The organism is Porphyromonas gulae, assembly GCF_000765945.1.
In the GTDB taxonomy this organism is placed as follows: domain Bacteria; phylum Bacteroidota; class Bacteroidia; order Bacteroidales; family Porphyromonadaceae; genus Porphyromonas; species Porphyromonas gulae.
Window position 1 is genome coordinate 57,430 of sequence record NZ_JRAT01000002.1, and the last position, 168,698, is coordinate 226,127.

Genomic DNA, 168,698 nt, shown 5'->3' on the forward strand with positions numbered 1-168,698 from the left:
CTGTGAGATCGTGGAATGTTTGTTCGGCAGCTCCCAGACCCGGTGTATTCGTCACGGCTCCGGACAGAACGCCTACCATCGTAGACATGGGGATGCCTGTCACGAAGTGTAGAACCACGGTGGTCAGTACGCCCAGGAAAACTACACCCATGGCAAGCATATTCAGGGTAAGCCCCCCCTTACGAAGAGAGGAGAAAAAGCCCGGGCCTACTTGCATCCCCACCGAGTAAACGAATAGGATCAGTCCAAACTCTTTGAAGAAATGGTGTACATCGGGGTGCAGGTGCATACCGAAATGCCCTAAGACAATCCCTACAAAAAGAACGAAAGTAACACCCAGGGAGATTCCGAAGATCTTTATCTTTCCCAACCAAATCCCTAAGGCAATCGTAATGGATATGAGGAGGATAGAGTGCCCCACTCCTACGCCGAAAAGCAAGTCATTCAGCCATTGCATATTGATCGAAATAGCTTTTAGTTTTAGTTGATTACTGTGTGCTGTTATTTCTATGGGTTGAGACCGGCTCTACATCTTAGTGAGCTAAAGACGATACACCGGAAATTCAGCTAAGTGGTTTTATCATTTTATGCCCTGCCAATAGAGACGATGATTCCCATATTGAAAGCCCTACAAAAGTAACATTTAATTTAAGTCCTGACATGGGGGCAGAATAGATTCGTTCTTCCGAACCCTGATGATCCGCTCCAAGCACACGGCAATAAGTATGATAGGGGAGGGGGAGAAATGATAAGACCCTTAGGTCTGCCTTGTGTGGAGCTCATCCCACCAAGACAAGACCATAAGGGTCCGCTCACAATACACTCCAATTCCTGGCAAAAGAATCGGATCGTTTCCGCTGCGTCGGAAACAGAATTTTCCTCGGGGGATTGAAAGGGAAAGAAACGGATCCTTGTGGCAGTAAAGTCGGATTGACCACAAGAGCATTCTCTCCCGGCTTTTCCTCGAAGCCGCAGACAAAGACTTTGCAGGTCTTCTGGCTCACCCCATACTTCCGACTCCTTCCCATCCGCACAGAACGGACAGTGGATATAAATGCCGGAAGCTTAACAAGGTTTACAGCAGCGGGACTGCTCGGGATTTTCACCCGATTCCCTTTTAATCATTACCGCCGATCCTGTTAGGAAAAGGCAGCTCTGAACAAAGTCCGCACAAAGATAGAAAAAATATCCTTCGAGACAGTAATACGTCAGAAGAAGAGACAGGGCAATCGCATTTGAGCTGTTATCACACTTATAAACCTAACGATTGCTACGTCCGGTTATCAAAACAAGTACGCATTAATGTACTAGAGTCCCAAATTATAGAAGAAAGAGGCCAAGGATACCCTGTACAACTTCGGGCTAAGTGCCTCCACAGATTTCTTTTACAGGCCATTAGCTTCCAAGCTTATTCTCCAAGCGAGCTATGACAGAAACAAATCCTCTGTCATTCACCAAGAAACGACACTGCAGGTGCTGGCGGAGACATACGCTCTGAGTGGAAAGTTGCTCAGCCGGCCGTTCAAATGGATGGAACTGTCTCTCAATGGAGAGCTTTCGGCAAGACGGTGGAGGATTTCGGACAGGCCTATCAATCAGACCGACCGGATTTGGGGAGCTCAATTGGCTGTATTCCCCGGCAGTCAAATCGCAATCACGGCAGGGGCGAAATGGAACAAACGCCATATGATACAAGACGCTAAGACACGAGGCGACTTCTATTCCATGTCAATAAAAAAGACAAGCAAGCATTGGGTAGGGAAGGGACACTGAGCTTCATCTACTCAGATCCGGGTGAGTACCGGACTCTTTCGTTGACGGATGATGCAATGGCCACCTATTCGAAGTACAGTCTGAAAGCATACAGCCTTTCTCTTACGTTGCAGTATCGGTTTTAGTGCAAAACCACTTGAAGTAGGTCAAATATTTCGACATAATTGCTGATTTTCTGAGCTCTCCGAATTCTTAGATGTCGCGCGTGTTTTCCGGAGAAACACGCGCCGTAAGTTTCTCTTTTTGGCACGAGATATTTTTCGCTCTGGCGCGGGAATTTTTTGCTTCTCGCGCCAAAACGAAAACGTTTACGCGCCACGTTTTTAGAGGTGATAAGCCACAAATTTTAGGCGCGTAAACTAAAAGCGGATTATGATGAGATGATGTGTTCCCCTTATGTCGGGTTCACGTTGATGACGAGTGGGGGGGGTATGCCTGTCGCAGGTTGATCACCGTTTTCTGGCCGTTGCGATCTGTGAGTAGCGATAAGTCTTTCATGCGCGTTACATACATACGGTACTTCCCCAGTTTCTTATTCTGAAAATAGCCGGCATAGCCGAATAGACCTCCATTGCCGAATGTACGAATCGAGCTTTTGAGATCGTCTTTGACGATAGGCACTATTTCCACTTCCTTCTTGTCGAAGACTAATTGCCCCCATACTTGCTTGACGATTATTTGCTTCTCTGTCACCTCTGTATAGCGTGGAATAATAGCTATACTCCATCCTACAGCAGGAAGAATAATAACCCACAAGGCAACTGCCAAAGCCCACATGCCGTTGTACCAAGCCGGGACCAGAGCAATGGCTAACACTATAATAACGAGGACAGAGAGAATCCGCTGCCAGATACTGAGGGGATAGTATTGCCGTCCTGTTTCCATGAGAGTTTTATTTGAGGGATGATGGATTGCCTTTTTCCTTCATCGTTTTCGAGGACAAGGCACAATCGGATTTGGACGAGCAGCCGGAGCATCCACCGCCAGAGTCTTTTCGCTTCCAGAGACGTACCAAACGATAAACGATCAGGACGAGGACAAGGATACCCGTTATGGCTGTGAGGATATTCTGTATCATATCTTTGGGCTTATACGGTTTAGAAGAAGAGTATCCCTATCCGGTAGATAAGGAACGATACGATCCATGCCAGCGAGCAGGAGTATATAATGGAGAAAGCTGCCCACTTCCAATGTCCGCTTTCACGTCCGATAGCGACCACGGTAGCGATGCACGGAAAATAAATCAGCACGAAAGCCATCAGTGCCAAAGCAATGATAGGGGAGAATGTATGGTTGCCTTCTGCGTCGCGATCCTCTCGGATACGTTCGCCCAGTCGCCGGGCAGCTTCGTCGCTATCGTCACTGTCGCCCGTATAGATGACACCGAGGGTACTCACTACGACCTCTTTGGCTGCCATACCAGTTAGCAAGCTTACACTCATTTTCCAATCGAAACCGATCGGTGCCAATACGGGTTGAACGGCTTTGCCGAATCGTCCGATGTAGGATTGTTCTTGCTGTTCGATATGCGCTTTGCGATTCAGCTCTTCTTTCTGAGATGTCTTCTCCTCTTCGTCCAGCAGCGGATTACCTTCTATCTGTTCGATTTGGGAGATCAGTACAGCCTCTTCGGAGTAGCGAGGGTAATAGCTGAGGAACCAAATGACGATCGAAGCAAGCAGGATGATGCTACCCATTTTGCGCAGGTATTGTGCTGCCTTATTCCACATATGTACGATTACGGAGCGAGAGGTCGGCATACGATAGGGGGGGAGTTCCATGACGAAGGGAACGTCTTCCACCTTGAAAAGTGTTTTTTTGAAAAGACGTGCCAATAATACAGCCAACAGAATACCCAGAAAATACAATCCGAAAAGCACCAAGCCGGCCGAATCGGGGAAGAATGCACCGGCCAAAAGCAAATAGACCGGCAGACGGGCACTACAGCTCATTAGAGGTGTTACGAGCATGGTGATCATGCGACTTTGTTTGCTTTCGATCGTGCGAGTGGCCATAATGGCGGGAACGTTACAGCCGAATCCCATGATAAGGGGAATGAACGATTTGCCATGCAGTCCCATTCGGTGCATGATCTTGTCCATGATGAAGGCTGCACGTGCCATATAGCCGCTGTCTTCCATCAGCGAAATGAAGAAATAGAGGATGAGGATGTTCGGCAGGAAGACGATCACACCGCCTACGCCTCCTATCACTCCGTCCACGATCAGATCCTTGAACGAACCATCGGGCATGAAGGTATTTACCATGCTGCCTATCCAACCTACACCTGCTTCGATCCAGTCCATCGGATACTGGCCGAGAACAAACGTAGCCTCGAACATGATAAACATGAATAGGAGGAAGAGAGGGAAACCCAAGACACGATGGGTGACGATATGATCGATCTTATCGGTCAGGGTCTTGAGCTGTTTGTAGCTACTCCGGTAAGTTTCTTTGAGGGCTCCTGCGATGAATCCGTATCGCTGATCCGTGATAACGCTTTCGGCATCGCTCGCCACTGTCAGATGTTCGTCGATCTCTCGTAGGGCGAAGTCTCGGGCCGAAAGGATGAAAAGACCTTTGGGCTGTTCGCCTACGAAGCGATTCATCTCCTTATCGCCTTCCAGCAGTTTGACAGCTATATAGCGTGCCGGAAGGGAGTAGGGTAGAGAGAGCTGATTTTTTATTTTCTCTGTCAGAGCTTCTACGGCCGGTTCTATGATGCTGCCATAGTTGATACGAATGGGACGTATGATTTTGTTTCGTCCTTCATGAATGGAGATAAGCGTATCGAAAAGCTCCGGCAGGCCTTGTCCCGTACGCCCCACCGTCGGAACCATGGGGATACCGAGCATAGCGGATAGGGCAGGATAGTCGAAGGTGTCGCCTTTCTTCTCGAACTCATCGAACATATTCAGTGCGATGACAACAGGCAAACCCATTTCTTTGAGCTGGAGGGTCAGGTAAAGATTGCGCTCCAGATTACAGGTATCTACTACATTCAGCACCAGATCGGGACGGGTTTCCTCGCTTAGATACTGGCGGATATACAGTTCTTCAGGACTGTATGGAGAAAGAGAGTAGGTGCCGGGCAGGTCGATAATCTCTATCTTGTAGTCCTTGTGCCGGAAGAGACCTTCTTTCGCTTCTACCGTCACGCCGCTATAGTTCCCTACATGTTCATGGGCACCGCTGGCGCGGTTGAATATGGAGGTCTTACCGCAGTTGGGATTCCCGATTAGTGCAACACGTATCACATGCCCGTTCGGCTTGACATCGGTTCCTCTCGCCGAATCATCTGTATCCGGTTGGAAGCTCTCTGCGGTATTTGTCGAAACCGATCCGTTAGAAGCCGACATAGCCAATTGTTCTCCTTCTCCGTTTTCTGCCGAGGAAGAAGTTGCATTAGAGGATATAAGCTCCACTTCTATCTTGGCTGCATCCTCTCTCCGTAAAGAGACATTGTAGTCCATGATGCGATAATAGACCGGATCCCGCAATGGGGCACACTGGACGACAGTAATCGTCTTGCCGTGCACAAATCCCATTTCTAAAATTCGTTTGCGGAATACCCCGCGACCTTCTACTCGTACGATTACTGCTTGATCGCCCGTATGTAATTCTGATAATCTCATGATAGCGCAAAAATACTAACTAAACCAATGAATAAACGAGAAATACAATTTATTATTAAAGAGACCGTTGCACAATAACCCTCCCCCCCCCTCTCATATTGATCAAGACAGACACAAGCATTGATTTGACGAAGAAAGGAGAGCTTCATGCGATCTCTCTGCAAACCTCAAGTAATCTGAAAAACACTTAAGAATCAGTTCTGCGACAAAAGACTTCAATGAAAGTCCTATAAAATAGTTGCAAATAGCTGATAGTTAGCGCATTGATGGGAGCAGAATCAGCTGACAATCGCGTCCTGCATCGTGCAGGAAGCAAGAATCAGCTGACAATCGCGTCCTGCATCGTGCAGGAAGCAAGAATCAGTTGACAATCGCGTCCTGCATCGTGCAGGAAGCAAGAATCAGTTGACAATCGCGTCCTGCATCGTGCAGGAAGCAAGAATCAGTTGACAATCGCGTCCNAGCAAGAATCAGTTGACAATCGCGTCCTGCATCGTGCAGGAAGCAAGAATCAGTTGACAATCGCGTCCTGCATCGTGCAGGAAGCAAGAATCAGCTGACAATCGTGTCCTGCATCGTGCAGGGAGCAAGAAACAGCCGACAATCGTTTCTTATTTCTCGCCTATTTGAGGAGGAAAGGAGTACTTCTCTAATGGAAACTTGGGGAAATTTCTGTTTGCTCGATGTCCATATACCGGAGGTTTGATCTTTCCCGAAGACACTAAGAATCAGCTCTGCAGCAAAAGAGTTCAATGAAACTCCCATGCAACAGTCTCATATTGGTTTTCAAAACAATCTTTCATTATATTTGACCATTAACAAATATGATTATGGGACAGTATTCAGAAGATTTTATTTTGACCGGGAAAAACGAAAAGGCTGTATTTTCCTTGAAAGTCTATAGAGGAGACGGCATGGTTCTTTTGGCTATGAATTGGAAAAAGGGGCGTCCTCCTCGGGATTTTGTCGGTTTTTCCATAGAGTACAAGGAGCCGGATGGCGATCGCTACTATGCTTTGAAGAACAGGCTTTCTTTCCTCAATCAAGATGGAACCGTGTGTAAAGCGGCTAAGTCTTCCCTTTTGTCTCCTTTCCAAATGTTTCGCTGGGTACACTTCCCTCGCAATGCAGATAAAAACGGAGCTTTCGTCTATGTGGTAAAACCCGTTTTTATGAACTATTATGATGAATTGAGTTATGGAGAGGAGCAGCGAGTGGAGGTAGTATTGCATCGCGAGACCTATCCGGACTGTCTTGATGTGGCATTCACTCGCGGATTCATTTCATCACAGGCTTTTGTAGATCGGTTTTCGGATGGAGGTGGTGTGGCTGCATTGCTGCCGAAAGATTCCAAGTCGGGTATCGACTTTGTGCCTACTCATCCGAAGGCTTCTGCTGCACTCTCTTGGATGGGTTTCGAGGCTGTAGAGGCTCTGCTCCGTCTCTTGGACGACGCGATAGCTGATCAAACGGCCGAAGTAAGGGTGGTAGCATTCGATCTCAATCTTCCCGCGATTGTGGAGCGGTTTGTACAATTAGGCGAAAGGCTGTCCATTATCATTGACGATAGTGCAGAACACAAAGAACATGATTCGGCTGAAAGCATCGCCTTTGAAAAGCTGCTTTCCTCGACCATGGGTAAGGCAAAGCGACAGCACATGGGGCAATTGCAGCACAATAAAACAATCGTAGTGAACGGCTCTAAGGTAAAAGCTGCAGTCTGTGGATCTACTAATTTCACTTGGCGAGGCCTGTATGTGCAGTCCAATAATGTCGTTGTCGTTCGAGGAAAGGAGGCTATAAAGCCGTTTTGGGATGCTTTTGATCATTATTGGAATTCTTCGGTACCCAAATTCGGCAAGACAAGCTCTGCCCTCTGGAATAATCTCAATCTTCCGAAGATAGATGCGCAGGTATCTTTTTCTCCACACTCCAAAGACAATGCTTTGTTGGATACTATTGCTGCTGATGTAGCCGGTACGGAGTCGAGCCTCTTTTATTCACTCGCTTTCCTGTCGCAAACCACCGGTTCGCTGAAAGAAGAAATAGTACGTGTGCTGGAGAAGGACGATGTGTTCGTCTATGGTATCTCGGATAAAAGAATGGGAGGGCTCAATTTGCAAAAGCCCAACGGCAATCTTATGCCTGTGTATCCGCAGGCCATCAATAAAAACATGCCGGAGCCATTCAAGTCAGAGCCGACCGGAGGAGGTGGCACGCGTATGCATCATAAGTTTATAGTGATTGACTTTGATAAGCCTACTGCCCGTGTTTATCTGGGGTCATACAATTTTTCTACGACCGCAGATCGCAAGAACGGTGAGAATCTCCTGCTTGTCAAGGATCGAAAAGTAGCTATATCCTATATGATTGAGGCTTTGCGAATCTTTGATCATTATCACTTCAGGGTCAATCTGGCACAGGCCGAAGAGTGTAATATACGATTGTTCCTGGCGAAACCTCCCCGCAAGCAAGATGAGAAAGCATGGTGGGAAAAGTTCTACACCGATCCCAAGAAAATCAAGGATCGTGAAATGTTTGGCAAAGAGTGAAGCCCGTATAGCTTCATAAGTTGTCCGCTTTTTGAACATCCGTAATAGAGAAAGGCATCGCAACCGAGTTGCGATGCCTTTCTTTCTAAGCGAATAGATTAGGGGATATTAGTCGAGGATTGTTACCCAACCATGAGTGTCGGGCTTGTCACCGTACTGGATGGCACGAAGTTCGTGATAGAGCTTTTCGCACCACGGACCCGGTTTGCCGTCCTTGCTGATGACGTACTGTTTGTTGTTCTCCAAGTCGTCGATCTCGGAGATAGGACTGATCACGGCTGCCGTACCACAAGCACCTGCTTCTTCGAAAGTAGCAAGCTCTTCTTCTGCTACCGGACGACGCTCTACCTTCAGACCCAGATCCTGAGCCACCTGCATCAGACTCTTATTTGTGATAGAGGGCAGGATAGAGCTGGATTCGGGAGTGATATAAGTATTGTTCTTGATGGCGAAGAAGTTGGCCGGACCGGCTTCGTCTATGTACTTCTTTTCTTTGGCATCCAAGAAGATAGCTGCAGAGTAGCCCATTTCGTGAGCTTTCACCGTGGGGATCATACCTGCTGCATAGTTACCGCCTACTTTGATCGTACCCGTACCCAGAGGAGCTGCACGGTCATACTCGCGGAAGATAGCCATCTTGGTCGGTTTGAATCCTTCTTTGAAATACGGCCCTACGGGCGTTACAAAGACGATGAAGAGATACTCGGGAGCCGGCTTCACACCCACTTGTGCACCCAGTCCGATAACAAGCGGACGGATGTAAAGAGAAGCTCCGCTTTCGTAGGGAGGAACGAAACGCTCGTTCATCTTTACGGCTTTGATTACAGCTGCTTCGAAGATTTCCTGCGGCAGCTCGGCCATTACCACACCTTGGCATGATCTGTTCATGCGCTTGGCATTCTCGTCCATGCGGAAGAGGCGGATCTTGCCGTCTTTGCCCCGGAAAGCCTTCATCCCTTCGAATGCTTCCTGTCCATAGTGGAGGCATGTGGCAGCCATGTGCATCGTGATCGTTTCCTCTGAGGATACTTCAAGCTCTCCCCATTTGCCATTGCGATAGTAACAACGCACGTTGTAGTCGGTCTTCATATAACCGAATGAGAGCGATGACCAATCGATATTTTCCATAATCCTAATTAGAATAAGATTGTTTATGATTAAGATGATAATTGCAAATGTCTTTCATTCAGCAACTCTGCAAAGGTAGCAAATAATCAGTCTGTTATTTGGTTTTGGTTCGATAAATGAAAGCAGGTATGCGAATGTCTACTTCGGACGATACCAATCCACTAACATTCGCACTCCTGTGGTTATGTCGATTCGGTGCTTCCAGCCTAAGGCATGGAGTTTGCTTACATCCGTTAGTTTGCGCATCGTGCCGTCCGGTTTGGAGGAGTCGAACTCGATAAGGCCTTCGTAACCGATGGTCTTTGCTATCAACGAAGCCAAATCGCGAATCGAGATTTCCTCCCCAGTGCCAATGTTGATATGGCAGTTGCGGATCTCTTGAGTCCCGTGGGAGTACATATCGGAGAAGTCGCGGTGCTCCATGAGGAATACGCAGGCATCGGCCATCTCCTCGCTCCATAGAAATTCGCGCATCGGACGACCTGTTCCCCATAGGCTTACCCTTTCAGCCGTGATGCCATACCGTTTGAGCAAGGAGAGAATATCATCGAAAGAAGAAGACCCGTCGATGCCTTCCACTGGACGTGCAGACAAATCCGTTCTAACTGCTTCCTCATCGTGGCGAAGCAGGCGATCGGCCAAATAAATCTTCCTGATCATGGCCGGAAGCACGTGGCTTCGTTCCAAATCGAAATTGTCATTGGGTCCGTACAGGTTGGTCGGCATCACTGCTATATAATTGGTACCGTATTGGAGGTTGAAGCTCTCGCACATTTTCAGCCCTGCAATTTTCGCTATGGCATACGGCTCGTTGGTGTATTCCAGCGGAGCTGTCAGCAGTTCTTCCTCACGCATCGGCTGATGGGCATCGCGCGGATAGATACAGGTACTGCCGAGAAACATCAGCTTGCTGACACGGTGCCTGTAGCTTTCTCCGATGATATTCTGCTGGATACCCAGATTGCGATAGATGAAGTCGGCACGGAAACGATTGTTCGCCATGATGCCTCCTACATAGGCAGCTGCGAGAAATACGTATTGAGGCTCTTCCTTGTCGAAAAACTCTCTGACGGCTACGGCATCGAGCAAGTCCAGCTCCTGATGAGTTCGCCCGACAAGGTTGGTATAACCCTTCCGGCGGAGATCGTTCCAAATGGCTGATCCGACCAAACCGCGATGACCGGCCACATAGATTTTGGCATCTTTATTCATCGTAGGAATTGTCTATTTCGGCTCTTATATGCAGCTTTTGGACAAATCTCATGTCTGCTTCGACCATGATTTGTACCAGCTCTTCGAAAGAGGTCTTTGTCGGATTCCATCCCAGTAGCGTCTTGGCTTTGGTAGGGTCGCCCAATAGCTGATCCACTTCGCAGGGACGGAAGTATTTCCGATCCACCTCTACCAAAACCCGTCCCGTGGCGGTGTCTATGCCTTGCTCTTCCACTCCGCAGCCTTTCCACTCCAGTGCTATGCCGACTTCACGAAATGCCAGAGTAGCGAACTCGCGTACACTGTGCATCTCCCCTGTGGCGATGACGAAGTCTTCCGGCATATCGTGCTGTAGCATCAGCCACATACACTCCACGTAGTCGCGAGCATAGCCCCAGTCGCGACGGGCATCCAGATTGCCGAGGTAGAGCTTGTCCTGAAATCCTTGCTTGATGCGAGCAGCGGCCAGCGTGATCTTTCTGGTGACGAAGGTTTCGCCGCGGCGTTCGCTCTCATGGTTGAAGAGAATGCCATTGACAGCAAACATGCCGTAGCTCTCGCGATAGTTCTTCGTGATCCAGAAAGCATACTGCTTGGCCACTCCGTACGGCGATCGGGGATAAAACGGAGTGCTCTCCCGTTGGGGCACTTCCTGCACCTTGCCGAACAGTTCGGATGTAGAGGCCTGGTAGATCCGTGTTTCTTTTTCCAATCCGAGTATTCGCACCGCTTCCAAGAGGCGAAGCGTGCCCACGGCATCGGCCTCTGCCGTGTACTCCGGAACGTCGAACGACACCTTGACGTGGCTTTGGGCGGCCAGATTGTATATTTCCGAGGGGCGAGTGGTCTGAATGATGCGTACCAAAGAGGAGCTGTCCGTCATGTCCCCATAGTGCAGATTGATCAGCCGCTCGCGCTTCATATCCCGTACCCATTCGTCCAGATAGAGATGTTCGATTCGTCCCGTATTGAACGAAGACGAACGGCGCAGGATACCATGCACTTCGTACCCCTTTTCTATCAGAAACTCGGCGAGGAAAGAGCCGTCCTGCCCTGTGATTCCCGTGATTAATGCGACTTTCTTTTTCATAATCGGAAAGGCCGGATTCCTAATCTTGACCGGCTCAAGCAAATAACATGATTCCCTGCAAAAGTACTCATTCCTCCCACGATAATGTAGGATAGTTTGTTTTTCCTCTGAATATTTGACAATGGAGGATTTGCCCTTGCTGCGAACTAAGTATCAGGTAGGGCATCCTCCAAAAGCGATCGACCCATCGGAATAGGGAGGAGATATATTGACGTGAAATTTGAAATTCGGGAGTGAGAGACGATAAAGCTTGTAGACGTTGATACTACTGAATTGATCCCGAGGCTTGATGTTTATAACTTACTGCCTCCATAATTACGAGCGAGAAATGTTCGGATTGTCGTTCGTGTTTTCTGAAAAAATGGCGTGAGATCTTTTTCGTTTTGGCGCGTAAACTTTTTACTTCTCGCGCCAAAACAAAAAACTTCTCGCACCGCATTTTATCGGATAGCAAACTCGAAAATTCCGGCACGTAAATCGACCGAACGATAATATGGCTCTGCTCTTCTAAGGTGGTTGGTGGTTGGATGGAGCAGATCGTAATAGCCGTCCGGTTATTGATCCTTCGTGGCATAGATAAGTTCTCGTCTTATGTCAGACTCATGCTCCAAATTAAGGTGTGGCAAGATTGCTTTGGCGGTGAACAAAAGGAGGTGTTATTCGGTTAATGGATATAGAAGTAAATAATCATCGGGTTTCGCTGTGTAGGCCCGAATAATAAATCTACAGAACAATGAAAATAAGCGAAAACGTAACAAAAGCGATCAATGACCAAATCAAGGCCGAAATGTGGTCTTCAAACCTCTATCTGTCCATGTCCGTGCATTTTGCGCAGATAGGGTACAACGGCTTTGCCCATTGGCTCAAAAAGCAGAGCCTCGAGGAAATGGAGCACGCCTACGATATGATGGACTACCTCCTGAAGCGTGGCGGTGAGGTGAAGATAGAAGCTATCGATGCCGTGCCCCAGAAGTTCGGCTCTGTATTGGAGGTATTCCAACAAGTGTACGAACACGAATGCAAAGTGACCGAAATGATCGAAGGTGTCGTAAGGGCTGCCTCCGAAGCCAGAGATATGGCATCGCAGGACTTCTTCTGGAAGTATATCCGCGAGCAGGTAGAAGAGGAAGCCACTGCTGCTGAAATCGTCGATACGATCCGTCTCTCTCAGGAGCAGAATCTGATCTTCATCGATCATCAGCTCGCTCAGAGATAAACCCCACCTGCCGTTGGCAAAGGTCGGTATCAAAACAGAGAGGCTTCCTTCTCCGTCCCGAATGGACAAATGAAGGAAGCCTCTCTTATTGTATTTATACCGCTTCTCTATTCGACAGGCTTATACTGTACGAATGCCTCTATGGCTTCATAGGAGGCCAAGCCGAGCTTTTCGTACAGGGTGGCCGTTTGTCTGTTCCGATCCTCTGCCCTCTGCCAGAAGAGCCTTTCGTCATCGCCAAGGAAGGGTGCGGACTCCATTTGGGACTGATGCTTGAGGATGCTGTTTCGTTTGAAGCGGAGTTCGTCCGGACTCATCGGGACAGCCATCTCTATGTAGTCCATTTCCCACTCTGCCCAAGCTCCGCGATACATCCATACGCGACAATCTTCCTTGAACCAAGGCTCCTCTTTCAGCTCGTCTATAGCTGCTAAAACGGCGTTCAGACAAACGCGATGCGTGCCGTGCGGATCGGCCAAATCCCCTGCTACGAATATCTGGTGTGGCTGTATCTCTTCCAGTAGAGCTATGATGATGCACACGTCTTCCTCTCCCAAAGGATTTTTCCTGATCAATCCCGTCTCATAGAAAGGCAGATCGAGGAAATGAACATGATCTTCCCGCAATCCCAAGTATCTGCATGCCGTTCGGGCTTCTTCGCGTCGGATGGTTCCTTTCATAAACCTGATATCCTCCTGCTCGGGATCCCCTTCTATCTTTTTGTGCATGAGATAGTGCCGCACTTCTTCTGCTTTGGCCAGAATGGGGCTGCTCTCTTGCCCGTACCGGCGGCATACATTTCTGAGGTACGACACGTATCGAATCACTTCTTCATCCCCTACGGCTATGTTGCCGGAGGTCTGGTAGGCTACATGTACATCGTGTCCCTGATTGACCAGTTTGTGGAATGTTCCACCCATCGAAATGACGTCATCATCGGGGTGTGGACTGAAGATAACCACCCTCTTGGGATAGGGTAGTGCTCTCTCCGGCCTGCTGCTGTCATCGGCATTGGGCTTTCCGCCCGGCCAGCCGGTGATGGTGTGCTGGATGTCGTTGAAGAGCTTGATGTTTACCTCGTAGGCCGAGCCGTATTTGGCCAGCAATTCACCCAGTCCGTTCTCCGTATAGTCCTTGTTCGTCAGCTTCAGGATGGGCTTGCCGGTCAGTCCGCACAGCCATACTACTGCCCTGCGTATGAGCTGTTTGTTCCAGATACAGCTCGTCACCAGCCAAGGACGATTGATCCTCGTGAGACAAGACGATGCCGACAGATCCAACACGATGGAAGCATTGCGATGTAGTTGCAAGGACGAAGCCGGAGAGGCCTCGCTAATCTTTCCTTCGATAGCTTGGGCTATTACTTCCGCTTTGCTCTCTCCCCATGCCAGCAGGGTCACCTTGTGAGCTTTCTGGATGGTAGCCAGTCCCATACTGATAGCCGATGGGGGGATGGTGTCGTGGGAGCTGAATATGGTCAGAGCATCGTTGTGCTCCGTATGGCCGAGTACGACAAGGCGCGTGTATGTGTTGGGATGCGTACCCGGGCTGTTGAAGGCGATACTGCCGGCCGATCCGATGCCGAGGAGCATGTGTCTGATGCCACCCAAGCTGTCTATTTTGGATTCGTAATCCTGACAGGCTTGCAGTAGGTTTTCTTCCGAAGCATATACATCGGGTGCCATAATGTTCTCCGGCAGGATGTCGATATGGTCGAGAAAGTCCTTGCGCAACTTGGCCAGACAGCCCAAGTTCTCGCTCACCGGCGGATAGTATTCGAATACGGTGAAGGCAATCACGTTGCGGAAGCTGAGTCCTTCGTCGCGGTGTTTTTGTATCAGTTTGTCATACACGATGACCGGCGAATTGCCTCCGGACAGAGCCAGTGTGTAGTATTTGTGTTGTGCCTGCGACTCCCGTATATCTTTGGCTATTTCGTTGGCAATGACTTCTGCTGCTTCGTCGTTGGTGCGGTATATATTGGTCGGTATATTCTCGAACCGACGTAGCAGGGTCTCTTCGTAAGTATTCTGCGGACGGTAGTATCGCTCCGGTATTTCGGATAGAGAAATCATGGAGCTTAGGTTCAATCTCATGTTGTTAGGGTATTTGTTGTTGATGTTTTTTTTGAGGGCTTTGCCCTCCGTGCAAGATTCGTGTAAATCCTAATTATGAATAGCGGTGTCTGTATGAGAATGTGATTTATAATTGAAAGAGGTGTGCCCGACGTCCGACACACCTCTTACGGCTTTAGGGAACGATATTCATTTCATCCAACAAGCGTTGGCAACCGCCTACTTTGTCTATCACAAGCAGGACATACCGAATATCGACAATGATACTGCGCTGGTAGTCAGCCAAATATTGGATGTCGCCACCGACTCCCTCCCAATTACGGTCGAAGTTGAGACCGATTAGATCGCCATTGGCGTTCATGACCGGACTACCCGAATTGCCACCGGTTGTATGTGTGGTGGCACAGAAGGCTACAGGCATGCGGCCGTTGCGATCGGCATAACGTCCGAAGTCTTTACGCTCGTACACGGCTTTCAACTTGGGATCGACTACGAATTCCCAATTATCGGGATCTTCTTTTTCCATCACGCCATCCAATGTGGTTTGATGTCCGTAGTAAACATTGTCACGGGGTGAATAGCCCTTCACTTGACCATAGGTGAAACGGAGTGTGAGGTTAGCATCAGGGAATTGATCCTGATCGCCATCCATTTCCAAGAGACCTGCAATGTAGGTGCGTTGTGCCCTTAGAATAGGATCGTCATAAGGACGAAGTTCGTTGTAGAGTTTGCGGTATTCGTCGAAAACCGAAGAGGCGAAGAGTACCATGGGATCTTCGGCAAGTTTTTCTGCAGAAGGTGCTACTGCAAAGGCATTGAACTGTGCTTCGCTACCGAAAACGGAACGAGCGAATATGTCGTCCACATAGGCCTGAACATCTCCTGTAAAGCGGTCTTTCACGAGACGCAAATGGAGAGGCAGATTCTCATAGGGTATTTCCTTGAGATATTCTGTCAGCATGGCTACGGCCACTTTCTTGTCCACCTCTGCACTGTAGTCCTTGTTGGCAAACTTGCTGTAGCGTGTACGAATCTTATCGATCGCTTCCTTGCGAGCCGAAGCGTCATTGCCTTGCAGGGCTTTCATCTCATCTTCGGCAGGGATAGGAGAACGAGCGAACTCGATCCCACGGATGATGCCCTCTTCTATCATCCAATAACGACGGCGCAGATCCGCACGCTTGGCTACCGTAGCATCGATTTCGCGTACGGCCTCTTCATATAGAGGAGTACCCTGCTTCGCTCCCCATGCGATCAGTCTGTCCTGCATCGCCTGTTTGTTTTGACGCAGACCACGTGTCTTAATTGCCCAGTTGGCACCTATGGCTCGTTTGTAGGCATTCTGCGAAGCGGCATATTTAGCTGAATACATGATTTTGATCTGAGGATCGGCCAGCATTTCCCTAAGCATGACACCCTGACGAATATCACGCATACGGATGCGAATATCGTTGTCGATGCTCTTCCATTCGTCTACTTCCGAAGCTGTGAAATAGCGGTGCGTAGTACCGGGGAAACCCATTATCATGGCGTAGTCGTTCTCTTGTACTCCACCAAGAGAGATGTTGAAGAAACGCTTCGGCTTGAGTGGAACATTGTCTTTGGAGTATGGTGCGGGATTGCCGTTCTTGTCTCCATAGATACGGAAGATGGAGAAGTCGCCTGTATGACGAGGCCAGATCCAGTTGTCCGTGTCGGCACCGAATTTGCCTATGCTGCTGGGAGGTGCTCCCACCAGTCGAACATCCGTATAAGTCTTTTTGGTAAACATCAGGTAGAGATTGCCCCCATAGAAGGCTTTGATCTCTACGGAAAGTCCCGGATTCTTGGCAGAGAAGTTCTTGCCGGCCTTTTTGTCAGCCAACTTTTGCAGGTACTTCGGAGAGAGGTAGTCCATGCTGTTGGGATCTTTGATGGCTTTGAGTTCTTTCTTGACGTAGTCCGTAACATCTTCGATCTTGTCGATGAATACCACGGAAATATCCTTGTTCGGTAATTCATCTGCTTCGCTCATCGCCCAAAATCCGTCTTCGAGGTAGTTGTGTTCGAGCGTGCTGTGAACCTGGATCATATCGTATCCGCAGTGGTGATTGGTCAGTACGAGTCCGCGATCGGAAACGACTTCGCCCGTACATCCTCCATCGAATAGTACTACGGCATCTTTCAGCGATGTGCCGTTGGGGTTGTAAAGGTCGTATTCCTTCATCTTGAGGCCGCGTTCTTTCATCTGCGCATACTTCCGTCCGAGCTGTTGCATCAGCCACATACCCTCGTCAGCATGAGCTATCTGGCTCAGGCAGATAGCTGCAAAGAGGGGGAGCAATAGTCTTTTTTTCATTATTACTTCGTTTTATTTTGTGTGTCGATTGTTCTTTGTTCTTGTGTGTCCTTGTGGATGGCATTCCTCACTTCTGAATGCCGGCAATGAATGAGTTGTAGTACCGCCTGTCTCCCGTTACCTCACTTCTGAATGCCGGCAATGAATGAGTTGTAATACCGCCTGTCTCCCGTTACCTCGCTTCCGATCCAGTCGGGCAGTTCTATGCTTTCGTCCTCAGTGGCAAGCTCTATTTCGGCAATTACAAGCCCTTTGTGCCGGCCTTCGAATACATCCACTTCCCATACATGGCCTTTGTAAGGGACGCAGTACCGTTGCTTGGTAATATAGCCGGGAAGGCATAGGGCCAGCATCGCTTTGGCTTCTTCGAATGGTACCGGATACTCATACTCCGATCTGCTCAATCCTCCTTCATGGGTTTTCCCTTTGATGGTAAGATAGGCTTCATTATCGCACAGTCGGATGCGGACAGTGCATCGTTCGTCAGCCACGAAGTAAGCCTGTGTAATGCTCTGTACGGCCGTAGCCTTGGCTTTGAAATCGTCATTTAAGACCAGGAATTTTCTTTCTATTTCCATTCGGCAGGAACTGGTACTGTCCATCAATGAATAATCACCATCGTAGCACCGAAACCATATTCTCGGAAGGAGGCATCCTGAAAGCGATGTTGTTTGTAGCGTGTGCGCAGTTCTTTTTCTATTGCCTGACGCAATACGCCTTCACCTTTGCCATGAATGAAAACAATCTTTTGTCCCTTACAGGAGGCATATTGTTTCATGACTTCGTGAAATTTGTCCAGCTGGTACTGCAATATGTCCCCATTCTTCATCCCTGCCGTGGTTTCGAGTAGTTCGCCGGCATGGAGATCTATTTCGATTATATCCGGTTTTTTCTCCGTAGAAGCCTTTCGGGCCGGTGTGGGCGCAGCCCTGTCGATCTGCTCCTTGGTCTTCATGGCCTGTTCGATAGCTTCCGGATCGAAGACCTTTTCCACAACAGGACGATCATCCTCCACTATGGGATAGACCAGGGCTTTGTCTTCGAAGAAATCATTTTCTCTGAAGCAATGCAGTTTGACGAATTTGATCGTATCGAGTCTCAATTCCACTGACATGGCCGGTTTCAGAAGGAAAGTTTTCCTTTCCTTGTATGCGGTTATTTGCAGACATATCCTTTCCATGTCTTGCAAATCTGCAGCGGTAAACTCCTCGATGAACAGTTTGGTATTCGGGTCTATGCTACCGGCAGCTCGCATCTTCCAACCGGTGGACATTAAGGAGAGGTAGTTGTATTGGAGGCAGTAATTGCTATCGTTGATCAGAAAACATTCATAAGGCTCTGTCCCCAAGCGTTGTTCGTTCATGGGCAGATAGGCCAGATATACATTCAGCTTGTCGTGTCCTGCCAGTTCGGTATGCAGCAAGTGCGGTTTTTCCTCGGACTGTGTTGGCTTTCTGTCGGAAGCAACGGCTGCTTCTTTGTGTCGTTTGTTCCGCTCTTCTTTTTTCGATTCCTCTTCTCGGCGTTTTTCCATGGGCGACTTATAGGCGGGAATAAAGGTGTCATTATCTCCGACTGTCACACATTCCTGGATCGGAGTAGGTATTTCGAATCCGTCTTCTCCTTCCACCCAAGCGATCCTCCCACTGATGCGGCGGACGATCCCTCCTCCCTGTGAATTAAGAAATCGCACACGGCTGCCGATGGTGATATTATTTGTACTCATTGTTCTAAGCAGGTCGTATTCATAGTTTATACTCCACAAAAATACAAAAGAACGAGCGGTGTATCAAAAGGATAAAAAGAGGGTGTGCAAAAATCGCCTGATTGCGATCTCGACACACCCTCTTTGCTTGGATTAAATATCTTGTCTACCTCGTTGATCGTCCGATCAGCTCAGTTTGTGGATGATCAGACCGGAACGAAGTTTCGGCTCGAACCAAGTAGTCTTGGGAGGCATGATATTGCCCGAATCTGCAATGTCCATCAGCTGTTTCATCGATACCGGATAAAGAGCAAGAGCAACACGCATTTCGCCGCTGTCTACACGCTTTTTCAGTTCTCCCAGGCCGCGAATACCACCCACGAAGTCGATACGCTTGTCGGAGCGGAGATCCTTGATGCCTAAGATCTCATCCAGAATCAGATTCGAAGAAATCGTAACGTCCAGTACGCCGATAGGATCGTTGTCGTCATAGGTGCCGGCTTTTGCTGTCAGCGAGTACCATTTGCCATCGAGATAGAGAGAGAAGTTGTGCAGCTTGGTAGGACGATATTCTTCCGTCCCTTTACATTCTACGTCGAAGTGCTGAGACAGTCTCTGCAAGAATTCTTCGTCACTCAAGCCATTCAGATCCTTCACCACACGGTTATAGTCGATGATCGTGAGTTGATCGGCAGGGAAGCATACAGCCATGAAGTAGTTGTACTCTTCATCGCCGCGATGGTTGGGATTATTCTTGGCTTTTTCGGCACCCACCAGGGCGGCAGCAGCCGAACGGTGGTGACCGTCAGCGATATAGAGTGCCGGCATGGCAGCGAATAGCTCCGTGATACGTTTGATGTCGGCTTCTTCGTCGATCACCCAGAAGTGGTGGCCGAAACCATCGAATTCTGCCACAAAATCATATTCGGCAGGACGGGCGGCATATTTCTTGACGATAGTATCCAACTCTTTGTTCTCCGGATAAGCAAAGAAAACGGGTTCGATGTTGGCATCGTTTACGCGAACGTGCTTCATACGATCTTCTTCCTTGTCGCGGCGTGTCAGCTCATGCTTCTTGATCACGCCGTTCATATAGTCCTCTACGTATGCACCTACGACAAGGCCGTACTGCGTTTTGCCATTCATGGTTTGGGCATAAACGTAGTAGTTTTCTTTTGCGTCTTGTACGAGCCAGCCTTTTTCTTGGAACATTCTGAAGTTCTCGGCAGCTTTTTCATACACATCCGCATCGTGCTCATCTTTTCCTACAGGGAAATCGATCTCCGGGCGGATAATATGATAGAGCGACTTCTCGTTGCCCTTCGCTTCTTCACGAGCTTCTTCTGAATTGAGGACGTCGTAGGGGCGAGATGCTACTTGATCTACGAGTTCTTTCGGAGGACGTACTCCTTTGAATGGTTTTATGATAGCCATATTGTCTGTCGAAGCAAATTATTTGTTTACACGGAATTTTTCGTTGCCGTTTTTGATGAAGTCAACGATTTGACGAGCTGCAGCCAGACCGGCATTGATGTTGGCTTCTGCTGTCTGAGCACCCATCTTTTTAGGAGTGGTGAAGTAGCGACCTTCGAATTTTGCCATTTCGGCATCGTTTGCAGGCTTGATGTCCGTAGCGTATTTGAAGTCGGTGCGCTCAGCCATAAAATTGCAGATACCTTCTTCATCGATTACTTCTTGGCGAGCCGTATTGATCAGGCAGGCACCCTTAGGCATCTTCGACAGGAGTTCGGCATTGATTGATTTTACAGTCTCGGGAGTCTTCGGGATGTGAAGCGAAACTATATCGCAGGTTTCGAACAGAGCATCGCGAGAAGCAACGGCCTTTACTCCGTCTTTCTCAATGTCTGCTGCAGAGATGAATTGGTCGTATGCATAGATTTCCATGCCGAAACCTTTTGCGATACGTGCCACGTTGCGACCTACATTGCCGTATGCGAGGATACCCAGCTTCTTGCCCATGAGCTCAGAACCGGATGCTCCGTTGAAGAGATTGCGATACATGAATACGAGCATACCCATTACCAATTCGGCAACGGCATTTGAGTTTTGTCCCGGTGTATTCATCACGCACACATTGTGGGCAGTAGCAGCAGCCAAGTCTACGTTGTCGTAGCCGGCACCTGCACGTACTACGATTTTGAGTTCTTTCGCTGCATCAAGCACCTCTGCATCGATTTGATCGCTACGGATGATGATAGCGTTAGCATCTTTCACGGCATCGAGGAGCTGTTTTTTGTCGGTATACTTTTCAAGCAGGGCAAATTCAAGACCGGCCTCTTCGATAATTCTTTTGATTCCGTCTACGGCTACCTTGGCAAAAGGCTTTTCAGTAGCCACCAATACTTTTGTCATGACTGATATGTTCGATTAATATGTTTGTTATGAAAAAAGAGATAAGAGATTGCCACAGTGAAGTCGGGCAATCATCTTATCTCTTTTGATTGATTCACGATTAGTGCTTAGCTTCGAATTCCTTCATTACGCTAACCAAAGATTGTACGCTTTCGATAGGCAATGCATTGTAGAGAGAAGCACGGAAACCACCTACAGAGCGGTGTCCCTTGATGCCTACCATGCCGCGTGAAGCTGCAAACGTAGCGAATTCTTTCTCCAGCTCTTTGTACTCATCCTTCATCACGAAGCAAACGTTCATGATAGAGCGATCCTCGGGATTAACTGTACCACGGAAGATCTTGCTGCTGTCGATGGCATCGTAGATAAGGGCTGCCTTGTCCAGATTCATCTTTTCCAACACCTTCACACCACCGAGTTCTTTGTACCACTTCATCGTCTGGAGTGCTACATAAACGGGGAATACAGGAGGCGTGTTGAACATAGAGTCCTTCTTGATATGGATCTGATAGTTCAGCATATCAGGCAGAGGACGATCTACCTGTCCGAGTACGTCCGTTTTTACCAATACGAAAGTAGCTCCGGCCGGTCCGATGTTCTTCTGAGCACCACCGTAGATGAGGTCGTACTTGGAAACGTCTATCGGACGAGAGAAAATGTCGGAAGACATATCTGCTACAAGGCGAGCCTTCGTGTCGAAGTCCTTACGAATTTCAGTACCGTAGATCGTGTTGTTTGTCGTGAAGTGGAAGTAGTCTACGTCCTCAGGAATAATGAAATCTTTGGGGATGTATGAGAAGTTCTTGTCTTCAGATGAAGCCAAAACCTCTACTTCTCCGCCATATACCTGCGTCATGATCTTCGCTTGTTTGATGGCGTTTGTTGCCCATGTACCTGTATTGATAAAGGCTGCTTTCTTCTTTAGCAGGTTCAGGGGTACTTGGTAGAATTGGAGGCTGGCGCCGCCACCGAGGAAAAGTACTTCATAGCCTTCAGGTACATCGAGAAGTTCTTTGAAGAGATTACGAGCTTCGAGCATTACAGCGTCGAACTCTTTGTCGCGGTGAGAAACTTCAAGAACAGAAAGACCCGTTCCGGCAAAATTGAGACATGCTGATGCAGCATCCTTCAAAACTAAGTCGTTGAGGATACAGGGTCCTGCGGTGAAATTGTGCTTCTTCATCTGAGAAAAACAATGTTTAAGTGGTTAGTTATTAGTAGTTTTTTCTTGTTCTACAGTCATTAGATGCATAGGTGCATCTTTTACCAGCACAAAGGTACCAAATAAAACATATCGGCAAACTAATTCCTTAGAAAACAGTCGTATTGCCGAATATAGTCACGAGACAATGAGTGACCTGAAATGGTTTTCGGCAATAGAGCCTATCTTCTTAGGTGTAGTTACTTCTTTTTTCTTCTCAGTTTTCTGATCACTTCACACACCCGTACTAAGTCTCTTTCCTGTAGTAGAGTACCGCTTGGCAGACAGAGCCCGTTCTCGAACAGTCTTTCGCTTGTACCGTTGCCATAGAATGGGCAGTCGGCGAATACCGGTTGCATGTGCATTGGTTTCCAAAGGGGGCGGCTCTCTATATTGTCAGCTTCCAAGGCGAGACGTACATCCTCTCTGCTAAAACTTGCCTCTTCCGGATTGATTTCTATACAGGTGAGCCAAAAGTTAGAGTCAAAGTCCTTCGAAGGATTATCCATGACCGTTACACCTTCGATGTCGGCCAATAATTCCATGTATCGCCTATGGTTATTCCTGCGTTTGGCAATATGATGCTCCAATACGTGCATTTGTCCTCGGCCAATTCCTGCACATATATTGCTCATTCGATAGTTGTATCCGACGTGAGTATGTTGGTAGTGAGGAGCGTTGTCCCTGGCCTGTGTAGCATAGAACATCACCCTCTTAGCTGAGTCTTCGTCGGGGCAGATCAAGGCTCCGCCACCTGAGGTCGTTATCATTTTATTGCCATTGAATGAGAGGGCTGAGTATTCAGCAAATGTGCCGCAATATTCTCCCTTGTATTGAGATCCTATAGCCTCGGCTGCATCTTCCAATAATGGAATCTGATACTCTTTAGCGATGGCTGTGATTTCATCCATTTTAGCCGGCATGCCATACAAATGCACGGGGATAATGGCTTTGGGCTTTTTGCCGGTCTTCGCTATTCTGTCCTCGATGGTTTTCCGAAGGGCTTGGGGATCCATATTCCAAGTCTCCGGCTCACTGTCGACAAACACCGGATTTGCACCCTGATAGATGATCGGGTTTGCTGAAGCGGAGAAGGTAAAGCTTTGACAAATGACCTCGTCCCCTCGCTCTACACCCAGCATAACGAGTCCCAAATGTAAAGCAGCCGTGCCGGAACTGAGTGCTACCACTTTTTTCTTCTCTGTTTTTAGATAGGCTTCCAGGTCAGCCTCGAATCCATTAACATTAGGCCCTAAAGGTACCACCCAGTTTGTTTCGAAAGCTTCTTTGATATACTGCAGCTCTTCACCTCCCATCTCAGCCAGCGAGAGCCAAATACGTCCCTTATTCATGTGTTTTCTTAATTTCAATGAGTCTATCACATTTTGAAAATATAAGGCCATTTTGATATTGTAGATATTTGCTAATATCTTTTTCGCCTCGTAGCCAAGCCATATAGCAACTGGTGCCTTTTGCCCCTCCCTCGTGAGAGAATGGATATCCTCCCCCAAACCGGGCGTTTAGCTCTAATACATAGTATTTCCCATCCTTAACTAATACATCACAATCCAAGTTGCCTATATGTTTTAGATTTTCGGCGATTGTGCGACCAATATGTTCAAGCTGTTCGTTTATAACTGTTTCTGCCTTGTCTGTTTCTCCCGCACGCATGCTTAATTTCTTGCGAGCAAAAGTACCTACATAGTTGCCTTCAAAGTCATTAAGGATATCCATTCCGTATTCCTCCCCTTGTATCATTTCTTGATATAGGATCGCTTCGTCTAAAGCATTAGCACTTGCAGTGGAAAGAATCGTGCGATGTAGTTTGATTCGTGAAAGAGTATCTACAAGTTCAAACTCTTTTTCTTCCTGTGGAAATTCTATGCCGATCGAAGCACTTCCCCAACGAGGTTTTATAACAATCGGGAAAGAGATGTTACCATGTTTGTATGCCTCCATGAAAAACTCTTTTTTTGTGAATGTAAGCGGGGTTTCTAAGCCGATAGATTTCAGAAAGCAAGCTGTTTTATTCTTGTCGAAAGTCAAGTCAATTACACGATCATCCGAAATCAACAGTTTACATCCTAATTTTTCAAAATTATTTTTATTGGCAGATAAAATAGGTAATTCCAGATCATTCAAAGAAATGATGGCTTGTATATTATAGGATTTAACGATCTCTATCAGAGTAGGAACATAAGCCTGATCATATACAGATGGAACTATAATTGGAATATCTGCTTCTGCCATACCTGGAGCTGTATAGCTCATGTCTGTTGCAATGATGTTATCATCCCCACAAAAAGACTCTCTAAAATAATGTAGCAAATAATTGCGACGCCCAATACAGGTAAAAAGTATATTCATTTTTTGAAATGATAAATGTATTAATCAAACATTATGATCTTTTTTCATTCGTTCTTCTTTCAAATTTGTTTCCACTTGATTCGTTTCTACAGAAACATTTTTACTTGCTATAACACAATAAAACGACATAAAAAAAATCTTTATATCCAAGCAAAATGAAATGTGTTCAGCATAATAAACATCAAGTTGTAAACGATCGTCCCAGGCTATAGTATTACGTCCCTTAACTTGTGCTAAACCTGTAATGCCAGGTCGTATACTATGGCGTAGTCTTTCTTTTTCATTGTAATAAGGTAAATAAGAAACAAGTAAAGGTCTGGGGCCAATAATTGACATATCTCCTTTTAATACATTCAAAAGCTGAGGTAGCTCATCAATAGATGTTTTTCGAATGAATCTTCCTATTTTAGTCAGCCTTACACTATCTGGCAAAAGATTCCCTTCTGCATCTTTTTCATCAGTCATACTCTTAAACTTGTATAACTTAAAAATTCTCTCTCCCTTACCGGGTCTTTCCTGGATAAAGAAAACGTCTGCTCCATTATTAGCAATGTATAGCCATACAGATACCACCAATATGACGGGAGATAATACTAAGATCGCAACCAAGGCGAGGCAAAAATCGAATATTCGTTTAATTCCGTTCTTGTACATTTTACTTATAATTGCTATGTAATTAGTCTTTGATATTCTGATAAGATTGCTTCCCAAATGTTTTTTTGCTCATAACGATTTAAGATTAGAGGGCGAGCTTCCTGAGCCATCTTGACCGTAGTAGAAGTATTTTCGATTAATTTTCTCATTGCTTCATACAAAGCTTGGGTATTGTGTGTTGGGACAATATACCCATTTTCTCCTTCTATAATAATTTCATTACATCCATTTATATCTGTTACAACAGATGGAAGAGACATAGCACAAGCCTGAATCACCACATTAGGGAAGCCTTCTCGGTAACTAGGAAAAACTAGGGCATCGGATGCTGCTAACCATGGACGAACGTCAGCCTGCCATCCTATTTCAGATATCGCTTGATTATCTTTGATAATTAAGATCGTTTCTTTCGAAATGGGATCTAGATCTGGTTCTTGTCTGCCAACCAATAGTAGTTTACATTCGGGATGCTCTGATTGAAGATGTTGAAATGCTTCTAAAAGTTCTTTGATGCCTTTGTCTCGGACAATTCTTCCAACAAAAATGAAAATGAATTTCCCTCCAATTTCTTGTCTTATCTGTATCGCCTCTTTTTTTATGGAATCAGTTAATGAAAAATACTCTATATCTATACCATTGATACTTCCATTCAAAATTTTTTTTAAAGGTTTACTTGTTATTCGCTCTCTTTGTAGAGTAGCAGCGACGCCATCTCCTTCTGGAATAACTTTAGTAGCACAAGCACAGGTAATTCGCTCCATCGTGATAAGTAGCCATCGAAAGAAGCCTGTTGCAGTTTCGAACCTCAAACCGGTTACCGTGTAAATGCGATGAGGAACTCGACAAAATTTGGCAGCAAGCATTCCTAAAAATGAGCCTTTAGGTGTATTTGCATGAACGATAAACGGCTTCTCTTCCTTGATAACTCGTATTAGCTCTAATAAAGCTTTGATGTCTTTAGTAGGGTTTATAGGACGCACTAAGTGTTTTATCAGGATAGTTCTAATACCTTCTTTTTCGCCCGTATTCTTTGCTTTATCTTCAGGTTCTCCGGAAACTCCAATTATTTCAAACCCATTTTCTGAAAGGAATCGGAGTTGTCCTATGAGAAGATCGAAAGATACCGAAGATGTGACGATTCTTAAAACCTTTTTCATTGAAGTCTTTTTAGCTGCCTTGAAAGTGAATTTTTTTTTCTATTTTTTTATAACCGTAGTATAAGGACGCTAAGTAAAAATAAAACACAGGCGTCCTTAATCCAAATGTAGAGAAGCCATATAATAATGGACCTGCAGCAATAAGGATTAAATGTAGTGGGAGTCTTTTTAGCATGATTAATAAATGCGAAACAAAAAATACAAATCCTATTAGCCCATAGTAGAAGAGCAATCCCATCCAATTTGAATGTATCTCCTCTGTTCTACTAAATCGGCTAAATCCCCCATGACCGGATCCGAAAAGTAAGTACTCAGGATATTGGAAAAAGAGATTATAGCCTCTTTCATCCAATTGTTGACTTGTATCTGTGCTTTCTGTTCGCTCTAATATAAAAGAAATGGAATCTGATTTCTCCCAAAACCTAGATTCTATAAGTAAATAGGATAAAATTGCGATAAAAGATATAAATGTAATGAAAATAAATAGGTTGAACTTAGAATTGTTTTTTGTCTTAATATTCTTTCTTATATATATAAGGTAGCCAATGAACATTGGAAATAGCCCCAATAAAGCAGATCGAGAAGAAGAACTGATGCAAATCACAAACAGTGAAAAACCTCCTATTATTAACCATTTATTGTTTATCCCCAATAAGCATAGAATAGAAAAGCAACAAAGAGCCCAGTGTGCCATTTGGTTAGGATCATTGAAAAAAGCATTATATCTGGGGAAAAAATCGTATCGACCTATTCCAATAACATAGAAAAAAACAGTGAGGATTAAAGAAATCAGAATAGGCTTCTTGACATATTTCGTAAGTGCTTTCTCTTTTTGTGTGAAAAAAGTAGCTGCCGACAAAAAGATCAAAAAATTGAAAATATTATACAGGATATTGGGTAAGAATGTTTCGTCGGAATATATGAAGATGTATATTGTGTTAATAACAATAGTATATAGAGTGTAAACCGCAAATAAAGTAATTGGTTTTTCGTTTAATGTCTTAAATGTAGGTGTTTTGAGAAACACTGTTAAAATAAATAATAAGGCCAAGACGTGAGCCGGTTGAGGTTGTCCACTTGGGAATATATAAAACTGTAGCGTTAGCAAACATAAGGAAAGCAAAAAGAATATTCTATTTTTCTTTTTGTCTCTTTCCCTTATCGAAGTGTATAAGAAAGCACTATTCATTATTTGATCATTGAGTTATGGTTTCTTGGTTTTCTCACATGAGGCTTATACTTAATGGCTCTTTTAATGAGGAAATATACATATCTCTTTGCAGACAATCCTATGTCATAGATATTCCAAGAAACTCCTTTCATAGCCTCTTGGGCTGCATCTTTTTTATAATTGACAGGTTGCCTACAACTGTTATTGGGAGTACCGATCTCATATATAGATGTGATAGCAGGTGTATAGGCTACACTATATTTTCGTGCCAGTCTGTACCAAAGATCCAGATCCTCGCCCATCGAATAGTTTACATTAAACCCTTGTATCGACAATAAAACCTTTTTTTCAATGCAGACACATGATGTATGTATCACATTTGCTTTGATAGTCGCTTTGAAGTAGTTCCGTACAATCCCCTTTTTTATATCTCTTCTATTGACATAGACTTCTCCATCAGGAAATCTACGCACGAAGTTTGTTACGAAAACGCTGGCTTGTCCAGAGTATTCAGTAATTAAGATATATAATTCCTCAAGATGATTATTTTTCCATTTATCATCTCCATCGAGGAATGCAATGTATTTTCCAAGAGCTCTTTCTACTCCTTTATTACGGGCTGCAGATACTCCTGCGTTTTCTTGATGAACCATTATTATACGTGGATCTTGGATCTTCCCTACAACTGAAGGGCCGTTATCTCTTGACCCATCATTTACTACTATAACTTCAAAGTTATCAAACGTTTGAGATAATACCGAGTGTATGGTTTCAGAAATAGTTTCTTCTTTGTTGTATAGAGGTATCACTACAGAAAAAAAGGGAGACTTCATATCGATGTCAGTATTTTTTTGATTTTGACTTTTACTTTAATAGGAATTCGTATAAGAGAGCAAAAAGCTTCTCTTTGTATCCTGCTTTATGTGAGAGTAGGATCGTTTTTCTATTCAATGGATATGATTTAATTCGGGTTATATACTCTTCGTATTCACCTGTAGGTATCGTCGATTTTATTGTCTTGAGTGTATGCATGAATCCTAACAGCCGATGATTGTATATGTAGGTGTTTGGATATTGCTTGAGGTAATCGAGATTCCGAAAAGCGACACTCATCATATCTCTCGATTTTTTCGCGCTTTTCGCTGCAGTTATAGAACCCTCCCTTTTCAAATAATAATGAACTCCTATCGAAGAAATACTTATTCGGTTTACTGTTTCCGCTAAATCCGGTAGAATGTAGGAGTCTTCGTGTAGCATGCCCAATGGAAATCTTATTTCTTCCCATATAGATGCCTTGTAGATAGCCGATTGCAACAGCAGAAAATGTCTCGACCACAGAAAATCGACAATAGATTCTTTCCCTCCTTTCATACAAGGTTTTAGGTGAGCTTTGAACGGCCTCTGTTTACCTATATTATCTTCTTCCAAAGATATGGGAACTACTACCATATCAATCTCCGGGTGATTCTGCAAATACTTGATATTTGCTTCATAAAAGTCAGATGATACATAATCGTCGCTATCGATAAAGGATAAGAAAGAGCCTTTAGCTACTTCGATACCGGCATTACGTGCAGAGCTTAATCCTCCGTTTTCTTTATGTATCACTTTTATACGGTTATCCTTAAGGGCATAGTCATCACAAACAGCACCGCATCTGTCCGGTGAACCATCATCGACCAAAATTAGCTCGAAGTCTTCAAAATCTTGCCCTATAATGCTTTTTATGCATTTTTCTAAGTAAGGCTCTACCTTATATACAGGGACAATAATGGATAAAATAGGATTTTTATTCATGTATGTAGCTCAGTTTGTTTTTGATTATATGAAATATACGCTGTGAAAAGTCTTTCATGCCTTTGTCTAACAGAAAAGTGATAGCGTACACGAAGAGAAAGAACAAGAGGAAATGTTTCAGCAAAAATATCGCCCATTTGGTGAATGAAAGTCCTGCATGTATATCAGCGGGGCCAAGCAGCCAATGAGTTGTAAAGCCTGATAATAGAATAACTGCACAGTAAAATAGATATTTCAGATAATACTTCCTCACGGGAATCGACAAGCCATTTCTACATAAGAAGTAGGGTTTCCAAATATGGACAATGAGTATTAGGCTGATAAGCACTCCGGATAGGATGCCTGATAGAGAAAAAAAGAGTCCTAATAAAATAGACAATCCCAGATTGAGAGCAGCCTCTGTAATAGGAGCCCATATATCTCTGAAAAGACCATAAGCGGACAAAAAATCATCGCTGATACGCGTAATGCTGGCGAATGTAATGCCAACGATCAGGAAAAATGGGAGTTCTTCCAAAAGATATTCAGCACCTACCCACAAAACAATAAAACTATTTCCTCCAATCCATAAACAATAGGTGACGACTCCTGCTATAAGCATACGGCAGGCAAAATATTCTCCGAAAACCTTTAGGATGGATTCTCGTTTCCCTTCCGCGATAAGGTTTCCTAAAGTCGGTATAATACCACTGAAAATCGCAATCAGAAGAGAGATTAACCCTGATACTATCAGCATATAATTGCCATAGATAGCAACAAGTGTTAGGGTCGTATAAGCATAGATGATCAGAGGTGAGGTCTGATTGAGTACATACCCTGCAACCTTGTGGAAAAACAGTTGTTTGCTCTTCGTAAGTATTACTTCATGCTCCTTATATACGCTTTTTCCGATCCGGAAAGAAGTTTTCAGCCAAGGATAGGTCTTTCGAACGGAATATTCGAGCATGATTGCAGTCAGGAAAGCAAATACAAATTCGACAACTAACCAACCCTGATAACTCCATGGCGAATAGTATAGCACCAGGATTTGGATAATAAGCTTGAGGAAAGTTAGACCTTTGGTAATATAGGTTATTTTGTATTGCTTTTGATCCGCGGATAGGATAATCTGTCTGTAATTGACGAAGTAACCCAAAAGAGAAGAGGTTAGAAAGACTATATAGGTGGCATAGGCATACCATAACGGCAGATCTGTTTTTTGAAATATCCAGGGGAAAAAAAACATAAGAATCATTCCCACGATAATGATCAAAATAGCGATATTCCTGTATAGCCATCCCTGAGCTGATACGATCTCGGTGATACCCTTTCGATTATTGTCCAGCAGAGGTTTGAACAATGCAAAAGATATGGCAGTACCAATCCCTAATTCCGATAGGTTCAAAAGGCCGAGCAAATTTGTGATTGTTGTATTCAAGCCCAATACCTCGGTTCCAAGGGAATCGATAAAAACTTTACGGGAAAAGAAAGTAGTCACCAGTATAAGAAGAAAATAGAACAGAGAAACTTTTGTGTTCTGTATGCTATTATCTGTGCGACTTTGCTTTTGTGTCTTCATGAAAGTTTATAAACGTACTACAACTTATAGCATTTTTCTCCTTTGGGATGAATACCTTTCACGTCGTAGATAACAGTATTGGCTGTGCATGATTTTTCGAGATCGATAGCAAAGAACTCTCTATGACCTACAGCAATAACAATAGCATCGAATTTCCCCTCAGGATATTCATTACAAACCTTTATCCCATATACTTGCTCTGCAATAAAAGGATTTGCCCAAGGGTCGTGTACTACAATATTTTTCGTGTATTCCTGGAGGGTACTGTATATGTCTGTTACTTTAGTGTTACGGATATCCGGACAGTTTTCTTTGAATGTGAATCCTAATATAAGAATGTGTGCATCTTTGACCATGATGCCGGCCTTATTCATTTGTTTGATAGTCTGCATGGCCACGTAGGAACCCATGCTGTCATTCAGCCTTCTTGCCGACATTAATATTTGGGGGTAAACACCAAATACTTGTGCTCGCTGGATAAGGTAATATGGATCTACTCCAATACAATGACCACCGACCAAGCCCGGCTGAAAAGGTAGAAAGTTCCATTTTGTGCTTGCAGCCTCTAATACTTCGTAAGTATCAATTCCCATTGCATTGAAAATCTTTGCGATTTCGTTCATAAATGCAATGTTTACATCTCGTTGCGCATTTTCTATGATTTTTGAAGCCTCTGCAACTTTTATCGAAGGCGCTTTGTGTGTGCCATTGACTAACACGGTATTATATACTCTATCCACATAGTCCGCTATTTCCGGAGTAGAACCGGAGGTTACTTTTTTTATGTTCTCTACTGTGTGAACTTTATCCCCCGGATTAATTCGTTCGGGGCTGTATCCGGCAAAGAAGTCCACATTGTATTTGAAACCCGAAACTTTCTCGATAATCGGAATACATTCGTCTTCGGTTACACCCGGGTATACTGTGCTTTCGTACACCACCACATCTCCTCGGTCGATTACCTTTCCGATTGTTTCGCTGGCTGCCAAAAGCGGCCTTAGGTCGGGGACGTGATTGTGATCTATAGGGGTAGGAACTGTTACAATATAGAGGTTACAGTCTCTAATATCCTCAATTTTTGCTGTGCAAAGCAATCCTTTTAGTAGGGCCTCTTGTAATAACCCATCTCCAATTTCCCCTGTGCTGTCATGTCCTGACAATAATTCTTCCACACGGCTTGGATTGATGTCGAAGCCGATTGTGGAAAATTTTGTAGAAAATAGACGAGCTAGTGGGAGACCTACGTATCCCAAACCGATGATAGCAATCCTAATGTTATTCATCTCTTTTGATGGATATTATCAACGTCTCACAGAGTTTCATTATTCCGCGATGAGAATCGTTTTTCTTGTGTATATGGTGCGGTTCCTCATACTTGAAATGTATCAAAATGTTTAATTTCGACATCTAATCTGAGGTGCTGTGCAAAGGTAGAATTTTTAGGAGGAAGGAAAAAGGAAAGGCCTATTAAAAAACATGAAAGGAAGAATAGTGAGAAGGGTGCGCCGGATCTTTCGGATCGACGCACCCTCTTCGTTGGTTGTTAGTCTTGTGGACTATCTATTGGTATCTTGGTGGAAGTAGTTGGGTTAGAGTCCTCCTCCGCCTGATCCCTGCTCGCCACCACCGGTTTGAGGGCTATCACCGCCCGTATCGGTGCCGCCTGCATTGGATAAGGCTCCTGTCAGAAGCGGCTTGCCGTATTCGGTAAACTTGAGATCCGGAGCGATCAGCGTACAATCCCGTTCGTGAGTGACCGTATTGTACCGACACTCAGCCCTGAAATTGACCCGAACGGAGTTGAACTGGGAGGCTTTCACATCCTCTTTCTTCTCCACTCCCGATCCTTTGGCCTGTGCAATGATACGGAAACTGCCGATGCCATCGAGCTTGATCCTCTTGCCCGAAGCCAATTCCCTACGCATGACGATGCCCAAATCGCGCAGGATACCGAATACATCGCCTCGGCTGGCTCCTGAAAGTTCTGAGATTTGTACTGCGATGTGCAGGGTGGAGGCAGTGCTGCCGTTGATGACTGTCTGTGGATACCACAACTTCTTACCTGTTGCCTTGTCGGCAATACAGGATTGTCTTCTTTTGAAGAATAACATAATAATTGAAAGAATTAAAATTTAATAATGCGAACTTTTTCTGTCCATTGATTTAATAATAGCAATCGAGAGATCGATTCGGCGCCATCCTCTTCTCTCTGTTTGCACTGCAAAGATAAGGGTAAAGAATCCGATCGACCAAATGTTTTGCAGAAAAAAGTTTTCAACAACGAAGGGTGCTTTACGATTTATATATAAAACGGCTTTTTTCTTTGTTGGCAAAAGGCTTTGAAGCAGTCTGTCGGCTTTCGGAAAGGAGCCTGAAATCCGATTATTCGGACTTGTCCGAATGATTTATATATAAAGTATTTTCGATTTGTATATAAATTGATTTCTACTTATATATAAATCGTTTTCATTTTATATATAAATCGAAAACGTTTTATATATAGATCGTCAGCCATTCGATGGGGAAAGAAGCCGAAGAAGTCTTTCATGGAAGCATAAAAAAGCAAAGCACCCGCCAAAGTTCCTGTCGAACTCCGAGCGGGTGCTTTGCTTTTTGTCGTGTGGGAGAGGTTCCCTTGTCAGCTTTATTCTTTTACTCTACCGATGTAGGAGCCGNGCGGGTGCTTTGCTTTTTGTCGTGTGGGAGAGGTTCCCTTGTCAGCTTTATTCTTTTACTCTACCGATGTAGGAGCCGTCGCGGGTATCCACTTCGATGAGCTCTCCCTCCTGAATGAAGAGGGGTACGCGTACTTCTGCTCCCGTCTCCACGGTCGCGGGCTTCAGCGTGTTGGTGGCGGTGTCGCCTTTGAGTCCCGGCTCGGTGTAGGTCACACGCAGCTTAACGTGCGGAGGCAGTTCGCAGGTGAGTACCGTTTCGCTGGCGGCATGTACCATGGCTTCGACCATATCGCCGTCTTTGAGGAACTGAACGCCGTCGATGCTTGCACCGGGTATGGTGATTTGCTCGAACGTCTCGGGGTGCATGAAGTTGTATCCCATCTCGTCCTGATAGAGGTACTGATAGGGACGTCGTTCTATTCTGACTTCTTCGACCTTGACGCCACTGTTCCAGGTCTTATCGAGGATACGTCCTGTAGCCACGTTTTTGAGTTTGGTACGGACGAAAGCCGGGCCTTTGCCGGGCTTGACGTGTAGGAATTCGACGATGAAGTAGTACTGTCCCTCTATCTCGAGGCACATGCCATTGCGAAAGTCTGCAGTTGTAGCCATTTGGGTATAATCGTTTTTTATTGATGACGAAAGGATTAGGGGATAGCTATCGAAATGCTGTCGATCCTTCAAGACGCAGCTAAGCCCCCTGTTGCAGACGCAAAAGTAAGAAAAAATTGTCGGCGTGGCAGGAAGTCTATCGGTCTGAAACAGGGCGATCGCATTTGAAAATTTTTAGTCTCTTCCCTATAGAATTTGAATCTCTGATATATGAATTCATGGTTGTTTTGATAATTGAACGTAGCAATCATGTACATTAGTGGTTCAAATGCGATTGCTCTGCGGCCTAATTAGTCATCCCTTAAAAAGCATTTGCAAGTGAGAAGTCATTCATCGATGGTCTCTCGCTTAGCTTTTCGCTTATTATTTTGAGCAGGTGCAAAAGNGAGAAGTCATTCATCGATGGTCTCTCGCTTAGCTTTTCGCTTATTATTTTGAGCAGGTGCAAAAGAGCCTTCATGGCTCTTTTGAAGTTGTAAGCAGCTGCTGCCAATAGTATGTTCACAGCATCCCCTGCCAATCCCTTGTAAAAGTTGCGGCCTAAACGATGATCTGATTTCAAGTGTCCAATGGTAGGTTCGATGCCTGCTCGCTTGCGGAATAGTTTGTGTTTCTTGCGCTTCTGATACCTGCTATCTGAGGGCTTGGGAACATCCGGTATTAAAATCTGAGTGCCATTANTTCTTGCGCTTCTGATACCTGCTATCTGAGGGCTTGGGAACATCCGGTATTAAAATCTGAGTGCCATTAACCTCTTTCTTACCCCGATAGCCCCTGTCACCTGCCAGTATCTTGATCTTTCTCCGTGTGAGACGTTCTACTTGTGACAACGAGGCTGCTATCGTGTGTCCATCATACTCATTACCAAATGATTGGGCACCAAGAATAAGCCCCGTAGCCGAGCGGATGATCGATACCTTATTGCCGAATTCGTTCTTCTTATGCTCTTTGCCCTTGCTGATGCATTGTACCTCAGGTTCGTGAATAGAATAAATCTTTTGCCGGCTATGACGTCGTTGAGCAAGAATCGCCTCAAATCTCTCTATCAACTCCTTATGGACAGAATGCTCTCCCGGATTACGCTTGAGTTCTCGGACTAATCGGCCGGCTATGGTTCGCAATTTCCTATCCGCTCTGAGTGACTTTTGGCGATTCTTGGGATGATTGCGAAAACGTTGGTCGCGATAAATGCGCTTGAGAACAAAGGTATAGCTTTGGCGAAGTGGCAACTCTAATTTGTGGACGATGTTCAGAACCTTACGGACAATCTTTTTATGCAACTTGGCATCTGTAGGGTAGGTGATATTCTTCTCTTGAACGGTCGAATCAATAAAAGCAGTGTCATGATGNAGGGATGAACTCTTGCATGCCACAAAAGTATTGGTAATAAGCATTTTCACTCCATTGTTCCACAACGGATTCATCTGAGAGATTACGAAGGTGTTTGAGAATCAACAAGCCACACATCAGACGAATAGGTTTAGCAGGGCGACCATTGTTTTGGCAATACAAAGGTTTGAAGGCCGTATCGAATTTGGCCCAATCTATTTTGTCAGCTAATTTATAGAGTGGGTGCGATTGGTTCAGCATGTCTGATAGACTGCTGAATAATGAAGGGGTATTATAGGGCTTTTTAATCATAAAATCTGCAAGTTTTCTGCTATGAAGATAAGAAAACTTGCAGATTTAGCAAAGATATTCGCAAACTAATTTGCTGAATATCAGAGATTAAAAANTCATAAAATCTGCAAGTTTTCTGCTATGAAGATAAGAAAACTTGCAGATTTAGCAAAGATATTCGCAAACTAATTTGCTGAATATCAGAGATTAAAAATCTATTTAAGGGATGACTAAATATAGTGGTAAATTGAAAATAACAAACTGAAAAAATTCTACGAATAAAAGGATAGAAAAATATCTGTGCAGAATACATCTTGAAAGACCACTTTCTCAGCTACCTTTTCGGGCAATTCTAAAGTCTATATCCCCAATTGTAAAGAGTAATAAGTAAATAATTCTTGGCAAATTTGGTATTCTCTGTTATTATGCAATCAACAAGAAGACTAAGCCTTGTCTAGCCGAAAGAGACAGAAAGTCTATAAAGTTTTTCTTGTTAGAGTATTCCCTGATATCTAGGTAATATGTTCGTCTTGATGGAAAAATATTGGAGATGTGTACAACCTATTGTGCAATTTCTACAAGGAATTGGGTAGAGACGATATCAATGTGTGCTCACTTAACTGTTATATAACTTCAAATGAAACTATAAGGCATTTCTGAGACCTTGGTCGAAGAATCAATTTGAACTAATGAAAACTAACTCTCTGGGAAATCTGGCTTTTAAGGATCTATATATGAAAGAAACTAATCCTTTTCAATCGGATTGTATGGTGTTTCCGATTGAAGAATTTTTCCATCAATCTCAAAATGTAGATTTTGATAACTTTTCTTGATTTCATGCCAAGATTTATCTCTTTCATAAAGGAATTCATAAGGTGTATTCACTCGATATATGGGGTCATAATTTTTTACCAACAAGACTGCCATTATAACAAAAACATACTCATTATTAGAATCTCGAATCTCCATGATTAAGCCAGGTAAGCCTCCAAAGACATATGGCCCCACAGGAATAGGAATATCTTCTGAATACCAAGCCTGATAAATCCGTCCTCTATAAGAGCATGTAGCTTTTTTACATCGATATCCTTTGATATTCTTTTCTTCATTCAGTGAAATTTCCCAGTTAAACTGTGGGGCTATTTCTTCATAAGTGAAATATTCACCGAATTCAGTTCCTAATCTTATTGTATTGATGTCCTTTTGGGGATAATTTCTAAATACTTGGTTTCGGAATATAATTTTGGAATATAGAGAGTACTGGAAATTTGTCACCTCACTTTTGGCAAGTGAATGATTCTTTCTTCTTGCTGTTTCATCTCTAAGGGAATCTGTATAATGCTGATAGAAATCAATAAATTTACTCGTTTTTGATCCTATCTGTAGCAGTGTTAATCCTCTATTAGGGATATTTTGTAAGCTGTCCTGCTTAATTTCAATTTGGTAGTATACTCTATAAATGCATTTATCAAGGAAAACTTTATCAAGAGTATCTGTTTTGAAAGCTTCCAAAGTTATTTCCTGAGCAGAAGAGGAATAGATACCAACTGTAGCAAGTAAAATGTAAAATAAAATGCGAAATAGCGTCATTGGATTTTCATATTATGGGGGTTGGGGAGCCTCTAGAGAATAGAGAATATATAGAGGCTCCCTTACAATGATCACTTAATTTTTCTGCTAGGAATGGGATTTGAAGATGCTTTGGACTCTAATGTCTGAGGAGCTTCTGCATTCAAATTTTGACCCACTTTAAAACATGGAAAATTAGAAGCGCAGAATCTCTTTGCTGCTTGCATAACTTGATTCATTACATTGTTGTAATCTGTCTCATCTCCCTGTATTTTCAAGATGAAATCGCAACTCCTGCCGTCCGTGCAAAAAACCATTACATGAGTTTCTCCTCCGTTAGGCGTTGAACAAGTGACTGCAGTAACATCGGCTGCGTTTGCGATAGAAAACGCTCCTGCCAATAAGACTGTCAAAAAGAATTTTCTCATTTTCTTGTTTTTTTGAGATTATACATGTTAAAAAGCTTTCATATGCTAATGTCGTGAATTCTTTTGATATATACAAACATTTTTGGAGTTTAGTTTTTTCTTGATATGTTATTGAGGTCAACTTCAACCCAGATTTGTCGTTAGGCCTTACTTTTCTAATGACGGCCATTAGAGATTTTTCTTAGTAATCTGCTTAATATCTGCTACTTATCTTCTTATAAAAGTCACATTAGCATCCTAATTTCATCTCACCAATCGGATGATGTGAAGTACATGCTTATTCCAGATATAACTCTTTTTCCTTCAAAGGAATAAGTAGAGCCTCGATTCCATACGCTATTCTCTAATGACCAATCTGAGTTCAATTTTCTTGATTGTTTGGATGTAAATTGATCAAAAAAGTAACCCCTTGGCATATATTGTCTAATGAGAACATTCTGATGTGTAGTACACTCGATGGAAAAAACTAGTATTTGAAGTAAGAAAGAGCAATGTAATTCGTTGAATTTGTACGAGTTGTATATTGACTGGATCACTGCTTGGGTAAAGTTATTATTTGTTTGCTGTGATCAGAAGATAGGCAAGGAACCGGCTCGACCGGTCAGTAATGGTGAGGGGAAGGTAACCGGCACGAAGTCTGCCATCCACGATAAGGGGGGGATGGCTGCGTTGCATCATCAAATTCCATTTGTGCGCTTCGCCCTCTGATCGAAAACTCTTAACTTCGAACAGGCCTTTGCGTCCGCATTCTACCCAAAGCTCATAGAGCAGGATAGCAGCTACTCCCATCGTGTAGCGTACGTTGATCTCGATGCAGGGATGCAGAAGCAGACGTCCCCCTTGGGCGTATACGGCCATGTCCACTCCTATATAGCCGGTATACAAGGAGGCGAAGCGTTCCCGTAGATAGTTTTTTACTGAAGCAATGGCCTCTTCATGTGCTCGTACCCCGACTGCTTGTGTCAGCTCGGCGATCAAATCGGTTTGCGTGGCGAGCCGATTGCCCTGATAGGCTCCTCGCTTGTTGGTGTCGAAACGAGACCATCCAACGAAGTAAAGCTCGCCTTTTCCATCCGAATAAAACTCAGCTGCCCAGTCCTGACGGACATCCAATACCGGCTCCACGCTGAATGAGCCGGCGCGTCGGAGGGCTTTGGTCAGTAGGTCGATTTCATTGTCGGTAGGGGAGGCACCGAGCCACAGCAGCCCTCGTCCGGATGAGGTGGAGGGCAATTTGGCCAATAGGGCCGAATCAGGAGGGAAGCATCGCTGCCTTTGTTCCAGGAAATCATCGACGGATGTGAACCAACGGGCAGCTATTTCGCTGTGTCCGATCGCTTCGAGACAGCGTGTTGCTTCACGTCGATGGCTATGCTCATAAAGTTCTTGCGGATAGGGTGGGGATGAGATAGTGGTGAGCCAAGGATAGCGATGCTGAAGAGCGGCCAACCAGACAGGTGACTGTCCCCACATATCCAAGGTATAATCATTCGAGAGGTGGGCAGTGTCGGGGATTTGGAGCAACCGGGCTTCAGGTTTGAGTGGATGCGTGTCGGGGATGGGGAGGGTTTCCTCCGGACAGAATACAAAGTCCTGCCGGCTCTTTGTCAGCCAAGCCGGCAGGAGACCCAAATCGCGCATCATAGTTCGTACTACGGATGGTGGTACGTAGGGCTTCTTCCCAATGATCTCCGGTACCATCTCGTGGCCGGGGTTGAAGAGCAAGAGGCGCGGATGCTTTATTTCCGTCCGAAGTCGGCCGGTATCTCCATCCAGTCGACAGTATTCCATTTATATATAGGGTTGGTAATCCGGTGGGTAGAGAGCCAATGCTCTGCACGCTCTATGAGGTCGAAGATCGCTGCGTTCTTATCTGTGCGAGCAAGAAGGGTTTTGCATTTTTTCTTTCGAACCCAGCCGATAGCCGTCATGCTATCCGAATAGATAGGGTAGTGAGGTCTCTTCATTTTCTCCAAAAGAGCCAAGGCATGAACAATGGCCAGAAACTCTCCGATATTGTTCGTGCCTCCTTCCAGTGGGCCTACGCGAAAGACTTCGGCTTTGGATGCTGTCAGTACCCCTCGATACTCCATCGGGCCGGGATTGCCACTACAGGCTGCATCCACGGAAAGGCTCTCCCAGATAGGCCGCGATTGTGCTACAGTATCTGTATCGGGATACTTATCGGCACCGTGCGTCCCGGTGGATCCATAGGCTTTGCGGTAGAACTCTTCTGCCCCGTCTTCATAGGCCCTTAAAGCATCACTTTCGGTAGTGAAGCTCTTGTAGCGAGCTTTGTTGAATCCTTCCGTTTGTGCTCGGCATTCATCCCAGTTATCATAGACCCCGGGTGTATGCCCTGCCCATACCACATACCACTTCTTTGCCATCAAGGTTGGGTGTTTATCCGCCGGCTACTAATAGAGGTTGCCCTTGTACAGGTCATTGAAATTAACCGCTTCGCTTTCTGCCTCGACTTCCGGCAGCTTGGCACGCCATTCGTCCGCTTCTTTTGTCTGTCCCTGATTCTCCAGTATCTCAACGAGCATCAGTGTCAGATTGCGCTGCTCCGGCATTTCTTCGATGGCTTCGCGCAGGAACTTCTCGGCTTCGGCTGATCGGCCATCTTTGATCATGAGCGAAGCAATACCACGGAGACCCTCTTCGTTGAAGGGATCTAAACTCAGCAATTCCTCATATGCCTGCATGGCATTTTGTGGCTTCCCTTCGAGCATAAAAATACGGGCACGAAGCATGGGCACTTGTTCTTCTTCGGCATCGAATGCTGCTACCAGATCCAGATCTTGTGAAGCTTCGTCGTAACGCTCCAAATCTATGAGCATACGTGCCCGAAGCAATCTGGCCTGAAGAAAGGATTCGTTTTTTTCGATAGCTTGTTTGAGCAGGCAAAGGGCATCTTGAGGGTTCTGCATGTCTCTCATGGCAGAGGCTCCATAGTAGAGGAAGAGGGCCTGCTCTTCGTCCTCGGATGTGGATTCAATGCCGGCGCGACAGTCTTCGAGAGCACCCGATGGATTGTTTTGTTCGAGTCTCAGCTTCGCACGGTTCAGCAAGGTCGCCGTATGTGAGGGTACCTCCTCAAGGAGTGAGTCCATCTGAGCCAATGCTTCGTTCAGCAGATGGCGCCGAACTAATACTTCCGTCAAGTAATAACGGGTCTCAAACTCGGGGCGTAGCTCCAAAGCCTTACGCAAGGCTTCCGTAGCAAAGACCAGTTCTCCCATATTCATGGCTCTGATGGCATCGAACTTGAGCGTGTCGGCTTGGCGTACGGTATGCTCCGGCTCCTCGGCGTGGTGGCTATTTTCGATATTTACCACAGTCGGTTCATTCACATCCGTATCGGAAGATACAGTTGCTTTTTCCTTTTTAGAGTCAGTGCCAAAGAGGCTTTTCAAAAATTTCATTATAGACAATCAAAAACTAAGGAGTATCTTTTTCAGGTGATTCGTCTTTGAACCATGAGGCATACATGCGGTAGTTGTGAGCAATGCGGAAATTCATTTCACGGCTCTGCTCGGGGTCGACTTTCTTGACAAAACGTGCAGGAGCACCGGCATAAATGCTGTTCGGCTCAATCTGCGTTCCCGTAAGCACTACCGAACCGGCAGCAATGATGGCTCCTTCTCCTACGACTACATGATCCAGCACTACGGCACCCATGCCGATAAGGGCATAGTCGCATATCTTGGCTCCGTGGATGACTACATTGTGCCCGACAGATACGTTGTTACCGATTTCGATAGTGGATTTTTGATAGAGCGTATGCAGGACGGAGCCATCCTGGATATTGACATTGTCACCGATCCGAATGGAATTGACATCGCCTCGCAATACGGCATTGAACCATACACTACAGCCTTTGCCCATGACCACATCGCCTACAATAGTGGCATTATCGGCGAGGAATGTATCCTCGCCGATAATAGGGGTAAAGCCCCTAACACTCTGTATTAATGCCATTTTTTGTGGTTAGATAGTACGGGTTTTTTCTTTGAGCCATGCACTTTCCTCGGCTGTCAGTTCGGGAGCGAGTGTGTTGTACACCCACTGCTGGTAGTCATTGTACCACTTCAATTCATCTGCCGTGAGTAAGCTCTTTTCGATGAGTTCGTTGTCGAAGTAGAAAGCCGTCAGCGTTTCGAATCCGAAGAATCGGCCGAATTCTGTCTCTACGTTCAACTTGGTCACTACGAGGTTTTCGATTCGGATACCGTATTTACCTGAACGATAAAGCCCCGGTTCATTGCTCGTAATCATTCCGATTTTCATTTCGGTAGGATTCTCATCCATGCGAATGTTCTGCGGCCCTTCATGGACGTTGAGGAAACAACCCACACCATGTCCCGTGCCATGAGCATAGTTCATTCCATTGTCCCAAAGGGCTTTGCGTGCCAGTACATCGATCTGACTACCGCGCGTACCCTCCAGGTACTGTGCCGTGGCAATAGCGATATGCCCTTTCATTACAAGGGTATAATCCCGTTTGAGTTCGGACGATGGTGTGCTCAGAGCGACTGTACGTGTGATGTCTGTAGTGCCGTCTTGATACTGTGCTCCGCTATCGAGGAGGAGTACTCCTTCTCGTTTGACCACGTGGGCAGATTCGGGTGTGGCGCGGTAATGAATGATAGCACCATGATCCTGATAGCCACATATCGTATCGAAACTATCTCCGAAATAGAGGGGCTGAGCAGCACGGAATGCTGTGAGCTTTTCGCCCAATACCACTTCGTCATGGTTGCGACCGGCTTCCCACTCCTGCTCCAACCACATAAAGAATCGGGTAAGGGCAACGCCATCACGTACCATAGCGGCACGAACTCCGGAAAGCTCTTGCTCGTTCTTGATGGCTTTCAATGCAGTAATTGTGCTGACGCCGTCTATTTTGCGACAAGCAGCAGGAATAAGGTCGTAAAGTGCGCGAGTAATGCGTTTCTTGTCGATAAGCAGCCTTTCTCCGGCAGGCAGTGCAGGGATATATTCATATATGGCTTCGTAGGGCATAATCTTGACTCCGCCTTCTTCCATGGCTGAGCGAACTTCCTTCGTAATCTTCTCCGAGAAAGCAAAGAGGACAGATTCTCGAGCCGATACATAACCGAAAGCAACTCCTACGGGGTTGCACTCCACATCTCTACCACGAAGATTGAATATCCAAGCCAATTCGTCCAACATGGTGATAATCGTGGCATTGGCACCTTGTGCAGCCAGTTCTTTATTGACACGTGCGATCTTGTCTTTCACGCTTTCTCCTGCATACTTCACGGGCTGCACGAAAAGCTCTCCTCGAGGGATTTCGGGACGATCTTGCCATGCTTCATCGAAAAGATCCTTATCGGTCCTTAATTTGATGCCGTATATATCCAAAGCTGATTCGGTTGCAAAGGCAGCACCTGCCGGAAAGCAACGTCCATCTATACCCACTGTTTGGCCGGCTTTCAGCTCGGCGGCAAGAAACTGTTCGATGGAGGGAGTTCCGGGGATACCTTCCTTGTAGAGGTCGATAGAGGTACCTTCGAGCTGTTGGCCTGCTTGTAGGAAGTAGCGTCCGTCCGTCCATAGGCCGGCCTTATCTGCTGTGACCACTACAGTACCGGCCGATCCGGTGAAACCGGAAATCCAACGGCGACCTTTCCAGTGCTCGGGAGTATATTCACTTAGGTGGGCATCCGAACTCGGGATGATATAAGCATCGATATGCTCATGACTCATGACTTTGCGCAAAGACGCGAGACGCTGCAAAATATCGTTTGTCATTGTTGTTTAAAAGGTTTTTGGGGAATTGTTTATTATGGGTTGATTATTTTAGTTCTGACAGGGTTGGTGCTCAGGCCGCAAGAGGTCATTGACCGTCTTGACCGGAGCAAATGTACTGATAGGTACTTCTATGAATATCGTATTCCAGTCGTCCATGGCCCCGTTCCACAGCCCCGGTCGTTCAAGGGCGAGCAGCTTACGCCCGTCTTTGCTCTTTTCGGATATGAAGGCCGTTTTGGGATTAACGAACGATTCGAGGTTGAACGGTTCCCCTTTGTAGTTGCGCAAAGAGCAAACCAAATCCACAGGATTGAAGTAGGAGCCTTGTTCGAACATGGCTCTCTTTTGGGGATCGGACATGTCGATCTGAGTACTTTCCAGTATCTGCAAGGAAGAACTGCCGTCCGCTTCGCGAATGATAAAAGGCCCCCCACCGGGTTCACCCTGATTGCGCACCATACCGCAGACACGTATCGGACGATCTAATTTGCGACGAAGCAGTTCCAAGAGGTCTTTATCCTCCATCAGGTCTATATTCGAGATTTCGATGCAGAAATTGTCCCGAAGGAAATCGACGATCTCCATCAGTTGGGCATGAACGACCTTGGGCTTTTCCAGTAGTTGGAGATAGTTGAATATATGCTCTCTGGCCTTTACCAGCACGCCGGCGATGAGCTTCTTATATATAATGGTGTCGCACTTGAGAAAGTCGGGGACTACATTGTCGATATTCTTGATGAAAACGATGTCAGCATTTGTCTCCTGAAGATTACGAATGAGTGCTCCGTGGCCACCCGGGCGGAAAAGAAGCTCTCCGTTTTCGAGGCGGAATAGCTCGCCCTCCGGAGTTAGTGCCAATGTATCGGTAGATGAATCTTGTACACTGAACGAAACTTCGTAGCGGATACAGTATTCGTCCTCCAAAAAACGCTGGCGTTTATCTATGTTGTTTTTGAATTCTTCGATGTGCTCGGGCGAAACGGTAAAATGTACCTTGACCTGTCTTGTGCCGCTGCGCTCATAGAGTGCTCCTTCGGCCAAATGCTCTTCGGTGGGAGTTCTGGCTTCTTTTCCATAGCGGTGAAAGAGGAGCAAACCTTTCGGGAGATTGCCATAGTTAAGCCCTTTGGAATAGAGCAGATTCTCCACCACAGTCTTGTATTCTTTGGAAGCTATGAGCTTGGGTACAGTGCGCCAAGCATTGCGCAGGCATGTCTCGTTAAGGGAGTCATAGAACGCAAATCGAGTAAGGTGTGCAAAGAATGCTTTCTCTGCATCCGTAGTCGGCTCATTGTAATCGGCATCGAGGAAGTTGTACAAATCCTTGAACATGCGCGAAGCGGCACCGGATGCCGGTACAAACTTGACAACGTTGCAGTTCGGACTATTCAAATATCTGTCCCATTCCAGTAGATAGGCGGATTTGTCATCCTCATCCAAACGCATGATTCCATTCTCTAATGAAGCAGGTGCAATGATATTAGGATACGGGAATCCATATCTGAGGGCTTCCACCTGACGCATTGCTTCTTCCGGTGTGATACCTTTAGATTCCAGTTGGTTCAGATCATCGTTGTTGAAGAGGGAAGTAGTCATCAAAATTTGCTTTCTATTTTCTTTACGTGTAAAGGTAGGGATATTCTCGCAAATCTTGAACGTAAAAAACAGCTCGTATATTTTCGGATAACCGTTCTCAACGTGAGTTCGATCCAAGCACAGCAGGTCAAAGAGAGCTTATGGACGATTTCGGGATCCGATCCGGACACCTCGCGAGGAGCGATGATTCAGGATACCGAACTCTTGATATGGCAGGGTCAAAACGGAGTGGAATCCTAATGACCGATCGGTTTACGCGCGAAAATTTTCCCGTTTGCTACTCCCCAAAACGTGGCGCGCAAACTTTTTGATTTTGGCGTGGCAAGCAAAAAATTTACGCGCCACAACGAAAAAATTCTCGCGCCACCTGTTTCAGGAAATACAGACCGCAGTTACGGCATTTTTGGAGCGTATTGCTAAGGCTGCGATAGATCGAAGTCGCACGTTCTCGAGCCTCCGGTGTAGCGAAATCATTCGTTTTTATGATTTGCATTGCTATTCATTGTCCAAATGGATACGACTCAATATTGCCGATAAAGTCCATGTCAGTCAAATCCCAATATCAGGATTTTCGCAAGTAGAAGAAGCAAATCGGGGAATCGGCAAGGCTCTCTAAATCGGATAAGATGGTTTTCTGTACTGACAAATCGCGATTATTCATGACTTGCGAATATGCTTTTCAGTACTTTTGTTCCGTTAATCAAAATAATCTCAAAATATTATGATCAAATTAGCGTCTGCAGCCTTGAAGGCAGATCTCCGAATACGCCAAGAGCGCGTACGTATAGCAATGGAAGAAGAAGGATATGATGCTTTGCTGGTGACAAGTAATGTCAATTTGCTTTATCTCTCCGGATCCATATATGGAGGAGCAGCCTATTTGCCGGCAGAGGGAGAACCGATCTTTTTCGTTCGTCGTCCACAAGTAATTGAGGAGGGAAATATTTGTCCCATACGTAAACTCGAAGACATTCCCGCGTTAATTCAGCATAGAGGAGGCGTTTTGCCTCGACGTATCATGCTTGAAAACGATGAATCTTCCTATAGCGATATCAAGCGCCAACGCAGTATCTTTCCGGATGCCGAATACGGTAATGCTACGGCTTTGTTGCGCCGTTTACGAATGATCAAGACACCGGGTGAAATAGAACTGTTTCGTCGGACTGCAGCCGTGCATGGTGAAGTTTATACACGTATTCCCTCTCTTTATAAGCCGGGTATGACCGATAAAGAGTTTCAGATCGCAATCGAACATTTGATGCGTAGTTATGGTTCCGAAGGTATATTCAGAACATATGGTTCTGCAATGGAAATCTATATGGGCAATGTGATCGTAGGAGATAATGCCGAGTCGCCGTCTCCTTATGATTTCGCGATGGGTGGAGGTGGCACAGATGCTTTGCCGTTGGGCGCAAACGGATCGCCCATGGAGGAAGGTATGTGCGTTATGGTGGATATGGCCGGTAACTATTCCGCATATATATCCGATATGACTCGCAGCTACGCTATCGGAAAAGTATCGGACGAAGCCCTGCGATTGCATGACCTTAGTCGGGAAATTCAGGCGAAGGTAATGGAGAGTGCCGAACCCGGGATGTCGTGTGCCGATCTATACAATCGCTCTGTGGAGATGGTGGAAGCGGCGGGAGCTTCCGATAAATTCATGGGGACGAAGCAACAAGCTAAATTTGTGGGACATGGCATAGGTCTACAGATCAATGAAATGCCTGTGCTAATGGCTCGTAGCAAAGAGGTGCTAACGCCGGGGATGGTAATAGCGTTCGAACCCAAATTCGTTCTTCCCGGTATTGGGGCCGTAGGTAATGAGAATAGTTTTCTGGTTACGGAATCCGGCGTAGAGAAACTAACGATTTGTTCTGAAGAGCTGATAGATCTATCAGCTGTCGTGAAATAATAGAACATTAAATCAATCATTTAACAGATTAACAAACAATGAAACGAATCAAACAAACTCTTAGTACGATTCTTCTTTTTATTATCGTACTCTCTCCGGCTCTATATGCCGGTCAGCCACGGGAGGTCAAGCCTGTTCGGAACGTCATTCTGATGATTCCCGATGGTACTTCTCTCTCAGCAGTTTCTCTGGCTCGTTGGTATCAGCGATACCTGAATCCCGAACGCCAGCACTTGGCTATTGATCCGTATATATGCGGCACTGTGCTGACCTATTCGTCCGATGCTCCTATTGGAGACTCTGCTCCTACTACTTCGTGCTATATGACGGGTATGCCATCTAATACGGGTTTTGTATCGACTTATCCTGTCAGTTCGGGTGATGCTGATCTGATTCCGGTGGATAAGGCTCGTGCTTATTCGCCCTTGGCTACTTTTCTGGAGGCAGCTAAAATTATGAAGGGAAAGAAAACGGGTCTTGTGGTAACTTGTCACTTCCCTCATGCTACTCCTGCCGATTGCTCTGCGCATTCTTATTCTCGTAAGAAATACGATTGGATTGCAGCGCAGATGGTACACCAAAACCTGGATGTCGTGCTCGGAGGTGGAACGCGTTTCCTCCATCCGGAGCTACAATCCGTGCTCAATAGCCGTGGCTATGGACTCTTCTTGGATGATATAAAAGGCATGCGAAGTTTCCAAGGTGATAGGATGTGGGCTTTATTCGGAGAGCGTGAGATGCCCTACGATTTGGATCGGGATACGGCCAAAATCCCTTCATTGGAAGAAATGACTCGTTTGGCTATCGACAAGCTGAACAAATCTGAAGAAGGCTTTTTCCTTATGGTGGAGGGTAGTAAAGTGGATTGGGCTGCACATGCCAACGATCCTGTGGGGATCGCTACCGAATACCTTGCTTTCGATCGCGCTTGTGCTGCAGCATTCGACTTTGCACGTCGAGATGGTGAAACAGCCGTTATCATCGTGTCGGATCATGGCAATAGTGGCGTAAGTATAGGCAAACAAAGTGTCAAAGACTATGATAAGCGTACGGCAAAAGATCTTTTCGATCAGCTCTGTCGTTTCCGTATGACAGCCGACGGACTTGCAGACCGCTTGATGAATACTCCTGTGGACAAGGTCCAGAGTCTGGTGAAGGAGGTCTGTGGTTTCGAGCTGAATGCCCAAGAGCTGGAAGCTCTTTACAACTGTCCTGACTACATCCATAGCCCTATACCCGAAGAACAGCGAAAACTGACTACGGAGTCGCTCTACAGCGGTTCGCTCAGTACTTTTATCGCATCGCTTTACACTGAACATACTTCTATCGGTTTCACCACTCGTGGACATACCGGCGAAGAAGTGCTACTGGCAGCATATCATCCGCAGGATACACGTCCGATGGGAATGGTCATAAACTATGAACTGAATGACTACCTATGCCGTCTGTTTGATTTAGGAGGCCAATTGCCCGTCCTTACTGATAAGATATTTGCTCCTCATACGGAGGTGTTCCAAGGTATGAGCTACAGTATCAAAGGCGGAGAGAAGGAAGGGGAGCTACCTGTTCTTGAAGTGAAAAAAGGTAGCCGTCGCTTACTGGTAGCACCTTTCTCCAATACAGTTATTTTCAATAAGAAAGCTGTTGATCTGTCTTCCGTAGTAGTCTATGTAGACAAGACCAATACTTTCTATTTGCCTCGTGAATTGCGTTCTTTATTCGGAGAGTAAGCCCGCTTGATGTGTGTCGGAAACGCATCGAAAGATCAGATCCGATTGTACACATCCCATGAGATGTTGTAGATGGATCCGAATGTTTTTCTCTGATAGAGATAACAAGAATAACTAAAGCGTAGATAGCCCCGAAAGTTTTTGTACAACTTTCGGGGTTTTATTTTCTTATTCGTGTCCGACGGAAAGTGTATTCTCGCTCATGTCTATTGTCTTTTTGATCTGCAATAATGATAAGACAAGGATTCAGTCCTTATTGTAAACGCTCTTGTCTGTTACTAATACGTCAAACTGACGTTACATATTGTTATCAACGACAAGGGTGAAGTCATCAACTATCAAATCACACCGGGCAATTGTGATGACAGAGAACCTCTGAAAGACGGAACATTCACCAAGAATCTTTTTGGCAAACTCATTGCCGATAGAGGCTACATTTCCCAAAACCTTTGACGAAGCGAGAGCGGTCAAGTAGTGTTGCCCCATCGGGCAGAAGCGTCTTCTCTTCATTTAGCTCTTCATAGCCACCAAGGGTAGAGATGCCGAGGTAGGTAAAGATATTCTTCCCTCTGTCTGAGAGGATAGGTTGCATATAACCCACTTGTAAGAGCATATCACGCATCGGCACTTGATGCGAGCGATAAGGCAAGCTCTGCTCTTCGTAGTCTGCCGAAAGGAAGGCATAGTTCTCTCGCTTGAGATACTTGGTGAGCGAAACGCTCACCCCAAATTGACCATTTGTAAAGAGCCTTTCGCCCTTGATAAGTGGTACGGATGCCGTGACCTCAATGCCTTTTTGTTTCGGGATGAATCGTTGTACCTCTGCGGAGATGAGTCCACAGAGGGCACAAGCGATGAGTAAACAAAACTTCTTCATAGGATTTACCATTTGAGTTTGAGGTTGTCAATCTTCTTAGCCATTAAGAGGTCTTCCTGCTCGAGGTAGAAAGAGAGCATACGTCCTCCGTTTCTTTCGTAGAGGGTAACTTCGAGTTGCTTATCCTCTGAGAGAGCGAGTTGCTCAAGAGCAAAGACGGTACGTTCACTATCTTCGGCACGCACCTGCATCACTTGATGGTATGCTCGCAAGGGTTGCAGAACTCGCTCCTGAATAGCAGTACACTTGGCAACCTTCTTATCCATCACCTTGAAAGAGAGGTCTATAGGTCAAATTGCAGGCTGTTATTTTAGGTGTAGGTTGGGCTATCATCGTCTGGCGGTCTTCCGATTGTGATAACTTTCCTTCCGATTAGGCTCGGTGGCGGCAGAAGTTTTTCCTTCCGTTTGTAACAAATGAGTGCTTTTTGCATCTTCATATATACAAGGGCATTCCTGCGGATGCCTGCCTTTACACAAGAGAACGGACTGAGTACGACGTGAATACTATCGCTTTCAAGGAGATTTTTCTTCCTATTCGCCCCTCCATTCGGGCTGTTTGCCACGCGTTTTTGCGCGACGAGGAGGAGGCTGAGGATGCCACCCAAGAGGTCTATCTGCGTTTGTGGGAAGCACGAATGCGGCTGGACGGACTGGACAATCCGAGGGCGTATGCCATCCGAATAGCTCGGAACTACTGCCTGAGCCTGATCCGAAAGGCAAGCAACAGCCCTTATCCGACTTCCTTGGAGGCTGCCGAGGTGCAGGAAGTGTCCGAGGCTCACGGTGGTGAGGCCGATCTACTGCTCTCGGAGCAAATCGGGAGGCTACGGCAGTGGTTGAGAAGTGTGTCCGAATTGCATCGGACGGTCTTTGCCATGAGCCACTTCCGGCGGCTTTCGAATGGCGAGATTGCCCGCCGGTTGGATCTGACGGAGGGCAATGTGAGGGTGATACTGTGCAGACTACGTAGAGAAGCTAAGGAGGTGATGAAAGATGATGCGTGAAGAGAGAAATAGAATCGACCGGCTACTGGAAAGTTTTTATGCCGGTACCACTTCTCCGGAGGAGGAGTTGGAGCTGTATTGTTTGCTGGAGGGATTGCCCGATCCGGCTCCCTACGATTCGGACTTGCAGCTTTTGCGAGCATTGATCGGTCTTCCTGAGCGTGAGACGGCCATGGAGGATGATTCGGATAAGGCTCTCTTGGAGAAGATAGCGAGTTGGGAGGATCGTGTCCGGCATCCTTCAAGGCGGTTATTGCTTCGGTGGGTACGCTACGGGGCTGTAGCCTGTGTGGCTTTGGCACTGGCCATAGGCGTGGCGGTGGAGCTGAATACGGTGGGGCAGCTTTCGTCCAACAGGAACGGGATCGCTCTCGATCGGGACGAAGCCGTTCGCGAAACGGCCTACGCCATGGAGCTATTGGAGTATTGTCTCGATCGCGGAGCTGATGCGGAAGGGGAGTTTGTGGAGATGCTCGGATGGGAAGAGGAAGCCTTGTACACGGAGACAGCTATGTCCGAAGAGGAATATGATAGAAACACAATAGAATAAAAAAGGAGAATAGAGATGAAAGCAAAAATGATCGTAGCCCTGATCGTGGCTGTATGTATGCTGTCCCCGATAGCCAATGCCCAGCGTATAAAAGTGGAAGAACTCAGGAAAGATAACGGCATCGAATCCGTCTATCTCTCCAAGTCGATGCTCAAAATGGCTTCGAAGTACCTGAAACGGAAGACGGATATTAGCATCAATATGTCGTTGCTGGATGGGATGTACATTTTTTCGACCGATATGAATCGCTCTTCGTCCGCGGCTCTGATTCGCAGGACCTTTTCACCGATTATGAGTGGAAGCCGTAAGGACTATGAGGAGCTGATGTCTGTACAGGATGGCAGCGAGCGAATCGGTCTCTATGCCGAGAAGAGCAAGAAGAATACGTTTCGGACACTTGTCCTGTACACGGAGGACACGGAGGAAATACGTGCACTCGTCATGGAAGGGACATTCACGCGAGAGCAGCTCAATCAAATGATTTATCCCAATGGTCGTTCGCGTTATTTCCGCAAGGAGTGGAACGTTTTGAAGCCTGACAACTCGGAGGCTATGCGAAAATATCGCAAGCAAAAGGAGAAATACTACCAAGAGTATCTCAAGGCTCAGAAAAAGCAAAATCAAGAATGGCGCAAGGAGCGGGAAAAGTTCCGCCAAGAGATGGAGAAAGCTCGCAAACAATACCGCGAAGAAATGAAAAAGGCCCGGGAAGAACTCCGAAAGGCAGGAGCAGAATCCTATCTGATTTTTCCCGATTCTACCTGGAAGATAGATATGGCCGATCTGGATTGAGCTTTTTCGTTTCAGGGAAACAAGCATCGGTGTCGGATAAATGCGTACTTTTGCCTACGGTTACAGCAGCCTGCTGAGAGCTGCAATGCCGCTTGTATCAAACTATATTAGTAAACGACCTATGAGAATAATCCTGCACTCCGACTCCCAACCTGTCCTCCATCCAAGGACTATGACTAACTATGGCCATATCTTTTGTTTATACCTGTGTCATATACCGGATTGAATGAGATATGCAGCTATGGAATGAGGCGGAATAAAGAATAGATACCGTCTCCCCAAAATATAAGGCACCCACACGGTTCGGCTACGAATCATGTGGGTGCCTCTGTTTTATAGCCCAGTGAAAAGGCCTTTTTCGGCCTTCGATTTATATAGAAATGAGTTTCGATCTATATATAAATTGAAAACGATTTATATACAAATCGAAAATGATCTATATATTTATCGAAAACGGTTTGTATATAGATCGTTATCCTATCTCTCAAAAGCCCTGTTTCGATCCGAAAAAGTCCACCTCCACACCTTTTGGCCTTCAAAATCCGCTTCTTATTAACCTCTTATTTGGAATCATTCCAAACTCATCTTGGTTGTTGAAAACTTTTTTGGCGCGTGTTTTTAGTGCAAGTGTTACGCTAAGGAGAAGGTAGTTTCTTTATTTATCATCAGAGTCGAGAACAGGCTATTCGGCTACTTGGATTTCTCTTTTTTATCATCGGTGCCATATTTTGCCCTTTTTAGGCCGAATATCCCCTTCAAGGCTATTGAGGTAGTGAGAGGTCATCGAAAATTTTTAGAAGCCTTCTGAGCCATGTTTTTTAAGCCACTTAATTTGTTGATACCGCCATTTTGTCAGTTTAGAGGATCCATCTTTATTGCGTTACATTTGTGCAGTCACAAATGGGGATAAATTACACTTCGAAACTCGTTTTCAGTTTACAATCTTGATTCGGTCAGGATGTAATCAAATTGAACCGATCTTAATATACATGTGTATTGCAGCGATTTACACTTGAAAACAAACCGAGCAATACAGCTTTATACACCTTTATATTAAATGTATAATACAATAGTTATCAGGTTATTATATTATATTATATGAAGTATTTATATCGAAATAGAGTGGGGGAGTGGCGTTGTTGATTCGTAATGGCCTTATAAGTTCTAATGTGATATATTATATTACTTATAACCAATATATTATAGGATAAATCTAAACTGATGGTAGATGTTGATAACTCCAAGCTTATTGACAATCCAAGTGTAATCGCACAAATGTGTGATACATTTGTAATTAGTTTGGGTTGTACATTGCTGTTGTCCCGTTTGTGGATGTAAATTCGAATTTGTAAATTTGCTTCTGTGGATATGATTTGCTCAAAAAGGTGACAAAAAAACAGTATTATGATCGATGCAGATGCAATTAAGATGCGTATTCTTTCCATGATGGAGCAGTTGGGAATGACTCCTTCTGCTTTCGCTGATCAAGCCGGAATTTCCCGTTCCGCTCTGACGCACATTACCTCCGGCAGAAATAAAGTGACCTTGGACATGATCAACAAGATCGTGCAGGGATTCGATGAATGGAGTGCGGAGTGGATTATCTTTGGCAAAGGGCCTCAACAATCGGATAAAATGCCTTTTGAGAATGATCTTTTCTCTTATTCTTCCATGCCGGAGCAGGAGTTGCATACAAGGACTAAAGATAATTCCGGCATACAGAGCTCATCGGGCAGACCGGAGCCGGAAATCAAGATCGTTCAAATGCCTGCGAAGCAAATCGAGAGAATTACGGTTTTCTATTCGGATGGCAGCTATCAAGAGTTTCGCTCAAACAAAGAGTAAGCCTCTCTTTTTTCGTAATTTTGCACTCGAATACTGCAACTCGGTTTCTCGATGAAATACAACCATAAACTGCGTGTAGCAGCCAATACGAAGCTAAACGACAGCTATTTCCTTCTTACACTTGTACCGGAGCATAATGAAGCCCGATTATCTCTGCCGGAAATAAAGCCCGGACAGTTTGTTCAGGTACTGACTGATGCCCAAGGGGCTTTTTTGCGTCGGCCTATCTCTGTTTGTGATGTCGATTACGAACGGCAGGAACTATTGCTTCTGGTTCAAAAAGCAGGCAAGGGCACACATGCTTTAGCTTTATTGCAAGTATCCGATTCGTTGGATCTTTTATATCCGCTTGGACAGGGCTTTACGCTTAACGATCAGCCGGATGGAGAGTACCGTCCTCTTCTCGTGGGTGGCGGTGTAGGCACGGCTCCTATGCTCTATTTGGCCCGTTGTATCAGAGAGATGGGGATCGTGCCGGATGTTCTGCTTGGTGCGCGTTCTGCCGATCTGATCGTTATGCAGGACAGATTTTCCCGCTTTGCCAACCTGCATTGCACCACAGAGGACGGTTCGTTGGGGGTGAAGGGCTTTGTCACGAACCACCCGACCCTTCGGGATGCTGATTTTTCTCATATATATGTGTGTGGCCCGAAAGCCATGATGGTGGCGGTGGCATCCCTGGCACGCCAACGAAATATCCCTTGCGAAGTCTCTCTGGAAAATACGATGGCTTGTGGTATCGGGGCATGTTTGTGTTGTGTGGAAAATACAAAAGAAGGCAATCTTTGCGTCTGTACGGAAGGACCGGTCTTCAATACAGATAGATTACAATGGTTCGAACAGAAGTAGAAATCGGTAGGGGATTAACTATTAAAAATCCCGTAATGACTGCCAGCGGCACCTATGGCTATGGTACCGAATACAAAGATTTTATCGATATAGACCGGTTAGGTGCCATAGTTGTCAAAGGAACCACGCTCCATCATCGGGAAGGGAATGCGTATCCACGCATGGCCGAGACTGCATCGGGGATGCTGAACGCCGTGGGCTTGCAAAATAAGGGTGTTCACTACTTTGTAGAGCATATATATCCGGTTGTCAAGGATTATCGGACGGAGATGATCGTCAATGTAAGTGGCTCCACCTTGGACGATTATGCAGAGACTTCCCGAATAATAAATGAGCTGGAGCATATCCGGGCTATAGAATTGAATATATCTTGTCCCAATGTCAAGCAGGGAGGTATGGCTTATGGCGTTACCTGCGAGGGGGCGGCGTCCGTCGTTAAAGCTGTGCGCCGAGCTTATGACAAGACATTGATCGTAAAACTTTCTCCCAATGTGACTGACATCACAGAGATAGCTCGTGTCGTAGAGGCTGAGGGTGCCGATGCCATTTCGATGGTCAATACGTTTCTTGGTATGGCTATCGATGCGGAAAAACGCCGTCCCATCCTTTCGACCATTACAGGAGGCCTTTCCGGGCCATGTATCAAGCCCATTGCCCTACGTATGGTATGGCAAACCGCCAAGGTGGTACAAGTGCCTATAATCGGTATGGGAGGGATCGCATCTGCGGCTGATGCCATCGAGTTTTTATTGGCCGGAGCCACGGCTGTGCAGGTGGGCTGCTACAACTTCGTAGATCCTGCTGCAGCTTCTCATATAGTCGATGGCATAGAGGATTATCTCCGAAGGCATGGAATCAGTGATGTAAAAGAGCTGATCGGCTCACTCGTAATTGAACATAATTAGAAGGCGTGCAAGGCAATCAATAAAAAACGATAATCTTAATTATGTTTACTTATGTATGTGCTTATCCTTTGAATGAACTCTTTATGAAACAGCTAATCCCCGACTGATGCTTAGCCATAAGCCTCGGCTCTACTGTTATTTTTGCAACTCCCAAATTGGCACTATCTTTGGTGCGCAATTATATCAACCGAAATAAGTTGATACATACAGATTTGTCACGAAAAGAGAAGGAAATAGAATTCTCAACAAAATAAAAAACAGAAAAAACCATGAATAAAGCGATTTCGGCTGAAAAGTTGTCCGCCTTGTTTAAGGACGGTATGACTATCATGGTGGGTGGCTTTTTAGCGAATGGTACCCCCGAAAGGATTATCGACGAACTAGTAAAGAGCGGTGTCAAGGATCTCACCCTTATTGCGAATGACACGTCCTATCCGGATCGTGGTTGCGGTCGGCTCATTGCAAACCATCAGGTGAAGAAGTTGATAGCTTCTCACATCGGTACGAACCCCATGACCGGTGATCAAATGAATACAGGCGAGTTGATAATCGAATTTAGTCCTCAGGGCACTCTTGCAGAGAGAGTACGAGCAGGAGGAGCCGGCTTGGGAGGAGTATTGACTCCTACAGGGCTTGGGACTGTAATCGAAGAAGGCAAACAGAAGATCAAGATTGATGGCGAGGTTTTTTTGCTCGAAAAACCTATCCGTGCTGACTTTGCCTTTATTAAAGGAAGCGTTGGCGATGAATTCGGGAATCTCATCTATAAAGGTACAACACAGAACTTCCAGCCGCTGATGGCTATGGCAGCAGACTGTGTAGTAGCAGAAATTGAAGAAATCCGCCCTACCGGACAGATCCCCATGGAACAAATCCACACCAGTGGCATATTCGTGGATTATATCCTTCAATAAGCAGTAATCTCTGCTCACAGACCAATCAACTACTCACAATAACTCCAATACGACTATGACAAAGACATCAATGATCCGTCTTCGGATGAGTGCACATGATGCTCATTACGGAGGTAACTTAGTAGATGGGGCTCGCATGCTCCAGCTCTTCGGAGACGTTGCCACAGAACTCCTTATCATGCAAGACGGTGATGAAGGCCTCTTCTGTGCTTATGACAATGTGGAATTTTTGGCTCCGGTATTTGCAGGAGACTATATAGAGGCTGTAGGCGAAATCACTCATGTGGGAAATACCAGTCGAAAGATGAAATTCGAAGCCCGTAAGGTGATTCGTCCTCGTACTGATATTTCGGATTCGGCAGCAGATGTACTTGACGAACCTATAGTGGTATGCCGTGCTACGGGCACTTGTGTGGTACCGGCTAATTGCCAGCGCAACAAATAAGTAAAACCATTATACCGACTGTAATTATGGAAAAATTGATCATTACGGCAGCCATCTGCGGTGCAGAGGTTCTGAAAGAGCATAATCCGGCCGTTCCCTATACGGTAGAAGAGTGTGTACGTGAAGCCAAATCGGCCTATGATGCAGGTGCCAGCATCATTCATCTCCATGTGAGATACGATGATGGTACCCCTACTCAAGATAAAAATCGCTTCAAAGAAGTCATGGATGCCATCAAGGCAGTATGTCCCGATGTAATCATCCAGCCTTCGACGGGAGGTGCTGTGGGCATGACGAATGATGAACGTCTGCAACCGACAGAGCTTTCTCCCGAAATGGCTACTTTGGATTGTGGCACCCTTAACTTCGGCGGTGATGAAGTGTTCACCAATACGGAAAATACGATCAAATATTTCGGGGAGAAAATGATCGAGCGTGGTATCAAACCCGAACTCGAAGTCTTCGACAAGAGTATGATCGACATGGCTCTTCGTCTTCACCGCAAAGGTTATATCCAATCCCCTATGCACTTCGACTTCGTAATGGGTGTAAATGGCGGTATCAGCGGAGAAATGCGTGATTTCGTTTTCCTTCGCGAAAGTATCCCCGCAGATGCCACATATACTGTAGCAGGTGTGGGACGCTATGAATTTCCCCTCGCAGCACTGGCTATCATTGATGGAGGACATGTGCGTGTAGGTTTCGAAGACAATGTATATATATCCAAAGGAGTTTTGGCTCGCTCTAATGGAGAATTGGTAGAAAAAGTGGTACGTATGGCCAAGGAAATGGGTCGTGAGATAGCCACTCCGGCAGAAGCCCGTCGGATATTGGGGCTTAGCAAATAAAGGCTCTAAAACTCACAAAATTCACTCAATACGTTTCGACAATGCAAAAGAAAGGAAACAAATACGGCACACACCGTGTATTAGCCCCTCAGGGCGTTCTACCCCAGCCCGCTGAAAAAGTGGACAACAACATGGATGAAATCTACGACAATGAGATTCTCATCGATGTTAAGACTTTGAATATAGACTCTGCAAGTTTCACGCAGATTCATGAACAGGCCGGTGGAGATAAGGCCAAAATCGCCGAAATCATGCTTGGCATTGTAGCCAAACAAGGTAAACATCGCAACCCTGTAACAGGCTCAGGCGGGATGCTTCTCGGTGTAGTTGAAAAGATCGGCGATGCTCTCAAAGACAAAATCGACTTGAAGGTAGGCGATAAGATTGCCACGCTCGTGTCGCTTTCTCTAACGCCGCTCCGCATCGACAAAATCAAGGAAATTCGTCCGGATGTAGATCAAGTGGACATCGAAGGAAAGGCTATTCTCTTCGAAAGCGGTATCTATGCGAAGATTCCTAACGATTTGCCTGAAAAGTTGGCTCTGTCGGCTCTTGATGTGGCAGGTGCTCCTGCTCAGACAGCCAAATTGGTGAAGCCGGGAGATACGGTACTTATTATCGGCGCAGGTGGCAAGAGCGGTATGCTCTGCTGCTACGAAGCCAAGAAACGTGCCGGTGTAACCGGTAAGGTAATCGGTCTTTGCCACTCACAGAAGAGTACGGATCGCTTGAAAGCTCTCGGTTTCTGTGATCATGTATTCTCTGCCGATGCAACGAAGCCGGTACCCGTAATGGAAGAGATCGAAAAGCTTACGAACGGAGAGATGTGTGATGTTACGATCAACAACGTAAACATCACCGATACGGAAATGACGAGCATCCTCTGTACGAAGAATGATGGTATCGTCTATTTCTTCTCTATGGCTACAAGCTTCACCAAAGCCGCTTTGGGGGCTGAGGGCGTAGGCAGTGACGTGACTATGATCGTTGGTAATGGCTATACCAAGGGTCATGCCGAAATCACACTGCAGGAGCTTCGGGAATGTGAGGCTTTGCGTAAAGTTTTCACAGAATTGTACGCTTAATTCGTAAGAAATAAGCTGCTACGGAGAGATGATAAGCCGGTTCGGAATCATTGTCTCCGTAGTATTCTTTTTTAGATAATCAGCCAAAGCTCACAATAACCATGGCAGAAAGTCGTAGAAAGTATTATTTCCCTGATGTCACCGATGAGCAATGGAACGACTGGCATTGGCAGGTCCTCAATCGAATTGAGACGCTCGACCAGCTGAAAAAGTACGTTACACTCACCGCTGAAGAAGAAGAGGGAGTAAAAGAATCGCTCAAAGTGCTCCGAATGGCTATCACACCTTATTATTTGAGTTTGATAGACCCCGAGAATCCTAATTGTCCGATTCGTAAACAAGCTATTCCTACTCATCAGGAATTGGTACGTGCTCCTGAAGATCAGGTAGACCCACTTAGTGAAGATGAAGATTCGCCCGTACCCGGACTGACTCATCGTTATCCGGATCGTGTATTGTTCCTTATCACGGACAAATGCTCGATGTACTGTCGTCATTGTACTCGCCGTCGCTTCGCAGGACAGAAAGATGCTTCTTCTCCTTCTGAGCGTATCGATCGATGCATTGACTATATAGCCAATACACCGACAGTCCGCGATGTTTTGCTATCGGGAGGCGATGCCCTCCTTGTCAGCGACGATCGCTTGGAATACATATTGAAGCGTCTGCGCGAAATACCTCATGTGGAGATCGTTCGTATAGGAAGCCGTACGCCGGTAGTCCTTCCTCAGCGCATAACGCCTCAATTGGTGGATATGCTCAAAAAGTATCATCCCGTGTGGCTGAACACCCACTTCAACCACCCGAATGAGATTACGGAAGAAGCTGTAGAGGCTTGTGAAAGAATGGCCAATGCAGGTATTCCGTTGGGTAACCAAACGGTTTTATTGCGTGGAATCAATGATTGTACGCATGTGATGAAGAGATTGGTGCATTTGCTTGTAAAGATGCGTGTGCGTCCTTACTATATCTATGTATGCGATCTCTCGCTTGGTATAGGTCATTTCCGCACACCGGTATCCAAAGGCATCGAGATTATCGAGAACCTGCGTGGACACACCTCGGGCTATGCTGTCCCCACCTTTGTGGTAGACGCTCCGGGGGGTGGTGGTAAGATACCTGTAATGCCGAACTATGTTGTATCTCAGTCCCCACGACATGTGGTTCTTCGCAACTATGAAGGTGTTATCACGACCTATACGGAACCGGAGAATTATCATGAGGAGTGTGATTGTGAGGACTGTCGAGCCGGTAAGCATAAAGAGGGTGTAGCCGCACTTTCCGGAGGCCAGCAGTTGGCTATCGAGCCTTCCGACTTAGCTCGCAAAAAACGCAAGTTCGATAAGAACTAATTGATTGAAAATAAGCTCCCTCCCCTTTGCAAAGCCATTGGGGAGAGAGCTTGCTTAAAGAGAGAAAGAGAGAAAAAAATTGCCTTTTGTAGAAAAGATCATGCAGAGCCGGAGCATATCCATTTTCGGAATGGAGAAGAACACCGGCAAAACGGAAACGCTCAACTATATCATCAGGCGACTCGATGCCTATCGGCATAGGGTTGCCCTTACTTCTATAGGCATAGATGGAGAAAAGAGTGACCAGGTAACTCAGACAGCCAAGCCGGAAATAGTGGTGCCTAAAGGGATGATATTCGTTACCTCCGAGTTGCATTATCTACAGAAAGAACTGATTGCAGAGATTATTGATGTCAGCGAAGATCGGACTGCATTGGGACGGCTCATCACGGCCTGCTCTTTGGAACCCGGTAAGATATTGCTCTCAGGGCCTTCCACGACGGGTGGGTTAAGAAAAATGATAACTACCCTATCGAATTCCGGAGTGCAAACTACTATTGTAGATGGAGCTCTTTCTCGCAAGTGTCTGGCATCTCCTGTCGTTACCGATGCTATGATTTTAGCTACCGGAGCTGCTTTGTCCATCAATATACCTCAGTTGGTCCGTAAAACGGCTGCCGTGTATCGATTGATCTCTTTACCTACAGTGGAAGTCGAATTGGCAGAGAGATTAGACCCCATCGAACAAGGCATATGGGGGATAGATGAGTCGGGCAACGTTCACGACTTGGGGATTCGTTCGGCACTGATGCTGAATGCATCTAACAGAAATGACCTGACTCGCTTCGGCAACAGAATTTATGTATCCGGAGCCGTTAGTGATAACTTATTGGAACAGCTTCGCCTCTCTGATGATAAAATCTGTCTCATTATCAGAGATTTTACACGTATGTTTGCTTTGCCGGAAGCAGTAGATCGTTTTCTACAGAGCAAACATGAGATCAAATCTCTGTATGGAGGTAAGCTATTGGCCGTGACAATCAATCCGGTAGCACCCAGCGGGTACAAGCTGAAATCCGAAGTGCTGCGCAGAGAAATGGAAAAAGCTCTCGGTATTCCGGTCTACGATGTAAGAGGGCTAAATTCGCTTGAATGCTGATGAAACTACGGGAACAGATAAGCAGTATCAGCGGTCTCCGCTATGTGATAGATGAGTTGTGCATACTCTCATCTGTGGGGTGGCGTTGTCTGATGGAGCAAGAGTTCCTGACCGAGGCTTCCGATATTGAAGAGCTTCTTTCTCGTGTAGAAATAGCCATCTCATACCAAGCAGACCAACGAAAAGAAAGAGGTCTGGATGAGATCGCACACAAATTAATGCAGCTGCGTGACATCCAAGGAACGATATATTCTCTTTCAGACCACGTAGTTTGCACGGATATTGATTTTTTCGAGATCAAATTCTTGGCAATTTTAAGTGAAGATATTCGGGATTTGATCCGTTTTTACAAGTTAGATGATCTCACCTCTCCCCTACCCGATTTGTCGCATATTGTTTCCGTTTTGGATCCGGAGGAAAAGAAAATTCCTCATTTCTATATATATGATGCATATTCGGAGACATTGAGAGAGTTGAGAGACAAGCTCAAAAAGGAAACAAACGAAGACGCCAAGATCGAAATTCGCAATGAAAGTTTGCAAGAAGAAGACATCGTCCGAAAGCAACTTTCTCGCCAGCTGTCTCCTTATGCTGCTGGATTGGCTACAGCTCTGGAATTGTTGGGAGCGATAGACCTGTTATTAGCAAAGGTCAAGCTATTCCTTCAGCTTGGATGGAGCAAACCGGTTTCCGGTCATAGTGTTACGAACTATACGGGACTGGTACATCCACATGTTCTTAGCCTCCTGGAAGAAAAAGGAGAAAAATTCCAGCCGGTAGATATAGCCCTACCCTCTCTGCCAACCTTAATTACCGGTGCTAACATGGCAGGAAAAAGTGTGCTGCTGCAAGGAGTCGCATTAGCTCAGATCCTCTATCAATATGGCTTTTATGTGCCGGCACAAAAGGCAGAGATATGCCCTGTGGAAAAAGTGATGCTTTCGCTTGGAGATGCACAAGATATTAGACAGGGGCTTTCCTCTTTCGGGGCGGAAATGATGTGTCTTTCGTCCATTGCCGATGAGGCCGGACAGGGAAAGCAACTACTCGTTTTAGTCGATGAACCTGCAAGGACAACGAATCCTGTAGAAGGACAAGCCATTGTCAGTGGGTTATTGGCTATATTGAGCAGGTATAAGATCCGATCTCTCGTCACTACACATTATGGCAGTATAGACATTCCATGTCGCCGCTTGAAAGTGCGTGGTTTTAGAGAAGACAAAGTGAACCTGCCTCTACAAGTAAACTCCCTCACCAAATGTGTGGACTATACGCTCGAAGAAGTGAGCGGAAACGATGTCCCACACGAAGCAATACGCATAGCAGAGATCCTTGGGGTTAATGAGGCTCTCATGACAGAATGTAAACAGTTTTTGAACAACACGAAATAGCATAAAGCAAGAATACATATCATAAGTATGCAAAAAAGTAAAGTCGGAATTGATTTCTCCAAGGTAGAATATGCCAGAAGCATTGCCGGAGAAATAGCCGGTAACGTACAGACATTCGTCGAACAATACACGACTGTAGCCGTGGAACGCACCCTCTGTCGCCTAATCGGGGTTGATGGAGTGGATGGCAATGCTGTTCCACTACCCAATGTATTGGTCGACCATCTGAAAGACCGGAATGTTTTGGGGCATGGTGCTCTGTTCTTTTTAGCAAATGGAATAGTTGCTACAGGGAAATCTCCTCAGGAAATTGCCGAAGGTGTGGCTGTCGGCGAAATAGATCTTACCTCTTATCCCTTCTGTCCTGCCAACGTCATTGCAGACACATTGGCACCGCTCATAACAGCAGGGATGCAAAAAATAGCTGCCAACAGAAAGAGAAGAGAGGACTATATCGAGACTCTCGGAGAAGGGACAAGACCTTATCTATACGTTATTGTTGCTACCGGCAATATATATGAAGACGTCGTTCAAGCACAAGCAGCTGCTCGCCAAGGAGCCGATATTATTGCCGTAATACGTACTACGGGACAGAGTTTGCTCGACTATGTCCCTTACGGAGCTACGACAGAAGGATTCGGGGGAACTTTTGCTACACAGGAAAACTTCCGTATCATGCGAAAAGCCTTGGATGAGGTTGGAGAAGAGGTCGGTCGGTACATCAGGCTCTGCAACTATTGTTCGGGTCTTTGCATGCCGGAAATAGCCGTAATGGGAGCACTCGAAGGCTTGGACGTAATGCTCAATGATGCTCTCTATGGAATTCTTTTCCGAGACATCAATATGCAACGTACTCTGGTGGATCAGTACATGAGTCGTGTCATCAACGGATTTGCCGGTGTTATCATCAATACTGGCGAGGATAACTATCTGACCACAGCTGATGCCGTAGAAGAAGCACATACCGTACTTGCCTCGGATTTGATCAATGAGCAGCTGGCTCTTACAGCCGGATTGCCTTCAGAACAGATGGGGCTTGGACATGCATTTGAAATGGATCCCATGCTCGAAAATGGATTCCTTTTCGAGTTGGCCCAAGCACAAATGACCAGAGAAATTTTCCCCAAAGCTCCGCTTAAATACATGCCTCCTACGAAGTTCATGACCGGCAACATTTTCCGTGGTCATTTGCAGGATGCCCTTTTCAATATAATCGGTGTGTGGACCTCTCAGGGTATCCAGCTGCTCGGTATGCCTACCGAAGCTATCCATACTCCTTTTATGAGCGACCGCTATCTTTCGATCGAAAATGCCAAATATATTTTCTCCAATATGAAGAATATCGGATCGGAGGTTGAGTTCAAGGAGGGTGGTATCGTACAGAGCCGAGCACGTGAAGTGCTTGACAAGACCGTCAATTTGCTTGAAAGATTGAAGGAAGAAGGTCTCTTCTCTGCTTTGGAAAAAGGTATTTTTGGTGATGTAAAACGCCCGATGAACGGAGGAAAGGGTTTAAGCGGTGTTGCCAAGAAGGAAGCACACTACTACAACCCGACAATCGAGCTGATGAAAAACTTTAATATGAGTGGTAAGTTATGAGCGGTGGACTATATTCGACAGAAGGAAGAGATTTCGATCAGACATTAGATCTATCGCGCATCAAGCCCTATGGCGATACGATGAATGACGGTAAAGTGCAGCTTAGTTTTACCTTACCTGTTCCGGCTGGAGATGAAGCCATCGAAGCAGCCAAGCAGCTCATCAAGAAAATGGGGATGCAGAATCCTCAAGTAGTATTCTTCCGCGAACTGACAGAAGGTTTTACTTTTTTCAACTGTTATGGAAGCTGCGAACATACAGTAGACTATAGCTCTATCTATGTTCCGAAAGTAGAATCTACGAAATGGGATATGGCTGAAACAGACGACTTTATCCGTGATAATATCGGCCGAAAGATAGTAGTGGTTGGAGCCAGTACAGGCACTGATGCCCATACGGTAGGCATTGATGCCATCATGAATATGAAAGGCTTTGCCGGTCATTATGGTTTGGAACGCTACGAAATGATCGAAGCATACAATCTTGGCAGTCAGGTTCCGAATGAAGAGTTTATTGCCAAGGGAATCGAGCTCAATGCTGATGCTCTTTTGGTATCTCAAACAGTAACACAGAAAGATGTGCATATCAAGAATCTGATAGAGCTGGTCGAACTCATGGAGGCAGAAGGTCTGAGAGATAAGATGATCTTGGCCTGTGGAGGGCCTCGTATCACTTATGAATTGGCCAAAGAGCTTGGCTATGATGCAGGATTCGGTGCCAATACATATGCGGATGATGTTGCTTCATTCATCGCTCAGGAGTTTCATAAGAGAATGAATAACAAATAGAAATCGATAAAATATTTTTCATCATGGAAAAAGATCAAATCAGAGAAGTGATCGCCAAGCGCGTTGCCCTCGAATTGAAAGATGGTGATGTGGTCAACCTCGGTATAGGTCTGCCGACGATGGTGCCCAATTACCTAAAACCCGGAGTACAAGTATATTTGCAGTCTGAAAATGGCATGATTGGGATGGGCCCTGCTCCGGAAACAGGCAAAGAAGATCCTTATCTGATCAATGCCGGGGGAGGTTCCATTACGGCTATTCCGGGTGCTGCCTCATTTGACAGTGCTACCTCATTTGCCATCATTCGTGGTGGACATGTGGATGTCAGTGTACTCGGAGCATTGCAAGTAGACGAAAATGGGGACTTGGCCAACTGGCTTATTCCCGGCAAGAAAGCACCCGGTATGGGAGGAGCCATGGATTTGCTGGTAGGAACTCGCAAGGTAATTTTGGCCATGGAGCATACAGCCAAGGGTAGCCCCAAAATCATGAAGAAATGCTCTTTGCCGCTTACGGCAAAAGGACAAGTAAACCTGATTATCACAGAAATGTGTGTGATCGAAGTGTGCCCGGAAAAAGGCCTTGTCGTAACAGAAATACATCCGGATTTTACAGCAGAACAAGTACAAGCTGCGACTGAAGCTTCATTGACTTTTGCTTCTGAGATCATCCCGATGCAACAATAAAAAGAGTTTTTAGTATCACTACAAACCAAATAAACTTCAAGAATTATGAACTTTTCTCAGACACCCCAAGAACAATTGTTTCTTGAGATGATCCGCAGTTTCGCCGAGAAAGAAGTAAAACCTCTGGCGGCAGAAATTGACGAGCAGGAACGTTTCCCCATCGAAACAGTAAAGAAGATGGGCGAAATCGGACTGATGGGCATCCCTTTCCCCGTTGAGTACGGTGGTGCCGGCGGTACAAACGTAATGTATTCGATGGCAGTGGAGGAACTAAGCCGTGTATGTGCTACCACTGGCGTGGTTCTTTCTGCACACACATCTTTGTGCGCAGCTCCCATCTACGAAAATGGAACAGAAGAACAAAAGATGAAGTATTTGCCGAAACTCTGTTCCGGCGAATGGATCGGTGCATTTGGACTTACCGAACCCAATGCAGGTACGGATGCTGCTGCTCAGCAAACTTTTGCTGAAGAGAAGGAAGATCATTTCATACTTAACGGTAACAAGATTTTTATCACCAATGCCGAATATGCTCACGTATATGTGGTATTTGCCATGACAGACAAGAGCCAGGGCACACGTGGTATCACAGCATTCATTGTTGAAAAAGGAACTCCCGGCTTCTCTATAGGAAAGAAAGAGCTGAAGATGGGTATCCGTGGTTCGGCTACATGCGAACTTATTTTTGAAAACTGCATCGTCCCCAAAGAGAATCTTCTCGGTCGCGTAGGCGGTGGCTTCAAAATCGCCATGAAAACCCTTGATGGCGGACGTATCGGTATCGCATCTCAGGCCCTCGGTATTGCACAGGGAGCCATGGACGAGACGGTGAAGTACACCAAAGAGCGTAAGCAATTCGGTCGCAGCATCGCTCAATTCCAGAACACACAATTCCAACTTGCCGACCTGCAATGCCGCATTCAGGCATCTCGTTTGTTGGTTCGTTTGGCAAGCTGGAAGAAGGATATGAAGATGCCTTATACGATGGAATCGGCTCAGGCCAAACTCTACTGCGCAGAAACGGCTATGGATATGACTACGAAAGCGGTTCAGTTCCACGGAGGATATGGCTATACTCGTGAGTATCCGGTAGAGCGTATGATGCGCGATGCTAAGATCACTGAGATTTACGAAGGTACCAGCGAAGTTCAACGCTTGGTAATCGCATCCAACTTATTAAAATAATCAAGCATTAGACTATGAATATCGTTGTTTGTATCAAACAGGTACCCGATACTACCGAAATCAAATTGGATCCTGTAAAAGGCACGCTCATTCGTGACGGTGTGCCCAGTATCATGAACCCCGATGACAAGGGAGCTTTGGAACAAGCTCTTCGCTTCAAGGACACCCACAATGCACACGTAACTGTGATCACGATGGGACCGCCACAGGCAGAAGCTATCCTGCGCGAAGCATATGCCATGGGTGCAGATCATGCCATCCTTGTCAGCGATCGTAAGTTCGGTGGAGCCGACACATTGGCCACGAGCTACACCCTCTCTCAAGCTTTGAGAAAGATCGACCACGATCTCATTATCGCCGGTCGTCAAGCTATTGACGGTGATACGGCTCAGGTAGGACCTCAGATTGCCGAGCAGCTTGATCTCCCACAGATCACATACGTGGAAGAAGCCACATTCGATGGCAAGCAAACTCTGACTGTTCGCAAGAGCACGGAAGAAGGACATGAGATTTTGGAAGTAGAGCTTCCTTGTATGCTTACCTTGTTGGCTACGGCTAATAAGCCTCGCTACATGCGCGTTCGTGGCATTATGGAAACCTTCGACAGACCCATTGAATGCTGGGGAGCAAGCGACATTGATGTCGATCCGGAAAGAATCGGTTTGGCCGGTTCTCCCACGAGCGTGAAGAAGTCATTCACCAAGGGAGCCAAGGCCATGGGAGCACTGCATGAAGATATCACTCCCGAAGAAGCTGCTGACATTATCTTCAACAAACTGAAAGAGAAATTCATCATCTGAACAACAAGCAACTATGGATAAGGAATTATATAAAGGTGTTTTCGTCTTCGCAGAACAACGCGAAGGAGTGATTCAGAACGTAGCCTTCGAACTCATCGGAAAGGCTCGTGAACTGGCAGACACCATCGGAGAAAAAGTAACGGCAATTCTTTGCGGCTACAAGGTTGCTGACTTGCCTAAGGAACTTATCGCTGCCGGTGCCGATACGGTGCTTGTCGTAGACGATGAGAAGCTCGAGAACTACCTTACCGAGCCTTATGCTCAGGCCATTACCCAGATTCTTCAGGACAAGAAGCCTGAGATCGTACTCCTCGGTGCTACGACTATCGGTCGCGACCTCGGCCCCCGTCTTTCTTCTCGCTTGCGTACAGGTCTTACAGCAGACTGCACATCGCTTGAGATCGGTGACGAGCGCAATCTGCTGATGACACGTCCGGCTTTCGGTGGTAACCTTATGGCTACGATTATCAGTAAGGTACATCGTCCTCAGATGTCTACTGTTCGTCCCGGCGTTATGCGTCGTAAGGCTATGGACTACAACCGTAAGGGTACGGTTGAAAACGTAACTATCACGTTTGACTCAGCCAAGTTCCGTGTTCGCCTGATCAAGAAAGAGCGTGAAGACAAGAATATGGTGGACATCACGGAAGCTCACATCCTTGTCAGTGGTGGTCGTGGCGTTGGTTCACAAGATGGCTTCAGCAAGCTGGCCGAACTGGCCCAGCAGATCCATGCAGAAGTTTCTTCTTCTCGTGCTATGGTCGATGCCGGTCTTATCGGTCACGAACGTCAGGTAGGACAAACGGGTAAGACCGTTCGCCCCGATATCTATATGGCCATTGGTATCTCAGGTGCTATCCAGCACTTGGCCGGTATGGAGGAGAGCGATTATATCATTGCCATCAACAAGGACAAATTCGCTCCCATCTTCCAGGTAGCCGATCTCGGTGTAGTCGGCGACTTGCACAAGATTGTACCCATTCTGACGGCCAAGCTACGTTCTGCCATGCAGGACAAGTAAGAGTCTGAGAGAATCTTAGTATAACAAACCTTGCAAAGGAGCCGATGAGGCGAAGGGCTTTTGTAGCTCGTCGCATTCATTCGGCTCCTTTTTCATTCATCGAAGAGAGTTATGGAATTTCACAATCTGATTATCCAGTCGCAAGATGGCATCACGACGCTGACCATCAACAAACCGGAGACACTGAACGCCCTCTCCTCTGAAGTCCTTTCCGAATTGAAATCGGCCATTGCCGTTATCGCTACAGAAAAGCCCCGAGTGCTGATCATTACCGGAAGTGGCAAAGCATTTGTCGCAGGAGCAGACATAGCCGAGATGCAACATCTGAGTGCAGCCGAGGGAAAAGCCTTTGGAGGGCTTGGAGCAGAAGTATTCCGAAGTATAGAAGAATTGCCTTTCCCCGTTATTGCAGCTATCAATGGCTTTGCATTGGGAGGTGGATGCGAATTGGCCATGGCTTGTGACATCCGCATAGCTTCGGCTAAAGCCAAGTTTGGTCAGCCCGAAGTCGGATTGGGCATCACCCCCGGATTCTCCGGCACACAGCGATTGCCACGCCTTGTCGCTCCGGGTATAGCCAAAGAACTCATCTACACGGGTCGTATCATCGATGCAGAAGAAGCACTTCGTATCGGTCTTGTCAATCGAGTAACAACTCCGGAGGAATTATTACCTGCCACGATGGAAACGGCTCAACTCATTGCATCGCGTTCGGCTTCTGCCGTATCAGCGTCCAAGGAGGCTATCAATCGTGGTACGCAGATGCATATTGCCGAAGGTATTGCCTTGGAACAGAACCTCTTCGGTCTGTGCTTTGCCACAGCCGACCAGAAGGAAGGCATGGCAGCTTTCCTCGAAAAACGTAAACCGGCTTTCAGCTGAGAGCCAAAAAGAACAGTTATTCACATACACTTTTAATCTCCAACAAAATGAAAATAGCAGTAGTAGGTACCGGAGCCATGGGCAGTGGTATCGTTCAATGTATCGCCCAAAACGGTCTGGATGTCCTGATGAAAGGGCGAAGCGAGACTTCTATCAACAAATCGCTCAAAGGAATCGAAAAAAATCTCAACCGTCTGGTTGAAAAGGGCAAGATGTCTGCCGATGAGCAGCAAGCCATTGTGGCTCGCATCCGTACGACGATGGACTTCAATGACCTGAAAGATGCCGATGTCGTGATCGAAGCGATTGCCGAAGAGATGGAAATAAAGAAACAGGCCCTCAGTGCTGTGGCGGAAGTGGTAAGCGAGCAATGTATCATCGCTACCAATACATCTTCATTGAGCATCACAGCTTTGGCAACCGAACTCCCTACCCCATCTCGTGTGATCGGAATGCACTTCTTCAACCCCGTTCCCGTGATGAAACTGGTAGAAGTTATCAGTGCCCAGCAAACTTCGGACGAAGTGATGAAGCAGGTACTGGACTTGTGTGAAAAGCTCAAGAAAACAGCTGTACGCGTGAACGAAGCTCCGGGTTTCGTCGTAAACCGTCTTCTCATACCGATGATCAACGAAGGTATCGGAGCCTATGCCGACGGTGTGGCCAGCATAGAGGAAATAGATCAGGCCATGATGCTCGGTGCCAATCACCCGATGGGGCCTTTGGCTTTGGGCGATTTTATCGGTTTGGATGTCTGTCTGGCTATCATGGAGGTGCTGTTCACCGAATTCGGTGATGCCAAATATCGTCCTCATCCTTTGCTTCGCAAGATGGTACGTGCAGGACAACTCGGCCGCAAGACCGGCAAAGGCTTCTACGACTACAGCAAATAAGTCGTTTTTTTACCTATCGGATTTGTCCGAAAATAATCGAGGGTGTGCTGAATTTGCTTTTTCAGCACACCCTCATTCTTTTTTGTCCTTCTCTTCGAGGGCCTTTTCCTTGATTGTTTCATCAAAATGTTTGGAGAAATCATTTACGACATAAAAAACATCAACCATATTTGTCTTCATAAAGTGGATTTTGTTTGTTTATATCTTATTGATTATCAACTGATAAGATGCAAATAACTCTGCTATTTTTTCAGCATAATGCCCACGTTATTTGGGCGTTTACCACTAATCAAAAAACAAATTAACAGTCGCAGATATGTGGAATATGACACTTCGCCAATTCTTGACCTCCTTGCTTGGTATGACAATTACCGACTCAAAAAACATGCGCCAAAAAAGTTTTCAACAACGAAGAGGAGTTTGGAATGATTCCAAATAAGCAGGTAAAAGGGAGTAGATATTGAGGCTAAAAAGGTGATAAAACGAACTTTTTCGGATCAAAACATGACTTCCGGCAGATCGGATAACGATCTATATACAAACCATTTACGATAAATATATAGATCGTTTTCGATTTGTATATAAATCGTTTTCAATTTATATATAGATCGAAACTCATTTCTATATAAATCGCAGGCTGAAAAAGGCCTTTTCAAGAGGCTATAAAACAGAGGCACCCGCACGATTCGTGGCCGAACCGTGCGGGTGCCTTATCTTTTTGGTGAAACGGTATTGAAGCGCTATTCCACTCCTGTCCTCATTGCTGCATGCTTTCCTTTAGTCCGATATGATCATGATAGGGGTATAAACAGGATACGGGCGTAGGAGTCATACACCCCGTAGTACAGCAGATAGGTCGGGAATCGGAGTACAGGATTATTCTCATCAGATAGTTTATTAACGTAGTTTTATGCAAGCAGTAATATCTCTAATACACAGTGGTTTACCCTCTTTGGGATTCTTTTCGAGCAGGCAAATATAGCAAAAAGGGGCAATTCGGATGAATCGTAATCCAACCCATACCATCGGGAAAACACCTGCCCACAGAAAAAAGATTTGCTAAATTTTTCGATTGCGAACTATTTTACTGAAAAACAGAGTGTTACCATTTCAAGTTGGAAGGATAGGTAACGATTTAGAAATGAACAGAGTGCTTTGAGTCACATTGTTTTGAATAACCAAAGAACGCTCACTTTTATCACATGCAAAGGTGCTGATTTGCGAGGGAAAGTGAGCGAGATCTTGCGTGATTTTCTTCTTGGAAAGAGTGAATTTGTTTTCTACATATTTATATGTATGGTCATTCTGTCGATTTCACATTTAGTCCTATTTAGTCTTTAACTTTTGCTACGTATTTATTCATATCCTTGTTCCTCAATGAGCCATTTCTCATAATCAGCATATAAAGGATTGGATTTGTTCATTCTTACAGTTTCGCGTATTTTGAATGCTATTTCATATGTGTAATACCCATGGGTATTGTAACTAGTTGTAGCAAAAGAATGCGGCACAAATTTACGATAACATACAGACTCTGGATTTACAATAATATCAAGTATTTCTTTGATTCTTGCATTATCCCCAAAAACCTTCCTTCCTAAGACTATATACTTGATGCAGCCATCAATGCTCAACTTACCATCGTAGTCCATGATAAATAGTCTATGTTCATCCTCGTTAGCCCAATCCTTATGTTTCAAGAAGAACAATGACTTCCAATTATTTTTTATAAACTCCTCTGGAGTCTCGGCCTCGTAATTGATGTCTTTATAATTGGGGGTATTGAACAGGCTATACACCACATCTTCAAATTTGTAAAAGTATTGGGACAAGACATGATTATTCTTAGCAATGAAAGCATCTTTGTCTATCACTATACAAACTCCGTTTGAATTATCAGCATAGTGAGCCCACATAGCAGGATGATTAGTACCTTCTACTCCATAACCTTGAATGTCATAGTTCTGAGAGAAGCTGATGATATGGCACTTCTCCTTGATGTACTTTTCTGCATCGTACATTACCATGAAGTTGTGGCTCAGACACATATTATGCACATTACCCTCATTCATATCGTTGAGTCTTGCAAAAGAAGATGGCTTTAGAGTCAAATCCTCCATTATCTTCTTAAAAGAGTCCAAATTAGTGTAATGAAACAATGTCCCATCAGCCTTATGCGGTAACTCTTCTTGTCCATAGAGATACCATGGTAGTTCGGTGAGTAACATTATGATTAACCTTAATTAATTTAGATAGTTCCTTATTCTCAATGTGTACAGCTTTGTCACCTTGATTTACAAGTCGCTTAACCATATTAGGAGCGGTATTGCCGGAAGACACAAATTCTAGTGTATCAATAACAGTTGAATAACCAAAGAATGCTCACTATTATCGCTTGCAATGATACACATTTGCGAGGGAAAGTAAGCGTTTTGCGTGATTTTCTTCTTTGGGGTACAACTAATCATAGCATTCTCTTTTTGTTCTTCAACGATGGATTTGAGTCTTGTAGAACCAAACACAAAATTCGGATTGTTATTTTTTCACTAAATCATATTAGCGATATTATTAGGTATATTTTCTAGCGTTATTGCTGATAAAGACCAGAATATCTTATCTTCTTCCATGAATATCACTTTGTCTCTCAAAGCCCCTAAGCTTTCGGGCAAAAGCTTTATTGCTTTCTGCAAAAAGCTTAGATGTTTTTGTGAGAGTCTTCTCCGCCGCTGTCCGATTTGATTTATTCATTGTAAATGACGACAAACACCCTATCGCATTTAGGGATATTTTGGAAGACAAGACAGATTACCCCTCTATGCAAACCATAGAGATGATGGCGCAAATCTCCCTCATTTCCATATACTTACCTTCAATCCTCTTCCTAATACCCTTTCCTCTAATAGTTGCAAGTATCCTTTTCGTAATCCGCACTTCGTTTCACGGGGTTTTCTGCCGTGATATTACTACCTTTGCGACACTGAAAAATATCTGAATAGAAGGACATAGATACTATCATTGAAAAAATGGCAAAAGAACTGAAAGAGCTGACATCGCGGAGCGAAAGCTATTCGCAGTGGTATCAAGACTTGGTTATCAAAGCCGATCTGGCAGAAAATTCGGCCGTACGTGGCTGTATGGTTATCAAGCCTTATGGCTATGCTATATGGGAGAAAATGCAAAGGCAGTTGGACGATATGTTCAAAGAAACGGGACACGTCAATGCCTACTTCCCACTTTTCATCCCGAAGAGCTTCCTGAGCCGTGAAGCAGAACATGTGGAAGGCTTTGCCAAGGAATGCGCCGTGGTAACTCACTATCGACTCAAAGCCAATCCCGATGGAGACGGCGTAGTAGTGGATCCGCAGGCCAAGTTGGAAGAGGAGCTGATCGTTCGTCCGACATCGGAGACCATCATTTGGAATACATATAAGAACTGGATACAAAGCCACCGCGATCTGCCCATCCTCTGCAATCAGTGGGCCAATGTGGTTCGATGGGAAATGCGTACACGCCTTTTCCTCCGGACTGCCGAATTCCTTTGGCAGGAAGGTCATACGGCTCATGCTACAAAAGAGGAAGCCGAAGAAGAAGCCAGACGGATGCTGGAAGTTTATGCCACTTTTGCCGAAGAATACATGGCCATGCCCGTAGTCAAGGGTGTGAAATCCGCCAACGAACGCTTTGCCGGTGCTGTGGACACCTATACGATAGAGGCGTTGATGCAAGATGGCAAGGCATTGCAGAGTGGTACATCCCACTTCCTCGGGCAGAATTTTGCCAAGGCTTTCAATGTGACTTTTGCCGATAAGGATGGCAATCGCGATTTCGTCTGGGCTACGTCATGGGGCGTATCTACCCGTCTGATGGGTGCTCTTATCATGTCCCATTCGGACGACAACGGTTTGGTACTTCCTCCGAAATTGGCACCTTATCAGGTGGTTATCGTACCGATATACCGCAATGAGGAGCAGTTGGCTCAGATCGACGAGAAGGCCCATCAGATTATTCAGACTCTGCGAGCCAAAGGCATATCGGTGAAATACGACAACAGCGACAATAAGAAGCCGGGGTGGAAGTTTGCCGAATACGAGCTGAAAGGCGTACCCGTTCGCTTGGCTATGGGGGCACGCGACTTGGAAAACAACACGATCGAAATAGCCCGTCGCGATACTCTGACGAAGGAGACAGTCGGACTGGATGGTATAGAAGAAACAGTCGCTACCCTACTCGATGATATTCAGAAAAATATCTTCCAAAAGGCTCTGAACTATCGCAAAGAAAATACAATCACGGTGGACAGCTACGAAGAGTTCAAAGAAAAGATCGAAGATGGCGGATTTATCCTTGCTCACTGGGATGGGACCTCCGAAACGGAAGAACGAATCAAAGCCGAAACGAAAGCTACCATTCGCTGCATCCCGATGGATGGGGACATGACTCCGGGCAAATGTATGGTGACGGGTAAGCCCTCGCCCCAGCGTGTGCTCTTCGCCCGTGCCTATTGATCCGTCAGGGGCCGGACATCAGTAAACAAAGAATCCACTAAAAAACAGAAATACCTATGGCAGAAGAAATCCAAATGTACGACGATGCGGCATCCGTGGCTTTTATTCGCAATTTCATTCCACAGGAATTGAAAGAGAAACTGACCGATGATGACATTGTTTACATCGTCGATCTGATTTACGATTTCTACGAGAGTCGCGGCTTCATGGATATGGCCGAGGACAGCGAGGAAACAGTGGAGGTGGACGAAGACGAACTCGTGGAGTACGTTGTCAAGAATGCCGCACGGGATGAGGTAGGCCACTTCTCTGCCGATGAGATACGCTTTGTCGTACAGGGCGAACTCGAATACTGCGAGAGTATCAATCTCTTCGAAGAGGACTGATACTCTACATTGGGCATGAGTAAGAACAAGCTGGCCAAATTTGCCGACATGGAGACGTTCCCTCACGTCTTCCAGTATCCTTTTGCCGTCTTGCAGCAACAGGAGGGTGGTTTTCCGCTAAAAGGGCGTTGGCACACGGATTTTTTCCACAACGATCACCCTATTGTCTTGGAGCTGGGCTGCGGTAGAGGAGAATATACGGTAGGTCTGGGCAAACGGTATGCGGAGAAAAACTTTATCGGCATCGACATCAAAGGTGCCCGCATGTGGGCCGGTGCCAAAGAGTCTCTTCAAGAAGGGATGCCCAACGTAGCTTTCCTTCGGACGGATATAGAGCTTTTGGATCGGTTCTTTGCCGAGGAAGAGGTGGCCGAAATATGGATCACCTTCCCTGATCCGCAGATGAAGAAAGTAGGCAAGCGACTGACCGGAACGCGGTTCCTCTCGCTCTATGACAAGGTACTCGAAAAGGGGGGGCGTATCCATCTGAAAACGGATAGTCCTTTCCTCTATACCTATACGAAGGCGTTGGTAGAGCTCAACGACCTGCCCGTACACGAGATAACGGATGATCTGTACGGCAAAGGATGCGTAGAGAATGAAATCCTCGGCATCCGAACTTATTACGAACAACAGTGGCTGGAACGAGGTCTGACGATCAAGTACATCAGCTTTGGCTTGGGAGAGCCTCTCTGCGAGTATCGGGAACCCGATATTGAAATCGAACCTGACAGCTACCGCAGTTACAATCGCTCCAGAAGAAGTCAGGCAGTTCCTTCCGAATAAATAACCTATTCAGAATATGGCATACGTAACATTATATCCCAATCTTATCCTCGAAGCCCTTGGCAAAGTTCGCTATCCGGGGACAGGAAAAGATTTGGTTTCGGCCGGAATGGTCGAGGACGATATAAGGATCGATGGCAATAAGGTATCGTTTTCGCTCATATTCGACAAAGCGAACGATCCATTCATCAAATCCGTGGTCAAAGCTGCTGAGTCAGCCATCCTGACGTATATCAGCGAAGACGTCGACATCAAAGGCAATATCTCTGTCAAGAGCAAACAGGCAATACCTGCTCCTCCGGCCAAACTTCTGCCCGGGGTGAAGAACATCATTGCCGTATTTTCGGGCAAAGGCGGTGTCGGAAAGAGTACCGTTACGGCTAATCTGGCCGTCTCTCTGGCCAAAGCCGGCTATCGGGTAGGACTTTTGGATGCCGACATATTCGGCCCGTCTATGCCTAAGATGTTCCATTGCGAAGAGGCACGTCCCGTACTCGAAGAAGTGGATGGGCGCGAATTGATCGTTCCCGAAGAGGTGATGGGCGTGAAGATCCTCTCTATCGGATTCTTCGTGGATCCGAACGATGCTGTTCTCTGGCGCGGAAGTATGGCAGGCAATGCCCTGACGCAGCTTATCCGCGACGCTAATTGGGGTGAATTGGACTACTTCCTCATTGACATGCCCCCGGGGACGAGCGACATACACCTGACACTGGTGCAGACACTGGCTATTACCGGAGCCGTTGTCGTGACGACACCGCAGGACGTAGCCTTGGCAGATGCTCGGAAAGGAATCAGTATGTTTGTGGGAGAGAAGATCAATGTGCCGGTACTCGGTTTGGTGGAAAACATGTCGTGGTTCACACCGGCCGAACTGCCACAGAACAGATACTACATCTTCGGGCGTGATGGCGGTAAGAATTTGGCTGAGGAGCTGAACATTCCTTTGCTCGGACAGATTCCGCTGGTGCAGGGTATATGCCAAAGTGGAGACGAAGGTATACCCGTTGCTGTTCGGGACGATTCGATGACGGGAATCGCTTTCCGCGAATTGGCTGCCCGAGTGGTGGAGCAAGTGCACTATCGCAATGAACATCTCGATCCGACTAAGGTCGTAGAGGTGGCACACAGATAAGATATAGAAGACGAAAGAAAAGATAAGCAGCAGATCGGTCTGTCGCTCACTCTTTCGAGAGTGGGAGGAACGTCCGGGCAACGCAGAGCACCGTCCTTCCTAACAGGAAGCTACTCGTGAGGGTAGAGGTACGTAGAAGAGAATGACCGCCATCTTTCTGCTATCGGTTTGTGCTTCGGCACCGACTGGGCAGAGAGGGTAAGGGTGAGAAGGTTGGGGTAAGAGCCCACCGGGTGCAGCGGTGACGCTGCATGCCGTACGTCTGACGGGTTGTAAGATCATGTATACCGGCGCATGTAGGGTAGCTCGCCCGATGCCGGGGGGTAGATCGCTGGAGCCGTGCGGTGACGCACGGCCAAGATAAATGACAGACACTCCGGCTACGTGTGGCCGTGAGTACAGAACCCGGCTTACAGATCTGCTGCTTTTTCTCTCTCTTCCAAGCCGGCACCGAATCGGAAGATTCGGCCTACCAGTATGGATTTACCAAGAATGGATTCAACCCGTTATTTATTATGAAAGAGAGCATTGACGAAAAAGAGAAAAAGAACGATAAGGGATTTTTCAAGCGGTGGTCTATCCGGATAAACCGAATGATTCTTTTTGTCACCAGAGATATGTGGCGCATTACGGACGAAGAGGTATCGGGGCCAAGTCGCTTGATGATCAATTCTTTCAAATCCGTTTTCCTCACAGTTCGTTACTTTATCCAGAATGATCTGGCTACACAGGCGTCTGCTCTCACCTATCGTACGATTCTTTCTATCGTCCCGATGCTTGCTGTCCTGATCGGTATTGCCAAGGGTTTTGGCATTCAGCAGGTAGTACATGATTGGCTCAAAGAATATCTGCCCGGTCATGGACAGGAATTGGATCAGGCTTTGGGTTATGTGGACAACTATCTGGCGCAAGTGCAAGGTGGCGTCTTCGTCGGTATAGGTCTTATCGTGCTGCTCTACACCGTCTTTTCATTGATAGCCACAGTGGAAGATACCTTTACCGATATTTGGCAAACCAATAAAAGACGTACATGGAAGCGAAGGGTAATCGATTATATGGGAGCTTTTTTCCTGTTGCCAATCCTGATCACGGCATCCAGTGGTCTTACTCTAATGATGACTACAATCAAGGGAACATACTTCAGCGAATACATCCTATTCGGCCCTATGCTGGAGTTGATCCTGAATTTGATACCTTACGTGATTATCGTTCTACTTTTTACCGGTACGTATATCGTATTACCCACAGTGAACGTCCGGTTTTGGCCGGCATTTATTTCGGGAGTGCTGGCCGGTATCGTTTTCCAGATATTCCAAGCTCTTTATATCAGCGGTATCCTTTGGATCTCGAAGTATAATGCCATATACGGTAGCTTCGCAGCAGTACCTCTTTTGCTTCTTTGGATACAGCTCTCTTGGACCATTGTTTTGTTTGGTGCACAGCTCAGCTTCTCTATTCAGAATGTTCGGAAATTTGCTTTTGAGCGGGATACGACCAATGTTTCACGCCGCTACATCGACTTCCTGACTATCGTCGTAGCTACACTGATCGTGAAGCGATTCTTGTCGGACGAGCGCCGCCCCCATACTGCGGACTCGCTTGCAGAAGAGAGCAAGGCCCCGATTCGGCTTGTATCCGAAGCCATACACCGCTTGCTCTCCATCGGAGCTATAATGGAGGTGAATTATATGCACGACCCCAAGGCGGAGTTCTTTAGTCCGGCGGTGGATCCGGAAAAGATAACTGTGGGCTTCATCCTCGATCGTATAGATCGCCATGGGAGCGAACACTTCAAGGTAGACAATAAGGTTCGGTTCGCGCCCGAATGGCAAGCGGTAGAAGATTCCCGTCAGAGCCTGCACATCCCCCCTGCGGACACGCTACTAAAGAATTTGTAGGAGCTTATTCTCTGAGTACTCAGAGTATTCTGATTACTCAGAGTACTCGGATTGCTCGGACTCGAAGAGAGCTGAGATCCGGCCGTAGTCGGCTTGTATTTGTTGGCGAAGAGCTTCCAGGCTATCGAGCTTCATATCTCCTCTGATGAAGGTCACGAACTCCACTCGAATCTGGGAGCCGTAGATGGTTTTATCAAAGTCGAAGAGATTGACTTCGATCGTTCGCTGGTCGCCGTTGTTTAGCGTAGGCCTGCGGCCTATATACAGCATACCATTGTATCGCTCACCGCTTACAATGGCTCTGACGGCATAGACCCCATCGCAGGGGATCAGCTTGTGGCTGTCGCTTACGGTCAGATTAGCCGTCGGAAAGCCCAGTTCGCGCCCGATCCTAAAGCCATGCTCCACTTTCCCTGTCAGTATGTAGTCATATCCCAATAGCTGATTGGCCAAAGCAAGATTATTGTCCATCAGGGCTTGGCGCACGGCACTCGAACTGGCCGGCACTCCACCTATCTGGGCCTGTGAAGCCTTCTTTACCGTAATGCCCAATGGTGTAGCTATCCGCTTGTATTCTTCCAGACCGGATATGCGTCCATGTCCGAATCGGTGGTCATAGCCGACGAGCAGGGCTTTTACATGGAGTCGTTTGTGCAGGACAGTTGTAATGAAAGTGTCGGCTGTCATCGCCACTAATTCGGGTGTAAAAGGCAGTACCACCGTATAGTCCACTCCTTCCGCTTCGAGTCTGAGGAGTTTTTCGCCTATTGTCGTCAGCTTCTGGTAGGGAGTTCCCGGGCGAACCACTGATATGGGGGGGACATCGAAGGTTATTACCATAGTAGGCAGATGCTTCTCTGTCGCCATCTTTTTGAGCTGATCGAGAAGAAAGCGATGCCCGAAGTGTACACCATCGAATGTGCCGATCGTAGCAGCTACTTTCGGGATCCAAGGAAGATCTCGTAATGGGGCATTATAGTCGTTGGGAATAGCTATCGTAACCATAGTCTTGGGTTTTGTTTGCTGCGTTCTTTCCAGATTTCGAAGTGGATAATAGTCTGGTTGTTGGAGGGATCTGTATAGGCACGTCCGAGAGCCTGACCCGTTTTTACGCGAGTGCCGGCACTTACGTATACTTTACTCAGATTGGCATAAACCGTGATATAGTTACCATGACGTACCATTACTGCCGAATTATAACCGGGTATCACGAATACGCTGGATACCACACCATCGAATACGCTGGTGGCATCGGATCCTGTTGCTACAGCGATGTCAATACCGCCGTTATTAACCTGAACTTTTTTCAGTTCGCTGTGCTGATGCACTCCGAAGTCGCTTACGATTCGGTATTTACCGCGAACGGGGCCGGGCAGGCGACCTTTGTTCTGAGCAAAGCTGCCTGAGAGCGCGCGTTCGGAGGCATCCATGGCATAGCCGCCTTTGGTTTCAGCCTTTCGTTCCGGTTCGGCTGGAACTGGCTTACCCTTGGCTTTGGCTTCGCGAGCCAATCGCTCACGCTCCTCACGTGCACGGCGTTCGGCAGCTTCTATCTCCTTAGCAATCTGTTTCTCGATCTTCCTGTTCAGAGCTTCAGCCTGCTTCTTTTGCTTTCTTAGCCGGGATTCCAAATCTTTTTGTTTGGCACCCAAGGCCTGCACCTGCCGGCGTTGCTCTGCTTGCTGTCCTTCGAGCTTCTTTTTTTCCTCTTCTCTGATCACCAAGAGACGTCCTTTTTCCTTCTTGGCCTCTTCTACGGTCGCACGTTCGGACTCCAGCTTGCTGCGTGTATCGCGAAGACGGACAGAGGCTTGCTTGTATGCGGAAGCGTATTGCTCCAGAAAACGCATTCGTCGCATTCCCTCATCGAAGCTTTTGGCAGATGAGATGAAAAGAATACGATCCAACGAGCGTTTCCGCTTTTGCATAGACTGTAGAGCATGGGCATATTCATCGGATCGGGCCTTCTCCTCCACGGAAAGCCGATGGCATACACCTGTCATAGAGTCTATATCCGACTGTAGCCCTTTTACCTCGCTATCCAAGAGTTGCACTACCTGCTTGCGCTGCGCAACCTGTTTGTTCAGGAGGTTAAGGTGTTTTTGTTTGTCTTGCTTGTCTTTCTTGGTCGTTTGCAGTTCGCGATCGGTTTTTTCGATGGCTTTCAGTGTTTCTTTTCGTTGTTTTTCAAGTTGCTGTACCTGCTTGGATTTCTGTCCGAAAACAGGCAAGAGAAATGCACTGAAGAGAAAGGTGCTACAGAGAAAAAAGCGGATTGAAGACTTCATGTGTAAATGGATTAGAAAAGCTCGGACAGATCTTCCAGCGTCATCCTGCCATAAGTGGATGTGTTGACGCGAGGGATTACATCTGTTTCATCGATATCTGTGAATCTCATTTTAGGCAGGTCGAGAGCAAGAGAGCCTTTGACCTGTCCCAAATGAAGCACTTGCAAAAGGAGGTTTGCAGGCAGGTTCTTCTCGGCACCATACTCTCGGAAAGATGAATAGGTAGTAATAAGTCGGTAGAGGGTGGACGGGTCGTATATACTCATGGAGAGGGGGCGTCCGTTGTTGCCGATCTCGGATATGTATTCCATCCGTCGGTGGTCTTGATAGGAGAGCAATTGCCCTTTTTGAGCACCGGTCGAAAGCAAAAGATCGGATGCCACTACGGATGTGCCATCAGCCTTGAAGAGCTGTGCGAGGAAAAGCGATTCGAAGGCACGATAAGAAAGCTCTATACCGGTAAGTTCGCTAAGCTGCGAATAGGAGGCCGTCACGTAACGTTTGTTAATGGCATCCGTTACGGTCAGTCCTTCGGGCGTGATCCACGCTCGTCCGGCTACAACCAACGGAAAAGGCATAGCGACAAGGCGGATACCGCGATTGCGAACGAGAGTAAACTCGATACGTGTATTCACCTCCTTTTGATCGAATCGGAGAACAGCTTTACCCGTCGCACTGAATCTGTCCTGTCGAGGATAGTGCTCCTGTATGTTAGCAAAAAGAGCGGCAGGACTACTGACTTCCATATCGCTGCCGGCACCGGATATAGAGCCGAATGTGTGGGCGGAAATGCACCCTGCGACAAGCAACGACACAAAAAAGACAACAACGATAAATGCAAGCCCAACGGGGCCAAACTTCTTCCTGAGCATCATTTCTTCTTTTCAGGGATATATATTCCTTGTTCTATTTTCTTGTCCAGCATAGGACTGCCTCCTCCACCGATCTCTTTAGCCCGCTTCCATTCCTGCAAAGCTTCCTCCTTCTCTCCGAGCATATAGAGGACATCGCCATGGTGCTCTACGACATCGGCATCGGGGTTGTCTGCGGTCAGTCCTAAGGCTTTTTCTATGTAGAGTTTGGCCAACGTATAATTTTCTCTTAGAAAGAATACCCAACCGTAAGTGTCGAGTGAGACCGCATTGTCCGGCACCAGCTTGACGCATTGGGCTGCCATTCTTTCGGCTTTAGCCAGATCACCGCCTTCTTTGGCCAAGAAATACGCATAGTTATTGAGTACTCCCACATTGCGTGGGTTCAACTCCAACGCTTTTTCGTAGTTTGCAAAGGCTTCTTCGGGCTTTTTTTCTTCATAGGCCAGATCGCCTAATTGGCTATAAATATCCGATAGACCGTTGGGATCCTTCTCTGCATCGATATGCTCCAGTGCTTCTTGCAGTATGCGCTTGGCTTCCGAACTTTTTTTCTCTATATAGTAGGAAATGGCATCGTAGAGGTAAAATAGCGACACACCCGGCAAATACTGTCGCGCTTGTTCGGATATGCTGTGGACTTCGGTATGGTTCTGGCCGGTAACAGCTCTGCCCAGCATGAATTTCCATGCCCGTTCTTCTTTAGGAGCAAATTCCGTGATAGGTCGGCAAACCTCCATGGCATGGATAGAATCGCCCTGCATTTCCAAGAGTTCGGCATAGAAAAGGCGTACATCCACTTCTGTGGGATGGCTGGCAAGTATCTTTTCGAGCAGGATATTGTACTCTTTTTTCGGTGCATCCTCTTCGTCTGTGTCAGTGCCGATAAAACGCAGGATGATCGGTAGCTTCTGCTCCGGTGCCACATCCTTGTCTGCGGCTACTTTGATCATTTCGTTGATGGCTGCTTCTTTTTCGTTTGTTCCCAAGTAATAGCTGGCCATAGCAAAATGGTACAAGCCACTTGTCGAATCCGTCCGAGCTATCAGTTGCAGTTGCTCGTAGGCTTCGTCGTACTTCTCACTGTCGAGCAGAGTACCGGCATACTTCAGTCTAAACTCATTTACTTCCGGAAAGCGATTGCATAGACGGCGAAGTTCGTTCAGAGCCTTGTTGGTCTGACCGGTCATCAGGTAGAGACGTGCCCGAATCTCAGCATAGTTGGAGGCATCTGCTGCACTGACAGCATTTTGCTCCTCCATACGGTTGTATATGGATATGGCCTTGTCTATCTCTCCGGCTTGTACATACATATTGGCCAGTTTGAACCGAAGTTCATCTTCGGAAGGGAATTGTTCGGACATCTCCTCGTAAAGCCTGACGGCATCATCGGCACGTCCTTGGCGTTCGTATACGGCACCCAATATATTGCCGTAGTTCTTGTTGTCGGGATAGAGCTGATAGGCTTGCTCCAAATAACGCGTTCCTTCCTCCTGACGCCCGATGGCAAAATAGAGTTTTCCCAACTCCGATAACAGAGCTGCATCGTTGGGATTCAACCGATGACAATAACGAAAGATGTCGAAGGCTGCAGCATAATTCTCCTGTTCTCGTAGCCGGATACCCTCATAGAAATATCGGTCTAATTTAGATGCCGTACTGTCTGCAGTGGATGTGCTTCCGGCTACAGGAGAAATAGCCAAAAGAAACAGCAGGAGGATGATAGAATGGATCCGCATCTGTGGTAGTTGAAGGGAGATTGATAATTATTCTTTGCCTGTATGACCAAAGCCGCCTGCGCCTCGTTCCGTATCGGCCAATTCGTCTGTAAGTACCCATTCGGCCTGTTCATGTCTGGCGATAACAAGCTGGCAAATCCGTTCGCCATTTGCTATAGTAAAAGGAGTATTCGAGAGATTGATCATAATAATCCCTATCTCACCGCGATAATCGGCATCGATAGTCCCCGGGCTATTGACCAGCGTAATACCGTGTCGGAGAGCCAATCCGCTCCGAGGGCGGATCTGTGCTTCATAGCCTATCGGAAGTTCGATGAAGAGACCAGTTGGGATGAGACGGCGTTCCAGTGGCAACAGCGTAATAGGTTCTTCGATGGATGCACGCAGATCCATACCGGCAGATGCCGAAGTCGCGTATGCCGGCAGGGGATGATGCGAGCGATTGATGATTTTGATTTTCATTGCTTGGGTCTCTTGAGAGGAAAGTGATCGACTGAGAAAAATAGTCCTTCCCAAAAACTAACGCTCTTTCCAGTCTCCGTTTTCTTTGATGAGTTCGATAAGCTGTTGTACGGCCTGCTCCTGAGGAATACCACGACGAACGCACATCTTCTGCTTATACAGATCGATTCGTCCCGGGCCTGCTCCTACATAGCCATAGTCGGCATCGGCCATTTCGCCGGGGCCATTGACGATACAGCCCATAATGCCTATCTTCAATTCTTTCAGATGAGCTGTTGCAGCTTTTATTCGGGCTACGGTTTCTTGCAAATTGTACAATGTACGGCCACAGCCCGGGCAGCTGATGTATTCCGTCCGACTCATGCGTAGCCTTGTAGCCTGCAAAATCCCGAAAGCCAGGCGATCCACAGCGGCCGAAGGCAGCTTGTCGGCAGTAATCATAATCCCATTGCCTCGCCCTTCGAGGAGTATGGTCCCCATATCGGCCGATGCTTGAATCTGGAGATCTTCCAAGTCGGTGCAGTCATACCTGCGGTGCAGGATAACGGGGCATCGACATCCTGCCAGCTCCAAACGATGAAGCATTGCACGCCATTCGGCTACGGGATTGATACCTACGGATTCAAGCAAGATAACTGTATCAGGATTTGCGTCAATGGTTTGTACACATTCGTCCGTCATATCATCCGGCCGGATGGAACGAAAAACGATATTTTCCGGCAACATATCCCCACGATAATACCGACGACCATCGGCTCGGAGTACGATGTCAGGCAAGAGTTCGGTATCGAAATGATCATCTCCATGCCTGCGGTCCGATATGACAATCGGAATATGCTTACTCCCGATAAAGCCCCCGACTGCATGTGTTTCTTGGCGTCGGAGTTTGTCCCGGTCGTAACGATCCGGTTGAGGAACGGCTATCGACGGGTGGCCGTTACGCTTCTCTATATAGGCAACCAGTTTGCGAGCTACCGGAATCTCACACTCCGGATCCTCACTCAGTGACACACGAATGGTATCGCCTATGCCATCAGCCAAAAGCGAACCTATGCCGACAGCACTCTTGATTCGCCCATCCTCACCATCGCCTGCCTCGGTGACACCGATGTGAAGCGGATAGTGCATACCTGCGGTATCCATTCGTTCCACAAGAAGGCGTACAGCCGCTGTCATAACCAAAGTATTCGATGCTTTCATCGAGATCACCACATCGTCGAACTCATGTTCGCGGCATACATCGAGGTACTCCATGCAGCTTTGTACCATGCCTTCGGCTGTATCGCCATAGCGCGTAAGCATACGTTCGGACAGAGAGCCGTGATTGACTCCGATGCGGATAGCTCGCCCTAATCGTTTGGCATCTTCCACGAAAGAGCCGAAACGTTCTCTCACAGCCTTATGTCCCAGATCGAAAGCTTCCTCTTCGGTCAGATTGCTCCCGGACTTCATCTCCACGAAATTGCCCGGATTGATGCGCACCTTCTCCACATGCAGCAGAGCTTCTTCCGCAGCTTTAGGATTAAAGTGAATATCTGCCACCAATGGTGTGTGATAGCCCAAACGGCATAGCCCGGCATGGATATGCCGAAGATTGGCCGCTTCGCGTACACCCTGAGCCGTAAAGCGGACATAATCAGCCCCTGCATCTATGATTCGGGCAGCCTGATCGACAGATGCCTGCGTGTCCATGGTGGACACATTGGCCATGGACTGTATGCGAATGGGAAAATCTCCACCGAGAGGCGTATCACCTATTCGGGCTACGGAGGTCTTGCGTCTTTTATATCCGAACAGATCGGGCATAGTCTTGCTATATTCTTGGGGTTGTCGATTCGATCGGGAACGACACCCCTACTTCGAAAAGATGATAGAGAAAAAAGAAAGGCAGACTACAGCCGATAGCGGCTCATAAATAAGCCACGGCTATAGACTGCCGATCTCTTTTTTGTGTCGAAGACCGACGGGGCAGGACAGGGCTTTAATTCGTTTTGAAGTTATACTTCACCTCTGCCAGCTCGCGATTGGCCTTTACGACTTTTTCTTTGAGCGACTCCTTATAGGCCTCCAGTCGGGCATAGAGAGCTTCATCGCCGGTAGCCATCATCTGGACGGCCAGAAGAGCTGCATTCTGGGCGGCATTGATCCCCACTGTAGCAACGGGGATGCCCGGAGGCATCTGAACGATAGCCAACAGAGCATCCATTCCATCGAGAGTGGCATTGATGGGCACACCTATTACCGGAATAGACGTCATGGAAGCAATCACGCCACACAAATGAGCAGCCATGCCGGCAGCAGCGATAATTACCTTGATACCGCGAGCCTTGGCTCCGTGAGCGAAAGCCTCTACTTCAGCCGGAGTGCGATGGGCCGAAAGTGCCAACATCTCGAATGGAATCTGCATTTCATCGAGCATTTTGGCGGCTTTCTCCATAATGGGCAGATCGGAAGTACTGCCCATGATGATGCTTACCAAAGGCTGCATTTATTGAGCTATCAGCTTTTCGTATTCGGCAGCACTCAGAAGGTTGTCGAAGTCGGCAGCATTGGCAGCCTTGACCTTGATAATCCAACCGGCACCGTAGGGATCGCTGTTTACGAGTTCGGGTTGCTCTTCCAGATCAGGGTTCACTTCCAATACCTCGCCGGCGATAGGCATCATCAGGTCGGAAACAGTCTTCACAGCTTCGATCGATCCGAAAACCTCATCAGCCTCTAGCGTTTCGCCTTCGGTAGTAACGTCCACATAGACGATTTCGCCCAATTCGCCCTGAGCATAGTCGGTGATACCGATGAAGACAACGTCGCCTTCTTGGCGAGTCCACTCATGATCCTTAGAATACTTCAGTTCTGCAGGAGTTTTCATTTCTAATTTTCTTGTTGATTATGTTTTGAAAAAATGCTTTTGCAAAGTTAGTCAAAGTTTACGTTCGTACAGCGAACTGCGGTTCGTAGTTTTTGCAACTTTTGGTTCGAGAAAAATTCTTCGGTTTTATCGGTTCGATGTTATCGAATTACTACGGGAAAAAGCGAAGCTCTCAAAGCCTCAGTCGGATGTAGAGAAGTTTTCGCATCGGAAGCCTCGGCTTCTTCCACAACCTCGATTTTGTAACCGATCTTTTCGAGTTTGGCAGCCAATTTTTCGAGGGAGGTTTTGTCCTGATCGAATACCAACAGGATGACATTCTTCTCGATGTCGAATCGGATGTCTTTCATTCCCTTTTCGAATTGTAGGGCTTTGCGGATTTTCTTTTCGCACGATTCGCAGTGCATGCGAGGTGTGGGAGATACGCAAACGCTGACTACGTCTTTGGCCAATGCCGCTCCTGCATATGCAAGGAAAAGCAGGAGAGTGAAAACAAAGTGTCTCATACTGATTGAATTTTTATGTGTGAATACTGATAGTCCGAGATTAGTCATCAAAGAGATCGAACCGAATACCCATATATACCATGACCCCCTCGGTCGGCCCCCATATCATGGTAGAGTCAAACTCTTTGCTCCATGGATTGTGGGCACTGATAATAGGGTTGGGTTGGCGGTAGTCGGTCAGATTCTCACCACCGAGATATATCGACCATCGGGGAAAGAATCGTGTGATCTGTGCGCTGAGCATCGGGTAGGATGGGAAAGTTTTGTCCCAAGAAAGCGTCCCATCGGCAAGAGTGTACGGATCGGGCATGCGTCCGTCTCCGTTGAGGGAAAGAGTGACATCGCCCTGCCAAAGTCGCAGAGGAGTCTTGTAGGATGCAGTAAGCAGTCCTTTGTAACGTGAGGTAAGCGGCTCCGTAACCAATTTGTCCCCGATGGTATTCCGCACATCCGTGTATCTGAAAGCAGCCATCAGATCCAATCCACGCAACAGTGTGTATGAAGCGTCGAACTGAAATGTATGGGAGAAAGAGCGTCCGGAGAGCGGATAAAAATGGAGTTCGTGGGGATGCCTGTCCATATCTATGACTACACGCTTGTCGAAATCCGTATAGTAGTATTCGGCATTCAGCTCCAATTTCTTGCCATCGGAGATTGGAATATCGAATCCGGCACTGAGACCGTAATTCCACGACTCCTCCTGCAGATTGTCGGTTTCGGGGTGAATGACCATCTTCCTTCCTGAAGCGAGGAGGTGGTTGTTCTCCGTGAGGATGCCATGAGTGCGATAGCCTTTGCCTGCGGACAAACGTATGGAAACAGCCGACACGGGACTGTAACGGATATGGAAGCGCGGTGTCACGAAAAGGCCATGCATACTGCTGTAATCGGCTCTGACACCACCCATCAGCACCAGTTTATCGACGGGTGTATAGGTGTACTGCACATAAGCACCGGGGACGGATTCGAAATGCTTGTCTTGGGTCAGTACCATGTTCGGAAGCTGCTCCGTTTGGGAAGAAAGGCGATAACGATCGTATTGCCAGCTCAGCCCCGATGAAAAGGTGTGTCGAGGATCGAATTGCATTTCGAACAGGAGCGAGGCATACAGATTGTCCTGCCTTACATCGAGTATCTTCAGACCATAGTTTGCGTCCAACTGTTGCCCTGAGGCATTCATGATCAGAGCAACGTTGGTACCATGCTCCCGATCCAATATATAAGCCACCTTGCCGAATGCTTCTCCTCGGTGCGTCTTGATATTTATCCGATACGGATCGGAGAGGGCGTCGGCATGGTGTCCGTACTGGCCTGAGCGTCGATTCTCGTACAAATAGAGGAGTCCGCTTTGGATGATAAGCCTATCGGACTTGTAAGTCCATCGGTTCATGAAGTTGTACTGCCGCTGCTTCGGCATATCGATAAACGAATCATGGTTGCCGTCGTGAGCTAAGGAGCGGTCTTCCATATGGGCAAGAAGAGCCGTACTCCAACGATCTCCTATATGAGAGTTCGCCAAGAGGTTCAGCTCTCCTCGCAATCCCTGATCCAGATAGGCATTACCCTCGAAGTAGCGATCCGTGTTCGGTTTCTTGTACTCCACGTTGATCTGGCCGGTCATGGACTCAAACCCGTTCTTCACCGAGGCTGCACCTTTGGACACCTGTATGCTTTCTATCCATGTACCCGGTATATAACCCAAAGAGAAAGGTGCGGATATACCTCGAAAGTTGGGATAGTTCTCCGTCTGCATCTGTACGTATTTGCCACTCAGTCCGAGAAGTCTGATTTGTTTCGTGCCGGTGGCTGCATCCGTTGTGGAGACATCCACGGACGGATTGGTGGTAAAACTTTCCCCCAAATTGCAGCAGGCCGCACGGATCAGTTCGCCGGCATTGATCTGTTCTTTGTTCTCTATGCTGAGTCGGGGTCTGGATCGTCCTTTCCGATAGCCCAATACTTTGACGTCATCCATGACTATGGATCGGAGCATCACTGCCACCTCTTTTGCTTCGGGAGCAATGTCCAAAGTATCCGGCACGAAGCCGACACAGCTCACGACCAGACGGTTGGAGAGCTTGGAGCGATGAATGGAAAATCCGCCATCGTCCCCCGTGGCAGTATGTGTATCCGTTCCTAACCAAAAGACAGAGGCAAATGTGACGGGTTCGTTCATATCGTCCACTACTCGTCCGGTGAGTTTGGAATTCTCCTGTGCTCCTACTCCGATAGCAAAGAGGAGCAAAAGAGGAAGGAAGAAAAAGAATCTTCTGATATACTTTTTGTTCATTGAGATTGATTTCGTTTGGGAGACCACTTACATAATTGCAATGATAATATGGTAGTCTCGGTGTTAGAAAAACTGTATGTCGCGTTTGACCTGTTTTAGACGTTTTTTCGAAAGGGCTGAAATTTGATTCAACAGCTACGGTGTTCGGCAGCAATCGGATATGGTAGTGTGAGCGCAACCGTATAGCAGCGTGCGATCGATCTGCCTATCGTGACCTTGGCAATACGTCCCAAAAATTCTGTGATTGCGGTCTGAGTTTCCTGAAAGAAGTGGAGCTGGAATTTTTTCGTTGCGGCGCGTAATTTTTTTGCTTCTCGCGCCACAATCAAAAAGTTTTCGCGCCACGTTTTTGGGAGTACCAAACAGGAAAATTCCGGCGCACAAACAGAGCGGTCATTAGGATTCTATCCCATTTGCCTCCTTGTCACATATAAGAGTCCGGCGTCAGGAACTAATGGCTGTCCATTCCGGATACACTCTTTGTGTGAAAGCAAAGGGGTATGACAAGATCTGTCCGGCAGCCGAAAGAGCCGGATGGAAATCAAATAATAAGAATGCAGGAGTTCCCTAACGTAGCACGCCCGTCTTTGGCCGGAAGCGGTGGCGAACAGCCTGATAGCAACGGAGCAGAGGTTGCTTCGATCGGAACAGGGAGAAAGGAGCACAAGGCTGAAATAGAATATGTGGCCACGAATACCGGTGGGAGACTATGCCGCACAGCCGGTGTGTATCGGTCTAAACAGTGGTGGACGATCGTGGGAGTGCAGCCGCCCTCGGACTCGGACTTATCAGCATGGGAATCGCAGCATTCACATGCCGTCCGGCAGCAATCCGATGCGGATTCGGACTCGGACTCCGTATGCTCCATGCATCCCTGATCGGACAAATATATGGTCGGCACTTGACAAAAAGACCTGCAGCAGGCTTCTATCGTTTCGAAGCCCGCCCCGAAAAGAACTATAAGCATGGATAAGAAAGATGCTACAATTCTTCGGCCTGATCTCATGTGCAGCATACGCATAACTGCCGGAAAATCATTTAATCCCTACAAATATATAAAACTAATGTGCAATACGTCTGTTACTGTTTTCCGGATTCGTATCGGTAGGATATTGGCAAAAGGAAAAAGGTCTTAATCCCCGACCGCAGGATCAATGGAAGATGAAATGGAGTAGCTCCCGAAGCAAATCGCCGCTACCGGCAAACGTGGCGGTCGTATCCACCCCCTTGCTGCGAGCATCTGTCATCCGAATCTCGTGTATAATGTCGAAAACCTTCCTCGTCGAATACATCTTCAGCCCTGTCATATAGTCGCGCACTTGGAAATTGCGTATCGACAATGCTTTCATGACGGCATCGGGATTTTTCTGTGGCAGGTAGCAAGCGATCATCAGGTTGCTGAAATAGTTGAAGAGTACGGGCAGAGTGGCCTGTATGGGGTGTTCCTTTTCATTCCGGGCAAAGTAGTGGGCGATACGAAAGGCTTTGCTCGTTTCGCGATTGACTATGGCACGAAGCAGTTCGAAGTTGTTGAAGGATTTGCTCACTCCGATATGCTGCTCCACGATCTCGGGCGTGACCACTCCCCTACTGTCTTGTGTTATGAGAACGAGCTTGTCCAACTCATTCATCAGCTTCTCCAGATCATTGCCGAGGTAATCGGCCAGCATATGTGCCACTTCGGGCGATACGGTCAGCTTCTTGCCGGCAGCAGCCGACAGGATGAAGTCCGGCATCTTATAGTCCGGTATGGTCTCGGAGACGAATACTTGGCCCACCTTTTCAGCCTTGGAGTAGAAAGCCTTTCGCTTATCCGGTTTCTTCTTATAGGCGATGACCAGAACCGTAGTATCGGGGAAGGTGCCATAATGCGCTTCGAGGGAGTCGATATTGTCCACTAACTGCGCCTCCCGGACGACGATCAACTGCCTCTGTCCCATCATCGGGAAACGGCGCGCTTCGTTGGCTATATCGGCTACGGAAGTTTTGTCGCCGTAGAGGATAACCCTGTTGAAGTCCCACTCATCAGCCGGCACCACATACGTCTCCAGCAGAGTGGTCAGCTCGTCTATATAGAAGGGTTCTTCGCCGGCCAGCAGATAGAGGGGCGAGAAGTGACGCTTGCGTACGGAATCGACAATATCGGAATAGGAGGCCATGGAGAGGAAGGGGGAAGTGTTACCAGTTGAAGCGAATATGCTTGATGGAAGATTTGTTCTCCCGAATGATTTCGAGAGCATCGATACCGAGCATCAGATGCTCTTCGGCGAAGTTGTCCGTCACGAGCCGATCGCTCTCTTCCGTCTTGACACCTTCGGGAAACATAGGTCTGTCGGAAATCAGAAGCAAGGCTCCCATCGGAATCTTGTTGGCAAATCCTACGGTCATGAGCGTAGCCGTCTCCATATCCACGCCGCTTGCATGCGTACTGCGCAGATAGTCCTTGAACTTCTCATCGTGCTCCCACACCCGCCGGTTCGTGGTATAGACCGTACCTGTCCAGTAGTCCTTGCCTTTGTTCTGAATGGCTGACGAAATGGCGCGCAGTACAGAAAAGGAAGGCAGAGAGGGCACCTCCTCGGGCAGATAGTCGTTGGACGTACCCTCGCCGCGTATGGCGGCTATGGGCAGGAGGTAATCGCCCAAAGCATTTTCCAGTTTCAGGCCTCCGCATTTGCCGAGAAAGATCACAGCCTTGGGGTGTATAGCCCAGAGCAAGTCCATGATGATAGCCGCATTGGCACTACCCATGCCGAAGTTGATGAGGGTGACGCCTTCGGCCGAAGCATTCGGCATGGAGGTATGTTCTCCGACGATAGGTACCCCGTAGTGCTCGGCGAAGACATGCAGATAGTGCGAAAAGTTCGTCAGCAGGATGTACGGTTCGAAATCGGCGAGCTGCCTCTGCGTATATCGCGGCAACCAGTTCTCAACTATCTCTTGCTTCGTTTTCATAAAAACAGACCTATATTTGTAACGCTCGTTCCGAAAATTCTAAGATTCCCGAGCGAAACAAAGATAGGATGATTCAGCTAAACCTCCCCCCTTACGAACATCGTATTCGCCAGGAAGATGAGTCCATGCTCATTTTCGACAGCATTCGGCGTCGCTATGTGGCTCTGACACCGGAGGAGTGGGTGCGCCAGCACTTCGTCCACTATCTGACCGATGTGCTGGGATACCCGGCCGATCTGATCCGCAACGAAGCACAGCTACGAATAGACCGGCGGAGGAAACGCTGCGATACGGTCGTCTACGACACGAATCTGCGGCCGATCGTTCTCTGCGAATACAAGGCTCCGACGGTGTCGCTGACTCAGAAGACGATGGATCAAATCCTCTGCTACAACTTCATCTTCCGCGTACCGCTCCTGCTGCTGAGCAACGGATTGCAGCATGCAGCCTGTCTGGTGGATTACGAACAGAGCGGCTACGTATTCCTGCCCGAAATTCCCTCATATGAAGAACTGACAACTATCATTCAATCAAACCAATAATTATGCCATTTTTAGAAGCCAATCATATTCGCAAGCGGTATGCAGCCCATACTGCGCTGGACGATGTGAGCATAAGCGTCCGGAAGGGGCGCGTCTTCGGTCTGCTCGGCCCTAACGGTGCCGGCAAGACCAGTCTGATACGTATCATCAACCGCATCACCGCTCCCGACGAGGGCGAAGTGATCTTCGACGGCCGTCCCATGCAGGCGGAGGACGTTCGCCGCATCGGCTATCTGCCCGAAGAGCGAGGGCTGTACCCCAAGATGAAAGTGGGCGAGCAGGCCATCTATCTGGCGCAACTCAAAGGAGTGAACAAGCACGAAGCGCGCAAGCGACTCACCGACTGGTTCGAGAAGTTCGACATCATGCCCTGGTGGAACAAAAAAGTGGAAGAGCTGTCCAAGGGGATGCAGCAAAAGGTGCAGTTCGTGTGCACCGTCATTCACGAACCGGAACTGCTCATATTCGACGAACCGTTCAGCGGATTCGATCCGGTCAATGCCGACCTGCTGAAGCGTGAGATACTGGAGCTGGCCGGCAAGGAGCGCACGGTCATCTTCTCGACGCACAACATGCAGTCGGTGGAAGAAGTATGCGACGACTTCGCGCTGATCAACAAATCGCGCGTAGTGCTCCACGGAGCCGTGCGCGAGGTGCGCAGGGAGAACAGCCTCGGCATCATCCGCATGGTAGTCGAAGGCGAACTGCCGGCAGACTACCTCGGCCGGATCCAAATACTGGAGAAAACGGAGCTGCCGGGTTCCATGACGGAGCTGAGAGTGCGCAAGGAAACCTCGGCGCACAACCGCGATCTCGTGCGCGACCTGCCCGAGTCGGTACGGCTCGTGTCCTTCTACGAAGAGATCCCGAGCATGCACGACATATTCATTAAGACCGTAGGCCACGGCATAGAGGAAGAGAATCCGATCCAAGCACAACAAGAAACCGATACACACTGACATTATGAACAACATTAGCACTATCATACAACGCGAATACATGATTCGCGTCCGGAAGAAATCCTTCCTCGTGATGACGATCCTGATGCCCATCCTGTTCGTGGGGATGGTGTCTTTGCCGATCGTATTGGCACAGCTCGGAGGCGACATGAAGACCATCGCCATTGCCGACCGCACGGGTGAATACGAGCAGCTATTCAAGGACAACGACGAATTCCGATTCATCCATGCCGAGAAGACTGCCGAGGAATACAGGAAAATGGGAGCCGACGAATCGGGCATCGACGCCGTCCTCGAAATCCGTCAGGATTTGCTCGAGGATCCCAACGCCGTGGCCATATACGGCTACAAGCAACTGCCGGCATCCGTAAGCAATCATATCTCAGGGATCCTGTCCGACTATCTCTCCGACAAAAAGATAGCATCCTACAACATCCCCAACATCAAACAGATCCTCGCCGACAGCAAGATAGAGCTATCGGTGCATACCTATAAATGGGGCGAGGACGGCACCAACGAACGCACATCGGGCGAATTGGCTTCGGGCATCAGCATGATGATGATGTTCGTCATCTTCTTCCTGATCATGACTTTGGCGGCTATGGTGCAGGCCGGCGTGTTGGAAGAGAAGAAGAACCGGATCATGGAAGTGATGGTGTCCTCTACACGGCCGTTCGACCTGATGATGGGCAAAATCATCGGCATCGGTCTCGTAGGCCTCACGCAGCTCATCTGCTGGGGAGTGCTCACGGCACTGCTGCTGACGGTAGCACAATTCGCCTTCCTCGGCAATCTGTACAGCCCTGAGGCATTGAGTCAGATGCAGGCTTCCGACATAACGGGTATGGCTTCATCCATGAACGCAGAGGACTTTGCCGAGATGAAGGAAGTGATGAACATCATTGGCGGCATCAACTTCGGAGAGCTGTTCGTCATGTTCCTCGTCTTCTTCATTGGCGGCTACCTGCTCTACTCCTCCATCTTCGCCGTTATCGGCTCGATGGTATCGAACGACGAAGACACCAGCCAGTTCATGATGCCCGTGATGATCCTCCTGATGTTCGGCTTCTATGCCGCCTACGGCAGTATGAACAATCCCGAAGGATCGCTCGCATTCTGGTGTTCGCTGATCCCCTTCACCTCCCCCCTTGTGATGATGGTGCGGTTGCCCTACGACGTTCCGCTGTGGCAGGAGTTGCTAAGCATCGGCCTGCTGTACGGATGCTTCGTATTGATGACGTGGATCGGGGCAAAGATCTACCGCGTGGGCGTGCTCATGTACGGCAAGAAACCATCGATCAAAGAGATCATCCGCTGGATAAACTACAAATAAGGCTCTGCCAATAGGAAGGGGGAAAGGGAATCCTCCTGCAACTGTAAGAACCGAGCATAAACACGAACCCCAAACGGCCGCCCGAAAGGTCGTTTGGGGTTTGTTCTTGTATGAATCCGGCCAAAGGCGCAAAAAGGAGAGATACGAACGATGGTTTCGGCCGCGGAAATGCCATTGTTCGGTGGGGAATCTGCATCTCGGCCATGGAAATGCAGATTCCCCATCGGACAAACTGCATCTCGGACACGAAATTTGCCCCCGCAAGTTGCGGGATGACAAATTCGCACCGAAATAGCTTGCCGCAACTTGCGGGGCGACATCGTTGCACCAAAAAAGCTTGCCGCAACTTGCGGGACGACATTGTCGTGCCAAAAAGGCTTCCCGCAAGTTGCGGCGGGGTTTTCCGGTGACGAGATGCAGATTTCCCGCCGAACAGCCCTTTCCCCACTCGACAAACAACCATTTTCATTTGCGATCGGGAGTGAAAATCCGAATGAAAGCTCCCGGAGGTCGGTTCCTGATCCTACGGTTCCGCTCGGCCATCGTCCGCAAACGCAAGCAATCGTGCTAAAGAAAAAGTACATTTGTCTCCGATTATCGCACTCTGCGTTTCGCGTCATACGAGTCAAGAAAAACTTTTTACACAACACCTATGAATATGCCCACCGAGGAAATCCACAAGGCCGCCCTCTCCACCTCGCATCGGGGACTGTCCGATGCCGAAGTCTTACATAGCCGAGCCACCCACGGCACGAACGAACTGACTCCCCCCGAGCGCGAATCGCTCTGGAGCAAGTTTTTCGAGAAGTTCAAAGATCCCATCATCATCATCCTGCTCGTGGCCATGGTGCTTTCGTTTGCCGTGGCTTGTTACCACTACTTCACGGGCGGAGAGGGCGTCTCCGTCTTTTTGGAGCCGGCAGGGGTGTTGCTCGCCGTCGTATTGGCCACGGGAGTTGCCTTTTTCTTCGAGATGAAATCCGAAAAAGAGTTCGAGATCCTGAATCAGGTCAATGAAGGCATATTATATAAGGTATATCGCAACGGCATGATCTGTCAGGTGCTCAAAAAAGAAATCGTCGTAGGCGATCTGGTCGTTCTGGAAACGGGAGAGCAAATCCCGGCCGACGGCCAACTCATCGAAGCTATCTCGCTACAGATCGACGAATCCAGCCTGACGGGCGAACCCGTCGTAAACAAAACCACCGACCGGCAGGACTTCGACACGGAAGCCACCTACCCCTCCGATTACATCTGCCGAGGCACGACCATTCTGGACGGCCACTGCACTTTCAGGGTGGAAAAGGTGGGCGACTCCACAGAATATGGACGGGTGTTCGAGGGTGCCCAACTGGACGACAGCGTACAGACGCCTCTGAACAGACAGCTCGACCATTTGGCCGGCCTGATCACGAAGGTCAGCTACAGCATAGCAGCCTTGGTGCTCATCGGCAGCATCGTCATGTACGCTGCCAACGGCGGATTCAGCCCCTTCGACTGGGCGCATGCCCTCTCCTTCTTCCTCAATAAGATCATGATAGCCGTCACGGTCATCGTCGTAGCCGTTCCCGAAGGATTGCCCATGAGCGTGACGCTGAGTCTGGCCTACAGCATGCGCAGTATGATGAAGACCAACAATCTGGTACGAAAGATGCATGCCTGCGAGACCATGGGGGCTGCTACCGTCATCTGCACGGACAAGACGGGAACCCTGACGCAAAACCGCATGACCGTGGCAGACACATACTTCGAGCCGGAGCATGAGGCCGACTCTTCGCTCTTGGCCGAAGCCATGGCCGCCAACTCCACAGCCTATCTGGACTGCTCGGACGAAAAGGCGATACGTCCCCTCGGCAACCCCACCGAAGGAGCTTTGCTACTATGGCTCCGAGAGAAGGGAATAAACTATCTGACCGTTCGCGAGGCCTGCCCCGTGCTCCTGCAACTGACCTTCTCTACCGAACGCAAATACATGGCCACGGTAGTCCGATCGGCTTCCCTCGGCAAGCCCGTGCTCTGGGTCAAAGGCGCACCGGAGATCGTGCTCGGCTTCTGCTCCTTGCCCGATGGAGAAAAAGCCGACTCCTATGCCCGAAAGCTCGCCGAATATCAGAGCAAGGCGATGCGTACGATCGGATTTGCATACAAGGAGCTGTCCTCCGACGAGGAGCAGGTATTTGCCAATGGGCGTCTCCACGTGCATGACCTCCGCTTCATGGGTATAGTCGGCATAGCCGATCCCATTCGCTCCGACGTTTCCGAAGCGATCAGCGACTGTATGAAGGCCGGCATTCAGGTGAAGATAGTAACGGGCGATACACCGGGCACCGCCCGGGAGATCGGTCGCCAAATAGGACTGTGGGACGAAAGCTGTACGGAGCGGAATATGATCACCGGTTCGGACTTCGCGGCCCTCACCGACGAGGAACTACGCCCCCGGATAGGCGAACTGCGCATCATGTCCCGCGCCCGTCCGATGGACAAGGAGAGGCTCGTACGCCTGCTACAGGAAGCCGGCGAAGTGGTGGCCGTGACGGGCGACGGTACGAACGATGCTCCTGCACTCAACCGCGCACAGGTGGGTCTCTCGATGGGCGATGGCACTGCCGTGGCCAAAGAGGCGAGCGACATCACCATTCTGGACAATTCCTTCAGCAGCATCGCCAAGGCCGTTATGTGGGGACGATCGCTCTACCGGAATATCCGCCGTTTCATCCTCTTTCAGATGACCATCAACGTAGTGGCCTGTATCATCGTTCTGATCGGTGCATTTCTGGGTACGGAGTCGCCCCTGACCGTGACGCAAATGCTGTGGGTCAATCTCATCATGGATACTTTTGCCGCCTTGGCCTTGGCTTCGCTCCCTCCCGACAAGGGGGTGATGAAGGAGCAACCTCGCCGGCAGGATGATGCCATTATCAACCCGCCGATGGCTCGACGAATATTCGGACTCGGCGGAGGATTCGTCCTGCTGCTATTCAGCCTGATCCAATACTTCAAACATGCCGAACTCAACAGCATGACGGACTTCCATCTCGGTGCGTGGGCTGCTGCCCTCTTCGACTTCCGGTCTGTGGAGAATGCCCTTTCCGACTTCGAGCTGAGTGCATTCTTCTCCATATTCGTTTTCCTCCAGTTCTGGAATATGTTCAACGCCAAAGCATTTATGACAGGACGGAGTGCCCTGCACCGACTGTGGAGATGTCGCAACTTCGTTCTCATCGCCCTGCTGATTCTTATAGGACAAATCATCATCACGACTTTTGGCGGAGGCATGTTCCGCGTAGTGCCCCTTGCTCCGATGGACTGGATTCTCATCATCCTCGCGACGAGTCTGATCCTCTGGTTTCGCGAATTGGAACGATTCTTATTCCGCCGATGATCCGACACCATCTTCTTCTCTCCGGGAAGTCTTTTCCCGGAGTGGCTCAACCCGTCTTTTCGTTTGGGCATATTGCCTACTTTTGCAAATCATCTCATTCATAATCCACTAATAATGAAAAAAGCTATTCTTTCCGGAGCTGCCTTGCTCCTCGGCCTGTGTGCCAACGCGCAAAACGTACAGTTGCACTACGATTTCGGTCATTCCATCTACGACGAACTGGATGGACGTCCTAAACTGACTACCACAGTGGAAAACTTCACACCCGACAAATGGGGAAGCACCTTCTTCTTCATCGACATGGATTACACGGGCAAGGGTATCCAGTCGGCCTATTGGGAGATTTCGCGCGAACTGAAGTTTTGGCAAGCTCCCGTCTCCATTCATTTGGAGTATAACGGAGGCCTCTCCTCAAGCTTTACTTTCGGACACGATGCACTGATCGGTGCCACCTACACTTACAACAATCCCTCCTTTACACGTGGATTTACGATCACACCCATGTACAAGCATCTGGGTGCGCACGACTTCCATACCTATCAGATCACCGGCACTTGGTACATGCACTTTCTGGATGGTCTGCTTACCTTCAACGGCTTCCTCGATCTCTGGGGCTTCCCCCAAAGGGAACTGATCGGAGGCCCTGTCCTCAAAGAAGGAGATAAGTTCGTATTCCTGTCCGAACCGCAGTTCTGGCTCAACCTCAATCGCATCAAAGGCATTGACAAGGATTTCAACCTCAGCATAGGAACAGAGATGGAAATCAGCAGGAATTTCGCTCGCATGGACAAATTCACCTGCATCCCTACCCTTGCCGTGAAATGGACTTTCAACTGAACGGAACACTTCAGTAAAAGATGAAAACATGGCAATCCATTCTCGGGTTCAATCCCGAGAAACACTCCGTCCGAACGGAGTTTATTGCAGGGGTGACCACTTTCCTGACCATGAGCTACATCTTGGCAGTGAACCCCGATATTCTTGCCGCAGCCGGGATGGACAAAGGTGCCGTATTCACAGCCACGGCACTTTCTTCGGCTGTGGCTACGCTGCTGATTGCGTTCTTGGCCAAGCTGCCCTTCGCTCAAGCTCCGAGCATGGGGATCAACGCGTTCTTCGCTTTCACTTTGGTTCAAGGCATGGGCTATTCTTGGCAGACTGCACTGGCCGCCGTCTTTGTGGAAGGGATCGTCTTCATCCTGCTGACGGCATTCAATATACGCGAGAAGATCGTCGATTGCATTCCCTACAATCTGCGCTACGCCATCTCGGCAGGTATCGGCATGTTTATCGCTTTCATCGGACTGAAGAACGCCGGTATTATCGTAGCCCATTCGGCTACACTGGTCGCTCTCGGACCTTTCACTCCGATATTCCTGCTGGCCGTCCTCGGTATCATCCTCAGCGCAGCTCTGGTCGTTCGTAAGGTGCGAGGAGCTTTGTTCTACAGTATCGCCATTTGTACGATCGTCGGTATTCCGTTGGGAGTGACGGCCATTCCCGAAGGATTTGCCCCTATCTCCTCTCCGCAGAGCCTGAGCCCCACTTTCCTGCAAATGGATTTCGCCCCTCTCCTTTCGTTCGATATGGCTATGACGATATTCGCTCTCGTATTCATGGATATTTTCAATACGATCGGCACACTGATCGGAGCAGCCGCCAAGACCGAAATGATGGACGAGAAAGGGAATGTCAAGAATATCAAGCAGGCCATGATGGCCGATGCCATCGGCACAAGCCTCGGTGCCATACTGGGTACTTCCACGGTAACTACCTATGTGGAGAGCGGATCGGGCATTGCCGAAGGAGGACGGACGGGTTTGACGGCATTGGTTACGGGCAGCCTTTTCCTGTTGGCACTTTTTCTGTCGCCCCTGTTTCTCCTTGTCCCGGGTGCAGCCACGACCGGTGCTCTTGTGATGGTAGGAGTATTTATGCTCGGATCCATTTCGATGATCGACTTGTCCGACTTGTCCGAGACTTTCCCTGTCTTCATCACGCTGCTGACAATGGTGCTCACCTACTCTATCGCTGAGGGAATGGCCTTGGGAATGCTGGCATTCGTCTTTGTCAAACTCTTATCCGGACAATACCGCAGCATATCCCTGCCTCTTTACATTCTGGCTGTTCTTTTCATCCTGCGTTATGCCTTTGCATGACGAATAATCGATTTCAAATAGTCGAGCCATGATCGTTTTTCCCAATGCCAAAATCAACCTCGGCTTGCAAGTTGTAGCCAAGCGAGCGGACGGGTACCACAATATCGAGACAGTCTTCTATCCGATCCCGCTGACCGATGCCTTGGAAATCGAAGCACGAGAGGATACATGCGACTGCCTTTCCGTCCATGGCGTTCCTATCGACGCCGTAGCGGAGGACAATTTGGTCGTGAAAGCGGTCATGGCTCTTCGCCAAAAATTCGATTTTCCCCCACTGACTATCGAGCTTATCAAGCACATTCCATCAGGAGCGGGCTTGGGGGGAGGCTCTTCGGATGCGTCTTTCATGCTCAAGCTCGTAAGGGACTATTTCTCTCTGCCGATCGATAATGAAGAGTTGGCGGCAATAGCACTGACGATCGGTGCCGATTGTCCTTTTTTCATAGGAAATCGGCCGGTATTGGCCACTGACCTCGGCCAAGTCTTTACGCCACTGCCCGGTTTCTCTCTGTCCGGTCTCCATATCGCTATAGTAAAACCACCCATCCATATCAGCACAGCAGCTGCATACAAAGGGCTCAAGCATGTAGGTAAACGAGAGACAATGCCGGACACTATTATTCGCATGCCCGTAGAGGAATGGAGGGGGAAATTGGTGAATGATTTCGAAGAAAGCCTTTTCCCTGCACAACCTCGACTTGCCGAACTAAAAGAAATGCTCTATCGATCGGGGGCTTTGTATGCTGCTATGTCCGGTTCCGGATCAGCACTGTTCGGTCTTTTCCGGGAAAAGCCTCAGCTCGATAAGGCTGCTATCACCGACTGCTTCCAATGGCAAAGCATCATACCCTGACAGATTGGTTACCTACCTCCAAAAAAGAAATGGAGGCCAGAGGATGGGACGAAGCAGATGTCATTCTCTTTAGCGGAGATGCCTATGTGGATCACCCGTCCTTCGGTGCTGCCGTAGTCGGAAGGATTTTAGAAGCCGAAGGGCTTCGTGTGGCTATCGTTCCCCAACCGAACTGGCGCGACGATCTTCGAGACTTCCGCAAACTGGGGCGTCCTCGCTTGTTTTTCGGAGTTTCGGCCGGAGCGATGGATTCGATGGTGAATAAATACACAGCCAATCGCCGTCTCCGCAGCGAAGACGCTTACACACCGGACAGACGTTCGGATATGCGTCCCGACTACCCGACCATCGTTTACACTCGCATCCTGAAAGAGCTATTTCCGGATGTACCGGTCATTGTCGGAGGGATCGAGGCTTCCCTCCGCCGGCTGACGCATTACGACTATTGGCAGGACAAATTGCTCCCCGGTATACTCTACCAATCAGGAGCCGACCTCCTGATCTACGGCATGGGAGAACTTCCTTTGCACGAGATAGCACAGCGATTGATAGCCGGCGAACCGTTCGATAGTTTGAAGAACATTCGGCAGATAGCCTATCTTGTCCCGAAAGGAAAGACACCTGCGCCCTGCGAAAACGATCGGCACCTCTTCTCCCATGAAGAATGTTTGTCGGACAAACGCAAGCAGGCACAAAACTTCCGAGAGATAGAGATACAGAGCAATCGCTACGAAGCAGACCGCATACTTCAGGCCGTCGGAGGTTCTACCATCGTGGTCAATCCCCCTTTCCCTCCCATGAGTACGGCACAAATAGATCAGTCATTCGACCTACCCTACACGCGCCTGCCTCATCCCCGTTATAAGGGGAAGATTATTTCGGCCTATGAGATGATCAAGCACTCGGTCAATGTTCATCGTGGCTGTTTCGGTGGTTGTGCTTTCTGTACCATTTCGGCCCATCAAGGAAAATTTATAGCCTCGCGCAGCGAAGCATCCGTACTCCGCGAAGTGAAAGAGATCACTGAAATGGAGGATTTCAAGGGGTATCTGAGCGATGTCGGAGGCCCTTCGGCCAATATGTACAAGATGCAGGGCTATGACCTCTCGATCTGCAAACGCTGCAAAAAGCCGAGCTGCATTCATCCGGATGTATGCCCCAATCTGAATGCCGATCACCGTCCTCTACTGGATTTATTGAGAAGGATCGATAAGAATCCCAAGATCAAGAAGAGCTTTATCGGCAGTGGTGTAAGAATGGATCTCCTCCTTCATGATTATAAAGACAAGGCTCTGAAGAAAGCCGCGGACGAATATACGGAAGACCTCATCGTAAAGCATGTATCGGGACGCCTGAAAGTAGCTCCCGAACACAGTTCGGATCGCGTCCTCAACCTGATGCGCAAGCCCCCTTTCCGGCAGTTTGCCGAATTCACCAAACGTTTCCAACATATCAACGAAGCGCACGGGCTGCGTCAGCAGCTCATCCCCTATTTTATATCCAGCCACCCGGGTTGCACCGAAGAGGATATGGCCGAACTGGCTATACTGACAAAAAAGCTCGACTTCAAGCTGGAGCAGATACAGGACTTCACTCCCACACCTATGACATTAGCGACGGAAATGTACTACACCGGCTACCATCCCTATACGCTCCAACCCGTATATACAGCCATCAAGAAAGAAGAAAAGATGCGCCAGCACATGTTTTTCTTTTGGTACAAACGGGAAGAAGCCGACAAGATCCGTCGCGAGCTACACCGAATCGGACGACCGGATCTCATTGCCAAGCTATTCGACCGCCCTACTCCCTCTCGCAACGATCGCCATACATCTCCATCCGCGCAGTCTCGCAAAGGCAAAAGCAAAAAACGCCATTCTTAACGAAAAAGATTGCTCCTAAAGCCGGAAAATCTTGACGAAAGGCGAAGAGCTTTTGAGCGGTAAAAGGTAGAGACGAGACGAAAGCAATCCTCGAATTTCCCAATCGGAGAAAAACTGCTTTTCCCAGGCTTACAACATGAGAAAGAGGCTGTGCCAATGGTCGGCGCAGCCTCTTTGATTTGGTTGGTAATAGATCGAAGTGCAGAGACTATGCTTCGTCCTTGGTCTGCTCTTCGTATTCTTTCAGCAGACGCTCCTGTACATCGGCAGGAACCAATTCATAGGAGGCAAACTTCATCGTGAAGGATGCACGTCCGCCGGTGATGGAGCTGAGCGAAGTGGAATAGTTGGAAAGCTCTTTCAGAGGCACTTTCGCCAAAAGCTGCTCATACCCCTTGCGGCTGTTCATACCCATGATGATGGCACGACGTCCCTGCATATCGCTCATGACATCGCCCAGATAATCGGCAGGAACCGATACTTCCACATCATAGACAGGCTCCAGAATCTTCGGGCCGGCTTCTTTGAAAGCCGTGCTGAAAGCATTCCGACCGGCCAGCATAAACGATACTTCGTTGCTGTCCACCGGGTGCATCTTACCATCGTAGACCACTACGCGAACGTCGCGGGCATACGAACCGGTCAGCGGGCCCTGCTCCATGCGCGACATGATACCTTTCAGGATGGCAGGCATGAAGCGCGTATCGATGGCACCACCCACTACGCTATTGACGAAGACGAGCTTACCACCCCATTCCAATTCCACTACCTGCGTGTCGCGCGGAGTGATGCGGAATTCCTGTCCACCGAATTTGAACGATTCAGGCAGCGGTTTGTCGTCGCTGTACGGCTCCACGATCAGGTGTACCTCGCCGAACTGGCCGGCACCGCCCGACTGCTTTTTGTGACGATAGTCCGCACGAGCAGCCTTCGTAATGGTCTCGCGATAGGGGATACGAGGCTCTATATATTCTATCTCGATCTTTTCGTTGTGTTCCAATCGCCATTTGAGCGTACGCAGGTGGAATTCCCCCTGTCCGCTGACGATGGTCTGACGCAGCTCTTTGCTCTGCTCCACGATCCATGTCGGATCCTCTTCGCGCATCTCATTCAGAGCTGCATTCATCTTTTCCGTATCGGATTCGTTGGCAGCCTTGATGGCACGACGGTACTTGGGTTCGGGGAATTTGACCAGATCGAAACGATGCTCCACGCCCTTTTCGTTCAGCGTATTGCCACGGCGTACTTCTTTGAGCTTCACGGTAGCTCCTATATCGCCGGCACACATCTGATCCACCTTGATGCGTTGCTGTCCGGCCGGCACGAATATCTGACTGATGCGCTCCTTGGAGCCTCGGTCAGCATTGAGCAGGTCTACTCCCTCGGTGAGGGTACCGCTCATTACTTTGAAATATGATACTTCACCAATATGCGGTTCTATCGTTGTCTTGAAGAAATGGATGCAAAGGGGAGCTGAAGCATCGGGCTTCACTTCCTCTCCGCTCACTGCCACAGGAGCCGGCAGCTTGTTTACACCGGGAACCACGTTGCCGAGGAACTCCAGCGTACGGCGCACGCACATATCCTTCTCCGCACTGACGCAGAACACAGGGTACATACCCTGCAAGATCAGACCGGCACGGATACCATCGCGCATCTCCTCTTCAGAGAGACTTCCCTGATCGAAGAATTTTTCCATCAGGCTTTCATCGTTTTCGGCCGCAGCCTCTACCAGAGCCTGGTGCATTTCTTTCGCTTTGTCTTGCTCCTCGGCCGGAATCTCCAGCACCTCGGGCACACCTCCTTCAGGTTTCCAGCGATACATTTTCATCTTCAGCACATCGACCACGGCATTGAACCCTGCTCCCGCATTTACGGGATACTGTACGGGCACGATCTTGGAGCCATATCGCTCCCGAAGCTGTGATACAGCAGAGTCGAAGTCGGCCTTGTCCTGATCCAACTGGTTGATGATGAAAATGGCGGGCTTGTGCAACTGCTCCACATAACGGAATTGATTGATAAGCCCTACTTCCACGCCATACTGCGCATTCACGACTACGAGGGCACAGTCCGTGACGTTCAGAGCCGAGACGGTACCGCCGATAAAGTCGTCCGCTCCCGGGCAGTCGATGAAATTCAACTTTTTATCCTGCCACTCTACAGAGAAAACCGTAGAGAATACAGAATATCCATACTCCTTCTCTACGGGGAAATAGTCGCAGACCGTATTGCCTGCATCTATGCTTCCTCTACGTTTTATCACTCCACCCTCGAAGAGCATCGCTTCTGCAAGGGTGGTTTTTCCGGCGCCGGAGCTACCCAAAATGGAGATGTTTTTCACCTCATTTGTCTTGTACACTTTCATGGTGAAGTCGTTGTTATTAGTGTTTTTAACAATCCGGATTAGAATCGCCGCTTCGAGAGGCTGTACAGACCTCAGGAAGCGGTGCCAATCATCTTTGCCCGCAATGTAGAAATAATATCCGAAAAAAGCAATAAGGACCTCGAGCGGATGTGAAAAAGCGACAAAAAATACACTGAAAAGGTGATACGTTCAGGGCGTACCCGGCCTATGCACAGGTCGTATGATGAAGGGAAGGCCGGGTTGCTTATTTGAGGCCTTTGGCACGAAGGGCAGGGGTGAGAGCAGCTGTAAGGCGGAGGAGGAGGTCGAAAAAAATCATCCGACCGCTTCCGTTCTGACGAATATGGCGGATAGCCAGCTCCACCTCCTCCATCACCGGACGGATATTCTGTCCCGTAATGCCTCCGCTGAGCATATTGGCGAAGGACTCCTCCTCGGGAGAGAGATAGTTCAGCTTTGCAACGCCTACTCTGCTTATATACAGCTCACGAAAGAGTCGCAAACAATAAGTAAGGAACCCGATCTGACTGACGCGTCCGAGAGCGGCCAACTCATCTGCCACGGGACGCATCTTGGAGGGATCCCCCTTGATGATACTACCCATCATTCGCCCCATAAGCACAAAGTTGTCGCGATCCGCCCATTCGCCCCGATAGAGATCCATGGCTTGCCGATAGTTGCCCTCTGCCAAATGCGCTATGCGGATGATGTCCGCCGTATTTCCCTTATTGTTACGAGACAGGGCTTCCACTATTTCGATTTCGTGCAGCAGGCGCACATTGATCAGCTGCGTACGGCTCCTGATCGTACCCAACACCTTGTCCGCCTCGCTGCTGATCATAAAGAAAAGCGTATGCTCGGGCGGCTCCTCTATAAGCTTCAGCAGTTTGTTTGCCATGGCTTCGTTCATCCGCTCCGGTTGCCAAATCATCACTACACGATACGCAGCTTCATAGATGCGGAAGCTGAGTTTCTGCTCCACGGCTTCGGCTTCCTTGCTGTAGATGATAGGTTGGCTGTTGCCGGCCTTGATGTATTCGAGCCAGTCGGCAGGGGTAAAATACGTTTCCGATCCGAGCATCTCGCGCCACTGACGGATGTAGTCATCGCTCGGTGTAGGCGAAGAGGAGGCATTTACAACAGGATAGACGAAAAACAGGTCGGGGTGTGCCAGTGCATCGTATTTCAGACACGATGGGCAATGGCCACAAGCATCCGTATCGGTCGGCGTCTGACAGTTGAGATAGCGTGCGTAGGCCAGAGCCAGAGGGAAAGCCCCTCCGCCCTCTTCTCCGGCGAAGAGCTGGGCATGGGCTATCTGCCCCGTCTGAGCCGTTCGCCTCAGATAGGTTTTCAGGTCTTCAAGTCCGGCAACGTCGCGAAAATACATGGGTCGATGACTGTGTGCTGATTGCCCTGCAAATATACGCAGAAGGGGAGACAAGGGAGTTTCCCTACGCAGTTTTTTCGATCCATAAAGGCTGACTCGGTGCGCAGTCCGTCCGTTCTCGCCGAATACTTGTGGCTATCCGGGCTGTCGCCAAGCAAAAAAGCAGTTCGAATCAATCTTTTCTTCACGAAGCAATATGGTATTACCTGCCTGCTTTTTGTAGGAATAAGAAAAGAGAGTTACAAGAAACACATTTGTGATTCTATAAAACTTCCCATGAGATTCTAAAGAATTGCCATATAGATTCCGGCAATAAGTATTATCTTTGTATCTTAATCAACAGGACTCAAAGCTCTGTTTTTCTTATGTTTCGCCCTTAGGTCAGTGCAAAAATAGGCACTGCTCCGGTGAGCTGAGGACAGACAGATGCTGACAAGTCTGTATCGAAAACGGAACAACCCTACCCTATCTCGCTTATGTCCATCCTGTATAATTTCCGCAAGATGCCACGACGTCCCGACCAAAATGAATCCGAAGAGGCGGATGAACGGCTTTTTGCCCAAGCTATCATCCGACAGCAGTGCACCACCGAGGACCTTTGCCGGGACATCTCGGACAGGTCGTCCTTCAGTGCCGGCGACATCATGGGACTGATGACAGCCATGGAGGAATTGATATTCAAATATCTGGCTTCGGGCTATAGCTTCCGGCTGGGCAATATCGGCACGTTTTCGGCCAAAGTGAAGTCCCGCGGTGTAAGTGACAAAAAGGAAATCCGATCCGGTTCCGTCCAAGCCGTGGACATCAATTTCCGCTCCACACCGCAAGCCAAACGACGAATGCGCAGCATGAGTGTGAAGCGCGGTCCGAGCTTCGGCCAATCCCGCCCCAAAGCGGAGGAGGAAGAACGCTATCGCTTGGCTGTAGGACATATCCGCCATAGAGGATACATCCGGATAGCCGAGTACAGCGTACTCTCCGGTCTGCTCAAACATAGTGCCACAAGGGAACTGAACCGCTGGGTACAAGAAGGCAAATTGGCGACGCGCGGACTCCGCTCGCACAAAGTCTACGTCCTGCCGGAAGCCACATCACAGAACGGCGAATCAATAGATTAGGAAGATAATGGCCCAAGGAAAGCAGCAAAGGCGGAGACAGCCGGAGGGGGAAAAGAGGCCGAACCGTAAGCGAATGATCTGGGGGGCAATCGTTTTCCTTTTTAACTGCTTCCTCCTCTTTCGTCTGTGTAGTGGCAGCAAAGAAGCGGACAGCGGAACGAAAACGGCCAAAGAGCAGTATTGGCTCAACTACGATCCCAATCGTCCTGTAACGGACATCCTCAACTACGACTACGACAATCGTATGATCATCTATCGCGACACAGGCCGATTTCCCGACACCCCCTCCCCCATACCGTATAAAGGCGAGAAAAAAGCGGATCAGGACGATGAGCGCGAACCGCTCAATGACTACGAGGACTACTACGAAGAGCTGTACGACTACTTTCACGATTGAAGCCTTGCAAAACTGTACGTTTATTTTTAGCTTCGCGAAAACAAGAAAACGATGATCCCACGAACGATAACCGATAAGCTTTCGGACATGAGCCGGAAGTATCCGATCGTAACCCTTACCGGTCCCCGACAGTCGGGCAAATCCACGCTTCTCAGGACAGTATTCTCAGACTATCGCTACGTTTCGCTCGAAGAGCTAGACATGCGTCTGTTCGCTACAGAAGATCCCCGTGGATTCCTATCCACCTACCCCGATCGTACGATCATCGACGAAGTGCAGCGCGTGCCCACGCTCTTCTCCTATCTACAGTCTCACGTGGATAAGGAAAACCGAGAAGGCATGTATCTCCTGGCCGGTTCGCACAATTTCCTGTTGATGGAAAACATCACACAGACACTGGCCGGACGCACAGCTGTCCTCCGACTGCTACCCTTTGCACAAGACGAGATGCGTGCTGGCAATATCCTGCCCCATTCGACAGACGAAGCTATCTTCCGTGGCGCATATCCGAGGTTGTACGACAAGGGCATCTCACCCGTGGATTATTACCCGTATTATATCCAGACCTATGTCGAACGCGATGTCAGACAACTTCGGAATATAGGCGAACTGAGCAAATTCGTTCTCTTCCTGAGGCTTTGTGCCGGTCGGATAGGTCAGTTGCTCAGCCTCCAATCATTGGCCAACGAATGTGGCATATCGCAGACAACTGCCTCGGCATGGCTATCGCTCCTGGAAGCAAGTTATATAGCCTATCGCATCCAACCCGATCACAATAATTACACCAAACGTTTGGTCAAGACCCCGAAACTATACTTTTACGATACGGGGCTGGCTTGTTCCCTCTTGGGTATACAAACCGTGGAGCAGCTTCCCACTCATTTCCTGCGAGGCGGTTTGTTCGAGAATCTTGTGATCAATGAGTTTGTAAAACATTCCTACAACAAGGGCGAGCAGCCCAATCTGACTTTCTGGAGAGATACAGCCGGAAATGAAATCGATCTGATACAGACCATCGGATCGGACCAATACGCCTATGAGATCAAATCGGGAGCCACCTACTCGTCCGATTATTTCAAAGGCATGATCAAATGGGCGGAGCTGTCCGGCGTCCCGACCGATCGGTGTTTTGCTATTTACAATGGCGAAGAACTCCTGAAGACCTCACACGGTACCGTTGTTCCCTGGAGGAAAAACGAACATCTCTTCGGCCGATAAGACACAACAGCGGGAAAGGCATCATTCACCTGCAACATTAAACTTGCCACTTCCGTTATACCCTATACTAACATAGAGAAGAACATAATTATGGAGAAAAACATGAGACCGTATACCGTACTATGGGCCGATGATGAGATCGACCTGCTCAAACCGCACATTCTATTTCTCGAACAGAAAGGATATCAGGTAACACCCGTACTTAGTGGCAACGATGCCATAGAAGCCTTGCAAAATAACGACTTCGACATCGTATTCCTCGATGAGAACATGCCCGGCATCGGCGGACTGGATGCTTTACAGAAGATCAAAGAGCTGAAACCCTACACACCCGTCGTCATGATAACGAAAAGCGAAGAGGAGCATATCATGACACAAGCCATCGGGGGAAAGATAGCGGACTACCTCATCAAACCGGTGAATCCGAATCAGCTCCTCCTGTCGCTGAAGAAAAACCTGCAGCAGCACAGTATCATCAGCGAAACCACGAACACGAACTACCGGCAAGAGTTCGTCCAACTTGGCACGCAGATGAGTGGTAAGCTCTCCTTCGAAGAATGGAAAGAACTGTACCGCCGGATCGTATTCTGGGAGATAGAGCTGGAACAAGCCGACAGGCAGATGGGCGAACTCCTCGAAATGCAGAAACAGGAAGCCAACCGTCTCTTTGCCCGATTCGTCACACAGAACTATCGGGAATGGATCGCCAAGCCGGATACACGTCCAACGATGAGTCCGGATCTTTTCAAACAGAAGGTATTCCCCCTACTCGACAATGGCGAAAAGGTATTCTTCATCCTCATAGACAACTTTCGGCAGGATCAGTGGGAAAGCGTGAAATCCATGCTCAGCGAGTTTTACACCTTCGAAGAAGATATGTACCTGTCCATCCTGCCGACAGCGACCCAATATGCACGCAATGCCATCTTCTCCGGCCTGATGCCGTTGCAGATAGAAAAGATGTTTCCCGACCTCTGGGTGGACGAAGAGAGCGAAGAGGGTAAGAACCTGAACGAAGAACCTATGATCCGGACGCTGATCGAACGCTACCGCAAGCACTACAGCTTCTCCTACAATAAGGTATATGAGACCAAATTCGGCGAACGGCTGCTGGGACAAATCCGGTCACTGTCGCAGAATCAGCTCAATGTGATAGTCCTGAACTTCGTGGACATGATGTCCCATGCCCGTACGGACAGCAAGATGATCCGAGAGCTGGCATCCAACGAAGCGGCCTATCGCTCGCTGACGAAGAGCTGGTTCAAGCATTCGACCACCTACAACCTTTTCCGCAGCATTGCCGAAATGGGTTATAAAGTGGTATTGACCACCGATCATGGAACTATTCAGGTGAAGAATCCCGTCAAAGTAGTCGGAGACAGAAGTACCAATACCAACCTCAGATACAAAATAGGCAAGAACCTCGACTACAACCCGAAAGAAGTATTCGAGATCAAAGATCCTGCAAGTGTAGGGCTGCCCCATAACAACCTCTCGGACAAATTCATCTTCACGAAAGAGGATGATTTCTTCGCCTACCCGAATAACTACAACTACTACGTACAATACTATCGCAATACGTTCCAGCACGGAGGCATATCGCTCGAAGAGATGCTTGTACCCGTAATCACGATGCAACCCAAGTAAATACTTCATACATGAATACGATCACTATCGACAGTACGTCCGACCTCGGCCGCGCAGCACGCGACTTCATTGCCCTGATGGGCGACAATACCGTTTTTGCCTTTTACGCCCCGATGGGTACGGGCAAGACCACTTTCATCAAAGCCGTATGCGAGGAGCTGGGCGTATCGGACGTTATTAATAGCCCCACCTTTTCGATTATCAACGAGTACCGCTCGGATCAGACGGGCGAACTGATCTATCACTTCGACTGCTACCGGCTCAACAAGATAGAAGACGCCCTGAATCTGGGTGTAGAAGACTATTTCGATAGCGGTAGTCTCTGCTTCATCGAATGGCCGGAGCTTCTGGGGCCGATACTGCCGAACGATACGGTTCATGTCCGAATCGAAGAGCTGGAAGACGGCAAGCGCAGGCTTACATTCTAATGCCTGCTCCGATGTCGTTCGTCATTCGGGACTTCTATCTCATCCTCTTTGCCATAGTCGGTCTGGTTTCGCTGCTGACTGCTCTGCTTTGTCCGGATTGGTTACTGAGCAGCCGAGGAGCACGCATTTGGATCAATGCCTTCGGCAAGCGAGGCGCACGTATCTTCTATATTATAATAGGAGTGGCTCTGCTGAGTGCCGCGGCTTTCGGACTGATCAAGCTCTGAAAAGTATCTTGCAGTAGAATCGTCATCATAAAAAAGCACCCCCCTGCTCAGTCTCATTTTCGTATATTCCTTATAACCTCTTCAAGGGGAAACCTCTACCTTTACGGTCGGAATCAAATTCAGACCGATGGATTACGAAATAGAGAACAACCATGCCGACAATATTCGCAGGGGAAGTATCGAAGTGATATGCGGCTCCATGTTCAGTGGTAAGACGGAAGAGCTGCTACGCCGTCTGCGGAGGGCTAAGATAGCGCGCCAGACAGTGGAGATATTCAAGCCGACCATCGACATGCGCTACGACGAAACGGATGTCGTTTCGCACGACAGGAATGCTATCGCTTCTACTCCCGTGGACAATTCGGCCAATATACTGCTGCTATCCTCCCAAGTGGATGTGGTGGGGATAGACGAAGCCCAGTTCTTTGATGAGGGTCTTGTGGAAGTAGCCCAACGATTGGCCGATCAGGGTGTTCGCGTTGTGATCGCCGGATTGGATATGGACTTTCGGCGTCAGCCTTTCGGGCCTATGCCGGGCTTATGTGCCATAGCCGACTCCGTGACCAAAGTTCATGCCGTGTGTGTGGAATGTGGCCGTCTGGCCAGCTATTCTTTCCGTCGTGTCCAAGGCGATCAGCAAGTGATGCTGGGCGAACTGAACGAATACAGTCCCCTGTGCAGAAACTGCTATCGGAAATGCAGTTCTCTCCCTCAAACAGAAGAAATCCATTCGACAATATGAACAGCAGACATCTGACAGTCACAATCATTGCCGGCTTCTCCCTCTTTGTACTGACATTGGGCAGCTGCTCTGTAACCAAACAGGATCCGCAGTGGACTCTCGGCGGAAAGCTCTTTACTTCGGCCTGGATACAACGTTCGGCCGAATATCAAGCTCTCTGCATTCAGGCATACAACATCGCCACAGAAAGAGTGGACGCTCTACCGGCAGAACACAAACAAGGGGCCAAACCTTATGCCATCGTAACAGACATAGACGAGACCATTTTGGACAATACGCCTAACTCCGTGTATCAGGCTCTCAGGGGCAAAGATTATGATGAAGAGACTTGGGGAGAATGGTGTGCACAGGCCGATGCCGACACGCTGGCAGGTGCTTTGTCTTTCTTTCTCCATGCAGCGAACAAGGGGATCGAGGTCTTTTACGTCACCAACCGCAGAGACAATCTGCGCGAAGCAACTCTTCAGAACCTTCAGCACTACGGATTTCCCTTTGCCGATGAAGAACATCTGCTTACGACCCATGGGCCATCCGACAAAGAACCTCGTCGGCTGAAAATACAGGAACGGTATGAAATAGTATTGCTCATAGGCGACAACCTGGGCGACTTCCACCACTTCTTCAATACCAAAGAAGAGTCCGGACGCAAACAGGCTCTGGGCCTGACAGCCGGGGAGTTTGGCCGGCGATTCATCATGCTGCCCAATCCCAACTACGGATCTTGGGAACCGGCATGGTACGGCGGAAAGTATCCGCCGCTACCCGAAAGAGACAAAGCACTCAAACGACTGCGCTCACAGAGCAGCAGATAGCCCCCATAAGCAAACACATCGAATAGACAGACTCACACTATGGACAACAAACGACTAAGCAAAATAGAAAGACTGCTTCAGAAAGAACTCAGCGAAATTTTCCTGCGAGATGCCAAATCCCTGCCGGGCGTAATAGTTTCGGTAACGAACGTGCGTGTAAGTCCCGACCTCAGCATCGCGCGTATACACTTGAGTATATTCCCATCCGAGAAGAGCAGCGAGATTCTTGAGAGCATCAAACACAATACAAAGACGATCCGTTATGACCTCGGGCAGCAGGTGCGTACCCAACTGCGCAAGATACCGGATTTGACATTCTACATAGATGACTCGCTGGACTATCTGGAGAATATAGACCGTCTGCTGAATAAATAAGAAACGGTCGCCCGATCAAAGACGCTGTGCACTTTCCTTTTTTCATAGCCCGCCGCTATCTGTTCTCCCGCAAAAGATTCAGTGCGGTCAATGTGGTTTCGCTCGTTTCAGCGATAGCTGTCTGCGTGGTCTCTTCGGCCCTGGTTTGTATCCTCTCCATTTTCAATGGATACGAAGCGCTGATCATGACGCATTCGGCTGTAACGGATCCCCCTCTTATGATTCGTTCGGCAGACAATTCGCTGATAAAGGCAGAAGATAAAACTTTGCTCACATCTCTCGAAACGGAAGGGATCGGTTCGTACAGCTTCATCCTCACCGGAGAAGGTCTTCTAAAGACGAAGTATCGACAGCAGGCCGTTTCTCTCATGGGTGTGGACGATCGCTACGCCCAAACCGTCAGGATAGACTCCATCATCTTTGCAGGCACATTCGCTACGAATACGTTATCCGGAGCTACAGCTCTGAATATCGGCGCAGCCATCGCAACAGAAATGCAGCTCGGTGCAGGCTTTGTAGACGACGTAGAGATAATTGTTCCCCGTCGTATCGGGCTGATCAATCCGCTTGTTCCGGCCGGTGCATTCAAGGTGCTCCAAGGACGAGTAGCCTCGGTATTTGCATCCGGCCTGCAACCCGCGGACAATTCCATCATCCTCTCCATAGACAGTCTGCGCAAACTCCTCGATTATTCGGAGCATGAAGCAGAAGCCGTGGCCATACAGCTACAAATGGGTAGCGATGCAGTGCAAACGGCTCTCCGCCTAAAAGAGACACTTGGGAGCGGCTACCAAGTACTCGATTTGGCCGGACAGCATCCCGAAATCACTCACTTGGTAGCGATGGAGAAGTGGATGAGCTACCTGATCCTCTTGTTTATCCTTGTGCTTGCTACGTTTAATATCGTCAGCAGCCTCTCCATGCTCCTTATAGAAAAGAAGGAAGACATCTATACGTTCCACTCGATGGGAGCAACATCTCAAACCATCTCTCGTATCTTTCGGTTAGAAGGGCTGCTCGTCTCCATGACGGGAGCAGCCATCGGCATTCTGATCGGCATAGGCTTGTGTGTGCTACAGCAGCAGTATGGTCTGATCACCCTGCAAATGGGCTTGGGATCGGTGGCATATCCGGTCAGAATGGATGCAGTGGATCTGGTCATCATATTCCTGACTATATTCACACTCAGCTACTTAGCTGCCTATTATCCTGTCCACTATTTCATCAATCGCAGGCTGAAAAACAGCTGACGAAAGGCCTCATTCGGGAACGAGGACAATGTGCAAAAGCTTTGGAATAAGGTGTTTGCGTATATCAAAGTTCGTATCTTTGTGGCAAAGGAGTGCCGGCTATGCCGATTAGATGTTCAGCAAACGAACTCGGAGAAAGTACACGATGACAGACAGTATAGTTATTATCCCTACCTACAATGAGCGGGAGAACGTGGCCAAAATGATAGAAACGGTCTTCGCTCTACCCAAAACTTTCGATATTCTGATAATCGACGACGGATCGCCCGACGGAACGGCTGCGATCGTCAAAGAGAAACAGGTCATCTATCCTGAAAGACTTCATCTGATCGAGAGACAAGGCAAATTGGGTTTGGGTACGGCCTATATAGCCGGATTCAAATGGAGCATCGCACGAGGGTATGACTATATATTCGAGATGGACTGTGATTTCAGCCATCCGGTAGACAAGCTGATCGGTCTATACAATGCCTGTGCCACAGGAGAAGCCGATGTAGCGATCGGCTCGCGCTATGTATCGGGCGGAGGCGTCAAGGACTGGCCTAAAAGTCGTGTATGGATGAGCTACTATGCATCCGTATATGTGCGTCTCGTAACCCTGATGAATATATGCGACACGACTGCCGGATTTGTTTGCTACCGCCGCGAAGTTCTCGAAGCCATCGATCTTGATTCGGTACATTTCAAGGGCTACGCTTTCCAAATCGAGATGAAATACACGGCCCACTGTCTCGGATTTCGTCTGAAAGAGATTCCCATCACTTTCGTCAATCGTGTTTTGGGAACGTCGAAAATGAACTCCTCCATTTTCGGTGAAGCTTTCACAGGCGTAATCAAGTTACGCTACTGGCACTTATTCAAAGGATTTCCCAAAAGAAAATAGTACGAAAGAGATGAAAATTCTTCTTCGCAACGCACTTATCACCAACGAGGGAAGGACCTTCCTCGGTTCGGTGATGATCGATGGCGCATTTATCTCCCGTATTATCGAAGGAGAGCTACCTGCGGATGACAATCTCTCTGCCGATGAAGTCATAGACTGTAGCGGTCTGAGGCTATTCCCCGGATGTATAGACGACCAAGTTCATTTCCGCGAGCCGGGACTGACGCACAAAGCTACCATCGCCTCTGAAAGCCGGGCAGCAGTAGCAGGGGGAGTCACTTCGTTTATGGATATGCCCAATACGAATCCTCCTACCACTACGTGGGAGCGACTGTTGGAGAAAAGGCAGATCGGTGCAGATACGGCATGGGCCAACTACGGCTTTTTCTTCGGTGGCACGAATGACAACATCGATGAGATCAAACGGGTGGACAAACATTTGGTACCCGGTCTGAAGCTATTCCTCGGTTCATCTACCGGCAATATGCTTGTGGACAATAAGGATACGCTGGAGAAAATATTCGGAGAATGCGACCTGCTCATCGCCACGCACTGCGAAAAAGAGGAAATCATCCGAGCCAACAAAGAGCACTACAAAGCCAAATACGGGAATGATTTGGACATACATTTCCACCCCCTCATCCGTAGCGAAGAGGCTTGTTACCGCTCATCGGCAGAAGCGGTGGAGCTGGCCGATAGGATGAATGCCCGTCTGCACATCTTGCATCTCTCGACAGAGAAAGAGCTGAGTCTCTTCCGCAACGATATACCCACAGCACAAAAGCGAATCACGTCGGAAGTCTGCGTACACCATTTGTGGTTCAGCGATGCCGACTACAACAGACTTGGCAACAAGATCAAATGGAATCCGGCCATCAAAAAAGAATCGGACAGGGAGGCTCTTCGTGCAGCCGTACGCAATGGAGGCATCGATATTATAGCTACGGATCATGCCCCGCATCTGCTAAGAGAAAAAGAAGGCAGTTGCTTGCAGGCTGCATCCGGCGGACCACTCGTGCAGCACTCCTTGCTCGCCTTGCTCGAACTCTGCCATCAAGGCATATTCAGCATCGAAGAAATAGTAAGCAAGACTTCTCACATACCGGCCACTCTCTTCGCCATAGAGAAGAGGGGCTACATTCGTCCGGGCTACTATGCCGATCTGGTACTTGTGGATCCGTCATCTCCTCTCACCGTATCTGCCGATAATATACTTAGCCTCTGCGGATGGTCTCCTTTCGAAGGCTTCACCTTCAGTCACAGCGTCGCATACACTTTTGTCAATGGATGCCTGGCTTATGCAAAAGGGTGCTTGGCCGAAAGCCGGCCCACGGTACATCCGCTACTCTTCGACAGATAGAAGAATCGTATTCTTCTCTTGTCGTACCGTTTTGTCTTGCATATTGTCTAATCTTTGCCTATCATTGCTCACGCCGGACAGTTGATGTATCGAATATGGCGATCAAGTCCATAAGCATCTTCTAAACAGGTTACGGCTACAGTATAACATTCGCCCCTCAATCCTCATGGAAGAAGAAAGACAGCAATCACCGCTCGAAGGCCTGTCGGAAGAAGCTCTCAAACACGTCCATCAGCTTGATGAGCATATACCGATAGAATTGCAAGCCTCTTATTTCCGTTTGTCGGCAGAGATGCGCAGACGTGGCATACAGCTTAGCGAGAACGAAGTCCAAGATGCAGAGCAGCTATTGTTCGATCCTATACTTTCGGACGACATCAAGAAAATGACTCTGCTCCGCCTTGCCATCACAGGCAATATCACAGTATTCAGGATTATCGAACGCTATCTCGAATCCGCTCCCGATTCGATGAGGCCTTGGGCTTTGATGGCCCAGCTGGAAGCTCGCATAGGTATCCTGTCCGATCTGGTAGATGAGAAGCAACTGGTCATAACCAGTGGTCTGGGCGGCCATGATGGCATGATGCGCTTCATGGCCTTTCTCCATACGGACAAATTGCAAGACTTCGAACGCTATCAGGAAGAACTGATAGAGAAGGAGTTGCTATACCGTATCGGCAAAGCATCCGGAGAAATAGAACGGCTGGAGATGCACAGCAACTATCTGCTCCTGACCTTCCTTGTCCCGATCAACTATGATCTGAGAAACTTCTTCTCATCCTTCATAGCCGAATGCAACCAGTTCGGCCACTTTCTTTCCACTACATTTATCATCACCAATACCCAACTGCTTACCCCACAGGGTGCCCAAGTAGCCCTGAAGAAATATGCCGAAGAAAACGACCTTCCTGCAACTAATTAAATATGGTATCGTAGGCGTATCCAATACGCTCATTTCCATGATTGTAATCTTCCTGCTGCTCAAGGTAGCCGGCATGAAAGACGGACCGGCCAATCTGATCGGTTATATAGCAGGACTCATCAATAGCTTCATTTGGAATCGTAAATGGACATTCCGGAGCCGGACCTCTTGGAGGCAGACATTCGTACCCTTCATCCTTATGTTCGTAATATGCTATGCACTCCAATACGGACTTTTGATGTGGCTCAACGAATACTCCACCTCCTACGACAAGTATTACAACCACCTGATAGGAATGGCCTTTTTCACCATTATCAATTTCCTTGCCAATAAGTTCATTACATTCGGCAAAGAACGGTAGTGCGATATTTGGTCAATAGAGAAAACTCCTTATCTTTGCAGCGCAATAAACCAACGGGGTATTAGCTCATCTGGCTAGAGCGCGACACTGGCAGTGTCGAGGTGAGCGGTTCGAGTCCGCTATACTCCACCAAAAAAGAAGGTGGAAACCGGCAGTCAATGCAGTTTGCACCTTTTTCTTTTGTCCTCATCGGATATTTTTCCTCCTGTCCCTATCCCGACAATCTTCCCAAATAAAAGCCGAAAGCCAATGATCCCTATCAGCACAATGACAAAATATAAAAGTGATTGTGTTATAGGCATTTAGGAAGAAATTGCATCGTTTCCCCGACTCCTTTTTGGACATTGACACAGAGACTGAAAACCATGGCCAAACCAAAGTATATAGTTTGGCTTTATCAAAGTATATAGTTTGGTTCGACCAAAGTATATAGTTCGGTTGCACCAAACTATATAGTTTAGTTTCACCAAAGTATATAGTTTAGTTTGACCAAACTATATAGTTTGCTTCAGGAGTATTTTGAGCTTTCTTTGGTCAATACACAAAGTGCTATGAATCAACCACTTATTTCATATTTTCTGTAGGATGTCATTTTTGACTGCGACATACATTTTTGCCTTCTACCATCTTCCCACAAAAGAAATCGTACCGGAGGGTGATTTTTCCCGGAAACTCTATAAATTCGCAATGCGTATCTCCAATACGCTCTCTCTCCATTAGCCTCTTCTGGCTTTTCGTAAATGCTAAATCTTCCTGGAATATTACATGCTCTACCAACAGGACGAGAACGATGTTTAAGCTTATGACGACAATGCTTATAGAGGCAGCCTTTGTTGTCCTTATCTGCACGAATCTACTTGTATATCATTTCGTGAGAGAGCCTTTTACCCTCTAGATTGAAGAATCCTGAGATTTGCATAGGAGACCATTGCTTCTCCTTTAGAAGGGTTAGAGTCCTCCTCTTCAGGTGCTCCGGGACACGCTTCTTGTGGTGCACTTGGTCTTTGTGCCCATCGGCTAGCTCTTGGGCAAAGCATGGATTGTAGACTTTGTGAGATGCTGTTCTGTTACGCTTAATCTCTCGAGTAATGGTACTGACTGACAAGCTCAATTCGCGTGCGTACATATTCAGGTATCAAGTACAATATACCTTTGATGCTAAATACTTGGATCTGAAATTTAGGATGCATGGTTCTGGATTGATCGAATGATTATCTTTGCCACATCAATGTCTGCATAGTCTTTTTAGCTTTTTCATCCATAAAATATCACAGATAATGAGTAACTATTTTTACTTACAGCTTCAGTTAGATGTCAATAAGCCTGAGTTTGTCGCTCAACTTGAGGAATATGCGACTACCAACAAGGCTCTGATATATGTGCTGGATAGACCCTTGGCGGAACAAAAGAAATATGATAATTATCCAAAGGGGATGGCCTTAATTGTTCTCAGGCCCAAGCATCGCATTGCGATTCTCAAGATTCCTGAAGCAGAGTCAGAGCAATTCAATGAGCATGTGGAAGATATTATCGAGGATATCGGATATATTTCAGATAGATACGATTATAAGGAGGCTTTGGGAAGGCCCAGAGTTTGGAAGTATCGTCTAATTTCTGTACATGAAGCCCCTATAACGGATGTGATTCAATTTTGGGATGACCTTTCTTTGAATGATCCATCTGATATAAAAGATGTTGACCTCCTGATTTCTCTTTTGATCGGTAGTATCAATGATATTGAAAGAGTTAAAAGTAATGTACCTGAGACAACCTTAGACAAGGTTAAACAAAAGATACAATTATTTGATGCAGATCAAACGAGATTCATATATGAAACTCCAATGAAAAAAACGATTCGGATACAAGGATTATCAGGGACGGGAAAAACAGAATTGCTTCTTCACAAACTAAAAGAACTTTATACCGAAGACGAGAATGCTAAAATTTGTTTCACATGCCATAACAAGATTCTTGCAACAGAAATAAGTACAAGGATTCCTCAGTTTTTCAACTTCATGAAGGTTGAGCAACAGATAGAGTGGGGGAAGCGGCTATGGTGTGTCAATGCTTGGGGGAGTGCTCGTGATGAAAACTCGGGAGCATATCGATACATATGTGAATTTTATGGCCTTCCATTTTATTCGCTTAGATCAATGTCTTTTGAGAGTGCTTGTAAATTGGCGAAAGAACAAATCACACAAAAAGAGGAGCAGCTTTATGCCTTTACTTACATGTTTGTAGATGAGAGTCAAGATTTTCCCTCTCAGTTCATAGAACTTTGTGAGACCGTTACAGAGAAGACCGTGTATGTGGCAGGAGATATATTTCAAAGTATATTCGATGAAAATATATCAAGAGATATTACTCCAGACTTCTTACTTGGAAAGTGCTATCGAACAGACCCTAAAACTCTAATGTTTGCCCATGCATTAGGAATGGGATTGTTTGAGCAACACAAGCTTAGATGGTTAGAAAAGAAAGAATGGGAGGATTGTGGCTATGAAGTCTCTGTAGTTAATGGTGAGTATCGTCTTACAAGAGAGCCGATTAGGAGGTTCGAAGATTTGGATGATTCTTTTGAGAGTGTCCGTATGAAACAAGTGGACAGAGATTTTTCTTCAGCTATTGTGGATATTATTAAAGAGATTAAAGGAGAACACCCAACAGTACTTCCAGAAGACATAGGGATAATATTTCTTGATACAGAGCAGTATATCTATGGACTGGCATCTTCTATAGAAGCCGAAGTTTATGACACCTTTGGATGGAAGGTAAATAAGGCTTATGAGTCCAAACAAAGAGAGCCTCACAAACTTTTGATAAGTAATCGAAATAATGTTAAGGGGTTAGAATTCCCTTTTGTCATCTGCGTTACTAGGGAAATAAGAAATAGCATTATTTATCGTAATGCCTTATATACGATGCTTACTAGATCATTTATTCAATCTTATCTCATCACCCAGACAACACTCTGCTCAGAGATGAAGGATGGATGGGATCAAATACATCTCCATAAAGAGATGGTCATCAAAGAGCCAAGTAGTGCAGAGAAGGAGCAAATACAGACTCGATTTAAAGATAGTATCCGTCGTCTATCTTTGTATGATAGACTAAAAAACATATTTGAAGCTCATCGAATCCCGATTTCTGCACAAGAAAGTTTGAGAAAGATGCTTGGTGAACTTAGAGGAGTCGAGAAGTGGGAAGACAGTAAGATCGATGAATGGGTTGATGCCAATAAAAAGTATGTGTGATGAAGTCTTTCAGCAGTAGGATTCCTGGTTATATGAAAGAGAGGCTATTAGAAAGGTCTATTCGCTCTCAAATAGACTACATTCATTTAATCGTTGAAGCGACGGAATGTCTGTTAGGAAGGAATCCTTGTATTCAGGACCCACCATGTGTGCGTGTGGTTATTGACAAAATGGTTCGTCTTTTCGTATTTTATAGTTCCAATAAATATACAAGCATTTTCTATCCCTTCTGTATTGAGGAGGGAGAAGAAGGGTCTATTTCAATTTATAGTAGAAATGGGCAAGAAATAAGTTATAGAGAGCTCTCAGCAGTGAGAGAAGTCCTTAATGGTGTATCAATTGACCAAAACAAATGGATATCGTTCGGAGACTTATGGTATGACTATCTAACGGAGGAAAAACCTTATCCAAGCAGTGAGCAACAAAAAATAGGTATAGCTTTAATAGAAGAGCTCCTTCAGTATGAGCCAGCATATGTGCGCTATGATCATGATCCCCAAAATGAAAATGGGAATCTACACCCTAAGTATCATATTGACATAAACTATTCTCAAGGAGGAACATTTAAACTTGGGCTACAAAGCTTTATGACGCAAGAACAGTTCAAAGATCTGCATGATCTAAAAACAGATTGCCTCTATCTCAATCTTTAAAAGACATCTTAGTATTTTCAGAAACAATCCCTTGCAGTCCAATCTGAGTAAATAGTTATCTCTTAAAAACGCCAGTTCGACGTAAGAAAAGGCCAATGAATTTGTTTTCTGATTAGTGGTAAACGCCCAAAGAACGTGGATATTATGCTTGAAAAGCAGCGAATTATTTGTTTCTTAACAGTTAAAATCAATAAGATATGAACAAACAAAACGCTACTTTATGAAAACAAAATAACAATGTATAGTGCTACACTATCATAGAAAAGAGTTTGATTAGCGACTATCCCCTATTTTAATAAGAGCAATATATGAAATTAAAAATCAGTTTCTTGCTGTTATTTTTCACAATATCACAACAGCTGTCGGCACAAGAAATGGTCAAAGTAACAAGCCATTACGGAATTGGAAATGAAGAGATTCAAGATATAATCGACTTTGAAAACATTTATGTCGAAAAGCTGACCTTTCAAGGAAAACTACTGAAAGGAAAATCTTATATAATAGATTTGGAAGAATACAAAGAAGGGAAACGGGTGAATACCTCTACCCTGTTTGACGGTACTGAAACAGACTATTTTCGGATCAAATCCGAGCATGAATCGATCAAGTTTTTCTTCAAAATCAATGAAGGGAAACTAAAAACTTATATTAGAGGAGCAAAATTTGCAAGCCAAAAGTTCTACTCCACCTTGCCCTATGATCCGGACAAATATGCTGTAAAAGATTTTTTCGGTGAAGAAAAAGAATTAACGGTCGATCTCGATAAAAGAAATACGATTTTTGCCATTATTACTCCCACAATTCATGAAGACGGTTCCGGATCATACTGCGAAGTGGTACAATCGGGTGTTGCACCCGAAAAGTTAGGAGAACACTTTAGCATCCCCCATTACTATCTCGTCACGATACGATTCGAATAGATTAAATATTGGATCTCACCCCCTTTCAATATCACCTTATCGGGCTTATGATCTGCTTTCCCACGGGTGTTTATCAGGAATGAGTCCAAACCGATATTCCCTACTGAAGACTTCTTCGATATATGTGTCCGTAAGAAAGGAATAGGATTTATCAAACATCAATTTTTCGAGTAGCTCGCTTTACGATCCACTGCGTATGCTTGTTCTGTGAGGCCCTCCATCTATTTATAATAGGTTTTACCGCTTCCTTATTCACTTTCAGCCAATCCGTGAGGTGGTTGGCCACTGATTTTTTGACGAACAAAATCTCGTCCTCTTTCAAAAGCTCCAATATTTGGAAGACCGGTTCGGGATTGTTGATGAAAGTGTCCAATTTGGTTGCCCAAGGCAACTTGGGACGTAGGCCCTCGCTTGCCAGTCTCCGCAGATGAAAATTAGGAGACACAGCCCATCGCTGCATCTTCTTCAGGGTTTCGGCCGGATACTTCCGAATGTAGGGACGAATAGCATATTCACCTGTATTTCTTTTGGTTACCTCTTCGATTGCATTGATGGAAAGCTCAAAGTGGTCGAGACCGTATTCCTGAATAAATTTCCCGATAGGCATGATCCAATAGTAATGGGTAAACATTCCCGTTTCGTTAGGGTTTTCTTCTCCCAAAATACCTGTCAAAACGGATAAAGCCCTCTCATAATCTTCCGGAAGATGCTCTTTCAACAGTGAGGCGAAGATGGAGATTCGCCGGGTATATGTTTTCCCGACGACATGATTTTCAACACTTTGGACGAAGCTATCCCGATCGAAATCGGGATATACAATCATAATCTTATCTGATAATAATTCGGCCAAATTCCGGCCGAACATTTCGGTAATACTATACGTCGTTGCCATTTTGTTCGATATTGAATTCAGAATCTGCAACATTGGATGCACTCCAAAGAAGATCGAGATTCTGACGTCTATTTTCCCTAATCGGTTCCCCCTTTTATACAAACAAATATAAATATCATTTGCTCCTTGACAACTCCGGCTACCGACTTATTCAGCACGTAGCGGTAGCTATAGAGTAAATAGAATTTCCCCTGTCGGCACCTTTGTCAAATTCAAAAAGGGCTGTAGCGAAAGTTCATTGCGGCACAGCCCACTGTCGTTCGTATTCGATCTATTCGGCCCTAACATATTATAGTACCGAACATCCCATACAACGAGGCAAGACCACCTGCACTCACCATGATGTCTTTGATTATGAGGCGTCCTACACCGGAGATTGAAGGAAATCCATGATGATGAATTGCAAAGGGATTCCTCCCCAAGCCGGCTACTCAAGCCCCGGGATTTACAATGAATAAATTTATTCAACAAAAAATTGCTTTTCACATTATTTTTTATCAGATTTGCGTAAAAGGAACCGATATTAGCAAGCTTATGGACAAATTAAGTTGTAGATTTTGTCTTATCCGGTATCATTTGCTACTGATGGTGATAATCATTGCCTGATTCACTTCGGATACAGCCACTGCTCTGAAAATTATTTTGACATCTCCTAAACGAAATTTTTCATTCAGAATTCGATAACTATTATTAATCAACTAAACGGAATAGGATATGAACAAAAAGAACATTATCATCGGATCAATCATCGCAGTACTCGCCATACTGCTTATCACTTCTTTCTTGTGGAATAGAAATGTACGTAACAAGCTGCGGATCGCTCAGCACAATGTGGAAGCAGCATTGGACTCCATTCGTTACCTCAAAGATGCCAATGGAAATCTCTATGCGGAAAAGAAATCGTTTATCGCCACTATCAGCGAATTGAGAGAACTGAACAATGAGATGTATGAGAATATCCGGTCATTGCAAAAGAAACTGCAAAAGAAAATTCTGACTGGTTCCGATATAGGCGTAGTCGTGACGGACACCATTTATCAGGACAAGATCATCGAATACACGTTAGACAGTCTGGTAAATATCCCCTTCTCCGATCAGACCATCAATGCCAACAGCCTCGTTCGCATACATCGGGACAATATCCGTCTGCAACAATTCACATACAACTTGGACATTCCGCTCGAAGTCTATTTCACAAAAGACTATCAGATCATCGCTCGCAGCAAGAACGAAAACGTGACATTCAGCAAGCTCAACAGCTTTATCGACCCCTCCATTACGAAGTATCGCAATCGCAAGAGATGGGGATTCGGTATTCAGGCCGGTATCGGCTTTATGCCGGGCTACGACCTCGTAAGCAAAGACATTGTACCTGCTGTAGGCCCCTACCTCGGCGTGGGCATCAGCTACCACATCCTACAGTGGTAAGAGAGACCGGAAACCTCTTTAAAACAAGACTAAAAAAACAGGGCAACGCTAATTGATAGACGTCTGCCCTGTTTTTTTCATTAGTAGAGACCATTGCACGGCACTTTGCGTCTTTTAGGGGTTGTGGTTGTTGTATACATCACTGATAAATAGCATATTTACACATAATTAACTGTATCAACATGGGAACTAAACCAACCGAACAAGCTCCCGGCTTTCTACAAGTATATACTCAGGTTCGTCGCGACCGGATGAAGCACTCCTTTCTCCGCCAAATCAATGCTTGTGTTGATTGGCGAGGTATCCGCACCCTACTGAACAAGAAGTACACCAAGACTCAGAATGCCGTAGGTAACCCTGCCTACGGTTTCGATATACTTATTTCATAACCCAATTAGGAGCCTAATCAAAAGGCTACTAAAAAGAAAAAGGAAAATACCTGACAGAGGTTCAACATGATAAAAGAAACGCCCCGAAATGCTGTATTTCGGGGCGTTTTCTTGTACACTTTCGTGTACTTGGTTTGTAGGTCCTTGGTTTTCAGGATTTATTGTGGTGCCACCAGGAATCGAACCGGGGACACAAGGATTTTCAGTCCTTTGCTCTACCAACTGAGCTATGGCACCTTGTCTCTTGACGGGTGCAAAGATGAGCGTTTTATTTGATACCACCAAATTTTGGCACTGTTTTTTTCTTTCCCGATGCGGTATCAAGCATGATGTTACGATAAATTTAGGATTAAGACTACGAAAGGGTTTCTGAAGTTCCGATTTCTTCCGAGTGTACGATTTCGGTCAGATTCGATTTTCTCGGTCTGAATTGCTTCAAATCGGATCAACGATCCAATTTTACACAACTCGGTTCTACATGAAAGTAGAATTACAGAGTGAATGTGCATTCGAGGCCGAAGCGCAGCGGTTTGGCTTGCTGCTTGAACTTATTGCCCAAAGATTCGAAATAAAAGACGGTGTAGTCCGTATCCGTCAAATTGCGTCCCCAAAACGAAAGGGTAGCCATGCCCATGCCGATACCGATGCGTCCGTTCAGTATCAGATAGGGCGGTTGGCGGACGGTATTGTCCTCTTTCCAATAGATGGAGCCGGCTCCATTGAAATCCACCGTACAGAAGAGACGATCGATAAGCGAGCCGGAGAAGGCCCTATCGTAATGGAGCACCAAGGCATAGGTATGCAAGGGGATGAAAGGAACGCGTTTGCCTTTGTAATCGAATGAAACCACTTGTCCGCCTATTTTCTTTTCCACGGTGTAATCGACAAATTCGGCACGGGCAAAGCCGTAATTGGCCGTAACGGTCAGTCCCTGCATGATGAGGGCTTGGAGCGAAGTCTCCAAGCCGATACTGCGCGAGCGTCCGGCATTGACGATCATGCGCCCCGTACCGTTGTCCACGAATCTGGTGAGCTGGAGGTCCCGCGTGTCGGTAAGGAAGAGGGCGGCATCGAGGGCAAGTTTCCGCTTCTGCGGCTTCCAGTGCAAGCCGAGTTCGTAACTGTGGCTGTATTCGGGTTTGAAGGAGATCGTCTGCTCCACGTTGTCCACCACGGGTTTGAGCGGTTGGTTCATGACGGCGGACATGAGATCACTTTGCTGCTGTTGCATGATGAGGTCGGCAAAGACCTGCTCGTTGTATCCTCCGGCTTTGTAACCTTTTGCCATCGAAAAGTAAGTAGTCAGGTCAGCCGACGGAGCGTATTTGAGCGAGAATTTGGGTAGTAGTTCCCACGTGGCCTTCGACTCCCTGCCCTCCATCACACTCGGCACACTGAGGGGATAGGTTTGGCCGGTGGCTTTCACCGTAACGAATATCGGATAGGAAGCAGATTCGGAGTAGTCGAATCGCTGGTATTCGTAGTCCAGCCTGAGTCCGATGGTGGCAGAAAGAGAGCGAACGAACAGGTCGTCTATCGTGGACTGGTGGAAGAGGGCGGTACCGAGCGTAGGCCGATCGAAGTGTCCGGGAAGGGTGAGATCGCTCGACATATCCGCCGTGAGGATGACAGGGATTTGAGGCATGGCATTGAGTTTGTCGAACTGCGTCTGCAACATGGTGCGGATGCCATCTTTCTTGAAGAGGATAGGAACGTCGAGCGAATTGTAATCATAGAATCCGAACAGGCCGGCACTCCAATGATAGCGACCCGAAGAATTGTCCCGCAGGGCAAATTCCTGCGTCAGGCTATGGTTCTTTTGTCGCTGTGTAATGGCAAACAAATCGAGCCGGGTATAGTCCTGATCCATGTTCATCTCATCATTCAAGTACTGGAAGCCCGTGGCGGAACTGATGGTGAAGGGGACAAACTTTTTATTCAGCAGGAATCGCAACGTCAGTATATGCCGGCGGTAGTGTCCTTCGTCATTATAGTCTACGGGGTGTAGCACGCCCGTGTTTTCGTCATATTTGCGATAAGGAAATGCGGCCTGATCGCCGAAGTCATAATCCGCGCCAAGCGACATTTGCAGGGTTTCGTCCAGGTGCATTTCCAACTTCAGACGTCCGCCGATATTGCTCTCCCTGTCAGCCCATTTGCCGGTGAAGTCGTTACGATTGTAGCCGTCCGCTTTGTCCGCATAGGCGGCATAAGCCAAGGCCATACGTTCCGAGATGTGCAGATTGCCTTTGGCCTTGAAGTTGTAGAAGCCATTCCTCCCTGCACCGCCTGTCAGCTCGGTTCGCTTGGGGGCAAACGGGGATCGGGTATGGACGTTGATCACGCCGGCCATGGCATTTCTGCCATACAGAGTACCCTGAGGGCCACGAAGGATCTGTACTCCCTGCACGTCGGCCAACTCGAAGTTGAAGGAACTTCTATTCAAATACGGCACTCCATCCACATATATACCAATGGTCTGTCCGCTACTGCGAGCCCCTACCCCTCTTAAATACATGGCTGACGACATTTTGGAGCCGTATTCGGGTATATAAAGATTGGGCACATAGCTCGTCAATGCAGGAATGGACGTGATGCGGGACTGCTCCAGAAGACGGGTGTTCAGGATGGAATATGCCCCCGGTAGCTTCATCAGAGCGTTGGTCTCCTTGATGAATGTACCGGTAGAGAGGACAACCACTTTATCCAAGATGTGTGAATACAAACTATCCGTTTCTTTTTCGATCGCTTCGGTATGAACCGTGGAAGCCTGCATACAGGGCAGAAAACCGATCAAAGAGAGGCAAATGGCAAACAGCTTTTTCTTCATAAGGGAATAATCTATTGGAATTTGTCGGCCTGAAAATAGAGATTCGCCTCCTACACCAATTCGTTTACAGCAAAGAGCGCGGTGAAAAGAGAATGGGTTGGCATGGCTTTGTATCAATAGGGTAAAATATCCGCTATCTTTGGTCTAATGATGACAGCTCCAAGCCAAGGATACAGAGAGTTCGGCGACTACCTCCGGCAGGTATTTCCACTCTATAAGGTACAGAAGATTACCCTCAACGCAGGCTTCACCTGTCCCAACCGAGACGGACTGAAAGGATGGGGTGGCTGTACCTATTGCAACAATCAGACCTTCAGTCCTGCCTTCGCCATGAGACACCACTCCGTGTCGGAACAGCTAAGAGACGGGATAGCTTTCTTCGCTCGGAAGTATCCTCAGATGAAATACCTGGCCTATTTCCAAGCCTATACCAATACTTATGGAGAGCAAGCCGAGATCATCCGCAAGTACGAAGAAGCCCTGAACTACCCCAATGTAGTAGGCATTATTATAGGTACCCGACCGGATTGCATGCCGGATTCCCTTTTGTCCTACTTGAAGGATTTGTCGGAAAGAGTATTTGTTCTCGTGGAATATGGTGTAGAGAGTACGCTGGACAGCACTCTCCGGCGGGTGAATCGCGGACACCTCTGGTCGGATAGTATGGCAGCTATCGAGCGAACGGCTAAGGCGGGATTGCCGGTAGGTGTGCATCTGATCCTCGGACTACCGGGGGAAAGCAGGGTGGATATACTCAGGCACGCTGACGAGGTATCGGCATTGCCCGTGACCACGCTGAAGTTGCATCAACTGCAAATCATCCGAGGTACGGCCATGGCCAAAGAATACGCAGAGAATCCCTCAGACTTTCATTTTTACTCCGAGGAGGAATATATCGACCTGTGTCTTGATTTCATCGAACGCCTGCGTCCTGATATTGTGCTTGAACGTTTCGTATCACAGTCTCCGGCCGAACTTCTCCTGATGCCGAAATGGGGATTGAAGAATCATGAGTTCACACACCTGATCCGTCGTCGCATTCAAGAACGCAATATCATACAGGGACGGCACTGGAAAGGATAATTTCCCTCCGCTATTTCTACAGGAGAATCGGTGCGTTTGCCAAAGGCTGATTAACGGGGACAATTATAGACCGTTCCATACAACAATTTCGTTGCACTCTTCGCGTCAATCTCTCCCTTATTATAAGCCATCAAATACAGCGGCACTCCCCTACCGTCCTCTTCATACGGAGGCTGTGTATAGTCGGCATCAATAATTTCGAATCCGGCTCTTTCATAAAAGCCTATTCGTCTTCTGGCAATCTCCGTCAGGGGAGGCTCAGCTTCCAGCAGTACACATGAATCCGAGGACAGAGCCAATGCTGTCATCATTTCTATGGCAGTCTGCCCTATATTACGATTTCTCCATTCGGGAGCGATGGCAAAATGCTCGATAAAAGACAATTCGGGCGACAAAGTCCAGCTAATGATAAAACCTTTGGCCTCTTCCGCTACATCACGCTCCCCGATCAGAAAGAGGCTGCAAGATGGGTCTGAAAGAACCGTACGTAAGAAATTGTCATACGAGCGTCTCTCCTCTGCAGGAAACGAAGTCGTGTACAGCTCCCATACATATCGGATAACTGCAGATCGATCTGCATCGGAGAAAGACTTTAAGTCAGAAAATCGAAGCATTGTTTTTAGTACTAATAATATGTATCAGGAATAGATAAGGCTGCACAGCAGGATACTGCACAGCCTCATTCTCTTTCCAGACTGAGAGGGGGCGGAAAGTTGCTCTTTAGACCTCTTTGATCAGCTCCTCTTGTAACTCCTTCTCTTTGAGCGGAGTCACCAGCTTATAGCCCTTTCCGTGAATATTCTTGATCTCGATTTGAGAATCACCTTTCAAGAGCTTGCGCAACTTCGTGACATAAACATCCATGCTTCTTGCATTGAAATAGTTGTCATCCGCCCATATCGTCTTCAGGGCATAGTTACGCTCAAGGGTTTCATTAGCATTGGCACAAAGCAAGGCCAACAGCTCGTTTTCTTTGGTAGTCAATCGAGTCACCTGATCATCGATCGCGATGGTTTGCTTCTGAGTATCGAACAAGTACTTACCGATACGGTAGTAGAGCATATACTTGTTCGAACGTGCACCAGAGCGTCGCAGTACGGCTTCGATACGCATAGCCAACTCTTCCATACTGAAAGGTTTGGTGACATAATCGTCAGCTCCGATTTTGAATCCTTCGATAATATCTTCTTTCTTCGCTTTAGCACTAAGGAAAATAATGGGCATATCCGGATCGATCAACCGTATATCCTGTGCCAACGTGATGCCATCCTTACGCGGCATCATGATGTCGAGCACACAAATGTCATACGAATTCTTGACGTAGTTGGAATAACCCTCTTCTCCATCACCATAAAGATCGACGATGTAATCTTTCGTCTCGAGAAATTCTTTCAAGAGCGGTCCGATATTACTATCGTCCTCACAGAGAAAGATTCTTGTTTTTTCTTCCATCTTCTTCTCCTCCAAAAAATAGTTGTTTTTATATTAATGGGCTACAAAAGAAGCTCCAGTTTACTGGAGATTGGTGGTGCGCATGCTCTTTTTTCGCCTCAAATGTTCTATTCTGTTATATCCCCACTCTATAAGAACGAAAATTTACGTTTAATTGTTCTGTCCAAAGAAAAAAATAAAACAATATATACTCTATAGACGGCTCTATCTTCATAAAGCAAAAAGACAGAATACTCTCTTCAGGACTGATCGCATAAGGTTTTTATAACAAGTTGCAAAATAAACGCTTTCTTGTGAATAATCTTGCTTTTAGAAACAAATTCGACGAAAAACAATCTGAAAAATCTCCTCCATGAATATGATTTCACCATTTTTTGTCGAAACAAACAGAATCCTAATCAGCAAAAAGCTTATGACAAAAAGCAAAAGGGCATGCCACAACGGCACACCCTTTTGTCTATACTTTTTTTGAACAGTCTTCTCTAAAACTCCGCGTTGTTCGGCGTCCGTGGGAAAGGAATTACATCTCGGATATTACTCATTCCCGTTACAAATAGCAGCAGGCGTTCGAAGCCCAAACCAAAGCCGCTATGCGGTGCAGTACCATAACGACGGGAGTCGAGATACCACCAAATATCTTTCTCGGGCACTCCCATTTCATTAGCACGAGCTATCAATTTGTCGTAGTCGGCTTCACGCTCGGAGCCACCGATGATTTCTCCGATCTTCGGGAAAAGTACATCCATACCACGGACAGTCTTTCCATCATCATTCAGCTTCATGTAGAAACTCTTGATCTCTTTGGGGTAGTCCGTCATGATAACCGGTGTCTTGAAATGCACCTCAACCAGATAACGCTCGTGTTCGCTGGCCAAATCTGCCCCCCAATAGATAGGGAATTCAAATTTTACACCATTCTTGACGGCTTCTTCCAGAATACGAATACCTTCCGTATAGGCCAAACGAACAAATGGTTTTTCGAGTACAAACTTGAGACGATCGATCAGCTCTTTGTCAAAGTGTTCAGAAAGGAAACTGATGTCATCCATACATTTATCCAAAGCCCACTGTACGCAATATTTGATGAACTCTTCCGCCAAGTCCATATTATCCTCTATCTCAAGGAATGCGACTTCCGGTTCGATCATCCAGAACTCAGCCAAGTGACGCGGTGTATTGGAATTTTCTGCACGGAACGTGGGGCCGAAAGTATAAATACCCCCCAAAGCCATAGCAGCCATTTCACCCTCCAATTGTCCTGAAACGGTCAATGAGGTATGACGGCCGAAGAAATCTTTACGATAGTCCACTTGCCCCTCTTCCGTTCGAGGGAGAGAATCAGGGTTCAGCGTTGTCACCTGAAACATCTGTCCGGCTCCTTCACAGTCACTGGCCGTAATAAGAGGTGCGTGGAAGTAATAATACCCTTTGTTATGAAAAAAGGTATGAATGGCGATAGCCATATGGTGTCGGATACGATAGATGGCACTGAAAGTATTGGTGCGTGGGCGCAAATGTGCAATCTCTCTCAAAAACTCCAACGTATGGCCTTTCTTCTGTAGCGGATAAGTAGCCGGATCAGCCGTACCATAAATCTCAATAGCTGACGCTTGTACCTCCACGGACTGGCCTGCTCCTTGAGATTCGACCAAAGTGCCTATAACACCGATGCAAGCACCCGTGGTAATCTGAGACATCTGTGCAGCATCGAAGGAAGCAAGATCTGCTACGATCTGCATATTATGAATCGTAGAACCATCATTGAGAGCGATAAAATTCACAGCCTTGTTGCCGCGCTTGGTGCGTACCCATCCTTTGATGTTGATTTCTCGGCCGACCAGCTCTCCATGGAGGGCGTCTGCGATTCTAGTTCTTTTCATCTTCTTATCCATTGTATAATACTATTCATTATTTATGTTTATATTATTCGAAAGCTCCCATTCTAAGATTATTCACCTCCTGCTCATTCAGATAGCGCCATTTTCCACGGGGCAGATTCTTCTTGGTCAGTCCGGCAAAATAAACGCGATCCAGTTTGACAACGCGATAGCCAAGATGCTCAAACAAACGGCGCACAATACGATTCCGTCCGCTATGAATCTCTATTCCTACCTGCGAAAGATCGTCTTCTTTTACATAACTGATGGCATCGGCATGTATCTCACCATCATCCAACTCCACCCCATCGGCTATTTTCTGCATGTCTTCAATGCTTACATCCTTGTTGAGCCACACGTGGTAGATCTTCTTCTTCTTGAAAGACGGATGGGTCAGCTTAGAGGCAAGATCGCCATCATTAGTAATCAGGAGCACACCTGTAGTATTTCTATCCAAACGACCTACCGGATATATTCTTTCAGGACAGGCGTATCGCACTATATCCATTACCGTAGTACGGCATTCGGGATCGTCGGAGGTAGTAACACAATTTTTAGGCTTATTGAGCAGTACATAGACCTTGCTCTCTATTTCCACTCTCTTATCCTTGTAGATTACCTCATCCTGACGTGTAATTCTTCTGCCGAGTTCGGTCACGACTTCTCCATTGACCGTGATCTCTCCCTTTTCGATCAGTAGATCCGCTTCCCTTCGCGAGCAAACACCGGCATTGCTCAGGAACTTGTTCAGCCTGATCGGCTCATTCGGATCAGCTAATACCTCACGATACTTTACAGGCACGATCAGAGCTTTCGGCTGTTTCTTTTTCTTCTTTTGCTGTGGAAGTGTCAGTGTTCTATTGCCACCCGAATACATCGACCTTTCCGTATCCCGAAACTGACGGGGATAGGATGATCCCGATCCACGCATACGCTCGCTATCCATAGCACGATTGGCATCGTATTCTTTCTCAAAATGCCTGTCGCGTCTCTGCCCACGCTCTTCATTTTGGCGGTATGAAGCCGGATAAGTCGTACGCTGCCCGTCCCGACCATATCGATTATTGTACGAAGGAGCTTCAGAGCGGTTATTTCCCTCCCCTCCGGAGAAATCATCACGTCTGTACGATTGTGGTCGGCTACTCTGCTGCTCACCGATACGTACTCTTCGTTTACGCTGTTGCAATTGATCAGTCGGCTCGGGTTTGGATGTAGCCCCTACTCTGGGAGTAGGTCTGAAGCCTCCCCCTGAACTCATTCTTGACGAACGGAAAGGCGTAGGTTTTTCTATGTGCTTTTCCGAAGGAGAAATATCATCCTTGCTCGTATCTGCGAAAATATCGCGTTCTTCAGTTGTCATCTTTGATAGATTATTGCTTAGATTTTACACATACAACCTCACGGTTGCAAACTATGAATTTGTCTTTTTGACTCTTTGGGTTACGAAAATATGAAAATTTCAGATTCCCACGTAATTAGAAGGAGATATGCGGCGCATTTCCTCCTTCACGGCTTCATCAATATCCAATGCTTCGATAAAACGTGCAATAGATTCGGCTGTCACCGCCTCATTCGTACGCGTCAGAGCCTTCAATGTTTCATATGGATTGGGATACCCTTCTCTGCGAAGAATAGTTTGTATGGCCTCAGCCACCACGGCATAGTTGTTCTGCAAATCCCGATCAAGAGCAGCTTCGTTGAGAAGCAGTTTGCAAAGCCCTTTGGCTATGCTCGTGACTGCTATGAGAGAATGCGCCAAAGGAGTACCCACGTTACGGAGTACGGTGGAATCCGTCAGGTCCCGTTGCAAGCGTGAAATAGGCAATTTGCGTGACAAATGCTCAAATATGGCATTCGCAATACCCAGATTGCCTTCGGCATTTTCATAGTCGATAGGATTCACTTTGTGGGGCATGGCAGAAGAACCGACCTCACCGGCCTTGATCTTCTGTTTGAAGTACTCCATCGAAATATACTGCCAGAAATCACGGCAGAGGTCGATCAGTATCACATTGATTCGACAGCAGGCATCAAATAAGGCTGCCATGTTGTCGTAGTTGGATATTTGTGTAGTGAGTTCTTCTCTTTCAAGCCCGAGAGAAGTTACGAACCGACGGCCAAAATCGCTCCAGTTATGCTCAGGATAAGCCACATGATGGGCATTGAAATTGCCCGTAGCACCACCGAATTTGGCTGAATGAGGTACTGCCAGCAACAGGCCGATCTGCTTACGCAAGCGATAGACGAATACTTCTATTTCCTTTCCTAAGCGAGTGGGCGATGCCGGTTGTCCATGTGTTTTGGCCAGCATCGGGACATCTTTCCACTGAAGAGCATAAGCATGAAGCTGCTCCACCAACTCCTGCAAAGCGGGCATGTAAACCTCGGTCATTGCCTCGCGTATCATCATCGGGAAAGCCGTATTGTTTATATCCTGCGAGGTCAGACCGAAGTGGATAAATTCTTTGGCATCTTGTATCCCCATGGCCTCGAACCGCTCTTTGAGGAAATACTCCACTGCCTTGACATCATGATTCGTTACCGCCTCTATCTCCTTTACACGTACGGCATCCGTCTCGCTGAAATCTTGGTATATACGACGCAACTCTTCCTCTAAAGACGGAGGACAGACACCTTTTAGCGAAGGCAATTCATTGCAAAGGGCAATGAAGTATTCCACCTCCACCTTTACACGATAGCGAATTAGAGATTCCTCTGAAAAATAGCGACTAAGTGCTTCTACTTTGTTGCGATACCGGCCATCTATCGGAGAGATGGCTTGCAGGGCTTGGAAAGCAATCATTTGTTTTTGTTCTGATATAATCGGATCGATGAAAGAAGAGCGCATATTCATGACAGCCGATGCCGACATTAGGATGGGATTTCTTCCGATTTTGTAAGCAGCAAAGATAAAAAAAGATTTTTCTGACTAAACCTAATATCCGAAGCCTTTTCTCACTCCTTCTTATTAAGCTTCCAAATCGATTCTACAGTTTTTTTCTCAATCGCAGGTCTTATCCCAAATAATTTCACCTCCGGTCGTACGCCAAACCTCTTTTCGAGCCAGAGCAAAGAAATAATCGCTCAGACGATTGATATAGCGCATCACGGGTTCCTCAACCAGTGCCTCTTCACTCAAGCGGTATATATGACGTTCGGCTCGCCGGCATACCGTACGGCAAACGTGTGCCAAAGAGGTAGAACGGCTGCCTCCGGGCAAGATGAAAGCCGTCATCTTGGGGATGGCATCATCCAGTCGATCGATCTCTCGCTCCACGCGTTCTATCGTTTCGGGATGCACACGGCTCTCCACCATCAGCTCTCTGTTTTCCTGATTTGTGGCCAGATAGGATCCGACGGTGAAAAGCTTGTGCTGTATGGTACGCAGAAAATCCCGATCCTCTTCCGGCAAATCCTCACTCATCAGCAGGCCGATAAATGAGTTCAATTCGTCTATCGTGCCGTAGCACTCAAGCCTTTGGTGGTATTTGGGTACGCGTTCTCCTCCGACCAAGCTGGTCGTTCCTTTGTCACCCGTGCGGGTGTATATCATACTTTTAGACATATCGCTTCTATCGTTTTATTATTTATAGAAACGCTTTATAGCTCCGCTTGTTCAGTCCACGATGAAAAATTACAATCAGCAATTCGCCCGTATCGATCGAAACCCGTGCAGCAGGATTCTTGTCAAGCTCTTGCCATAGGCGAAAAACCTCTCCACGACGACGAGGACAATACAAAACTGCCATAGAGCCATCCGGCAAAGAGCCGGACAAACATTGCCGAATAGAAGCAGACAGAGGAGCATCCCTTTCCACTACGAGAAGGAGCGGATCCGCCTGCTTCGAGTCCGTTATCAACCTGTCGCCATCTTCAGCCAAAAGCTCTATTTCCGGTCGTGCAGCAGAGAGATATTTCGGCAGAACGGAATCGCCCGTAGAAATGCATATTGCTCGCTTTGCCTTACTGAAGATCGTCAGGCGAAAGATCAGCTCCAATACCTTGCGACGGCGAATCCCCCGATAATCGGCTGACTCCCGAAGTTCTTTTGTCTCCGATGCAAGACGGTCAAAACTGTAGTACGGTGTCTTTTCCTCCACCACCCGTGTCAGTAGGTGAAATACATAGGGAGAGTGAACATGGTGTCCTCCACGATGCAGCAGATAGCGAACGCAGCGCAATGCCTGCAAGCGTACTCTATCACTGACGGACAGGAATGAAGAGGAGAGAAAAGACATCGGTAAGATCGGTTGGAGAATAACTTACTCCCGCTCCTGAGGTAAAATCAGATTGAGCACAACCCCTACTATGGCAGCCAAACCGATACCGGCCATCGTAAATCCACCGAACGAAATGACTGCTCCGCCAATACCGAGCGTAAGAGTGATGGACACTATGATAATATTACGTGTCCGACTCATATCCACTTTATGATTGACCAGATTGGCAATACCGGCCGAAGCTATCGTACCGAAGAGAAGCAGCATGATACCACCGAGAACGGCAGGAGGGATGGATTTGAGCAAGGCACTGACCTTACCAACAGCAGAGAAGACAATTCCCGTCAGGGCGGCTATACGAATCACCATCGGATCCGTCACACGAGTCAGAGCCATGGCTCCGGTTACTTCCGAATAAGTAGTCACGGGAGGTCCTCCCAGCAGACCTGCTACCATACAGGCCAGACCATCGCCCAAGAGAGTACGATGCAGACCCGGATCTTTTACAAAATCTTTTCCCGTGACCGTATTTACCACATAGACATCACCGATATGCTCTATCACGGGAGCGATAGCCACAGGCAGCATAAAGAGGATGGGAGGAAGAGAAAACTTGGGGAAAGAGAACTGAGGCAAGCTCAACCATGCAGCCTCACGAATAGGATTCAGATCGACCTCATAGAAAACAACGGCTATCACATAGCCCACCGCTATACCGCAGAAGATAGGAATCAGCTTGAAAAGTCCTCGGGCCAACATAGTTACCAGCACAGCGGTCGCAAGCGATATGGTAGCCAGTACCCAGTTGGACTGTGCCATATCCACACCGGCTCCGGCCAGCGAAAGTCCGATCAGGATAATGACAGGGCCGATGACTACAGGCGGAAACAAACGTTGGATCACACGTACTCCCTGCCACTTGAGCAAAGCACTCATCAGATAATAAACCAGAGCCACACCGACCATACCCGAAAGAGCACCGGACAGCCCATACATCTCCGTAGCCTTGATAATAGGAGCGATAAAGGCAAAACTACTACCAAGAAAAATAGGCACCTTCCCTTTCGTCACCAAATGAAAAATCAACGTGCCGATACCGGCCGTAAACAGGGCTGTCGAAGGGTCTAAACCCACAAGGAGGGGCACTAAAACAGTAGCTCCGAAAGCAACAAAGAGGAACTGTACGCCTACGATGCCTTTTCGGAGCGGAGAGAGTTGGGTTGTTTCCATATAAAAAAACGATTATAATTTGCTGGATTTTAAGCCCTGCAAATATATGGCATTTCCCTTTATCCCATTGAGTTGCACGCTTGTTTTACGATAGTTCGAACCTGTCGTTGTATAAGCAGGACGCGATGCTCCTTGGGTATTATACTTAAAAGGCCACAGACTTGATACTATAAAGCCTCCCGGGTTTATACTTAAAAGTCCTACCGCTTCATAGTATCAAGTCTCGAAGCAATCGAAAATAGACCCGACATAAGTTTTTTCATACATTTGTTTCAGTTTTTAGCCATTATAATTATATGGAAAGGTTAGACAAACTCGACAGGCGAATCCTGAGCATTATCTCCAATAATGCCCGTATGCCGTTCAAAGACGTTGCAGAAGAATGCGGCGTATCGCGTGCTGCCGTTCACCAGCGCGTACAAAGAATGATCGAAATGGGGGTTATCACAGGTTCGGGCTATCATATCAACCCGAAGTCTTTGGGTTTCAGAACGTGTACTTATGTAGGTGTTCGTCTGGAGAAAGCTTCTATGTACAAGGATGTACTCCCCCATCTGTACAACATTCCGGAGATCGTGGAGTGCCACTATACGACAGGGCCTTACTCTTTGCTGATCAAGCTCTTCGCCATCGACAATGACCACCTGATGGACATCCTGAATTCGACCATCCAAGAAATCCCCGGTATCGTCTCTACCGAAACGCTGATCTCTCTGGCCGAAGGATTCAATCGCGGCATCAAGATACCCGAAGGAGATCAATAAGCACATACCTATTATATATACCCTCACCGATCGGATACGCTGAATGCCCTCCTATACGCTTACCCAGTTAGCCTCTGCTGTCCGAAATTGTCTCGAAAGCGGATTCCCCGGACGCTACTGGGTCAGTGCTGAGACCAGCGGTGTCCGCGTAGGCATATCGGGGCATTGCTACTTGGAATTGCTGGACAAGGATACATCCGGCTCGCAAGTGACAGCCCGTATGAAAGCCATGATATGGGCTTCGGACTATGCCACATTATCAGGACGATTCCGGAGAGAAACGGGCGAAACATTCGATTCCGGTCTCCACGTTCTGGTACTGGTAAGCGTATCCTACCATGAGCAATACGGGCTAAGCCTTCGCATTCTGGACATAGACCCCTCCTACACGATGGGGGCCATGGCCCGCAAACGCAAAGAGATCATCGAAGAACTGCGCCGGCAAGGCCTATACGACCTGAATCGCAGCCTGTCCCTACCCCGCCCCATCCAACGCATTGCCATAGTCTCATCCGGTGCGGCTGCCGGTTACGAAGATTTCATCGCACACCTTAGCCATTCGGCCGAGCACTTCTGTTTCTATCCCGTCCTCTTCCAAGCCGTGATGCAAGGCGCACAAACCGAAGCATCGGTGTTGGGAGCCTTGGAGCGCATCGCATACCATCGGGATTCTTTCGATATAGTAGTCATCATTCGCGGAGGAGGAGCAGTGAGCGAACTGGCAGCTTTCGACTCGCTTGCCATCGGACAGGCATGTGCACGTTTCCCCCTCCCTATCCTTACCGGCATCGGACACGACAGGGACGAGACGGTGGTGGATCTCGTTGCTTATCGCTCGCTCAAGACCCCTACGGCTGTGGCCGATTTTCTTGTGAACTGCCAGCGCGAAGAGTGGAAATTGATCGACGACCTCCGCTCCCGTGCAGCCGAAGGACTCCGAATGATGATGATGTACTGCCACGAACGGCTGACCCAGCTATCGCTCCGTACGCCGGCCATCCTGAAATCATCTGTTCGTGAAGAACACCATCGGATAAAATCCGTAGAAGACCGCCTCCGATTAGCCACTAAACAGCGGATCGCCTTCGGACTTCAGCAACTCCAAATAGCAAGCGGCAGCCTGCCGGCCATGATGAAGAGCGAGCTGAAACAAAATACAGGCCGATTGGATCGGGTAGCTGCCCGACTGCCTTTGCTGCTGGCAGCCAATCTGAAAAGCTACAATCGACGCCTCGAAACCAACGAACAGGCCATCCGCCTGCTACACCCCAATGCTACCCTGCGCCGTGGCTTCGCCATCGTTTTGAAAGACGGCAAGGCCATCCGTTCCCAATCGGAGCTACACAAGGGCGATCGCTTGCTTGCTCAATTTGCCGACGGATCTGTCTCAGCCGTCGTAGATCAACCTCAAAAGGGGAAACGATAACACCCCAACCTCCCCATCCACTTCTCCCCTTCGAGCTGACTTCTTTGCCCAAAAATCACCTTCCGATTTTCATTTTCACCCACTCTCATAATACAAGGGTCGAAAATTTGGGAAACTTTCTGCAAAACACAAAAATCACAATATGCTAATAATAAGAATTTTATGAAAAATTATTGGAAAACTTTTCAACAACGAAGCCTTTACCTATTGTCCAATTAATATATACTTCATAACATTGCAGACACAAACAGAAGTTATTTATACAAAATACTATGTCACGCAAAACGTACACATTCGACGAGGCATACAAAGCCTCGCTTGCCTATTTTGATGGCGATGAGCTTGCCGCCAAAGTATGGGTAATGAAGTATGCGCTGAAAGATGCCCAAGGGAATATCTACGAAAAAAGCCCTGTGGACATGCACAAGCGTATAGCCTGTGAAATAGCTCGCATCGAGAAAAAGTATCCCAATCCTCTTTCCGAACAAGAGCTGTTCGACCTCTTCGATCACTTCCGCTACATCGTACCTCAGGGAAGTCCGATGACCGGTATCGGCAACGACTTTCAGATAGCCTCCCTCTCCAACTGCTTCGTTGTCGGTTTGGACGGCGATGCCGATTCCTACGGAGCTATCATCCGGATCGATGAAGAGCAGGTACAGCTGATGAAACGCCGCGGAGGCGTAGGGCACGACCTCTCCCACATTCGCCCGAAAGGTTCGCCCGTGAAGAACTCTGCTCTCACATCCACCGGACTGGTCCCATTCATGGAACGCTACTCCAACAGTACGCGCGAAGTAGCTCAGGACGGCCGCCGCGGTGCTCTTATGCTGTCCGTATCCATCAAGCATCCCGATTCCGAATCCTTCATCGATGCCAAAATGACCGAAGGCAAGGTGACGGGAGCCAACGTATCGGTGAAGATCGACGATGATTTCATGCGTGCCGTTGTCGAAGGCAAGCCCTATAAACAACAGTACCCCATCGATGCCAAAGACCCGAAGTGGGAGAAAGAGATCGATGCACGTACCCTCTGGGGCAAAATCATTCACAACGCTTGGAAGTCGGCCGAACCCGGAGTGCTCTTCTGGGATACGATCATTCGCGAATCGGTACCCGATTGCTATGCCGATCTGGGCTTCCGTACAGTCTCCACCAACCCTTGTGGTGAGATTCCTCTCTGCCCCTACGATAGTTGCCGACTGCTCGCTATCAACCTCTATTCCTACGTGAAGAACCCGTTCACGAACGAAGCCTCCTTCGACTTCGAGCTTTTCCGCAACCACGTTATTTTGGCACAGCGCATAATGGACGACATCATCGACCTCGAAGCCGAAAAGATCGAACAGATCCTGAGCAAGATAGACAGCGACCCCGAAAGCGAAGAAGTCAAGACCTCGGAACGCAACCTCTGGCACAAGATCCGCCGCAAGACCCTTGCCGGCCGTCGTACAGGTGTAGGTATCACTGCCGAAGGCGATATGCTCGCAGCGATGGGATTCCGCTACGGTTCGGACGAAGCCACCCAATTTGCCGAAGAGGTACAGAAGACCCTCGCACTCTGCGCCTATAGCAGTTCTGTGACCATGGCCAAGGAGCGCGGTGCCTTCGAACTGTTCGATGCCAAGCGCGAAGAGAACAATCCCTTTATAGCCCGTCTTCGCGAGGCCGATCCGTGGCTGTACGAAGAGATGAAGCAGTACGGACGACGCAATATCGCCTGCCTCACGATAGCTCCTACCGGTTCCACCAGTCTGATGACACAGACTTCCTCCGGTATCGAGCCGGTATTCATGCCGGTCTACAAGCGTCGCAGAAAGGTGAATCCGAGCGACAAGAATGTACAGATCGACTATGTGGACGAAGTGGGCGACAGCTTCGAAGAGTTCGTTGTCTATCACCACAACTTCGTCACTTGGATGCGCACCAACGGTTACGACCCTGACCGCAAATACACGAACGAAGAGATCGACGACCTCGTAGCCCGTTCGCCCTACTACAAGGCCACGGCCAACGATGTGGACTGGGTGGCTAAGGTGAAGATGCAGGGACGTATCCAGCAGTGGGTAGACCACTCCATCAGCGTAACCATCAACCTCCCCTCCGATGTCACCGAAGAGCTGGTCAATACTCTGTATGTAGAGGCATGGAAGAGCGGCTGCAAAGGCTGTACCGTCTATCGCGACGGTTCGCGCAGTGGCGTCCTTATCACCGACAAGCCGAAGAAGAAAGACAAGAAAGAGGAGCCGGCAGCTCTCCAGACCACGGTACAGAGCATGCTTATCTCCCGTCCGCGCGAGTTAGAAGCGGAGGTAGTTCGCTTCCAAAACAACCGTGAGAAGTGGATCGCTTTCGTTGGACTCAAAGATGGACGTCCTTACGAGATCTTCACCGGTATAGCCGATGACGACGAAGGTATCATGGTACCGAAGAGCGTTACCCACGGCAAGATAATCAAGAACAGGGACGAAAACGGCGAACGACACTACGACTTCCAGTTCTGCAACAAGAAAGGCTTCAAGGTAACCATCGAAGGCTTGGACAGCAAGTTCAATCCCGAATATTGGAACTACGCCAAGCTCATCTCAGGCGTCTTGCGCTACGGTATGCCTATTGAGCAGGTGGTACATCTCGTACAGGGCATGTCGCTGAACGACGAATCCATCAATACATGGAAGAACGGCGTGGAGCGCGCCCTGAAACGTTACCTCCCCAATGGCACCACCCTCTCAGGACAGGTATGTCCGAGTTGTGGTCAGGAGACATTGGTTTATCAGGAAGGCTGCCTGCTATGCACCAGCTGCGGAGCTTCCAAATGCGGATAAAGCACAAAGTCGACAGGGTATCGCTTCTATAACATAATACCTCTGCCACTACTCTACATTTCCTTTACTGCTCAAGAGGGCATGTCCGGACCATGATTCGGCATGCCCTCTTCTTGTATTTCATAAATCAAGCATCTGATTTTATCTATATTTGCAAACATCAATTCAAAGATTTACCCAGAATCAAGTTATGGATCCAATTTCGACAATACTCGAACTTTTATTTACTCCGATCAAAAACCTTTACTTGAAAATACAAAGCTATTTCAAAAAGGAGGTTGATCCCCAAGTGGAATCGGTTTTTCATTATACCCTAAATGATTTTTTCAAAAATGAAGTTGGATATACGACACGCATCAAACTAAAGAAAGCGGTTCATGCATATATGAAGAGCCCGAATTCATTCAAGCCAGAGGATCGAGAAACACAAGATTTTATTGTCTGTTTTGAGAAACGGCTTGCTGAACCCAAACACCAAGCAGCTCACAACTACTTGACCCGATTGGAGAATAGAGAGCAACATGCCGAATGCATGGAAGCTACCAAAGCAAGAGGCCTTGATACACGGGATGTTCAACGATACTTGAAACAACTGCCAATCAAAGATGGTCAAGCAAAAGCAGAACAGGCCATAGAAGATTTATACCAAAGTCGAGAGATAGAACTTCCTTTGCGCGAGACATTGCAAATCATAGTCAGAAATCTGTTCGAACACTCGGCCGAGTTATTACATGTAATAGAGGAGTTGAAGAAAAGCGGAAATACTCTATTAGCCGATACTTTAGAATCCATCCGGCAAGTAGTGATCGGCAAAAGCGACAATAGCCTCACTCGGATTTACGAAGAGTATAAAGAAAAAAGGAATGAAGAAACGACTAAGGTTCTAAGGGAGCTAATCGAAGCAGCCAAGACCAAGTTTTCATTTGACGAGGCATGCAACTTCTATGAAAAGCTGATCACAATCGAACGATCTCCGGAAAACCTCTTCGGCTATGCTGACCTGCTATATTCTCTTAATGACTTCACCAAAGCCAAACAATATTATGAAGAAATCTTAGTTATCTATAGAGCACTCGCAAAGAAAAATCCTCAGGCCTATAATCCCTACTTGGCCTTAACATTGAACAATCTAGGTCTATTATACAGTAATAACAATGAGCTAAAGCAAGCGAAAGACTGCCATCAAGAGGCCTTGGTGATAAGAAGAGAACTCGTAAAAAAAAGTCCTCAGGCCTACAATCAAGACTTGGCTATGACATTGAACAATTTAGGCCTTTTACTCGGCAAAAACAATGAATTAAAGCAAGCGAAAGATTGCTATCAAGAGGCTTTGGTGAAATACAGAGAGCTTGCAAAGAAAAATCCTCAAGTCTATAACCCGGAGTTAGCCTCAGTATTGAACAATCTGGGTGTCTTACTCAACGATAACAAAGAGCCCAAGCAAGCAAAAGAATATCATCAAGAAGCCTTGGAAATACGCAGAGAACTTGTGAGAAAAAAACCTCAGGTCTATAATTCGTACTTGGCTATGACATTGAGCAATCTGGCTGTCTTACTCGCCAATAACAATGAACTAGAGCAAGCGAAAGACTACTACCAAGAGGCTTTGGTGATAAGAAGAGAACTGGCAGTCAAAAATCCAGAAGCCTATAATCCAGACTTGGCTACGACTTTGAATAATCTAGGTGCTGCTTTACTCAGCAACAACAATGAAACAAAGCAAGCGAAGGACTACTTTCAAGAAGCTTTGAAGATAAGAAGAGAACTCGCAAAGAAAAATCCAAAGGCCTATAATCCATACCTAGTCTCAACATTGAACAATCTGGCTGTTTTATACTACCGAATCAATAATCAAGAAGACGCAGAAAAAGCATATAAAGAAGCCCTTTCGATAATAGAAATTTTGGCGAAAAACAATCCATCAGCCTATGAAATACACTATGCACAAACGCTAACCATTGGAATATTTTATTTAGGAAAAGATCCAAAGGACATAGAACAAATAAAGGCAACACTACAGAAATACCCTGACAGTAGTCGAGCAAAAGAATTGCTTGAAAAAATAAAAAGCTGGGAAGAAGAGAATCCGAATGCGTAATAGAAAGGTATACAAGCAAAATTAGGCTTCACCGGAGTTGGTCTTTTTTCTTACATTTGTGGACTCAACAACTAAATGCCCTATATATGCTACGACTTCATATAACATCGACAAACAGTAAGGCCGATTTTGCTATCCCACATACCCACTCTCCCATCGTGAAAGGAGAGAAAAGAACGCTTATACCTATGACGAACAAGCAGGAATAAGGCTATCAATAGCCGGACAAAAGCATAAGGCACGCACCCGATTCGAAGCTGAATCGGGTGCGTGTCTTTCTTTTATCGCCCGTCGAAAGGGCTTTCTTCATCTACGATCTATATATAAATGGTATGACAATCTATATAGATAACGAAATCGATTTATATATAAATTGAAAACGATTTATATACAGATCGAAAATGATTTATATATAAATCGAAAATGGTTGATATACAAATCGTTTTTCCATCTCTTAGAAACCCGAATCCGAGCTAAAGAAGTTCGTTTTACCATCTTTTGGGGTTCAAAAGGCTCTTCCTTTTACATGCTTATTTAGAATCATTCCAAATTCATCTTCGTTGTTGAAAACTTTTTTGGTGCGTATTTTTCAGTGTTCGCAATAAGTTCCGAAGAGCAGAGAAAAAGGCCTTCCACGATCAATTTTCTTCCTCCCTTATCCTACCCCCCAAAACACCGCTGTGGTTACTTATTTATAGTATGAGTACGGCTCCGTTCTTGATGCCGGCAGCAGCCGAAAAAGGAAATCGTGCTTCATTATTTATTACTTTTGCGCGATAATGTTCTTGTGTGGACGCGGCCGATGACCGAATCGCGCACAGGAGGAGCAAAAACATTCTTACAGGAGCAAAGCGTACAGTATGGAAATAGCGAGCAAATACAACCCCGAAGAGGTAGAATCGAAATGGTATAACTACTGGATGGAATATGGCTGTTTCATCTCCGTTCCCGATGGACGAAAGCCATATACCGTGGTGATCCCCCCACCCAACGTGACGGGAGTACTCCACATGGGGCATATGCTCAACAATACGATTCAGGACATCCTCGTACGCCGTGCCCGTATGAAAGGGTACAATGCCTGCTGGGTGCCGGGTACAGACCATGCCTCCATAGCCACTGAAGCGAAGGTGGTAGGCCGATTGGCTGCTCAGGGTATCAGCAAGCAGGATCTGGGCCGAGAGGAGTTTCTCCGTCATGCATGGGACTGGACCCACGAGCACGGAGGCATCATCCTCGAACAGCTCAAGCGTCTGGGAGCATCCTGCGACTGGACACGGACGGCCTTCACGATGGACGAATCCCGCTCCGAGAGCGTGATCAAGGTGTTCGTGGATCTCTACAACAAAGGACTGATCTACCGTGGCATACGGGTGGTAAACTGGGACCCGAAAGCGCTGACTGCCCTCTCGGACGAAGAGGTAATCTACAAAGAAACGAACGGCAAGCTCTACTATCTGCGCTATTTCGTAGAGAACGAACCGGACAAATATATAATAGTAGCGACGACTCGCCCCGAAACCATCATGGGCGACACGGCCGTCTGCGTGAATCCGAACGACGAACGCTACCGCTGGCTCCGAGGCAAACGGGTGATAGTGCCCACCGTAGGGCGTGCAGTACCCATCATCGAAGACGAATATGTGGATATGGAGTTCGGTACGGGCTGTCTGAAAGTGACGCCCGCACACGATGTCAATGACTATATGCTCGGGCAGAAACACCGGCTCGAAAGCATAGACATATTCCACGACAACGGCATACTCAACGAACACGGCGGCCCGTACGCCGGTATGGACCGATTCGATGTGCGTAAGAAGATCGAACAAGACCTGATCGATGCCGGTCTGATGGAGCGAGTGGAGAACTACGTAAACAAGGTAGGCTACTCCGAGCGTACCGATGTACCCATCGAACCGAAGCTCTCGATGCAGTGGTTCCTGCAGATGGAAAGTCTGGCCAAACCGGCTCTCGATGCCGTAATGAACGATGAGATCAAACTGCATCCGGCCAAATTCAAGAATACCTACCGCCACTGGATGGAGAACGTGAAGGACTGGTGCATCAGCCGACAACTTTGGTGGGGGCATCGCATCCCTGCCTACTACCTGCCGGACGGAAGTATCGTAGTGGCAGAGACGGCCGAAAAAGCGGTGGAACTGGCCCACAAGCAAACGGGATCGGACTCGCTCACAGCAGAGGATCTGCGTCAGGAAAGCGACTCGCTGGATACGTGGTTCTCCTCGTGGCTATGGCCGATAAGCGTATTCGGTGATGTGATGGATCCGGAGAACGAAGAGCTGGACTACTACTATCCCACGAGCGACCTCGTAACGGCTCCGGACATTCTCTTCTTCTGGGTAGCCCGCATGATCATAGCAGGCTATGAATACCGTGGCAAGAAACCCTTCGACAACGTATATCTGACCGGTATCGTACGCGATGGTCAGGGCAGAAAGATGTCCAAGAGCCTCGGCAACTCGCCCGATCCTATCATGCTGATGGAGAAATACGGTGCCGACGGAGTCCGCATGGGACTGATGATGGCCGCTCCAGCCGGCAACGATGTGCTCTTCGACGAATCGCTCTCGGAGCAGGGACGTAACTTCTGCAATAAGATATGGAATGCCTTCCGCCTCGTAAAAGGATGGCAGCAGGCAGAAACGGCCACGCAGCCCGAAGCCTCGGCACTGGCCGTGAAATGGTTCGGCTATCGCCTTGATGAGGTGAAGACGGAGCTGGACGATCTCTTCTCCAAATATCGTCTGAGCGAGGCACTGACACTGGTTTACAAGCTGTTCTGGGACGACTTCTCCTCCTGGTATCTGGAGATGGTGAAGCCGGCATACGGTCAGCCGATGGATGCGAAGACCTACGACAGTACGATCGGCTTCTTCGACCAGCTGCTGCGTTTGCTCCATCCCTTCATGCCTTTTATCACAGAAGAGCTATGGCATGCACTCGAACCGCGTCACGATGGCGAGACCATCATGCTCTGCCTCCTGCCCGATGCGCATGAGACGGACAGGGACTTCCTACAAGCCTTCGATCGTACACGGGAGATCATAGCCGCCATTCGCAATATCCGTACCGGCAAGAATATTCCTTTCAAGGAAAAGCTGACGCTCGAAGCAGGAAGCGAACACGATGCCTCTTTCGATGCCGTCATCATCAAAATGGGCAACCTCGAAGCCATCGGCCGAGTGGAAGAAAAGACGGGCGGCTCTACCTCTTTCCTGATCGGTACGCTGGAATACGCCATCCCGATGGGCGGATTGATCGACGTGGAGGAGGAGATCAAGAACCTGTCCGACGAACTGGCCTATCAGGAGAAATTCCTCGCTTCAGTCATGAAGAAGCTCGGCAACGAAAGCTTTGTGGCCAAGGCTCCGCAGGCTGTCATAGAGCTGGAGCAAAAGAAGAAAAGCGATGCTGAAGCGCGAATCGCCACACTTCGAGACAGTCTGAACCAGTTGCAATCGACCAAATAAACCCCATACACAATCTCTTTAGCCAACAATGAAACCGAACGAAGTACAGATTCAGCTCGAACGCCTGTTCCGCACACCGATTGAACACCCCGACAGCTCCAAAACGGCACCGATAGCCATCAGTGATCTTTTCGTCCAAATAGATCCGGCTACAGGGGAAGTACAGCTATTCAACGACAAGGACGAAGAACTCCATCGTGTGGTCATATACGATTGGATCCAAGAAGGACGGACGGAGATACCGTCCGCAATGAGGCAGGAGCTTCGGGCCGCAGTCAAAAGACTGCATGCAGCCCGATTCTTCGACAAAGACCAATTTGTACGCCCCTTCTCAGTAGCTCTGACACAGGAGGATTTCACGATTATCGAGGAATTGCTCTTCATCGACGACGAACTGATTCAGCTGGATTCGGCCCTATTGGAAAATTTGGACGAAGAATTGAATAATTTTCTTGCCGAACTTCTTCCGGATATGGAATAATTATTTACCTTTGCAGCGCTTTCGAGAGAGGGCGGGCGGGCGCAAGGCCGTCTACAGACTGCCGAAATAGCTCAGTTGGTAGAGCAATTCATTCGTAATGAATAGGTCGCCGGTTCGAGTCCGGCTTTCGGCTCTGACTTTAGAGATTGTTGTTAATGTGTTTGGCTGTGTTGCGATTGTTCGTAGCACAGTCTTTTTTTATGGGCAGTGCATCGGCATAATGGAGCGGAGCGGTCGTATGCTTCGATAGATAGGCTCGGTAAACGAAAAGGCTACTATCTTTGTTTCATCCATAGAACAATACTTACTAACGAACAAATACAAACGATCATTATGTCAGAACATGCACGCTGTCTCATCATCGGTTCCGGACCTGCCGGCTATACCGCAGCTATCTATGCTTCTCGTGCCAACCTCAACCCCATCCTCTACGAAGGGATACAACCCGGCGGTCAGCTAACGACCACAACCGAGGTGGAGAACTTCCCGGGCTATCCCGAAGGAATCACCGGTACGGAACTGATGGAAGACCTGCGCAAACAAGCGACCCGCTTCGGAGCGGACATCCGTTCGGGTATCGCCACAAAAGCCGATTTGAGCAAGGCTCCTTACCGGATCACGATAGACGGGGAAAAGGAAATCACAGCTGATACGCTTATTATCTCCACGGGTGCCACTGCCAAATACTTGGGCTTGGCTGATGAAGCCAAATATGCCGGCATGGGTGTTTCTGCCTGTGCAACCTGTGACGGATTCTTCTACCGCAAGAAGAAGGTAGCCGTAGTGGGAGGAGGCGATACCGCATGCGAGGAGGCTCTCTATCTGGCATCGCTGGCCGAGCATGTGTACCTGATCGTACGCAAGAACTACCTCCGTGCCTCCAAGGTAATGCAGGAGCGTGTGATGAATACGGCGAACATAACCGTTCTCTTCGAGCATAATACCGTGGGTCTATTCGGCCAAAACGGTGTGGAAGGTGCTCATCTGGTGAAACGCAAAGGAGAACCGGACGAAGAGATGGTGGACATTGCCATCGATGGCTTCTTCCTTGCTATCGGTCATACGCCGAACTCGAAGATCTTCGCCGACTACCTCGACTTGGACGAAGTGGGCTATATCCTGACGGAAGGTTCATCTCCGCGTACAAAAGTGCCCGGCGTATTCGCTGCCGGCGACGTTGCCGACCCACACTATCGTCAGGCTATCACGGCTGCCGGATCAGGCTGCAAGGCTGCTATCGAAGCAGAGCGTTATTTGGGCGAACACGGCCTATAAAAAGCATTGCTTCAATACAGAAAAGACAAAACCGGCCAAGGAGAGCTATTTCCTCTCTTTGGCCGGTTCCGTTTTTTGTCACTTTCGCCTCATAGCGATGCTTTTCTTTCAGGTTTTTCTGATATCCATATTATATCGATCATCATCTTGGCCATTGATTCTGAATTATTAATCTTAAATAGCATTATTTCATTGATGCATGTAAAGAATTACTATTGCCTTCAAGAATGTATAAAATATTAAACAAAGGAGTCTAATAGAAAACATCGTCACAAGCCCGATATTGCCCTGAATCTCTGATAGAAAAAGGAAAAGACACGGAACATATTTATTGGAGAAAGAAGGGGTGCTATTGGTGCTTAAAGCCCAGAAAACAGCCCCTATATTTCGATTCATCTCCACAGAATATTGCCTTTGGCTTTGCGTTTTTTATTCATAAACCAAAAGTTATATCTATTTTTGGCAACCGATAGGATAAATACCCTTTCCGGAAGAGGGAGATATCTGCCCTGAGCTGAAAGAGAATGGAAAATAACGATAGATTGAACTCACTTTGGGTGAGAAAAATTAAGAGACTGGTCGATTTTTGTCTCGCATTGATTTTTTTAGCCGTTGCCCTGCCTTTTATGCTGATCATAGCATTGGTGATTTTCATGCAAGACGGGGGGTCTGCAATCTTTTCACAAGAACGTATCGGTCTTGGTGGAAAGCCTTTCATGCTATATAAGTTTCGCTCGATGAAGATGGATGCGGAGGCCAACAATCAACCTCAGCTATTCCAAGAAAATGATTCCAGGCTGACGAAGTTCGGTCGTTTCCTGAGGGCCTCTCACTTGGACGAGTTGCCCCAATTCTGGAATATCATCAAAGGGGATATGTCTATCGTAGGCTATAGGCCCGAAAGGGAATATTACATCCGTCAGATAATGGAACGAAATCCGGACTACGCGCTTTTGTACCAAATAAGGCCGGGGCTGTTTTCCTATGCTACGTTGTACAACGGCTATACGGATACGATAGAGAAGATGCTGGTGCGTCTGGAGATGGATTTGATGTACTTGCAGAAAATCAGTTTCTGCTACGATACCAAGATTTCGATACTGACGATCTCTTCTATCCTAATCGGCAAGAAGGTATAAGTAAGTAAACCACAGATTTTACGAGGGAAGGTTCGAAAGACTTTCCCTTTTTCATTGTAACGAGTTGGGAATGTGGCAGCTTTGCTTACTCTCAAATTAGTCAGAGAGGCAAAGGGCGACCAATCAGCTTTTCGTTTTGAAGCAGATACCAGCAAAAAGATAACCCATTGATCGATGTCGGACGGAAACGTCCGTCCTGCTCTACCTCCCGCAATACGGGCTGCATGATCTGCTCAAAACCGATGATATCGCCTTTCCAAATAGAAGGACGCGGCATAAATGGGCGAAGCAAAGGCTTTACGGTTCGTTTGAGCCGATAAACGGGAGAAGAAATAATACCATGCAGGTCCAAATCGTCTGAAAAAGAGATACCACTCTCACCGTACAGCTCACGGCAAATATCATCATAGATACGCTTTCCATAGCGGTATTCAAAGGGAAGAGAATAGGCAAAATCAAGCAACTCCTTATCAAGGAGCATGCAAGCTGTATCCAACCCGAAGAAACGCCATGATTGCTGGCTATTGAGCATATACTTGGGGATGTTTTCCCACTGCATATACTGCTCGAAAGTGCGATAGGCCGGCTGTTGTATTTGATCGTAGCCGGCAAACAGCTTTGCCTGCATGGAGAGCAATCGTTCCTTCTGTTTCCTGTCAAACTGCTGGTTCATCTGCTTGTGGGAGTAGAGGATATGCGACAGCTCATTAGAGGAAAGCTTACTCTCTGCCAAACGGGGGTGCATCAGCTGAGAACCACCCAAGTCATCTCCCTGATGGCCGGGCAAAACAACAGCATTCGATGGGAATGGAACCATGCTATTATGCACCGATCCGGATGCGATACTTCCAGCTGCTATGAACTCTTGGTAGTAATAGCAGGAAGATAGTCCGGTCATATTGTACATATAAGACAGAAACTCAGCATCCTCTGTATAGTCAGCTCGGTCGGATCTTACACTGTTGATATAGACGAATGGGAAGCCGAGTCTATCCGCCACTTTAGCAGCTTTCAGACTATCCGGATTCCCTTCTTTACCATAGGAAATGCAATAGACATGGGGGTACTTCAGGCGGTGCAGCATATAGGCTATCATCCGCGAGTCGAATCCGCCAGAAAGAGGGAGTATGGCCGGCCGACCATTCAGATAGCCTACAAGTCGTTTGCCGGCACGAATGAGGCGGTGCTTCAGTTCCTCTTTAGCCTCTTCATAAGATAAAGGGTGGCTGTCAAACGGAGCATATCGGTCTACCGTATCGTAGGCTGTAATCGTAATGCCCTTTCCGGCTCTATATCGCATAGCGTGTCCGGAGGGTAGTTTCCGAATCTCACGAATCAATGTGCTATCAGCCGGAGTATATCCCCAACGCAAGAAAAAGAGGACAGCGTCATCATCCCAGTTGTCCGGCTCTGTGAGCAATGAATAACCGTTCTCCGCCATACGGAGTCCATCGGAAAAAAGACGGTAGTAGAGACGCTGTGATGAGCGATGGTCAGTCGCAGCCCAGACTTCCCCATCTGCACGTTGGAAGGCGACAGCCCATTCCCCTGTAATACGCTTAGTTCGGGAAAGAAAGTCATCCCAATCCGAAGCCGCATGGAAGAAGGCTTGCAGTTTTTGGGAAGTAAGATGCCGGTCTCCATCGAAGATAAACCCTGCTGAGTAACCGGCCATTATATCAATATCTTTCTTTGGGAGCAAAGGAGTGAAGTCTGAGGCTATTTTCATATTTGCGAATAATCATATAGAACCATGCTATCTGCACAAATGAGTCAAGCGCACGCTCGGCAAAATGCAGCCACATATATTTTTCGAAAGGTAACAGTCGGGTTCCTATCAGTATAACAAGCAACTGAACAACCAATAGAATGGCTTGCATCTTCATGAACTTGCGCTGCTTCCCAAACAAATCGGGCAGGAAATTATATACGGACGATAGAAAATTGAAGATAAAGAACGGCAGCATAGCCATTATAATGGATGAACACAACAGCCATTTCTCCCCTAAAATAACAACGACAAGTGGCTCCAAAAAGAAGAAAAGGAGGATAGAGCCCAGTACAGCTACCAAAAGCCAAATGAGGACGAACCTACGGATCGGAAGGATGAAAGACTGCCCGGCATTCTTCTGTTCGGCAACTCGTCTGAACCAAACTCGGCTGAGTGAATCGCTAATAAGTTGCATAGGCCTACCGGCAAGCATATAGGCCATACCATACAGCCCGACAGCTGCATCGTGGTATTGCAAAGGCAATAGCAAGGATACAAGACTACCGGACAAGATGTCTATAACGGCCTGAGGCAATGAATAACGCGGGAAATTGGCATAGGTACGGGCTGCTATTCTCAGACGTTGGCAAGTAACATATCGCTTGTATTGGGACAAAAGAGCCTGCTTGCGTACAAGGGGAAGGATACCTGCCATACCACCGAGCAGGGCCGCAAGCTGAAGCCCCCAAAAGCCCATCTTGAGAAGGCCGAAACCTATTCGAAGCAGATTATTGCCCAATCCTTGACTGATCTGTGCAATACTCATACGGCCATATTGATTATGCGAATTAGCCCATGACAACAAGGAAATTACTCCTGCAGCAAAGAAGACGAAAAGGGGAAGCAGGAATAGATGCGTTTGCTGTCCGCTGTATCGCGAATCCGTCAAAAAGGGATTGATAATGAGGACTACCGGAATAAGAGCCAAGCAAAAGATCAAATTGAACCGAAGAGATGTAAACAGCAACAACAATGCTCTTTCTTTCGATGGTGCCAATATGGTAGCTTGATCATAACGCCCAGTGGCAACGATCGTGAGGACACCCACAATGGAAAGGAAAACGGTAATTTGACCGATCTCGGATTCGGTATAGATACGTCCGATAACGGGAAGTAGCAAGAAAGCCAATACCTGTACAAAGGTACCGGCACTGATCAGTTTCATGCTGTTTGCCGTCATGGAACTCTGCCCTTGCTTCAAGGACGAGCGTCCTTCCTCTTTTATCATCGTGAAGACGGTTCGAATGTTTTAATTGCTGATACCACGGTATGGATTTCCTCTGTCTCCATTTCCGGATAGATGGGGATAGACAAAACTGTTCGAGACAGCGACTCCGACACATCCAAAGATTCAGCCCAACGAGCAATACCTATGAATGCCGGCTGCCTGTGAAGTGGTATCGGATAGTATATCATCGAGGCAATCTTATGTTTGGTCAGATGCTCCCGCAGTCTGTCGCGCGTATTCTCATCGAAGAGCTTAAGGGTATATTGATGATAAACATGTACTGACTGTTGCAGGGAGATCGGAGTATGGAGCCATTCGATGCCTTCGAGCAAAGAGGTATAGCACGAGGCTACCTCATTCCGGTGTGTATTGAAACGATCCAGATACTGCAATTTCACACTGAGAACGGCTGCCTGAATGGTATCGAGTCGAGAGTTGCATCCTATAATGTCATGTTTGTATTTGACCTTTTGACCATGGTTGGATATCATTCGCACTCGCTCGGCCAATTCATCATCATTCGTCGTGATGGCACCACCATCTCCATAGCAACCCAAATTCTTCGATGGAAAGAAAGATGTACAACCTATATGCCCCATTGTTCCTGTCTTTCGTTTATTGCCATCGGAGAATGTATATTCGCCACCCATTGCCTGAGCATTGTCTTCGATAACGAACAAATCATTTCGCTTGGCAAAGTCCAGAAGCGGTTCCATATTGCAGGACTGACCAAACAAGTGTACCGGTATGATTGCTTTCGTCTTGTCGGACAGACATTTCTCACAACTCTCAGGTGTAAGATTGAATGTAACGGGATCTACGTCAGCGAAAATAGGAGTCAATCCTAACAAACCGATAGCTTCAGCACTTGCGACATAAGTGAAATCGGGCACAATGATCTCATCTCCAGCTTTCAATCCAACAGCCATCAGGCTGATCTGCAGTGCATCTGTACCATTGGCACAAGGGATCACATGCTTTACATTCAGATAGGCTGCCAAATCTTCCGCAAAAGCATGTACTTCTTTGCCATTGATGAATGCGGTGCTATCGATAACTCCTTGAATGGCCTCATCGATCTGCTTTTTCAGCTGCTGATACTGCTTTTTCAGATCAACCATCACGATCGGTCGGGATATAGAGGTAGGCATGGTTGTTTGTCTTGTTGATGAAAGAGAATAATAGGAAGAAAAAAAGCTGTGTCGGGGGTTGGCTCCCTGATACAGCTTCTTGCATTTCTGCCTAAAGATCGATTTTCGTCACGTTGGTCTGTTCTATCACGGATTTATCAAAAGAAGAGCCTTATCTTATTATTTCGGAAATAATTTTCAGAGGCTCTGCAATCTTTGGAGACGTTTGAGTTCGCCATTTTGGATCAAGAAAAATGTGGGCAGCGACCTGACGTTGAATGACAAGGCTGCTTTTCCCTCACTATCGTTCACCGTGATCCAAGGGAGTGTACGCGTTGCATTCTGCCAGAAATATAAGTCCTTGTCAAGAGAAATCTCATATATCTGAAATCCATTGTTGCGATGCCGTTGATACAACGCTCTTTGTTCTTTTACCAGAGAAGGCGACCATTCTGCCTGATGGGAGGTAAAAGCTATCAATACCTTGCTATTTGCTTCTACAACTTTTGATAACGGCTGTTCATTGCCTCGGCTATCGATTAAGGTTATTTCAGGAATATCTTTCACTTCTATTTTGCGAGTGGAAATATCTTTTGCGACACGATCTCTTCGCATGGCAGCGATTCCCAAGAGAGAAAGATCTCTAACGCTTTTGGTATAGGGCGAAGTTGGGTAGTAAGTATCGTAAGCCGTAGCTACAGCTGCAAAGGCCTTGGCATCCATAGGGTCGTAGACATTGAAATACAAAAGACCGTCTTTCTGCTGGAACAGCGCAAAGTACGAAGCCGGTGATTTAGGATCCTGGAAAATGAAATCGTTACGCAATGTGGTCTTAAACTCATCTATCACCTTAGCAATAGTGTCTTGATACTGTGCGGCGTTCAGCTTGTTCGCTTGGAAAGAGCAATACAATCCATCCAAACGACCATCCGTTTGACCTTTCAATGTGGCAATCTTGCGGATATTGTCATTCTCAACACCCAGATTGTCTTCGATAGTATAGTTAGAAAAGTTGTTCCGATCTGTTTGTATACTGATTCTCGATCCGATCTGAGCAACAAAATTGATCTGCTGCCTCTTAAATTCAAGCTGGTAGAAAGATGGCATTGAGTCCGCTTGTGCTACAAAACTGAAATGACCTCTACGGTCAGGACTTGCAGAGTCAAGCACAGAAAGATCGCTCCCTACGATCTTAGTCAGATATACTTGCGCGGTATCCTCATAACCGGCAATCGAACCTTCGACCCGAAATGTATCTTTGTTACCACAGCTATTGAGAGAGAAAAGACAGATGAAAGCCAAACAGATCTGGCATAATTGCTTCATATTCGTCGAGAAAATGTGTCTATTAGTTTTTTTACAGCTGCAAATATATGTTATACGATTTGTATATCACTCTAACAAACGCATTGACAACTGATAGTATAGTCGTTATTCCACATATTCAGCCTGCATAAATCAATCCTTTTTTACTGCCGTTTGCTGCCGCAGTACAGCTAGACATGCCCTATTGACCCTACGACGCTCGGCATCGAATAGCCACCCCCATTTGTTGAAGTAACGGATGAGAGAAACAATATGGTGCCGAAGCAGTTTGGCATCATGATAAGAACCTTTCGCATAGGTATGTGTGATGGAGACTTTTGGGAAGAAAACAGTACGGGAAACTTGCCCTATACGTCTGCACAGGTCTAAATCTTCAGCATACATAAAAAAGCGCTCGTCAAACCCTCCTACTTGTCTAAGAATATCCATTCTTACAAACATGAAACACCCCGAAAGCGAAGGAATATCCTGAATCGTGTCATAAGACCAATAACGCAACTCGAATCGCTCGTTATTCCTCTCTCTATATGGTCTATAAGGAACAAATCGCCTGAGCATAACATCCCATGGACGAGGAAACAATTTGCATAAATGCTGCAATTCTCCATTAGGATAGTACACTTGCGGCATCAACAATCCTATATCAGGATTTTCATCCATATATGCAGCGAGTGCAGGCACTACTTCCGGGCCGAACTGTACATCTGGATTAAGGATTAGATGATAAGGTGGGTTGAAGCGGGCTGCCTCTCTTATAGCTATATTGTGGGCTGATCCGAATCCTATATTACGGTTATTGAAAAAATACTGGATATCCTCAGGCCGCTCTTCTTCGAGAATACGGAGGCTGTCAGTCGGAGAATTGTCTATAAGAATGAGCTTCTTCTTAGTTATCGTATCAGAGAAAAATGAGTTAATAACGTCCCGAATAGTATCCGGTTTGCTCTTATAAAGTACGATCGAAGCTGTAATAATCGAACATGCGTTCTTCATTGAATTTATTTTAGTGAAGCCAATAGTTCTGTATAGTAGTTCTGATATTGTGCTGACATTGTTTCGGCAGAGAAACGATGCCTGATATCGAAGACTTTTTGAGGGTTGAACGTATGACCAAGGCTTTTTAGTATGCAGACCTCCAATTCTTTTTGGTTTCCTACGGAAAAGAACAGATCATTGTTCTGAAAGCCTTTGCCACAGATCTCTCTGAAAGGAGGTAGATCTGTGGCTATAACAGGTTTGCCACAAGCAATAGCCTCCAGATAATTCAGACCGAAACCTTCCGAGTGCGAAGCCGTGATGGCATAATCTGTGGCCATCATATACTCATGGACATTTTTCTGAAAACCCAATAGCCTGATATGATCAATCTTGTCTCCGATTTCCTTTTGACAAGCTTCTCTCAACGGTCCATCGCCGACAAAGAAGAGGTAAGAGTCTTTGTCCAACTTTCCACTCTGTAAAAGGGACAAAAAGGCTCGAATAATGATGAGAGGATCCTTCCGAGAGAACAAACGACCTACGACAAGAAAGATTTTTCCGGATACAGGTAGTCGCAATTGATGGCGCAGTTTTTTCTGAAGATACTCATCCGGTATTTGGAAAAGAGAAAGATCGACACCATTGTGGATAATACGTATTCTTTCCCTTCCATCCTTTATATAGGGCGCATAGTATTCTTGTACCGCTCCGCTTATTGCAGCATAATGCCCTATTTTACTGAAGCTACGCAAATACCGAAAATTCATATAGTTCCCCAACAGATTACCTTTCAAGAAGGTAAAGTCATCTTTGGAGATGTTATGAAGGGTACTTATGCATGTTATATTCTGAGACAGTCGGGATGCAATCAGATCGGGATGGTATCCATGACTGTGAAGGATATGAGCATTCTCAGCTTGTAGAACAGACAAAACCTTTCGTGCTATCCTCGCGGTCTGTAGCTCCAGAGAAAGAAGGCTGTAGTTGAGGTAAATACATTTTACATCTATGGATCTTAGCTCTTTCACTATCGGATCTTCCTCGTCCTCATGGCGCAAACAAATGACGACAGGACGGAATTTGTCTCGATCCAGATGTCTAATGATGTCTCGCAAGACTATCACCGGCCCTGTTTGGACAATATTATTGATCAGATGTGCAACGGTTATCATACTACATAGAATGTTTTGTCAGGGCGAAATGAATACAGAGCGACATCAGGCTCTCATTATTCTTTTCATTTTCTGTTCTATTTTACACAGGAAATATCCTAAGTATCTCATGAGGAAAGAGTCAGACAACTGACAAAGAAATCTAAACCGTATCAATAGATGGTATTGCATGGATCCGATTTTCTTAGGATTGAGCACTCGGTATTCCTTTATTGTTTTATATTGACTGAAAGGTGCTTTGTCATAAAACATTTTAGCCGCATTCAAATAGGCTATTTCAAAATCAGCCTCGAATTCGGAAGGATCGCTAAGACTGTTTGCATACTCCCGACAGTCGTCTATCGCGGAAAACAACTGCGCCAAACTTTCAGTCTTGATCGTGGATATATACGAGCTTTCATTCTTCTGCTCATAGTGGATGGAAGGAATCGGCAGATAGTCTATACGATCGGTATGCAAGAACAAAGGGAAAATCGAACGCAAGTCTTCCAGCAGATTTTGCCCTCTCGTATGCTTGAGGGCAAATTGTTTGTAGTGCGCGCTTTCGAAACATTTGTTCGTCAAAAAGCCCTGCAGCTCACCTTTGAGCAAGGCATGGGCACATATTCTCCCTGACCTTCCCGGAGGACGTTGAGGATAATACACCTGCTTTTTCCGGTAGTCGGCTATATAATCCGTGATCAGTACTTGGCTATTACACTGAGTAACTTTCTCAATGCAGCAGCTGACAAAATCTTCGCTGTCCCAATAGTCATCGCTATCGAGGAAAAACATATACTCCCCCGTAGATAGTTCGATGGCTGTCTTCCTGGCCCCAGCCAGACCTTTATTCTGCTCGTGTACTATCAGCTTACACACGTCTTCCTTTTTATGTGCTTTGATCAGTTTTTCTACGATTGCTCGACTGTTATCCGGAGAGGCATCGTCCACTATGATTATTTCCAGAGACGAGTATGTCTGTCTGAATACAGACAACAGACAACGTTCGATAAACCTCTCTACCTTATACAGAGGAATGAGTACGCTGACCAAAGGGGAGTGGACGATCATAATTAGCTAATAATATTTTTCAGAAGAGTATAGACTTATAGTTGGCATATGGCTCGGAAGGACTGCTGAGATCCTTCAGCATAAAGAAAGTGAATACAGCGAGAATCCCCAGAATCGCACTTCTTTGCCACAATCGTTCCGACTGTATGTAAGCATTGGGCAACAATATAAAGATGAAAATGAAAGGATAGAACATAATTCTCATTGCCACCTCAAAAGATATGGTTGTATTATATATCAGAATCGATACGACATAGAGGAAGATATACAGACGGTTTTGAGGATCTTTCTTTTCAAGATCAGACTGAATCATCAGAAAGAAAATAGCAATCGAATTGAGGAAGAGCTGATAAAGACCCGAAGAAGAAACGGCCGATACAAACTGCTTCTTTATATAGAAGCCATATCTTTCCGGCAAGAGCGTAGCTGCATAGTCGGCAACAGGCTCAAGAATGATGGCTCCAAATATCCACGTAACGACCAAACCGACTATTATCGGCCTTTTGTCGATCCGCTTCGTGGCCAAAGGAACCAATATCAACATGGCCAATGCACTAACATGGAAGAGAGCGGAGGTGCCGATACAGATATAGAAATAAACGTATTTTTTGGACAAAAAGAGTGAAAATGATGCGAATACGATAGCCATGGCCACATACTGTCGTACCATGTTCATCGTCTCGAAATACCCTCTATATATAAGGACAAAAGCAATGACCGAAAAGATACAATCCTTGGACATCTTTTTCATCCCAATGAACATCAGAAGAATAGTCACAAAGGCTACAAAGAAAAGCCATGCATGAAAATCCAAGCCCAAAGAATGAAAGGCTTTATTGATCCATTGCCACACCAATTCGAAGTTATGGGCTGTTTTGCCATCGGGAAATTGATAAGCATGTTCGTAGAGCCTATAGTCTCTTCCCATTCCGATCCTTGTGCCGGAGAATATCACAAGGGCGAGTCCTGATATCCAAAAGACGAAGGTTTTGAACCGATCGTCATATTTGTCTGCAAGGAACAAAACAGCAAGAAAGCCGAATAAAACGAAATAGGGCAACATGATTGTTTATCTGGTTGAGGCAGATTCAATAGCGAAACTTCCTATGTTGAGCAGGCTGATGCCGCTGTCTGGCGGAAGCTCGTACACATTACGACCATCAATGACCAAAGGTGAAGCCATCGCTCGAGAGAGAGCTGCCCAGTCAGGCATTCTGAATTCCTTCCATTCCGTCACATGGAACAAAGCCTCTGCTCCCCGGACTGCATCGTACATATCCGTGGCATATTCCACTTTGTCGCCCAATCTTTTTTGTGCCTCTTTCATCGCCACAGGATCGTACACTCGGACCCTGCAACCAACTTCCAGCAGCTTCTCGATGAGTACCAGCGAAGGGGCTTCACGCATATCATCGGTACCAGGCTTGAATGAAAGCCCCCATATTGCCACACGCCGACCTTGAACATCGCCATTATAATAGGCCGAGAACTTATCGAACAGGATACTCTTCTGCTTCTCGTTCACACGTTCAACGGCTTGTAGGACTTCCATCGTGTAACCGTTGTCTTCTGCTGTCTTGATAAGAGCTTTGACATCCTTGGGGAAGCAGGATCCACCGTACCCACAACCCGGGTACAGAAACTTGCTGCCTATACGTGAATCGGAACCGATACCGAGACGAACCATGGAAACATCTGCTCCCACTCGTTCGCACAAGTTGGCCACATCATTCATAAAGCTGATCCGAGTGGCCAGCATGGCATTGGCAGCATATTTGGTCATTTCAGCCGAAGCAATGTCCATGAAAAGAACACGGAAGTTGTTTAAGAGCATTGGCTTATAAAGACTTGTGATCAGTTCGCGTGCCCTGTCCGAATCCACTCCCACGACCACTCTATCGGGTTTCATGAAGTCATCGATGGCATTTCCTTCTTTCAGAAACTCCGGATTGGAAGCGATGTCGAAGTCAATCAGCACCTCACGCTTGTCCAATTCTTCCTGTATAGCCGTTCTGATCAGTCGGTACGATCCCACCGGTACGGTACTCTTGGTAACGACCAGAATATAACGGCTCATGGCACGACCGATACTACGGGCAGCATCAAGCACATAGCTCATATCCGCACTGCCGTCTTCACCGGCCGGTGTACCCACCGCTATGAATACAATATCGGCTTCCGGCACGGCTTGCTTTATCTCCGTTCCGAATCGCAGTCTGCCGGCTTTCACATTGCGAGCTATCATTTTTTCAAGCCCCGGCTCATAGATGGGGATAGTCCCGCTGTTCAGCTGATCGATTTTATTTCTATCAGTATCTATGCAGCGAACATTTGCCCCCAACTCCGCAAAGCAAGTAGCACTGACCAGTCCCACATAGCCGATACCGACTACGGCAATATCCATATTGTAATAGCTGATTGAGTTCTTCGGCACAAAGGTAAGATAAAAAGAGAAGCTCTATCGGGAGAAAGTCGGCTATTTCCTCGTCCTGTAGCAGGAATATGGCACTTGCTACCCGAAAGAACATGAGATACAAAAACCATGCCTATAGGTGTATGTAAGCCGATAAACCGACGACATGTCGGGACTTCCTGCAAAAAAGAAATGGGCCGACTGCCGATGCAAGCCTGCCCCATTTCCTTTGATCAACGAATCCCTCCTTTCAGAGGCAAAAGTCGATTACGCCTCTTCACCGGCAAATTCCATCAGATAAGCCTTGATAAAATCATCTATGTCACCATCCATAACGGCATTGACATTGCTCGTCTGATAGTTGGTACGATGGTCTTTCACACGGCGATCATCGAATACATAGCTGCGGATCTGCGATCCCCACTCTATCTTTTTCTTGCCGGCCTCCACTTTGGCCTCTGCAGCCCGTCGGCGTTGCAGTTCCATCTCATAGAGCTGTGAGCGGAGCAGCCGCATAGCATTTTCGCGGTTATCGTACTGGGTACGGCTCTCCGTATTCTCGATCACGATTTCTTTGTCCTCTCCCGTTTCTGGATCTTTGTACTTGTAGTGCAGTCGGACTCCCGTCTCTACCTTATTAACGTTCTGTCCACCTGCTCCACCTGAGCGGAAAGTATCCCAACTGATACCGGCAGCATTGATCTCGATCTCGATAGAATCGTCCACCAGTGGCACGACAAATACGGAGGCGAACGATGTCATACGCTTACCTTGTGCGTTATAGGGAGAGACGCGAACGAGTCTGTGTACCCCATTCTCGCTCTTGAGAAATCCGTAGGCCAAATTGCCTTCCACATGCATCGTCACAGTCTTAATACCTGCTTCATCTCCATCCTGCCAGTTGGTTATCGTTACTTGATACCCCTGCTTGTCTGCCCAACGCTGGTACATACGCACCAGCATGGAAGCCCAGTCTTGGCTCTCGGTTCCTCCTGCACCGGCATTCACTTTGAGCACGGCACCGAAGTGATCCTCTTCGGATCGGAGCATATTCTTCAGCTCCACCTCTTCTATCAGCCGGATGGCATGAGCATAGGCTTCATCCACCTCCTCTTCAGTGGATATACCCTCCTTGCAGTATTCGAAAGCGAGCTTCACCTCCTCGGCAGCTGTGTCGATGGCATCGTAGTAGCCTATCCAGCTCTTCAGCTCTTTCACCTTGCGCATCTGTGCCTCGGCACGCTTGTTGTCCTCCCAGAAGGCAGGATCCTGTGTGCGCAGTTCTTCCTCTTCTAATTGGATACGTCTGTTATCGACGTCAAAGATACCCCCTCAGCGCATCACGGCGCTCCAACAGAGAGTTCAGTTGGTCTATAGTAATCATCGATAATTATATGAGTTTTGTTAGTTTTTGCTTCGTTCGGCGTCCCAATAACATCTGCCGAAAAACCACTGTACCCGAATGCGCTCCGTATGCTTCCGGGACAGTGCATGGGGGAAAACGAGGCTCAAAGGTACATCTTTTCGATGGCTTCGGCATAGTGTTCGTTGATCACTCGCCTTTTGAGTTTCATCGTCTCGGTCAGTTCGCCCTTCTCCAAAGTGAAAGGCTCAGTGAGGAGCGTAATGTACTTCACCTTCTCATAGGCAGCAAGCGAATCTTGTCCAGCCTCTATTCTGGCCATCATCAGGCGGTTGATTTCAGGATTTGCAGCCATCTCGTCTACAGACATTGTTTCAGCCTGTTTAAGTCCCCTTTTGATGGTAGCCTGTCTGACCAATTCCCAATTCGGATAGACTAAAGCACTCACATACTTGAACCTATCGCCTATTACTGCTATCTGCTCGATGATGGGATCCTTGGTCAGCATCCCCTCGATCATCTGTGGTGCTATGTACTTTCCGTTGGCAGTCTTGTACAGATCTTTTATCCTCTCCAGAAAATAAAGCGTTCCATCCGGATCCATGCGTCCGGCATCGCCCGTACGGAAATAGCCGTCAGACGTGAAGGCTGCAGCGGTCTCCTCCGGCAGATTATAGTATTCGGACATGATGGATTCGCCCTTGACCAATATCTCGTTATTGTCCGGATCTATTCGGACGTCCAGCCCTGGCATCACTTTGCCCATGGAGCCGATCTTGAATCCTCGCTGCGGGTAGAAGGACACAGTGGCAGTCGTTTCGGACAGACCATATCCGACAATGATGGGAATGTTTACGGACTGAAGGAAGACGTTGATCTCATCCGACAGCGGTGCTCCGGCCGTGGGGAAATAACGTCCTCGCTGTAGTCCCAATACGCGCTTGAGCAGGGTGAATATGGTGCGGTTGTAAAAGGCATATTGCATACTCAGAAGCAGTGGCGCGCGTTTCCCCTCATTCCAATAGTCGAGACGATAGCGTTGGCCTACGGCCATAGCACGCCTGTAGACACCTTTCAGGATGCGAGGAGAGGAGGCCATCTTCTCATTCACGCCCTGATACACCTTCTCCCAAAAGCGCGGCACGTTGCACATGAGTGAGGGGCGTATCTGAGGCAGTGCTTCCAGTACTTTCTTCGGATCTCTCAGGATGGCGATCCTCGTTCCCGTCGTCAGGCAAAAGAGCGTCCATGCCTTTTCGAAAATATGACTCATCGGCAGGAAGGCTATCGACAGCTCGCCCGGCCCATAGACGGGAATATGCTCGCTATGGACTTTCATCTGACACATCAGATTGCTGTGCAGGAGGAGGACGCCCTTGCTCCTGCCGGAAGTGCCCGATGTATAGATGATCAGTGCCGGATCGGAAGGAATGGCTTCGCGAGAAGAGACTTTGACCTTGGTCTCATTCGGCATGGAATCGCCCAAACGAACAAATTCGGAAAAGTATTTCGAAGTCTTATCCTCCGGATTGAGCACCACGCGCTCATCGAATACGACTATGCGCTTTAGTGTACCACATTCTTTCTGTACCCGATAAGCATTGTTGTATTGGAACTGCTCTCCGACAAACAGCGTCTCCATGGATGAATCCTCCACGATGAAACGCAACTGCTCCGGTGAGCTTGTGGCATACAAAGGCACCACTACACCTCGCATGGCGAAGGCTCCCAGCTCGGCATACAGACAGTGTACCATATTGGGAGAATAGATACCTATTCGCTCCCCCGGTTCCAGACCGATCTCGGCTAATGCTTTCGCAGCATTCATGACGCCGGCAGCAAATTTGCCCCAACTGATATTGCGCCATTGTTTGCTTTCGCGATCGTAGTATTTGATTATAGTCTTATTTGGGGATTTTTCAGCCTGTCGCTGAGGCAATTCTGCCGGATGATAGATAGTGACCGCCATCATGAAATCGATATTTTACCGGCATCTGTTTTATAGCCGACATTTCCAAGTACAAAGGTAGTCTTATTTGTCAGTCTGTCACGACTGTACATATTCCAGGCCTGTCATTTTTCGCTACCTTTGCAGCGTCTGACAAGCCTCTGTTTCATGGAATGGAAAGACGGATAGGACTAAAGCAAGCGTTTTTCTTGCTGAAAACAAGTAAATTAAAGACATATTGTACCGAAAATGATTGCACGATTAGAGACTTCGGCTTTTGCTGTTAGTACATACTTGGCAGCAAGTACGACTACCCTACCCTCCTGCTTTACGTCTGATAATGATTCGATATGCCACAAGGCTCTCGGACAAAGGGCTTTACTATGCTATGACGAATAGAGTGGGATAAGACTTCGACACCACCTCAAACTTATAAGGCACCCCCTCGATTCTGAAGTGCACCCAAAAAGTTGGACAGGTTAAACATTATCCGGTTATAGAAAGAGTTCGGTATTGCACCGGACTCTTTCCTTTTAACCGTGATTTTAT

Annotated in this window: 144 protein-coding genes, 3 tRNA genes, 1 other RNA gene, 5 pseudogenes and 1 riboswitch (1 of these 154 running past the window's edge); of the genes and pseudogenes, 77 read left to right on the top strand and 76 right to left on the bottom strand. The window is 47.2% G+C overall.

Annotated features, from left to right (window positions below; translation table 11 throughout):
- On the bottom strand, positions 1 to 457 hold the start of the coding sequence (locus tag HQ49_RS00515; RefSeq protein WP_039417825.1) for a putative transporter. Its footprint begins 1,223 nt before the window's first position; 457 of the gene's 1,680 nt are visible here — the first part of the coding sequence; its start codon is at positions 455 to 457; its stop codon lies off the left edge, out of view.
- A 511-nt stretch (positions 458 to 968) separates the two neighbouring features.
- A riboswitch (cobalamin riboswitch) is annotated at positions 969 to 1,180 on the bottom strand.
- 293 nt (positions 1,181 to 1,473) lie between these two features.
- On the opposite strand from HQ49_RS00515, the gene HQ49_RS00525 reads away from it, so the two are divergent.
- A complete protein-coding gene (locus tag HQ49_RS00525) occupies positions 1,474 to 1,773 on the top strand; it encodes a hypothetical protein (protein ID WP_018964879.1) in 300 nt (99 codons plus the stop codon).
- Positions 1,774 to 1,969: 196 nt separating this feature from the next.
- Entirely contained in the window at positions 1,970 to 2,131 is a 162-nt protein-coding gene (locus HQ49_RS11055; protein WP_152567108.1) for a DUF1661 domain-containing protein, read from the top strand.
- Positions 2,132 to 2,178: 47 nt separating this feature from the next.
- Here the strand turns inward: HQ49_RS11055 and HQ49_RS00530 are convergent, their stop codons facing one another.
- The 3 genes from HQ49_RS00530 to feoB are packed head-to-tail and all read right to left on the bottom strand — an operon-like array spanning position 2,179 to position 5,408.
- The gene (locus tag HQ49_RS00530; protein ID WP_039417826.1) at positions 2,179 to 2,658 is read right to left on the bottom strand and encodes a PH domain-containing protein; all 480 of its coding nucleotides are present in this window, start codon (positions 2,656 to 2,658) and stop codon (positions 2,179 to 2,181) included.
- Between the two features lie 7 nt (positions 2,659 to 2,665).
- On the bottom strand, positions 2,666 to 2,851 hold the full coding sequence (locus HQ49_RS00535) for a FeoB-associated Cys-rich membrane protein (RefSeq protein ID WP_018964877.1): 186 nt from the start codon (positions 2,849 to 2,851) through the stop codon (positions 2,666 to 2,668).
- A gap of 19 nt (positions 2,852 to 2,870) precedes the next feature.
- Positions 2,871 to 5,408 carry a ferrous iron transport protein B gene (gene feoB, locus HQ49_RS00540; RefSeq protein WP_039417827.1) on the bottom strand — a complete coding sequence of 846 codons (2,538 nt, stop codon included), beginning with the start codon at positions 5,406 to 5,408 and terminating at the stop codon, positions 2,871 to 2,873.
- An 830-nt stretch (positions 5,409 to 6,238) separates the two neighbouring features.
- Here feoB and HQ49_RS00545 point away from each other — a divergent pair.
- A complete protein-coding gene (locus HQ49_RS00545) occupies positions 6,239 to 7,960 on the top strand; it encodes a phospholipase D-like domain-containing protein (RefSeq protein WP_039417955.1) in 1,722 nt (573 codons plus the stop codon).
- A 108-nt stretch (positions 7,961 to 8,068) separates the two neighbouring features.
- Here HQ49_RS00545 and HQ49_RS00550 read toward each other — a convergent pair whose 3' ends face one another.
- The 4 genes from HQ49_RS00550 to HQ49_RS10430 all read right to left on the bottom strand — a co-directional run bounded on the left by HQ49_RS00550 (position 8,069) and on the right by HQ49_RS10430 (position 11,805).
- Entirely contained in the window at positions 8,069 to 9,088 is a 1,020-nt protein-coding gene (locus HQ49_RS00550; protein WP_039417828.1) for a branched-chain amino acid aminotransferase, read from the bottom strand.
- A gap of 138 nt (positions 9,089 to 9,226) precedes the next feature.
- A complete protein-coding gene (locus tag HQ49_RS00555) occupies positions 9,227 to 10,300 on the bottom strand; it encodes a GDP-L-fucose synthase family protein (protein WP_039417829.1) in 1,074 nt (357 codons plus the stop codon).
- Complete coding sequence (gmd, locus tag HQ49_RS00560; protein WP_039417830.1) at positions 10,293 to 11,390, bottom strand: GDP-mannose 4,6-dehydratase; 1,098 nt, start codon at positions 11,388 to 11,390, stop codon at positions 10,293 to 10,295. The genes HQ49_RS00555 and gmd overlap by 8 nt, the downstream gene beginning before the upstream one ends.
- 265 nt (positions 11,391 to 11,655) lie before the next feature.
- A complete protein-coding gene (locus HQ49_RS10430) occupies positions 11,656 to 11,805 on the bottom strand; it encodes a DUF1661 domain-containing protein (protein ID WP_235290013.1) in 150 nt (49 codons plus the stop codon).
- Between HQ49_RS10430 and HQ49_RS11910 the strand changes: the two genes are divergently transcribed.
- Both HQ49_RS11910 and HQ49_RS00565 read left to right on the top strand, forming a co-directional pair.
- Positions 11,774 to 11,866, top strand: a complete 93-nt coding sequence (locus tag HQ49_RS11910; RefSeq protein ID WP_235290014.1) for a DUF1661 domain-containing protein — start codon at positions 11,774 to 11,776, stop codon at positions 11,864 to 11,866. The two genes, HQ49_RS10430 and HQ49_RS11910, sit on opposite strands and share 32 nt — an antisense overlap.
- 257 nt (positions 11,867 to 12,123) lie before the next feature.
- Entirely contained in the window at positions 12,124 to 12,606 is a 483-nt protein-coding gene (locus HQ49_RS00565) for a ferritin (RefSeq protein WP_039417831.1), read from the top strand.
- Positions 12,607 to 12,713: 107 nt separating this feature from the next.
- Here the strand turns inward: HQ49_RS00565 and HQ49_RS00570 are convergent, their stop codons facing one another.
- From HQ49_RS00570 to HQ49_RS00705, 27 genes and pseudogenes are all read right to left on the bottom strand, one after another.
- The gene (locus HQ49_RS00570) at positions 12,714 to 14,702 is read right to left on the bottom strand and encodes a glucosamine-6-phosphate deaminase (RefSeq protein ID WP_039417832.1); all 1,989 of its coding nucleotides are present in this window, start codon (positions 14,700 to 14,702) and stop codon (positions 12,714 to 12,716) included.
- A gap of 154 nt (positions 14,703 to 14,856) precedes the next feature.
- Complete coding sequence (locus tag HQ49_RS00575; RefSeq protein ID WP_039417833.1) at positions 14,857 to 17,019, bottom strand: S46 family peptidase; 2,163 nt, start codon at positions 17,017 to 17,019, stop codon at positions 14,857 to 14,859.
- 122 nt (positions 17,020 to 17,141) lie between these two features.
- On the bottom strand, positions 17,142 to 17,597 hold the full coding sequence (locus tag HQ49_RS00580) for a CYTH domain-containing protein (protein WP_039417834.1): 456 nt from the start codon (positions 17,595 to 17,597) through the stop codon (positions 17,142 to 17,144).
- Positions 17,598 to 17,620: 23 nt separating this feature from the next.
- On the bottom strand, positions 17,621 to 18,745 hold the full coding sequence (locus tag HQ49_RS00585) for a DUF2027 domain-containing protein (protein WP_039417835.1): 1,125 nt from the start codon (positions 18,743 to 18,745) through the stop codon (positions 17,621 to 17,623).
- 165 nt (positions 18,746 to 18,910) lie between these two features.
- Positions 18,911 to 20,158, bottom strand: coding sequence for a DUF1015 domain-containing protein (locus HQ49_RS00590; RefSeq protein WP_039417837.1), 1,248 nt, complete (start codon positions 20,156 to 20,158; stop codon positions 18,911 to 18,913).
- A gap of 18 nt (positions 20,159 to 20,176) precedes the next feature.
- The gene (locus tag HQ49_RS00595; protein WP_039417838.1) at positions 20,177 to 21,097 is read right to left on the bottom strand and encodes a 3-phosphoglycerate dehydrogenase; all 921 of its coding nucleotides are present in this window, start codon (positions 21,095 to 21,097) and stop codon (positions 20,177 to 20,179) included.
- Between the two features lie 100 nt (positions 21,098 to 21,197).
- Positions 21,198 to 22,280: a phosphoserine transaminase gene (serC, locus tag HQ49_RS00600; RefSeq protein WP_039417840.1), complete on the bottom strand. Its 1,083-nt coding sequence runs from the start codon at positions 22,278 to 22,280 to the stop codon at positions 21,198 to 21,200.
- 218 nt (positions 22,281 to 22,498) lie between these two features.
- Positions 22,499 to 23,650: a DegT/DnrJ/EryC1/StrS family aminotransferase gene (locus tag HQ49_RS00605; protein ID WP_039417842.1), complete on the bottom strand. Its 1,152-nt coding sequence runs from the start codon at positions 23,648 to 23,650 to the stop codon at positions 22,499 to 22,501.
- Positions 23,643 to 24,665, bottom strand: a complete 1,023-nt coding sequence (locus tag HQ49_RS00610; RefSeq protein ID WP_039417844.1) for an ATP-grasp domain-containing protein — start codon at positions 24,663 to 24,665, stop codon at positions 23,643 to 23,645. Before HQ49_RS00610 ends, HQ49_RS00605 begins: the two co-directional genes overlap by 8 nt.
- A gap of 24 nt (positions 24,666 to 24,689) precedes the next feature.
- A complete protein-coding gene (locus tag HQ49_RS00615) occupies positions 24,690 to 25,319 on the bottom strand; it encodes a sugar transferase (RefSeq protein ID WP_018966074.1) in 630 nt (209 codons plus the stop codon).
- Positions 25,320 to 25,333: 14 nt separating this feature from the next.
- Positions 25,334 to 26,476 carry a glycosyltransferase family 4 protein gene (locus tag HQ49_RS00620; RefSeq protein WP_018966075.1) on the bottom strand — a complete coding sequence of 381 codons (1,143 nt, stop codon included), beginning with the start codon at positions 26,474 to 26,476 and terminating at the stop codon, positions 25,334 to 25,336.
- Between the two features lie 10 nt (positions 26,477 to 26,486).
- Positions 26,487 to 27,665 carry a hypothetical protein gene (locus HQ49_RS00625; protein ID WP_039417846.1) on the bottom strand — a complete coding sequence of 393 codons (1,179 nt, stop codon included), beginning with the start codon at positions 27,663 to 27,665 and terminating at the stop codon, positions 26,487 to 26,489.
- Positions 27,665 to 28,480, bottom strand: coding sequence for a glycosyltransferase family 2 protein (locus HQ49_RS00630; RefSeq protein WP_039417847.1), 816 nt, complete (start codon positions 28,478 to 28,480; stop codon positions 27,665 to 27,667). Before HQ49_RS00630 ends, HQ49_RS00625 begins: the two co-directional genes overlap by 1 nt.
- 31 nt (positions 28,481 to 28,511) lie before the next feature.
- Positions 28,512 to 29,444, bottom strand: coding sequence for a glycosyltransferase family 2 protein (locus tag HQ49_RS00635; RefSeq protein ID WP_052073398.1), 933 nt, complete (start codon positions 29,442 to 29,444; stop codon positions 28,512 to 28,514).
- On the bottom strand, positions 29,437 to 31,002 hold the full coding sequence (locus HQ49_RS00640; RefSeq protein WP_039417848.1) for a lipopolysaccharide biosynthesis protein: 1,566 nt from the start codon (positions 31,000 to 31,002) through the stop codon (positions 29,437 to 29,439). The genes HQ49_RS00635 and HQ49_RS00640 overlap by 8 nt, the downstream gene beginning before the upstream one ends.
- 17 nt (positions 31,003 to 31,019) lie before the next feature.
- A complete protein-coding gene (locus tag HQ49_RS00645; protein WP_039417849.1) occupies positions 31,020 to 32,285 on the bottom strand; it encodes a nucleotide sugar dehydrogenase in 1,266 nt (421 codons plus the stop codon).
- Positions 32,286 to 32,591: 306 nt separating this feature from the next.
- Positions 32,592 to 33,113, bottom strand: a complete 522-nt coding sequence (locus tag HQ49_RS00650) for an HU family DNA-binding protein (protein WP_039417850.1) — start codon at positions 33,111 to 33,113, stop codon at positions 32,592 to 32,594.
- A gap of 612 nt (positions 33,114 to 33,725) precedes the next feature.
- Entirely contained in the window at positions 33,726 to 34,292 is a 567-nt protein-coding gene (efp, locus tag HQ49_RS00655) for an elongation factor P (RefSeq protein WP_039417851.1), read from the bottom strand.
- A 301-nt stretch (positions 34,293 to 34,593) separates the two neighbouring features.
- Positions 34,594 to 35,933, bottom strand: a pseudogene (locus HQ49_RS00665) (IS5 family transposase).
- A gap of 723 nt (positions 35,934 to 36,656) precedes the next feature.
- The gene (locus tag HQ49_RS00670; RefSeq protein WP_039417853.1) at positions 36,657 to 37,502 is read right to left on the bottom strand and encodes a GLPGLI family protein; all 846 of its coding nucleotides are present in this window, start codon (positions 37,500 to 37,502) and stop codon (positions 36,657 to 36,659) included.
- Between the two features lie 71 nt (positions 37,503 to 37,573).
- On the bottom strand, positions 37,574 to 37,909 hold the full coding sequence (locus HQ49_RS00675; protein WP_039417854.1) for a hypothetical protein: 336 nt from the start codon (positions 37,907 to 37,909) through the stop codon (positions 37,574 to 37,576).
- Between the two features lie 552 nt (positions 37,910 to 38,461).
- Complete coding sequence (locus tag HQ49_RS00680) at positions 38,462 to 39,700, bottom strand: hypothetical protein (RefSeq protein ID WP_200879151.1); 1,239 nt, start codon at positions 39,698 to 39,700, stop codon at positions 38,462 to 38,464.
- The gene (locus HQ49_RS00685) at positions 39,649 to 40,299 is read right to left on the bottom strand and encodes a ribonuclease H1 domain-containing protein (protein ID WP_039417856.1); all 651 of its coding nucleotides are present in this window, start codon (positions 40,297 to 40,299) and stop codon (positions 39,649 to 39,651) included. The genes HQ49_RS00680 and HQ49_RS00685 overlap by 52 nt, the downstream gene beginning before the upstream one ends.
- Positions 40,300 to 40,326: 27 nt before the next feature.
- Positions 40,327 to 41,337, bottom strand: a complete 1,011-nt coding sequence (locus tag HQ49_RS00690) for a tetratricopeptide repeat protein (protein WP_235290015.1) — start codon at positions 41,335 to 41,337, stop codon at positions 40,327 to 40,329.
- Between the two features lie 16 nt (positions 41,338 to 41,353).
- Positions 41,354 to 41,893, bottom strand: a complete 540-nt coding sequence (locus HQ49_RS00695) for a gamma carbonic anhydrase family protein (protein ID WP_039417857.1) — start codon at positions 41,891 to 41,893, stop codon at positions 41,354 to 41,356.
- A gap of 9 nt (positions 41,894 to 41,902) precedes the next feature.
- Positions 41,903 to 43,690 (bottom strand): aminopeptidase P family protein, encoded by a 1,788-nt coding sequence (locus HQ49_RS00700; RefSeq protein WP_039417858.1) that lies wholly within the window; start codon positions 43,688 to 43,690, stop codon positions 41,903 to 41,905.
- Positions 43,691 to 43,738: 48 nt separating this feature from the next.
- Positions 43,739 to 45,286, bottom strand: coding sequence for a DUF4301 family protein (locus HQ49_RS00705; RefSeq protein ID WP_039417962.1), 1,548 nt, complete (start codon positions 45,284 to 45,286; stop codon positions 43,739 to 43,741).
- Between the two features lie 313 nt (positions 45,287 to 45,599).
- Here HQ49_RS00705 and HQ49_RS11915 point away from each other — a divergent pair, with 313 nt between their 5' ends.
- From HQ49_RS11915 to HQ49_RS10440, 4 genes and pseudogenes are all read left to right on the top strand, one after another.
- A complete protein-coding gene (locus tag HQ49_RS11915) occupies positions 45,600 to 45,902 on the top strand; it encodes a DUF1661 domain-containing protein (protein WP_039417859.1) in 303 nt (100 codons plus the stop codon).
- 105 nt (positions 45,903 to 46,007) lie between these two features.
- Positions 46,008 to 47,201: a M24 family metallopeptidase gene (locus HQ49_RS00715; RefSeq protein ID WP_039417860.1), complete on the top strand. Its 1,194-nt coding sequence runs from the start codon at positions 46,008 to 46,010 to the stop codon at positions 47,199 to 47,201.
- A 38-nt stretch (positions 47,202 to 47,239) separates the two neighbouring features.
- Positions 47,240 to 48,931: an alkaline phosphatase gene (locus HQ49_RS00720; RefSeq protein ID WP_018964642.1), complete on the top strand. Its 1,692-nt coding sequence runs from the start codon at positions 47,240 to 47,242 to the stop codon at positions 48,929 to 48,931.
- 297 nt (positions 48,932 to 49,228) lie between these two features.
- A pseudogene (locus HQ49_RS10440) lies at positions 49,229 to 49,381 on the top strand (transposase); the annotation flags it as partial.
- Here the strand turns inward: HQ49_RS10440 and HQ49_RS00725 are convergent.
- Together HQ49_RS00725 and HQ49_RS00730 are read right to left on the bottom strand one after the other, a co-directional pair.
- A pseudogene (locus HQ49_RS00725) lies at positions 49,377 to 49,808 on the bottom strand (conjugal transfer protein TraO); the annotation flags it as partial. The pseudogenes HQ49_RS10440 and HQ49_RS00725 sit on opposite strands and share 5 nt — an antisense overlap.
- A gap of 5 nt (positions 49,809 to 49,813) precedes the next feature.
- Positions 49,814 to 50,089: pseudogene (locus HQ49_RS00730) on the bottom strand (DUF4138 domain-containing protein); the annotation flags it as partial.
- A 146-nt stretch (positions 50,090 to 50,235) separates the two neighbouring features.
- On the opposite strand from HQ49_RS00730, the gene HQ49_RS00735 reads away from it, so the two are divergent.
- The 21 genes from HQ49_RS00735 to HQ49_RS00835 all read left to right on the top strand — a co-directional run bounded on the left by HQ49_RS00735 (position 50,236) and on the right by HQ49_RS00835 (position 70,743).
- Entirely contained in the window at positions 50,236 to 50,814 is a 579-nt protein-coding gene (locus tag HQ49_RS00735) for an RNA polymerase sigma factor (RefSeq protein WP_230623859.1), read from the top strand.
- Positions 50,804 to 51,364 carry a hypothetical protein gene (locus HQ49_RS00740; RefSeq protein WP_039417862.1) on the top strand — a complete coding sequence of 187 codons (561 nt, stop codon included), beginning with the start codon at positions 50,804 to 50,806 and terminating at the stop codon, positions 51,362 to 51,364. Before HQ49_RS00735 ends, HQ49_RS00740 begins: the two co-directional genes overlap by 11 nt.
- 15 nt (positions 51,365 to 51,379) lie before the next feature.
- A complete protein-coding gene (locus HQ49_RS00745) occupies positions 51,380 to 52,156 on the top strand; it encodes a DUF4252 domain-containing protein (protein WP_018964637.1) in 777 nt (258 codons plus the stop codon).
- A 1,404-nt stretch (positions 52,157 to 53,560) separates the two neighbouring features.
- Positions 53,561 to 54,001, top strand: coding sequence for a helix-turn-helix domain-containing protein (locus HQ49_RS00750; protein WP_018964636.1), 441 nt, complete (start codon positions 53,561 to 53,563; stop codon positions 53,999 to 54,001).
- 51 nt (positions 54,002 to 54,052) lie between these two features.
- A complete protein-coding gene (locus HQ49_RS00755) occupies positions 54,053 to 54,850 on the top strand; it encodes a dihydroorotate dehydrogenase electron transfer subunit (protein WP_039417864.1) in 798 nt (265 codons plus the stop codon).
- Positions 54,832 to 55,755 (top strand): dihydroorotate dehydrogenase, encoded by a 924-nt coding sequence (locus tag HQ49_RS00760; RefSeq protein WP_039417865.1) that lies wholly within the window; start codon positions 54,832 to 54,834, stop codon positions 55,753 to 55,755. Before HQ49_RS00755 ends, HQ49_RS00760 begins: the two co-directional genes overlap by 19 nt.
- 269 nt (positions 55,756 to 56,024) lie before the next feature.
- Entirely contained in the window at positions 56,025 to 56,669 is a 645-nt protein-coding gene (locus HQ49_RS00765) for a CoA transferase subunit A (RefSeq protein WP_039417866.1), read from the top strand.
- A gap of 55 nt (positions 56,670 to 56,724) precedes the next feature.
- Positions 56,725 to 57,114 (top strand): 3-aminobutyryl-CoA ammonia lyase, encoded by a 390-nt coding sequence (gene kal, locus HQ49_RS00770; RefSeq protein WP_033317114.1) that lies wholly within the window; start codon positions 56,725 to 56,727, stop codon positions 57,112 to 57,114.
- 26 nt (positions 57,115 to 57,140) lie between these two features.
- A complete protein-coding gene (kce, locus tag HQ49_RS00775; RefSeq protein ID WP_039417867.1) occupies positions 57,141 to 57,962 on the top strand; it encodes a 3-keto-5-aminohexanoate cleavage enzyme in 822 nt (273 codons plus the stop codon).
- 41 nt (positions 57,963 to 58,003) lie between these two features.
- The gene (gene kdd / locus HQ49_RS00780; RefSeq protein WP_004584457.1) at positions 58,004 to 59,047 is read left to right on the top strand and encodes an L-erythro-3,5-diaminohexanoate dehydrogenase; all 1,044 of its coding nucleotides are present in this window, start codon (positions 58,004 to 58,006) and stop codon (positions 59,045 to 59,047) included.
- A gap of 101 nt (positions 59,048 to 59,148) precedes the next feature.
- Complete coding sequence (kamA, locus tag HQ49_RS00785) at positions 59,149 to 60,399, top strand: lysine 2,3-aminomutase (protein WP_018964630.1); 1,251 nt, start codon at positions 59,149 to 59,151, stop codon at positions 60,397 to 60,399.
- Between the two features lie 79 nt (positions 60,400 to 60,478).
- Positions 60,479 to 61,498, top strand: coding sequence for a lysine 5,6-aminomutase reactivase subunit KamB (kamB, locus tag HQ49_RS00790; RefSeq protein ID WP_449421053.1), 1,020 nt, complete (start codon positions 60,479 to 60,481; stop codon positions 61,496 to 61,498).
- Entirely contained in the window at positions 61,498 to 62,889 is a 1,392-nt protein-coding gene (gene kamC / locus HQ49_RS00795; protein WP_039417969.1) for a lysine 5,6-aminomutase reactivase ATPase KamC, read from the top strand. The genes kamB and kamC overlap by 1 nt, the downstream gene beginning before the upstream one ends.
- A 27-nt stretch (positions 62,890 to 62,916) precedes the next feature.
- On the top strand, positions 62,917 to 64,488 hold the full coding sequence (kamD, locus tag HQ49_RS00800; RefSeq protein ID WP_039417868.1) for a lysine 5,6-aminomutase subunit alpha: 1,572 nt from the start codon (positions 62,917 to 62,919) through the stop codon (positions 64,486 to 64,488).
- On the top strand, positions 64,485 to 65,276 hold the full coding sequence (gene kamE, locus HQ49_RS00805) for a lysine 5,6-aminomutase subunit beta (RefSeq protein WP_039417869.1): 792 nt from the start codon (positions 64,485 to 64,487) through the stop codon (positions 65,274 to 65,276). Before kamD ends, kamE begins: the two co-directional genes overlap by 4 nt.
- A 23-nt stretch (positions 65,277 to 65,299) precedes the next feature.
- On the top strand, positions 65,300 to 65,962 hold the full coding sequence (locus HQ49_RS00810; RefSeq protein ID WP_018964626.1) for a 3-oxoacid CoA-transferase subunit B: 663 nt from the start codon (positions 65,300 to 65,302) through the stop codon (positions 65,960 to 65,962).
- A gap of 45 nt (positions 65,963 to 66,007) precedes the next feature.
- The gene (locus HQ49_RS00815; protein WP_026292115.1) at positions 66,008 to 67,147 is read left to right on the top strand and encodes an acyl-CoA dehydrogenase; all 1,140 of its coding nucleotides are present in this window, start codon (positions 66,008 to 66,010) and stop codon (positions 67,145 to 67,147) included.
- Positions 67,148 to 67,161: 14 nt separating this feature from the next.
- Positions 67,162 to 67,947 (top strand): electron transfer flavoprotein subunit beta/FixA family protein, encoded by a 786-nt coding sequence (locus HQ49_RS00820; RefSeq protein WP_018964624.1) that lies wholly within the window; start codon positions 67,162 to 67,164, stop codon positions 67,945 to 67,947.
- A gap of 13 nt (positions 67,948 to 67,960) precedes the next feature.
- Positions 67,961 to 68,968 carry an electron transfer flavoprotein subunit alpha/FixB family protein gene (locus HQ49_RS00825; protein WP_039417870.1) on the top strand — a complete coding sequence of 336 codons (1,008 nt, stop codon included), beginning with the start codon at positions 67,961 to 67,963 and terminating at the stop codon, positions 68,966 to 68,968.
- Between the two features lie 111 nt (positions 68,969 to 69,079).
- Positions 69,080 to 69,850: an enoyl-CoA hydratase-related protein gene (locus HQ49_RS00830; protein WP_018964622.1), complete on the top strand. Its 771-nt coding sequence runs from the start codon at positions 69,080 to 69,082 to the stop codon at positions 69,848 to 69,850.
- 47 nt (positions 69,851 to 69,897) lie between these two features.
- Complete coding sequence (locus HQ49_RS00835; RefSeq protein ID WP_018964621.1) at positions 69,898 to 70,743, top strand: 3-hydroxybutyryl-CoA dehydrogenase; 846 nt, start codon at positions 69,898 to 69,900, stop codon at positions 70,741 to 70,743.
- 78 nt (positions 70,744 to 70,821) lie between these two features.
- Here the strand turns inward: HQ49_RS00835 and HQ49_RS11070 are convergent.
- Both HQ49_RS11070 and HQ49_RS00840 read right to left on the bottom strand, forming a co-directional pair.
- Positions 70,822 to 70,923: pseudogene (locus tag HQ49_RS11070) on the bottom strand (IS982 family transposase); the annotation flags it as partial.
- A 1,175-nt stretch (positions 70,924 to 72,098) separates the two neighbouring features.
- The gene (locus tag HQ49_RS00840) at positions 72,099 to 72,971 is read right to left on the bottom strand and encodes a DUF2971 domain-containing protein (RefSeq protein WP_039417871.1); all 873 of its coding nucleotides are present in this window, start codon (positions 72,969 to 72,971) and stop codon (positions 72,099 to 72,101) included.
- Positions 72,972 to 73,766: 795 nt separating this feature from the next.
- Between HQ49_RS00840 and proS the strand changes: the two genes are divergently transcribed.
- From proS to HQ49_RS00870, 6 genes are all read left to right on the top strand, one after another.
- Positions 73,767 to 75,248, top strand: a complete 1,482-nt coding sequence (proS, locus tag HQ49_RS00850) for a proline--tRNA ligase (protein WP_039417874.1) — start codon at positions 73,767 to 73,769, stop codon at positions 75,246 to 75,248.
- A 56-nt stretch (positions 75,249 to 75,304) separates the two neighbouring features.
- Positions 75,305 to 75,634 carry a hypothetical protein gene (locus tag HQ49_RS00855; protein ID WP_018964616.1) on the top strand — a complete coding sequence of 110 codons (330 nt, stop codon included), beginning with the start codon at positions 75,305 to 75,307 and terminating at the stop codon, positions 75,632 to 75,634.
- A 15-nt stretch (positions 75,635 to 75,649) separates the two neighbouring features.
- On the top strand, positions 75,650 to 76,420 hold the full coding sequence (trmB, locus tag HQ49_RS00860) for a tRNA (guanosine(46)-N7)-methyltransferase TrmB (protein WP_039417875.1): 771 nt from the start codon (positions 75,650 to 75,652) through the stop codon (positions 76,418 to 76,420).
- Positions 76,421 to 76,436: 16 nt separating this feature from the next.
- Positions 76,437 to 77,555: an Mrp/NBP35 family ATP-binding protein gene (locus HQ49_RS00865; RefSeq protein ID WP_018964614.1), complete on the top strand. Its 1,119-nt coding sequence runs from the start codon at positions 76,437 to 76,439 to the stop codon at positions 77,553 to 77,555.
- Between the two features lie 26 nt (positions 77,556 to 77,581).
- An RNA gene (gene rnpB / locus HQ49_RS10305) (RNase P RNA component class A) lies at positions 77,582 to 77,984 on the top strand.
- 86 nt (positions 77,985 to 78,070) lie between these two features.
- The gene (locus HQ49_RS00870) at positions 78,071 to 79,453 is read left to right on the top strand and encodes a YihY/virulence factor BrkB family protein (RefSeq protein ID WP_039417971.1); all 1,383 of its coding nucleotides are present in this window, start codon (positions 78,071 to 78,073) and stop codon (positions 79,451 to 79,453) included.
- A 33-nt stretch (positions 79,454 to 79,486) separates the two neighbouring features.
- On the opposite strand, the gene ribF is transcribed toward HQ49_RS00870, so the two are convergent.
- The 11 genes from ribF to HQ49_RS11075 all read right to left on the bottom strand — a co-directional run bounded on the left by ribF (position 79,487) and on the right by HQ49_RS11075 (position 90,802).
- Entirely contained in the window at positions 79,487 to 80,458 is a 972-nt protein-coding gene (gene ribF, locus HQ49_RS00875; protein WP_052073400.1) for a riboflavin biosynthesis protein RibF, read from the bottom strand.
- Positions 80,446 to 81,741 (bottom strand): murein hydrolase activator EnvC family protein, encoded by a 1,296-nt coding sequence (locus HQ49_RS00880; protein WP_039417877.1) that lies wholly within the window; start codon positions 81,739 to 81,741, stop codon positions 80,446 to 80,448. The genes ribF and HQ49_RS00880 overlap by 13 nt, the downstream gene beginning before the upstream one ends.
- A gap of 11 nt (positions 81,742 to 81,752) precedes the next feature.
- Entirely contained in the window at positions 81,753 to 82,616 is an 864-nt protein-coding gene (locus tag HQ49_RS00885; protein WP_235290016.1) for a DUF4292 domain-containing protein, read from the bottom strand.
- Positions 82,613 to 84,352, bottom strand: coding sequence for a tetratricopeptide repeat protein (locus HQ49_RS00890; protein WP_039417878.1), 1,740 nt, complete (start codon positions 84,350 to 84,352; stop codon positions 82,613 to 82,615). The genes HQ49_RS00885 and HQ49_RS00890 overlap by 4 nt, the downstream gene beginning before the upstream one ends.
- A 27-nt stretch (positions 84,353 to 84,379) precedes the next feature.
- A complete protein-coding gene (gene dut, locus HQ49_RS00895; RefSeq protein ID WP_039417879.1) occupies positions 84,380 to 84,814 on the bottom strand; it encodes a dUTP diphosphatase in 435 nt (144 codons plus the stop codon).
- Between the two features lie 57 nt (positions 84,815 to 84,871).
- The gene (locus HQ49_RS00900) at positions 84,872 to 86,620 is read right to left on the bottom strand and encodes a 4-hydroxy-3-methylbut-2-en-1-yl diphosphate synthase (protein WP_039417881.1); all 1,749 of its coding nucleotides are present in this window, start codon (positions 86,618 to 86,620) and stop codon (positions 84,872 to 84,874) included.
- A 175-nt stretch (positions 86,621 to 86,795) separates the two neighbouring features.
- A complete protein-coding gene (gene purE / locus HQ49_RS00905; protein WP_018964606.1) occupies positions 86,796 to 87,302 on the bottom strand; it encodes a 5-(carboxyamino)imidazole ribonucleotide mutase in 507 nt (168 codons plus the stop codon).
- Positions 87,303 to 87,683, bottom strand: coding sequence for a glycine cleavage system protein GcvH (gcvH, locus tag HQ49_RS00910; protein ID WP_039417883.1), 381 nt, complete (start codon positions 87,681 to 87,683; stop codon positions 87,303 to 87,305).
- Between the two features lie 140 nt (positions 87,684 to 87,823).
- Entirely contained in the window at positions 87,824 to 88,189 is a 366-nt protein-coding gene (locus tag HQ49_RS00915) for a heavy-metal-associated domain-containing protein (RefSeq protein WP_052073401.1), read from the bottom strand.
- Between the two features lie 40 nt (positions 88,190 to 88,229).
- Positions 88,230 to 90,479 (bottom strand): TonB-dependent receptor, encoded by a 2,250-nt coding sequence (locus HQ49_RS00920; RefSeq protein WP_235290017.1) that lies wholly within the window; start codon positions 90,477 to 90,479, stop codon positions 88,230 to 88,232.
- Between the two features lie 128 nt (positions 90,480 to 90,607).
- A complete protein-coding gene (locus HQ49_RS11075; protein WP_235290018.1) occupies positions 90,608 to 90,802 on the bottom strand; it encodes a DUF1661 domain-containing protein in 195 nt (64 codons plus the stop codon).
- A gap of 1 nt (position 90,803) precedes the next feature.
- Between HQ49_RS11075 and HQ49_RS11920 the strand changes: the two genes are divergently transcribed.
- Together HQ49_RS11920 and HQ49_RS11080 are read left to right on the top strand one after the other, a co-directional pair.
- Positions 90,804 to 90,983, top strand: a complete 180-nt coding sequence (locus HQ49_RS11920) for a hypothetical protein (RefSeq protein WP_235290021.1) — start codon at positions 90,804 to 90,806, stop codon at positions 90,981 to 90,983.
- Positions 90,980 to 91,357, top strand: a complete 378-nt coding sequence (locus tag HQ49_RS11080; RefSeq protein ID WP_152569111.1) for a hypothetical protein — start codon at positions 90,980 to 90,982, stop codon at positions 91,355 to 91,357. Before HQ49_RS11920 ends, HQ49_RS11080 begins: the two co-directional genes overlap by 4 nt.
- A 273-nt stretch (positions 91,358 to 91,630) precedes the next feature.
- On the opposite strand, the gene holA is transcribed toward HQ49_RS11080, so the two are convergent.
- Together holA and HQ49_RS00935 are read right to left on the bottom strand one after the other, a co-directional pair.
- Entirely contained in the window at positions 91,631 to 92,638 is a 1,008-nt protein-coding gene (gene holA, locus HQ49_RS00930) for a DNA polymerase III subunit delta (RefSeq protein ID WP_039417887.1), read from the bottom strand.
- 19 nt (positions 92,639 to 92,657) lie between these two features.
- Positions 92,658 to 93,434, bottom strand: coding sequence for an AMP nucleosidase (locus tag HQ49_RS00935; RefSeq protein WP_039417889.1), 777 nt, complete (start codon positions 93,432 to 93,434; stop codon positions 92,658 to 92,660).
- A 68-nt stretch (positions 93,435 to 93,502) separates the two neighbouring features.
- On the opposite strand from HQ49_RS00935, the gene HQ49_RS00940 reads away from it, so the two are divergent.
- From HQ49_RS00940 to HQ49_RS00975, 8 genes are all read left to right on the top strand, one after another.
- Complete coding sequence (locus HQ49_RS00940; protein WP_039417891.1) at positions 93,503 to 93,976, top strand: type I restriction enzyme HsdR N-terminal domain-containing protein; 474 nt, start codon at positions 93,503 to 93,505, stop codon at positions 93,974 to 93,976.
- Between the two features lie 2 nt (positions 93,977 to 93,978).
- Positions 93,979 to 94,935: an ABC transporter ATP-binding protein gene (locus tag HQ49_RS00945; protein ID WP_018964599.1), complete on the top strand. Its 957-nt coding sequence runs from the start codon at positions 93,979 to 93,981 to the stop codon at positions 94,933 to 94,935.
- 4 nt (positions 94,936 to 94,939) lie between these two features.
- Positions 94,940 to 96,268, top strand: a complete 1,329-nt coding sequence (locus HQ49_RS00950) for an ABC transporter permease (protein WP_039417893.1) — start codon at positions 94,940 to 94,942, stop codon at positions 96,266 to 96,268.
- A 652-nt stretch (positions 96,269 to 96,920) separates the two neighbouring features.
- The gene (locus HQ49_RS00955; RefSeq protein WP_039417894.1) at positions 96,921 to 99,650 is read left to right on the top strand and encodes a calcium-translocating P-type ATPase, PMCA-type; all 2,730 of its coding nucleotides are present in this window, start codon (positions 96,921 to 96,923) and stop codon (positions 99,648 to 99,650) included.
- A gap of 114 nt (positions 99,651 to 99,764) precedes the next feature.
- Positions 99,765 to 100,487: a nucleoside-specific channel-forming Tsx family protein gene (locus tag HQ49_RS00960; protein WP_018964595.1), complete on the top strand. Its 723-nt coding sequence runs from the start codon at positions 99,765 to 99,767 to the stop codon at positions 100,485 to 100,487.
- A gap of 20 nt (positions 100,488 to 100,507) precedes the next feature.
- Positions 100,508 to 101,809 carry an NCS2 family permease gene (locus HQ49_RS00965; RefSeq protein WP_039417895.1) on the top strand — a complete coding sequence of 434 codons (1,302 nt, stop codon included), beginning with the start codon at positions 100,508 to 100,510 and terminating at the stop codon, positions 101,807 to 101,809.
- Between the two features lie 28 nt (positions 101,810 to 101,837).
- Entirely contained in the window at positions 101,838 to 102,662 is an 825-nt protein-coding gene (gene ispE / locus HQ49_RS00970) for a 4-(cytidine 5'-diphospho)-2-C-methyl-D-erythritol kinase (protein WP_039417896.1), read from the top strand.
- A complete protein-coding gene (locus HQ49_RS00975) occupies positions 102,641 to 104,545 on the top strand; it encodes a YgiQ family radical SAM protein (protein WP_018964592.1) in 1,905 nt (634 codons plus the stop codon). The genes ispE and HQ49_RS00975 overlap by 22 nt, the downstream gene beginning before the upstream one ends.
- A 208-nt stretch (positions 104,546 to 104,753) precedes the next feature.
- Here HQ49_RS00975 and HQ49_RS00980 read toward each other — a convergent pair whose 3' ends face one another.
- Positions 104,754 to 106,913, bottom strand: a complete 2,160-nt coding sequence (locus HQ49_RS00980) for an elongation factor G (RefSeq protein WP_039417897.1) — start codon at positions 106,911 to 106,913, stop codon at positions 104,754 to 104,756.
- Positions 106,914 to 107,157: 244 nt separating this feature from the next.
- Positions 107,158 to 108,303, bottom strand: coding sequence for a DNA polymerase III subunit delta' (holB, locus tag HQ49_RS00985; protein ID WP_039417899.1), 1,146 nt, complete (start codon positions 108,301 to 108,303; stop codon positions 107,158 to 107,160).
- A gap of 476 nt (positions 108,304 to 108,779) precedes the next feature.
- Here holB and HQ49_RS00990 point away from each other — a divergent pair, with 476 nt between their 5' ends.
- The 18 genes from HQ49_RS00990 (at position 108,780) to HQ49_RS01080 (ending at position 124,870) form a co-directional block, all read left to right on the top strand.
- Positions 108,780 to 109,421 carry an HU family DNA-binding protein gene (locus tag HQ49_RS00990; protein ID WP_039417900.1) on the top strand — a complete coding sequence of 214 codons (642 nt, stop codon included), beginning with the start codon at positions 108,780 to 108,782 and terminating at the stop codon, positions 109,419 to 109,421.
- Between the two features lie 7 nt (positions 109,422 to 109,428).
- Positions 109,429 to 109,818, top strand: a complete 390-nt coding sequence (locus tag HQ49_RS00995) for a hypothetical protein (RefSeq protein WP_039417902.1) — start codon at positions 109,429 to 109,431, stop codon at positions 109,816 to 109,818.
- A gap of 51 nt (positions 109,819 to 109,869) precedes the next feature.
- The gene (locus HQ49_RS01000) at positions 109,870 to 111,036 is read left to right on the top strand and encodes an ATP-binding protein (protein WP_039417904.1); all 1,167 of its coding nucleotides are present in this window, start codon (positions 109,870 to 109,872) and stop codon (positions 111,034 to 111,036) included.
- A gap of 90 nt (positions 111,037 to 111,126) precedes the next feature.
- Positions 111,127 to 112,683 carry a type IX secretion system response regulator PorX gene (gene porX, locus HQ49_RS01005; RefSeq protein ID WP_039417905.1) on the top strand — a complete coding sequence of 519 codons (1,557 nt, stop codon included), beginning with the start codon at positions 111,127 to 111,129 and terminating at the stop codon, positions 112,681 to 112,683.
- A gap of 11 nt (positions 112,684 to 112,694) precedes the next feature.
- Positions 112,695 to 113,111, top strand: a complete 417-nt coding sequence (tsaE, locus tag HQ49_RS01010) for a tRNA (adenosine(37)-N6)-threonylcarbamoyltransferase complex ATPase subunit type 1 TsaE (RefSeq protein ID WP_039417906.1) — start codon at positions 112,695 to 112,697, stop codon at positions 113,109 to 113,111.
- Positions 113,111 to 113,338 (top strand): immunity 17 family protein, encoded by a 228-nt coding sequence (locus HQ49_RS01015; protein ID WP_004584157.1) that lies wholly within the window; start codon positions 113,111 to 113,113, stop codon positions 113,336 to 113,338. Before tsaE ends, HQ49_RS01015 begins: the two co-directional genes overlap by 1 nt.
- Before the next feature lie 127 nt (positions 113,339 to 113,465).
- On the top strand, positions 113,466 to 114,080 hold the full coding sequence (locus HQ49_RS01020) for a thymidine kinase (RefSeq protein WP_039417907.1): 615 nt from the start codon (positions 113,466 to 113,468) through the stop codon (positions 114,078 to 114,080).
- Positions 114,077 to 114,892: a 5'-nucleotidase, lipoprotein e(P4) family gene (locus tag HQ49_RS01025; RefSeq protein WP_039417908.1), complete on the top strand. Its 816-nt coding sequence runs from the start codon at positions 114,077 to 114,079 to the stop codon at positions 114,890 to 114,892. Before HQ49_RS01020 ends, HQ49_RS01025 begins: the two co-directional genes overlap by 4 nt.
- A 39-nt stretch (positions 114,893 to 114,931) precedes the next feature.
- The gene (gene rbfA, locus HQ49_RS01030; protein ID WP_018964582.1) at positions 114,932 to 115,267 is read left to right on the top strand and encodes a 30S ribosome-binding factor RbfA; all 336 of its coding nucleotides are present in this window, start codon (positions 114,932 to 114,934) and stop codon (positions 115,265 to 115,267) included.
- 26 nt (positions 115,268 to 115,293) lie between these two features.
- Complete coding sequence (locus HQ49_RS01035) at positions 115,294 to 116,517, top strand: FtsX-like permease family protein (protein WP_039417909.1); 1,224 nt, start codon at positions 115,294 to 115,296, stop codon at positions 116,515 to 116,517.
- A 145-nt stretch (positions 116,518 to 116,662) separates the two neighbouring features.
- Positions 116,663 to 117,400, top strand: a complete 738-nt coding sequence (locus HQ49_RS01040) for a polyprenol monophosphomannose synthase (protein WP_026292108.1) — start codon at positions 116,663 to 116,665, stop codon at positions 117,398 to 117,400.
- 10 nt (positions 117,401 to 117,410) lie between these two features.
- Positions 117,411 to 118,760 carry a dihydroorotase gene (locus tag HQ49_RS01045; protein WP_039417910.1) on the top strand — a complete coding sequence of 450 codons (1,350 nt, stop codon included), beginning with the start codon at positions 117,411 to 117,413 and terminating at the stop codon, positions 118,758 to 118,760.
- A gap of 166 nt (positions 118,761 to 118,926) precedes the next feature.
- Complete coding sequence (locus tag HQ49_RS01050) at positions 118,927 to 119,682, top strand: hypothetical protein (RefSeq protein ID WP_039417911.1); 756 nt, start codon at positions 118,927 to 118,929, stop codon at positions 119,680 to 119,682.
- Positions 119,648 to 120,043 (top strand): GtrA family protein, encoded by a 396-nt coding sequence (locus HQ49_RS01055; protein WP_018964577.1) that lies wholly within the window; start codon positions 119,648 to 119,650, stop codon positions 120,041 to 120,043. The genes HQ49_RS01050 and HQ49_RS01055 overlap by 35 nt, the downstream gene beginning before the upstream one ends.
- Before the next feature lie 55 nt (positions 120,044 to 120,098).
- Positions 120,099 to 120,175, top strand: a tRNA-Ala gene (locus tag HQ49_RS01060).
- 1,145 nt (positions 120,176 to 121,320) lie between these two features.
- Positions 121,321 to 123,297: an ATP-binding domain-containing protein gene (locus HQ49_RS01070; protein ID WP_039417912.1), complete on the top strand. Its 1,977-nt coding sequence runs from the start codon at positions 121,321 to 121,323 to the stop codon at positions 123,295 to 123,297.
- Complete coding sequence (locus HQ49_RS01075; protein WP_152569112.1) at positions 123,297 to 123,950, top strand: hypothetical protein; 654 nt, start codon at positions 123,297 to 123,299, stop codon at positions 123,948 to 123,950. Before HQ49_RS01070 ends, HQ49_RS01075 begins: the two co-directional genes overlap by 1 nt.
- A 308-nt stretch (positions 123,951 to 124,258) precedes the next feature.
- Positions 124,259 to 124,870, top strand: a complete 612-nt coding sequence (locus HQ49_RS01080; protein WP_039417915.1) for a hypothetical protein — start codon at positions 124,259 to 124,261, stop codon at positions 124,868 to 124,870.
- Between the two features lie 151 nt (positions 124,871 to 125,021).
- Here HQ49_RS01080 and HQ49_RS01085 read toward each other — a convergent pair whose 3' ends face one another.
- Positions 125,022 to 125,762 carry a DNA alkylation repair protein gene (locus tag HQ49_RS01085; RefSeq protein ID WP_039417979.1) on the bottom strand — a complete coding sequence of 247 codons (741 nt, stop codon included), beginning with the start codon at positions 125,760 to 125,762 and terminating at the stop codon, positions 125,022 to 125,024.
- A gap of 714 nt (positions 125,763 to 126,476) precedes the next feature.
- On the opposite strand from HQ49_RS01085, the gene HQ49_RS01090 reads away from it, so the two are divergent.
- The gene (locus HQ49_RS01090) at positions 126,477 to 127,190 is read left to right on the top strand and encodes a hypothetical protein (protein WP_039417916.1); all 714 of its coding nucleotides are present in this window, start codon (positions 126,477 to 126,479) and stop codon (positions 127,188 to 127,190) included.
- Between the two features lie 182 nt (positions 127,191 to 127,372).
- Complete coding sequence (locus HQ49_RS11825; RefSeq protein ID WP_200879152.1) at positions 127,373 to 127,579, top strand: hypothetical protein; 207 nt, start codon at positions 127,373 to 127,375, stop codon at positions 127,577 to 127,579.
- A gap of 164 nt (positions 127,580 to 127,743) precedes the next feature.
- On the opposite strand, the gene HQ49_RS01095 is transcribed toward HQ49_RS11825, so the two are convergent.
- Together HQ49_RS01095 and HQ49_RS01100 are read right to left on the bottom strand one after the other, a co-directional pair.
- Positions 127,744 to 127,816 (bottom strand) — tRNA-Phe (locus HQ49_RS01095).
- 253 nt (positions 127,817 to 128,069) lie between these two features.
- Positions 128,070 to 130,409: a TonB-dependent receptor gene (locus HQ49_RS01100; RefSeq protein ID WP_052073404.1), complete on the bottom strand. Its 2,340-nt coding sequence runs from the start codon at positions 130,407 to 130,409 to the stop codon at positions 128,070 to 128,072.
- A gap of 147 nt (positions 130,410 to 130,556) precedes the next feature.
- Between HQ49_RS01100 and HQ49_RS01105 the strand changes: the two genes are divergently transcribed.
- The gene (locus HQ49_RS01105) at positions 130,557 to 131,492 is read left to right on the top strand and encodes a TIGR01212 family radical SAM protein (protein WP_039417917.1); all 936 of its coding nucleotides are present in this window, start codon (positions 130,557 to 130,559) and stop codon (positions 131,490 to 131,492) included.
- A gap of 50 nt (positions 131,493 to 131,542) precedes the next feature.
- Here the strand turns inward: HQ49_RS01105 and HQ49_RS01110 are convergent, their stop codons facing one another.
- The 8 genes from HQ49_RS01110 to HQ49_RS01150 form a co-directional block, all read right to left on the bottom strand.
- A complete protein-coding gene (locus tag HQ49_RS01110; RefSeq protein ID WP_039417919.1) occupies positions 131,543 to 132,106 on the bottom strand; it encodes a GNAT family N-acetyltransferase in 564 nt (187 codons plus the stop codon).
- A 106-nt stretch (positions 132,107 to 132,212) separates the two neighbouring features.
- Complete coding sequence (gene rprY, locus HQ49_RS01115; RefSeq protein WP_026292103.1) at positions 132,213 to 132,944, bottom strand: response regulator transcription factor RprY; 732 nt, start codon at positions 132,942 to 132,944, stop codon at positions 132,213 to 132,215.
- Between the two features lie 482 nt (positions 132,945 to 133,426).
- Entirely contained in the window at positions 133,427 to 134,836 is a 1,410-nt protein-coding gene (gene asnS / locus HQ49_RS01125; protein WP_039417921.1) for an asparagine--tRNA ligase, read from the bottom strand.
- Positions 134,837 to 134,867: 31 nt separating this feature from the next.
- A complete protein-coding gene (locus tag HQ49_RS01130) occupies positions 134,868 to 136,181 on the bottom strand; it encodes a pseudouridine synthase (RefSeq protein ID WP_039417922.1) in 1,314 nt (437 codons plus the stop codon).
- Positions 136,182 to 136,280: 99 nt separating this feature from the next.
- Positions 136,281 to 137,624, bottom strand: a complete 1,344-nt coding sequence (purB, locus tag HQ49_RS01135) for an adenylosuccinate lyase (RefSeq protein ID WP_039417981.1) — start codon at positions 137,622 to 137,624, stop codon at positions 136,281 to 136,283.
- 198 nt (positions 137,625 to 137,822) lie between these two features.
- Complete coding sequence (locus tag HQ49_RS01140; RefSeq protein WP_039417924.1) at positions 137,823 to 138,386, bottom strand: cob(I)yrinic acid a,c-diamide adenosyltransferase; 564 nt, start codon at positions 138,384 to 138,386, stop codon at positions 137,823 to 137,825.
- A 22-nt stretch (positions 138,387 to 138,408) separates the two neighbouring features.
- Positions 138,409 to 139,059, bottom strand: a complete 651-nt coding sequence (locus HQ49_RS01145) for a hypothetical protein (RefSeq protein ID WP_039417926.1) — start codon at positions 139,057 to 139,059, stop codon at positions 138,409 to 138,411.
- 24 nt (positions 139,060 to 139,083) lie between these two features.
- A complete protein-coding gene (locus HQ49_RS01150; RefSeq protein ID WP_039417927.1) occupies positions 139,084 to 140,271 on the bottom strand; it encodes a uracil-xanthine permease family protein in 1,188 nt (395 codons plus the stop codon).
- 296 nt (positions 140,272 to 140,567) lie between these two features.
- Here HQ49_RS01150 and HQ49_RS01155 point away from each other — a divergent pair, with 296 nt between their 5' ends.
- The 9 genes from HQ49_RS01155 to HQ49_RS01195 all read left to right on the top strand — a co-directional run bounded on the left by HQ49_RS01155 (position 140,568) and on the right by HQ49_RS01195 (position 153,770).
- Positions 140,568 to 141,035 carry an Lrp/AsnC family transcriptional regulator gene (locus tag HQ49_RS01155; protein WP_018965672.1) on the top strand — a complete coding sequence of 156 codons (468 nt, stop codon included), beginning with the start codon at positions 140,568 to 140,570 and terminating at the stop codon, positions 141,033 to 141,035.
- A 43-nt stretch (positions 141,036 to 141,078) separates the two neighbouring features.
- Positions 141,079 to 142,461, top strand: coding sequence for an exodeoxyribonuclease VII large subunit (xseA, locus tag HQ49_RS01160; protein WP_039417928.1), 1,383 nt, complete (start codon positions 141,079 to 141,081; stop codon positions 142,459 to 142,461).
- Positions 142,462 to 142,733: 272 nt separating this feature from the next.
- Positions 142,734 to 145,286 carry an adenosylcobalamin-dependent ribonucleoside-diphosphate reductase gene (locus HQ49_RS01165; RefSeq protein ID WP_039417929.1) on the top strand — a complete coding sequence of 851 codons (2,553 nt, stop codon included), beginning with the start codon at positions 142,734 to 142,736 and terminating at the stop codon, positions 145,284 to 145,286.
- Positions 145,287 to 145,476: 190 nt separating this feature from the next.
- Positions 145,477 to 147,384, top strand: a complete 1,908-nt coding sequence (locus HQ49_RS01170) for a tetratricopeptide repeat protein (protein ID WP_039417930.1) — start codon at positions 145,477 to 145,479, stop codon at positions 147,382 to 147,384.
- Positions 147,385 to 148,244: 860 nt separating this feature from the next.
- Complete coding sequence (locus HQ49_RS01175; protein WP_039417932.1) at positions 148,245 to 150,875, top strand: valine--tRNA ligase; 2,631 nt, start codon at positions 148,245 to 148,247, stop codon at positions 150,873 to 150,875.
- Positions 150,876 to 150,903: 28 nt separating this feature from the next.
- Positions 150,904 to 151,356, top strand: a complete 453-nt coding sequence (locus tag HQ49_RS01180; RefSeq protein WP_039417933.1) for a hypothetical protein — start codon at positions 150,904 to 150,906, stop codon at positions 151,354 to 151,356.
- Positions 151,357 to 151,416: 60 nt separating this feature from the next.
- Positions 151,417 to 151,489, top strand: a tRNA-Thr gene (locus HQ49_RS01185).
- Positions 151,490 to 151,689: 200 nt separating this feature from the next.
- Entirely contained in the window at positions 151,690 to 152,631 is a 942-nt protein-coding gene (gene trxB / locus HQ49_RS01190) for a thioredoxin-disulfide reductase (RefSeq protein ID WP_039417935.1), read from the top strand.
- 524 nt (positions 152,632 to 153,155) lie between these two features.
- Complete coding sequence (locus HQ49_RS01195) at positions 153,156 to 153,770, top strand: sugar transferase (protein ID WP_026292302.1); 615 nt, start codon at positions 153,156 to 153,158, stop codon at positions 153,768 to 153,770.
- 100 nt (positions 153,771 to 153,870) lie between these two features.
- Here the strand turns inward: HQ49_RS01195 and HQ49_RS01200 are convergent, their stop codons facing one another.
- From HQ49_RS01200 to HQ49_RS01250, 11 genes are all read right to left on the bottom strand, one after another.
- On the bottom strand, positions 153,871 to 155,499 hold the full coding sequence (locus HQ49_RS01200; protein WP_039417936.1) for an asparagine synthase-related protein: 1,629 nt from the start codon (positions 155,497 to 155,499) through the stop codon (positions 153,871 to 153,873).
- Entirely contained in the window at positions 155,450 to 156,769 is a 1,320-nt protein-coding gene (locus HQ49_RS01205) for a lipopolysaccharide biosynthesis protein (RefSeq protein ID WP_039417937.1), read from the bottom strand. The genes HQ49_RS01200 and HQ49_RS01205 overlap by 50 nt, the downstream gene beginning before the upstream one ends.
- Positions 156,766 to 157,920 (bottom strand): DegT/DnrJ/EryC1/StrS family aminotransferase, encoded by a 1,155-nt coding sequence (locus tag HQ49_RS01210; protein ID WP_235290019.1) that lies wholly within the window; start codon positions 157,918 to 157,920, stop codon positions 156,766 to 156,768. Before HQ49_RS01210 ends, HQ49_RS01205 begins: the two co-directional genes overlap by 4 nt.
- Before the next feature lie 177 nt (positions 157,921 to 158,097).
- Complete coding sequence (locus tag HQ49_RS01215) at positions 158,098 to 159,225, bottom strand: thioredoxin-like domain-containing protein (protein ID WP_039417938.1); 1,128 nt, start codon at positions 159,223 to 159,225, stop codon at positions 158,098 to 158,100.
- 132 nt (positions 159,226 to 159,357) lie between these two features.
- A complete protein-coding gene (locus HQ49_RS01220; RefSeq protein ID WP_039417939.1) occupies positions 159,358 to 160,218 on the bottom strand; it encodes a glycosyltransferase family 2 protein in 861 nt (286 codons plus the stop codon).
- Between the two features lie 5 nt (positions 160,219 to 160,223).
- A complete protein-coding gene (locus HQ49_RS01225) occupies positions 160,224 to 161,375 on the bottom strand; it encodes a glycosyltransferase family 4 protein (RefSeq protein WP_039417941.1) in 1,152 nt (383 codons plus the stop codon).
- A 45-nt stretch (positions 161,376 to 161,420) separates the two neighbouring features.
- Positions 161,421 to 162,425 (bottom strand): glycosyltransferase family 2 protein, encoded by a 1,005-nt coding sequence (locus HQ49_RS10460; RefSeq protein WP_080732508.1) that lies wholly within the window; start codon positions 162,423 to 162,425, stop codon positions 161,421 to 161,423.
- A 19-nt stretch (positions 162,426 to 162,444) separates the two neighbouring features.
- Positions 162,445 to 163,488, bottom strand: coding sequence for an EpsG family protein (locus tag HQ49_RS01235; protein WP_039417942.1), 1,044 nt, complete (start codon positions 163,486 to 163,488; stop codon positions 162,445 to 162,447).
- A 6-nt stretch (positions 163,489 to 163,494) separates the two neighbouring features.
- Positions 163,495 to 164,829: a UDP-glucose dehydrogenase family protein gene (locus HQ49_RS01240; protein WP_039417943.1), complete on the bottom strand. Its 1,335-nt coding sequence runs from the start codon at positions 164,827 to 164,829 to the stop codon at positions 163,495 to 163,497.
- A gap of 276 nt (positions 164,830 to 165,105) precedes the next feature.
- Positions 165,106 to 166,222, bottom strand: a protein-coding gene (prfB, locus tag HQ49_RS01245; protein ID WP_152569113.1) for a peptide chain release factor 2 whose coding sequence is annotated in 2 segments (ribosomal slippage) — positions 165,106 to 166,158 and positions 166,160 to 166,222 — 1,116 coding nt in all. Because the reading frame shifts where the segments join, the coding sequence is not laid out codon by codon here.
- A 124-nt stretch (positions 166,223 to 166,346) separates the two neighbouring features.
- A complete protein-coding gene (locus HQ49_RS01250; RefSeq protein ID WP_039417946.1) occupies positions 166,347 to 168,173 on the bottom strand; it encodes an AMP-dependent synthetase/ligase in 1,827 nt (608 codons plus the stop codon).
- Between the two features lie 225 nt (positions 168,174 to 168,398).
- Here HQ49_RS01250 and HQ49_RS11760 point away from each other — a divergent pair, with 225 nt between their 5' ends.
- The gene (locus HQ49_RS11760) at positions 168,399 to 168,548 is read left to right on the top strand and encodes a hypothetical protein (RefSeq protein WP_162832553.1); all 150 of its coding nucleotides are present in this window, start codon (positions 168,399 to 168,401) and stop codon (positions 168,546 to 168,548) included.
- The last annotated feature ends 150 nt before the right edge of the window (positions 168,549 to 168,698 follow it).

Coding starts and splice junctions, on each gene's coding strand:
- efp (WP_039417851.1), bottom strand. CDS start 34,292: ATGGCTACAACTGCAGACTTTCGCAATGGCATGTGCCTCGAGATAGAG.
- HQ49_RS00705 (WP_039417962.1), bottom strand. CDS start 45,286: ATGACTACTTCCCTCTTCAACAACGATGATCTGAACCAACTGGAATCT.
- HQ49_RS01050 (WP_039417911.1), top strand. CDS start 118,927: ATGGAAGAAGAAAGACAGCAATCACCGCTCGAAGGCCTGTCGGAAGAA.
- HQ49_RS00810 (WP_018964626.1), top strand. CDS start 65,300: ATGGAAAAAGATCAAATCAGAGAAGTGATCGCCAAGCGCGTTGCCCTC.
- HQ49_RS01235 (WP_039417942.1), bottom strand. CDS start 163,488: ATGTTGCCCTATTTCGTTTTATTCGGCTTTCTTGCTGTTTTGTTCCTT.
- HQ49_RS00740 (WP_039417862.1), top strand. CDS start 50,804: ATGATGCGTGAAGAGAGAAATAGAATCGACCGGCTACTGGAAAGTTTT.
- HQ49_RS01000 (WP_039417904.1), top strand. CDS start 109,870: ATGATCCCACGAACGATAACCGATAAGCTTTCGGACATGAGCCGGAAG.
- HQ49_RS01170 (WP_039417930.1), top strand. CDS start 145,477: ATGGATCCAATTTCGACAATACTCGAACTTTTATTTACTCCGATCAAA.
- kamD (WP_039417868.1), top strand. CDS start 62,917: ATGCAAAAAAGTAAAGTCGGAATTGATTTCTCCAAGGTAGAATATGCC.
- HQ49_RS00955 (WP_039417894.1), top strand. CDS start 96,921: ATGAATATGCCCACCGAGGAAATCCACAAGGCCGCCCTCTCCACCTCG.
- kce (WP_039417867.1), top strand. CDS start 57,141: ATGGAAAAATTGATCATTACGGCAGCCATCTGCGGTGCAGAGGTTCTG.
- HQ49_RS01025 (WP_039417908.1), top strand. CDS start 114,077: ATGAACAGCAGACATCTGACAGTCACAATCATTGCCGGCTTCTCCCTC.
- HQ49_RS01240 (WP_039417943.1), bottom strand. CDS start 164,829: ATGGATATTGCCGTAGTCGGTATCGGCTATGTGGGACTGGTCAGTGCT.
- HQ49_RS00610 (WP_039417844.1), bottom strand. CDS start 24,665: ATGAATATACTTTTTACCTGTATTGGGCGTCGCAATTATTTGCTACAT.
- kal (WP_033317114.1), top strand. CDS start 56,725: ATGACAAAGACATCAATGATCCGTCTTCGGATGAGTGCACATGATGCT.
- HQ49_RS01150 (WP_039417927.1), bottom strand. CDS start 140,271: ATGGAAACAACCCAACTCTCTCCGCTCCGAAAAGGCATCGTAGGCGTA.
- feoB (WP_039417827.1), bottom strand. CDS start 5,408: ATGAGATTATCAGAATTACATACGGGCGATCAAGCAGTAATCGTACGA.
- HQ49_RS00975 (WP_018964592.1), top strand. CDS start 102,641: ATGGCAAAGCATCATACCCTGACAGATTGGTTACCTACCTCCAAAAAA.
- HQ49_RS00745 (WP_018964637.1), top strand. CDS start 51,380: ATGAAAGCAAAAATGATCGTAGCCCTGATCGTGGCTGTATGTATGCTG.
- HQ49_RS00700 (WP_039417858.1), bottom strand. CDS start 43,690: ATGACAAACGATATTTTGCAGCGTCTCGCGTCTTTGCGCAAAGTCATG.
- HQ49_RS00635 (WP_052073398.1), bottom strand. CDS start 29,444: ATGAATAAAAATCCTATTTTATCCATTATTGTCCCTGTATATAAGGTA.
- holA (WP_039417887.1), bottom strand. CDS start 92,638: ATGGCCTCCTATTCCGATATTGTCGATTCCGTACGCAAGCGTCACTTC.
- HQ49_RS01145 (WP_039417926.1), bottom strand. CDS start 139,059: ATGTCTTTTCTCTCCTCTTCATTCCTGTCCGTCAGTGATAGAGTACGC.
- HQ49_RS01175 (WP_039417932.1), top strand. CDS start 148,245: ATGGAAATAGCGAGCAAATACAACCCCGAAGAGGTAGAATCGAAATGG.
- purE (WP_018964606.1), bottom strand. CDS start 87,302: ATGCAGCCTTTGGTAAGCATCATCATGGGCAGTACTTCCGATCTGCCC.
- HQ49_RS00840 (WP_039417871.1), bottom strand. CDS start 72,971: ATGTTACTCACCGAACTACCATGGTATCTCTATGGACAAGAAGAGTTA.
- gmd (WP_039417830.1), bottom strand. CDS start 11,390: ATGAAAAAGAAAGTCGCATTAATCACGGGAATCACAGGGCAGGACGGC.
- tsaE (WP_039417906.1), top strand. CDS start 112,695: ATGAATACGATCACTATCGACAGTACGTCCGACCTCGGCCGCGCAGCA.
- HQ49_RS00575 (WP_039417833.1), bottom strand. CDS start 17,019: ATGAAAAAAAGACTATTGCTCCCCCTCTTTGCAGCTATCTGCCTGAGC.
- HQ49_RS00750 (WP_018964636.1), top strand. CDS start 53,561: ATGATCGATGCAGATGCAATTAAGATGCGTATTCTTTCCATGATGGAG.
- asnS (WP_039417921.1), bottom strand. CDS start 134,836: ATGGATAAGAAGATGAAAAGAACTAGAATCGCAGACGCCCTCCATGGA.
- HQ49_RS00755 (WP_039417864.1), top strand. CDS start 54,053: ATGAAATACAACCATAAACTGCGTGTAGCAGCCAATACGAAGCTAAAC.
- HQ49_RS00685 (WP_039417856.1), bottom strand. CDS start 40,299: ATGGCAAAGAAGTGGTATGTGGTATGGGCAGGGCATACACCCGGGGTC.
- HQ49_RS01220 (WP_039417939.1), bottom strand. CDS start 160,218: ATGAAGAACGCATGTTCGATTATTACAGCTTCGATCGTACTTTATAAG.
- HQ49_RS00640 (WP_039417848.1), bottom strand. CDS start 31,002: ATGAAGACACAAAAGCAAAGTCGCACAGATAATAGCATACAGAACACA.
- kamA (WP_018964630.1), top strand. CDS start 59,149: ATGGCAGAAAGTCGTAGAAAGTATTATTTCCCTGATGTCACCGATGAG.
- HQ49_RS00675 (WP_039417854.1), bottom strand. CDS start 37,909: ATGAGAAAATTCTTTTTGACAGTCTTATTGGCAGGAGCGTTTTCTATC.
- HQ49_RS01250 (WP_039417946.1), bottom strand. CDS start 168,173: ATGATGGCGGTCACTATCTATCATCCGGCAGAATTGCCTCAGCGACAG.
- HQ49_RS00680 (WP_200879151.1), bottom strand. CDS start 39,700: ATGGAATACTGTCGACTGGATGGAGATACCGGCCGACTTCGGACGGAA.
- HQ49_RS00605 (WP_039417842.1), bottom strand. CDS start 23,650: ATGAATAAGGGACGTATTTGGCTCTCGCTGGCTGAGATGGGAGGTGAA.
- HQ49_RS00855 (WP_018964616.1), top strand. CDS start 75,305: ATGGCAGAAGAAATCCAAATGTACGACGATGCGGCATCCGTGGCTTTT.
- HQ49_RS00695 (WP_039417857.1), bottom strand. CDS start 41,893: ATGGCATTAATACAGAGTGTTAGGGGCTTTACCCCTATTATCGGCGAG.
- HQ49_RS00960 (WP_018964595.1), top strand. CDS start 99,765: ATGAAAAAAGCTATTCTTTCCGGAGCTGCCTTGCTCCTCGGCCTGTGT.
- HQ49_RS00945 (WP_018964599.1), top strand. CDS start 93,979: ATGCCATTTTTAGAAGCCAATCATATTCGCAAGCGGTATGCAGCCCAT.
- HQ49_RS00880 (WP_039417877.1), bottom strand. CDS start 81,741: ATGAAGTCTTCAATCCGCTTTTTTCTCTGTAGCACCTTTCTCTTCAGT.
- HQ49_RS01195 (WP_026292302.1), top strand. CDS start 153,156: ATGGAAAATAACGATAGATTGAACTCACTTTGGGTGAGAAAAATTAAG.
- HQ49_RS01205 (WP_039417937.1), bottom strand. CDS start 156,769: ATGATAAAAGAGGAAGGACGCTCGTCCTTGAAGCAAGGGCAGAGTTCC.
- HQ49_RS11055 (WP_152567108.1), top strand. CDS start 1,970: ATGTCGCGCGTGTTTTCCGGAGAAACACGCGCCGTAAGTTTCTCTTTT.
- trxB (WP_039417935.1), top strand. CDS start 151,690: ATGTCAGAACATGCACGCTGTCTCATCATCGGTTCCGGACCTGCCGGC.
- HQ49_RS00545 (WP_039417955.1), top strand. CDS start 6,239: ATGGGACAGTATTCAGAAGATTTTATTTTGACCGGGAAAAACGAAAAG.
- HQ49_RS01215 (WP_039417938.1), bottom strand. CDS start 159,225: ATGAAGCAATTATGCCAGATCTGTTTGGCTTTCATCTGTCTTTTCTCT.
- HQ49_RS00995 (WP_039417902.1), top strand. CDS start 109,429: ATGGCCCAAGGAAAGCAGCAAAGGCGGAGACAGCCGGAGGGGGAAAAG.
- HQ49_RS01085 (WP_039417979.1), bottom strand. CDS start 125,762: ATGGCAACGACGTATAGTATTACCGAAATGTTCGGCCGGAATTTGGCC.
- HQ49_RS00690 (WP_235290015.1), bottom strand. CDS start 41,337: ATGAAATTTTTGAAAAGCCTCTTTGGCACTGACTCTAAAAAGGAAAAA.
- HQ49_RS00630 (WP_039417847.1), bottom strand. CDS start 28,480: ATGAAGTCTCCCTTTTTTTCTGTAGTGATACCTCTATACAACAAAGAA.
- HQ49_RS01225 (WP_039417941.1), bottom strand. CDS start 161,375: ATGATAACCGTTGCACATCTGATCAATAATATTGTCCAAACAGGGCCG.
- HQ49_RS00585 (WP_039417835.1), bottom strand. CDS start 18,745: ATGAGTACAAATAATATCACCATCGGCAGCCGTGTGCGATTTCTTAAT.
- HQ49_RS10460 (WP_080732508.1), bottom strand. CDS start 162,425: ATGATCGTCCACTCCCCTTTGGTCAGCGTACTCATTCCTCTGTATAAG.
- HQ49_RS00650 (WP_039417850.1), bottom strand. CDS start 33,113: ATGTTATTCTTCAAAAGAAGACAATCCTGTATTGCCGACAAGGCAACA.
- HQ49_RS01070 (WP_039417912.1), top strand. CDS start 121,321: ATGAGTAACTATTTTTACTTACAGCTTCAGTTAGATGTCAATAAGCCT.
- HQ49_RS01200 (WP_039417936.1), bottom strand. CDS start 155,499: ATGAAAATAGCCTCAGACTTCACTCCTTTGCTCCCAAAGAAAGATATT.
- HQ49_RS00990 (WP_039417900.1), top strand. CDS start 108,780: ATGTCCATCCTGTATAATTTCCGCAAGATGCCACGACGTCCCGACCAA.
- HQ49_RS00825 (WP_039417870.1), top strand. CDS start 67,961: ATGGATAAGGAATTATATAAAGGTGTTTTCGTCTTCGCAGAACAACGC.
- HQ49_RS00830 (WP_018964622.1), top strand. CDS start 69,080: ATGGAATTTCACAATCTGATTATCCAGTCGCAAGATGGCATCACGACG.
- HQ49_RS01055 (WP_018964577.1), top strand. CDS start 119,648: ATGCCGAAGAAAACGACCTTCCTGCAACTAATTAAATATGGTATCGTA.
- HQ49_RS11080 (WP_152569111.1), top strand. CDS start 90,980: ATGACAAGATCTGTCCGGCAGCCGAAAGAGCCGGATGGAAATCAAATA.
- HQ49_RS01075 (WP_152569112.1), top strand. CDS start 123,297: ATGAAGTCTTTCAGCAGTAGGATTCCTGGTTATATGAAAGAGAGGCTA.
- dut (WP_039417879.1), bottom strand. CDS start 84,814: ATGAAAATCAAAATCATCAATCGCTCGCATCATCCCCTGCCGGCATAC.
- HQ49_RS00935 (WP_039417889.1), bottom strand. CDS start 93,434: ATGAAAACGAAGCAAGAGATAGTTGAGAACTGGTTGCCGCGATATACG.
- ispE (WP_039417896.1), top strand. CDS start 101,838: ATGATCGTTTTTCCCAATGCCAAAATCAACCTCGGCTTGCAAGTTGTA.
- HQ49_RS01210 (WP_235290019.1), bottom strand. CDS start 157,920: ATGCCTACCTCTATATCCCGACCGATCGTGATGGTTGATCTGAAAAAG.
- HQ49_RS00915 (WP_052073401.1), bottom strand. CDS start 88,189: ATGAGACACTTTGTTTTCACTCTCCTGCTTTTCCTTGCATATGCAGGA.
- HQ49_RS00920 (WP_235290017.1), bottom strand. CDS start 90,479: ATGAACAAAAAGTATATCAGAAGATTCTTTTTCTTCCTTCCTCTTTTG.
- HQ49_RS00865 (WP_018964614.1), top strand. CDS start 76,437: ATGGCATACGTAACATTATATCCCAATCTTATCCTCGAAGCCCTTGGC.
- HQ49_RS00715 (WP_039417860.1), top strand. CDS start 46,008: ATGATCAAATTAGCGTCTGCAGCCTTGAAGGCAGATCTCCGAATACGC.
- rbfA (WP_018964582.1), top strand. CDS start 114,932: ATGGACAACAAACGACTAAGCAAAATAGAAAGACTGCTTCAGAAAGAA.
- HQ49_RS01155 (WP_018965672.1), top strand. CDS start 140,568: ATGGAAAGGTTAGACAAACTCGACAGGCGAATCCTGAGCATTATCTCC.
- HQ49_RS01015 (WP_004584157.1), top strand. CDS start 113,111: ATGCCTGCTCCGATGTCGTTCGTCATTCGGGACTTCTATCTCATCCTC.
- HQ49_RS00530 (WP_039417826.1), bottom strand. CDS start 2,658: ATGGAAACAGGACGGCAATACTATCCCCTCAGTATCTGGCAGCGGATT.
- HQ49_RS01090 (WP_039417916.1), top strand. CDS start 126,477: ATGAACAAAAAGAACATTATCATCGGATCAATCATCGCAGTACTCGCC.
- purB (WP_039417981.1), bottom strand. CDS start 137,624: ATGATTGCTTTCCAAGCCCTGCAAGCCATCTCTCCGATAGATGGCCGG.
- HQ49_RS01020 (WP_039417907.1), top strand. CDS start 113,466: ATGGATTACGAAATAGAGAACAACCATGCCGACAATATTCGCAGGGGA.
- HQ49_RS00625 (WP_039417846.1), bottom strand. CDS start 27,665: ATGAATAGTGCTTTCTTATACACTTCGATAAGGGAAAGAGACAAAAAG.
- porX (WP_039417905.1), top strand. CDS start 111,127: ATGGAGAAAAACATGAGACCGTATACCGTACTATGGGCCGATGATGAG.
- HQ49_RS00570 (WP_039417832.1), bottom strand. CDS start 14,702: ATGAGATTGAACCTAAGCTCCATGATTTCTCTATCCGAAATACCGGAG.
- HQ49_RS00885 (WP_235290016.1), bottom strand. CDS start 82,616: ATGATGCTCAGGAAGAAGTTTGGCCCCGTTGGGCTTGCATTTATCGTT.
- HQ49_RS00670 (WP_039417853.1), bottom strand. CDS start 37,502: ATGACGCTATTTCGCATTTTATTTTACATTTTACTTGCTACAGTTGGT.
- HQ49_RS01140 (WP_039417924.1), bottom strand. CDS start 138,386: ATGTCTAAAAGTATGATATACACCCGCACGGGTGACAAAGGAACGACC.
- HQ49_RS01130 (WP_039417922.1), bottom strand. CDS start 136,181: ATGACAACTGAAGAACGCGATATTTTCGCAGATACGAGCAAGGATGAT.
- HQ49_RS11760 (WP_162832553.1), top strand. CDS start 168,399: ATGATTGCACGATTAGAGACTTCGGCTTTTGCTGTTAGTACATACTTG.
- HQ49_RS01080 (WP_039417915.1), top strand. CDS start 124,259: ATGAAATTAAAAATCAGTTTCTTGCTGTTATTTTTCACAATATCACAA.
- HQ49_RS01045 (WP_039417910.1), top strand. CDS start 117,411: ATGAAAATTCTTCTTCGCAACGCACTTATCACCAACGAGGGAAGGACC.
- HQ49_RS00760 (WP_039417865.1), top strand. CDS start 54,832: ATGGTTCGAACAGAAGTAGAAATCGGTAGGGGATTAACTATTAAAAAT.
- HQ49_RS00820 (WP_018964624.1), top strand. CDS start 67,162: ATGAATATCGTTGTTTGTATCAAACAGGTACCCGATACTACCGAAATC.
- HQ49_RS00965 (WP_039417895.1), top strand. CDS start 100,508: ATGAAAACATGGCAATCCATTCTCGGGTTCAATCCCGAGAAACACTCC.
- rprY (WP_026292103.1), bottom strand. CDS start 132,944: ATGGAAGAAAAAACAAGAATCTTTCTCTGTGAGGACGATAGTAATATC.
- ribF (WP_052073400.1), bottom strand. CDS start 80,458: ATGGTTACGATAGCTATTCCCAACGACTATAATGCCCCATTACGAGAT.
- kamE (WP_039417869.1), top strand. CDS start 64,485: ATGAGCGGTGGACTATATTCGACAGAAGGAAGAGATTTCGATCAGACA.
- HQ49_RS00535 (WP_018964877.1), bottom strand. CDS start 2,851: ATGATACAGAATATCCTCACAGCCATAACGGGTATCCTTGTCCTCGTC.
- HQ49_RS01110 (WP_039417919.1), bottom strand. CDS start 132,106: ATGCTTCGATTTTCTGACTTAAAGTCTTTCTCCGATGCAGATCGATCT.
- HQ49_RS00815 (WP_026292115.1), top strand. CDS start 66,008: ATGAACTTTTCTCAGACACCCCAAGAACAATTGTTTCTTGAGATGATC.
- trmB (WP_039417875.1), top strand. CDS start 75,650: ATGAGTAAGAACAAGCTGGCCAAATTTGCCGACATGGAGACGTTCCCT.
- HQ49_RS11825 (WP_200879152.1), top strand. CDS start 127,373: ATGGGAACTAAACCAACCGAACAAGCTCCCGGCTTTCTACAAGTATAT.
- HQ49_RS01165 (WP_039417929.1), top strand. CDS start 142,734: ATGTCACGCAAAACGTACACATTCGACGAGGCATACAAAGCCTCGCTT.
- HQ49_RS00550 (WP_039417828.1), bottom strand. CDS start 9,088: ATGGAAAATATCGATTGGTCATCGCTCTCATTCGGTTATATGAAGACC.
- gcvH (WP_039417883.1), bottom strand. CDS start 87,683: ATGAAAACTCCTGCAGAACTGAAGTATTCTAAGGATCATGAGTGGACT.
- kamC (WP_039417969.1), top strand. CDS start 61,498: ATGAAACTACGGGAACAGATAAGCAGTATCAGCGGTCTCCGCTATGTG.
- HQ49_RS00565 (WP_039417831.1), top strand. CDS start 12,124: ATGAAAATAAGCGAAAACGTAACAAAAGCGATCAATGACCAAATCAAG.
- HQ49_RS01100 (WP_052073404.1), bottom strand. CDS start 130,409: ATGAAGAAAAAGCTGTTTGCCATTTGCCTCTCTTTGATCGGTTTTCTG.
- HQ49_RS01040 (WP_026292108.1), top strand. CDS start 116,663: ATGACAGACAGTATAGTTATTATCCCTACCTACAATGAGCGGGAGAAC.
- HQ49_RS00870 (WP_039417971.1), top strand. CDS start 78,071: ATGAAAGAGAGCATTGACGAAAAAGAGAAAAAGAACGATAAGGGATTT.
- HQ49_RS00835 (WP_018964621.1), top strand. CDS start 69,898: ATGAAAATAGCAGTAGTAGGTACCGGAGCCATGGGCAGTGGTATCGTT.
- HQ49_RS00615 (WP_018966074.1), bottom strand. CDS start 25,319: ATGTACAAGAACGGAATTAAACGAATATTCGATTTTTGCCTCGCCTTG.
- HQ49_RS00940 (WP_039417891.1), top strand. CDS start 93,503: ATGATTCAGCTAAACCTCCCCCCTTACGAACATCGTATTCGCCAGGAA.
- HQ49_RS01180 (WP_039417933.1), top strand. CDS start 150,904: ATGAAACCGAACGAAGTACAGATTCAGCTCGAACGCCTGTTCCGCACA.
- HQ49_RS01105 (WP_039417917.1), top strand. CDS start 130,557: ATGATGACAGCTCCAAGCCAAGGATACAGAGAGTTCGGCGACTACCTC.
- kdd (WP_004584457.1), top strand. CDS start 58,004: ATGCAAAAGAAAGGAAACAAATACGGCACACACCGTGTATTAGCCCCT.
- HQ49_RS00890 (WP_039417878.1), bottom strand. CDS start 84,352: ATGCGGATCCATTCTATCATCCTCCTGCTGTTTCTTTTGGCTATTTCT.
- holB (WP_039417899.1), bottom strand. CDS start 108,303: ATGTATTTTCGCGACGTTGCCGGACTTGAAGACCTGAAAACCTATCTG.
- HQ49_RS00620 (WP_018966075.1), bottom strand. CDS start 26,476: ATGAAAAAGGTTTTAAGAATCGTCACATCTTCGGTATCTTTCGATCTT.
- HQ49_RS00720 (WP_018964642.1), top strand. CDS start 47,240: ATGAAACGAATCAAACAAACTCTTAGTACGATTCTTCTTTTTATTATC.
- xseA (WP_039417928.1), top strand. CDS start 141,079: ATGCCCTCCTATACGCTTACCCAGTTAGCCTCTGCTGTCCGAAATTGT.
- HQ49_RS00900 (WP_039417881.1), bottom strand. CDS start 86,620: ATGCCCGATCTGTTCGGATATAAAAGACGCAAGACCTCCGTAGCCCGA.
- HQ49_RS00765 (WP_039417866.1), top strand. CDS start 56,025: ATGAATAAAGCGATTTCGGCTGAAAAGTTGTCCGCCTTGTTTAAGGAC.
- HQ49_RS00555 (WP_039417829.1), bottom strand. CDS start 10,300: ATGAATAAAGATGCCAAAATCTATGTGGCCGGTCATCGCGGTTTGGTC.
- HQ49_RS00950 (WP_039417893.1), top strand. CDS start 94,940: ATGAACAACATTAGCACTATCATACAACGCGAATACATGATTCGCGTC.
- HQ49_RS00595 (WP_039417838.1), bottom strand. CDS start 21,097: ATGACAAAAGTATTGGTGGCTACTGAAAAGCCTTTTGCCAAGGTAGCC.
- proS (WP_039417874.1), top strand. CDS start 73,767: ATGGCAAAAGAACTGAAAGAGCTGACATCGCGGAGCGAAAGCTATTCG.
- HQ49_RS00590 (WP_039417837.1), bottom strand. CDS start 20,158: ATGGCTATCATAAAACCATTCAAAGGAGTACGTCCTCCGAAAGAACTC.
- serC (WP_039417840.1), bottom strand. CDS start 22,280: ATGAAGAAGCACAATTTCACCGCAGGACCCTGTATCCTCAACGACTTA.
- HQ49_RS00645 (WP_039417849.1), bottom strand. CDS start 32,285: ATGAATAACATTAGGATTGCTATCATCGGTTTGGGATACGTAGGTCTC.
- HQ49_RS00980 (WP_039417897.1), bottom strand. CDS start 106,913: ATGAAAGTGTACAAGACAAATGAGGTGAAAAACATCTCCATTTTGGGT.
- HQ49_RS00580 (WP_039417834.1), bottom strand. CDS start 17,597: ATGGAAATAGAAAGAAAATTCCTGGTCTTAAATGACGATTTCAAAGCC.